Annotated in this window: 243 protein-coding genes, 1 tRNA gene, 4 pseudogenes, 3 CRISPR repeat arrays and 1 riboswitch (1 of these 252 running past the window's edge); of the genes and pseudogenes, 141 read left to right on the forward strand and 107 right to left on the reverse strand. The window is 50.7% G+C overall.

What is annotated here, in order from left to right:
* Nucleotides 1-150: 150 nt before the first annotated feature.
* Together glmS and TON_RS03985 are read left to right on the forward strand one after the other, a co-directional pair.
* Complete coding sequence (gene glmS, locus TON_RS03980) at nucleotides 151-1959, forward strand: glutamine--fructose-6-phosphate transaminase (isomerizing) (RefSeq protein ID WP_012571734.1); 1809 nt, start codon at nucleotides 151-153, stop codon at nucleotides 1957-1959.
* A 10-nt stretch (nucleotides 1960-1969) separates the two neighbouring features.
* Nucleotides 1970-4834, forward strand: coding sequence for an STT3 domain-containing protein (locus tag TON_RS03985; protein ID WP_012571735.1), 2865 nt, complete (start codon nucleotides 1970-1972; stop codon nucleotides 4832-4834).
* Here TON_RS03985 and TON_RS10790 read toward each other — a convergent pair.
* From TON_RS10790 to TON_RS04010, 5 genes are all read right to left on the reverse strand, one after another.
* Nucleotides 4831-5025, reverse strand: a complete 195-nt coding sequence (locus tag TON_RS10790) for a ParB/RepB/Spo0J family partition protein (RefSeq protein WP_012571736.1) — start codon at nucleotides 5023-5025, stop codon at nucleotides 4831-4833. The genes TON_RS03985 and TON_RS10790 overlap by 4 nt on opposite strands.
* 205 nt (nucleotides 5026-5230) lie before the next feature.
* Nucleotides 5231-5902 carry a class I SAM-dependent methyltransferase gene (locus TON_RS03995; protein WP_012571737.1) on the reverse strand — a complete coding sequence of 224 codons (672 nt, stop codon included), beginning with the start codon at nucleotides 5900-5902 and terminating at the stop codon, nucleotides 5231-5233.
* Nucleotides 5903-6184: an MTH1187 family thiamine-binding protein gene (locus TON_RS04000; protein WP_012571738.1), complete on the reverse strand. Its 282-nt coding sequence runs from the start codon at nucleotides 6182-6184 to the stop codon at nucleotides 5903-5905.
* Complete coding sequence (locus tag TON_RS04005; RefSeq protein ID WP_012571739.1) at nucleotides 6184-6468, reverse strand: ubiquitin-like small modifier protein 1; 285 nt, start codon at nucleotides 6466-6468, stop codon at nucleotides 6184-6186. Before TON_RS04005 ends, TON_RS04000 begins: the two co-directional genes overlap by 1 nt.
* Before the next feature lie 41 nt (nucleotides 6469-6509).
* Nucleotides 6510-7184: an adenylate kinase gene (locus tag TON_RS04010; protein ID WP_012571740.1), complete on the reverse strand. Its 675-nt coding sequence runs from the start codon at nucleotides 7182-7184 to the stop codon at nucleotides 6510-6512.
* Between the two features lie 55 nt (nucleotides 7185-7239).
* On the opposite strand from TON_RS04010, the gene TON_RS04015 reads away from it, so the two are divergent.
* Nucleotides 7240-7686 carry a single- stranded DNA-binding family protein gene (locus tag TON_RS04015; RefSeq protein ID WP_012571741.1) on the forward strand — a complete coding sequence of 149 codons (447 nt, stop codon included), beginning with the start codon at nucleotides 7240-7242 and terminating at the stop codon, nucleotides 7684-7686.
* Here TON_RS04015 and trmY read toward each other — a convergent pair.
* The 4 genes from trmY to pyk all read right to left on the reverse strand — a co-directional run bounded on the left by trmY (nucleotide 7670) and on the right by pyk (nucleotide 14399).
* A complete protein-coding gene (trmY, locus tag TON_RS04020; RefSeq protein WP_012571742.1) occupies nucleotides 7670-8281 on the reverse strand; it encodes a tRNA (pseudouridine(54)-N(1))-methyltransferase TrmY in 612 nt (203 codons plus the stop codon). The two genes, TON_RS04015 and trmY, sit on opposite strands and share 17 nt — an antisense overlap.
* Nucleotides 8282-8797: 516 nt before the next feature.
* Nucleotides 8798-10368: a CRISPR direct-repeat array (repeat unit 30 nt; unit sequence GTTTCAATAAGACTCTAAGAGAATTGAAAG).
* Between the two features lie 79 nt (nucleotides 10369-10447).
* The gene (locus TON_RS04025) at nucleotides 10448-12712 is read right to left on the reverse strand and encodes an amino acid permease (RefSeq protein WP_238516358.1); all 2265 of its coding nucleotides are present in this window, start codon (nucleotides 12710-12712) and stop codon (nucleotides 10448-10450) included.
* Nucleotides 12709-12903 (reverse strand): hypothetical protein, encoded by a 195-nt coding sequence (locus TON_RS04030; RefSeq protein WP_012571744.1) that lies wholly within the window; start codon nucleotides 12901-12903, stop codon nucleotides 12709-12711. Before TON_RS04030 ends, TON_RS04025 begins: the two co-directional genes overlap by 4 nt.
* Nucleotides 12904-12977: 74 nt before the next feature.
* A complete protein-coding gene (pyk, locus tag TON_RS04035; RefSeq protein WP_012571745.1) occupies nucleotides 12978-14399 on the reverse strand; it encodes a pyruvate kinase in 1422 nt (473 codons plus the stop codon).
* A gap of 96 nt (nucleotides 14400-14495) precedes the next feature.
* Between pyk and TON_RS04040 the strand changes: the two genes are divergently transcribed.
* Nucleotides 14496-14957 (forward strand): peroxiredoxin, encoded by a 462-nt coding sequence (locus tag TON_RS04040; protein ID WP_012571746.1) that lies wholly within the window; start codon nucleotides 14496-14498, stop codon nucleotides 14955-14957.
* Between the two features lie 161 nt (nucleotides 14958-15118).
* On the opposite strand, the gene TON_RS04045 is transcribed toward TON_RS04040, so the two are convergent.
* The gene (locus tag TON_RS04045; RefSeq protein WP_012571747.1) at nucleotides 15119-15586 is read right to left on the reverse strand and encodes a hypothetical protein; all 468 of its coding nucleotides are present in this window, start codon (nucleotides 15584-15586) and stop codon (nucleotides 15119-15121) included.
* Between the two features lie 109 nt (nucleotides 15587-15695).
* On the opposite strand from TON_RS04045, the gene TON_RS04050 reads away from it, so the two are divergent.
* Nucleotides 15696-15896, forward strand: coding sequence for a TIGR04140 family protein (locus tag TON_RS04050; RefSeq protein ID WP_012571748.1), 201 nt, complete (start codon nucleotides 15696-15698; stop codon nucleotides 15894-15896).
* Here TON_RS04050 and TON_RS04055 read toward each other — a convergent pair.
* Nucleotides 15893-16945: a radical SAM protein gene (locus tag TON_RS04055; protein WP_012571749.1), complete on the reverse strand. Its 1053-nt coding sequence runs from the start codon at nucleotides 16943-16945 to the stop codon at nucleotides 15893-15895. The genes TON_RS04050 and TON_RS04055 overlap by 4 nt on opposite strands.
* Before the next feature lie 39 nt (nucleotides 16946-16984).
* Entirely contained in the window at nucleotides 16985-17623 is a 639-nt protein-coding gene (locus tag TON_RS04060) for a zinc metalloprotease (protein ID WP_012571750.1), read from the reverse strand.
* A gap of 84 nt (nucleotides 17624-17707) precedes the next feature.
* Nucleotides 17708-17782: riboswitch (Fluoride riboswitch) on the forward strand.
* A gap of 24 nt (nucleotides 17783-17806) precedes the next feature.
* Between TON_RS04060 and TON_RS04065 the strand changes: the two genes are divergently transcribed.
* The 12 genes from TON_RS04065 to TON_RS04120 all read left to right on the forward strand — a co-directional run bounded on the left by TON_RS04065 (nucleotide 17807) and on the right by TON_RS04120 (nucleotide 25535).
* Nucleotides 17807-18664, forward strand: a complete 858-nt coding sequence (locus TON_RS04065) for a prenyltransferase/squalene oxidase repeat-containing protein (protein WP_012571751.1) — start codon at nucleotides 17807-17809, stop codon at nucleotides 18662-18664.
* A complete protein-coding gene (locus TON_RS04070) occupies nucleotides 18664-19356 on the forward strand; it encodes a DUF6062 family protein (RefSeq protein ID WP_048055046.1) in 693 nt (230 codons plus the stop codon). The genes TON_RS04065 and TON_RS04070 overlap by 1 nt, the downstream gene beginning before the upstream one ends.
* Nucleotides 19347-19646: a hypothetical protein gene (locus TON_RS04075; protein ID WP_012571753.1), complete on the forward strand. Its 300-nt coding sequence runs from the start codon at nucleotides 19347-19349 to the stop codon at nucleotides 19644-19646. Before TON_RS04070 ends, TON_RS04075 begins: the two co-directional genes overlap by 10 nt.
* Entirely contained in the window at nucleotides 19643-20068 is a 426-nt protein-coding gene (locus TON_RS04080) for a hypothetical protein (RefSeq protein ID WP_012571754.1), read from the forward strand. The genes TON_RS04075 and TON_RS04080 overlap by 4 nt, the downstream gene beginning before the upstream one ends.
* Nucleotides 20069-20101: 33 nt before the next feature.
* A complete protein-coding gene (gene crcB, locus TON_RS04085; RefSeq protein ID WP_012571755.1) occupies nucleotides 20102-20473 on the forward strand; it encodes a fluoride efflux transporter CrcB in 372 nt (123 codons plus the stop codon).
* 4 nt (nucleotides 20474-20477) lie between these two features.
* Nucleotides 20478-20858, forward strand: coding sequence for a DUF190 domain-containing protein (locus tag TON_RS04090; RefSeq protein ID WP_012571756.1), 381 nt, complete (start codon nucleotides 20478-20480; stop codon nucleotides 20856-20858).
* A gap of 118 nt (nucleotides 20859-20976) precedes the next feature.
* On the forward strand, nucleotides 20977-21486 hold the full coding sequence (locus TON_RS04095) for a hypothetical protein (RefSeq protein WP_012571757.1): 510 nt from the start codon (nucleotides 20977-20979) through the stop codon (nucleotides 21484-21486).
* An 83-nt stretch (nucleotides 21487-21569) separates the two neighbouring features.
* Nucleotides 21570-22784, forward strand: coding sequence for a bifunctional phosphopantothenoylcysteine decarboxylase/phosphopantothenate--cysteine ligase CoaBC (coaBC, locus tag TON_RS04100; protein ID WP_012571758.1), 1215 nt, complete (start codon nucleotides 21570-21572; stop codon nucleotides 22782-22784).
* An 82-nt stretch (nucleotides 22785-22866) separates the two neighbouring features.
* The gene (locus tag TON_RS04105; protein ID WP_048055047.1) at nucleotides 22867-23658 is read left to right on the forward strand and encodes a mechanosensitive ion channel family protein; all 792 of its coding nucleotides are present in this window, start codon (nucleotides 22867-22869) and stop codon (nucleotides 23656-23658) included.
* Nucleotides 23659-23744: 86 nt separating this feature from the next.
* A complete protein-coding gene (locus TON_RS04110; protein WP_012571760.1) occupies nucleotides 23745-24467 on the forward strand; it encodes a MinD/ParA family ATP-binding protein in 723 nt (240 codons plus the stop codon).
* Between the two features lie 52 nt (nucleotides 24468-24519).
* Nucleotides 24520-25200: an aspartate/glutamate racemase family protein gene (locus tag TON_RS04115; protein WP_012571761.1), complete on the forward strand. Its 681-nt coding sequence runs from the start codon at nucleotides 24520-24522 to the stop codon at nucleotides 25198-25200.
* 41 nt (nucleotides 25201-25241) lie between these two features.
* On the forward strand, nucleotides 25242-25535 hold the full coding sequence (locus TON_RS04120; protein ID WP_012571762.1) for a MazG nucleotide pyrophosphohydrolase domain-containing protein: 294 nt from the start codon (nucleotides 25242-25244) through the stop codon (nucleotides 25533-25535).
* Here the strand turns inward: TON_RS04120 and TON_RS04125 are convergent.
* Nucleotides 25532-26668: an MFS transporter gene (locus TON_RS04125; RefSeq protein ID WP_012571763.1), complete on the reverse strand. Its 1137-nt coding sequence runs from the start codon at nucleotides 26666-26668 to the stop codon at nucleotides 25532-25534. The genes TON_RS04120 and TON_RS04125 overlap by 4 nt on opposite strands.
* Nucleotides 26669-26808: 140 nt before the next feature.
* On the opposite strand from TON_RS04125, the gene TON_RS04130 reads away from it, so the two are divergent.
* The 4 genes from TON_RS04130 (at nucleotide 26809) to TON_RS04145 (ending at nucleotide 31902) form a co-directional block, all read left to right on the forward strand.
* Nucleotides 26809-28230 (forward strand): TldD/PmbA family protein, encoded by a 1422-nt coding sequence (locus tag TON_RS04130; RefSeq protein ID WP_012571764.1) that lies wholly within the window; start codon nucleotides 26809-26811, stop codon nucleotides 28228-28230.
* 10 nt (nucleotides 28231-28240) lie between these two features.
* Nucleotides 28241-29563 carry a TldD/PmbA family protein gene (locus tag TON_RS04135; RefSeq protein ID WP_012571765.1) on the forward strand — a complete coding sequence of 441 codons (1323 nt, stop codon included), beginning with the start codon at nucleotides 28241-28243 and terminating at the stop codon, nucleotides 29561-29563.
* A gap of 253 nt (nucleotides 29564-29816) precedes the next feature.
* The gene (locus TON_RS04140; protein ID WP_012571766.1) at nucleotides 29817-30425 is read left to right on the forward strand and encodes a YiiX/YebB-like N1pC/P60 family cysteine hydrolase; all 609 of its coding nucleotides are present in this window, start codon (nucleotides 29817-29819) and stop codon (nucleotides 30423-30425) included.
* A gap of 193 nt (nucleotides 30426-30618) precedes the next feature.
* Nucleotides 30619-31902 carry an MFS transporter gene (locus TON_RS04145; RefSeq protein WP_048055048.1) on the forward strand — a complete coding sequence of 428 codons (1284 nt, stop codon included), beginning with the start codon at nucleotides 30619-30621 and terminating at the stop codon, nucleotides 31900-31902.
* A gap of 27 nt (nucleotides 31903-31929) precedes the next feature.
* Here the strand turns inward: TON_RS04145 and TON_RS04150 are convergent, their stop codons facing one another.
* From TON_RS04150 to TON_RS04165, 4 genes are read right to left on the reverse strand one after another with little or no spacing between them, the layout of a single operon-like run.
* Entirely contained in the window at nucleotides 31930-32397 is a 468-nt protein-coding gene (locus tag TON_RS04150; protein WP_012571768.1) for a COG2426 family protein, read from the reverse strand.
* Nucleotides 32390-33040, reverse strand: coding sequence for a phosphatase PAP2 family protein (locus TON_RS04155; protein ID WP_012571769.1), 651 nt, complete (start codon nucleotides 33038-33040; stop codon nucleotides 32390-32392). The genes TON_RS04150 and TON_RS04155 overlap by 8 nt, the downstream gene beginning before the upstream one ends.
* A complete protein-coding gene (locus TON_RS04160; protein WP_012571770.1) occupies nucleotides 33033-33317 on the reverse strand; it encodes a DUF5985 family protein in 285 nt (94 codons plus the stop codon). Before TON_RS04160 ends, TON_RS04155 begins: the two co-directional genes overlap by 8 nt.
* 1 nt (nucleotide 33318) lies before the next feature.
* Nucleotides 33319-33852: a winged helix-turn-helix transcriptional regulator gene (locus tag TON_RS04165; protein ID WP_012571771.1), complete on the reverse strand. Its 534-nt coding sequence runs from the start codon at nucleotides 33850-33852 to the stop codon at nucleotides 33319-33321.
* A 208-nt stretch (nucleotides 33853-34060) separates the two neighbouring features.
* Between TON_RS04165 and TON_RS04170 the strand changes: the two genes are divergently transcribed.
* From TON_RS04170 to TON_RS10720, 4 genes are all read left to right on the forward strand, one after another.
* Nucleotides 34061-34576, forward strand: a complete 516-nt coding sequence (locus TON_RS04170; protein WP_012571772.1) for a PepSY domain-containing protein — start codon at nucleotides 34061-34063, stop codon at nucleotides 34574-34576.
* 65 nt (nucleotides 34577-34641) lie between these two features.
* Nucleotides 34642-35514: a lysylphosphatidylglycerol synthase transmembrane domain-containing protein gene (locus tag TON_RS04175; protein ID WP_012571773.1), complete on the forward strand. Its 873-nt coding sequence runs from the start codon at nucleotides 34642-34644 to the stop codon at nucleotides 35512-35514.
* Entirely contained in the window at nucleotides 35490-36713 is a 1224-nt protein-coding gene (locus TON_RS04180) for a glycosyltransferase family 4 protein (protein WP_012571774.1), read from the forward strand. The genes TON_RS04175 and TON_RS04180 overlap by 25 nt, the downstream gene beginning before the upstream one ends.
* Nucleotides 36714-36833: 120 nt before the next feature.
* Nucleotides 36834-36908, forward strand: a complete 75-nt coding sequence (locus tag TON_RS10720) for a hypothetical protein (protein WP_337998372.1) — start codon at nucleotides 36834-36836, stop codon at nucleotides 36906-36908.
* 285 nt (nucleotides 36909-37193) lie between these two features.
* Here TON_RS10720 and TON_RS10755 read toward each other — a convergent pair.
* The 5 genes and pseudogenes from TON_RS10755 to cobB form a co-directional block, all read right to left on the reverse strand.
* Nucleotides 37194-37957 (reverse strand): annotated as a pseudogene (locus TON_RS10755) (sulfite exporter TauE/SafE family protein).
* Between the two features lie 60 nt (nucleotides 37958-38017).
* Entirely contained in the window at nucleotides 38018-38599 is a 582-nt protein-coding gene (locus tag TON_RS04190) for an ASCH domain-containing protein (protein WP_012571776.1), read from the reverse strand.
* The gene (locus tag TON_RS04195; RefSeq protein ID WP_012571777.1) at nucleotides 38556-39284 is read right to left on the reverse strand and encodes a TIGR02253 family HAD-type hydrolase; all 729 of its coding nucleotides are present in this window, start codon (nucleotides 39282-39284) and stop codon (nucleotides 38556-38558) included. Before TON_RS04195 ends, TON_RS04190 begins: the two co-directional genes overlap by 44 nt.
* A gap of 33 nt (nucleotides 39285-39317) precedes the next feature.
* Nucleotides 39318-39734, reverse strand: coding sequence for a DUF3783 domain-containing protein (locus TON_RS04200; RefSeq protein WP_012571778.1), 417 nt, complete (start codon nucleotides 39732-39734; stop codon nucleotides 39318-39320).
* Entirely contained in the window at nucleotides 39731-40483 is a 753-nt protein-coding gene (gene cobB, locus TON_RS04205; protein WP_012571779.1) for an NAD-dependent protein deacetylase, read from the reverse strand. The genes TON_RS04200 and cobB overlap by 4 nt, the downstream gene beginning before the upstream one ends.
* Nucleotides 40484-40630: 147 nt before the next feature.
* Between cobB and TON_RS04210 the strand changes: the two genes are divergently transcribed.
* The 10 genes from TON_RS04210 (at nucleotide 40631) to TON_RS04255 (ending at nucleotide 49268) form a co-directional block, all read left to right on the forward strand.
* On the forward strand, nucleotides 40631-41815 hold the full coding sequence (locus TON_RS04210) for an aromatic amino acid transport family protein (RefSeq protein WP_012571780.1): 1185 nt from the start codon (nucleotides 40631-40633) through the stop codon (nucleotides 41813-41815).
* Between the two features lie 138 nt (nucleotides 41816-41953).
* The gene (gene glyA, locus TON_RS04215; protein ID WP_012571781.1) at nucleotides 41954-43237 is read left to right on the forward strand and encodes a serine hydroxymethyltransferase; all 1284 of its coding nucleotides are present in this window, start codon (nucleotides 41954-41956) and stop codon (nucleotides 43235-43237) included.
* A gap of 449 nt (nucleotides 43238-43686) precedes the next feature.
* Entirely contained in the window at nucleotides 43687-44139 is a 453-nt protein-coding gene (locus TON_RS04220; RefSeq protein ID WP_012571782.1) for an immunoglobulin-like domain-containing protein, read from the forward strand.
* Complete coding sequence (locus TON_RS04225) at nucleotides 44127-44558, forward strand: immunoglobulin-like domain-containing protein (protein WP_394295137.1); 432 nt, start codon at nucleotides 44127-44129, stop codon at nucleotides 44556-44558. Before TON_RS04220 ends, TON_RS04225 begins: the two co-directional genes overlap by 13 nt.
* A 65-nt stretch (nucleotides 44559-44623) precedes the next feature.
* Nucleotides 44624-44956, forward strand: coding sequence for a transcription factor S (locus tag TON_RS04230; RefSeq protein ID WP_012571784.1), 333 nt, complete (start codon nucleotides 44624-44626; stop codon nucleotides 44954-44956).
* Nucleotides 44938-45120 (forward strand): hypothetical protein, encoded by a 183-nt coding sequence (locus tag TON_RS04235; RefSeq protein ID WP_048055050.1) that lies wholly within the window; start codon nucleotides 44938-44940, stop codon nucleotides 45118-45120. Before TON_RS04230 ends, TON_RS04235 begins: the two co-directional genes overlap by 19 nt.
* A 2-nt stretch (nucleotides 45121-45122) precedes the next feature.
* Nucleotides 45123-45872, forward strand: a complete 750-nt coding sequence (locus TON_RS04240) for a DNA polymerase sliding clamp (RefSeq protein WP_012571786.1) — start codon at nucleotides 45123-45125, stop codon at nucleotides 45870-45872.
* Nucleotides 45873-45906: 34 nt separating this feature from the next.
* Nucleotides 45907-46476, forward strand: a complete 570-nt coding sequence (locus TON_RS04245; protein WP_012571787.1) for a DNA replication complex subunit Gins51 — start codon at nucleotides 45907-45909, stop codon at nucleotides 46474-46476.
* Between the two features lie 5 nt (nucleotides 46477-46481).
* Nucleotides 46482-48392, forward strand: coding sequence for a molybdopterin-dependent oxidoreductase (locus tag TON_RS04250; RefSeq protein WP_012571788.1), 1911 nt, complete (start codon nucleotides 46482-46484; stop codon nucleotides 48390-48392).
* A gap of 225 nt (nucleotides 48393-48617) precedes the next feature.
* A complete protein-coding gene (locus TON_RS04255; protein ID WP_012571789.1) occupies nucleotides 48618-49268 on the forward strand; it encodes a peroxiredoxin in 651 nt (216 codons plus the stop codon).
* Nucleotides 49269-49347: 79 nt separating this feature from the next.
* On the opposite strand, the gene TON_RS04260 is transcribed toward TON_RS04255, so the two are convergent.
* The 6 genes from TON_RS04260 to TON_RS04285 all read right to left on the reverse strand — a co-directional run bounded on the left by TON_RS04260 (nucleotide 49348) and on the right by TON_RS04285 (nucleotide 55320).
* Nucleotides 49348-50052, reverse strand: coding sequence for an ABC transporter permease (locus TON_RS04260; protein ID WP_012571790.1), 705 nt, complete (start codon nucleotides 50050-50052; stop codon nucleotides 49348-49350).
* On the reverse strand, nucleotides 50049-50753 hold the full coding sequence (locus tag TON_RS04265; RefSeq protein ID WP_012571791.1) for a fluoroquinolone export ABC transporter permease subunit: 705 nt from the start codon (nucleotides 50751-50753) through the stop codon (nucleotides 50049-50051). The genes TON_RS04260 and TON_RS04265 overlap by 4 nt, the downstream gene beginning before the upstream one ends.
* A complete protein-coding gene (locus TON_RS04270; RefSeq protein WP_012571792.1) occupies nucleotides 50750-51601 on the reverse strand; it encodes an ABC transporter ATP-binding protein in 852 nt (283 codons plus the stop codon). Before TON_RS04270 ends, TON_RS04265 begins: the two co-directional genes overlap by 4 nt.
* Before the next feature lie 251 nt (nucleotides 51602-51852).
* The gene (locus TON_RS10595; RefSeq protein ID WP_337998373.1) at nucleotides 51853-52299 is read right to left on the reverse strand and encodes a class I SAM-dependent methyltransferase; all 447 of its coding nucleotides are present in this window, start codon (nucleotides 52297-52299) and stop codon (nucleotides 51853-51855) included.
* Between the two features lie 290 nt (nucleotides 52300-52589).
* Nucleotides 52590-52907, reverse strand: a complete 318-nt coding sequence (locus TON_RS04280; RefSeq protein ID WP_012571794.1) for a thioredoxin family protein — start codon at nucleotides 52905-52907, stop codon at nucleotides 52590-52592.
* Nucleotides 52908-52917: 10 nt separating this feature from the next.
* Nucleotides 52918-55320 (reverse strand): heavy metal translocating P-type ATPase, encoded by a 2403-nt coding sequence (locus tag TON_RS04285; protein WP_012571795.1) that lies wholly within the window; start codon nucleotides 55318-55320, stop codon nucleotides 52918-52920.
* A 116-nt stretch (nucleotides 55321-55436) separates the two neighbouring features.
* Here TON_RS04285 and TON_RS04290 point away from each other — a divergent pair, with 116 nt between their 5' ends.
* A complete protein-coding gene (locus tag TON_RS04290) occupies nucleotides 55437-56045 on the forward strand; it encodes a TRASH domain-containing protein (RefSeq protein WP_012571796.1) in 609 nt (202 codons plus the stop codon).
* A 32-nt stretch (nucleotides 56046-56077) separates the two neighbouring features.
* On the opposite strand, the gene TON_RS04295 is transcribed toward TON_RS04290, so the two are convergent.
* Complete coding sequence (locus tag TON_RS04295; protein WP_012571797.1) at nucleotides 56078-56413, reverse strand: hypothetical protein; 336 nt, start codon at nucleotides 56411-56413, stop codon at nucleotides 56078-56080.
* 142 nt (nucleotides 56414-56555) lie between these two features.
* On the opposite strand from TON_RS04295, the gene TON_RS04300 reads away from it, so the two are divergent.
* Nucleotides 56556-57170: a class I SAM-dependent methyltransferase gene (locus TON_RS04300; RefSeq protein ID WP_012571798.1), complete on the forward strand. Its 615-nt coding sequence runs from the start codon at nucleotides 56556-56558 to the stop codon at nucleotides 57168-57170.
* A 15-nt stretch (nucleotides 57171-57185) separates the two neighbouring features.
* Here the strand turns inward: TON_RS04300 and TON_RS04305 are convergent, their stop codons facing one another.
* From TON_RS04305 to TON_RS04345, 11 genes and pseudogenes are all read right to left on the reverse strand, one after another.
* The gene (locus tag TON_RS04305) at nucleotides 57186-57419 is read right to left on the reverse strand and encodes an SHOCT domain-containing protein (protein ID WP_012571799.1); all 234 of its coding nucleotides are present in this window, start codon (nucleotides 57417-57419) and stop codon (nucleotides 57186-57188) included.
* A 176-nt stretch (nucleotides 57420-57595) separates the two neighbouring features.
* Entirely contained in the window at nucleotides 57596-59518 is a 1923-nt protein-coding gene (locus TON_RS04310) for a heavy metal translocating P-type ATPase (RefSeq protein ID WP_238516360.1), read from the reverse strand.
* Nucleotides 59519-60133: 615 nt separating this feature from the next.
* Nucleotides 60134-60378: pseudogene (locus TON_RS10760) on the reverse strand (class I SAM-dependent methyltransferase).
* A gap of 235 nt (nucleotides 60379-60613) precedes the next feature.
* Nucleotides 60614-60862: pseudogene (locus tag TON_RS10260) on the reverse strand (ArsR/SmtB family transcription factor); the annotation flags it as partial.
* Nucleotides 60863-60900: 38 nt separating this feature from the next.
* Nucleotides 60901-61803 (reverse strand): DMT family transporter, encoded by a 903-nt coding sequence (locus tag TON_RS04315; protein WP_048055051.1) that lies wholly within the window; start codon nucleotides 61801-61803, stop codon nucleotides 60901-60903.
* 223 nt (nucleotides 61804-62026) lie between these two features.
* The gene (locus TON_RS04320) at nucleotides 62027-62245 is read right to left on the reverse strand and encodes a YHS domain-containing protein (protein WP_048055052.1); all 219 of its coding nucleotides are present in this window, start codon (nucleotides 62243-62245) and stop codon (nucleotides 62027-62029) included.
* Nucleotide 62246: 1 nt separating this feature from the next.
* Nucleotides 62247-62453: a heavy-metal-associated domain-containing protein gene (locus tag TON_RS04325; protein ID WP_012571803.1), complete on the reverse strand. Its 207-nt coding sequence runs from the start codon at nucleotides 62451-62453 to the stop codon at nucleotides 62247-62249.
* Between the two features lie 94 nt (nucleotides 62454-62547).
* Nucleotides 62548-62925 (reverse strand): DUF302 domain-containing protein, encoded by a 378-nt coding sequence (locus TON_RS04330; protein WP_012571804.1) that lies wholly within the window; start codon nucleotides 62923-62925, stop codon nucleotides 62548-62550.
* Nucleotides 62926-62930: 5 nt separating this feature from the next.
* Complete coding sequence (locus TON_RS04335; protein ID WP_012571805.1) at nucleotides 62931-63299, reverse strand: CoA-binding protein; 369 nt, start codon at nucleotides 63297-63299, stop codon at nucleotides 62931-62933.
* A 68-nt stretch (nucleotides 63300-63367) separates the two neighbouring features.
* Nucleotides 63368-64225, reverse strand: coding sequence for an FTR1 family iron permease (locus tag TON_RS04340; protein WP_012571806.1), 858 nt, complete (start codon nucleotides 64223-64225; stop codon nucleotides 63368-63370).
* Nucleotides 64226-64494: 269 nt separating this feature from the next.
* On the reverse strand, nucleotides 64495-65064 hold the full coding sequence (locus TON_RS04345; RefSeq protein WP_012571807.1) for a peroxiredoxin: 570 nt from the start codon (nucleotides 65062-65064) through the stop codon (nucleotides 64495-64497).
* A gap of 141 nt (nucleotides 65065-65205) precedes the next feature.
* Here TON_RS04345 and TON_RS04350 point away from each other — a divergent pair, with 141 nt between their 5' ends.
* A complete protein-coding gene (locus TON_RS04350) occupies nucleotides 65206-65781 on the forward strand; it encodes an NADPH-dependent FMN reductase (protein WP_012571808.1) in 576 nt (191 codons plus the stop codon).
* A gap of 231 nt (nucleotides 65782-66012) precedes the next feature.
* On the opposite strand, the gene TON_RS04355 is transcribed toward TON_RS04350, so the two are convergent.
* The 6 genes from TON_RS04355 to TON_RS04380 all read right to left on the reverse strand — a co-directional run bounded on the left by TON_RS04355 (nucleotide 66013) and on the right by TON_RS04380 (nucleotide 72086).
* Nucleotides 66013-67128, reverse strand: coding sequence for a SufD family Fe-S cluster assembly protein (locus TON_RS04355; RefSeq protein ID WP_012571809.1), 1116 nt, complete (start codon nucleotides 67126-67128; stop codon nucleotides 66013-66015).
* Nucleotides 67128-68555: a Fe-S cluster assembly protein SufB gene (gene sufB, locus TON_RS04360; RefSeq protein ID WP_012571810.1), complete on the reverse strand. Its 1428-nt coding sequence runs from the start codon at nucleotides 68553-68555 to the stop codon at nucleotides 67128-67130. Before sufB ends, TON_RS04355 begins: the two co-directional genes overlap by 1 nt.
* Entirely contained in the window at nucleotides 68533-69276 is a 744-nt protein-coding gene (sufC, locus tag TON_RS04365) for a Fe-S cluster assembly ATPase SufC (protein WP_012571811.1), read from the reverse strand. The genes sufB and sufC overlap by 23 nt, the downstream gene beginning before the upstream one ends.
* Before the next feature lie 150 nt (nucleotides 69277-69426).
* A complete protein-coding gene (locus TON_RS04370; protein WP_012571812.1) occupies nucleotides 69427-69951 on the reverse strand; it encodes a ferritin in 525 nt (174 codons plus the stop codon).
* 67 nt (nucleotides 69952-70018) lie between these two features.
* Nucleotides 70019-71110, reverse strand: a complete 1092-nt coding sequence (gene thiI, locus TON_RS04375) for a tRNA uracil 4-sulfurtransferase ThiI (protein WP_012571813.1) — start codon at nucleotides 71108-71110, stop codon at nucleotides 70019-70021.
* A 1-nt stretch (nucleotide 71111) separates the two neighbouring features.
* Nucleotides 71112-72086: a ThiF family adenylyltransferase gene (locus TON_RS04380; RefSeq protein ID WP_012571814.1), complete on the reverse strand. Its 975-nt coding sequence runs from the start codon at nucleotides 72084-72086 to the stop codon at nucleotides 71112-71114.
* Between the two features lie 132 nt (nucleotides 72087-72218).
* Between TON_RS04380 and TON_RS04385 the strand changes: the two genes are divergently transcribed.
* From TON_RS04385 to TON_RS04460, 16 genes are all read left to right on the forward strand, one after another.
* On the forward strand, nucleotides 72219-72758 hold the full coding sequence (locus tag TON_RS04385) for a nitroreductase family protein (RefSeq protein ID WP_012571815.1): 540 nt from the start codon (nucleotides 72219-72221) through the stop codon (nucleotides 72756-72758).
* A 109-nt stretch (nucleotides 72759-72867) separates the two neighbouring features.
* Nucleotides 72868-73074 (forward strand): hypothetical protein, encoded by a 207-nt coding sequence (locus tag TON_RS04390; RefSeq protein ID WP_012571816.1) that lies wholly within the window; start codon nucleotides 72868-72870, stop codon nucleotides 73072-73074.
* Between the two features lie 2 nt (nucleotides 73075-73076).
* Nucleotides 73077-73406: a hypothetical protein gene (locus tag TON_RS04395; protein ID WP_012571817.1), complete on the forward strand. Its 330-nt coding sequence runs from the start codon at nucleotides 73077-73079 to the stop codon at nucleotides 73404-73406.
* Nucleotides 73407-73465: 59 nt separating this feature from the next.
* A complete protein-coding gene (locus tag TON_RS04400) occupies nucleotides 73466-74761 on the forward strand; it encodes a cytochrome c biogenesis protein CcdA (RefSeq protein WP_012571818.1) in 1296 nt (431 codons plus the stop codon).
* A 280-nt stretch (nucleotides 74762-75041) separates the two neighbouring features.
* Nucleotides 75042-76754, forward strand: coding sequence for a 2-oxoacid:acceptor oxidoreductase subunit alpha (locus TON_RS04405; RefSeq protein WP_012571820.1), 1713 nt, complete (start codon nucleotides 75042-75044; stop codon nucleotides 76752-76754).
* Nucleotides 76751-77632, forward strand: a complete 882-nt coding sequence (locus tag TON_RS04410; protein WP_012571821.1) for a thiamine pyrophosphate-dependent enzyme — start codon at nucleotides 76751-76753, stop codon at nucleotides 77630-77632. Before TON_RS04405 ends, TON_RS04410 begins: the two co-directional genes overlap by 4 nt.
* A 1-nt stretch (nucleotide 77633) precedes the next feature.
* Nucleotides 77634-78086, forward strand: coding sequence for a peroxiredoxin (locus TON_RS04415; protein WP_012571822.1), 453 nt, complete (start codon nucleotides 77634-77636; stop codon nucleotides 78084-78086).
* Between the two features lie 40 nt (nucleotides 78087-78126).
* Nucleotides 78127-79356 (forward strand): FprA family A-type flavoprotein, encoded by a 1230-nt coding sequence (locus tag TON_RS04420; protein ID WP_012571823.1) that lies wholly within the window; start codon nucleotides 78127-78129, stop codon nucleotides 79354-79356.
* A 72-nt stretch (nucleotides 79357-79428) separates the two neighbouring features.
* Nucleotides 79429-79968, forward strand: coding sequence for a ferritin-like domain-containing protein (locus TON_RS04425; protein WP_012571824.1), 540 nt, complete (start codon nucleotides 79429-79431; stop codon nucleotides 79966-79968).
* Nucleotides 79969-79977: 9 nt separating this feature from the next.
* Nucleotides 79978-81063 carry an NAD(P)/FAD-dependent oxidoreductase gene (locus TON_RS04430; protein WP_012571825.1) on the forward strand — a complete coding sequence of 362 codons (1086 nt, stop codon included), beginning with the start codon at nucleotides 79978-79980 and terminating at the stop codon, nucleotides 81061-81063.
* Between the two features lie 88 nt (nucleotides 81064-81151).
* The gene (locus TON_RS04435; RefSeq protein ID WP_012571826.1) at nucleotides 81152-81667 is read left to right on the forward strand and encodes a rubrerythrin family protein; all 516 of its coding nucleotides are present in this window, start codon (nucleotides 81152-81154) and stop codon (nucleotides 81665-81667) included.
* Between the two features lie 82 nt (nucleotides 81668-81749).
* Entirely contained in the window at nucleotides 81750-81911 is a 162-nt protein-coding gene (rd, locus tag TON_RS04440) for a rubredoxin (RefSeq protein WP_012571827.1), read from the forward strand.
* Between the two features lie 10 nt (nucleotides 81912-81921).
* Nucleotides 81922-82269, forward strand: a complete 348-nt coding sequence (locus TON_RS04445) for a class II SORL domain-containing protein (RefSeq protein WP_012571828.1) — start codon at nucleotides 81922-81924, stop codon at nucleotides 82267-82269.
* 217 nt (nucleotides 82270-82486) lie between these two features.
* The gene (locus TON_RS04450; protein WP_012571829.1) at nucleotides 82487-82846 is read left to right on the forward strand and encodes an iron-sulfur cluster assembly protein; all 360 of its coding nucleotides are present in this window, start codon (nucleotides 82487-82489) and stop codon (nucleotides 82844-82846) included.
* A 3-nt stretch (nucleotides 82847-82849) separates the two neighbouring features.
* Entirely contained in the window at nucleotides 82850-83200 is a 351-nt protein-coding gene (locus tag TON_RS04455; RefSeq protein ID WP_012571830.1) for an iron-sulfur cluster assembly protein, read from the forward strand.
* 3 nt (nucleotides 83201-83203) lie between these two features.
* Nucleotides 83204-83728 carry a ferritin family protein gene (locus TON_RS04460; protein WP_012571831.1) on the forward strand — a complete coding sequence of 175 codons (525 nt, stop codon included), beginning with the start codon at nucleotides 83204-83206 and terminating at the stop codon, nucleotides 83726-83728.
* A gap of 53 nt (nucleotides 83729-83781) precedes the next feature.
* On the opposite strand, the gene TON_RS04465 is transcribed toward TON_RS04460, so the two are convergent.
* Nucleotides 83782-84081 carry a ferritin family protein gene (locus TON_RS04465; protein ID WP_048055054.1) on the reverse strand — a complete coding sequence of 100 codons (300 nt, stop codon included), beginning with the start codon at nucleotides 84079-84081 and terminating at the stop codon, nucleotides 83782-83784.
* Nucleotides 84082-84125: 44 nt separating this feature from the next.
* Nucleotides 84126-84605 carry a ferritin-like domain-containing protein gene (locus tag TON_RS04470; protein WP_012571833.1) on the reverse strand — a complete coding sequence of 160 codons (480 nt, stop codon included), beginning with the start codon at nucleotides 84603-84605 and terminating at the stop codon, nucleotides 84126-84128.
* A gap of 67 nt (nucleotides 84606-84672) precedes the next feature.
* Between TON_RS04470 and TON_RS04475 the strand changes: the two genes are divergently transcribed.
* Nucleotides 84673-85197: a GNAT family N-acetyltransferase gene (locus TON_RS04475; protein ID WP_012571834.1), complete on the forward strand. Its 525-nt coding sequence runs from the start codon at nucleotides 84673-84675 to the stop codon at nucleotides 85195-85197.
* Here the strand turns inward: TON_RS04475 and TON_RS04480 are convergent.
* From TON_RS04480 to TON_RS04490, 3 genes are all read right to left on the reverse strand, one after another.
* Complete coding sequence (locus tag TON_RS04480) at nucleotides 85185-85538, reverse strand: hypothetical protein (protein ID WP_012571835.1); 354 nt, start codon at nucleotides 85536-85538, stop codon at nucleotides 85185-85187. The two genes, TON_RS04475 and TON_RS04480, sit on opposite strands and share 13 nt — an antisense overlap.
* Nucleotides 85539-85560: 22 nt before the next feature.
* The gene (locus TON_RS04485) at nucleotides 85561-86169 is read right to left on the reverse strand and encodes a DOMON domain-containing protein (protein WP_012571836.1); all 609 of its coding nucleotides are present in this window, start codon (nucleotides 86167-86169) and stop codon (nucleotides 85561-85563) included.
* Nucleotides 86170-86362: 193 nt separating this feature from the next.
* Nucleotides 86363-86887: a ferritin-like domain-containing protein gene (locus tag TON_RS04490; RefSeq protein ID WP_048055056.1), complete on the reverse strand. Its 525-nt coding sequence runs from the start codon at nucleotides 86885-86887 to the stop codon at nucleotides 86363-86365.
* 404 nt (nucleotides 86888-87291) lie between these two features.
* Between TON_RS04490 and TON_RS04495 the strand changes: the two genes are divergently transcribed.
* From TON_RS04495 to csx1, 21 genes are all read left to right on the forward strand, one after another.
* Nucleotides 87292-88179: an ATP phosphoribosyltransferase regulatory subunit gene (locus TON_RS04495; RefSeq protein WP_012571838.1), complete on the forward strand. Its 888-nt coding sequence runs from the start codon at nucleotides 87292-87294 to the stop codon at nucleotides 88177-88179.
* Nucleotides 88179-88796, forward strand: coding sequence for an ATP phosphoribosyltransferase (gene hisG / locus TON_RS04500; RefSeq protein ID WP_012571839.1), 618 nt, complete (start codon nucleotides 88179-88181; stop codon nucleotides 88794-88796). The genes TON_RS04495 and hisG overlap by 1 nt, the downstream gene beginning before the upstream one ends.
* Nucleotides 88786-89919 (forward strand): histidinol dehydrogenase, encoded by a 1134-nt coding sequence (gene hisD / locus TON_RS04505; RefSeq protein ID WP_012571840.1) that lies wholly within the window; start codon nucleotides 88786-88788, stop codon nucleotides 89917-89919. The genes hisG and hisD overlap by 11 nt, the downstream gene beginning before the upstream one ends.
* Nucleotides 89916-90446: an imidazoleglycerol-phosphate dehydratase HisB gene (gene hisB / locus TON_RS04510; protein WP_012571841.1), complete on the forward strand. Its 531-nt coding sequence runs from the start codon at nucleotides 89916-89918 to the stop codon at nucleotides 90444-90446. Before hisD ends, hisB begins: the two co-directional genes overlap by 4 nt.
* Nucleotides 90446-91033 (forward strand): imidazole glycerol phosphate synthase subunit HisH, encoded by a 588-nt coding sequence (gene hisH, locus TON_RS04515; protein WP_012571842.1) that lies wholly within the window; start codon nucleotides 90446-90448, stop codon nucleotides 91031-91033. The genes hisB and hisH overlap by 1 nt, the downstream gene beginning before the upstream one ends.
* Before the next feature lies 1 nt (nucleotide 91034).
* A complete protein-coding gene (gene hisA / locus TON_RS04520) occupies nucleotides 91035-91724 on the forward strand; it encodes a 1-(5-phosphoribosyl)-5-((5-phosphoribosylamino)methylideneamino)imidazole-4-carboxamide isomerase (protein ID WP_012571843.1) in 690 nt (229 codons plus the stop codon).
* Nucleotides 91718-92476, forward strand: coding sequence for an imidazole glycerol phosphate synthase subunit HisF (hisF, locus tag TON_RS04525; protein WP_012571844.1), 759 nt, complete (start codon nucleotides 91718-91720; stop codon nucleotides 92474-92476). The genes hisA and hisF overlap by 7 nt, the downstream gene beginning before the upstream one ends.
* A 9-nt stretch (nucleotides 92477-92485) precedes the next feature.
* Nucleotides 92486-93112: a bifunctional phosphoribosyl-AMP cyclohydrolase/phosphoribosyl-ATP diphosphatase HisIE gene (hisIE, locus tag TON_RS04530; RefSeq protein WP_012571845.1), complete on the forward strand. Its 627-nt coding sequence runs from the start codon at nucleotides 92486-92488 to the stop codon at nucleotides 93110-93112.
* Nucleotides 93109-94116 carry a histidinol-phosphate transaminase gene (gene hisC / locus TON_RS04535; RefSeq protein WP_012571846.1) on the forward strand — a complete coding sequence of 336 codons (1008 nt, stop codon included), beginning with the start codon at nucleotides 93109-93111 and terminating at the stop codon, nucleotides 94114-94116. The genes hisIE and hisC overlap by 4 nt, the downstream gene beginning before the upstream one ends.
* On the forward strand, nucleotides 94113-94835 hold the full coding sequence (locus TON_RS04540) for an HAD family hydrolase (RefSeq protein WP_012571847.1): 723 nt from the start codon (nucleotides 94113-94115) through the stop codon (nucleotides 94833-94835). The genes hisC and TON_RS04540 overlap by 4 nt, the downstream gene beginning before the upstream one ends.
* 5 nt (nucleotides 94836-94840) lie before the next feature.
* Nucleotides 94841-95629 carry a pyrroline-5-carboxylate reductase gene (gene proC, locus TON_RS04545; RefSeq protein ID WP_012571848.1) on the forward strand — a complete coding sequence of 263 codons (789 nt, stop codon included), beginning with the start codon at nucleotides 94841-94843 and terminating at the stop codon, nucleotides 95627-95629.
* A gap of 237 nt (nucleotides 95630-95866) precedes the next feature.
* Nucleotides 95867-96571 carry an RAD55 family ATPase gene (locus TON_RS04550; RefSeq protein ID WP_012571849.1) on the forward strand — a complete coding sequence of 235 codons (705 nt, stop codon included), beginning with the start codon at nucleotides 95867-95869 and terminating at the stop codon, nucleotides 96569-96571.
* 6 nt (nucleotides 96572-96577) lie between these two features.
* Nucleotides 96578-97180, forward strand: coding sequence for a hypothetical protein (locus TON_RS04555; RefSeq protein WP_048055057.1), 603 nt, complete (start codon nucleotides 96578-96580; stop codon nucleotides 97178-97180).
* Nucleotides 97181-97517: 337 nt separating this feature from the next.
* Nucleotides 97518-98513: a TIGR01177 family methyltransferase gene (locus TON_RS04560; RefSeq protein WP_012571851.1), complete on the forward strand. Its 996-nt coding sequence runs from the start codon at nucleotides 97518-97520 to the stop codon at nucleotides 98511-98513.
* Between the two features lie 492 nt (nucleotides 98514-99005).
* Nucleotides 99006-100094: direct repeats of the CRISPR family, unit length 29 nt; unit sequence GTTCCAGTAGGACAGAATTGTGTGGAAAG.
* 223 nt (nucleotides 100095-100317) lie between these two features.
* Complete coding sequence (cas6, locus tag TON_RS04565; RefSeq protein WP_012571852.1) at nucleotides 100318-101031, forward strand: CRISPR-associated endoribonuclease Cas6; 714 nt, start codon at nucleotides 100318-100320, stop codon at nucleotides 101029-101031.
* Nucleotides 101032-101035: 4 nt separating this feature from the next.
* Nucleotides 101036-103369: a type III-A CRISPR-associated protein Cas10/Csm1 gene (gene cas10, locus TON_RS04570; RefSeq protein ID WP_012571853.1), complete on the forward strand. Its 2334-nt coding sequence runs from the start codon at nucleotides 101036-101038 to the stop codon at nucleotides 103367-103369.
* A 5-nt stretch (nucleotides 103370-103374) separates the two neighbouring features.
* The gene (csm2, locus tag TON_RS04575; RefSeq protein ID WP_012571854.1) at nucleotides 103375-103935 is read left to right on the forward strand and encodes a type III-A CRISPR-associated protein Csm2; all 561 of its coding nucleotides are present in this window, start codon (nucleotides 103375-103377) and stop codon (nucleotides 103933-103935) included.
* Nucleotides 103935-104807: a type III-A CRISPR-associated RAMP protein Csm3 gene (gene csm3, locus TON_RS04580; protein ID WP_012571855.1), complete on the forward strand. Its 873-nt coding sequence runs from the start codon at nucleotides 103935-103937 to the stop codon at nucleotides 104805-104807. The genes csm2 and csm3 overlap by 1 nt, the downstream gene beginning before the upstream one ends.
* Nucleotides 104807-105676: a type III-A CRISPR-associated RAMP protein Csm4 gene (gene csm4, locus TON_RS04585; protein ID WP_012571856.1), complete on the forward strand. Its 870-nt coding sequence runs from the start codon at nucleotides 104807-104809 to the stop codon at nucleotides 105674-105676. Before csm3 ends, csm4 begins: the two co-directional genes overlap by 1 nt.
* Nucleotides 105673-106866: a type III-A CRISPR-associated RAMP protein Csm5 gene (gene csm5 / locus TON_RS04590; protein ID WP_012571857.1), complete on the forward strand. Its 1194-nt coding sequence runs from the start codon at nucleotides 105673-105675 to the stop codon at nucleotides 106864-106866. Before csm4 ends, csm5 begins: the two co-directional genes overlap by 4 nt.
* Complete coding sequence (gene csx1 / locus TON_RS04595; RefSeq protein ID WP_012571858.1) at nucleotides 106863-108161, forward strand: CRISPR-associated CARF protein Csx1; 1299 nt, start codon at nucleotides 106863-106865, stop codon at nucleotides 108159-108161. The genes csm5 and csx1 overlap by 4 nt, the downstream gene beginning before the upstream one ends.
* Before the next feature lie 61 nt (nucleotides 108162-108222).
* Nucleotides 108223-108589: a CRISPR direct-repeat array (repeat unit 28 nt; unit sequence GTTTCAGTAGGACAGAATTGTGTGGAAA).
* A 543-nt stretch (nucleotides 108590-109132) separates the two neighbouring features.
* Here csx1 and TON_RS04600 read toward each other — a convergent pair.
* From TON_RS04600 to TON_RS04615, 4 genes are all read right to left on the reverse strand, one after another.
* Nucleotides 109133-109777, reverse strand: a complete 645-nt coding sequence (locus TON_RS04600) for an alanyl-tRNA editing protein (RefSeq protein WP_012571859.1) — start codon at nucleotides 109775-109777, stop codon at nucleotides 109133-109135.
* A 61-nt stretch (nucleotides 109778-109838) separates the two neighbouring features.
* Nucleotides 109839-111293 carry a hypothetical protein gene (locus tag TON_RS04605; protein WP_012571860.1) on the reverse strand — a complete coding sequence of 485 codons (1455 nt, stop codon included), beginning with the start codon at nucleotides 111291-111293 and terminating at the stop codon, nucleotides 109839-109841.
* A 120-nt stretch (nucleotides 111294-111413) separates the two neighbouring features.
* The gene (locus TON_RS04610) at nucleotides 111414-112688 is read right to left on the reverse strand and encodes a dicarboxylate/amino acid:cation symporter (RefSeq protein WP_012571861.1); all 1275 of its coding nucleotides are present in this window, start codon (nucleotides 112686-112688) and stop codon (nucleotides 111414-111416) included.
* A 103-nt stretch (nucleotides 112689-112791) separates the two neighbouring features.
* Nucleotides 112792-113526: a biotin--[acetyl-CoA-carboxylase] ligase gene (locus TON_RS04615; RefSeq protein WP_048055058.1), complete on the reverse strand. Its 735-nt coding sequence runs from the start codon at nucleotides 113524-113526 to the stop codon at nucleotides 112792-112794.
* Between the two features lie 97 nt (nucleotides 113527-113623).
* Here TON_RS04615 and fba point away from each other — a divergent pair, with 97 nt between their 5' ends.
* From fba to TON_RS04655, 8 genes are all read left to right on the forward strand, one after another.
* On the forward strand, nucleotides 113624-114469 hold the full coding sequence (gene fba / locus TON_RS04620; RefSeq protein WP_012571863.1) for a class I fructose-bisphosphate aldolase: 846 nt from the start codon (nucleotides 113624-113626) through the stop codon (nucleotides 114467-114469).
* 126 nt (nucleotides 114470-114595) lie between these two features.
* Nucleotides 114596-116380 carry a pyruvate/oxaloacetate carboxyltransferase gene (locus TON_RS04625; RefSeq protein ID WP_012571864.1) on the forward strand — a complete coding sequence of 595 codons (1785 nt, stop codon included), beginning with the start codon at nucleotides 114596-114598 and terminating at the stop codon, nucleotides 116378-116380.
* Nucleotides 116381-116563: 183 nt separating this feature from the next.
* Nucleotides 116564-118264, forward strand: a complete 1701-nt coding sequence (locus TON_RS04630; protein WP_012571865.1) for a carbon starvation CstA family protein — start codon at nucleotides 116564-116566, stop codon at nucleotides 118262-118264.
* Between the two features lie 23 nt (nucleotides 118265-118287).
* A complete protein-coding gene (locus TON_RS04635) occupies nucleotides 118288-118569 on the forward strand; it encodes a hypothetical protein (RefSeq protein ID WP_012571866.1) in 282 nt (93 codons plus the stop codon).
* A gap of 9 nt (nucleotides 118570-118578) precedes the next feature.
* The gene (locus TON_RS04640) at nucleotides 118579-119571 is read left to right on the forward strand and encodes an ArsA family ATPase (protein WP_012571867.1); all 993 of its coding nucleotides are present in this window, start codon (nucleotides 118579-118581) and stop codon (nucleotides 119569-119571) included.
* Nucleotides 119561-119854 (forward strand): iron-sulfur cluster assembly protein, encoded by a 294-nt coding sequence (locus tag TON_RS04645; protein ID WP_012571868.1) that lies wholly within the window; start codon nucleotides 119561-119563, stop codon nucleotides 119852-119854. Before TON_RS04640 ends, TON_RS04645 begins: the two co-directional genes overlap by 11 nt.
* Nucleotides 119855-119856: 2 nt before the next feature.
* Nucleotides 119857-120513 (forward strand): hypothetical protein, encoded by a 657-nt coding sequence (locus TON_RS04650; RefSeq protein WP_012571869.1) that lies wholly within the window; start codon nucleotides 119857-119859, stop codon nucleotides 120511-120513.
* A 74-nt stretch (nucleotides 120514-120587) separates the two neighbouring features.
* The gene (locus TON_RS04655) at nucleotides 120588-121382 is read left to right on the forward strand and encodes an alpha/beta hydrolase (RefSeq protein WP_048055060.1); all 795 of its coding nucleotides are present in this window, start codon (nucleotides 120588-120590) and stop codon (nucleotides 121380-121382) included.
* Here TON_RS04655 and TON_RS04660 read toward each other — a convergent pair.
* Nucleotides 121379-122398, reverse strand: coding sequence for an adenylosuccinate synthetase (locus tag TON_RS04660; protein WP_012571871.1), 1020 nt, complete (start codon nucleotides 122396-122398; stop codon nucleotides 121379-121381). The two genes, TON_RS04655 and TON_RS04660, sit on opposite strands and share 4 nt — an antisense overlap.
* Nucleotides 122399-122532: 134 nt before the next feature.
* Between TON_RS04660 and TON_RS04665 the strand changes: the two genes are divergently transcribed.
* A complete protein-coding gene (locus TON_RS04665) occupies nucleotides 122533-123459 on the forward strand; it encodes an SDR family oxidoreductase (protein ID WP_012571872.1) in 927 nt (308 codons plus the stop codon).
* Here the strand turns inward: TON_RS04665 and TON_RS04670 are convergent.
* From TON_RS04670 to TON_RS04685, 4 genes are all read right to left on the reverse strand, one after another.
* Nucleotides 123444-124991 carry a DUF2341 domain-containing protein gene (locus TON_RS04670; protein WP_187146220.1) on the reverse strand — a complete coding sequence of 516 codons (1548 nt, stop codon included), beginning with the start codon at nucleotides 124989-124991 and terminating at the stop codon, nucleotides 123444-123446. The genes TON_RS04665 and TON_RS04670 overlap by 16 nt on opposite strands.
* A gap of 93 nt (nucleotides 124992-125084) precedes the next feature.
* Complete coding sequence (pfdA, locus tag TON_RS04675; protein ID WP_012571874.1) at nucleotides 125085-125528, reverse strand: prefoldin subunit alpha; 444 nt, start codon at nucleotides 125526-125528, stop codon at nucleotides 125085-125087.
* A gap of 144 nt (nucleotides 125529-125672) precedes the next feature.
* Nucleotides 125673-126560: a nucleotide-binding protein gene (locus tag TON_RS04680; RefSeq protein ID WP_012571875.1), complete on the reverse strand. Its 888-nt coding sequence runs from the start codon at nucleotides 126558-126560 to the stop codon at nucleotides 125673-125675.
* Nucleotides 126560-127429 (reverse strand): nucleotide-binding protein, encoded by an 870-nt coding sequence (locus TON_RS04685; RefSeq protein WP_012571876.1) that lies wholly within the window; start codon nucleotides 127427-127429, stop codon nucleotides 126560-126562. Before TON_RS04685 ends, TON_RS04680 begins: the two co-directional genes overlap by 1 nt.
* Nucleotides 127430-127500: 71 nt before the next feature.
* Between TON_RS04685 and TON_RS04690 the strand changes: the two genes are divergently transcribed.
* The 7 genes and pseudogenes from TON_RS04690 (at nucleotide 127501) to TON_RS04720 (ending at nucleotide 132230) form a co-directional block, all read left to right on the forward strand.
* Nucleotides 127501-127899: a NifB/NifX family molybdenum-iron cluster-binding protein gene (locus TON_RS04690; protein ID WP_012571877.1), complete on the forward strand. Its 399-nt coding sequence runs from the start codon at nucleotides 127501-127503 to the stop codon at nucleotides 127897-127899.
* A gap of 366 nt (nucleotides 127900-128265) precedes the next feature.
* Nucleotides 128266-128805: a DUF2250 domain-containing protein gene (locus tag TON_RS04695; RefSeq protein ID WP_012571878.1), complete on the forward strand. Its 540-nt coding sequence runs from the start codon at nucleotides 128266-128268 to the stop codon at nucleotides 128803-128805.
* Nucleotides 128806-129124: 319 nt separating this feature from the next.
* The gene (locus TON_RS04700; RefSeq protein ID WP_012571879.1) at nucleotides 129125-129718 is read left to right on the forward strand and encodes a NifB/NifX family molybdenum-iron cluster-binding protein; all 594 of its coding nucleotides are present in this window, start codon (nucleotides 129125-129127) and stop codon (nucleotides 129716-129718) included.
* 33 nt (nucleotides 129719-129751) lie between these two features.
* Nucleotides 129752-129979, forward strand: a complete 228-nt coding sequence (locus TON_RS04705) for a hypothetical protein (RefSeq protein ID WP_012571880.1) — start codon at nucleotides 129752-129754, stop codon at nucleotides 129977-129979.
* Between the two features lie 55 nt (nucleotides 129980-130034).
* Nucleotides 130035-130442, forward strand: a complete 408-nt coding sequence (locus TON_RS04710; RefSeq protein ID WP_012571881.1) for a NifB/NifX family molybdenum-iron cluster-binding protein — start codon at nucleotides 130035-130037, stop codon at nucleotides 130440-130442.
* 113 nt (nucleotides 130443-130555) lie between these two features.
* Nucleotides 130556-131346: pseudogene (locus TON_RS04715) on the forward strand (SDR family oxidoreductase).
* A 302-nt stretch (nucleotides 131347-131648) separates the two neighbouring features.
* A complete protein-coding gene (locus TON_RS04720) occupies nucleotides 131649-132230 on the forward strand; it encodes a DUF998 domain-containing protein (protein ID WP_012571884.1) in 582 nt (193 codons plus the stop codon).
* Here the strand turns inward: TON_RS04720 and TON_RS04725 are convergent.
* On the reverse strand, nucleotides 132227-132646 hold the full coding sequence (locus TON_RS04725; protein WP_012571885.1) for a PPC domain-containing DNA-binding protein: 420 nt from the start codon (nucleotides 132644-132646) through the stop codon (nucleotides 132227-132229). The two genes, TON_RS04720 and TON_RS04725, sit on opposite strands and share 4 nt — an antisense overlap.
* A 56-nt stretch (nucleotides 132647-132702) precedes the next feature.
* On the opposite strand from TON_RS04725, the gene TON_RS04730 reads away from it, so the two are divergent.
* Nucleotides 132703-133278, forward strand: a complete 576-nt coding sequence (locus tag TON_RS04730; RefSeq protein WP_012571886.1) for a hypothetical protein — start codon at nucleotides 132703-132705, stop codon at nucleotides 133276-133278.
* On the opposite strand, the gene TON_RS04735 is transcribed toward TON_RS04730, so the two are convergent.
* Nucleotides 133275-133733 (reverse strand): 6-pyruvoyl trahydropterin synthase family protein, encoded by a 459-nt coding sequence (locus TON_RS04735; RefSeq protein ID WP_012571887.1) that lies wholly within the window; start codon nucleotides 133731-133733, stop codon nucleotides 133275-133277. The genes TON_RS04730 and TON_RS04735 overlap by 4 nt on opposite strands.
* 105 nt (nucleotides 133734-133838) lie before the next feature.
* On the opposite strand from TON_RS04735, the gene TON_RS04740 reads away from it, so the two are divergent.
* Nucleotides 133839-134195, forward strand: a complete 357-nt coding sequence (locus TON_RS04740) for a DUF134 domain-containing protein (protein WP_012571888.1) — start codon at nucleotides 133839-133841, stop codon at nucleotides 134193-134195.
* A gap of 1635 nt (nucleotides 134196-135830) precedes the next feature.
* Here TON_RS04740 and purB read toward each other — a convergent pair.
* Nucleotides 135831-137186 carry an adenylosuccinate lyase gene (gene purB, locus TON_RS04745; RefSeq protein ID WP_012571889.1) on the reverse strand — a complete coding sequence of 452 codons (1356 nt, stop codon included), beginning with the start codon at nucleotides 137184-137186 and terminating at the stop codon, nucleotides 135831-135833.
* 192 nt (nucleotides 137187-137378) lie between these two features.
* On the opposite strand from purB, the gene albA reads away from it, so the two are divergent.
* From albA to TON_RS04760, 3 genes are all read left to right on the forward strand, one after another.
* Nucleotides 137379-137654: a DNA-binding protein Alba gene (gene albA, locus TON_RS04750; RefSeq protein ID WP_012571890.1), complete on the forward strand. Its 276-nt coding sequence runs from the start codon at nucleotides 137379-137381 to the stop codon at nucleotides 137652-137654.
* A gap of 111 nt (nucleotides 137655-137765) precedes the next feature.
* Nucleotides 137766-138395 carry an ArsR/SmtB family transcription factor gene (locus tag TON_RS04755; RefSeq protein WP_012571891.1) on the forward strand — a complete coding sequence of 210 codons (630 nt, stop codon included), beginning with the start codon at nucleotides 137766-137768 and terminating at the stop codon, nucleotides 138393-138395.
* A 49-nt stretch (nucleotides 138396-138444) separates the two neighbouring features.
* On the forward strand, nucleotides 138445-138990 hold the full coding sequence (locus TON_RS04760; RefSeq protein WP_012571892.1) for a CBS domain-containing protein: 546 nt from the start codon (nucleotides 138445-138447) through the stop codon (nucleotides 138988-138990).
* Here the strand turns inward: TON_RS04760 and TON_RS04765 are convergent.
* Nucleotides 138987-139505, reverse strand: a complete 519-nt coding sequence (locus TON_RS04765) for an NTPase (RefSeq protein ID WP_012571893.1) — start codon at nucleotides 139503-139505, stop codon at nucleotides 138987-138989. The genes TON_RS04760 and TON_RS04765 overlap by 4 nt on opposite strands.
* A gap of 55 nt (nucleotides 139506-139560) precedes the next feature.
* Between TON_RS04765 and mtnA the strand changes: the two genes are divergently transcribed.
* A complete protein-coding gene (gene mtnA / locus TON_RS04770; RefSeq protein ID WP_012571894.1) occupies nucleotides 139561-140631 on the forward strand; it encodes an S-methyl-5-thioribose-1-phosphate isomerase in 1071 nt (356 codons plus the stop codon).
* On the opposite strand, the gene TON_RS04775 is transcribed toward mtnA, so the two are convergent.
* Nucleotides 140583-140864, reverse strand: coding sequence for a hypothetical protein (locus TON_RS04775; RefSeq protein WP_012571895.1), 282 nt, complete (start codon nucleotides 140862-140864; stop codon nucleotides 140583-140585). The two genes, mtnA and TON_RS04775, sit on opposite strands and share 49 nt — an antisense overlap.
* 155 nt (nucleotides 140865-141019) lie before the next feature.
* On the opposite strand from TON_RS04775, the gene TON_RS04780 reads away from it, so the two are divergent.
* Together TON_RS04780 and TON_RS04785 are read left to right on the forward strand one after the other, a co-directional pair.
* Complete coding sequence (locus TON_RS04780; RefSeq protein ID WP_012571896.1) at nucleotides 141020-142153, forward strand: iron-containing alcohol dehydrogenase; 1134 nt, start codon at nucleotides 141020-141022, stop codon at nucleotides 142151-142153.
* A 29-nt stretch (nucleotides 142154-142182) separates the two neighbouring features.
* Nucleotides 142183-144960 (forward strand): DEAD/DEAH box helicase, encoded by a 2778-nt coding sequence (locus TON_RS04785; protein ID WP_012571897.1) that lies wholly within the window; start codon nucleotides 142183-142185, stop codon nucleotides 144958-144960.
* Between the two features lie 80 nt (nucleotides 144961-145040).
* Here TON_RS04785 and TON_RS04790 read toward each other — a convergent pair whose 3' ends face one another.
* Entirely contained in the window at nucleotides 145041-146093 is a 1053-nt protein-coding gene (locus TON_RS04790; protein ID WP_012571898.1) for a M20/M25/M40 family metallo-hydrolase, read from the reverse strand.
* Nucleotides 146094-146242: 149 nt separating this feature from the next.
* On the opposite strand from TON_RS04790, the gene TON_RS04795 reads away from it, so the two are divergent.
* Genes TON_RS04795 through TON_RS04810 form a run of 4 tightly spaced genes read left to right on the forward strand, consistent with a single transcriptional unit; the run spans nucleotide 146243 to nucleotide 148255 of the window.
* Nucleotides 146243-146944 carry an MBL fold metallo-hydrolase gene (locus TON_RS04795; RefSeq protein ID WP_012571899.1) on the forward strand — a complete coding sequence of 234 codons (702 nt, stop codon included), beginning with the start codon at nucleotides 146243-146245 and terminating at the stop codon, nucleotides 146942-146944.
* Nucleotides 146944-147207, forward strand: a complete 264-nt coding sequence (locus TON_RS04800; RefSeq protein WP_012571900.1) for a DUF504 domain-containing protein — start codon at nucleotides 146944-146946, stop codon at nucleotides 147205-147207. Before TON_RS04795 ends, TON_RS04800 begins: the two co-directional genes overlap by 1 nt.
* The gene (locus TON_RS04805; protein ID WP_012571901.1) at nucleotides 147200-147958 is read left to right on the forward strand and encodes a YchF/TatD family DNA exonuclease; all 759 of its coding nucleotides are present in this window, start codon (nucleotides 147200-147202) and stop codon (nucleotides 147956-147958) included. The genes TON_RS04800 and TON_RS04805 overlap by 8 nt, the downstream gene beginning before the upstream one ends.
* 3 nt (nucleotides 147959-147961) lie before the next feature.
* Entirely contained in the window at nucleotides 147962-148255 is a 294-nt protein-coding gene (locus TON_RS04810) for a DUF3216 domain-containing protein (protein WP_012571902.1), read from the forward strand.
* Between the two features lie 22 nt (nucleotides 148256-148277).
* On the opposite strand, the gene TON_RS04815 is transcribed toward TON_RS04810, so the two are convergent.
* Nucleotides 148278-149858 (reverse strand): dihydropteroate synthase-like protein, encoded by a 1581-nt coding sequence (locus TON_RS04815; RefSeq protein WP_012571903.1) that lies wholly within the window; start codon nucleotides 149856-149858, stop codon nucleotides 148278-148280.
* Between the two features lie 99 nt (nucleotides 149859-149957).
* Here TON_RS04815 and TON_RS04820 point away from each other — a divergent pair, with 99 nt between their 5' ends.
* Nucleotides 149958-150671, forward strand: coding sequence for a DUF72 domain-containing protein (locus TON_RS04820; protein WP_048055062.1), 714 nt, complete (start codon nucleotides 149958-149960; stop codon nucleotides 150669-150671).
* A gap of 73 nt (nucleotides 150672-150744) precedes the next feature.
* Here TON_RS04820 and gyaR read toward each other — a convergent pair whose 3' ends face one another.
* Nucleotides 150745-151749 carry a glyoxylate reductase gene (gene gyaR / locus TON_RS04825; RefSeq protein WP_012571905.1) on the reverse strand — a complete coding sequence of 335 codons (1005 nt, stop codon included), beginning with the start codon at nucleotides 151747-151749 and terminating at the stop codon, nucleotides 150745-150747.
* A gap of 74 nt (nucleotides 151750-151823) precedes the next feature.
* Between gyaR and TON_RS04830 the strand changes: the two genes are divergently transcribed.
* Both TON_RS04830 and rlmD read left to right on the forward strand, forming a co-directional pair.
* Nucleotides 151824-153038 (forward strand): aminotransferase-like domain-containing protein, encoded by a 1215-nt coding sequence (locus TON_RS04830; protein ID WP_012571906.1) that lies wholly within the window; start codon nucleotides 151824-151826, stop codon nucleotides 153036-153038.
* 136 nt (nucleotides 153039-153174) lie between these two features.
* A complete protein-coding gene (rlmD, locus tag TON_RS04835; protein WP_012571907.1) occupies nucleotides 153175-154434 on the forward strand; it encodes a 23S rRNA (uracil(1939)-C(5))-methyltransferase RlmD in 1260 nt (419 codons plus the stop codon).
* Between the two features lie 3 nt (nucleotides 154435-154437).
* Here the strand turns inward: rlmD and infB are convergent, their stop codons facing one another.
* Entirely contained in the window at nucleotides 154438-156231 is a 1794-nt protein-coding gene (gene infB / locus TON_RS04840) for a translation initiation factor IF-2 (protein ID WP_012571908.1), read from the reverse strand.
* A 99-nt stretch (nucleotides 156232-156330) separates the two neighbouring features.
* On the opposite strand from infB, the gene TON_RS04845 reads away from it, so the two are divergent.
* Both TON_RS04845 and TON_RS10440 read left to right on the forward strand, forming a co-directional pair.
* Nucleotides 156331-156609 carry a hypothetical protein gene (locus tag TON_RS04845; protein ID WP_012571909.1) on the forward strand — a complete coding sequence of 93 codons (279 nt, stop codon included), beginning with the start codon at nucleotides 156331-156333 and terminating at the stop codon, nucleotides 156607-156609.
* 2 nt (nucleotides 156610-156611) lie between these two features.
* Nucleotides 156612-156785 carry a hypothetical protein gene (locus tag TON_RS10440; protein ID WP_012571910.1) on the forward strand — a complete coding sequence of 58 codons (174 nt, stop codon included), beginning with the start codon at nucleotides 156612-156614 and terminating at the stop codon, nucleotides 156783-156785.
* A 2-nt stretch (nucleotides 156786-156787) separates the two neighbouring features.
* Here the strand turns inward: TON_RS10440 and ndk are convergent, their stop codons facing one another.
* The 7 genes from ndk to TON_RS04880 form a co-directional block, all read right to left on the reverse strand.
* Nucleotides 156788-157300 (reverse strand): nucleoside-diphosphate kinase, encoded by a 513-nt coding sequence (gene ndk / locus TON_RS04850; RefSeq protein ID WP_012571911.1) that lies wholly within the window; start codon nucleotides 157298-157300, stop codon nucleotides 156788-156790.
* A gap of 89 nt (nucleotides 157301-157389) precedes the next feature.
* Nucleotides 157390-157596, reverse strand: a complete 207-nt coding sequence (locus TON_RS04855; RefSeq protein WP_012571912.1) for a 50S ribosomal protein L24e — start codon at nucleotides 157594-157596, stop codon at nucleotides 157390-157392.
* A gap of 5 nt (nucleotides 157597-157601) precedes the next feature.
* On the reverse strand, nucleotides 157602-157814 hold the full coding sequence (locus tag TON_RS04860) for a 30S ribosomal protein S28e (protein ID WP_012571913.1): 213 nt from the start codon (nucleotides 157812-157814) through the stop codon (nucleotides 157602-157604).
* Between the two features lie 78 nt (nucleotides 157815-157892).
* Complete coding sequence (gene rpl7ae / locus TON_RS04865) at nucleotides 157893-158264, reverse strand: 50S ribosomal protein L7Ae (RefSeq protein ID WP_012571914.1); 372 nt, start codon at nucleotides 158262-158264, stop codon at nucleotides 157893-157895.
* Between the two features lie 177 nt (nucleotides 158265-158441).
* A complete protein-coding gene (locus TON_RS04870) occupies nucleotides 158442-159053 on the reverse strand; it encodes an HVO_0476 family zinc finger protein (protein ID WP_012571915.1) in 612 nt (203 codons plus the stop codon).
* Nucleotides 159054-159094: 41 nt separating this feature from the next.
* On the reverse strand, nucleotides 159095-159967 hold the full coding sequence (locus TON_RS04875) for a helix-turn-helix transcriptional regulator (protein WP_394295138.1): 873 nt from the start codon (nucleotides 159965-159967) through the stop codon (nucleotides 159095-159097).
* 26 nt (nucleotides 159968-159993) lie between these two features.
* The gene (locus TON_RS04880; RefSeq protein ID WP_012571917.1) at nucleotides 159994-161886 is read right to left on the reverse strand and encodes a phosphoadenosine phosphosulfate reductase domain-containing protein; all 1893 of its coding nucleotides are present in this window, start codon (nucleotides 161884-161886) and stop codon (nucleotides 159994-159996) included.
* Nucleotides 161887-162000: 114 nt separating this feature from the next.
* Here TON_RS04880 and TON_RS04885 point away from each other — a divergent pair, with 114 nt between their 5' ends.
* Nucleotides 162001-162957: an SPFH domain-containing protein gene (locus TON_RS04885; protein WP_012571918.1), complete on the forward strand. Its 957-nt coding sequence runs from the start codon at nucleotides 162001-162003 to the stop codon at nucleotides 162955-162957.
* Between the two features lie 19 nt (nucleotides 162958-162976).
* Nucleotides 162977-163390, forward strand: coding sequence for an NfeD family protein (locus TON_RS04890; RefSeq protein WP_012571919.1), 414 nt, complete (start codon nucleotides 162977-162979; stop codon nucleotides 163388-163390).
* Here the strand turns inward: TON_RS04890 and TON_RS04895 are convergent.
* The gene (locus TON_RS04895) at nucleotides 163371-164633 is read right to left on the reverse strand and encodes an amidohydrolase (protein ID WP_012571920.1); all 1263 of its coding nucleotides are present in this window, start codon (nucleotides 164631-164633) and stop codon (nucleotides 163371-163373) included. The two genes, TON_RS04890 and TON_RS04895, sit on opposite strands and share 20 nt — an antisense overlap.
* Before the next feature lie 241 nt (nucleotides 164634-164874).
* Here TON_RS04895 and asnS point away from each other — a divergent pair, with 241 nt between their 5' ends.
* A complete protein-coding gene (gene asnS, locus TON_RS04900) occupies nucleotides 164875-166167 on the forward strand; it encodes an asparagine--tRNA ligase (protein ID WP_012571921.1) in 1293 nt (430 codons plus the stop codon).
* Nucleotides 166168-166193: 26 nt separating this feature from the next.
* On the opposite strand, the gene TON_RS04905 is transcribed toward asnS, so the two are convergent.
* From TON_RS04905 to TON_RS04930, 6 genes are all read right to left on the reverse strand, one after another.
* Nucleotides 166194-166538: a hypothetical protein gene (locus TON_RS04905; protein ID WP_238516362.1), complete on the reverse strand. Its 345-nt coding sequence runs from the start codon at nucleotides 166536-166538 to the stop codon at nucleotides 166194-166196.
* Between the two features lie 301 nt (nucleotides 166539-166839).
* A tRNA-Arg gene (locus TON_RS04910) sits at nucleotides 166840-166916 on the reverse strand.
* A gap of 63 nt (nucleotides 166917-166979) precedes the next feature.
* Nucleotides 166980-168122 (reverse strand): thiamine ABC transporter substrate-binding protein, encoded by a 1143-nt coding sequence (locus TON_RS04915; protein ID WP_012571923.1) that lies wholly within the window; start codon nucleotides 168120-168122, stop codon nucleotides 166980-166982.
* A 127-nt stretch (nucleotides 168123-168249) separates the two neighbouring features.
* Entirely contained in the window at nucleotides 168250-169185 is a 936-nt protein-coding gene (locus tag TON_RS04920) for a calcium/sodium antiporter (protein WP_012571924.1), read from the reverse strand.
* Between the two features lie 38 nt (nucleotides 169186-169223).
* Nucleotides 169224-169736: a TIGR00288 family NYN domain-containing protein gene (locus TON_RS04925; protein ID WP_012571925.1), complete on the reverse strand. Its 513-nt coding sequence runs from the start codon at nucleotides 169734-169736 to the stop codon at nucleotides 169224-169226.
* Nucleotides 169733-170245 carry a TIGR00288 family NYN domain-containing protein gene (locus TON_RS04930; RefSeq protein WP_012571926.1) on the reverse strand — a complete coding sequence of 171 codons (513 nt, stop codon included), beginning with the start codon at nucleotides 170243-170245 and terminating at the stop codon, nucleotides 169733-169735. Before TON_RS04930 ends, TON_RS04925 begins: the two co-directional genes overlap by 4 nt.
* 212 nt (nucleotides 170246-170457) lie before the next feature.
* Between TON_RS04930 and TON_RS04935 the strand changes: the two genes are divergently transcribed.
* Entirely contained in the window at nucleotides 170458-170832 is a 375-nt protein-coding gene (locus tag TON_RS04935; protein WP_012571927.1) for a hypothetical protein, read from the forward strand.
* 53 nt (nucleotides 170833-170885) lie between these two features.
* Here TON_RS04935 and TON_RS04940 read toward each other — a convergent pair whose 3' ends face one another.
* Entirely contained in the window at nucleotides 170886-173318 is a 2433-nt protein-coding gene (locus TON_RS04940; RefSeq protein ID WP_012571928.1) for a tRNA(Met) cytidine acetyltransferase TmcA, read from the reverse strand.
* 126 nt (nucleotides 173319-173444) lie between these two features.
* Between TON_RS04940 and TON_RS04945 the strand changes: the two genes are divergently transcribed.
* The 4 genes from TON_RS04945 to TON_RS04960 all read left to right on the forward strand — a co-directional run bounded on the left by TON_RS04945 (nucleotide 173445) and on the right by TON_RS04960 (nucleotide 177266).
* Entirely contained in the window at nucleotides 173445-175340 is a 1896-nt protein-coding gene (locus tag TON_RS04945; RefSeq protein WP_012571929.1) for a dipeptidyl-peptidase 5, read from the forward strand.
* Nucleotides 175341-175515: 175 nt separating this feature from the next.
* On the forward strand, nucleotides 175516-176106 hold the full coding sequence (mobA, locus tag TON_RS04950) for a molybdenum cofactor guanylyltransferase (protein WP_012571930.1): 591 nt from the start codon (nucleotides 175516-175518) through the stop codon (nucleotides 176104-176106).
* Nucleotides 176107-176307: 201 nt separating this feature from the next.
* Nucleotides 176308-176652, forward strand: a complete 345-nt coding sequence (locus TON_RS10600) for a hypothetical protein (protein WP_048055064.1) — start codon at nucleotides 176308-176310, stop codon at nucleotides 176650-176652.
* Nucleotides 176604-177266 carry a hypothetical protein gene (locus TON_RS04960; protein ID WP_238516364.1) on the forward strand — a complete coding sequence of 221 codons (663 nt, stop codon included), beginning with the start codon at nucleotides 176604-176606 and terminating at the stop codon, nucleotides 177264-177266. Before TON_RS10600 ends, TON_RS04960 begins: the two co-directional genes overlap by 49 nt.
* A 7-nt stretch (nucleotides 177267-177273) precedes the next feature.
* On the opposite strand, the gene TON_RS04965 is transcribed toward TON_RS04960, so the two are convergent.
* Nucleotides 177274-177789: a biotin transporter BioY gene (locus tag TON_RS04965; RefSeq protein WP_012571933.1), complete on the reverse strand. Its 516-nt coding sequence runs from the start codon at nucleotides 177787-177789 to the stop codon at nucleotides 177274-177276.
* Between the two features lie 47 nt (nucleotides 177790-177836).
* Between TON_RS04965 and TON_RS04970 the strand changes: the two genes are divergently transcribed.
* Entirely contained in the window at nucleotides 177837-178628 is a 792-nt protein-coding gene (locus tag TON_RS04970; protein WP_012571934.1) for an energy-coupling factor ABC transporter ATP-binding protein, read from the forward strand.
* Nucleotides 178625-179386 (forward strand): energy-coupling factor transporter transmembrane component T family protein, encoded by a 762-nt coding sequence (locus TON_RS04975; RefSeq protein ID WP_012571935.1) that lies wholly within the window; start codon nucleotides 178625-178627, stop codon nucleotides 179384-179386. The genes TON_RS04970 and TON_RS04975 overlap by 4 nt, the downstream gene beginning before the upstream one ends.
* Here the strand turns inward: TON_RS04975 and TON_RS04980 are convergent.
* Both TON_RS04980 and TON_RS04985 read right to left on the reverse strand, forming a co-directional pair.
* Entirely contained in the window at nucleotides 179383-180018 is a 636-nt protein-coding gene (locus tag TON_RS04980) for a hypothetical protein (protein WP_238516366.1), read from the reverse strand. The two genes, TON_RS04975 and TON_RS04980, sit on opposite strands and share 4 nt — an antisense overlap.
* A 60-nt stretch (nucleotides 180019-180078) precedes the next feature.
* Nucleotides 180079-180471: a hypothetical protein gene (locus tag TON_RS04985; protein ID WP_012571937.1), complete on the reverse strand. Its 393-nt coding sequence runs from the start codon at nucleotides 180469-180471 to the stop codon at nucleotides 180079-180081.
* 94 nt (nucleotides 180472-180565) lie between these two features.
* On the opposite strand from TON_RS04985, the gene TON_RS04990 reads away from it, so the two are divergent.
* Nucleotides 180566-181357 (forward strand): DUF63 family protein, encoded by a 792-nt coding sequence (locus TON_RS04990; RefSeq protein WP_012571938.1) that lies wholly within the window; start codon nucleotides 180566-180568, stop codon nucleotides 181355-181357.
* Nucleotides 181358-181435: 78 nt separating this feature from the next.
* Here the strand turns inward: TON_RS04990 and TON_RS04995 are convergent, their stop codons facing one another.
* Genes TON_RS04995 through TON_RS05005 form a run of 3 tightly spaced genes read right to left on the reverse strand, consistent with a single transcriptional unit; the run spans nucleotide 181436 to nucleotide 185638 of the window.
* Nucleotides 181436-183976: a DEAD/DEAH box helicase gene (locus tag TON_RS04995; protein ID WP_012571939.1), complete on the reverse strand. Its 2541-nt coding sequence runs from the start codon at nucleotides 183974-183976 to the stop codon at nucleotides 181436-181438.
* 47 nt (nucleotides 183977-184023) lie between these two features.
* Entirely contained in the window at nucleotides 184024-184485 is a 462-nt protein-coding gene (locus TON_RS05000; RefSeq protein ID WP_012571940.1) for an Lrp/AsnC family transcriptional regulator, read from the reverse strand.
* A 25-nt stretch (nucleotides 184486-184510) separates the two neighbouring features.
* The gene (locus TON_RS05005; RefSeq protein ID WP_012571941.1) at nucleotides 184511-185638 is read right to left on the reverse strand and encodes a tyrosine--tRNA ligase; all 1128 of its coding nucleotides are present in this window, start codon (nucleotides 185636-185638) and stop codon (nucleotides 184511-184513) included.
* A gap of 123 nt (nucleotides 185639-185761) precedes the next feature.
* On the opposite strand from TON_RS05005, the gene TON_RS10795 reads away from it, so the two are divergent.
* The 7 genes from TON_RS10795 to TON_RS05040 all read left to right on the forward strand — a co-directional run bounded on the left by TON_RS10795 (nucleotide 185762) and on the right by TON_RS05040 (nucleotide 194889).
* Nucleotides 185762-186880, forward strand: a complete 1119-nt coding sequence (locus tag TON_RS10795) for an aminotransferase (RefSeq protein WP_012571942.1) — start codon at nucleotides 185762-185764, stop codon at nucleotides 186878-186880.
* Nucleotides 186881-186935: 55 nt separating this feature from the next.
* Complete coding sequence (locus TON_RS05015; RefSeq protein WP_012571943.1) at nucleotides 186936-188387, forward strand: ABC transporter substrate-binding protein; 1452 nt, start codon at nucleotides 186936-186938, stop codon at nucleotides 188385-188387.
* Nucleotides 188388-188534: 147 nt separating this feature from the next.
* The gene (locus tag TON_RS05020) at nucleotides 188535-190379 is read left to right on the forward strand and encodes an ABC transporter permease (RefSeq protein WP_012571944.1); all 1845 of its coding nucleotides are present in this window, start codon (nucleotides 188535-188537) and stop codon (nucleotides 190377-190379) included.
* Nucleotides 190380-190389: 10 nt separating this feature from the next.
* A complete protein-coding gene (locus TON_RS05025; protein ID WP_012571945.1) occupies nucleotides 190390-191454 on the forward strand; it encodes an ABC transporter ATP-binding protein in 1065 nt (354 codons plus the stop codon).
* A gap of 34 nt (nucleotides 191455-191488) precedes the next feature.
* The gene (locus TON_RS05030) at nucleotides 191489-192088 is read left to right on the forward strand and encodes a DUF447 domain-containing protein (protein ID WP_012571946.1); all 600 of its coding nucleotides are present in this window, start codon (nucleotides 191489-191491) and stop codon (nucleotides 192086-192088) included.
* A gap of 68 nt (nucleotides 192089-192156) precedes the next feature.
* The gene (locus TON_RS05035; RefSeq protein ID WP_012571947.1) at nucleotides 192157-194175 is read left to right on the forward strand and encodes a metallophosphoesterase; all 2019 of its coding nucleotides are present in this window, start codon (nucleotides 192157-192159) and stop codon (nucleotides 194173-194175) included.
* Nucleotides 194176-194265: 90 nt separating this feature from the next.
* Complete coding sequence (locus tag TON_RS05040; protein ID WP_012571948.1) at nucleotides 194266-194889, forward strand: hypothetical protein; 624 nt, start codon at nucleotides 194266-194268, stop codon at nucleotides 194887-194889.
* Here TON_RS05040 and TON_RS05045 read toward each other — a convergent pair whose 3' ends face one another.
* Nucleotides 194890-197028: a restriction endonuclease gene (locus TON_RS05045; protein ID WP_012571949.1), complete on the reverse strand. Its 2139-nt coding sequence runs from the start codon at nucleotides 197026-197028 to the stop codon at nucleotides 194890-194892.
* A 143-nt stretch (nucleotides 197029-197171) separates the two neighbouring features.
* On the opposite strand from TON_RS05045, the gene TON_RS05050 reads away from it, so the two are divergent.
* On the forward strand, nucleotides 197172-198416 hold the full coding sequence (locus TON_RS05050; RefSeq protein WP_012571950.1) for a phosphoglycerate kinase: 1245 nt from the start codon (nucleotides 197172-197174) through the stop codon (nucleotides 198414-198416).
* On the opposite strand, the gene TON_RS05055 is transcribed toward TON_RS05050, so the two are convergent.
* From TON_RS05055 to TON_RS05070, 4 genes are read right to left on the reverse strand one after another with little or no spacing between them, the layout of a single operon-like run.
* Nucleotides 198374-198718, reverse strand: coding sequence for a hypothetical protein (locus TON_RS05055; RefSeq protein WP_012571951.1), 345 nt, complete (start codon nucleotides 198716-198718; stop codon nucleotides 198374-198376). The two genes, TON_RS05050 and TON_RS05055, sit on opposite strands and share 43 nt — an antisense overlap.
* A 12-nt stretch (nucleotides 198719-198730) precedes the next feature.
* Nucleotides 198731-199495 (reverse strand): ABC transporter permease, encoded by a 765-nt coding sequence (locus TON_RS05060; RefSeq protein WP_012571952.1) that lies wholly within the window; start codon nucleotides 199493-199495, stop codon nucleotides 198731-198733.
* Between the two features lie 4 nt (nucleotides 199496-199499).
* A complete protein-coding gene (locus TON_RS05065) occupies nucleotides 199500-200486 on the reverse strand; it encodes an ATP-binding cassette domain-containing protein (protein ID WP_012571953.1) in 987 nt (328 codons plus the stop codon).
* Nucleotide 200487: 1 nt separating this feature from the next.
* A complete protein-coding gene (locus tag TON_RS05070; RefSeq protein ID WP_012571954.1) occupies nucleotides 200488-200937 on the reverse strand; it encodes a PadR family transcriptional regulator in 450 nt (149 codons plus the stop codon).
* A 96-nt stretch (nucleotides 200938-201033) separates the two neighbouring features.
* Here TON_RS05070 and TON_RS05075 point away from each other — a divergent pair, with 96 nt between their 5' ends.
* Entirely contained in the window at nucleotides 201034-201465 is a 432-nt protein-coding gene (locus TON_RS05075; protein WP_012571955.1) for a DUF6849 domain-containing protein, read from the forward strand.
* Nucleotides 201431-202162: an endonuclease III domain-containing protein gene (locus TON_RS05080; protein ID WP_012571956.1), complete on the forward strand. Its 732-nt coding sequence runs from the start codon at nucleotides 201431-201433 to the stop codon at nucleotides 202160-202162. Before TON_RS05075 ends, TON_RS05080 begins: the two co-directional genes overlap by 35 nt.
* Here the strand turns inward: TON_RS05080 and TON_RS05085 are convergent, their stop codons facing one another.
* Together TON_RS05085 and TON_RS05090 are read right to left on the reverse strand one after the other, a co-directional pair.
* Entirely contained in the window at nucleotides 202163-202741 is a 579-nt protein-coding gene (locus TON_RS05085) for a potassium channel family protein (protein WP_012571957.1), read from the reverse strand.
* Nucleotides 202734-203342: a potassium channel family protein gene (locus TON_RS05090; RefSeq protein ID WP_012571958.1), complete on the reverse strand. Its 609-nt coding sequence runs from the start codon at nucleotides 203340-203342 to the stop codon at nucleotides 202734-202736. The genes TON_RS05085 and TON_RS05090 overlap by 8 nt, the downstream gene beginning before the upstream one ends.
* Before the next feature lie 107 nt (nucleotides 203343-203449).
* On the opposite strand from TON_RS05090, the gene TON_RS05095 reads away from it, so the two are divergent.
* The 4 genes from TON_RS05095 (at nucleotide 203450) to TON_RS05110 (ending at nucleotide 207679) form a co-directional block, all read left to right on the forward strand.
* On the forward strand, nucleotides 203450-204631 hold the full coding sequence (locus TON_RS05095; protein ID WP_238516368.1) for a magnesium transporter: 1182 nt from the start codon (nucleotides 203450-203452) through the stop codon (nucleotides 204629-204631).
* Entirely contained in the window at nucleotides 204624-205400 is a 777-nt protein-coding gene (locus TON_RS05100; RefSeq protein WP_238516370.1) for a sugar phosphate isomerase/epimerase family protein, read from the forward strand. Before TON_RS05095 ends, TON_RS05100 begins: the two co-directional genes overlap by 8 nt.
* A gap of 103 nt (nucleotides 205401-205503) precedes the next feature.
* Nucleotides 205504-206922 (forward strand): acetate--CoA ligase family protein, encoded by a 1419-nt coding sequence (locus TON_RS05105; RefSeq protein ID WP_012571961.1) that lies wholly within the window; start codon nucleotides 205504-205506, stop codon nucleotides 206920-206922.
* Nucleotides 206923-206953: 31 nt separating this feature from the next.
* A complete protein-coding gene (locus TON_RS05110; protein ID WP_012571962.1) occupies nucleotides 206954-207679 on the forward strand; it encodes an acetate--CoA ligase family protein in 726 nt (241 codons plus the stop codon).
* A gap of 31 nt (nucleotides 207680-207710) precedes the next feature.
* On the opposite strand, the gene TON_RS05115 is transcribed toward TON_RS05110, so the two are convergent.
* Together TON_RS05115 and TON_RS05120 are read right to left on the reverse strand one after the other, a co-directional pair.
* Nucleotides 207711-208046 carry a hypothetical protein gene (locus TON_RS05115; RefSeq protein WP_012571963.1) on the reverse strand — a complete coding sequence of 112 codons (336 nt, stop codon included), beginning with the start codon at nucleotides 208044-208046 and terminating at the stop codon, nucleotides 207711-207713.
* A complete protein-coding gene (locus TON_RS05120; protein ID WP_012571964.1) occupies nucleotides 208043-208864 on the reverse strand; it encodes a cysteine synthase family protein in 822 nt (273 codons plus the stop codon). The genes TON_RS05115 and TON_RS05120 overlap by 4 nt, the downstream gene beginning before the upstream one ends.
* Before the next feature lie 552 nt (nucleotides 208865-209416).
* On the opposite strand from TON_RS05120, the gene TON_RS05125 reads away from it, so the two are divergent.
* Entirely contained in the window at nucleotides 209417-210397 is a 981-nt protein-coding gene (locus TON_RS05125; RefSeq protein ID WP_012571965.1) for a hypothetical protein, read from the forward strand.
* A 91-nt stretch (nucleotides 210398-210488) separates the two neighbouring features.
* Here the strand turns inward: TON_RS05125 and TON_RS05130 are convergent, their stop codons facing one another.
* Genes TON_RS05130 through TON_RS05150 form a run of 5 tightly spaced genes read right to left on the reverse strand, consistent with a single transcriptional unit; the run spans nucleotide 210489 to nucleotide 213813 of the window.
* Nucleotides 210489-211079 (reverse strand): 7-cyano-7-deazaguanine synthase, encoded by a 591-nt coding sequence (locus tag TON_RS05130; RefSeq protein WP_012571966.1) that lies wholly within the window; start codon nucleotides 211077-211079, stop codon nucleotides 210489-210491.
* Between the two features lie 42 nt (nucleotides 211080-211121).
* On the reverse strand, nucleotides 211122-211676 hold the full coding sequence (locus TON_RS05135) for a DUF998 domain-containing protein (protein WP_012571967.1): 555 nt from the start codon (nucleotides 211674-211676) through the stop codon (nucleotides 211122-211124).
* Nucleotides 211677-211685: 9 nt separating this feature from the next.
* Entirely contained in the window at nucleotides 211686-212831 is a 1146-nt protein-coding gene (gene thiI / locus TON_RS05140) for a tRNA uracil 4-sulfurtransferase ThiI (protein WP_048055159.1), read from the reverse strand.
* Between the two features lie 5 nt (nucleotides 212832-212836).
* The gene (locus tag TON_RS05145; RefSeq protein WP_012571969.1) at nucleotides 212837-213163 is read right to left on the reverse strand and encodes a hypothetical protein; all 327 of its coding nucleotides are present in this window, start codon (nucleotides 213161-213163) and stop codon (nucleotides 212837-212839) included.
* A gap of 41 nt (nucleotides 213164-213204) precedes the next feature.
* A complete protein-coding gene (locus TON_RS05150; protein ID WP_012571970.1) occupies nucleotides 213205-213813 on the reverse strand; it encodes a nitroreductase family protein in 609 nt (202 codons plus the stop codon).
* A 96-nt stretch (nucleotides 213814-213909) separates the two neighbouring features.
* On the opposite strand from TON_RS05150, the gene TON_RS05155 reads away from it, so the two are divergent.
* Nucleotides 213910-214623, forward strand: a complete 714-nt coding sequence (locus TON_RS05155) for a maleate cis-trans isomerase family protein (protein WP_012571971.1) — start codon at nucleotides 213910-213912, stop codon at nucleotides 214621-214623.
* A 99-nt stretch (nucleotides 214624-214722) separates the two neighbouring features.
* The gene (gene pfkC / locus TON_RS05160; protein WP_012571972.1) at nucleotides 214723-216102 is read left to right on the forward strand and encodes an ADP-specific phosphofructokinase; all 1380 of its coding nucleotides are present in this window, start codon (nucleotides 214723-214725) and stop codon (nucleotides 216100-216102) included.
* Here pfkC and xerA read toward each other — a convergent pair whose 3' ends face one another.
* The 3 genes from xerA to sfsA are packed head-to-tail and all read right to left on the reverse strand — an operon-like array spanning nucleotide 216103 to nucleotide 218618.
* Nucleotides 216103-216951, reverse strand: a complete 849-nt coding sequence (xerA, locus tag TON_RS05165; RefSeq protein ID WP_012571973.1) for a site-specific tyrosine recombinase/integron integrase — start codon at nucleotides 216949-216951, stop codon at nucleotides 216103-216105.
* A gap of 1 nt (nucleotide 216952) precedes the next feature.
* Entirely contained in the window at nucleotides 216953-217846 is an 894-nt protein-coding gene (locus TON_RS05170; protein WP_012571974.1) for a toprim domain-containing protein, read from the reverse strand.
* Between the two features lie 49 nt (nucleotides 217847-217895).
* Nucleotides 217896-218618 carry a DNA/RNA nuclease SfsA gene (gene sfsA, locus TON_RS05175; protein ID WP_012571975.1) on the reverse strand — a complete coding sequence of 241 codons (723 nt, stop codon included), beginning with the start codon at nucleotides 218616-218618 and terminating at the stop codon, nucleotides 217896-217898.
* Nucleotides 218619-218682: 64 nt separating this feature from the next.
* Here sfsA and TON_RS05180 point away from each other — a divergent pair, with 64 nt between their 5' ends.
* The 4 genes from TON_RS05180 to cooS form a co-directional block, all read left to right on the forward strand.
* Nucleotides 218683-219237, forward strand: coding sequence for a V4R domain-containing protein (locus TON_RS05180; protein WP_048055067.1), 555 nt, complete (start codon nucleotides 218683-218685; stop codon nucleotides 219235-219237).
* Nucleotides 219237-220346, forward strand: a complete 1110-nt coding sequence (locus TON_RS05185; RefSeq protein WP_238516371.1) for a winged helix-turn-helix domain-containing protein — start codon at nucleotides 219237-219239, stop codon at nucleotides 220344-220346. Before TON_RS05180 ends, TON_RS05185 begins: the two co-directional genes overlap by 1 nt.
* 121 nt (nucleotides 220347-220467) lie before the next feature.
* Nucleotides 220468-221082, forward strand: coding sequence for a 4Fe-4S dicluster domain-containing protein (locus TON_RS05190; protein WP_048055160.1), 615 nt, complete (start codon nucleotides 220468-220470; stop codon nucleotides 221080-221082).
* A 10-nt stretch (nucleotides 221083-221092) separates the two neighbouring features.
* Nucleotides 221093-222682, forward strand: partial view of an anaerobic carbon-monoxide dehydrogenase catalytic subunit gene (cooS, locus tag TON_RS05195; protein WP_012571978.1) — the 5' portion only. 303 nt of this gene lie beyond the right edge of the window; the window shows 1590 of its 1893 coding nt (coding positions 1-1590); its start codon is at nucleotides 221093-221095; the stop codon falls past the right edge of the window.

Raw genomic sequence — 222682 nt, forward strand, 5'->3', positions numbered from 1 at the left:
TAGACCGCTGGGTATAAAGGCTTTTCCTCCCATCGACAGTTGCACCAAAGGATATATCAACGGTCGCCCGGGATTAATGTGGCCGTTGAGAAACGCTTTTAACTTCCGGGATTTATTTAGGGAAAGAGTAACAGAGGCGGGTGGAAAGTAATGTGCGGCATAATCGGATACATAGGCGAAAGATCTGCCTGTCAGGTTATTGTTAAGGGGCTCAAACGCCTCGAATACAGAGGTTACGATTCTGTTGGGATAGTCACCGAGGAAAACGGTAAGCTTCACATTAAGAAAGGTGCCGGGAGGATAGACGAGCTCGCTGAAAAGCTCGGCCTTCTTGAGATGCCCGGAAAAAGGGGCATAGGCCACACCCGCTGGGCGACTCATGGTGTTCCGAACGACGTTAACGCTCATCCACAGACCGACTGCTCGGGCAAAATCGCCCTCGTCCACAACGGCATAATCGAGAACTACGGCGAGATAAAAGAGGAGCTCTTGGCAAAGGGGCACCGCTTTGAGAGCGACACCGACACCGAGGTCATCGCTCACCTCATCGAAGAGGAGCTTAAGTCGAGCGAGAGCTTTGAAGAAGCCATGAGAAAAGCCCTGCTCAAGCTCAAGGGCTCTTTCGCTCTGGGGATAATCTACACGGAAGAGCCGGACAGGCTCTACTTCGTGAGGAACGAGAGCCCGCTCGTTTTGGGCATAGGTGAGGGAGAGAACTTCGCAGCAAGCGACGTGCCTGCGTTTTTGGAGTACACCAACAGGGCCGTTTTCCTTGACGATGGGGAATACGCAGTGATAACGAAGGACTCCCACGTCGTTAAAAAGCTCTCGACCGGTGAAGTCATTGACAAGCCAGTCTACGAGGTAGAGTGGACGCTCGAGATGGCCGAGAAGGCCGGTTATCCACACTTCATGCTCAAGGAGATATACGAACAGCCGAGGGCGATAAGGGATGCAATCCACGGCAACGCTGGAGTTATAGAGGATGTCGCCAAGGAGATAGCGAAGTACGATAAAATCTTCTTCGTTGCAATGGGAACCTCTTACCATGCCGCTCTGGTCGGGAAATACCTCCTCCAGCGCCTGGCGAAGAAGGTTCCAATCGTTGAAGAGGCCAGCGAATTCCGCTATGAAATGGAAGACCTGATAGACGAGAACACCCTGGTCATAGCCATCACCCAGAGCGGCGAGACTGCAGACACTTTAGCGGCAATGAAGCTGGCAAAAGCTAGGGGCGCAAAAGTCCTTGCCATAGTCAACGTTGTCGGCAGCATGGCAACCAGAATAGCGGATTTAACCCTCTACACCCACGCGGGGCCGGAGATAGGCGTAGCCGCGACGAAAACCTACACCACCCAGCTTACCGTTCTTACCATGCTCGCCACAGCCCTCGCAAGGGTTCTTGGAACCGCCAGCGAGGAATACCTGAACGAGCTTGAGAGCAAGCTGAAAGAAGTTCCAGAACTGGTTGAGAAAGTTCTCAAGCACGACGGCGCACTCAGGGAGCTCGCCGAAGAACTTAAGGAAAAGAGGGACTTCTTCTACATCGGAAGGAGCATAGGCGTCCCCACCGCCCTGGAAGGAGCTCTCAAGCTCAAGGAGATAAGCTACATCCATGCCGAGGGACTGAGCGCGGGTGAGCTGAAGCACGGCCCGCTGGCACTGCTTGAGAACGGGGTCCCAGTGGTTGCAATCGCCCCCAGTGGAAAGACCTTTGACAAGATGGTGTCAAACATAGAGGAATCGAAGGCGAGGGGCGCATACATAATAGCCCTAGGCGATAATGAGAGTCTTAAGAGAGTCTCGGACGTTCTCATAGAGATGCCTCCAATGGACGAGCTGCTTACCCCCATAGTTTACGTCGTCCCGCTCCAGATCCTTGCATATCATCTCGCCGTCCTCAGGGGCAACGACCCCGACAAGCCGAGGAATTTGGCCAAGTCAGTTACCGTTGAATGAGGTGGTTTGAATGGTGAAAACCGACGTTAAGGAAAAACGAAAGAAAAAGGAGGAGAAATCCTCCCTTCCCGAGTACTATCAGAAGTTCAAGGCCTACGGGCTTCCGCTGATAGTCCTCCTACTGGCGTACATCGGTTTCAAGATAAGGGCCGTTACGTCCAACTACAAGACCTTCCTCGATCCGGACACCTTCTACCACTACGAGCTCTACAAGCTGGCCATCCAGGAGTGGCTCCCCAAGTACTTCCCACTGGCCAATCCTCCCACTGGGCTCAAGATAAGCGAATCTCTCGGCCTCTACGCGGTGCAGGCCTTCTTCTACAAGCTGGTTAGTCCGCTCGGCTACGACGTCATGGATGCCTTCAAGCTCTGGCCACCGTTCGTTGGAGCAATGACCATCATAGCGGTCTATCTCCTCGGAAGAAAGCTCCACTCCAACTGGGCGGGCGTCTGGGCGGCGGCGTTCATGATGTTCTCCTACGCCAACTTCAGCAAGACCTACTCGGGCAACAACCGTGGTGAAGGTCCGTTCATGATGTTCTTCCTCTACGCCGTGCTGCTGCTCATAATGTACCTCGACGAAAAAGAGTGGAACTGGAAGAAAATCCTCTCAGGGGTGCTCTTCCTGATAACCAGCGTCCTCTACATGGGCGTCTGGCTCGGAAGCCAGTTCGGTGTCGGAATACTCCTCCTCTTCGCGGCAGCGCACACGATAATCCTCTTCGTATTCGGAAAGATTGAAGAGCTCAAGCGCTTTGTTAAAGAATTTTACCCGATCTACGCGCTGTCACTACTCATCGGAATAGCACTGTACCCGACGGGCTTCGTCAGAATAAGGGGCTTCCTCATATTCTCCCTTCAGGCATTCATCGGGCTTTCCGTGCTCGTTGCAATAATGCTGTATGGTGAGCGGGTCGGGCTTAGCTACTCCGACAGAAAGCACCGCTTTGGAACCGTTCTCGCGATCGGCCTGGTTGGCTTTCTCGGCGCCTACCTCTACCTCGGTCCTGACCTGTTGAAGTACATGGGCGCCGCGTACCAGTCCAACCCGCTCTACCAGACTGTTGCTGAACTTGCAAAGACTAACTGGAAGACAATAGCCGGCTACTACAGTGTCAAGACCAAAGACGGAATTATCTTCCTGCTCTCACTTGCTGGTTTCATCATAGTGCTTGTCAGGTTCATCAGAAAGCTCCTCAAAAGCGACCTCACCGGTTATAAGGAAGTCTTCCTCGTGACCTACTACATTGGCTCGGTTTACCTGCTCCTCATGGCGGTTAGATTCGTGTTCCAGGCCTCGGGCGCTATACTCCTCTTGGCTGGCGTTGCAATTGGAGAGGTGTTCCTGTTTGTTGAAAACATGAAAGATAGCATCAGCACTAAGGCCCTCTACGCGATGCTCCTCATTCTCCTGTTCCTGCCGCTCCCAATCATAGGTGCCCAGTATATGAACAACGTGGCCATCAACACATCAAAGGCCCAGGGCTCAGTCCCGGCCGACTGGGTGAACACACTCACCTGGCTCAGGGAGAACAGCCACCCGCTTGACAGTGCCACCAGCTGGTGGGACTACGGCTACTGGATCGAGTCAAGCCTCCTCAGCAACAGGCGCTCCGCCACCGACGGTGGTCACGCCTACGACAGGCGCTACATAGTTGCGGACTTCTTCGCCCACTACGGCAACGAGAGCGAGCAGGACTTCGAGGCCTGGGAGCTCAACTACATGATAGTCTGGCAGCAGGACATCTACAAGTTCAACGCCATAAGCTACCTTGGTGGAGCAATAACCTATGGCGAGTACAAGAACAACCCGATGTTCCAGCTGATATACCCGCAGTACATTCAGTACGTCAACGAGAGCGGCAAAACCGTCGTCTATATCAACACAGGCCAGTACGCCTATCAGCCGGTGATGACCATTGACCTCACCAAGGGACAGGTCATACAGGGCAGGGGAGACATACCCTACGTTCTCTACGTCTTCCAGGGCTACGGCCTGCTCGCGTACCAGAGCATAGCCTTCAGCAACTTCGTGCGCTTGGCGTTCCACATACCCTACTCATTCGAGCCGTGGGATGCCCAGATGCTCTTCGCCAACTTCAAGCCGGTATACACCAACGGCGGAGTTTCGACCTACGAGTTCAGGCCCTTCGCAGTTTACAGGATTGACAAGTACGAGAACGGCACATGGAAGGCATTCTACAGCACGACCGCCGGCGGTAAGCTTCCACTCGGCGAGCAGAAGCTCAGACTCTGGATTTCAGCATTCGGCAGGGACGTTAAGGACGCGACCCTCGTCTTCGAGGCCTACAACGGAACCGAGCTCATCAAGAGGGAGGTTCTGGCAGAGAACCTCAACATCAACCACCTCAACGAGACCCCCGTTGAGGTCAGCCTGATGATACCGAACGCGACCAAGTACCGCTTCGTCCTCATCCAGGACGGCCCGGTGGGAGTGCTCAACGGCGAGCCGAAGGTCGATGGAAAGATCGTTAACCCAAGCTACATCCTTGATGAGGGCCAGAGCGGCCAGCTTGAGCTCATAGCAGCATTCAGGCAGGAATACACCGTTGACCTCTACCTCAGGGCGAGCATAGTCTACTACATAGCCCCCAACGGCAAGGACATAAACAAGCCGAACTTCCGTCTAGAGCCACACATGGACATCATAACCTACGTCCCCGTCAAGGAGGGTATAAGTGTCAAGGAGGGTAACAACACGATAGTTGCCCAGGCCAGTATGCCCGAAAACGTCTTCGAGAGCTACATCCAGGAGCTCTACAAGAAGTACGGCGAGGACAAGGTTGTCATCGTCAAGAAGAGGATAGAGCCAGTGTTCATTACAAAGAAGGAGTACGTGATTTGGGAGGGTTAATCCCTCACTATTTTTACATCCTCCAGCTTTTTCAGCCCTCCTTTTTCCACCGTTCTTACAACGCCAGGAACAAAGCCGTTTTTTGGTCTCAGAAGAATGGCCTCGACCTCGGTAAAGCCGAGCTTCTTAAGGGCAAACGCCCTGTGGTGGCCATCGAGCACGTAGTATTTCCCGCCGTATGGTATGACCACTATAGGCGCGTCGTAGCCGTGCTTTATCTCCTGAAGGACGACCAGCAGCTTGGCCTCGCTGAGCTCCCTCTGGGTGGGAACAACCTGCTCCAGCGGAATAAAGGCCCTTTCAAGCTCAAACTCGATGCCGTAGATGGCTTTGTACTCGTCCTTTATGCGCTCGGCGCGCCTGAAGGCCTCCTCCCTCGTTATGAGCTTTGCCCTCTCAAGACTTTACTCCCCTGACGGCTATGAAGGCGGCGAGGTTTCTGCACTTCCTGTGGCATTTTTTGTCAATCCTTTCGGCCACGTCTAAGAAGGGCCAGAAGGAGGGAAAAAAGATAACCCCCGCACTCTCGACCTCAGTAAAGCCTCCGTTCTTCAGGAGAAGTTCAAGCTCCCTGGGGGTGTAGAACCTGGCATAGCGGTAGGCCGTCTCGACGAAGAGGCTCTTTAGGCGCTTGAAGAAGAACCACGGGCTCCTCCCGTTCATAGTGCCGATGAGAACTTCACCGCCGGGCTTGAGGACGCGGTGGATCTCGGCGATTACCTTTTCCGGCTCGTGGATAAACTCAAACATGGTCACGCTCAGCACGAGGTCAAAGCTCTCGTCCGGAAAGGGCAGACTATAGGCGTCGCCTTTGATGCAGTTGAGGCCCTTCGCCATGGCTATCTCAAGCATCCCCTCGCTCGCGTCGAGGCCGATAACATCGAAGCCGCGCCTTTTGAGCTCGAGAGTGTAGTTTCCGGTGCCGCAGCCTAAATCGAGGGCCTTGCCCGATTTCGTTTGGAGCATGGAGAAGACTAACCACTTCTCGGTTCTGTCTACGTACTGACCGGTTTTCGTCCGGTACCAGTCGTCGTAGCGCCCGGCAATTCTGTTGAAGTACTCGGCCATTCAGACACCCATCTTGCTCTCTATGGTGAGAGGTTTATCAACGCGGTCGTCTATCTTGAGGCTTATGACGATGCGCTTTGCCCCCGCTTTTAGGATAGCATCATGGCAGGCCTTGACAAGCTCGAGGATTTCCTCTACGGAACCTTCAACCACAGTTCCCATCGGGCAGACCTGGTACTTTAGGCCACTCGCCTTTATGACTTCGATAACGGGTTCGAGGTACTTGCCCACACTCGGGCTTTCTGTTCCAAGGGGAAAAAGACAAAGCTCCGCTACTGCCATCAGCCGCCCCCCGCGGGCGGGAAGATGTGCACCTCGTCATCGTCCTTCAGCTCGGTGTCGAGGCCTTTAAGGTGCAGGACGTTGTGGCCGTTCACGAGGATCATTCCGTCTATGGCCTTTCCTGCCTCCTTGACGCGGGGGCTTTCGAGGAGCTCCCTCTTTATTTCTGGACTATAGTGTTTGGCTAGATAATCAATAAGCTCCCCAACAGTCTTTATGTCGTGAACCTCTATCTCCTTCCTTCCGATGAGTTCACGAAATGTCGCATAGAACTTGACCTTCATAAGACCACCTAAAAAAGTTTGGAAGAAGAGGACTAAAAACTTTACTCGTTTTCTTTCCGTTTCTTTTCGCGGTTGTGTATGTAGTCGAGGAGTGGTCTTATCCTTTCCCAGACTTCGTTTATACTGCCGTGACCATCAACCCTAACGTAGATGCCCTGCTTCTTGTAGAACTTGATTATCGGCTCCATGTTCTTGACGTAGAGGTCATAGCGCTTCGCCACTATTTCTGACCTGTCGTCCTCTCTCTGGATGAGCTGGGAGCCACATAGGTCACATTTACCGGGAACCTTTGGGGGTCTGTACCGAAGATGGTAAACGGCACCGCACTTGGGACATATCCTTCTCCCAGAGATGCGCTCAACACTTTCCTCCTTAGAGATGAAAATCTCCATCGCCACGTCTATCCTTATGCCGTGGTCGTATAGGTAGTTCTCAAGCGCGAGAACCTGCTCTGCCGTTCTGGGGTAGCCATCGATGATGAAGTTGTTCCTGTCGCGCCTTAAGCGAGAAATCACAAGGGTATTGACGACGATGTCCGGAATGAGCTCCCCTTTTGCGAGATATTTCTTCAGCTCCTTCCCGAGCTCGCTTCCCTTTTCAATCTCCGCCCGTATCATGTCCCCTGAGGAGATATACGTCAGCCCATAGCGCTCCGTTATCGTCCTCGAGTGGGTTGATTTGCCGCTCCCAGGTGGTCCGAAGATCAGGATGTTCATTTTCTCACCGCTAGTTATTTATCTCCTGAGTGATAAAACAATTACGGTGGTGGCCATGAAACTGAGCACAGGCTTTGTTCGGGCATCCGGCTACGCATACAAGGTAAGGCGCGTGCTATTTGCAATAACACGCGGGAGGGTGGAGCCAGAAGAAGTCGTTAGGGCCGCAGCGGAGCTCAACCAGTACGTCTTTGAAAAGCTCCAGGAGATGGGGGTGAACAAGGGAGACGTCGTGAGGATAAGCGTCCCATTCAGCATTGAGGGTGGAAAGATAAAGTGGCACTATGGGGGACTCAAAATAGAGGTCTACAAGAGGGAAGACGAAGCAAAGCTGGCCGAAGCTATGGAGGAAATCGAGGAGCGCGAGAGAGCCCTCGAAGAGCAGATAAAGGAGCTCGAGGAGCTCACCCTTCAGCTCAGAGAGATGAGCGAGAAAATACTGGAGAAGCTGGAGGAGCTCAAGCAGGAGCACACATCTCTCAGGCTCAAGGCGGAGGAGTGATGGAATCTAGAAAGATGTTGACGTAGGCCACGACATGGGAGGCAAGGTAGCTTTTCCTCCCGATGCTCACTTTTTCGGCTATCCCACTAAGGAAGGCCTCATCCTCCGGAGTTAATCCTTCATGGTCGCCGAGGACGAAGGCGACGTTCTGGGAGAAGTTCACCCTCTCGATGGGCCTGCCCTCCTCATGGAGGTAGTAGAGGGTCGCACCTTTCAGGGTTCTCCTTATGATGTCTTCAAAGGTTAGATTGCTCACATAAATCCCAGGGAGAACCTGGATCTCTTTGCTCGGCTCGCGGAGATTTTCCCCGACCTTCAGAGCTTTGATTATCAGCTTCGCCGTACTCAGCTCGTCTGGATTGAGTGTTTTAGGCTTCATCCCCTGCCCCTCAAACCTTATCGCCTTCGGCGGGTTCGGCGGGCCGTAGAGGCTCAGCCACACGCGGACGTTCTTTCTGAAGCCATGCGAGAGGAGAAAGGCAGAGTTAAGCACGCGGCAAAGGAGGTCTATCCTGCCGCTTGTCCCGGGAAGATCCTTGAGCTTGAAATCCGCTTTTGTATGTGCCTTGTTCGCCTTGATGATGAAGGTTCTCATGGTTGAGGATTTGGACGGGAGCTTATAATCGTTGCCCGAAGGGTTTTCGGAGCAGATTCATACTGCGGCATCTTTGGCCCTCTCACTTCAACGTCCAGAGCTTTGGGAAAGCGGGACGGTGAAGTGTTTGGAAGTCTTTAGTAACGCCTGGTAATTATCGGACTTTTTGTTACGATTTTCATCTTGGAATGTAACGAAATTTTTTCAGAGTGTTGAGAAGAGCATGATGCGACGGTCTCCAGCCTATTTTCTAAGGGAAACTGCTCTTTTTGACTGTTGCATGGTTTTGAAGCCTGGAAATTAATTTTTCTCTTTTCTTTGGGCTTTGGAAGTCTCGTAAACATTCTTGTTCACAGGATTTTTTAAGCTGTGCAGGCCTGAAATTCTTAGAGGAGGTTCTTGAAAGATCTCAATGAAAGAATCCCCATAGCGCTGAAACTACCCCTCCGCAGAAAAACTTATAAGATTTAAGGCATTTTATACCCCTATAAGACGAAATAAGGAAAAAACTGCCCTGTTTCAATAAGACTCTAAGAGAATTGAAAGGCCTTGGCGTGCTCGCCGCTCTGGGCTTCGTCGTTTTGTTTCAATAAGACTCTAAGAGAATTGAAAGGCCGGATTGAGAACTCCCCTCCCGGGTGGCTAATGGGGTTTCAATAAGACTCTAAGAGAATTGAAAGGAGGCCTAAAATATCAGCTCATAGACCCGGAGAACCTCGTTTCAATAAGACTCTAAGAGAATTGAAAGCTATTTTTACCTGCATCGGCTTCATTCCTGCCGGTAAGTTTCAATAAGACTCTAAGAGAATTGAAAGTTCGTCGAGAAGGGCCTCGAGCTTTCGCTTCATTTCAGTTTCAATAAGACTCTAAGAGAATTGAAAGTTATGAACGCTGCACCCAGGCCAGCCAGGAAATCAAGTTTCAATAAGACTCTAAGAGAATTGAAAGGCGTTTTTCATAGCACTATCACCGACTATTTATTGAGTTTCAATAAGACTCTAAGAGAATTGAAAGTCTTGGCAATGACTACTACGCTGGCCGCTCTGCGAGCGTTTCAATAAGACTCTAAGAGAATTGAAAGATAGAAAACTTAGGGTTATCGGGTATGTGAGGGTTTCGTTTCAATAAGACTCTAAGAGAATTGAAAGTACCGCGGCCGAGGCCTTCGACGCGGCCCTCGCTAACGTTTCAATAAGACTCTAAGAGAATTGAAAGACTACAAGTTCTACATCGCGCCGAACCCTGGATACTTTGTTTCAATAAGACTCTAAGAGAATTGAAAGACGAGCTGAACGTCCAGGTTCTCCAGGGCGACGCAGGTTTCAATAAGACTCTAAGAGAATTGAAAGAGTTGATGAACATCTTTGCTACATCATATTCGTTGAAGTTTCAATAAGACTCTAAGAGAATTGAAAGCCGTGCGTGGTGGACACGATTTCAGAGCTCCTCAACGAGTTTCAATAAGACTCTAAGAGAATTGAAAGAAGGCCCACCCAAGGACCCCAGCCCCGACCAGGAACGAGTTTCAATAAGACTCTAAGAGAATTGAAAGAACATAGCCAAACGTCCTTCCTCATCAACGACAGGAGTTTCAATAAGACTCTAAGAGAATTGAAAGATGACTTCGCGGACATCAAGCTCAAAGAGCTTCATGGGTTTCAATAAGACTCTAAGAGAATTGAAAGTTCTACGAAGTCAATGTTCAGCTTCTTGTTCCTTGTCGGTTTCAATAAGACTCTAAGAGAATTGAAAGTCGGAGAAGAGCACGGTCAGCTTGGCGTAGAGGTAGGTTTCAATAAGACTCTAAGAGAATTGAAAGTCCACTCATCCGGCCACAGGCGCTCATTCTCTTTAATGTTTCAATAAGACTCTAAGAGAATTGAAAGGTAATCAAGGCCCTTCCTGACCCATTCCTCCACTTCCTGTTTCAATAAGACTCTAAGAGAATTGAAAGATCCTATCCGAGTTCGAGCCACTCAGATAAGTGCGGTGTTTCAATAAGACTCTAAGAGAATTGAAAGGAGTGTCTGCCGCTTCAAGCAACACATCATACCTGCGTTTCAATAAGACTCTAAGAGAATTGAAATAACGATGAAGGCGGACTGCTCGGGGTTTTCGCGAGGTAGTTTCAACAAGAAATAAGAAACCAAAAAGCGAAAAGTGCTTTTACTCCATCCTCCTCCCGAGCAAGCGGTTTATTCTCGCCTTTATGCCTCTGTTGCCCTTCACAAGCATAACCGTCTTCGGGCATTTGCTCGCTACCCTTTCAGGTACTTCCCCAAAGAGTAGCCTCTTGAAGAGGCCCTCCCTCGTTGCCCCCATGACCACGAGGTCGTGCTTCCTGCACTCATCAAGTATCGCATTTACCGCGTCGCTTTTGTTCACTATCTTCAGCTCCGCGTTTTCGATCCTCTCCATTACCGGCTTCAACTGTGCCCTTACCTTCTCTTCCAGCTTGCCGGTGGTGTTGACGCTGAGCACAGTAACTCTTGCACCGTACGCATCGGCGAGGATCGAGACGAGCTCCGCACTGATGGCGCTATGCTTTCCTCCCCTCGTCGGAAAGAGAATGCTCTTAATTTCTCCGCGTTCCTCGGTGTCGCCCGGCTTGATGACCAACACGTTACACGGAGCGTTCTCAACTATCTTGTCGAGGTTGCTTCCCATGACGTACTTACTCCACCTCGAGCGCCCTTCCCAGCCGAGGATGAGAAGGTCAGCCTTCTTGTCCCTCACTGCACTCATTATCCCTCTGTAAACGCTGTGAGCGTAGTATATCAGGCCCTCTACCTTCACTCTCCCATTAGTGTAAGACTTTGCCTTCCTCACGACTGCTATAGCCTCGTCCGCGAACTGTCTTGCCTCCTCGAGCGGTGTCTGCTCCGGAACCGTCACGACGCTGACAATGAGCAGCTCCCCGTTGACTTCTTCCGCTATTCTCTCGGCGTATTTGATCAGAACCTTTGCGTTCTTCGGATTCGACACAGCCACCATTATCCTGTACCTTCCTTCCTCACCAGCTTCCTCAAAGACTGTCTCCCTCTCGAACTTAGTTGGCTCAACTTTGGCGCCCTTATAGGTGACGTAAACGACGAGCCCTATACCCACCCATGTCAGCGTTATGGCCCAGGCGGTGGGACTGACATTAAAGACCCACACTGAGAGTATAGCCTGGAAGAATATCGCCAACAGCGGGATGTAGGGGAAATAAGGCATTAGAAAGCCGTAGTCTAGCTCATCTCCACGTTCGTTTCTAATCTTTATTACTGCGGCGTTGACTAGGAGGAAAATTAGGAGAAAGACTATGTCAGCACTCGCTGCTACATCTTCAATCGGGAAGATGAGGGCAACGGTCAGGACTATGAGTGAGGATGCAAAGAGCGCGTAGTGCGGCACCCTTCTAACCCGGTGGATTCTGGAGAATATTGGGGGCAGTCTGCCATCCCTGCTGATGGCAAAGAGAACCCTTGTGGAGGAGTATATAGTAGCGTTGAGGGCAGAAGTTGAGGAGAATATAGCAGCGAGCGTGATGAGAAGGCCGCCATAGGGCATGAGGTCCTTTATTGCCTCGCCCATTCCCACAGGTCCGAGTTCAGCGAACCACTGGCTCAATGGCATGTTCCCGGGCTCGGCGCCGACTATCGCAGCGAAGGCAAATAGGAGGTACGTTGCGGTAACGGCGGCAACAGAATAGAGTATAGCCTTTGGAACGGTCTCCTTAGGATTGACTGCCTCTTCACCGGCGTGGGCTATTACTTCATAGCCCTCAAAGCCCACGTAAGTAAACCCCATCGCCATAAGAATTTTATCCCATCCGTTGGGGACGAAGTCGTTGAAGTGGGCAAGCTTTTCTGGATGCACTATTATGTAATAAATTGAGAACAGACCGATGAAAGCCAGCGTTCCCATTTGACCAAGAGTAATGAGGTTCTCGATGCTTCCAGTCTCGGAGACGCCGAGGTAGTTGATGATTATAAAAACGATGGCTATCCCAAGGGCAAGGAGCTTAATTATCAGCTCGTGCTCCAAGCCTAGACTGATGAACCAGTCAGTTCCCTCGAGGAGAAAAACCGTGTATGTCGCGAAGGTTATGGCGTAGAGGCTGCCCGCAACTGTCAGAGCGAACCAGTTTATCCAGCCCGAAATAAAGCCGACCAAGCCCTTGAAAGCCTCGTCTATATAAGTGTAAGCACCACCCGCCGTTGGCAGTGCTGAGGCGAGTTCTGCGAAAGACATGGCGGAAAAGAAAGCGATGAGACCGTTGAGAGCAAAGGCAATGAGTATGCCGCCGGGACCGGCGAAACCGATGGCGATACCGGTGGCAACAAAAACACCGGCACCGATCATCATTCCCATTCCCATCATCATGAGGTGCATCAGTGACAGACCGCGGGATAGTTCTATTCTCTCTCCATCATGTTCCATACTCATCTCCTCCTATGCCTTGTAACCCTTTGAACCTCGAGAACGTGACCAATCTTTTTCTTGGCATACCTGCGTTTTTTCTCAATTCTCTGGCGTTTCATCTCGGAGATTGTTGAATTTGATTTCATGAGAAGAGCCAGCATAGCTCCGTAAGAGCCGAAAATGAGAGTTATTCCAATTATCTGATCGAGATCCATAGATTCCACCCCTGTGCGAATGTAGTGTTAACCGCAGGAGTCTTTTAAAATATGTCGATGGGAAGAAAAAGGTCTCAAACGGTAAATATCCGTATCGTGTTTGTCCCCACAGTTTTGCCTATCGGCGTTCCCTTCGTCAGCAGAACCGTGTCGTTTTCGTTCACTAGGCCCAGACCTTTGATAAGACCCAGTATCTCGCGCTCGCTGGTCTCCTCGACGAGGAATGGATAGACTCCGTATGAGAACATGAGGCTATTGGCAACCTTCTCGTCAGTGGCGAAAGCTAAAATCCACTGCTTCGGCTTGAAACGGGATATTAAGCGGGCGGTTTCACCAGTTCTTGTGGGGGTTAGGATGTATTTGATGTCTATCGAGTTGAGGGCCTCTATGATGCTCCTCGTTATGGTGTCCTTTATCGTCCCTTTCTTTGGCATCTGGCCCTTCCATTCCACAACGCGCGCTGACCAGAGGGAATCGCGGTAGGCTTCGGTGGTTTTTGCTATCTTGGCCATCATCCTCACCGTATCGATGGGATACCTGCCCACAGCAGTCTCCTCCGAGAGCATAACTGCGTCCGTTCCATCGAGAATGGCGTTGGCTACGTCTGTAACCTCTGCCCGTGTGGGGAGCTTCTCTTGGGTCATCGACTCAAGCATTTGGGTGGCGGTTATTGCAGGCTTGCCCGCCATGTTGGCCTTTTTTATGAGCTTTTTCTGAAGCACCGGAAGCTTCTCAATTGGCATTTCTACTCCCAAATCGCCCCTAGCTATCATTATCCCATCGGCAGCGCTCAATATTTGGTCAAAGTTCTTCACCGCATCGGGCCTCTCGATCTTAGCAATTATAAACATCTTTCCGTTCCTTTCCTCTACGAAGCGCCTAACCTTGAGGACGTCGTAGGCCGAGCCAACAAAACTTATACCGACTGCATCGATACCGTGCTCAATGGCAAACCCAAGGAACTTCAGATCCCTCTCCGTCACGGCATCTATTGCTATCCTTGCGTTCGGGACGTTTATACCCTTGTGTGAGAAGAGTGTGCCCCCAACAAGGACTTTACAGACCACGTCAGTATCGCGGACCTCCTCGACACGAAGTGCTATGAAGCCGTCGCTGAGATAGATGACATCCCCCTTGGATACCATTCTAGGAAAGTCCTTGAACTGCACAGGTATCTCTGCCTCATTGCCCACAACGTCACGGGTGGTAAGGGTTATCGTTTGCCAGCGCCTCAGCGTCACGGAATCATTTTGAATCTCACCAACTCGTATTTTCACTCCAGGAAGATCTCCGAGGATAGCAACGGGTCTGTTAAGCCTCTCTGAGACTTCTCTTATCAGCTCAACCGTCTTGGCGTGCTGCTCGGAGTCTCCATGAGCAAAGTTTATGCGCGCAACGCTCATTCCTGCTTTTATCATAGCCTTGAGGGTTTTCCTATTGAGCGACGCCGGTCCGACGGTTGCTATAATCTTCGTCTTGTGTGGTGGCAGCTTCATGTCGTTCACCTAAGGGGGAACTTTAACTTAACCTTAAATAATCTTATCCCACGAAACATTAATAAATTAGGAGAACCTAATTATCTCGGTGATTGCATGAGCCCCCTTGAAGTTAGGGTTTTTAGCGAAGATGGAAAAGAAGTCCAGCTCAAGGACATCGTTCTCGGAAGGTGGACGGTTCTTTACGTCTATCCCAAAGACAACACCCCTGGATGCACCACTGAGGCAAAAGAGTTTACAGAAATCCTTCCCGAGTTCGAGAAGCTTGGCTTCCAAGTGATTGGGGTAAGCAAGGATTCAGTTAACTCTCATCGGAAGTTCAAAGAGAAGCATGGATTAAAGATAAAGCTCCTGAGCGATCCCAGCGCCGAGCTTATCAAAGCTCTAGGCGCATGGGGTAAGAAAAAACGCTACGGTAAAGAGTACGAGGGTGTCATAAGAAGCACCTTCATTCTAGATCCTCAAGGGGAGATAGTCTGGAAGAAAATTAATGTTAGAGCAAAGGGACACGCAGCAAAAGTCTTAGAAGAAGCAAAGAAACTCGTGAAAGAAAGCTGAGGCTATTTTATTCGTCCTTTTCTTTTCCTAGCACTATCTCGGGCTGTGGCGAGGGTTCTCCTCTCTTCCCCGGCTCGAACCTCGAAAGAAAACGATCAATAATCCCAACGATTCTCACGTTCTCACCTCTCAAAGCTTAAAAAATGAAGGGGTAAGGATGCTCACTTCATGAGCACAAAGCCGACTATGTTGCCCTCATAGGCGAGGAAGACCTTAACGCCATTGAGGGTCTCATAGGCGGCGTAAACGTCCAGCTCGCTGAGGTCGTAGTCACCAACGACCTTGCCAACATAGTCGCCGTCGTAGACGAGCTTCTGGACGGTTACTCCGCGCGGGTTAGTGAACTCCTCAACTGAGACCTGGCCCAGATAGTCCTGGACTTCGGCAGGGTCGATGCTGACCTCGGTCAGATTCGTGGACTTAACTCCAAGCCCCATGTAGGGAACACCCCCACCAGCAGCCATCATGCCACCATTTGCGTGGCCACAGCCCTTGGCATAGGCCATAGGAGTGGTGCCCCTCTCAACTTCTGGGTTTGGTCCTGGCACACCCTGGTAGGCAGCTACCGCTCCAAACACCAGGCCGAAGAGACCCAACACCATCAAACCAATTCCCAACCACTTCTTCATGTCATATCACCTCTCCATGTGTAATTTCAATATTACATATGTTGGATTTCTTTATAAAGTTTTCGGTGTCGAAAAGCTATAAAACCTCAAACCGTAGAGGACTGATGCCATGAGGAGGGAGTTAATAACCGCAATCCCCCCAGACGAAATAGAGATTATCCTGAGAAAATCTGGGGCAAAGATTGAGCTGACCATTTCAGAGGCAGAACCATTCCACGGCATGCCGAGGTACAGAGTGCTTCTGGAAGGGGCAGACGAAGAGATAGAGAAGTTCATGGATGTCCTCAGACTGGCAAGAGCTGGCGGTTAGCCCACCAGTGCGTTCTTGAACCCAAATTCTCTCACGAGCCGTGCGGCTTCAATCATCTCCTCATCCTTGAGGGTTCTGCTTATCTCTGGATTTTTCCCTGCTTCGTATTCTGGCCTGTACTGAAACATCACGTTTATTCTAACATCTTTTCCGATGTTCTCAGCTATCCACTTTAATATCTGCCTCGTGCAGCAGTCAAGGTGGCCAGGAATAACTAGATGTCGTATCAGGAACTCGGCTTTGTAATGCCTTTTAGCGAGGAGGAAGTTTCTGGTGATAACCTCCCAATACCGAGGAACCTTTGAGTACTTCAGGGCACATTCGTCGTTTCCCCACTTGAAGTCGGCGAGGTAAACATCGACAACCCCATCGAGAAGTTTCATTGCCTCTTCGCTCATGTACATGTTAGAGTTCCAGACTACTGGAATCGGGACTTTGACGTGCCTGAGGGTCTTGATGATGAAGGGAAGGTTTGGAGTAGGCTCGCCGCCGACGAAGTTCACGTTCTTTGCTCCCTGTGCGAAGGCCACGGTTATCTTTTCCGCCATCTCATTTGGTGGATATTCAACTCCGGCCCGAAACTGACTGATGTCCCAGTTCTGGCAGAAGACGCACCGGAAGTTGCAGCCGCTGAAGAAGACCGTGTAAGAAGGAATCAGCTCCGGCTCCTCGCCGTAGTGGAGGAACTCGCTTGCAACGAGGCTCTCCTTCACCCTGCAGTAGCCGATTTCCCTTTTTCTGTTCGCTCGGCACTTGAACTCGCAGAGCTCGCAGCTCTCGAGGATCTTATCAGCTATAACCGCTTTGAGGTCGAGGAGACTCTTCTCTGGGCTTTCGCTGAGGTCGTTCTCCTTCAATCTGTCCATAGCCTCTTCGTGAATCTCCCAAAGCTCCTCCAATGGCGCATCTTCGTCAAACTTTACTCCAACCCGTTTTGATAGAAAGAAGTTCGGCACTTCATCTCCCCTAAGAACTGCGAAGTAGTGGGGCATTGCCTTTATGGCCCCTTCAATTTCCCTAATCTCTATCCTCCTGAACCACATCACCATCTAATAGGTTCTCATAGTTAAAACACTTGTCGATTACCTTTACAAGGCGGCCCTCAGCTTGAGGAGGCACTCGTCGCAGTAGCCTGGAATCCGGCCGTCCCAGTCCTCTATGTTGGTGGGGGGATGCATGACACACTGGTTGTTGCAGTGCTCAAGGCCGAAGCTGTGCCCAACCTCGTGGAGGATACCCTTGAGGAGCCTGCTTTTGAACGTCTCAAGCTTCCTCCTGCGCTCATGGGGAGAATCATCGGGGGTTATAGGAACCTCGAAGGGCTTCATCGACAGTATCATAATCCTAAGGCCGGTGATGACCTCGTGAATGCCCAGAAACTTCTCGTAGAAGTCAAAGTAAGGATTCCTAGAAACGAGCGGAAAGGTGGTGAGGGCGAATATCTTGTTCATTTTGATGTCCTCTTTCTCGTTGATTTCCTGGAGCAGTCTGGAGTAGAGAACCTCAACGAGGGCCTCAAGCGGATAGACCCTTATCCTGCCCTCCGGTGTGTTGAGGTTTATCAGGTAACCCGGCTCCAGCTCAAGTTTTCCTATGTAGAGGAACCTCACGGGAATCTCATTCTGGTGGAAGAAGCGGTTTGCATCGTCGAAAACGTTGAATAGAACGTCGGTTATTATTTCTTTGTCCACGAAGTTCCCGACGTAGGTGAAAGCTATAAACTCCATGATTTCACCACAAATGAGAGACCGTTTCAAACTTATTAAATTTTAGGTGATTGAACCACAAACGTTTTTAACCGCCTTTCTGATGGCTTTTCGGGCGATGGCGTCCGCCCGGGCTTCGAGCCGAACCGCCCGTTTTGGGCTGATGACGCCTGTTCTCTGCCAGATATAGCAGGAGGCGGTAGAATGGGCTCGAAGCTGAGTGAGATTGGCAGGTTTATTAACGCTGATGCGCTCATCAGCTACGTTGAGGAGAGGCGCCACGAGGACGGCGGCTACTGCTTCGTGAGCGTTTTGGACGAGACCAACATTAACGACACGTACTACGCGGTAAAGATTTACAACCTGCTCGGGCTCGAAATTCCCGAGAGGGAGAAGACCGTGGAGTTCCTTTACACTTCCGCCCAGATGCAGACCGCGGTGGTGGCCGTTGCAATGGCCATCGAGGCACTGTCATTACTGGGGGCGAGAGATCTGGCAAGGGAAAAGCTGGACCTGCTCTTCTCCAAATACAACCCGCTAGAAGGGAAGTTCGCCGTTGGCCTCGGCGGAAGTGAGGAGTTCGGAACGGCTACTCCCCTGGAGGCAACCTACTGGGCCACGAGGGCGCTGGCGGCCGTGGGTTACCGTATGGACGGCGAGACCAGGGAAAGGATACGCAAGTTTGTGATGGGGTTCCGCAAGGGAGACGGCTTCGGGGTGAAGGGGGCCACCACGACCATGACCTACCAGGCCCTCTTCACCCTCAAGGGCCTTGGCTATGCCGTCCCAGACACCACCCACTTCTACAGATGCGAGGTCTACGGCGGCTTTACCGAGGTGCCCTACTCGCTGCCCCCCTATCTAGAACCGACGTTCTATGCCATAAGAGGTCTCAGTCTGCTCGGCAAGAGGGCGCGCTACATAAGAGACCACATCAGGTTCATCAGAGCACTGCAGAACCCCAACGGAGGCTTCAGGCGCTCGCTGGAGATGGGCATATCGAACTTCCAGAACACGTACAGAGCCGTGAAAGCCCTCGACGAACTCCTGAAGTGGTACTGATGGATATCGTGGGGATATATCTCAGGGAGGCTATGAAGGAGGGCTGCCCAGTCTGCAGGATACTCGGGGAGTACGAGGAGTCTGAAATCAATACAATCCTCTACGAGCACGTGAACGACCCCACTGTTAGGGTTAAGTTCAAGGAGAGCCTTGGTCTCTGCACCTACCACGCCTGGAAAACCCTCAAAACGGCCTACTCGAACCCACTGCTTGGCCCGCTGGGAGTGGCAATAATCTACGAGCACATGCTTTCAACTTATATCAAAATCCTCGAAAGCTGGGAGAAAGTCAAGGAAGGCGAGTGCTTCCTGTGCCTTCTCGTGGAAGAAAAGGAAAAGGACACGGTGGAGGCTATCACGGAGAAGATTGAGGAGCTCCTTCCCGTTTATGAGTCATCGGAGGCAATCCTCTGCAAAAGGCACCACGAGATGATAGACTCAATCCTCAGGAAGAAAAATCCCCAGAGCGCGGAGAGGCTCAGAAAAGTCCAGCTGGAGAAGCTGAAGAAGCTCAGGGAAAGGATGAACTCTTTCATAAACAAGTTCGACTATAAGGCACTCGAAAGGCCCACAAGAGAAGAGGTTTCATCCCTCCCAATGACTATAGAGGCACTTAAAGGGCTCGAAAACGGAGCTACCCTAAGGAAGAAGGAACGAAAAAAGCGGACAAGGGGAGTTTTGCTATGGAGATAGAAGTAAGCCCCGAGGAGCTGGCTGAGATACGGAAGAACCAACGAGAGATAGAGAGACGCTTCAGAGACCTAGAAGGGCTTGAGAGAACCCTAAAAGCCCTCAAGTTGCGGTTCCTCTTGGAGCAGAGGGCCAGGCTGGAGAAGAGGCTCAGCGAGATGAGGCAGAACTATCGCGAGATGCTCGAGTTCGAAGATAAGGCAAAGAGGGATAAGGAGTTTTTGATGGCATTTAGGAAGGAACTCAGCGATGAGAACAAAAACCTTAGAAAGGAGCTAGGGGAAGAGAGATGAAAATAACCGTTAAGCCGCGGAGGGGCTGGCGGAGGGTTACCTTCAGGGTTCCAGATGAGACCCTCGAAAGGATAGAGGAACTGTGCGAGCGTTACGGCTTCAGGTTGGATGAGGCTCTGAGGATAATACTCCTCCATGACTACGTGGATGATGGAGTCGATGTCGACGAGAAAGCCTTTGAAAAGCTAGAGAAGGGGATAGATGCTCTTGAAAAGGAGCTGTATAAGCTTGAAGGGAAGTGGTCGTCCCTGAAGTTCCGCTCCTATTATATAGCACTCGACAACCAGAACCTCGGAATCCAGCTCTCCGGAATGATGGCGGAGAACAAGAGACTGAGAAAGGTACTCGGGAAGGAGGAGAGAGACTTCTCGGAAGTTAAGGAGCTGATTCACTACTACATGGCCTTCGGGGACAAGGATTAAAAGAGACCCTACACATGGTTCGGCGGTGATGGAATGAACGGCAGGATAGCGGTTGCGATAGCACTCGGCGGTGCGCTCGGAGCATTGGCACGCTTTTACATCTCGGGAATACTGCCTGTTTATAAGGACTTTCCTGTTGGAACCCTGCTCGTCAACAGCATAGCCAGCTTCATCCTTGGCTACATCTACGGTCTCCTTTTCTGGGGAATCGATGTTCCGGCAGACTGGAGGGCTTTCTTCGGAACAGGATTCTGTGGTGCCTTGAGCACATTCTCGACGTTCTCCTACGAGACCTTTTCGCTCTTACGTGAAAGGGAGTATTTCCTCGCCGCCCTAAACATCTCGGCAAACGTTATAATCACGGTAAGCCTAGTTTTCATCGGATTCATTCTCGCAAGGAGGTGAGCTTATGGTTGAGGTCGAGCACTGGAACACGCTTTGTCTCAGAATCTACATAGGTGAGAGCGACCGCTGGGAGGGGAAACCGCTCTACAAGGCCATAGTGGAGAAGCTCCTCGAGATGGGAATAGCAGGAGCAACCGTTTACCGCGGTATTTACGGATTCGGGAAGAAGAGCAGAATTCACTCCACAGATGTAATGAGGCTTTCTACTGATTTGCCCATCATTATCGAGGTCGTGGACAGGGGATACAAGATTGAAAAGGCCATCCACGAGATTAAGCCCATGATAAAGGACGGCATGATAACTGTCGAGCCTACGATAGTTGTATGGGTTGGCACAAGAGAGGAAGTGAAGAGGTTTGAGGACGATGCCGTGAGGGAGCTCTGACGCACACCTATGTGCTTTCCCCATCCATACAGTGATATCCGTTAACTTAATAAGGAGAAAATGTTACAATAATTATAAAAATAATAGACACTATGTTCCTGTAGATGGGGGCCCAGGCATGTTCACACTCGAATTTGAGGTCCCAATGGAGCGCTTTAATCAAGTTATGGATACGATAACATGGAGCGAGATGTCCCTAGAGTGGGTCTATTATAATGAAACAAGGGGAAGTGCAGTCTTCAGGCTCTCTGTTCCTGATGATTGTCTGGAGAAGTACCTTCTTCAACTCGCGGTGGCCGCTGGGCAAATAGAAGTAACCGTCGTTGAAAAGAGGAAGACAAAAACTTACATCCACGAGGCTTTTCTAATCAGCGTAGATATGCCTTCCGGTAGCTATCCAGTTTCTGTGCTCTTTAAATACCGGGATAACAAGTTCTATCCCACAGACATAACAATAGCGGTGCTCCCTAATTCACCACCAGACCTCTTGAAGGCCGTCCTGAACTTGACTATCGGCAGGGTTCAGATATCCACCGCCAGACTGGTTAAGCGTGTCGTAGAGGATAACGCCGTGGTGATACATCTGAAAACTCAGACAAGTGAGGGAACCATCCAAGATGCCCCATAACCGTAAGTTAAGCCCCAGGAAAGACGCGGGATTCTGCGGTAATATTTTAATTAAACTTTCAAATTGATTCTGGAGGTGTTTCCATGCTACACCACGTTAAGTTAATTTACGCAACCAAAAGTAGGAAGCTCGTTGGTAAAAAGATCGTTTTGGCAATTCCGGGCAGTATAGCCGCCGTCGAGTGCGTCAAGCTCGCGAGGGAGCTGATAAGACATGGAGCTGAGGTTCACGCGGTCATGAGCGAGAGCGCCACGAAGATAGTCCACCCCTACGCCATGGAGTTCGCCACGGGGAACCCGGTTGTTACGGAAATCACAGGCTTCATCGAACACGTTGAGCTGGCAGGAGACCACGAGAACAAGGCAGACCTGGTTTTAGTCTGTCCAGCGACGGCAAACACCATATCGAAGATAGCCTGTGGCATAGATGATACACCGGTTACGACGGTCGTAACGACTGCCTTTGCCCACACGCCGATAATGATAGCACCCGCCATGCACTCCACGATGTACGAGCACCCGATAGTCGCTGAAAACATAGAAAAGCTCAAGAGACTTGGAATAGAGTTCATCGGCCCGCGCTTCGAGGAGGGCAAGGCGAAAGTGGCAACGACGGAGGAAATAGTATACCGCGTCATCAAGAAACTCCACCAGAAAGATCTGAAAGGAAAGCGCGTTCTGGTAACTGCAGGGGCAACGAGGGAGTACATAGACCCGATACGCTACATAACCAACGCGAGCTCCGGAAAAATGGGTGTGGCAATGGCCGAAGAGGCAGACTTCAGAGGCGCGGAGGTTACGCTGATAAGAACCAAAGGCAGTGTTCCAAGTTTCGTCGAGAACCAGATCGAAGTCGAGACCGTCGAGGAGATGCTCCAGGCGATAGAAAATGAGCTGAAGAGCAAGAAGTACGACATTGTTGTTCTGACCGCGGCTGTAAGCGACTTTAGGGTTAAGAACAGGGCTGGCGTCAAAATAAAGAGTGGCAAAGAGCTCGTTCTGGAGCTTGAGCCGACGCCTAAGATAATCGACCGCGTTAAGGAGCTTCAGCCGGATGTTTTCCTCGTGGGCTTCAAGGCAGAGACTGGTCTGGGTGAGGAAGAGTTGATAAGTGCGGCCAGAAAGCAGATGGAGAGGGCAAAGAGCGACCTCGTTGTTGCCAACACCCTCCAGGCCTTCAGCAGCGAAGAGAACGAGGTGCTTCTCGTAACAAAAGAAGATGTCAAAAGGTTGCCAAGGATGGGCAAGCGCGAGCTGGCGGAGAGGCTCTGGGACGAGATCCTTCAGAGGATTCTTTAAACATCGCAAACCTTTTTAACATCTTCCTCAAATTTTTCTTAGAACGACCTGGGTGATATAAACGGTTAGTCTTGATAAATCACTGCCATACATTGGGATAACGCCATTCCAGATCACAGCGGCAGCGGTCACCTTAGTGGTCGGCTACATCGTGACCAAGATCCTAGTGGGACTCTTCAAGAACAGCCTCAGAAAAACCAAGCTCCCGCTGCTCGTTGTTGAGTTTCTGGCGAGGTTTTTCAGCGCCATTCTGTATGTTTCAGTAATTCTCGTAGCCGTGGGAGTTCTGGGGGTGTCTATCGGACCGGTTATCCTCGGTCTCTCGGCGGTGATAGGCCTGATTCTGGGCTTTGGCTTACAGGATACGCTGATGAATCTTGCAGCCGGCCTCTGGATTGCGGCCCTCGGACCGATAGACATCGGCGAGGTCGTGAGCATATCGGGCCAGACCGGAAAGGTTAACAGCATAGGACTTATGGCCACTGAGCTACTGACCCCAGACAACACCATAATAATGATCCCAAACAGGCTCGTTTGGGGAGCCATAATAATCAACCACACCCGTATGCCCACGAGAAGGGTCGGAATTGATATCGGTGTCGCCTATGGAACCAACCTTGATAGGGCTATACAGCTCGCAATGGAGCTCATGAAGAGTCATCCCAAGGTTCTCAATGAGCCAGAGCCAAGCGTCGTCATAACTGCTCTGGCAGATTCATCCATAAACCTACAGCTCAGGGCCTGGACCAAGACCGAGGACTACTGGGAAGTGAAGGGAGACTTGACCAGGGGCATCTATGAACTCTACACCAAAGAGGGCATCGAAATACCGTTTCCGCAAGTGGATGTCCATATCCGGGAGATGTCAGGATAAAGGCTTTTGTTTTTCCCACTAAAGAAATTTTTGAACTTTACCGTCTGGTTTCAATATTGCAAAGTTTTGTTACAGAGTGAGCCAAAATGGTGGTTGAAGGAATAACCGGCCTGGAAGGAACGGGCAAAACTGCCCTTACCGCGAATATAGGGGCATGCCTGGCTATGCAGGGGATCAGGACTCTTCTTGTTGATGCGGATCTGTATTTTCCCAACCTAGGTTTTCATCTTGGGATAAACCCAAAGTACACAGTACATTCCTACCTCAAGGATCACGAGATGGAGATAAAGTGGCTGATATTCCCCCACAGACACATCAAAAACCTCTACCTCATGCCAGGCGATCCGAATGAGGAAATACACCGCAGGCTTTCGTTCGAAGCACTTACTGGCTTGGTTGAGTACGTTAAAGAGTACTACGGTGTAGTTTTGATCGACTTTCCATCGGGTCTGCCGATAGCCGCCCGGCCCTTAATTAGCGGGCTGGATTACCAGATACTCGTAATAGACCCCAGTACCGTTCCTCTCAGAAATCTCCAGGACTGGGTGGGGTCGATAGTGGGAAAGTTCCTCCACTTGGGGCATCCAAACCTTTGGGTCGTGCTTAACAAACCACTCATTCCGAAGAAGGCCCTCCTCTCCCTCGAGAGGTTTATAGCTAATGAGCTTGAAGTGCCTCTGCTGGGAACAATACCCTATGATCCATTCATACTGGAAAGCACTTACGCTGGCACTCCTGTATGTGAGTGGGGCGATGATCTTGGAGTGATAACAGAGATAGCTTACACAATTGAAGAACTTTTCGTTTAATGCCCCGAAACCCTCATAAAGTTTGTTTTCCTCCCAGTTCTTGGTGATTCTGATGAAAAGGATAGGCATAATCGGCGGAATGACCCCAGAATCAACCTGCTACTACTACCGCAGATACATCGAGATAAGTCGCGAGAAGTTTGGGAAGCACTTCTATCCAGAACTCATAATCTACTCCATAAACTTCAAGGAGTTCTTCGAGAACCCCGAAGGCTGGGAGGGGAGGAAGAAGATCCTAATCAACGCTGCCAAGGCCCTCAAGAGGGCAGGAGCAGAAATAATAGCGATGTCCGCAAACACTCCTCACAAAGTCTTCCCCGATGTTCAGAAAGAAGTAAACGTTCCGATGGTGAGCATAATAGAGGCAGTTGCTGAAGAAATCAAGAGGAGAGGGATAAAGCGCGTTCTCCTCCTCGGAACTAAAACAACCATGAGCTCCGATTTCTACGTCAACGCGCTCCGCGAGGAGGGCTTTGAAGTCGTGGTTCCAAGCGAGGAGGAGCAGGAGAGGCTCAACTCGATAATTTTCAACGAGCTGGCCTTCGAAAACTTCAGAAACAAGGCCTGGATAGTCGAACTAATCGAGAGGTATGCGAGGAAAGAGAAAGTCAAAGGAGTAATCCTTGGCTGCACGGAGCTTCCCCTGGCCATAAAGGCTGGAGACGTTAGCATTGAGGTCTTCGATACGGCGGAAATCCACATGAGGAAGCTCATAGAGCTGGCGAGCGAGTGATTTTTATACCCTTTTCTTTCCCCTTCGTTGGGTGAAAAGATATGGAGATTCGCGAGTTCCAGGAAATGATAAGGGAGATTTACTTTCATAAGGACTCAAAACGCGGCATAGACAAGACCTTCCTTTGGTTTGTGGAAGAGATTGGGGAGTTAGCGGAGGCGATACGGAAGAATGACATGGAGGCGATGGAGGAGGAGTTCGCTGACGTTCTAGCGTGGCTCTCAAGTTTAGCAAACCTCGTTGGCGTTGATTTGGAGGAAGCGGCAAAGAAGAAATACCCGGGCGTCTGCCCCTACTGCGGAAAGAACCCGTGTGAATGCGAAGAGAAGTTTTAGAGATTTCTCATCTTTTTAGTGAATGCCAGAGAACTCAACCCCAAAAAGAACACCGATGCGAGGACTATCCCACGCATTATGCCCACATAATCAAAGAGCCACCCAAGGACAGCGTTGAGGGCCCCATTAGTGGTAGCCGCTATGAGGGAGTAAAGGGAACCAACAGTGGCCCTTTTCTCATCGGGGATCGCCTTCTGAAACCTTCCCTGCCACTCCTTGAAAGCCTGGGCGAATATAAACGTTTCAAGAACCAGCGTGATGAGCCCGAACCAGCCGCTCAGTCCCGCGAGAAGTGAGAGGAACGGAAGAAGAATCCCCGCATAGAGGTAAAGCCTCTCCCTCACTTTATCCCCTACGTCAATGTACCATGAAATGCTGTTGATGGTCATGTGAAGTGCCACAACACCCGAAACAGCGAGAACGGACGCGAGGAATCCATAGAAGTAGAGCTGCATGAAAGCCGTGAAGAGGGTCACGGGAAGGCCAATGATGTTTGCATAGATGAAAAGCCAGAGAACTTCGCGGGAGTTCCAGACGAACCTGATGCTCTCAAGAAGGTGGTGACCGTATGGAAGCCCGCTTCTCACGGTGTCCTTTGGAATCGTGACGAGTATTAAGAGCGAAGTCAGAACGAAGGGAAGGCTCAGGATTATTGGAAGCCTCATACTGCCAGCAAAGTCCGCAAGGATGCCCCCTGTAAGAGTTCCAACGAAACCGCCGGCCATTTCAAAGGATCTTAGTCTTCCGTAAACTCTCGGATATTCATCTGCTCGTCCGTCTCTCTTTAAAAGCTCATAGAGCCAGCCTGTTTCTGCACCAGTGGTAAAAGCCGTTGAGAGGGCACCTATGATAGTAGCAAGGAATACGTCAGCAAAAGAATTAGCAAAATAGAGCAGGGGAAGAGAGGCAAGAAAAAGAGCCCTCGCCACCAGAACACTTGTCTTCTTTGAAATCTTGTCCGCCACCACTCCAGTTGGAACTTCAAGGAAGGCCACAAGGAGTAGAGAAACCGCCGCCAGCAGGCCAATCTGCCCCTTAGATAGGCCTAAGCTCTGGAGGTAGACCTGATAGAAGCCTGCATAAAGGGCAATGTAGAGGAATCCCGCGAGGTAGAAGCGTTTAATGCAGTCCATCGCCACCCTCCGTGATTTCATACTCCTAAAAGTACGCATAACAGACCGAAGATTAAAGCCTTTTTTCGACCGTCATCGAAGCGGAAAGACTTTTATACCTCCGAGCGCACTTCCCTATGCAGTAAGCTGAGGTGATGTGCATGCATGAACTCGTTGAGTTCGCCGTTGAAAAGGCTTTAGAGCTCGGGGCGAGTTATGCCGAGGCTCGCTTCGAGGAGAAGAACGGCACTTCTCTGGCAATGAAGAACGGCAATCCTGAAGGCCTTGAAGTCATCTCAGACAGGGGAATTGGCGTGAGGATTCTGGTCGATGGAGGCATGGGATTTGCCTCAACGAACGTCCTCACCAAAGAAAGCGTTGCCGAAGCGGTTAAAAAAGCTGTCAAGCTCGCTAAAGCAGCTTCGAAGGTAAGGAATGAGCCTATTCGCTTTAGCAATGAAGACTTTCACGAGGTTTACTACGAAGTCAAGATGAGGAAGGACTTCCGCGACGTTTCGGTGGAGGAAAAACTTGAGCTCCTGAAAAAAGTTGAGGAGGATGTTTTGGAGGCTGGTGCACAGACACCGATGCGCTTCCTCAGGTACTCTGACCAGATCTGGCACAAGATATTCATGAACAGCGAAGGTGCACTCGTTGAGAGCGTCATCCCGCGCGTCTCCATGATGTACAACCTCGTTGTCTCCGAGAACGGCCAGATGGAGCAGGCACCTTTCGTGCAGAGGGCCTTCTCAGGTGGACTGGAGCTCATTGAAAAGGACGAGCCTTGGAAGTGGGCGGTTAAAGACGTTTTGGCTCTTCAAAGACTCATACGCGAGGGTAGGAAACCGCCCGAAGGAAAAGTAGATGTAGTCATAAGCCCAGAGGTCGCTGGCATAGCCGTCCACGAGAGCGTCGGGCATCCCTATGAGGCAGATAGAATATTCGGTAGGGAGGCGGCGCAGGCCGGTGAAAGCTTCGTAAAGCCAGAGATGCTGGGTGAGAGGATTGGAAGCGAAGTTGTCACAGTCATAGAGGATCCAACGATACCCAACAGCTGGGGCTTCTACCTCTACGACGACGAGGGTGTTAAGGCAAGGCCACGCTACCTAATTAAAGATGGGATTATAACCGAGTTCCTCACAAACAGGGAGTACGCAGCCAAACTCGGCCAGCGCTCCAACGCTTCAGCCAGAGCGATAAACTACAACCGCGAGCCGATAGTGAGAATGGCCAACACCTACCTAGCCCCCGGAGATTACAGCTTTGATGAGCTGATAGAGGACATAAAGCTCGGCATTTACATGGTCTCCTTCAACGAGTGGAACATAGACGACAGACGCTATCAGCAGCGCTACATCGGCAGAGAGGCTTATCTCATCGAGAACGGCGAGATTAAGCACCCCGTGAGGAGACCGATTCTGGAGATAACCACCAAGGCACTGTGGAGCAGCGTCGATGCCGTTGGCAAAGAGGTTGAGTACTTCCCAGGAACCTGCGGTAAGGGCGAGCCTGGCCAGGGCGTTCCTGTCTGGATGGGAGGTGCCCCTGCGAGGCTCAGGGGGATACCGCTGAGGAGGCCATGAGGTGGTGGAGATGTTTGACGTTAACGAATTCATCCTTAAGAAGGCCAAAGAGCTTGGCTTCGGCGATGTTGTCGTCCTCGGCTACGAGATGGACAGGCGCCAGGTGCGCTTCGCCAACAACGAGATAACTGTCGCCAAGAACTGGCACGAGAGGAAGGTGGAGCTCTTCGTCGAGCTTGATAAGAGGATCGCGGGAACAAGCATCACTGAGCTGAGCGAGGAGAACATCGAGAGGACGCTCAAGGCCCTGCTCTCGACTTTAAAGAACATGGCCCCGAAGGAGGACTACTACGGCATAGCAGAGGGGCCCTTCGAGTACAGAGATATACCCGAGACCTTCGATAAAGCCATAGTCGAGCTCGATGAGCCGAACGAGTACGTTGAGAGGGCCATAAACGCGGCCCTCGAGGAGAGGGCTAAGCGTGTCGCCGGTGTTTTATACACTGACCACAACAGGATCTATCTCACCACGAGCAACGGCGTCGAGGCTTTTGACGAAGGAACAGGAATAGAGATAAGCGTTAGAGCCTTCATCGGCGACCTTGAGAGCGGCCACGGCACTAACTCGGTGAGGATTCTCAAGAAGTTCGATCCCGAAAGTGCGGGAAGAAAGGCCGGTGAGATAGCCAAGATGGCACAGAACCCGGAGCAGGGACCGGAAGGAAAGTTCGATGTGATATTTGACCCGCTGGCCTTCGCCAATCTTCTCAGTTATATGAGCTTCATGACGTCGGCCTATGCCGCCGAGGCAGGCTTCTCCTTCCTCGCTGGCAAGCTCGGGCAGAAAGTAGCAAACGAGGACGTTACCATCAAAGACGTCGGAAACATGCCCAACGCCTACGGAACCAGAAAGTTCGACGATGAAGGCGTTCCGACGAGAGAAACAACGATAATCGAGAACGGAACCTTCAAAACATTCCTACTCAACACGAGCCTAGCCAAGAAGTACGGAACCGAAACAACGGCCAACGCAGGACTCGCCATGCCGCATGCCTGGAACATCCTGCTTGAACCAGGTGACTACACCAAGGAGGATCTCTTCAGTGAGGTCAAGAAGGGCATATACATCACCAATGTCTGGTACACCCGCTTCCAGAACTACGTTACCGGCGACTTCTCGACCATCCCGAGGGACGGCATCTTCCTTGTCGAAAACGGCGAGCTGAAGCCCATAAGGAACATCCGCGTGAGCGACAACTTCCAGAGAATTCTAGAAAACATCTCTGCCCTCGGGAAGGACATCCACCACATCCACTGGTGGGAGGTCAGAACTCCTGTCTTCACACCATACGTGGTCGTGAAGGACGTGGGAATAACGAGAGCAACAAAGTGACATCGTTATTATTTTATTTTTATCCTTCAAGTTGCCGTTCTCTGTTATTATAACCATGGAAGTGTTGTGTATAGGATTAAATCCCGACTTAGTCGTTTGGACTCGTTTTGAAAATTGAAACGTTTATCTTCTTCTACCACCCCAAGTGTTCCTCAATGCAAAGAAATGTACACTAACAATTTATAATGGTAAAGGAAAACCTTTATTAGACCATAGTGCACTTCTATGATAGTTTAAATTGGGGGTGGGTTAAATGAAAAGGGTTGCCGGAATCCTGAGCGTGATTCTTGTACTAGCTGCGTTTGTTAGTTCCGTAGCTGCGGCCAGCATCAGTGGAGATAGTGGTGCCTATGTGCATCCCTATCCTTCGGGTATAGTGCAGGGCGACCTTGTTTTCGGCCACTCAGAAGGTGTGACCGATTGGGTTATACCCGGGTTCTGGACACACGTGGGTATAATTGGGTGGTACGACAGTAGCATAGGAGACTGGATAGTCATTGAAGCAACTACAAGTAACGGCGTGACATTTACCCCCCTCAGCAAGTTCCTGAGCAGGTACGATACTGTTGCCATTGGCAGGGTTATAACCGCTGATGCTACCATACGCTATTATGCTGCATATTTCGCCTATCTCCAGTATGGCAAGCCGTACAACTGGAACTACCTCAGCAAGCCCGACATCTACAGTGACAGTTACTACTGTTCCCAGCTCGTCTGGGCAGCATACATGTGGGCATCTGGATACAGCATAAACATTGACGAAAACGATGGTGCTTGGAGCTGGACCTATGGGTATGCAGTTGCTCCACAGGAAGTCTACGACGACCCGGAGGTCTCGATAATCTACTACCACTCTGTCTGAATCCTTTTAAAATTTCTCAATGATATCTCTGAGGCCAAAGTGCCCGTTTTTATCCCCCGTTTTTATCCAGGGAATACCTTTCAAAGGGATGTCTGATGCAGACATTGTTCAACCCTTAAACAATCTAAAAACTCTTAAAGCCCCCCATTCTACCTTCTTAATAGCCGAAAAGCTGGTCTTTGAGGTGATCAGGATGGAAGTCATCGAGAACTCCAAATTAGAGAGCTTTCACTACAGGCTTCTGGCAGTCCTCGGAGCGATATGGGCGTTCATTGCTGTGAACACTATAGCCGCGAGCTTGATTATACCCTTGCTGAAGGAGGAACCTGCTTTCCAGGGTAGCCTCGCCAAACTCGGTTCTCTTGGCTCGGCGGCCCTCTTCGGAATGCTTTTTGGGGCGTGGCTCTTCGGAATCCTCGCGGATCGCATAGGAAGGAAAAAAGCTCTGACCCTGGCCGTCGTCACATTCTCGCTCGGCTCCATAGTCAGCTCCTTTGCGGGAAGTCTTGATGAGCTCATAGCCCTCAGGTTCATCGTGGGGCTTGGACTCGGAGGTTCTCTGCCAGTTGCCAGCTCCTACTTCGCCGAATTCATGCCGAAGTCCGTGAGAGGAGCAATGATCTCAATCCTTGAGAGCTTCTGGGCAATAGGAACCATAATCATCGGAGTGGTGGCCCTTCTTGTGAGGGCAGACTGGAGGAATATCCTGCTCTTCGGTGGAGCGATCCTCCTTATTCTGCCTCTCCTGCTGACTCTGCCTGAATCTCCCAGGTTCCTCCTCGTGAAGGGAAGAATCTCGGAGGCCGAGGAAATACTGAGGAGGATCTTCGGCGTTGATGTAAAGCTTCAGAAACCCGGCGAGGAGCAGAAGAGGACCTCTATAGCCGATCTCTGGAGGAAATACTCAAGGAGAACCCTCATGCTGACCGTTGCGTGGTTCAGCATAGCCTTCGCCTACTACGGCTTCTTCATCTGGCTTCCCAAGTTCCTCTCCGCTACGCTTGGAATAACCGTCTTTAAGAGCTTCCAGTACTTCATCATAACCGCCATAGCCCAGCTGCCGGGATACTGGAGCGCCGCATATCTTATCGAGCGCATCGGGAGGAAGAAGACTCTCTCTTCGTACCTGTTTCTATCAGGAATTGCAGGGGTAGCATTCTACCTGGCCGCAAGCTCCGCCAACGAGGCTATGATACTCTCGAGCGCCATACTCTTCAGCTTCTTCAACCTCGGCGCCTGGGGCGCCATCTACGCCTACACGCCGGAGCTCTACCCCACAAGCGTGCGCGGAACCGGCACCGGCTGGGCTGGGGCGATGGCCAGGATAGGCGGCGGGATAGCGCCGATACTGGCCGGGAGGATCATGGAGGTTAGCGGAGCTGCCCTGGCAGTTCTGGTCATAGCGGTGGTCTCAATAATAGGCGCTCTGGACGTTCTGATCCTTGGCGAGGAGACTATGGGGAAGGAGCTGGCTTAAATCTCTGTTTCATTTTTTCAGCTCCCATCACGAAACCCCGAAGATCCCGAGACTGGGCACAAGCGTTATCGCCATACTTAGGAGTCCTCCGAGGATCAAGGCGGGAACGGTCATTCTCTTCTCGATGCCAAGCAGGTAAGCGGCCAGAGCCCCCGTCCATACGCCAGTTCCGGGAAAGGGTATGGCGACAAAGATTGTTAATCCGAGGAATCCCCACTTCTCAACGTATGGGTGGGCTTTTCTCCTCACTCGCTCGATGTAGTACAGATAGAGCCTCGCAACATTCTCCAGCGGCGTTTTCCCCAGCCAGAGCATAAGTCTGTCTATGTAGGGCAGGATCGCCGGAAGGACAAGCGAGAGAAGCAGAACGCCAAGAGAAGCCGCCAGAAGGGTCTTCCACAGGGGATAGCCTTTACCTATGCCGTAAACGATAGCATATCTTCCCTCGAATGTGGGAACCAGAGATAGTATGAAAACCTCAAGGAGGTTATTCAACGTCAAACACCTCCAGTTTGAGCTTTTTGACTATTGCCCTGTAGTGGGAAAGCCACCAGTTTTCGGCGAGCTCTACAACCATGCCCACCCAAGGGCCAAGTATGAAAGCGAAGAGAACATCGCTGAACCAGTGAACGTGAAGTAGCAGTCTTGAAAGGGCTATCCCAATTGCCCAACCCCACCAGAGCGGCCAGAACTTTTTCCAGCGCCTGCTCAGAAAGTACGCGAGCACTGCGGCCCTGGTGGTGTGGCCCGAAGGAAACGCGAAATAGTCGGCGTTCTTTAGTGATTCGATCAAATTCCAGTGAACTTGGGCCTCCCCCGGGCGCGGAATACCCATTAAGACTTTCAACAAGCCCACTATGAACATCGAGATGACAACACCAATGATTATCTCAATGGTAAACTTGCTCAACTTTTTTTGCTTCAAAATATCCCACAGGAGGAATATGAGAATATAAACGGCAACTGCAACAAAGCTCGCTGTATCGGTGAGCAGGCTTACAGAAGAACCTCCTTGGGGGAGAGTTGAGTCTATCCAGGTATTAATGCCATCGAAAAGCCTAACCCATTCAGCAAGAAGCAAGAAAATTATAAGAGCCGTGAATGCCAGTGTAGCTCGATATTTAGTACTTTCACCCATTCCTCCTGCCCTCCTTAATGGCCACGGCAGCAAAAAATAGGGCTATCACTAAGAACTCCACGAGATTCGTCATGAGCTCCAGGGTACTGTTCTCTATATCGGGAAAGACTATGTCCACATGCTCCACAAGCTCTTTCACAGCATAGAGCAGAAACGCAAGAGATACTATAAAGAACTTTCTAAGCCCTGTCCGGTGGTATGCGATTAGTGAAGCGCCGGTAAGAAGAAGTGAAAAGGTAACAATGCCAAGGCTCAGAAGTTGATCCACGTCCAGCATTTCAGTCACCTCCTTCAAAGTCCATAAATATGTCTACAATCCTGTCCGCCCATCTCTCGAGCAGGCTTGGGTGATAATTCCGGATCATTTTGATAAAGAGTTCAACATCCCCCGCAAAGTAATATTTCACGAACTTTCCATCCTTCACACTTCGAACGAGACCTAGCTCCTCCAGTTTACCAATGTAGTAATTGACCGTGGGTGGGGACAGACCCAGTTCCTTGCACAGCTCCTTCTGGGTGACTCCTGGATTTGCGATCATGTACATTATTATCCCCCTCACGTTCTCGCTGGAAAGCAGGGCTAAGATATCCTTTTCCTTTTCATTGAAGATGCCCGCTGGAAAGTAGTGCCGTTTCAGTCCACTTCTTTTTGATGTGATCAATCCGAGCTTCTCGAGCTTATGAATGTGATACTGAAGGTCTCCTTTGGCCAGACCAAGTCTTCGAGATAGCTCGTTGAAGTTTAGACCGGGGTTTTCTTTGATGAATTCGAGCACGAGCTTGGTACGTTCATTGAGCCCTCCACTACTCATAGTTATCCTTGGATACGTATGCTCTGGCTCTTAATTAAGGTTTTGTGGTTCAGTTTTAGAAGTGTTCTTATGGTAGTATTGGCTTTATACGTAGGTCAGGATCCCAACATTTCGAAAAGTGAACTAATACTTCGAGAATTGAGCCAGAAGAGCTATATAATAGCTCGTTACATACATTAAACTGAGAACCCGAAGGGGGTGATAAACCATGAGGATATGGAAATTCAGCATTGGTCTAAAAACTGCCGCAGTAATAGCGGCACTGATAATGGCAGTGAGCATTGGAGCCTTTGCAGTGGCAACCTCAAACACAACTACCAGCAGTGTGGGAAGCGACCTCCAGTCACCCGGCTACGTTGGGAGCATAAAAGTTGACCAATACGACAACCTGGGTGAAGGGCAAGAAGCAAAAGCCCTCCAAAGTCTGGCAAAGATAACCCCCGAACAGGCCAAGAGTGCCGCGCTCTCAAAGGTAAACGGAAGTGTAGTCAAAGTTGAGTTGGACAACGAAAATGGATACCTCGTTTACTCCGTGGAGGTCAAAACAGGCAATGGGATCATCAAGGATGTAAAGGTCGATGCAGGTGACGGGAAGGTTCTTTACGTTGACGGGGAAAGCGGCGTGGAAGAGGAAAGCAACAAAGAACTGGAAAAAGAGACCTCCAAAGATTCATCCGACTCGGACAGCATAAACGAGGAAGTGGAGCAGGAGGATGAAAACTAAATCTTTTCCTTTTATTTTTTTCAATACCCCATTTAGCTTTTAGAAGCAGACGTGTGGGAGAGACCATGATGGGCGTCAACACATACACTACACTCATCAAATCATTGGACAGCAGGGCCTTCGAGCTTTTAGGGATAGCGATAGCTACATATTACCTAAGCGTGTTTATCTATGCCCTTCGATGGAAGATAGTACTTGGGGGAATGGGAAAAACCGTTCCGCTAACCGACCTCCTAAAGATAAACCTCTCTTCTATTTTTGTTAACAATATAACCCCTATGAGTCGCGGGGGCGGTGAAATTTTAAGGATTACGTGGATTTCAAAGAAGCACAGGGTACCTGTGGCCGTTTCAACTGCCAGCATACTGTACGAAAGGATCTCAGAGATAGTACCCATACTTATCCTGGTGGTGCTGGGTGTCTCGTACTTTGCAACCCACCTCATCCTCTTCGTTATGCTTCTGTCAGTGATCGTGGTCGTGATATGGTTCAAATGGGACAAGATAATCAGACTATCAATTAGAATCTTTAAAGTCAATTTAACGCAAGAGGATCTAGTCAGGATGCTTGAGCTCAGAAAGAAGCCGGCAGTAAACATACTCGCAATCGCCCTGAGCTCGATGGTGTGGTTTTTGGATGTTATGAGACTCAAGCTTATAGCAATGGCATTTGGGTGGAGTCCCCCGCTCACATTCCTCTCAGTTGTCTCATTGGCCAACCTGCTGTTTGGCCTGCTGGCCTTCACACCGGGAGGGATTGGTATAGTAGAGAGTGGGTTAATGGGGACTCTTACATACTTTGGGATTCCATCAACACTTGCCATCTCCGTAACCCTGCTCGAGAGATTCATTTCCTACGTATCAAGCACGGTGATAGGTTTTATTGCTCTGATGACATCTGGGGGTGTCGAAATATGGAAAGCCTTAAGATTGCATTAGTCTCTGACTGGTTCTTTCCAAGCGTTGGTGGAATAGAATATCACATCCACGACCTTGCCACACAGCTCACACACCTTGGACATGACGTCCATGTGATTACACGTTCTGGAACCTATCCCGATGAGAACCTCCCCTATGAAGTCCACCGATTTAAGGGCAGGATAACAATGAACAGCTTTCATGTAAGCATTGGAACGGAGATGATGAAACAGATAAACGAGCTATATAAAAAGGAGCACTTTGATATAACCCATGGACACAGCATATACTCCCCAATGGCCGTTGGAGTTGCTAATCTCTCTGCTGGGATACGAGGTGTTCCAAGCATAGTGACCGGCCACTCCCTTCTCGGTGACTCTATCTTGAACCCAGTATATATTGTGCTCCTGAGGTTCTCACTCCGCAAGGTTAGTTCATTCATAGCCGTTAGCAATGTAGTTGAAAAGGATATGCGTTCAATCCTCGGTAAAAGCCTGGGAAACAGGGAGATATACCTTATTCCAAATGGGATAGACATCGATTTCTGGAAGCCCTCAGAGGATAGGGAAGAGCAGAAGGAAACCCTTGGCTTGAGTGGGGTTGTAGTAATTACCACCTCACGCCTAACGAAGAGGAAAAGAATTCACGTGATCCCGGAAATTGCAAGGAGGATAAAAGAGGAGCATGGAAGGGGCGTAACGTTCCTGATAATTGGGGATGGGCCTGAAAAGAGCAATATCGAACGGCTCATCAGGGAATATGGTGTTGGAGACATTGTTAAACTTCTCGGAAGACAGCCAAGGGTAAAGGTGAGAGAATACCTGCAGGTAAGTGATGTATACCTCTCACCCACGGTATATGAGGCGTTTGGAATAGCCGCACTGGAAGCGTTGGCATGCGGCGTTCCGGTAGTTGCTAACAACCACGGGGGAATAAGCGAGATTGTAGAGCACGGGAGAACTGGTCTGGTTTCCAATAATGATCATGAACTGGTGCAGAATTTGATGTCGCTAATTACCAATGAAGAGAGGAGACAAGAAATGGGCAAAAATGCTCGAAAAAGTGTGGAAAACCACTTTAGCTGGGAAGCAGTAGTTCCCCAGATACTGAACGCCTATGAGAAGACTATGGATCAGGCAGATGAAGAGCCCTTCGCCCTTTACAAGCTCCACCAAATGCTCAAGAGAGGAATTACAAATGCTAGTGTCTTCAACCTTTGATGTGGAACAGAACTGTCCCCTTACTTGAGCACAACCCGGGGAATGGAGGAAGAACTTCCAAAGATTCTGGATTTGCTAGAGGAAATAAGGAGTTAGAGGAACTTCTTCTTTACCGCACAAATGGCAAAGGAATACCCCCACCTCGTGAAGCACGTGATTGATGAGGGTCATAAGCTAGGATGTCACAGCATATAATTATGAGCGCTTGGATGAGCTCCCAAAAGATAAAGCAAATAAGGTCATAAGAAAGTCCCTCATAGTGTTGAAGAATTTTGGGGAGGTGGTCTCGTTCAGAGCTCCAAATTTGCAGCTTTATGTTCCAATGAAAAAAGTATGTTTTGACTACTGCTTTAACACAGGGAAGAAAACCTAGATTCTTAAAAGGTTTACAGAACACTACAAAAAGGAAAATGCAGAATTTTATTAATGAGAGACTATCTGAGCTTTCGCAATCTCACATCTGATAGCGACGAAGGAAGTTCATATCACCTTCGGTAGATTGGTCCACATTAGGTATAGGGCCACAAGAATCACTACGGCTGCAAAAACCTGTCCCAGCTCCCTGCAGGAAAGCGATTTTGCTGTACGCACGCCGATGGCGTCTCCAATAAGCCCGCCCAGAACAAAGAGTACCACCACCACAAGGTCTATCGCCCTGCCCTGGAGCTCATAGCTCACAAAGCCCGCAAGTCCATTGAGAACGATTACAAAGAGAGACGTCCCAACGGCTCTGTGCATTTTAAGGCCTGCACCCATCGTCAGGGCAGGGACAAGCAGAAAGCCACCTCCGACCCCAAAGAATCCAGAGGCAAGCCCAACGAGAAAGCCAAGGCCAGCAACATTAATACGGCTAATTCTTTCCCATCTTTAACTTGTTGAACCTGGTTACTATTGTTTCTCACCATTTTAATCGCTATAGCTATCATCAAAACCGCGAACAGCGTCATCAAAAGGGGCCCTTCTACAGATTTGTTCATGTAGCTGCCAATATAAACTCCGGGAATGCTTGTGAGGGCCATTAGCGTTCCGGTTTTAAAGTCTACGTTTCCCTTTCTCCAGTGCATTAAGAATCCTATGATTGCGGTTATCCCTACGGCAACCAAGGAGGTGCCAACTGCAGTATGGGGATCAAGACCAACGAAATATACTAACAGGGGAACTGCAAGGACTGATCCACCGCTTCCTGTAAGGCCAAGCGACAGTCCAGAGAGGAACCCAGAGATTACAGAATCCACTAGATTCATACGATTTCCCCGAGTGATAAATTAAAGTGTGCCCTTTTAAAATTTCCCGCCGATCCCCAATTAAATGATGCCAGCCCCGTAGAGCACATGATATGCCTTGAGCAGCGCCTGCTGAACTTTTTTCGGCCCGAAGGTTCTAACGGCCCTTCCAAGGCCCTCGTTGTATATTCTGCGCAGTATGAAGTCAGTTTCGCGGCTTAGGTTGACCTTCTCCTTATTTTCAAGGTAGAGTCTCGCTATCTCCCCCGGTTCACGGTAATTGAGGCCCTTGAGCCACTTGAGAGGTATTCCGTCCTCGAAGCGCTTGATGACTTCAAAGCCTATTATCGTAACCTCGTCGTCACCGTAGAGCTCCCCGTAGATTTTGCTCAGCTCTCTGACGAGTTCCCTGACGTCGGAAAAGCCGTCAAGCCTAGCATCTTCGTTGGTGAGCTCCTTAACTTTCTTTTTCTCGACGCGGGTTATCCTGACCTTGGCTATGGCAGTATCGCTAGGCGTGATGACTAGGTAAATCTCGCTTCCAGGCTTGGCCTCGTAGTCCCCATACCTTATCGTTGTGACCTTGTCTCCCCTGAGAATCCTTGATTTGTAGGCGCTGTCAATCAGCATGAACTTCCTTATCTGCACGCTCTTTCTCTTCAAGGTTCAGCCCCCTGACGATCTCTAGAACTTCTCCCAATGACTTGATCGCGAAGTCCGCATACTCCAGATAGTCCAGCTCGCGGTTGGCGTACTTCCCATATTTAAACCATACTGTCCTCATGCCAACCTGCTTCGCCCCGTAGATGTCCGAGTACAGCCTGTCACCGACCATCAGCGCCTCGTGGGGCTCGACGTTGAACTTCCGCAGGGCCTTCTCAAATATCTTTCTGTGAGGCTTCTTAACGCCGAGATCGTTGGATATAAAGACCTCATCAAAATATTCATCGAGCTCGAGGCGGAGTATCTTTTCCCACTGTTTTATGGGGTCGCCGTCGGTAATCACCCCGAGGCCAAAGCCATCTTTCTTGAGCTCGAGGAGGACTTTTCTAGCGCCCTTGACGCTTTTGAGGTAGGCGAACTTGGTGTTGTGATACGCTATAACTCCTGCGGCTATCCACTTGGGGTTGTTCGGTAGGTCAAGCCTCCTCAGGAGGTAGTCGAAGTGCCTCCCAAAGTTGCTTCCGTACTCGTTTATGAGCTCGAGGAGCTCATGGTAAGCGGTTTCAAAATCAACGGGAAGCCCGTGGCGTACCATGTTCTCTATAGCGTTTTTCCTGGCCATCTCGGCGAGTTTGCTCGTGTCAACGAGCGTGTCGTCGAGGTCAAAGAACACGACTCTTATCATCTAGTCACCACCATCCCTACGCTTTTCTCCTATTTAATCCTTCCCAAGGCCGAGGAACGGGCCTTTCCTCTCACTCACCTGCCTCCTCGCCCACCTCATGGCCTGAAAGTACTCGTCCTCCTCCATAAGCTCGTTGAGCAAATCTTCGAGCTTCCAGGTAAGGGACGTTTCCGTCGTGGTGGCAAATATTACCCTCCCAAGGTCGAGGGAGCGGACTGCTTTTATTACCCCCTTCAGCGTCTCGTTGTCAACGTCATGCATTATCACGAACTTTCTGAGATGCCAGTAGCTCGAACCTCTCAGCTTTTCGGCTTTAGTAACTATCTCTCCAACGATCCAGCCCCGGCAATACTCGGGAACCTCAAGGACATCCAGGCCGTTTAGGACATCCATTATCTTTTCGACCTCATCCTCATTAAAGCCAATGAGGAGAACCTTTCCACCCATCATATCAGCCCCTTAATCCTCTTCATCAACTTTTCCATAGCCTCACCAGCCGGACAGCGCAGGAAGACGTCGGCTATGGGCGTGATCCCGCTTTCCTCAGGATTTACCTCAATGACTTTGCCCCCAGTTTCCCTGACGATCTGGGGGATGTAAGCTGCGGGATAGACAACACCGCTGGTACCAATCACTAGAACCAGGTCTGCCTTCTCCGCGAGCTTAAAGGCCTCGTCCAGGGCTTTCCTCGGCAGCGGCTCGCCAAACCACACCACGTCAGGCCTCAGAAGCGAATCGCAGTTTGGGCACTTTGGCAGGTCTTTTTGGACCAGGAACTCTTCCAAGCGACCATTCTCCTTGAGGTTTTCCTCATAGCCACAGGAAGTACACCTAACGCGAAAGATGTTGCCGTGGAGCTCGATGAGGTTTTTTGTGCCGGCCTCACGATGGAGGTCGTCAACATTCTGGGTTATCACAGCCTTCAAAATGCCCATCTCCTCGAGCTCAGCTAAAGCGTAATGAGCCCTGTTGGGTCTGGCTTTCATTATGAGCCCCATTCTCCACTTGTAGAAGCTCCAGACGAGGTGAGGGTCCTTCCTGAAGGCTTCTGGCGTTGCCAGCTCCTCCGGCCTGTGCTTCTTCCAGAGGCCGTTAAAGCCCCTGAAGGTTGGAACACCGCTCTCTGCGCTTATTCCAGCCCCGGTAAAGGCTATGGCAAACCTCGAGCGGGCGAGCAGTTTTGAGGCTTCCTCTATCATGATTATACTTACTCGGCTATCTTTAAAAATCATGCCTGACCTTGAGCCCTTTTCCCATCTACGCCGAATAATCTTTGAAGCAGGTTTCACATTTTCGTGCGAGCCTTTAAATTGTATCCATGAGTACATTTTACAGAGGTGAGAGAGATGCCCGTTACTGATGGAACCCCCCGGAGAAAAGTCACCACCTCACACGGGAGGTATTATGTGGGGAGACTAGCTGCAGGGAGACGTAAAAAGGTCACCCTCATCCAGAACCTAAGGAGAAGAAAAGCTACGGTAGCTTTGAGAACCTCCACGATAAAGGTCGAAAAGGCACGCATCACAAAGAACGAGGCCCTGGCAATACTCGTGGGAACACAGATAGGGGCAGGGGTGCTTGGACTTCCCTATGCAGCCTCAAAGGTTGGCCTGATCCCAGCACTGGGCGTTCTCTTAGGAGTGATGCTTCTGATGCTGGCGACGGCATTCATAGTGCTGAAGTTCTCCGCCGAGATGGGCGGAGCACAGATGAGCACCATAGCCAACAGAACCCTCGGAAAGGCAGGAGGCTGGCTCATGTACATCAGCATATTCATAATGAGCTTCGGCGCGCTCCTCGCTTACATAGCGGGAATGGGCAGCGTCTTCTCCAGCCTCTTCGGTATAAGCGACACGCTTGGAGCGCTCATATTCTGGGTTCTGGCATCGCTCGTAGTTTACCACGGACTCGAAGCCAGCGGAAAGACCGAGCTCATAATGAGTTACATAATGCTCGCCCTCTTCATCGGCGTTACCCTGATGCTCACCCCCCACGCAGAGCTCGAAAACGGCCTCTACACCGACCTCTCGGGAATACTCAGCATAACCGGCGTTGCCATCTTCGCCCTCGGCTGCCACACCATAATCCCCGACGTCTACAAGGGACTCGGAAGCTACGAAGAGACCAAGAAGGTCATTATCCTGGCGTTCCTCATTCCAACGGCCATTTACGCTGTCTTTATGGCAGCATTCCTTCTCGCCTTTGGAAAGAACACCCCGCAAATCGCCACTCAGGGGCTCGAGCTGCTCTATGGCCACGTTGGCAAGCTCGTAGGCAACCTAATTCCGTTGCTGGCCATAACCACGAGCTATATAGGCATCGCCCTAGCTCAGCAGAGCAACAACGCTGAGTTCATGAGACTCAAGAAGCCGATAGCATGGGGACTGACGGTTATACCGCCGGCTACACTCTACTTTGCAGGGGTCAAGAACTTCGCCGATGTGCTGGCCTTCGCCGGCGACACCGGTGATTTCCTGGCGTTCATAGTGCTGCCGATTCTTATTTACCTTGCCAGCAAGCTCAGGAAGTAATCCTTTGCTTTTTTCTATCCTTTTTCGAAAGGATTCCCGGCTACCAGCCGGAATGGAAAAGAAAGCACATGAATAAGCCTTCAATTCTGCGGTAAGATTTATATTCCCCCCGTTCAAATCCTCATCGAGGTGTTTCCCATGGAGAACGGCTACAAAACCTACAGAGACAAGGTTATTGAGTATCTGGAGGCCCACGAGAAGTGGAGGAGCTCAACCATAAACCTGATTGCGAGTGAGAACGTAACCTCCCCAAGCGTCAACCGCGCCGTTTCTAGCGGCTTCATGCACAAGTACGCCGAGGGCTGGCCCAGACAGAGGTATTATCAGGGCTGTAAGTACGTTGATGAGGTCGAGCTCATCGGTGTTGACCTCTTCTGCAAGCTCTTTGGAAGCGACTTTGCTGACCTCAGACCTATATCCGGAACCAACGCCAACCAGGCAGTTTTCTTCGGTCTCACCCAGCCGGGAGACAAGGCTATCGTTCTGCACACCTCCCATGGTGGCCACATAAGCCACATGCCCTTCGGAGCCGCTGGAATGAGGGGCCTTGAAGTCCACACCTGGCCCTTTGACAACGAGGAGTTCAACATCGACGTTGACAAGGCCGCTCAGCTCATTCGTGAGCTCGAGCCAAGAATAGTCGTCTTCGGTGGTTCGCTCTTCCCGTTCCCACACCCGGTCAAGGAACTTGCTCCGGTGGCTAAGGAAGTCGGTGCTTACGTCATGTACGACGCAGCCCACGTGCTCGGTCTCATTGCCGGAAAGCAGTTCCAGAACCCACTCAGGGAGGGCGTTGACATCATGACCGCCTCGACCCACAAGACCTTCCCAGGACCGCAGGGCGGTATAATCCTCTACAAGAACTTCGGTGATGACGTCGCCAAGCTCCAGTGGGCCATCTTCCCGGGTGTCCTCAGCAACCACCACCTCCATCACATGGCCGGAAAGGTCATCACCGCTGCGGAGATGCTCGAGTTTGGTGAGAGGTACGCGGCCCAGATTGTCAAGAACGCCAAGGCCCTCGCCGAGGCCCTCGCCGAGGAGGGCTTCAAGGTCATCGGCGAGGACAAGGACTACACCGAGAGCCACCAGGTCATTGTCGATGTTAGCGATCTCCACGAGGCCGCCGGCGGATGGGCCGCTCCGCTGCTCGAGGAGGCAGGAATTATCCTCAACAAGAACCTCCTGCCGTGGGACCCGCTCGAGAAAGTTAACACCCCGAGCGGACTCAGGATAGGCGTTCAGGAGATGACCCGCGTTGGAATGCTCGAGGACAATATGAAGGACATCGCCGTCTTTATGAGGCGGGTCCTAATCGACAAGGAGGATCCGAAGAAGGTCGAGAAGGAAGTTGCCGAGTACAGGAAGGAGTACCAGAAGGTCTACTACTCCTTTGACCACGGCCTCCCAATGAAGGAATAATTTTCCTTATTTTTTCAATTTCGCAAGTTAGTAATCAAGATTTCTCCAGGGCGGTTTTGGGGCCTATCCACCAAATCTACCGTAATGCTAGATTATATCCAAACTTAACGTTTTTTCATCATATTTTATCGCAGAAAAAGTTATAAACTCGCTTTTCCAGTAAATTAAAGTGATGTCTGGCCTTTGTGTTTAATTCATTCGTAGAATATGGCTGGACATCGTGAACATTACGTAATCCACTTTAAATAAGTGGCTCAAATAAGGGGCTAAAATTAGACGAATAAAGCCACAGAGTTCAAACTGGACATTGACTTTGAATAAGTCCTGCTTCCCTTCCATCTCTGCTAAAATAAAGAAGCTCAAATAACCTCCAACTGATCACTTCAATCTCTTTTGAAGCTTTGGCAACCGTTAAAAACCTGAAAGTTGACACTTCTCCGGTGGTTCACATGAAAAAGGCAGTCCCTGTGCTACTGATACTATTAATAATTCCCATAGCCTATTTCATGGCTTCATCCCCCGCAGAAGGGGACAACGGCGGAACGGACGGTACTCCAGACGTCCCAGATGTCGTTCTGAAACTTGACAAGACGAGCTATGCTCCGGATGAGACTATGGTTCTGACAGTAATTAACAACGCTGACTCGGAAGCAACTACCGGCTATGCATTCCAGCTTTACAGACTTGAGAACGGCAACTGGAAAGAGGTAAAGCTGGACATAGCCTTTATTGAGATAGCAATCATCATTGAGCCCGGCAAGAGCTGGGAGCAAAGTATAGATCTGTCTAAGCTCAACCTCGAGCCTGGACATTACAAAATAGTCAAGAGCGTCTTCGTGGGCAACGTGACGGTAAAGCCCGAGGCCGAGTTCGACATCACCGGCTGGGGGTGGCAGAGTTGAGAAAGGGTCCCCTTGTCTCTCTCCTTATCCTTCTTCTCTGGGGTGCTACCGGTCCACACTTCATGATCAGCCTCGATAAGGAAGCTTACGCTCAGGAAGAACGGCCCGAGCTGACTGTAAGGAACATCGGACTTATGCCAATTGAACTTGGCCGGGGATACCTCCTCTACCGCTGGGATAACGGTAGCTGGGTTCGAGTTAGGACTGGACTGATTTTTACAGATGACCTCATAGTCCTCACACCTTTCCGCTCATGGAAGCAGCGGATAACCCTGAAATACCTGCCTGAAAACGAATCCATAGGAGACCCTCGTTTCTATCCTGACCTCCCTCCCGGGAGATACAAGGTCGTCAAGGAAATTTGCGGCTGGCCGCGGGGATGCGTGAACGCTAGCATGGAGTTTGAGATAGCGGACTAAATTCTTGGCAAAACTTTTTATCCCCCAACCACATACCTCACCCCCGGCTGTAGGGGTGAGAGAAAATGAAGTTCTGTCCAGAGTGCGGTAACCTTATGCTCCCGGATAGGAAGAGAAAGGTCTGGGTCTGCAGAAAGTGTGGTTATGAAGAGCCCTTCGACGAGGAGAAGGACAGGGAGAAGACAAGAATAACCCAGAAGGTCGAACATAAGCCCGACGAGGGAATAATAGTCGTTGAGCAGGATCTGGCAACCCTTCCAAAGGTCAAAATAACCTGTCCGAAGTGCGGCAACGACGAGGCCTACTGGTGGGAACTCCAGACGAGGGCCGGCGACGAGCCAAGCACGATATTCTACAAGTGCACCAAGTGTGGCCACGTATGGAGGTCCTACGAGTGAACGAGGAGGAGAAGCTTGAAGTTTTAAAGCGCCTCGCCGAAAAGGCTCTTAAGGAGCTTGAGGAGGCCTATAAAAGACTGCCCGATACAGATAACGGAAAAGCTTATTTATTCCGGGGGAAAGAAAGAGTTAGGCTGATGCTCAATATACTGAAGGAGGGATAAAAATGCCGTTCGAGATAGTTTTTGATGGTGCCAAAGATTTCGCCGATCTTATAGCCACCGCAAGCAACCTGATTGACGAGGCGGCTTTCAAGATAACCGAGGAAGGAATAAGCATGCGCGCCATGGACCCGAGCAGGGTCGTTCTCATCGATCTTAACCTCCCGGAGAGCATATTCTCCAAGTATGAGGTCGAGGAAGAGGAGACAGTTGGAATCAACATGGACCACTTCAAGAAGATACTCAAGCGCGGCAAGAACAAGGACACCCTCATCCTCAGGAAAGGCGACGAGAACTTCCTCGAGATCACCTTCGAGGGAACCGCCAAGAGAACTTTTAGGTTGCCACTTATCGAGGTTGAGGAACTCGAGCTCGACCTTCCGGAGCTTCCGTTCACAGCAAAGGTCGTTGTTCTCGGAGAGGTTCTCAAGGAGGCCGTTAAGGACGCCTCCCTCGTCAGCGACGCCCTCAAGTTCATAGCAAGGGAGAACGAGTTCATCATGAAGGCAGAGGGCGAGACCAACGAGGTTGAGATAAAGCTCACCCTTGAGGACGAGGGCCTGCTCGACCTCGAGGTTGAGGAGGAGACCAAGAGTGCATACGGAATCAGCTACCTCGCCGATATGATAAAAGGTATCGGAAAGGCCGACGAGGTCATCATAAGGTTCGGCAACGAGATGCCCCTCCAGATGGAGTACCCGATAAGGGACGAGGGTAAGTTGATATTCCTCCTCGCTCCGCGCGTCGAGGACTGATTTCTTTTCCTTCTCCATTTAGGCTGGTGAGAGCGTGGACATCGTTAAGCTCAGGGAACTGCTGGAGGGGGAGCTTTCATCTCCGGACCTCACAGAGCTCGACGAAGAGTTCTACAGGGAATTTGACAGTCTGATAAAAGCCCTTAAGCTCAGCGCTGAGAGCTCCCGCGAGAGGGGTGAGGACATCGAGGAGCGCCTTTACCTCGCCCAGCTCAATATCGCCGAGAAGTTAATGCGCGAAATAATCAAAATCAGGCTCCATAAAATCGTAGATCTGGCCGTTGAAGGAATACCTCAAGAGATGACAGCCGAGGAGAAGAGGATTTTCACCATTCTGAGGGCATTCATAGAGCGTGAGGAGATTCCGGTCGAGGTTCCAGCCGAAGCCGTTGAGGTTCCCGAGAGCATCCCCGCTGCAGAACCACTAGGGAAAACCATTTCCAGAGAGGCGTACATAATCAAGATCGACCTCCCCAAAATCCTCGACGCCGAGCTGAAAGAATACGGGCCGTTTAAAGCGGGCGATCTGGTGACGCTACCCCGGGAGATAGCCAAGGTTCTCATCGAGAGGGAAGCGGCAGAAAAAATCAAGATATCCCCGTGATGGTTATGCCGTTCTCCGCCTGCATGCGGGACTGCTACGACACCTGCTCGATGATAAGTGAGGTTAAGAACGGGCGCCTAGTTGTCAAAGGAAACCCCAGGCATCCAATAACGGAGGGGTTCCTTTGTCCAAAGGGCGCGCTTCTGCCCAAGTGGTTCCACGCGGAGGACAGGCTTAAGGTTCCGCTCATTAGAGCGGGCGAGAGAGGAAGTGGAAAATTCCGAGAGGCCAGCTGGGCGGAGGCCATCAACCTCGTCGCCCAAAAACTGAGGGAGACGATAGATGAGTACGGAAGCGAGAGCGTCCTCGTCTACCAGTACGCGGGGGATAGGGGCATCGTGAACTATGCCTTCCCGCTCAGGCTCTTCCACTACCTGAACACTGCGATGCTTGATTACGGAATTTGCGACCGGGCTGGCCAGGAGGCTTTGAGGGACGTCTATGGAACGGCAGTTGGGATGGATCCCGAGGAGCTAAAAAGGCAGAAGCTCATCGTGTACTGGGGAATCAACGCCTTCTGGACTAACCTTCACGGCTTTATGCTGGCCAAAAAGCATAGCCTTGAAATCTGGACCGTCGACGTCGTCAGAACCGAGACAGCAAAGAGAAGCGACAAGTTCTTCCAGATAATGCCCGATACCGATGTCCTCTTCGCTCTAGCCGTTGCGAAGCTCATCATAGAGAATGAGCTCTATGATAAGGACTTCGTCCGCGAGAATGTTTATGGTTTTAAGGAATTCAAGAATTATGTAATTAAATTGGACCTTGACTTCGTGAAGCGCGAAACGGGTTTGAGCTGCGAAGAAATTGAGGAGTTTGCCTTCGACTTCGCTGAGAAAAAAGGTGTTATACACATCGGATACGGCTTCCAGAGGTCCTTGGGTGGTGGAGAGGCAGTGAGGGCCATCTCAATTCTCCCGGCCCTAGTCGGTCATCGCTTCGGCTTCATCTACGACATGAAAACGATAGACAAGAGCTATGCCGAAGGGGCTTTCCTGCGCACGAAGCCTGCAAAGAGAATCCCGCAGATGAAGCTTGCCGAATACATCGAGAAGGGCGAGATAAAGTTCCTCTACGTTTACAACTCCAATCCGCTGGCAAGTTTGCCGAATCAGAACAGGCTCAGGAGAGCCCTGATAGAAAACGATGTCTTTATTGTTACTCATGATATCTTCCTGACTGACACAGCCCTATTCTCTGACGTCGTCCTGCCGGCGAACACCTTCTTTGAGAGGCTCGACATAGTTGACTCCTACTATCACCGCCACGTCGCTCTAAACGAGCCAGTTGCAGAGCTTTACGGGAAATCCAACAGCGAGGTAACGAGGCTTTTGGCCAAAGCCCTTGGCATCGAGAACCCTCACCTCTACGAGAGCGACGAGGAGGTAATACAGAAGGTTCTGGAGATCAACAACCTAAGCTGGAAGGAGCTGAAAGCTAAGGGCTTCGTAAAGGTTCCAGAAAAGCCAAGGAAGTGGGAAACACCGAGTGGCAAAATCGAATTCTACTCTCGGAGGGCCACTGAGCGCGGTCTATCACCGTTTCCGGAATACAAGTCCCCACAGGGCAACTACCCACTCCGCCTGCTCAGTCCAACGCACAGGATGACGATAACGAGCCAGTACCACAACACCTACGGGATAATAGACCCAAGCCTCTATATGAACCCAGATGATGCTGAGGAGAGGGAAATCTGCGACGGAGACACCGTAGAGGTTTTCAACGACAATGGGAGGATCAAAACGACCGTGAAACTTAGTGATGACGTTCCTAAAGGCGTCGTCCTGCTCTATAAGGCCTTCTGGCCTTCTTTGCTCGGCTGGAACGTGAACTTTTTGACAAGCGATGAAACCGTCGAAAAATATGGCAACGGGTCTGCCTATCATTCAACCTGGGTTGATGTGAGAAAAGTCTGAGGTAAGATTATGCCTAGAATTTCCCCTTTCTGACAAGTTTCCTCAGCACTTTAATCACAAAATGGCAGTAAAATGAGTGTATTTTTTGCACGAACAACCCCGAGCTTATTAAGTTGATTGGATATTAGTCAAATTTGGTGCCGTTAGCAGAACCAAAAGGTTTATATATTCGAACCCAACAGGTTTATAGTGAAGACGACACACAAAAATTGGAGGTGAAGAAAGATGGTCGTCATAGGAGAAAAGTTCCCAGAGGTTGAGGTTAAGACCACCCACGGAGTGATAAAGCTTCCGGAATACTTTGCTGAGAAGGGTAAGTGGTTCATACTCTTCAGTCATCCGGCTGACTTCACCCCGGTCTGTACCACCGAGTTCTACGCCATGCAGAAGAGGGCCGAGGAGTTCAGGAAGCTTGGCGTCGAGCCCATCGGACTGAGCGTTGACCAGGTCTTCAGCCACATCAAGTGGATGGAGTGGATTAAGGATAACCTCGGCGTCGAGATCGACTTCCCCATCATAGCCGATGACCGCGGTGAGCTCGCCGACAAGCTCGGCATGATCCCGAGCGGCTCCACTATTACTGCTAGGGCAGTCTTCGTCGTCGACGACAAGGGCGTTATCAGGGCGATAGTTTACTACCCGGCCGAGGTCGGCAGGGACTGGGATGAGATACTCAGGCTCGTAAAGGCCCTCAAGACCAGCGACGAGCACGGTGTTGCTCTGCCGCACAAGTGGCCGAACAACGAGCTCATCGGTGACAAGGTCATCATCCCGCCGGCTGCCACCATCGAAGAGAAGAAGAAGCGCGAAGAAGCCAAGGCCAAGGGCGAGATCGAGTGCTACGACTGGTGGTTCTGTTACAAGAAGCTTGAGTGAAAATGGACTTTTGCCCTTCTTTTCTGATTTCTCTTCTGTTGGGCTGTAAAGCCCAAAATAAAAGCTAAAGCAAGGATTTTCAAAGCACCCTCTTCTTGAACAGCACTACAAGTGGGACAAGCCACGCTAGGTGAACCGCCAGCCCCGGCCAGAAATCGCCGTAGTCGTTGAAAGGAATCCCCTCGAAGAGCCTGTGGATCCAGTAGGTCGGAAGAAAGGCCGTGAACTTGCTCCAATCAGTTGATATGTTCCTGGCGATCACGATGAACTTTATGGCCGGCGGAAGGATTAGCAGCCAGCCGGCGACTTTTGAAACTGTCAAAGCCTGCATCCTAGTCTCCGAGAAGTCAGTTATCAACAGCGCATAGGTCCACACTTCAATGATGAAAAGTGCCATGAGCGCCAGGAGGCCTTTCCACGGAACAGTTATGTCAAGAATTTTCGGCGCTAGGCCCGTGAGGATACCCGTTACAGCAGACGCCCAGAGGAGCCGGTATGTCAAGAAGGCCTCGCTCGATATCGGAATCACCTGAAGGGCCTCTATAGTTTTCTCTTCCTTTTCGTTGGCCATCATGAAGCCAGGAATCATGCCGAAGATGAGGGGAATGAAGATGATGGAAAAGATTGCTGCAGGCGGATAGAGAACCCCCAGCCGGTCCTTGAAGTAGCGGACGACGAAAAGAAGGATTATGGTAATGATGATGCTGTAAACGAGCATCGGGTCCCTTTTCAGCATCTTCCAGTCAATCCTGTAAATGGCGAGGAACTTCTTCACAAAACTCATCTCAATCCCTCCACGGCGTATTTGTAAAAGCGGATTTTAGCGAGGTTGTATGCTACGATGCCCCAGATTACAAGGGCAATGCCCGACCACATCAGCGTTTCCCTCGCTATCTCCTCGAAGCCCGCGTGGAAGAAATAGAGTCCCGGATAGCTCGGTATAATGTAGAGCACCTTCCCCCATGGACCGCTTATGAGCCCGTGGTATGCCGCAAAGGGCAGGAAGGAAAGCACCATGACGGCCAGCAGGGGCACGAAGTAGTCGTCCAGATCCCTGTATTTTGCAGCTATCGCTATGCCGAGGAGGGTGTAGACCACCGAGACCAGCAGGGTTCCTATGAGCACGTAGGCGATTTGGACGTTGAAGCCAGCGCCGACAACCACTATCACTAGCGCCCCGATAAGAGCCAGTAAAGCCATGATGATCGTTTTGGAGAGGTAATAGTCGCGCCACTCCATCGGTGTCACGGAGAGCGCTCCAATAGTGCCGTCCTTCTTGTCGGAGAATATCGAGGTTCCAATGAACATAAAGCCGAGCAGACCTGGGTCGATAAATATGAAAAGCGGTGCCATCGTCGAGACGTACTCCTCCGGGAAGGCTCCCAGCACAACGCCGTAAGCCAGAGCCGCGAGGAAGTATATGGGGTAGGTGTAGTTCCTCATGCCCACCTTGAACTCGACCCTCATCAGCTGGGCAAAGCTCATACGAGCCTCCTCCCCGTCACCTTTAGGAATATCTCCTCTAGCGTAGGCTCCTCCGTGTTTATCCTTCGTACCTCATGGTTCCGGAGGATTTCGAGGAACTCCTCGTTCTGACCCAAACCTTCTAGCGGGAATTCCCTAACCTCAACGTTGCCACTGGCGGCATATTCAACCTTCACAACCCTCTTACCCATCTTGACCTTGAGCTTCTTCGGGCTGTCCACGAGCCTCACAGCACCGTCCACTATGAAGGCCACCCTGTCACAGAGCTCGTCCGCCACGTACATGTTGTGTGTCGTTAGAAAAATCGTCTTTCCGTTCTCTCGCATCTCCAGGAGCATGTCCTTAATCTTCCTTGCGCTTCCAGGGTCGAGACCCTCTAAAGGCTCATCGAGGAAGAGTATCTCCGGATCAGGGAGGAAGGCCCTCGCTAGGTCAAGCTTCTTCTTCATACCCTTGGAAAGGTTTCCAACCAACTGGTCTGCTTCCTTGTCAAGGCCCACCATTTTGAGCACATCCATGGGGTCGAGGTGCTTCTTGTAGAAGGAGGCAAAGAACTCAAGGTTTTCAAGGGCCGTGAGCTTCGAGTAAATTGCGGGAAACTCAAAGGAGACGCCTATTTTCTGGTAATAGTCCTTGCCCCACTTTCTCAAGTCTTTTCCAAAGACTCTAACCTCGCCTTCGTAGTCCTTGATTATCTTGACTAAGATTTTAACTGTTGTCGTTTTTCCTGCCCCGTTGGGACCCAAAAAGCCGTAGATTTCCCCTTCCTCAACGGAGAAGCTAAGGTTTTCAACGGCCCTTACTTTGCCGTAGTATTTCCTAATGTTTTCGACCTCGATAACAGGCATGCTCTCACCGGAGTGATTACGGTGGAAAACTACTTAACCTTGACCCCCGCTCTATACACGGACGTGATACACTCTTTCATTTTAAAAAGAAAATGTGAGCCTCGAATTTTACCCCTCCCTTCTGGGCTTTTCACCTAATAACCATCATCTCAATGTCGTCGAAATCCACCTTCCCCTTTCCCCATCTTCCAGCAGTGCCTCCCCAGATGGCTTTTACTTCAAACCAACCCTTTTGGACATAAACGCGTTCGCTAATCGGGGAATTTTGTGCCATCGGGTGCCTCGATTTCTTCAAAGAACGTCATAGCGTTTGGGTCGAAAGTTCCTTTGACTATGTCCTCGTTTGATGCCCCTTTAACTCTTGAAAGGGCACTCAGGACAGTCAAAATAAACTTCCCGCCGGGCTTTGGGGATTCATAAATGTTCTTGAGTATCGCCAAGTTGTGCTCTATTGGGTCGTCACTTGAACCGATTAGTGAAAAGGCATCTTCGCAGAGGCATATGGCAGCGTCAAATTCCTCCTCACGCTTAAACTTCGTGGCGTCTACTTTTATGAACTCCACTTCAACACCTTCTTTTTGAGCTCGTTTTCTTGCTTCTTCAAGCATTCCCTGGGATATCTCAATTCCTGTAACCTTGCAGCCCCTTTTTGCGAGCTCTATTGAGTGCCTTCCGACACCGCAGCCAACGTCCAGTATCTTGGCTCATTCTGGCAGCTGAAACGCTTGAAGGAACTTAAACCTGATGTCCGCTAACTTGTTCTGGTGGCTCTGACATTTCAATCCACCAGGCCTGCTAACTCCAGAATGAAACCCCGGAAACGTTCGTTCATCGGGTTTCTAAAATAGAGCTTATCCAAATCTAAGTCGATGGTGGTCGTGAAGAATTTCGACCTTTATTCGTTTCATACGCACTCAAAGGGAATTAGAAGGGGAAGTTATTGTCTTTCCATCAAAGAGAACAAGATAAAAAGCAGAGCCCAGAAACTTCAGGAGTCAGAACCCAGGAGCATCATTAGCTTCTCCTCGACCTCTTCCTTCTTCCTCACCAGATTCTGCCTTGCGATTTCATTTCCTTCTTTGAGATAAATCAGTGTGGGCACATTCATGACGTCGAACTTTTCCGCAAGCGGAAGATGCTTCTCCACGTCAACCTCCCAGAACTCCACCTCCTTATACTCCTCGCTCAGCTCGTGCATAAACGGTTCAATCATCCTGCACGGCGGACAGCCAGGAGAAGAAAACCAAAGGAGGGCATATTTTGCCCTCTCAACTTTTCCAAAGTCTCCATCAAACTCCCTGATCATCTTAACCACCTCAAATTTTAGCTTTTTTCAAAAGCAAGGAGTTTGTGACGACACTCACGCTGCTCAATGACATAGCTCCAGCAGCCCATTCTGGTCTGAAGGTGATTCCAAAGAGAACATAGGCCAGTCCAGCGGCGAAGGGTATTAGGATGGTGTTGTAGAACATTGCCCAGAAGATGTTCTGCTTAATCTTTGAGAGCGTCTTTTGGCTGAGCTTTATTGCCCTAACTACATCTCTTAAGTCGTTTTTAATCAAGACGATGTCTCCGCTCTCCATTGCTATGTCGGTTCCGGAGCTTACCGCTATGCCTATGTCAGCTTGAGCCAAAGCGGGAGCGTCGTTTATCCCATCCCCGACAAAAATGACCACTTCTCCCTTCTCCTGAAGCTTCTTTACTTCATTTGCTTTATCCTGGGGCAAAACTTCCGCTAAAACGTAATCTATGTTAAGCTGTCTAGCTATCGCTTCTGCGGTTCTTCTATTGTCGCCGGTAATCATCCCAACTTTCTTGCCCATTTTGTGAAGCTCTTCTATCGCTTCTATCGCGCCTTCTTTGATTGTGTCCGCTATTCCAATAACTCCCGCTATTTTTCTGTCAACTGCCACTATTATGGCCGTTTTAGCTTCATCTTCAAGCTTAAGGAGAGCTTTTTCAACCTCTCTGTCTATTGGATAACCATTCTCTTTGAACAGCTTTCTATTTCCGGCCAAGATTTCCTTCCCATCCACTACGGCTTTTATTCCCTTGCCGGTTATTGCCTCAAAGCTTTGGGGCTCTTTAACCTCTAATCCGAGCTCTTGAGCTTTCCTAACTATGGCCTCTCCTAGTGGGTGCTCTGAGCGCTTTTCAGCTGAAGCTACTAAGCCCAAAAGCTCTTTCTCATCCATGCCAAAAGTCACTACATCTGTAACTTCAGGCGTCCCCTTTGTTAGCGTCCCCGTCTTATCGAAGAGAACTATTGTGGCTTTCCTCGCTATTTCCAGTACTTCACCATTCTTGATTAAAATCCCCATTTCGGCACCTTTGCCCATTCCAACTGTTAAAGCCGTTGGAGTTGCCAAGCCAAAGGCACATGGGCAGGCAATCACCAAAACGCTGAGCAGTGTCGTGAAGGCGAAGAGCAGGGGCTGGTCAGCTATGAAGTACCAGTATCCAAAGGAGATTAGTGCTATTGTTAAAACGGCTGGAATGAAGTATGTAACGACTTTATCCGCTAATCTCTGAATCGGTGGTCTTGTATTTTGTGCCTCCTCAACGAGCCTAATTATTTGTGCCAGAGCTGTGTCTCTTCCGACCCTCTTTGCCTCGATTTTAAGCACGGAGTTCTTGTTAATCGTTCCACCAATAACCTCGTCACCCTTATTCTTTAAATTTGGAATTGGTTCTCCGGTGATCATCGATTCGTCAACGTAGCTTTCTCCTTCAATTACAATTCCATCAACCGGAATCCTCTCTCCAGGTTTGACTATGACAATATCGCCAACTTTAACTTCGCTTATTGGAACTTCAATCTCTTTTCCATCCCTAATTACGGTTGCCTTTTTAGCTTGAAGCCCCATGAGCTTTTTAATTGCCTCACTCGTTCTTCCTTTGGCCAAAGTCTCTAAGTAGCGTCCAAGCAAGAGGAAGGCCATTAGCAAAACGCTTGCCTCATAAAAGTTGAACTCCCTTGGAATAATTCCTATTGTGGCCAAAACGCTTGCAAAATAAGCAGAACCGATTCCCATGGAGTACATGACTTCCATGTTTAAGCTTTTGTGCTTTAATGAATTGAGAGCCTTTCCAAAGATATCCCTTCCAGCGTAGATTATTGCCAGAGTTGCCAGCAGGAATTGAACGTAAATTAAGTTGGGAATTTCAATCCCGAATCTGTGAAGCTGCATTGAGGCGAAGAGAGTTAACCCTACTCCCCAAGCAACGGCAAGTTTTTTCTTCATTTCCATCATGTGCTTCTCTCGAATCTCTTTTTCTACATCATGGCTTTCCTCACCTTCAACTCCCAAGAATTGGTAGCCAACCTCTTCAATTGCTCTCTTAATATCTTCTATGCTTACTAAACTTGGGTCATAGCTTACCTTAGCCTTCTCAGTTGCCAAATTGACCTGAGCATCTAAAACTCCAGGGAGCTCTTTAAGAGCTACTTCAATGGTTTTGACACACATTGCACAGGTCATTCCACCGATCTTTATTATCGCGTCTCTCTTTTCTCGAACCACCTGATAGCCAAGCTCTTCAATTGTCTTTATAATCTGATTCAGGCTGACCCTTGACTCATCGAAGTCCACGTAAACATTCTCAGAGTTTAAATTGGCTCTGGCGTCTTTAACCCCATCAAGCTCTTTCAGAGCTGTTTCTATGGTTTTTACGCACATGGCACACGTCATCCCATTAACCTTAAGCGTAAGCTTCATAACTATCACCGATGTTTACTTAACAGCACACTTTAAGGGCATTATTTCTACCAAAGTGTAAACGCTAACCGAAGAATTTTTATATTTTGAAAACAAACGACTCGTAGGTGTTTATCATGACAAAGCTAGATGAACTGGATTTGAAGCTGATATATCTTCTCATGGACAACTCAAGATTAAGCATCTCCGAACTCGCGGAAAGACTCAGCGTCAGCAGGCCAACTGTTAAGACGAGGCTAGAAAAACTTGAGAAAGAAGGAATTATTCAGCGTTACACGATTAAACTCCACCCAGAACTCCAGAAGGCCCACAACGTCGTTGCCCTGATAATCAAAACTGACAAGCCAGAGAAGCTTCGAGAGTTCGAGGAAATCATCGAGATCAACCGCTTCACGAGTAAGAAGTATCTCATAAAAGTGGCTGTCGAAGATATGGAGGGACTGAGAAACGTAATAGAAGGTGCCGGTTTTGAGGTACTTGAGATAATGCCTATCCTAGAGAGCATTGAGAAAGAACATCCTCCCAAGGTCAAGGTTCCATTCAAATGCGACTACTGCGGCAAGGAGATAGTCGATGAGCCGATAGTTTACAAATATCGCAACAGGGTTTACTTCTTCTGCTGCCCTACCTGTTTGAGAGAATTCAAGAGGACAAGGGAGAACATAGAAAAGCTCAAGCTAAAAGAACACGAAATAGAACATAGTCATGAACACCATAAGCATTAAATAAAAAAGAAATGATTTAGAGCGAAGTTCACTCACTCTTCCCAATCTTCAATACCCATTACTCTTTCGCAGTACTCGTGCCTCTCCCTCCACCAGCTTCCCATGTACTTCTCCATTATTGACTCCATTTCCTCCTCCATCTCCTCATGAATCTCGGCGAAGTCCCCACTCTCCATGTACTGCACCATTTCCACATAGATGTCTTCGTCCATCATGCCCGGTCCATGAGCAATGCCCATCATTGGACCAAAGCCTCCTGGGAAGCCCCTGTATCCATCCCAGCTGAACGGCCCTGAATGCGCTAGACCGTATGGGACCGCAATGAGAGCCCCAATTATGAATCCGATCAACAGTGACTTCCACTCCATTTTGCATCACCTTTCTGTTGTTTTCATAGTACCCTATGAGGGAAAGGCTAATAGGCTTATTATTTGCAATGTGAGAAATGATTTTGAGAGAATTTGCTGAAGTGTAAGAATAAACCAAATCAAAAGTTTTCACAACTACAACATGATGAAAATGGAGAAGACTGCCAAAAAATATGATAGGTTTTCAAAAATTTACGACCTTTTCGAGAGCCCAATGGAAGTGATGGCTTTCTCAAAGTACAGAAAGAAAGCCCTAAGTATTGCTAAAGGAAAAGTCCTCGAGATAGGAGTTGGGACTGGAAAGAATCTTCCATATTACCCTAAAGATGTCGAAGTAATTGGCATAGACTTCAGCAGAGGGATGCTCGAAAAAGCGGAAAGAAGGAGAAAAGAGCTCGGTTTAAAAAATGTCAAGCTCCTCCTAATGGACGCCCAAAAGTTAGAGTTTGAAGACAACACTTTTGACACGGTTGTGAGCACTTTCGTGTTTTGTACAGTTCCAGACCCCGTCAAAGGGCTGAAAGAAGCCTATAGAGTCTTAAAACCTGGAGGGAAGACAATATTTCTGGAACACATGAAAAGTGAGTCAAAGCTTTTGAACATTCCACTCTACTTGATGGATCCGATAATGAAAGCCCTAGTGGGCACTTCGATGGTGAGAGAAACGCAAAAGAATATTGAAAAGGTTGGCTTCAAGATAGAAAAGGTTGAAAATCTCTTCTTCGACATCGTGAGGTTAATTGTTGCCACAAAATAGTTTAAAAGAGAGCCTTCAGCCCCCTAAGAGCTTTCTCTTCCTTCTTTCATACTCCTCGTCGTCTATCTCTCCCCTTGCGTATTTTTCATCGAGTATTTCAAGGGCGCTCTTTTTTGACGTTTTTGTGATTCCGCCTGAGCTCTGCTCCACGAGCCACTTAATGAGCCACACTATCCCAACTATTATCAGTATCCAGAACAGGAGCATGAATATTGCCCCAAACCAGCCGAAGTAGCCAAATCCAATCATGTCGTGCCACCCCCATTCACTTTCTCCAAACGTAGGTTAAAAAACCCGAGTTAACGCTTTCAAACATCATTTTGATCGCCTCAGTTACTACTCATTGACAAAGGATATAGCTCTTATTCTTTACAGAAGTGAAATATAGCATCCAAAAATTTCAAAAAAAGAAAAAGAAGACTGCCTCAGACTTTCAAAAACTTCGCGTTTATAGCGACTATCACCGTGCTCAAGCTCATCAGCAAAGCACCTACTGCTGGACTTAACAGTATTCCATAGTTGTAAAGCGCCCCTGCTGCCAAAGGAATTGCGAATGTGTTGTAGCCAGTTGCCCATGCCAAATTCTGCACCATCTTCCTATAGGTTGCCCTTGCAAGGTGTATCGCTGTTATGACGTCTCTCGGATCGTTTTTAACCAAGATTATATCGGCACTCTCTATTGCCACATCGGTTCCTGCTCCGATTGCTATACCCACATCAGCCTGGATTAGTGCTGGAGCATCATTTATTCCATCCCCAACCATTGCCACGACGAAGCCTTTTTCTTGAAGCTCCTTAACTTTCTCGGACTTCTGATGGGGCAGAACTTCAGCAAAGTAGCCATCCAGACCAAGATCCTCTGCAACCCACTTTGCAACTTTAGCGTTGTCTCCTGTGAGCATGTAAGCTTTAATCCCAATCTCGTGGAGTTTCTTTATCGCCTCTCTCGACTCAGGCCTTATCTTATCGGCTAAAGCCAAGGCACCAATCAGCTTTCCACTGATGATTAAGAACACCACAGTCTTACCCTGATCTAGCACCTTGTTGACGCGCTCGTCCTCCCTCCACAGGTTGTTCTCTTTGAGGAATCCTGGACTGACCACGAAAACTTCTTTTCCGTTGATGACGCCTTGGACACCTTTGCCCGGTAGAACCTTTGATTCTCTAACCTCGTAAACCTCAAGGCCGAGCTCTTTCGCCCTCTCAACTATCCCCTGCGCTATCGGGTGTGATGAGTGGCTCTCCAGCGCTGCCGCGTACCGCAGGATTTCTTCCTCCTCCAGCTCATCCAGTGGAATTACATCTGTTACCTCGAATTTTCCTTCGGTCAAGGTTCCCGTCTTGTCAAAGACAACTACCTGAACATCCTTTGCCCTCTCAAAGGCTTCTCTATTCCTAATGAGTATTCCCTTCCTCGCTGATATTGACGTTGACACTGAGACTACTAAAGGAACAGCCAATCCCAAAGCGTGGGGGCATGTAATTACCATCACGGTGACCATTCTCTCCAAAGCGAACACAAACGGCTTCCCTAAGTAGAGCCAAGTTCCTAAAGTTACGCTTCCAGCGGTTATTGCAATGAGTGTAAGCCAAAAAGCTGCCCGGTTAGCTAAATTTTGAGTCCTCGACCTCGTTTCTTGGGCCTGCTTTACAAGCTCAACCACCTGCATCAAGTAGGTCTCTTTTCCAGTCTTCTCGATCCTGACTTTAATCGAGCCCTCTAGGTTTATTGAACCACCTATAACAATGTCGCCGGGTTTCTTATAGACAGGTTTTGACTCACCGGTGAGCATTGCCTCGTTTACACTCGTCTCACCCTCAATTATGATGCCATCAGAGGGTATCTTTTCCCCAGGTTTAACTAGGACTATATCTCCTTTCTTAAGCTGGCTCACTGGGACGTCTTTTATTCCCTCAGGAGTTATTAAGTGGGCATCAGTTGGCATGAGCTTTATTAGCTCCTCTAAAGCCCTCGAAGCGCCGAGAACAGAACGCATCTCTATGTAGTGCCCCAAAAGCATAATGTCAATAAGCGTCGCAAGCTCCCAGTAGAAGGTCTTTCCGGGCAATCCAAAGGTCACAGCAGAGCTGTAAAAGAAGGCAACTGTGATTGCCAGAGCAATTAGCGTCATCATTCCTGGGGTTTTCTTCTTAAGTTCATCTCTCATTCCCGTTAGGAATGGCTTCCCACCGTAGAAGTAGACCACTGTCGATAGCGCAAAGAGAACATATCTATCGCCCGTGAACGTGAATGTAAAACCAAGGAACTTTTGAATCAGCGGAGATAGGAGCAGTATTGGAATCGTAAGTATGGCAGAAACTATAAATCTCTTCTTAAAATCCTCCATCATCATTCTATGGTGATCCGCATGCGAATGCTTGTGTTCTCCATGCTCAGGTTCATGAGCAGCGTGTTCATGCTTTTCTTCCTCCATCTTGTGTCTATGCATTTCATGCTCTCCATGTTCTATATGTTCATGCTTTTCGCTTTCCTCATGTTGGTGCATCATCATTTCTTTGTGCTCTTCATGGGTGTGCTCATTGTGAGCCTTTTTTTCATCTTCCATATTAATCACCATCATTAATTTCTAACTAACAAAAAATATTTAACCATTTTTCATACAAAATGGAAAATCCAAGCCGGACCGGCGCACAAGAAATAAAGAGAAAAGTTTCCAAAGTGAGCACCTACCGATAAAAGCATTTTTGAATTTGGCATAACATTCCGGTTTGTCACATATACCTACTGTATATCACGCTTTATTCCAATAACAATCTCTCCGAGCAACCCAAATAATTTCACCTCTTCTTTGTACTTTATCTCAAATCCAGCCTCTCTTATTGATAGATATGCCTACAGTCAATATATTGGGGAAATTTTTCGTGAAGCCACTCATAAAGCCTCAGCAAAACATTCCCACCTTCTTTTGACATGCTGACAACTCCAAGCCTCCCACCAGGTTTTAGAACCTTTTAATCTCGTTAAGAACTTTTGGAATTTCGGGTGTGTCAAAAAGTTCAAGGGTGAAGCTCATGAAAACAGCATCGAATTTATTGTCTTCATAGGGCAATTTTGATGCGTTTCACAATACAACTCGACTCTATCTAAAAGTCCAGCTTTTTCAAGTCTCCGTTTACTAACTTCCAGTATCCCAGAAGAAATGTCAATACCGTAAACCTTTCCTTCCTCACCCACTAACTCAGCCATTTTCTTCAAGCAGTGCCCAGTTCCAAAGCCAATCTCCAGAACGATTTCCCTTTTTAATGTCCAACAGCTCCAATGCCCTGTCCCTATATTTTTCTCAAATAATGCAAAACAATCGTAAAATCGGATGATCTTATCGTAAGCCTTTTTGCATGAGCCTTGTTCTATATACCCGTAATACCTTGCGATTTTTTGAATTCATTCTGTTCACCTTTTGTAGTTTTGTATTCCAGATTATTTACTCCTCCATGTGCTTAAGCGCAACCTTCAAAATCTCCCTTATATGCTCGTCATCCAGGCGATAGAAGACGTTTTTTCCGTCCTTCCTGTATGTAACGATTTTTCTATCCTTCAAGATTCTAGGCTGGTGAGATATAGCTGAAACTGACAGGCCGGTAATGTTCGATAAATCGCACGTGCAGAGTTCATCCTCCAGCAGTGCGAAAAGTATCTTAAGCCTTGTGGGGTTGCCTAAAGCGTCAAAGAAATATTATTATAAAGATTTCTGAACAGAAGTAAGTAAAGTCACTCTAAAGAGAGCAGATATACTCCAAAGAGCATTAAAACGCCAAAAAATGCTTTAATTGCTGTAAAGCTCTCCCCAAGGACTAAAAAAGCAAAGAGAGCACCAATTAGTGAGGAAGTTGAAAAAATTGCCCCTGTTTTCATAGCCCCAATTTCTCTTAGAGCAAATAGAAATAGCACGATGGAGAAGCCTAAGCTAAACGCACCGACAGTTAAAATGTATGGAAAGCTTTGAAGCGGGATATAGAAGGGAATTCCAATTAGAGAAGCCAAAATTAATAGCGCACTCCCTCCAAACAGCCCCTTTAGTGAAGTTACCAAGAGCAAATCCCTCTTAACGCTTAGCAACTTGCTCAAATTATTGTCTATCGCCCATGAAAGACCTGCCAAGATTATTAAAATGTTCCCAAGGATGCCCTTGCTCAGCTCCACTTCCCTAAAGTTTCCCGTCGAGATTACAGCAGCTCCAATTAAGATTAAGAGAATTCCAAGAATGCTTCTTCTTGAAGCTTTCTCTTTAAAGATTAAGAGAGCGATTAAAACTGTGAACAATGTTTCAGTATTGAGTAGAAGGGATGCATTGACCGCTGTTGTTTTATCAAGTCCAAACATAAAGGAGAGTGGTGCCAAAAAAGAGCCAAAGAGCACTATAAAAGCTAATAGCAGGAGGTCTCGCCTTGAGAAGTGTTCTTGGGTTTTAACTTTAAATTCAAGCCTTTCAAGGATTTTATCCTTAAGTGGTGTGAAACGGAGAAGCATTAGAACTATTCCAGCCGTTAGATAAATGCTCCCTGCTACAATCATTGGATGGACATCTCTAAGGGAGATCTTGTTCAGCGTTGAGCTTATTCCAAAGAGCAGTGCTGCTAAGAGAGCGCTCACATAGCCATAATGGTGGGTCATGTAGTAAATCTAAAATAAAGCCCTTATAAGTTTAGTTCACACGAAAAAGAGAAAGGTAATACAAAATTGCACTCTTTCAGCTAAAGTGTCACGCTAGTCAACAAAGAATTCCACGCCAAACCAGAGTCGGCAGAAAGAGCATTACCGCCAATTGATAATAATATATTATAATATTAATAATGCATGTCCATTCATCAACAGTACCTCATAAAAGAAAAGAAGATTAATGGCAGCAACAGCCGTGCCCTCTGCCATGTTTATGACTATGAGAATGCATAACGTACTCGTGCTTCATTCCCTCTTCCTTGACGTATTTCTCAGGATTTGCTTCAAATTGAGCTTTGCAGTGTGAAGAGCAGAAGTAGTAAGTCTTTCCACCATACTCTACTTTGAACTCGGTCTCTTCACTAACTTCCATTCCGCAGACTGGGTCTGTGGGCATCTTAAGCCACCTCCACCTCATAGCCGAACTTCGCTACGGCGTTGATTAGATCCTCGATCTTGAGCTTCGACTCATCGTACTCGACGACCGCGGTCTTGTTCTCGAGGCTAACTTCTGCTTTGGCGCCAATCTTCTCCAGGGCCCTCCTGATGGTCATCACACAGTGCCCGCAGCTCATATTGTTAATCTTCAAAACAACTTTCGCCATTTCAATCACCTGTACTAACTAAGCGCGAAAGCTTATTGTCCTTATTCTTTACAGGGTGAAAAGAGGATGGAGAGAAAACTTCAAAAACTGAAAATCACAGGGAGTCAATGATTTTCTTGAGCTTTTCCTCTATTGGCTCCATAAGCTCCACGACTTTCTCCCCGGCTACCTTCCAAGCGATGCTTGGCAGGGCGACTCCAAGATAGTTTCCGTCCTCCTTCCGGTAGCCAAAGCCAGTACAGGGTAGGAGGGCGCCGATGTTTGGGTCAATCTTCACGAGCTCCTCCACCAGCTCACTGTGGCAGATGAATAGCAGGTGATAGTCCGCTATTATGCCGTTTTCACCTTCGGTTATTGCAACCGGAATCCTCTCGCCTATCAGAAGGAACCCCCCCTCCTCGAGCTTCTCCTTAAAGCGCTCCCATACGAAATCTAGATCCTCCTCAAACCTCCTGACGTAGTAGAACTCCATCACTATCACCCTGTCTCCACCATTATGCACTTTATAAAACTGTACTCCACGCCTTGGCTCTCCAAAAACTCCCTAATCTCTTCGCTCTCAGCTCCTGGCTGGAACCACAGCCTTCTGAAACCGGCTTCAACGGCTTCCTTTGCCACCTGAATGCCAACTTTGGGAGGGACGACAAAGACTATCACATCCACATCTTTCGGGAGCTCCCTAACGCTTCTGTAGCACTTTAATCCTTCAATCTCGTCGTAGTTGGGATTAACGGGCAGAACCTCAAAGCCCTTTCTCATTAAATCTCTTAGGATTATGTTGCCGTATTTGGCTGGATTCGGGCTTGCCCCCACCAGGGCGATCCGCTTAAAACTCCGCACGCCCATTTTCTTCACCTGACTTGAACTCAGATTCATGCTTTTTATGCATTGCTGGACAAAAATGGGTAAAAAAGCTAAACGCTACTTTTGAGTCCTGCATCTTCAGGATTCAACAAAGGCTCCTTCCTGTAGGCCCTGAGCACAAGGTACAGGGCTAGGAGGAGGTAACCAAACTGCACTATTATCCTTCCCCACTCCATGCTCGTCGAGTATCCAAAGAGCACTGCAAAGAGGGAACCTATTGCTCCCTTGTGGTGCCACACGCTGTCGCTTGGAATGCCGAGGTCGTACGCGGTTTCACCTATAAATCCCAAATCCATTCCTTCCTCCTCAGCCCACTCTATGAGCTCATGGGTCCCGTAACCTGCCATGCCAGCAGCGACGAAGACAAGGAGTATCGAGCTGTAGTAGAAAAATGTCCTCAGGTTTATCTTCATGCCCACTCCGTAGATGAGGTATGCAAGTATAAATGCACTGACTAAGCCAGTTATAAGGCCAAGGAGCGTGCCGCCGAAGTCTTGAGTCATGAAGGGCGTGAGGAACAGGACAGTCTCAAGTCCCTCCCTGAAGACAACTATGAACGTAAAGCCGATTAATGCCAAGGGAGATATCGCGGTGCTCACCTTGCTCTCTATCTCGGTCCGGATGTTCTTCCCCTTGGTAGCCATCCAGTATATCATGCTCGTGAGGACTATCACAGCCAGGTAGGAAGCCAGGCCCTCAAAAAGCTCCTTCTCTTCTAGGCCCCCATAGAGCCCCAGTATCGCGGCTCCGAGGATAATACTAGCCAGCAGGGAAAGTCCCACGCCGATCCAGACGTTTTTTATCTGTTCAGTCCGGTTGGTTCTCCTTAAATAGGCAACTATTATTGCGACTATTATGGCGGCCTCGAGGGCCTCTCTGAAGGTTATGAGGAAAGCGCCAGCGTTCATTACTCCACCCCCAAAATTTTTAGGCCAGTCTAAAATCTCTCGGATAACTTATGAAGTTTATCTTTGCCAAATTGAAGTTTCGGACGTAGGGATGAAAACGCCTGCGTTCAGGAAGGGAGACACTTCAAAAGCAAAACCCAGTGGTTTGGATATCGAACTTGAGTTTCAGACAATTCGCAATAACTGCCCAGGTATGGGCATGCCCATGTCTGTCACCTGCTTAATGTGAGAAAGAAACGGCTCAAAATTTACAAAATGGAAAAAGGGGGTTAAATCTTTCCAACTAAATCGAGGCTAACCTCGAGGGTCTCCTTACCGGGCTCCCAGCTAGCCGGGCACACCTGTCCAGGGTGCTCCCTCACATACTTAGAGGCCCTGAGCCTTCTCAGTATCTCCTTCGCGCTCCTGCCTATGCTCAAATCGTGCATCTCCATGTGGACGACTTTTCCGTCAGGGTCTATGATAAAGGTCGCCCTCCAGGAGACGCCCTCGTCCTCGATGTAAGTGCCGAAGAGGCGGCATATCTTTCCCGCTGGGTCGGCGAGCATTGGGTACTTTATCTTCTTGATCGCGGGAGAAGTGTCGTGCCAGGCCTTGTGGACGTAGGCAGTGTCCGTTGAAACGCTCAGGATCTCGGCGCCTTCCTTCTTGAACTCTTCGTAGTATTCAGCAAGCTCTTCAAGCTCCGTCGGGCAGACGAAGGTGAAGTCAGCCGGATAAAACGCCAAAACAACCCACTTGCCCCTGTAGTCCGAAAGCTTAACCTTCTCTATTGCGTCCTTTTCCGGAAGGTAAGCATCTGTCTCAAAGTCCGGGACGATTTCTCCAACTTTCACCATCTTTCAAACACCTCGGGACTATGTTGGGAAACCTAACTTATATAGGTTTGCCTAACAAAGTGAAAAGTTCCAAAATCGAAAGTATTGCATTTTGGAGGACAAATTTAAATATCCCAAAAGCGAACTTCGTCCGGGGATAAGATGAAGGTTAAGATAGTTCTCGGAACGGCAAGGGAAGGTAGGAAAAGCGAGAAAGTTGCGAGGTACCTCGTGAAGAAGGCCCAAGAATTCGGCTGGGACGCTGAGCTGATAGACGTCCGCGATTACCTCCTCGCCTATACCCACCGCTGGAGGATCACACCGAAGATGAAAAAATACCGGGAGAAGATTCTTGAAGCGGATGCGCTTATCATAGTCGCACCCGAGTACAACGGGAGCTATCCCGGCGAGCTCAAGATACTCCTGGACACAATTTACGACGAGTACGAGGCTTTACCGGTTGGAATATGTACCGTCTCAAGCGTTACCGGCGGCGTTAGGCTGCTGATGGAGCTGAGAACCGCGTCGCTTAACTACCGCATGCTCCCAGTTGCACAGGTTCTGTTCTACAACGTGGACGACATATTCGAGGGCGAAGAGCTAAAGGGCGAGAAGTATGAGGAGAGGGTTGGAAGGCTCTTCGGGACTCTCGAAAAGTACGCAAAGGCCCTGAAGCCGATAAGGGACGAAGTAAGAGAAAAACCCAGAGAAAAGGAGCGGGGAACTATGGGGTCGTAGTTGTATATCCCCGGAGAGACCGCCTTGGATGGGTCGCCCAAGTCGCTGAGTGGGTTATGGAAGAAGGAAAACCACTGATTCCTGCTTATTCTCTAGGCTACGAAGAGCCGTAGGTTATCAGACCGGCGATTCCGGAGTACTTAAGCGTCTTCACCCCAAAACCCCAGGGTAGGTTTGCCGTCACCTGGTATAAGCGCGTTCCGTGTGAATACGGAACAAAAGAAGAAAAAGTCAAAGCAGGCCCTCGATGAGCTCCAATATGTTGCCCCTGGCCTTGCCCCTGAGGCGCTCCAGGTGGTCGCTCAAGGCCTCACCGATGCCGTGAATGAATAGGTTCAATGCCTCCTCACTCTCAAGTCCGCGCGAGCGGAGGTAAAAGAGGGCATCCTCATCGAACTGCCTCACCGCGGATGAGTGGGCGGCGGCTTCGATTTCTCCGGTATCGACCTCAAGCATCGGCACGCTCACACCGAGGGAGCCCTCGTCCATGATGGTTATCTGCGAAATTACCTCGCTCACCGAGTTCTTCGCACTCTCGAAGACCTTCGCGACGCCCCTGTGGACGGCCCAGCCGTTCTGGTAAGAGAACCCGTGAACCCTGGTCTCGCTGATGGTTCTCTCGCCGTACTGTAGGACGTTAGTGAGGTAGTCAACGGAAGAGCCCACCGCTATAGGCATGCCCCTCAGGATAAGCTCGCTCTTTGCTCCTTCTAGAGAGTAGTCCTCGCGGTGGTGGCTCATCTTGCCGCCGCTGATAACGGTGAAGGCTTTGACTCTGGTTCCTTCGCTGAGGCTCGCCCTCAGGAGGTAGTGCGACAAGCTTTTGTGCTTCCCGACAGTGAGTATCTCAAGCTCGGCGTTTTTGGCTTTAAGCTCGACCACTAGGGATTTTGTTCCTTCTTTGCTCAAATCGTGGATGATTATCGGCGCCTTCACGTCCTCGGCCTCTATGCTGATGTGGTGGCTAATGAAGGCCTTCTCCGATAGGTGCGATACTACCACAAGCGGCTCGAGGAGGTCTTCGGTTATCCTCAGCCTGTAGGACTTCTTGAGTGCATAAAAGTGGAAGCCAAGGATTCTTGACTCCTCCGGACTTGAGAGGCCAAGCGTCCCCTCAGTTAGCTCAACGCCGGCTGGAAGGTTAAAGCTCGCTACACTTCCTGAGAGGAGGACGTGCGCCTTAATTTTCACTTCTCCGGCCTTTGCCTCCGTCGGGAGCCCAAGTGGTGAGTTCTCCTCGAAGAGCTTCCACTTGGTGTAGCTCTTTATGGTCGGGCTGTCACCGTACTTCTGGTACTCAAGGGCTTCAAGCTTCTCAAGAGTTATTTTTGGAAGCATGGAATGCATCAGCCAACACCCCCAACCTCACTGAACTCCAGCTCTATGACCTTCTTGAGCACCTCAACGTACTCGAAAGGCAACCCCTCAAGGATTTCGCTAATGAAGCCAAGCACTATAAGGCTCTTCGCTTCCTCCTCACCTATTCCGCGCGAGTTCATGTAGAAGAGCTTGTCCTCGCCGAGCTTTCCAGTGGTGGCTTCGTGGATTATGCTCGCGCTTGGCTCGTCGTTCTGGTTGTGTGGATAGGTGTAGGCCTTGCTCTCCTCGTCGAGTATGAGTGAGTCACAAGATACCGTCGCCGTCGAATTTTTAGCTCCCTTCAAGATCCTCACCAGTCCGCGATAGATGTTGATTCCGCCGTTGGCGCTTATGCTCTTCGAGACTATCTTGGAGCTAGTGTTGGGTGCGAGGTGCCAGGTTTTGGCCCCGGTGTCCTTCATGAAGGGCCCGTTGCTGAGCGAAACGACATATTGAGCCGTCCTCGCCCCTTCTCCCTTCAGGACGCTCGACGGGTATGTGTAGGTTATCTTACTTCCTATACTCCCCTCAATCCACTCGACGTAGGCGTTCTCCTCGATTATCGCGCGCTTGTTGTTGAAGTTGATGACGTTCCTGCTCCAGTTCTGTATCGTGGTGAACTTGACGGTCGCTCCCTTGTGGGCGTATATCTCGACCATTCCGTCGTGGAAGGAGAAGCCCTTGTACATCGGCGCAGAACAGCCTTCTATGAAGTGGATGTAGCTCCCCTCGTCAGCAACTAGGAGAGTGTGCTCGAACTGTCCTTCCAAAGCCGAGCCTATGACGAAGAATGCCTCAACCGGAAAAGGTATCCTAACGCCCTTCGGGACGTAGATGAAAACTCCACCGCTCCAGAGAGCGTGATGCAGTGCCGAAAACTTGTGCTCTCCGGCCGGAAAGACTCTACCAAAGTACCTCTTTACGAGATCAGGGTATTTCTGGACGGCTTCCTCCATCGGGAGCATGATTATGCCCATCTTCTCGAACTCGGCCTTGAGGTTAGAGTAGACGCTTTCGCTGTCGAAGACAGCCGTTAAGCCAGAGAGGAACTTTTTCTCTATCTCAGGAATGTTCAGGCGCTCGAAGGTTCTCCTTATGTTCTCGGGCAGGTCCTCCCAGTCCCTGACCTCGTTGCCGATCTCGGGCTTGGAGTATAGGGTGAGGCTTTCAAGGTCGAGCTCCTCAACGCCGACTACCCATTTAGGCATGGGGAGCTTGTGGAACAGCTCAAGAGCTTTGAGCCTGTGCCTGAGCATCCATTCTGGCTCGTTCTTTATGCGCGAAAGCTCCTCTATCATGTCCCTGGTCAGCTCGCCTTTCAGCTCGATTTCCTTAGGATATGGCACTGCCGTACCAAGGATTTCCTCCAGCGAGCCGGCCTTGAGGATCTCCTCAAGCCTTGTCTGCCCTGTCATTGTCTTTCACCGCCGCGAAGCCTTTCTCTTCAATGAGTTTTACAAGCTCCATTCCGCCAGAAACGACAAGCCGCCCATCCTTGATGATGTGAACTCTCTGGGGATTGAGGTACTCTAGTATCCTGCCGTAGTGCGTGATTAGGAGTATGCTCGTCCCCTCGCGGTGGAGTTTGGCTATTATTCCCGCTATGACTTTGAGAGAATCGACGTCAACACCGCTGTCGGGTTCGTCGAGGATAAGAAGCTTCGGCTTCACAAGGTACGCCTGGAGCATCTCAAGCTTCTTCCTCTCACCGCCGGAGAAGCCGACGTTGAGCTCCCTTGAGAGCATCGAGCTGTCGAAGCCAAGCTCCTCAACGGCCCTAAATATCATGTCGTAGGCCTCAACCTCGTCAATGCCCCTGAGGTTCTTGAGCATCCTCTGGAAGAACTGTATGACCTTAACCCCCTCGACTTCAACGGGGTGCTGGAAGCTGAGGAATATGCCCTTCTTAGCCCTATCTTCCGGCTTTGTGTGGGTTATGTCCGCTCCTTCGAAGAGTATCCTTCCCTTGACAACCTCGTACTTCGGATGTCCGGCAATCGTGAGGGCTAAAGTAGATTTTCCGCTTCCGTTGGGTCCCATGACCACGTGAAGCTCTCCTCCACCCAGTTCAAAGCTTACTCCCCGGAGTATTCCCTTGTCCGCAACCTTAACATGGAGATTTTCCACCTTTAGCATAACCATCACCGTCCTTTCTTTACCCGAGTTTGTGTAGAAACGCACACTTTTAAAACCTTTCTTCACAAATTTGTATACTTAAGAAATCCAGAAAAGGTAGAACCAATGCAAAATGCAAAAGAGAGGCAGTGGAAAAGACAGGCAGAGGATTTAGCCCTCTGACTGGAGGAGCAGGCCCGGAAGCTGCGGCTGCCTCTGGCCGAGCTCTTGGTCGAGCATGAAGAGAACCTGCGGACTGTCCTTTGCAAACTTGAGCTTATCAACGATCTTCTTGACGCTTGCCTCCTCCTCGACCTGCTCGTTGATGAACCACTCCAAAAATGCCCTCGTTGAGTAGTCCTTCTCCTCCTCGGCCAGAGCAGCGAGCTCGTTTATGCACTTGCTTATGAACTGCTCGTGCTCGTATGCCGCCTCAAATGCTGCCAGCGGAGACTCCCACTCTTTCGGTGGCTCCTTTACGGCCTTCAACTCGACCCTCCCATTTCTGTCGTAAATGTAGTTGTAGAATCTTAGGGCGTGGCCAAGTTCCTCCTCGGCCTGGGCCTTCATCCAGTTGGCAAACCCTTCCAAGTTGAGGTCCTCGAAATAGGCTGCCATTGCAAAGTACAAGTATGCAGAATAAAGTTCTCTGTTAAGTTGTTCATTTAGAGCTTTCAACATTCTTTCACTCAGCATGGCCATCACCCTCCTATAGTTACACCCGGTTACTTTAAAAGATTTCTCCTCAGATTTTTGAAAAACTTTAAATTATTCCTTCCTTTTCCAAAATATCCAAGATCTTCAAGAATTCCCCATACTTCCCCTGAGTTACAACTCTCTCTGGTCTGAAGGGACAATCACAGTAAGGGTACTCTAAAAAGGCTTGATATGTGCCAATTTCCCTCGCTATCTTAACTATCTCTTCCTTGTCCATACCTAAAAGCGGCCTGTGTACTGGAAAGCGGACGCTCATGGTCTCAAAGTAAAGGTTAGCCAGTGTCTGAGAAGCCACTTGGCCAAGGGAATCCCCAGTAACAATGCCCAGCGCACCTTCTTCCCTTGCTATCTCCGCGGCTCTCCTCAGCATAGCGACCTTGCACAGGACGCATGTCCATTCCAGCATGTTTATCCTGCTGAGGACGGCCACGTAGGGTCTCAGAACTTCAAAGTGGTTCTCCACAATGAGCTCAATGTCTTTTGGGGAGTAATCATTGAGTATCTCAACGGTTTTCTCAACAACATTCTTTGCGTTCTTTCCCTGGTCAAAATGGACCGCTATTATTTCTGCACCCCTCTTCATCATGAGGAATGCGGCAACGGGTGAATCTATGCCTCCGCTGAGCAGAACCACAACCTTCCCCTGCGTGCCAACTGGAAGCCCACCGACTCCTTTAATCTTCTCAAAGAAGACGTAGGCCTTTCCCTTTATAATTTCAATTCCTATCGTGAGCTCGGGGTTTTCCAGATCTACTTTCCAGCCGAATTCTCTCACAATGAACGCCCCTATTTCCCTGTTAACCTCAACAGAAGTCTTGAGGAACGCCTTATCCAGCCGCTGGGTTTCCACCTTAAAGCTTCTCGGATTCAGGCCTTTCAGGGCTTCTTTCAGATAGTCCGGCACTTCCTCGTAGTTCATCTCCCTCGCAGGCGAAACCGAAACAACGCCCGGGACTTTTGCAATAATCTCAGCCGCTTCATCGGGGGCCTCAATGAGGATTCGTCCTCTAATCAACCTCGCCTTTGCTTTAATCCCTTTCCTCTCTAAGGCAGCGAGGATGTTCTCTACGAGCCTCCTTTCAAACTCTCTTCTTTTGCCCCCCTTTACTGCTATCTCGCCATAGCGTACCAGTATCATCTCAACCACCCAAATAGCGTGCAAAGAAGTTTTTGGCTTCCTTTTCGTCCTCAGCACCGCGGATTATCATCCTGCCGCTCGTAAATATCAGGATCTCAGCGTAGTCGTCCTCGAACTGGATGAACTGCGACGTCTTGATATACTCAATGCCGAGGGCATCGAGCCTCTTGGCGAGCTCATCAAGGTCTATGCTCATCCGTTCGGGGGGAGTTATTTGAATCGAACCGTCACACATGTGCTCTATCTTCATCTGCTTCTCCAGGAACGTGAAGTTGTGCCTGACACAGACCTCACAGTCCTCCCTCCTCGGGATCTCCACCTTCTCAAAGTCGAGTGTCTTGGTGTCGAAGAAAATCAGCTCACTCTTCACTTCCCCACCTAAGAGAATCTTAGCCGCTAGAGTGACGGCCAGCGAAGCAGCCAGGGGAGGAACGTAGCTCATAATCCCTGCGACGGCGCACGTTGGCATGGGTCTTGAGGGCAGCTTCGGCATCAAACAGCGGAAACAGGCAGTCTTTCCTGGAATTATGGGCATCAAGTTACCGTAAGTCGCCAAGATACCGACGTAAATCCACGGTTTGTTGCTCTTCACCGCATAGTCGTTTATTACCTGTCTCGTGTAAATGTTGTCCGTTCCGTCTATAATGAGGTCAGCTTCGTCCAGAAGGTGCACCGTTGACGGGTTTAAGTCCTCAAAGTAGCCAATAACGTTCTCAAAGCGCTCCTTCAGGACTTCCACTTTGGGCTTTCCTACATCATCACTCGTATATATAGTCCTCGGAAGGTCGCTCTCGTCTACGAAGTCTCTGTCTACCACTATTATTCTTCCAACGCCCAGTTTGTGGAGGAAGTAGACCTCCCAGCTCCCCAGTGCTCCGGCACCTACAACTGCAACCGTGCTCTCGCCGAGCTTTCTTTGGCCATCCATACCGATTATCGGGAAGTGCCTCGAAAAGTCCATCTTTACATCCACCATGCTCCCACCATTGGAGGCTTCTACGAGGCTCAAAAAAGGCTTTTGAAAACCAAAAGTTCTGGACAGTTCTGGGAAATACCAACTTCGGAAAAGGATATTAATGGATTCCAGGAAATTCTTGTCGGTGGTGGCATGGAGTTCTTCGAAGTGTTGAGAAAAAGGAGGAGTATAAGGCGCTTTCAGGATAAGAAAGTCCCGGGGGAGCTGGTAGAAAAGCTTCTTAAGGCTGCTTTCCTTTCACCGAGTTCATACAACAAAAGGCCCTGGCACTTCATAGTCGTTGATGATAAGGAAAAGCTTTGGAGGCTCTCAAAGGCAAAGTTAGGCGCCTCTGGGCTGGCGACGGCACCTTTAGCCATCGTCGTGACGGCGGATGGTGAGAAGAGCGACGTATGGATCGAGGACGCTTCCATAGCGGCCGAGCATATACATCTCGCGGCCGTTGCCCTGGGTCTGGGATCCTTCTGGGTGCAGATTAGGAACAGGATGCACAACGAGGAGAAGAGCGCCGAGGAATACGTGAGGGAGCTCTTGGACATTCCAGAAAACTACCGCGTTCTCTGCATTATTGGCGTTGGCTATCCAGCGGAGAATAAGCCGCCCCACGGCGAAGAGATCTTCGAGTGGGGGAAGGTCAGCTATAACAGGTTTGGCATGCCATTTGAAAAATGAAAGCATCCGATTTCCTTTACATTTTGAAAACTGAAAAACTTGGAGACTTTTCACATTAGAAATAGTGAGACCAAAAAGATGTACTTCCGAAACACTTTTGGGTGATAAGATGAAAGCCAAGGTTTGCAAGTTCTGTGCTGGTGATTACCTGGAGGAAGTGGTCAAGCTCCTCCAAGAGAAGGGCTATGAAGTCAGCGTTGAGGAATGCATCGGTTTGTGCGCCAAATATGAATGCGGCAACATAAACGTCATAGTTATGGAAAGGGAGATTTCAACAAGGAGTTTTGAAGAATTCATAAAGGCCCTGGAGGGGTAGAGATGGTAAAAGCGCTTGTTATAATCTCCAGTGAGGACGAAAAAGCTCTGGTAGGATTCATGTGGGCTACCAATGCTTTGAAATACAAGTGGGTGGAAGACGTTGAGGTGATACTTTTCGGACCAATCGAAAGGAATATCGCAGAGGGGGATAGGAAATTTCTTCAGTGGATTGAGAAGCTGAGGGAGCTAGGCAAGCTTCCCCTTTCGTGCAAAAGGATAGCCGAGGATGGAGGTTTTGCAGTAAAGCTGGAAAAGTACACCAGAGTGGAATACGTGGGGAAGATAATAGCGGACTACCTCGAAAAAGGTTACGTCCCGATGACTTTTTGATGAAAAAAGCTTCAAGAAAAGATTTTTATCCCGTAAATTTATTATTTTGGGTGATATTTATGAGGAAGTTGCTCCCAATCATATTCATTTTCATGCTCTCGATTGGATTTGCTAAGGCCGGTGAGGTAAAATACGGCGAGCTAACCTTTCACGATGTCTCAACCGTGGAAGAGCTGGATAGCCTAATCAGGGCCCACGAGGGTGAGTACTTTTTCATCTTCTACCACTCGGAGAGCTGTCCAGCGTGCAACTACATGAAGACAAGCGTTTTCCCGACTGAGAAATCTAAGGAGACCCTTTTGGGATTAAACCTTGTCTCCATCGACGTTTACAAAGCGCGCTCCCTTACAACGCTCAGATACAGGGTTTACGATGACGTTGTGGTCATCCAGCCCGACAACGCCGGTTACTACAGGCCAAAAACTCTGGGAGAAGAGATAAGTGTCGGCGTTCCGGGAACACCAACAATGGTGATATTCAAGGTCGAGAATGGCACCAAAATCCTGAAGGGAGTAGCGATCGGTGCGCTCAATCCTAATGGTTTGGAGTTCTTCGTGAAGACCGCGGTGGGAAACGATGAAAAACCCCAAGGAGGGGAACAAACTCAAACCACGGAAACTGCAACGCACCGTGCCCAGGAAGATAACACAAACCTAACTCTCGCGGTTCTCCTGCCGATATTCTCGGCTGGAATACTGAGTGTCTTCTCACCCTGCGTTCTGCCCCTCATAGTTGGCACTTTCTCCCTCACTTTCGCGAGGAGGAGCGTGGAGCTGATAATAGCTGGCATGGTGTTATCTTTCGCCCTCCTGGGCGCTCTGGCGGGTAGTTTTGGTTCCTACGCGGCCCAGATAAAGGGAGCCCTGTACCTCATAGGCGGTCTCGGCTTCATAGTGATTGGCCTGGGCTTCCTGAGCGAGAGCGTAAGCGCCAAGCTTGAGAGGTTCCTGAGCTTTTCGGCATCGGATAAGGTGGCGTCGAAGAGAGGAAAGCTGTATGACTTCGCCCTCGGCTCGGCCTTGGGGGCCACATGGCTCGGCTGCATAGCCCCTTACGTCGGCTTCGCCGTCATTACTGCCGCACTAAGCGGGGACACACTCAAAGGAATAATCGTGATGGGAACCTACGGCCTTGGCATGGGGCTGACGGTTTACCTGATTGTCTCCTCGAAGGACTTGGGGGACTGGATAAACAGGAAGTTCCTCTCCGGGAGGATAAGCCTAGGCAAGTCTGGCAAAGCAAAGTGGGAGCGGGCCTTGGGCGTAATCCTCGTGCTCCTCGGCCTGCTTATGCTCACAGAACTCACGCCGTTAAAGCTCTGGAGCGCCCTCTTTGAGGGCCTTTCAAAACTCTGAGGAGGTGGAAGTGTCCGGTGCTCTTCTACGAGAAGGACGACGAAACCTACGTGGCCATCAACACCGTCAACGACGTGCTCGACATAATTAAAGAGCCCCTTGAGGTCGTTAAAAGCGTTATTGAGGATCTTTAACGAAGTTGTCTCACCTTTTCTTTTCCATTATTACAGAAAATCAACGTCAGCGAGCAGGATTTTTAGGCTTGCAAAAGAAAATTATGTAAATCTAATCCGCAAACCTTATGATGTTGAAAGTCGAACTTAATCCGAAGTGATGTGTTATGGTGGAGTTTCAAGAAGACCTTTCTGTGGTTCTAGGTGGAGCTGCGGGGCAGGGCATCCAGACCGTTGAGGAGATTCTGACCAGAACGCTGAAGTTCTCAGGTTACAACGTCTATGCAAACAAGGAGTATATGTCGCGCGTTCGTGGAGGCATAAATACCACGGAGATAAGGGTTTCGTCCAAGAGAGTAAGGGCTTTCGTGAAGAAGATAGACATTCTAATTCCTTTCAAGCGCGGTGTTCTCCCGTGGGTCAAGGACAGGATATCGGAGAGTACAGTCGTCATCGGCGAGAAGGAAAACGTCGAGGAGGAGTTTCTCGAGAAGATTCACTTCATCGAGGTTCCCCTCACCAAGATGGCGCTCGATGTTGGCAGTCAGCTCTACCTCAACACCATAGCGGCGGGAATTGTTGTTGGCATCTTCCGCGGCGAACTCTCAGCGGTTGAGGAATATCTGAAGGAGCGCTTCGGGAGCAAGGGCAAGAACGTTGTTCAGAAGAACATCGAGGCGGCAAAAAAGGGCTACGAACTCGGCCTCAAGCTCCTCAAGGAAGGTGCCGTAAAGGTGGAAGTTCAACGGAAAGAAAAGGCCAGGAACGAGATACTCCTCAGCGGGGCCGAGGCTGTGGCTCTGGGTGCCCTCGCCGGGGGTATGAACTTCCTCAGCTTCTATCCGATGAGCCCCTCAACAGGGGTGGCAGTTTTCGCAGCACAGCATGCGGAGGACTTCGGGATAGTGGTGGAGCAGGCCGAGGACGAGATTTCCGCAATCAACATGGCCTTAGGAGCCTGGTACGCCGGAGTGAGGGCTATGGTGACCACCTCCGGCGGCGGCTTTGCCCTCATGACCGAGGCGCTTAGCTTGGCCGGGATGGCCGAGAACCCGATAGTCATACACCTCGCCCAGAGGCCTGGACCTGCAACCGGCTTGCCCACGAGAACCATGCAGGGCGACCTAAATCTCGCTCTCCACGCCGGCCACGGGGACTTCCCGAGGATTATCCTCGCTCCGGGCAACATAGAGGAGGCATTCTACCTGAGCGCCAAGGCATTCAACCTGGCGGACAGGTACCAGGTACCCGTAATAATACTCACCGACCAGTACCTTGTGGATACCTACTACAACCTCCCTGAGCTCGAGCTGGATAAGGTCAAGGTCGAAAAACACATAGTCGAAGCGAAGCCCGGCTATAGGAGGTATGAGCTCACCGGGGATGGAATATCGCCGAGGGCGATCCCGGGTTACGGTGAGGATGTGGTTGTAGCCAATGGAAACGAGCACGATGAGTGGGGGGACATAACAGAGGATGCAGAACTCACAGTCAGAATGCAGGAGAAGAGGGCAATCAGAAAACTCAAGACCATCAAGAAAAACGCACCGCTACCAAGACTCATCGGAGGGGAGGATGCCAAGTACATCATCGTCGCCTGGGGCTCGACGCTCCACATCGTTGAGGAGGCCATAGAGAAGCTCGGCAGGGACGATGTAGCGCTGCTCCACTTCAGCTGGCTCTACCCGCTCAACCCGGAGGCAAAAAAGTTCTTCGAAGGCAAGACCATCATAGCCGTTGAGCTCAACATTACGGGCCAGTTCGCGGAGCTTCTAAGGAGGGAGTTTGGAATTGAGGCTCATCACAGAGTTCTCAAGTACGATGGGAGGCCGTTTTCCGTGGAAGAGATTCTTGGGGCCCTAAAGGGGGTGATAGAATGAATCTCCCAAAGGGCAGAGAAGCCTTTGAGCCCAAGAGACCCGGTAGCAAGGACGTCGCCTGGTGCCCTGGCTGTGGAAACTTCGGTATAAGGAATATCCTCATCTCCGCTCTGACAGAGCTTGGTCTGAGGCCGAGCCAGGTCGCGATAATCAGCGGAATAGGACAAGCGGCAAAGATGCCCCACTACATAAACGCCAACGGCTACCACACGCTCCACGGAAGGGCGATACCGATAGCGACAGGTGTTAAAGTGGCGAATCCAGAGCTGACTGTCATAGCAGAGGGTGGAGACGGCGACATGTACGCCGAAGGCGGCAACCATCTCCTTCATGCGATAAGAAGGAACCCCGGCATAACCGTTCTCATTCACGACAACCAGATATACGGTCTCACGAAGGGTCAGGCTTCTCCCACTACAATGAAGGGGATGAAGACGCCCACTCAGCCGTGGGGCGTCTTTGAAGAGCCGTTCAACGTCATTGCCCTTGCCATAGCCCTCGATGCGTCCTTCGTTGCGAGAACCTTCATGGGGTATTTCAGGGAGAGCGTCGAGATAATAAAGAAGGCGATAGAGCACAAAGGTTTGGCCATAGTCGATATCTTCCACCCCTGCGTCAGTTTCAACAAGGTGAACACCTACGCTTGGTACAGAGAGCACACCTACTGGATGGACGACCATGACCCCTACGACAGGGAAGCGGCCTTTAAGCGCGCGATTGAAACCGATCCGCTCCCGCTCGGCGTGTTCTATATCAACGAAAAGCCCACATTTGAAGAGCTCGTCCCTGCTTACAAGAGGGACAAAACGCCGCTGTGGAAGAGGGAGCCGAAGGTTGAGGAGATAAAAAAGATTCTGGATATCAAAAGGAGGCTCTGAAATGGTAAAAGTTGGTGATGTTGCACCGGATTTTGTTTTGAAAGACCAGAATGGGGAGGAGTTCAGGCTGAGTGACTTCAGGGGGAGGAAGGTTCTTCTGTCTTTCCATCCTCTAGCATGGACTAGCATCTGCGAAAGGCAAATGAAGGCTCTAGAGGAACATTACGATGAGCTTGAGGAGCTCAACGTCGTTCCTGTGGGAATAAGCGTTGATCCAGTCCCAACAAAAAAGGCATGGGCGGATCACATGGGCCTTAAAAAGCTTAGAATGCTGGCGGACTTCTGGCCCCATGGGGAAGTTGCACGTAAGTATGGCCTCTTCAGAGAGAAGGATGGCATCTCTGAAAGGGCGAACGTGATAATAGACGAAAACGGCAGGGTGGCTTTTGTGAAGATCTATCCCCTCGGAGAGCTTCCGAACTTAAACGAGATACTGGCAGTCCTGAAGGGATGAGTTAATAACCCCCGAAAGAGAACTCAATGTGGTGATCGCAATGCCCAAGGTCTGGACTGAAAAAATACTGGATGACCCCGAGCTTTACCTTATAAGGATTGATGACGACGGGATCAAGTACTTCGAGGCTACCTGGGACATCCCGGAGGGCATAACCTACAACGCTTACCTCATGAAGCTCGAAGATGCCGTTGTTCTCTTTGACATGACCAAAAAAGAGTATACGGAGGAATTCATGGAGGCCCTCAAGAGCATCGTTAACCCCAAAGAGATAACACACATCATCATCCATCACACCGAGCCGGATCACAGCGGAGCCCTTCCGGCAGTTCTTGAGGCCAACGGGTATAGGGCCCAGCTCATAGGTACGAGCTTTGCGAAGCGCTTCCTTGAGGGGTTTTACGGAGAAAAGGTCGTCGAGAACTTCTACACAATCAAGGACGGCGAGGAGATGAACATCAGCGGAAAAACCTTTCGCTTCATAACCGTCCCGTGGCTTCACTGGCCGGACACGATGATAACCTATGTCGTTGAGGATAAGCTCATCTTCAGCTGCGACGCCGGCGGAGGCTACTCCATTCCCCCAGTCATTGACGACAGCGACGAAAAGGTTATCGAGGAATATCTCCCCCATGTCACCAAGTACATAGTCACCGTCATAGGCCACTACCACAAGTACATAGTCCAGAACATAAAGAAGCTCAAGGAGCTCGGCATAGTGCAGGAGGCAAGGATGATACTCCCAGGACACGGACTGATATGGCGCAAGAATCCCATGAGGATATTTGAGCACTACGAGGCTGTCGGTGCTGGAAAAGTAAAGAAGGGCAAGGTTCTCGTCATCTACGACTCGATGTACGGCTTCGTCGAGAGAAGGATGGAGATTGTTTTGGACGAGCTCAGGAAGCACGGCCTCAACCCGGTTGTCTACAAGTTCACGGACAAAGAAGCACCTGCAGTTAGCGATATACTCGGCGATGTCCCAGACAGCGAGGCGCTCATAATAGGAGCATCCACCTATGAGGCCGAGATACACCCACGCATACGCTACGCTCTCTACGAGATACTCGACAAGGCCAACTATGAGAAGCCCGTTTTAATAGTCGGCGCCTTCGGCTGGGCGGGCGTTGCTGGAAAGAAGATAGAGACCATGATAACCCGCAGCAAGTTCGATCACGTGGACACGGTTGAATCGCGCGGATGGCCAACTCCAGAGGATGAGGAGAGGCTTAGAGAAGGCGTCAGAAAGCTTGTCAGGTGGATTTCCTGACCTTTTTATTATTTAGTCTCATTGCGTAGGTTTAAATACTTCAAACACAAATGTTACACACAGGTGATGTTAATGGATGAGATTCTTGACAAACTTGTTAAGCTCCCGCTGAGGGAGATAATTGGCTACGCTATAGCCTCAGAAGACGATACCAAGGCTTTTTATGAGGGCCTGGCCTTCAAAACAGGGGGGCTGCTCAGAGACTTCTTTCAGACCCTCGCTAAATTAGAGGACTCCCACAAGAAGACCCTCCTAAGACTGCACGAAACGCTCTTTGGGGATACTGATTACACCGTTCCCGAAGGGATACCCTTTGCCGAAACCTCGATCAGAGTCGACACTGTTGTCAACCTCGTGGAGGCTATGAGAATTGCCCTAATCAATGAAAAAACCGCAGAGAGGCTATACACCCACCTGGAAAAACGCCTTCCGGAGCACGGGATCATATTCGGATTCTTGGCGGCGCAGGAGAGATCCCACTACGCGTCCATAAAGTCCCACGTCGAATATCTCGAGGACGTCACGGAGGGCAAGCCAGAATACATCAACGTTCCCATCGAGCACCTTAACACCCAGCTCGAACTTTATCTAGCGCCCCATACGCGGCTGTGAGGTGACAGCGTGAGGGTTGTAATAGTCGGCGATGGGCCTGGAGGAGTTGAACTTGCTAAGAGACTCTCTGGGGACTTTGAAGTAACAATAGTGGACAAAGAAGGTCTCCCTTACTACTCAAAGCCGATGCTGAGCCACTACATAGCAGGATTTGTGGATGAAAAGGCTCTTTTTCCGTATTCAGCCGAATGGTACGAGCGGAAGGGGATAGACCTCAGATTAGGCGTTGAAGCCAAGATCATAGACAGAGCGAGGAATGTTCTCGTGACGAGCAAGGGGAATATTCCCTATGATGTCCTCGTTCTTGCGACTGGCGCAAGGGCAAGAGAGCCTTCCATACCCGGGAGGGAGCACATCCTGACCCTAAGAACCTTTGACGACGCCAAGATGATAAAGGAAAGGCTTGAAGGAGAGGGAGAGATCACGGTCCTTGGCGGCGGCTTCATAGGGCTTGAGCTGGCCGGGAATGTGGCCAAGGCAGGCTATTCTGTCAAGCTTATCCACAGGAGCAAGAATCTCCTCAGACTGGACGAGGAGCTGAGCGAAAAGCTCCAGGAAAAGCTGGAGGAGGTCGGAGTTGGGTTCCACCTCGAGGCCAACCTCCTGAAGGCCGATAAGAACGGTGTGGAGACCGATAAGGGGTACATCCCCGGGAGGCTTAAGGTCTGCGCCTTCGGGGTAGTTCCCAACAAGGAGCTAGCTTTGAGGAGCGGAATCCACGCTGGGCGTGGAATATTTATAGATGCAGGGTTAAGAACCTCTGCGAAGGACATCTACGCAATAGGTGACTGCGCCGAGTACAGCGGGACGATATGCGGGACTGCCAAAACTGCTGTAGAGCACGCAAAGATCCTCGCAAACCTGCTCAGGGAGCAGGATAACCACTACGACTTCTCCTTCTGCTCGGCGCTCTTTAAGTTCGCCGACTTAAACGTTGCATTGATTGGAAGAACAAAGGGAGAAGGCAGGTGGCTTGATGAAAAAACGAAAGTTTTCTACAAAGATGAAAAGCCCATTGGGGCAGTTGTGCTCGGAGACGTAAGGAGAGCCATGGAGGTCGAGAAAGCAATCAGAGAAGGACTGCTTATTGACTGAAGTGATAAAGCGTACAAACTCAAGGTTTAGAAAATCGTTATATACCCCACCACCCAACTATTAATGCAGAACCTCTGTTGGTGATAGTATGGTTGCGGAAAGGAAAATGACTCGGAAGTTTCTGGAGGAGGCCTTCGCTGGCGAAAGCATGGCCCACATGAAGTACCTTATCTTCGCCGAGCAGGCGGAGAAGGAGGGCTATCCTAACATAGCCAAGCTCTTCAGGGCAATAGCCTATGCCGAGTTTGTCCATGCCAAGAACCACTTCATAGCCCTCGGAAAGCTGGGCAAGACCCCCGAGAACCTGCAAGAGGCTATAAATGGGGAGACCCACGAGGTTGAGGAGATGTACCCTGTCTTTAAGAACGCGGCCGAGTTCCAAGGCGAAAGGGATGCCGTCAGAACAACTCACTACGCCCTCGAGGCAGAAAAGATACATGCTGATTTCTACGCAAAGGCAAAAGAGAGGGTCGAGAAAGGAGAGGACTTCGAGATAAAAAAGGTCTACATCTGTCCCGTTTGCGGCTACACCGCCGTCGATGAAATCCCCGAGAAGTGCCCAGTGTGCGGTGTTCCAGGAGATAAGTTTGTGGTCTTCGAGTGATTTCTTTGTTTTTCTTAATGGACAAGTTTGAAACACAAACCTTATAAGGCCTGACTAACAACATTAGAGTGAGGTAATGGAAATGGCAAAGTGGAAATGTATAGTTTGTGGATACATCTATGATGAGGATGAAGGCGACCCGGACACCGGAATCGAGCCGGGAACCAAGTTTGAAGACCTTCCCGAAGACTGGGTCTGCCCGCTCTGCGGCGCCCCCAAGGATATGTTTGAAAAGATAGAGTGAGGTGGTGAAAGTGCTTAGCGGAACCATAAAGAGTGGTGACTGGAAGGGAGAGAAGCACGTGCCCGTTATAGAGTACGAGAAGGAGGGTGACCTCATCAAAGTTGAGGTCAGCGTCGGAAAGGAGATACCACATCCGAACACCCCAGAGCACCACATCGCCTGGATCGAGCTTTACTTCCACCCTGAGGACGGCAACTTCCCGATTCTTGTCGGCAGGGTTGCCTTCACCAACCACAGCGACCCGCTCACTGAGCCGAAGGCCATCTTCTTCTTCAGGACCCAGAAGAAGGGCAAACTCTACGCCCTGAGCTACTGCAACATCCATGGCCTCTGGGAGAACGAGGTCGAGCTTGAGTGAAAGCTCAGGCCCCAACCCCCTCTTCTTTTTAATCGTAGGAATGGCTTCAGAGAAAACCCTCATCTTGGTGTCTTGTTGATAGTGCTCTTTTTGTGGACAAAGTATCGGCTGGATGATACGGTAGCACTCCCTCAATATCGGCAGAGTATTCTACTATGGGCAGAACTGGTCAGGAAGGCTTTTAACACGACATGAGGAATGCCTATCGGTGAGAAAAATGAAGGTCTACATGCCCAACCGCGAATGGCCAGAACACTATAAGAGTGTTCTCAATGAGCTCAGAAAGATAACTGACCCAGTTACTGGAGGGGACATCCTTGACTCGGGAGTAATAGCTGGCCTAGAGGTCAAGGATGATACTCTGAAAATCTGGCTCAACTTCGAGAGCCACGCCGAGTACAATATAACCGGGGCAAGTGCGATAGCCTACTCCAAGATAATCGGTGACATCATCGAACGCTTTGCCCTCGTCAAGTTTGACAACGTCTACGTCTACGACCTCAAGAACAACCCCGTCGGTGTTTTTGAGAACAAGAAAGGCTATACGATCGAAGATTTGAGCTCGGAGAAGGTCTGAGCTATGGGGCTCTTTGATCTCCTAAGGTCAGGGAAAAGACCAAAATCAGGGCCGCGTAAGGATCTGCCCCCAGAGGTTCAGAGGGTGGTCGAGATTCTGAAGAAAGTTCAGGACCCAGAAACCGGAGTTAACATCGTGGACGAAGGGCTGGTTTATGGCCTGACGGTTGAAGGAGATAGGATTGATGTTTTCCTCCTCATGGCCCGCTCCACCCCAGAATGTCACGCCTGCCAGATGCTGGCGATAAACGTCCAGAACAGGATTCTCAGAGACATCGTTACAGTTTTGAAAGAGGAAGGCTTTAATAAAATAAGAGTCTATAATGAACTTGGACTGTTGCTTGCGGAGGGATGATTTATGATTCCATCTGAACTTGACGAGGGGCTTCCCCTCGAAAAGATTAGGGATTTCTCCCTTGAGGAGCTCCTTGGAATGGCCATAAAGGCCGAGATAGGTGCAAGGGAGTTCTACACAAGTCTTGCCGAAAGGATGGAGATACAGGCTTTGAAGGAGAAAATTGAGTGGCTCGCAGAAGAGGAAAAGAAGCATGAGGAACTCCTGAGGAGGATTTACGCTAATATGTTCCCTGGAGAAGATGTCATCTTCCCGGAGGAACACATAGGGCCAGAGCTCCAGCCAGTCGCGAGAAAGCTTCACAGCGTTGAGGACATAATAGACCTTATCCGTTGGGCCATGAAAGCCGAAGAGATAGCAGCCAACTTCTACGCTGAGCTCGAGAACATAATGGGAACGGAAGACAAGAGGAGACTCATGCGCTACCTCAGCGACATGGAGAGGGGGCACTACTACACGCTCAAGGCCGAGTACGAGCTCCTCCTTGACTGGGCAATGTACAGCCAGATGATGAACCTCGGACCGTAAGTCCCTCTACCATTTTCTTTCCAGGATGTTGGTTCCTCAAAGAGAGAAAAAGTTCAAAGCTCTACTTTTATCCCGGTCTCTCCCTCAACCTCCTCAAATCCCCTTTTCATCCACTCCTTCAGCTCAGGGTCGAGCTTGAGGAGCAGAGCCAAGAACTCGCCTACATGCTCCTTCTCCTCGTTTGCAACATCGAGGAAGGTGTGTTTTACCGCCTCATCATCAATCAGCTCGGCAAACTGCTCGTAGAAGTTTATAGCGTCGAGCTCAGCTATGACCGCCCAGCGGAGGGCCTGGACGATTTCCTTCTTTGACAGCTTTTCTTTGTCTATGGAAATGGGGTTCAAACCCAGCATGGAATCACCGTCCATATATCGTCCCTGAAAGTTATAACGCTTCCTCAGTCAACCTCGAGGCTGAAATCCATGTAGTCCATCCATATGCCCGTCTTCATGACGGAGTCGTACTGTGCTTTAAGCAGCTCATAGTGGGACTTCTCGACCTTTGCGAGCTCTTCAAAAATACGCCTGACACCCTCATGCTCGGCCTCCTTTGCCGCCCGCTCGTAGAACTCCCATGTCAGCTTTTCCTGCTCCATTCCAATCCTTACCGCATCGACTTCACTGAGGTTTTTTTCGTCCACTTTAACCAAAAGCTTTTCGAGAGTTTTCCTATCCACCGAGGGCAGCTCGCACTTCTCTATCAAGGCCTCGACGAACTTTTCCTCAAACAGGCTCCAGTGTCCAGCCTCCTCGTGGGCCAAAAATAAGAACATCCTTCTTGCCCTATCATCCTTGGCCTTTTTGGCCAGCTCTAGGTAGAACTTCAGCTCGGTCTTCTCGACTTCCAAAGCCAAAGCTAAAGTCTCAATCTCCTTCATGATACCACCAAAGAGTTTTATTGAGCTTCTGACTAATAACCTTTGGTGATCGAAAGTGGGGATTGAAATGATCGAAATTCCCATCAAGCTAAAAGATGAGCTGGTAAAGTTCGTCTTCAGGGTTTACAGGGGCACGAATGGGACGTATCCAGCGCTCGAATGGGTAGAAAACAAGCCGAATATTGACGATTTTGAGGGCTTCAGGAAGGTTTACGAGCCTTTCCTTGAGTTCCGTCTTGGGAAAGAGTTCGACGAGCTATACGTTCTGAAGGAAGGTGGAAAGATAATAGGCACCCTCGCCCTCGTCTACAACCTGGATGGAAAGGACGTCTGGTGGGTGCCAAAGGAGATTAAGAGCGAGAGAACAGGCCTCATAGAGTTCTTCATGGTTGATCCTGCCTACAAAGGTAAAGGCTACGGCTCAGAGCTCCTAGAGTTCGCCATAACTCGCCTGGCCGAGCTCAGAAAAGATGCCTACGTGATAACCTTCCCGAACCTTGAGGCCTACGGCTACTATCTCAGGAAGGGCTTCGAGAAGGTGATGGACTACAAGGAGTTCGTGGTGCTGAAATATAAAGGTCAGAGAACATAGTTGTAGAGCCCGAAGAGTATCTGGAGCATAAGCAGGAGTACCGCTATCATCGCCAAGAACTTGTGCTGTTCCCTCGTTATTTTTCTCCCCAGGAAAGCCCTTCCGCTTAGAACTGTGAGGAGAACATAGACGTAGACAAAAAGTCCTAACCTGCTGTGTGTTGATGGAACCCAACCGATTGTGTAGAACATATATGATATCCCGACCGTCAGGAGTCCCACTGCAGTGTAAACGAACGAGTGGTGCATCTTCAGATTGTGGCTCTTTGCGTAGTAAATTCCTATCAGAAAGCTTAGAAGGGCAAGAGTCTGGATGATAGCATGTACTCGGAAGTGCTCCATCTTCTCACCCCAAAAAGGAAAATCAGCCGTCAAGGGTCAGCTCGCCGCTGCCTCGAGCTATATTGTGTTTTGTTGTAAAGTCGTCGACGTCGGCCATCGCGAAGATGAATTTAATTTTCTGCCCTGGCTTGAAGACCTTATCGTACTTGTCTCCGGTGTCAAGCTTCCTCTTGAACTCTATGACGGTGTAGCCGTTCTCCTCTTTTCCAGCGAAGGCCAGAATATCGTTCGTTCCGCCCAGCTCTCCATCAGGAGGATGAGGCCCATAGGTCCCCGTCGAGTACGCGTCTATGACCACGATCTGACCATCCTGCACCCAGCCGAAGATCATGTCGGCATCCTTCATTGCAACGCTCGGCTCAAATCCTATTGCCACCCAGCCCGTTGTCTGCCCCTTGAGGGCCACGTAGAGATACTCCTCATCGTTCCTCCAGTATACAACAAACTTGTCATTGGCAAGTGAGAGCTTATGGGAGTATTCGTTTTCTCCGATAACACCGTCTGCTTTCCACTCACTTAGAGTCGTCGCCGTAGAAACTGAGGAAGATGTTGTTGAAATACTTTCACCGCCTATGCATCCGCTCAGAAAAACCACAAAAACAAAAACCAAACCCAACAAAGCTCTTTTCATTAGATTCACCTAAAATAATCAGTTTTTCTACATATATAAACTTTTTCCCGGTATAAAATCCGACCTTGTCTACTTTTGCTTTTCAGTCTCATGCTGGGATGGAGCATTTTTTAATAAGATCAAAAAATTTAGGTAAAGTATAGCATCCCCAGCATTCCGGGCTTATGTTGTATGAGTGACGTGAACGGGGAGCTCAGAAGTTGAAGTTTATATCTTTCATGAGCTGGTCGTAAAACTCCTCCTTGTAGACGTCAGGATAGCGCATTATGTAGTCGTACTGCTTCCTCAGCATATTGTAGTGGTTCCTCTCCATGTCAGCGAGCATCTCAAGGAGAAGTTTGGTCTTTTCGGTGGCTGCATAGCCAGCCAGTTCCTTGTAGAGCTTCTCGCTGATGAGTTCAGCCTGCATGGAAATCTCATAAATCTCGTCAATGTTTATATCGGGCTTGCTTATAGCTTCAGCCATCTTCTCGGCTACGACCTTGAACTCCCCCATTATGTCTATCTCTATCTTCTTGGGCTCAACGTTTTCGCCCGTGAACTTTTCGGCCATTCTCTCTATGATTTCCCTGTGTTTGTCCTCCTCCTTGGCCAAGAAAAGGAGTTCGTCCCCTATTATGTCGCTCTTGACGAGAGAAGCAAGCTTCTCATAGGCCTCCTTGGCCCTAATCTCAGAGTTTATGGCAATCTCAAAAACTTCCTTGTCTGTTATCTCCACGCAAATCACCATATCTATCTCGCTTTCAAGTCTATTAACATTTTCGATTACATTTTTCGGAAGACCCATAGGCGGTCATTTTGGATATATCTACTAAGTTCCTCGCGCAGTTTTTAGATATTATGACAAGATTTTCACGCATTGCAGACATCTTGACAGAAAATCATTGGATAGGCTTAAATACTGTAACAAACACTCCTCAATCTCAGACTGGGGTGATCAACATGAAAGACAGGAAAGTGCCCAAAAACTCGAAAATTATATCCACCAAGTTGAACTACTGTAACATATCCGCTTTTCTGGTGAGCTACTGCCATCATCATTGACTGTTCTGGGACATTTAACCAAGTTATGATCTATTTAGCAGGGGATGTTCTCATTCAAAAGTTCTCGGAGGGGTTATTGTGAAGAAGGATTTGCTTTCCGAATCAGAGAGGTTAGCGGATATTACAAAATATCTAAGGCGAACATTTGAGCTGTGGGGCTACAGGGAAGTGTTCCTGCCAACGATAGAGGAATTCAGCGAGGAGCTGAGGAAAGGGACAAAGTTCGTCTACGACAATGAGTTCTACGTAATAAAACCCGATTTAACCTCCCAGATACTTGCAAACCTCAAGGAGCCAAGGAGGCTCAAGCTATACTACATCAGCGAAGTGTTGGACGGAGGGATTAGAGGGAAGTGGCAGGCTGGAGTTGAGTTCATTGGCGGAGAAGACATCAAAATGCAGGTTGAGGTTCTTTTAACTGTTATAACTTCCCTCGAGGCGCTCGGCATTGAGGACTTTTACATCGACGTCGGCAGCCTGAAAATCTGGGAGAGCGCCATTAAAGGAATTGAAGAATTTAGGGCAGAGATCTTCAGAGCCCTGACGAGGAGGAACTTCGAAATTATTGAGAGGCTACCCATAAGTGAAGAAAAAAAGGAGGAGCTCTGGCAGCTGTTCAACTTCAGAGGAAAGAGCTGCGGATATAAAAAGCTCAACAAAATCATCGATGCCCTTGACGACAGGAGGGTCTTCATAGATTTCGGCACGATAAGGCCCCTGCCCTATTACAGTGACGTGATCTTTGAGGTCTATTCTCCAGAGATTGGCAAGCCCTTGGGTGGCGGAGGCGAGTATATATTCAAGGGTAAAAAAGCCTTTGGATTCGCCTTTGACTTAAATGCACTCTCAAAGCTCTTTAACGGCAAAATAGAGAAGAACAGGAAGAGAATTCAGGGGGAGCTAAAGGAAACGTACAAGCTTGCAAAGGAGCTTGTTAAGCTCGGCATTCCAGTGGAGGTGGAATAATGAGGTTTGTTCTGCCCAAAGGAAGATTGTTCAAAGGCTCTCTTGAAATCCTCAAAAAAGCAGGCATTGAGCTCAAACCACCAGAGACCCGGGAACTGATAGTGAGAAACGGCAGGTATGAGCTTCTCCTTGCGAGGGCTTTTGATGTGCCCGTGTATGTAGAGCACGGCATAGATGTCGGCATAGCCGGAAGCGACGTCGTGGAGGAAAGGGGAAGCGACGTCCTCGTTCCTCTTGAGCTGCCTTTTGGGAAGTGCCGCCTGAGCCTGGCGATGCCCAAAGAGAGTGCAGTCAGCGTTGAAGAGATGGACGGGTTCAGGATAGCCACCAAATATCCAAACCTTGCGAGGAAGTTTTTCGAGAGGAATGGAGTTGAAGTTGAAGTGATAAAGCTCCACGGGAGCATTGAGCTCGCTCCAAAGATTGGGGTTGCAGATGCCATCGTTGACATAGTCGAGACTGGAAACACGTTGAGGGCTAACGGCTTAGTTGAGGTAGAGAAGATTATGGATGTTTCGGCTTTGCTCTTGGTGAACAGAATCTCCCAGAAGACGAAGTTTGACGAAATTAACGAACTCGTTTTAAAAATTAAGGAGGTTGTTAGAGATGGATTTTGAGCTGGAAAGCTACGTGGCTGGAATTTTGAGGGATATAAGGGAGAGGGGCATCGAAGCGGTGAAGGAATACTCAAAGAAGTTCGACGGCTACGAGGGCGAATTCCTGGTAAGTGAGGAGGAGTTCGAAGAAGCTGAGAGGCTGATTCCAGAAAAAGACAAGGAGATCATCAAGCGTACAATAGAGAGAATCCGCTTTTACCACGAGAAGCAGCTTGAGAACGATAAGCTCTACATAAAGAACGCCTCGCTTTACGGCATAATCTACAAGCCAATTAGGAGGATAGGAATCTATGTCCCAGGAGGAAAGCCTCTGCCCTCGACGCTCATGATGGTCGGGGTTCCGGCAAAAATAGCGGGCGTTAAGGAGATAGCGGTTACAATACCACCCAAAAATGGCAAAGTTAACCCCTACGTCCTCTACGTGGCAAAGCTCCTCGGCATTAAAGAGGTCTACAAGCTCGGCGGGATTCAGGCGATTGGAGCAATGGCTTATGGCATTGGCATGAAGAAAGTAGACAAAATCTTTGGTCCGGGCAACAAGTTCGTGAACGAGGCAAAGAGGCAGGTTTTCGGTGTTGTGGGAATTGACAGCTTGGCTGGACCGTCGGAGATAGCAGTTATAGCCGATGAGAGCGCAAACAAAGAATACGTCCTCTACGATTTACTCTCCCAGCTTGAGCACGGAAAGGACAGCAAGGCCTGGCTCCTGACGACTTCAAGAGAGCTGGCAGAGTACTGCAACAGGGACGGGATCGAGGTCGTTCTCTGTAAGAGCCTTGAGGAATGCGCCGAAAAGGCTAACGAGATAGCTCCGGAGCACTTGGAAATAATCACCGAGAACCCAATGGGACTGGTTGACCTCATAGACAACGCGGGAGCGATATACCTCGGGGAGTACACGCCAGTGCCAGCGGCTGACTACTTCCTCGGCGTCAACCACGTCCTTCCGACGGGAGGAGCAGCGAAGTTCAGCGGAGTTTTAACAGTTATGGACTTCATGAAGAGGATTAGCTTAGCCTACGTCAGCAGAGAGGAGTTCTTGGCGGAGAGATATCTAGGAATTCGCCTGGCCGAAATTGAAGGACTTGAGATGCACAAAAGGAGCATGGAGGTTAGAAGATGAGGCGCAAAACGAAAGAGACCGACATAGCTGTGGAGATTGGCGTTGAGGGAGGCATAGAGACGGGAGACAGAGTGTTCGACCACCTCCTCACCGCTTTATTCTTTTACATGGAGCAGAATGTCAGCATCAGGGCGAGCTACGATTTGAGGCACCACCTATGGGAAGACCTGGGTATAGTCCTTGGAGAGGAGCTTAGGGAGAAAATTAGGGGCAAAAAGATAGCGCGCTTCGGAAATGCCGTAATGCCCATGGACGATGCACTGGTTCTGGTCGCTGTGGACATATCAAGGCCCTACCTCAACCTTGAGCTTGACGTGAAGGAGAGCGAAGAGGGCTTCGAGGTTACGCTCGTCAGGGAGTTCCTCTGGGCGCTGGCGAGGACGCTGAATGCAACAATCCACGTGAAGCAGCTGGCTGGAATAAACGCCCACCACATAATCGAAGCGACCTTTAAGGGACTCGGCATTGCTTTAAAACAGGCTTTGAGAGAGAGTGAGCGTTTGGAGAGCACAAAGGGGGTGCTGTAGTGATTGCAATAGTTGATCTTGACATAGGCAACTTGGCCAACGTGAGGAAAGCCCTCGGAGGAGTAATTACGAGCGACCCCTATGAAATAGAAAAAGCCGAGAAAATAGTCCTGCCCGGGGTTGGAAACTTTGGAGCTGTGATGGAGAAGCTTGAGCCTTTGAGGGGAGTTATCTTGGATGCTATAAACGACGGAAAGCCGTTCCTTGGGATATGCCTTGGACTTCAATTGCTGTTTGAGTGGAGTGAAGAAAGCAGGGGTAAGGGCTTAGGTGCCTTCGAGGGTAACGTTGTGAGGTTTAGAGGAGTCAGAACGCCGCACATAGGCTGGAACCAGGTGTGGCAGAAAAAAGAATGCAAGCTCTTTGAGGGCATAAAGGACGGAGCTTACTTCTACTTTGTCCACTCCTACTACGCCCAGCCAGCGGACGAGGGCATAATCGCCGGAGTTACCGATTACAAGTCCAAGGGGAACGAGGTCGTCTTTACCTCAGCAGTCTGCAGGGACAACGTCTTCGCGGTGCAGTTCCACCCTGAAAAGTCGAGCAGAAACGGGTTGAGACTTTTAGCAAACTTCAGGAGGTTGTGAGATGAGAATTTATCCAGCCATTGACCTCATGGGTGGAAAAGCCGTGCGCCTCTACAGGGGGCAGAAGGAGAAAGTGAAGGTCTACGGCGATCCCGTGGAAATAGCAAGCAGATTTACGGAGCTCGTTGATAAAATCCACGTCGTGGACTTAGACGGAGCTTTCACAGGGAAGCCACAGAACCTTGACGTTGTGAAGGAGATAATAGAGGAAACAGGGCTTAAAGTCCAGGTCGGAGGGGGCTTCCGCTCCTATGAGAGCATAGCAAAAGCATACGAAATCGGCGCCGAGAACGTCATAATCGGCACGAAGGCCTTCGACCTCGAGTTCCTGGAGAAGATAACGGACAACTTCGACGGGATAACTGTCAGCCTAGATGCAAGGGGCGGGAAGATCGCGGTTAAGGGATGGCTCGAGGAGAGCTCGCTTAAGGTCGGGGAAGCCTACGAGATGCTCAGGGAGTACGTGGACAGGTTCATCTACACCTCAATCGAGAGGGACGGCACACTGACGGGGATAGAAAGTATAGAGCGGTTTTGGAAGGATGAGGAGTTCATCTACGCTGGGGGAGTTTCGAGCGTGGATGATGTGCTCAAGCTGAGGAGGGTCGGCTTCTCTGGAGCCATAGTCGGGAAAGCCCTTTACGAGAGTGAAGTCAGCCTGAAAGAGCTTCTGGAGGTTCTGGAATGTTAGCCAAGAGGATTATAGCCGCTCTTGACATAAAAGAGGGGAGAGTCGTCAAGGGAATAAAGTTCCAGAACATTAGAGATGCTGGCGACCCAATAGAGCTCGCCAGGAGATACGAGGAAGAAGGGATAGATGAGATCGTCTTCCTCGACATCACAGCATCGTTTGAGAAGAGGAAAATCCTGCTCGACCTCGTTAAACGGATAGCGGAGGAAATATACGTCCCCTTCACTGTCGGAGGCGGGATAAAGAGCGTTGAGGAGATAAGAGAGATAATCAAAAGCGGCGCGGATAAAGTTTTTCTCAACACTGCCGCAGTGAACAACCCCGAGCTCGTGAGGGAAGCAGCAAAGGTTGTCGGCTCTGCGAATTTAGTGATAGCGATTGATGCAAAGTGGAACGGGGAGTACTGGGAGGTCTACACCCACGGGGGAAGGAAGGCGAGGGGGATTAACGCAGTAGAGTGGGCCAAGGAAGTCGAGAGGCTCGGTGCCGGCGAGATACTGCTCACAAGCATGGACACTGATGGGACCCAGGAGGGCTTTGACATTCCCTTAACCAAAGCTATCGTTGAAGCAGTTGATATCCCAGTCATTGCTTCTGGCGGCGCTGGAAGTCCAGAGCACTTCTACGAGGCTTTCAAGATTGGAGCAGAGGCTGCTTTGGCAGCTTCAATCTTCCACTACGGGAAATACACGGTCAGGGAGCTGAAGGAGTATTTGGCTGAAAAGGGCATACCCGTGAGGCTGAACTACTGAGGTGGTATCATGGATGAGCTGATTAATAGGGTCAACTGGGAAAAGAATGGTGGAATCGTTCCCGTAATCGTTCAGGACACGAGGGGAGAAGTTTTAACGCTGGCCTATATGAGCAGAGAAGCATTGAGGAAAACGCTTGAAACGGGTTATGCTCACTACTACTCGCGCTCACAGGACAGAATTAGGATGAAGGGGGAAGTCAGTGGCAACGTCCAGCTCGTGAAGGAGGTGAGGGTAGACTGCGACAACGATGCGTTGCTTTTAATCGTCGAGCCCAAAGGACCTGCCTGCCACACGGGGAACTATTCCTGCTTTTACCGGAAGCTTGGCGAGCCTGAGAGGATAGCAGAGGAGATAGACTACTCGCTCACAATCCTAAGAGAGCTTGAAGAACTGATAAAGCAGAGAAAGGAAAAGCTTCTCGATGGATCTTACACCTCAAAACTCTTTGCTGAAGGGAAAGAGAAGATTTACAAGAAATTCGGGGAGGAAGCCATCGAGGTCCTCGTCGCAGAGGACAGGGAAAGGATAATCTACGAGACCGCTGATATGCTCTACCACCTCCTGGTTCTCTTAGCATACAACGACATAAGTTTGGGCGAGGTTATGACCGAGCTGAGGAGGCGCAGGAAATGAGGATTAGGCCTCTTGTTAAATCCTTCCAGCCATATAAAGTCTTGGAGGGAGATTACAGAATATGGCTTGACAAGAACGAGAATCCCTTCGATTTATCACCGGAGATAAAGGAGGAGATTTTTGAAGAGCTAAAGCGGGTTCCCTTCAACAGATACCCTCACATCACCGCTGACCCGCTGAGGGAAAGGATAGCAGAGTTTTTAGGGATTGACAAAGAAAACATAATCGTTGGAAACGGGAGTGATGAACTGATAAGCCTAATTTTGAAGCTCTTTGATGGGGATCACATAGTCATAAGCTCCCCCACCTTTGGGATGTACGGCTTCTTTGCAAAGTTCGAGGGAATCAATTTAATCGATGTCCCACTGGATGAGAACTTCAGACTTCAGAACGTCGAGGAGTATGCGGAAAACGCCAGGGCACTCTTTATCTGCTCCCCAAACAACCCCACGGGCAACACTCAAGATAGAGAAAAGATAATAAGCGTCCTTGAAACCGGTGCTCCTGTCGTCTTGGATGAAGCGTACGTAGAGTTTGCAAAGGGCAGCAACGTGGATCTAATCAGTGAGTACGACAATTTAATAGTCCTGAGGACGTTCTCAAAGGCCTTCGGGCTTGCAGGAGTCAGAGTTGGCTATGCAGTCGGGAGTGAAGAGATAATAGACCACCTCCATCGAATCAAACCGCCCTTTACTCTAGACTCCATCTCAATGAAGATAGCAGGGCTCATGCTCGACCACTACGATCTAGTCAAACGGAACATCGATTACATAATCAAGGAGCGTGAGCGAATTTATCGGAAGTTCAAGGACTACGCGTATCCGAGCGAGGCCAACTTCATCCTGATGAAGCTTAATGCTTACGAATTTTTACTCGAAAAGGGCATCGTGGTAAGAAAGCTCGGCGGAAGATTGACGGGGCACATAAGGGTTACCGTCGGCAAAAGGGAGGAGAACGACGAGCTGATTGGGGCGTTGAAGGAGTTCATGGAGGGGAGAGGATGAAGTGGATCATCTTCGACGTTGACGGCGTTCTGATTGACGTCCGCGAGAGCTACGACCTAGCCACAAAGCTCACGGTGGAGTACTTCCTCAGACTCTTCGAGGTTAAGAAGAGAATCAAGCTAGAGTGGATAAGGAAGCTTAGACGGAAGGGAGCTTTTGGTGATGACTTCAAGGTCAGCGAGGCGCTGATACTCTTTGCGATAGCCGGAGACGTTGAAGGGCTCATAGAGGAGTTTCCGGAGGGCGAAGGAATAAACTGGGTTCGCGAAAGATTCGGGATTGGACTCTTCAACGGAAGCATTGAGCAGGTTTTTAACACATTTTACCTGGGCGAGCACTACCCGGGAAGGCTCTTCGATTTCGACGGCCTCTGGAAGAAGGAGAGGCCAATAGTAAGGACGGAACTGCTCGAGATGGCCAAAAAGCGGTTCAAGCTCGGCGTTATAACGGGGAGAAGCGCATTGGAGCTTGAGCTGGCGGAGAAGCTCATAGACTTCCACTTCGAGAAGGCTGTGACGAGGGAGCTCTACGTGAAGCCCGATCCGAGGGCAATATGGCACCTCACCAGGGGTGAAGACGGGGTTTACATAGGGGACACCGTGAACGACGAACTGCTCGTGGAAAACTACAGAAAGGAATACGGAAGGGATTTTGACTTTGTCTTGGTTGGAAGAGATATTGAAAACGTTAATGAATTATTGGAGAACTTATTGGGGTGATCAGCTTGAAGGTGGCGGTTATAGGTGCCGGAACAATTGGTGGGGCGGTAGCAAAGGCTCTGGCCGAAGCTGGCCACTCGGTAATCGCAACACGGAGGAGCGTCGAAAAGGCCATGTGGTTAGAGGAACACGGCGTCAGGGTCATCAGGAATAACGTCGAGGCCGCGGAATGGGCGGAGGTAGTTTTTATCGCGGTCAAGCCAAACAAAGTGCCTGGAGTCCTCAGAGAGATCAATAAAGCAATAGGCGGTAAGCTTGTAATTTCACTGGCTGCAGGAATTCCCCTTAAGAACCTCAAACGGCTAGCACCCAAAGCCAAGTTCGTGAGGGCAATGCCCAATATAGCCATCTTAGTCAAGGAGTCATTTACGGCATACACATCGGATGGGCTGAGCGAAGAAGATATAACAATCGTTGAGAATCTCTTCAGCTCATTTGGAAAGTGCCTTAGAGTTGATGAGGAGCACATGGATGCCATAACTGGTTTAAGTGGTTCAGGACCGGCCTATGTTTCCGTGTTCTTGGAAGCAATGATTTATGGTGGACTCAGGGTGGGTCTTCCGAGGGATGTTGCAAAGCTCGCCGCAGCGCAGACCTTGCTCGGGACAGCGAAGCTTCTCTTAGAGAGCGAAAACCATCCTGCGGAAATCAGAGACATGGTTATAACGCCAGGAGGAACCACAATAGATGGTATCTTTGAGCTGGAGGAGGGAAAGATAAGAACGGCAATAATGAAGGCCGTTGACGCTGCGACAAAGAAATCTAAGATACTCTCAGTAGAAATCAAAAAGTAGTCTTACTTTTATTTCTCAAGCATATAACTCATTTTTGGTCTTTTCGAAGATTCATAAACCAATAGTGGGAGCCAGCGATTACCTCCAATACATGCCAAAAAATTGCCATATGCTCACAATATGTACGGGATATTAGATCATAAAGGACATATTTTATGTAGAGCCATGGCCATCAATAACATATATATACTATTACTACCAAGTTCCTTATTAGGTGAGTAGTTTTAGGTGAACATAATGGAGAGAATATCTACAGGAATAAAAGGACTTGACAAGATGCTTGAAGGTGGCCTAATCCCCGGGAGAACGTACTTGGTTAAAGGTGGCCCGGGAACGGGAAAAACCACTCTCACCATTCAATTCCTCACTGAAGGCGTGAAAAACGGTGAAGACGTCCTCTACGTGACACTTGAGGAATCCCTTAAAACCCTAAAAGAGGATATGTCAAAGCTGGGGTTTAACTTGGACGACCCTAAATTCGATGCAATAGATGCAACTCCCGTTACAGATAAGGCACATAACATCTTTGCTGGTACATTCTACGAGACGTTTGGAAAGAGTTTCGAAAAATTAACGAGTGCAATTCAAGACAAAGTCAAATCTAAACATTATTCAAGGGTGGCTATTGATCCTTTAACAATGCTAAAGCTCACAGTGAAAGATGAACTGGATTACAGGACAACGTTCATAGGTTTCTTGAAGTCACTATCCGAGCTTGGTGCCACTGTCATTTTAACTTCTGATTTAAAGACCAGTGATGTGGAGGAGTACCTGGTAAGTGGGGTCATAGAACTTAAGACCCTTGAAGTAAACGGACGGCTGTTAAGGGGGATTATGATACGAAAATTCCGAGGAAGCTCTTTTGATGAACAAATTAGGCCCTACAGGATAACCACCGGCGGAATTAAGGTCTACAATAATGAGAACATCTTTGTTGAGTGACTGGAAATGAAAACAGGAATAAAAAAGCTCGATAAATTGCTGGGCGAAGTCCCTGAAGGCAGTGTGATCCTAATAGAGACAGTAGGCACTTTAGGCGAGGAGATAGCGGCAAGTATGCTACAGACCAACAAGGAAAAGGCCGTTGCGTTCGTTACACCCCAGCTCAAGGAAGAGTTCGAGAAACGCTTTAATCTACGGAAAATAGGGATGGTAGTTCTTGGAGGGGACATATATCAGGAGGAACTTTATAAGATATCCCACATTCTTAGAAACGTCCCAGAAGGCTCAAGTGTGGGGTTCTTCCTTCTTCACCCACTCCTCGTTTTCCAGTCTTCGAGCATTGTGTTCAGACTGTTTTCAGAACTCGTTATGATAGTTCAAGAAAAGAAGGCGGTCATGGTAGTTCTGCTTGACAAAAGGCTCATCAACAGTAAAAGTCTGGCCGTGTTCGAGGACTATGCCACCCATGTTATAGATATTATTGAGGAAGTCAATGAATTCAAAATAACCCGCGGTCTCAGGATAAAGAAGTCTCCTGGAGGAGGAACAGATTTCTACGAGTTTGATATCATAAATGGAGAGGTTATTATAGGTAATCCGATTACATAAACCCACTTCGATACACTTCACTCTCAGAACAGCAACGTTGGTGTTGGTGGTCTATACTGTCTGCCCTTTTCCATGTCCAGATTTCAAATAAATGGAAAGGACTGGTAGCTCTACAGCCAAGGGCAGCAGTTTTTATCTCCATTGAGTTTTCGGTTTGCTCTTAGACACATAGAAGATAACGTGCCCGCGGTACCTAGTATGGCTGAACTGTCACTCTACATAACCGACAGTTTCCTCCACGTTGGGGATGTAATCTTGCTTCTGCTTGCTATTATGAAGCCCATATCCCGGTAAAGTCCGGCGGCAAATTTTTAAAAGAAAGGATAAAGCGACCAATATGCTCTACCTGGAGATACTCGGAAACCTTCCAGAGATGGCCAGAGATGAAGTTAAAGCTATGCTCGAGCTCTCGGGCGGTGAAATAGCGGGTCAGGATTATCTGTTCCTCAAGCTCGACGCCGATAAGAGGGCTTTCCATTACCTGAACCGCCTTGGCCTGTCCCATGAGTACGGGGAACTCTTAATCGAGGCCAACTCCCTAGAGGAACTCCTGGAAAAGGCCAAAGAAATTGAGTGGCCGATAAGCGGAACCTTCAAGGTGGACACAGAGACCATGGCTAACTGCAAATACAATGTTATAGACCTCCCGAGGAAGCTGGGGGCCGTGATACACGGCAAAGGTTTCCGTGTGAACCTTTCGAAACCGGACACCCTTGTGAGGGTCTACTGCGGCGAAAAGCTCTATGCCGGGATAAGATACCGCTTTTTCGACCCCAAAGACTTCGAAAGGAGAAAGGCCCACCACAGGCCGTTCTTCCGGCCGATTTCACTCCACCCAAGGATTTCAAGGGCGCTGGTAAACCTGACGAAGGCAAGGGAGGAAATCCTCGACCCCTTCATGGGTGCCGGCGGGATTCTGATGGAGGCCGGCTTGATAGGCCTGAAGGTCTACGGCGTTGACATAAAACCCGAGATGGTTGAAGGGGCAAGGCTCAACCTCGAGCACTTTGGTGTTAAGGACTACGAACTCAGGCTCGGCGACGCGACAAAGCTGGAGGAGCTTTTCCCGGACAAGAAGTTTGAAGCCGTAGCAACGGACCCGCCCTACGGGACTTCGGCAACTCTTGCCGGAAGGGCGAGGGACGAGCTTTACAGGAAAGCCCTGAGGAGCATCTACAACGTCCTTGAAGACGGCGGCAGGCTGGCGATAGCGTTCCCCACGAGCTTCGATGGGGAAGCCGAGGCTGAGAAGGTCGGCTTTAAGCTGGTCGGCAAGTACTACCAGCGCGTGCACAAGAGTTTAGAAAGGTATTTCTACGTGTTTGAGAAGTGAGAGGCTGTCGCCCTGAAATTATACCCTATCATATTTTATGCCCCGTTTTTGGCGCTTTGAGGGTTTTACAGGGACTACATCCCCGGAAAAGGGCAGACAACCCCGTGGAATTCAGAAAGCATTACTTACAAAACATAACAAGAAGTTACATTATATGCCACATAGTGTAACCAATTTCCGGGCGGAATGTCAATCAAGCCCGCTCGACGGCCGAAAAGTACCGATCCCCGATATAATTGAACGTTTTTGACAGTCTTGCCGCATTCGGGCAGACACTCCAAAATACAGGCCGCTTCGGGCTCTGGAACTCTCATGCACTGCAAAGTACATTGAGAATTTCGGCCCCAGAGAAAAGGCACTCTCCCCAGAAAAGGCCGAAAAAGCGGCAGATTCCAGGGCTTTCAGGGGTCCCACAATAAGGCTTTCCAAAAACACTTAAATATCCGGGGTTACAGAGTATTCTGTTAGAAAAACAGGGTGAAAAAGTGTCCTGTTCCAGTAGGACAGAATTGTGTGGAAAGGCCCACGACTTTTTAGCGGCGACCGCCGCGAGTTCTTCCGTTCCAGTAGGACAGAATTGTGTGGAAAGGAGGGGCCGGGCCTCAAAATCCCCCAAAGTCCCCCGTTCCAGTAGGACAGAATTGTGTGGAAAGTGGCCCGAAACCCTTCCGGGAGAGTGAGGACCCTCGAGTTCCAGTAGGACAGAATTGTGTGGAAAGTGTGGGTTTCACCGGCGAGGAATCCGAGAGAGAATGTAAGTTCCAGTAGGACAGAATTGTGTGGAAAGATGAAGAGGGAAGAGTTCATCAAAACCCTCCTTGACGGTTCCAGTAGGACAGAATTGTGTGGAAAGTTGAGTTTTCCCGAGCTCGACGCGGTTATTACGCTGGTTCCAGTAGGACAGAATTGTGTGGAAAGTTGGTGGCCTTCTGGTTCATTGGGCGCTGACGAACAGTTCCAGTAGGACAGAATTGTGTGGAAAGCCGTTTCCACCGAGACCGGCCATCCAACCGAACATTTGTTCCAGTAGGACAGAATTGTGTGGAAAGCTTAGGTCTCTGAAAAGACTCCTTTCGCTCTTATAGGTTCCAGTAGGACAGAATTGTGTGGAAAGATCAGTCGCTCCGGTAAGCTGCTTGATTATTGTGTTGTCCGTTCCAGTAGGACAGAATTGTGTGGAAAGCTCGACCTTACCCCGCGTCCAGAACTGAATACAAAACGTTCCAGTAGGACAGAATTGTGTGGAAAGCTCGCGAGGTAGTAGAACCCGCCTCTCGCCCTCTCGAGTTCCAGTAGGACAGAATTGTGTGGAAAGCACCCTGAAGGGGGAACAACTCACGGAGGAGCAATAGAAGTTCCAGTAGGACAGAATTGTGTGGAAAGCCTGGTAAACCTTCAACAAACTCATCAACGGCCTCCAGTTCCAGTAGGACAGAATTGTGTGGAAAGGTCAAACCACCCAAAATCGCTCTCATCTCCAACCGACGTTCCAGTAGGACAGAATTGTGTGGAAAGTTAATTCTGTATTGCGTTGCCAATGTTCCGTAAATGTGTTTCAGTGGGACAGAATTGTGTGAAAGCCCCATTATTGCCCCTTGTTTCCGTAGAACGGCTCGTATGGCAAGAGCGGGAGCTAACGAACGAGCTGAAAGCCTGACCGGAACGTTTCTTTAGAGTCAGCGGATATTCAAAAAGGAATAAAATCTGATTTCCACGGGATTAGAAGAAAAAGGCATTCAACAATAAGAGTTATAAAGATAGAGCATGCACGTTAAAGACGGTAACCTTCCGGGGAGGATAGATTATGCGCATTAAGGTCAGTTTTTATTCCCCTGATGGTGGGTTTATTTATCCCAACAAGCACGCCGTTCAGGGGTTCATCTACAACATGCTGAAGGGCACGGAGTACGGGGAAAACCACGACGCACCGAGGTTCAAGTTCTTTACATTCTCGGACTTTTTCATAGACTCCCTGGGAAGGCCGACCTTCTTGGTCTCCTCCCCGGACGAGGGCTTCATCAGGGCACTCCACTCCAGCCTGAAGGACAGGGTCAGGGTATACATAGGGACGCAGGAGCTCATTATAGACGAGCTGAAGAAGTTCAGGCTCCCCCTGAAAAAACGCTTTCAAACGGGCTCCCCGGTGGTGTTATACCGGGACTCGCGGAAAAACGAGTACTTCAAGCTCCACGCCCATAGAGACCTGAACTTCTTCCTGAGACGGCTGAAGGAGAACGCGGAGAAGAAATACAACGCCTTCTACGGGGACGAGTTTACACTGGAAGGGCCGATATTCGACAGGATGATACCCAAGCTGAGGAGAAACGGCAAGCTCGACGTTTACGTCAAGGTCGTCAAGCAGGGAGTTCCGTTTCCCGTTATCGGCTCCAACTGGGAGCTTCTCGAAAAGGAGCGCATAAAGCCCGGGGAGCGGAGGTTCTACAGGTTCATAATGGAGACCGGGCTGGGCGAGAAGAACAGCCTTGGATTCGGCTTTTTGAACCCAATAAGGGGGTGAGTTGATGGAAATCGATGAACTGACCGCCTTGGGCGGGCTTCTCCATGACATAGGGAAGCCCGTGCAGCGGGCAGGTCTTTACTCCGGGGATCATTCCACACAGGGTGCGAGGTTCCTCAGGGACTTAGCTGAGAACACCGGAAGGGCGGAATACGAGCTTCTCTCCCTTTTCTCCGAGTTCCATCACAAAGGGCACATGAAAAACGATGAACTGATGATAAGGAGAATAAAAGAGCTTTCCCCCGAGCGTTTTGGCCTCACGATGGAAGATGTCCTCAACGCCCTCTGGATAGTGTACGAGGCCGACAACCTGGCATCGGGCGAGAGGGAAGAGGGGCAGCCGCAGGCGTCGAGACCGCTGTACTCAGTGTTCAATCCAGGAAAAGCCTATCCCTGGGCGGAGCTGGACTTCGAGAAAGAACTTCCAGTCCCTGGGGACGTCTTTTCCATCAGGTCCCAGGACTATAGGGAGCTTGTCAAGAGACTCTGGGAAGAACTTTCCAAGGCCAAGCTTAGGAGCGACAGACTCTTGCCGGTTCTCGAAAAGTACCTGACCTTCGTCAGCTCCGTGACGAGCGAGGGGAACATCATCTCGCTGTATGACCACATGAGAATGACCTCGGCAATAGCCCTCGCGATGCTCCGCGCCGGGTGCACCGCCGAGGACGTTAGGTCTGGGAGATGCAGGAAAGAGAAACGCTTCCTCCTCATTGAGGGGGACTTTTCCGGAATACAGGACTTCATCTACCGCGTGAGCGGAAAGGGAACCCTCAAGTACCTCCGCGCGAGGAGTGCATACCTCGAACTCATCGGCTGGGACGTCGTGCTTGAGATACTCTCAAGGCTGGGCCTCACAAGGGCCAACGTGGTCTTCAACGCCGGCGGCCACTTCATGATAATCGCCCAGAACACCCCCGATGCCGTAAAGGAGCTGGAAGAGATAAGGGCGAAGGCCGTAGAGTGGCTTTATCGCGAATTTGAGAGTGACCTATACCTTGCCATAGAATGGGAGCCTGTTTCCGGCAGGGAGTTTGGAAGAGAAGGTGGGAAAAACCTCTTTGCGGAGGCCAGAAAAAGGCTCAAGCACAAGCTCACTGTGAGAAAGCTCAAGCGCTTCGGCGAGATAAAGGGCCTCTTCGAGCACGGGCACACCGAAAGGCTAGCGGAGTGTCCCGTATGCGGCCGAGAGCTTCCTGAGGGAAAACTCGAACCTTCTGCCTCTGACCCCGAGACCAAAGTATGTCCCACGTGCAACAGGCTCGTCAGCCTCGGGGGTAACCTTCCAAAGCTGCTCGGATTTGGGCGGACCGCCAAAAACGACGCTGGAGTCCTCGTTGAGGGGCCGTTCTCGGGCTTCGTCCCCTACCTTCAGGGAGGCAGGCCCGTCGGAGAACAAATTCTGGTTAAGAACACGCTCAACCCCGGTGAAATCCCCGAAAGTGCCCAGTTCGTCCCGTATTTCGTGGCGGACTACTTCAAGAAAGACCCTAAGGGCGGAGTCGCGACGTTTGAAGAGCTTTCAATGGCGTCAACCGGTACGAGAAGGCTTGGCGTTATGAAGGGCGATGTGGACAGGCTTGGGGAGTTCTTCAGCTCAATGGACAGCCCGTCGAAGCTCGCAACGGCGTCGAGATTCATGGACTACTTCTTCAAGGGCTACATCGGGGCGATAATTGAAGGAAAGTTCGGCTACATCATAGGAGACGTCCCCTCTCTGAGGGACTGGCCGGAGGAACCTGATATTGTCGTCGTCTATGCCGGCGGCGACGACTTCTTCATCGTTGGGGCGTGGGACCAGATATTCGAGCTCGCATTCAGGGTGCGTAGGGCGTTCAATGCCTACACCGGCGGAAAGCTGACGCTCTCGGTTGGCCTCGGCTACTTCGACGAGCGCACGCCGATATACAGGATGGCGGATGTTGTAAGTGAAAGGCTTGACACGGCCAAAGATGAAGGCAGGAACAGGGTCTTCGTTGTCGGGAGGAGCAGGCCGCTTGATGGGAAGCACAAGCTATCCTACGAGTGGAACCATTACGAGGAACTCTGGAGAACCTATGCCCCGAGGATATACGCCGGAAACGGAAGGCTGAAAGGAAAGCTGGAGTCCAAGAAGGGTCTTCTCTGGAAGCTCCTTGAAATAAGAGAGCTTTACGTCAGAGACCCGAACGACGTCCGCTGGGCTTACTTGACCGCATACCTGCTCGGAAGGCACGGTCTCTCTGATCTGTTCCCGGAGCTGGTTGGCATAGACACAAAGGCCGTCGAGAGGAAAGAACCCCAGCCGGTTTACTGGGTTGATGGGGTTTTGAAAATCGTGCTCATGGCGGTTAGGAGGTGATTTTTGTGGCATACCATCAGAAGCATGGTGGATATGGGAGGGGCGGATACGGGAGGCAGGACCGCCCCCAGGTCGATGCTTCCAGACTATTCGGGGAAAGTCCCGACGTTGTCGGGATTAAGAAGATGTTAGAGGGCAAAGGGAAACAGTGGGAGGCCATACAGCCGTATTTTGACAATGTGGTTAGGGAGGCTAAGAACTTCCTAGAGTGGAGTCCAAACAAGAGGCTGGCCAACGCCGTAACGGTTGCGGCGTACCTGACGTCGCAGGGCCTGAAGACCAACCAGGTAAGAAAGATCCTCGACATGGCCCGAACCACGGAACTCAAGGTTAAGAGGGGTGAGGGGGACATAAAGGACGACCTGGTAAAGATGCGTTATCTCCTGGCCTACACCGTTGGAAAGGCCACGGGACAATCAAAGTATTCGCTGGACGCTTTTCACCGCATTCTCGACCCGATGCTTGAGGTTTTGATGGGCAGTCCCAAAAAGGAGAACTTTGAAAAGTTTTACGACTTCCTTCAGGCTGTTGTTGCCTATCACAAGTTCTTCGGAGGCGGTGACTGATGGACAGGCGGTTTTACGGCAAGATTGTAATTAAGGGCAAGATAAAGGCCGTTACCGGACTCCACATAGGTTCACAGAGGGACATCTCGGAGATCGGCGGTATAGACAACCCTGTTATAAAAGACCCCCACACCGGACTGCCATACATCCCGGGCTCGTCCCTCAAGGGCAGGTTAAGGTCTCTCTTTGAAATCCTTGTCAACTCCAGACTGGGCGAATGGAGGGAGAAATATCCGTCACTGGCGAATTACTCACCCGGTAGCTGCAGGCCAGATAACCAGGAGAACTGCGGCAAGTTCTTCAACAGAAAGATAAACAGGGGATGGATACACGTCTGTCCTGACTACGAGACTGCCCTCGCATGTCCAGTGTGCAGACTCTTTGGTGCCAGCGGTAAAGAGAGCAACTTCCCATCGAGGATCATCGTCAGGGACGCGTTCCTCACCAAGGAGTGGGAGGAGAAGTGGCGCGCTGGAGAGGCAATAACCGAGGCGAAGATTGAGGTCGGCATAGACCGCGTTACATCCCAGGCGAACCCCAGAACCAACGAGCGCGTCGTCGCCGGCGCGGAATTCGAGTTCGAGATAATCTACAACGTGGAGAACACCACACACTGGAGGGACGACATCAAGAACCTCCTAACTGCCATGGCACTCCTCGAAGACAGCTATCTCGGCGGTTCCGGTTCGAGAGGCTACGGAAAAGTGAAGTTCATCTTTGATAGCTTTGAGTTCAGGCCTCTGGACTACTACAGGACGGGCAAAGATGAGGACATCGTTTCAATTGACGCCAGGGAGAAGTCAGTTAGTGATATACTCAGCGGATTTGATTCCCTCTTCTCGGAGGTGGAGGGCAAGCTGGAGGCAGGGTGATGCCGAAGTTCATTGCAGTAAAGCTCATCCCGAAGGGGCCGTTTCGGGACATCCCAAGGGCTGACACACTGTTCGGAGCAATAGGAAACGCAATCTCAGCCATCCATGGACAATCGGCTGTCGAGGAACTTGTGGATGCCTTCGTGGGCGGTGCGAGGATAAGCTCCGCGTTCCCATATTCCGGAGACACCTACTACCTACCAAAGCCCCTGAGCGTTGAGCCGGCTCTGGAGGGAATTCTCACAGGGCTCGATGAGGAGGAGCGCTATACAACGGCGAAGAGGCTCAGAAAGGCAAAGTACCTAGACCTCAAAAACTTCGAGCTTGCACTCCGGCTGCGGCCCTTCACTATCCCAGAAGAAATTCCCTACGCCAGAGTGGACGTGCCCAGAGTTGTCCTTGACAGGGTTACACAGGATTCTTCGATATACTTCTGGGAGGAGATCAGGTTTAGAGAGAAGAGCGGAGTCTACTTCCTCTATTCAGGCCCGCGGGAGGTGTTCGATGGATATATAGCACCGGCCATGAGGTTCCTCGGCGACACGGGCATAGGTGGGAAATCGACCTGGGGGGCAGGGCTGTTTGAGGTCGAGTTCCACGAGATGAAAATAGACGCACCTGGAAGCGAGTACAGCGTTACCCTCTCGAATGCCCTCCCGACCAAAACCCCCGTGCTCTGGAGGCTCCTCAGGAAAGGCGGCTGGAGCTTCGGCAGGAGGAAGCCGCGGATGACGTTCATCGCAGAGGGCTCAATCGTGAAAAATGATCCGGGAGGGATGGAAAGGCTTGAGCTGGGTTTAAGCCATGAAGTTTACGTCTACGGTCTCACCTTCCCGCTGGGCGTTGAACTCCCGGAGGGTCTGGAATGACCGAGCGAACACTCAAAGTTCTCTCGCCACTTCATATCGGAACCGGGAACGAGCTGACGCCGGTGGACATCTACCCTCGGGAAAACATCATCCATGTCCTTGACACTGAGAGGCTCGTGAACGACCTCATGAACCTTGGGGTGGAGCTGAACGAGATACTCGCCCTGCTCAAGAATCCTCCCGGGGACGCATACATCTGGAAGGGTTATATCGAGGAGTTCCACCTCGATCCCTCGGACTATTCCATATACACCCTAAAAATCCATGGAAAGATTGGGAGAAAGAGCATGCAGATAAAGGAATTCATCAAGCTCAACGGAAGGCCCTACATTCCGGGCTCGTCCCTCAAGGGGGCGATAAGAACCGCGGTGCTTTACAAAGCCCTAAAGGAGTGCGGCGATGCCCGGGCGGTCATGAGGGTCGTCTCAAAGGTAAACGGTGATGTTGCGAGAGACATTGGACGGAGTGAGGACGTGCTCGACTACTACATGAGCTTCCTTTCAAGGGCCAGGATAGACAGAAAACGCGCTGACGATCTGCTCGAAGCCATAGTCTTCGGGATGGAGCCTGATAGACGGTCTAAGATCCGTTACGAACCGAAGCGCGACCCGATGAAAGCGCTCATCGTTCGGGACAGCAAACCAGTAGGCCGAAAGCACCTGGCGGTCTACCACGTTGAGGTCATCGGCAATCCGCAACCCATACCGATATGGGTCGAAGCCATTGAACCTGGAGCGGCTACGGACGTCGAGATACATGTGGACACCGAGGCCCTCAGGCTTAACGCCGACTACTTCAACGGTCTCCTCTGGGAGTGCCTTAAAGAGAGAGGAGAACCGGGGGAGGTCTTCGAAGACTTCCTGTGGGAGGCCGTCGACGAGTTCTACACTGCGGTAATGAAATACGAGACCATAGAGGTTCAAAAGTTTGGGAGGTACACCTCTCAGGTCCGGTCGTTCTACGCCTCCCTGGAAGATCACTCGGGGCACGTTTTGAGGCTTGGATGGGGGAGCGGTTGGCTGGCGATGACGATAGGACTGCTCCTTGTTGAGAAGGGCTACAAGTGGGAGAATGTGAGGAAAAAACTCGGACTCGGAAAGAAGCCCGGTGGGAGTGGTTTCTCAAGGGAGTTCCCCAAGACCAGGAGGCTGGCCGACGGAATGCCCATGGGGTGGGTGGTGCTGGAATGAAGCTCCTCGTTGTCTCCTGGGGCGACTTTGAAAGATGGAAAGAGACCAAGTATCGCTTTGGGGGAGAGACCTCAGTAGGGCCCTCAACACTCCCGATACTTCAAAAGGTCATCAAACCGGACTGGACCGTCATAGTTCTCTCGGACACTATTGGGAAGGACTTCTCCTCGGTGGAGACTCTGAGAGAGGACGTGAGGAATAGGGTTATGGATTTCCTCGACAGGATAGGAGCCGGCAGAGAGGTAGACGTCATTATCGCCCCCGGGATAGGCGAATTCACCCACGGGAGCTTCAGGGGAAGTGCTATGGATGCCTACTACTACGTTCTCCACGCCCTCTCTGAGATAATCCCAACCAAAGGCGATCTCGAAGTCCACTTTGACTCGACGCACGGGCTCAACTACGTAACCCTGCTGACGTATAGGGCGCTCAAAGACCTCCTGGGCATCGCGGCGGTAATGAACACCGTCACCTTCTACGCCTACAACTCCGACCCGTTCGTTCCCAAAATAACGAAGGAGCTGAACATAAACACGATAGAAACGACGATGGTCAAACCAACCCCCCTATCTGAGCCTTTGCCCGGCTTTGATGAGTACCTGTGCCCGTACTCAATGGAAAGGGCCGAGTTCGTAAGGCTCAAGGGCTCTCTGAACACTTTAAAGAACCTGAGAAAGGAGAAGAAAAAGCTTGAGGCGTGGATTGGCTCTCTGCTCTTCGGGCTTCCCCTTCTTTTTCTGGAGGAGTTCCCCGACATTGGAAGGCTGGAATCATACATTGAGGAGCTCGCCGAAACGTGGGGGGGAGCGATAGCCGTTAACGCCGAAGAAAAGGCAGTAACACGAAGACTGGCCTTTGGCAGTGGCTTTGGAACGCTCGTCAAGCTCCTCTTCCAAGCGAGGATAACCAGGGGCCTGCTTGTCGAAGAACCCTACTCCATCGAGAAGCTTTACAGCGTCTCGGATAGGCTCTTCCGAGGAAGCACCCTGCAGAGGGTAAGAGTGGAGCTCGGTAAGATTGAGGATAAAGCAATAAAATACGCAAGGAAAGGGGCATTTCCGCGGGACATTCCCCTGCGGGATTTCCTTGGGTTTGACGCCGCCAACCGGGAGGTGAGTCCAAGGAACGTGCTCGCCCACGCCGGCCTCGAAGCGAACGTCGTCGAAGTATCGATGGAGGCCTGGGAGCCCAAACGGCCCGAGGAAGAGGCAGGAAGGCACACTCACCTGAAGTACACACCGGTGGGACTCAAAAAGGTGGAGGACATCGTAAGCAGGGCGCTGAAGGAGAGCTAAGGTGTGTTACTAACTATGGGCTCACTGGGTGTCAGCAAACCAGACAGGATGTCCCTGACGGGTTTCCGTAGGACAGAGTTGTGTGGAAATGGCTCCGGCCCGCCGTACTGGGGGAAGAACCTGTAAATGTTTCAGTGGGACAGAATTGTGTGGAAGCTTGACGTAGATGGTCGTGGTGTTCGTGCTCAGGTCGAGTTTCAGTAGGACAGAATTGTGTGGAAACTGTCCGGTGCCCGCCCAAACTGTGACATGGTGCTCGGTTTCAGTAGGACAGAATTGTGTGGAAACTAATGCGGCGACCTCTAACCTAACGAAGCCCGGTGAAGTTTCAGTAGGACAGAATTGTGTGGAAACAGATCCTCGACCAGGTCGCTGATGAGCTTCGGGCCGGACTCCAGGGTTTCAGTAGGACAGAATTGTGTGGAAATGTCTCCTGCTTTTGCTCTTCGCTGAGCCACTCGCTTTTGGTTTCAGTGGGGACAGAATTGTGTGGAAACACGTATTCTGTCAACAGCCGATACGTTACTACTATATACGTTTCAGTGGGGACAAAATTGTGTGGAAACTCGATCGTGTCTGTGTTATAGTCAGCGAGGTAGTCAACTTTTAGTGGGGACAGAATTGTGTGGGAAGTACCTTGCCGTTATTGTTCCGTAAGGGTCATTTTTCAACGCCTTAATGTTTCCGTAGAACAGAGTTGTGTGAAAACAACTGAATCTTGTCGGCGCTATACCAGTAGTGGCCCTGATATTTCCGTAGAACATAATTGTATGGAAACAGCTAGCTCGGCAGGCTTGCCTCATCGCCACAGTAGAACGCCCGTTTCTGTAGAACGTAATCGTGTGGAAACTCACTGCTTTAAGCCGGTCAGCCTTACGAGCGGGGCCATAAAGCTGCTCTCCGAGAAAAGTCCCTGTAACAGGGAATGGAAAAGAACGGCCCTAGAGCATAATCTAAAACTCAAAGAGACCTCAGTCCTCAAGCCAGATCTCAAGCCTCTGCTTGCCCTTTCCGAGGCTGGAGCGCTTGAGCTTCTTGAGGTGTCCTATCTCCTTTATGTCCTTCACGTGCGTTCCGCCACAAGGGATGACCTCGAAGTCCCTTATCTGAGTGTATCTCGTCTCTCCTTCCCACCATATCTTCATCTCGCCGCCTTCGTCGACGTATTTGTTGAACAGCTCTATGATCTTCTCCTTGTACTGGTTAACGTTTTCCGGATAGAGGATGTCGTACCTACCTTTCTCAGCGCTCATCCCACTGCCATAGAGCTCCCAGTTGCCTTCCCCAAGAACCTCATTGAGGACGTGCTCGAGGAGGTGCATGGCCGAGTGGATGCGCATGAGCTTGTACCTGTAGTCCCAGTCTATTTTGAGCTCGACCTCGTCACCTGGCTTGAACTTCCCCGGCTCAGCAACGGCGTGCCAGACGTTTCCAGCATCGTCCTTATAGACGTCCAGAACTTCGACGCCGTTTATCGTCCCCCTGTCGTGGGGCTGACCGCCGCCGGTAGGGTAGAAAATCGTCTGGTCAAGGAGGAGTGCACCCTCCCTAATCTCAAGAACCTTCGCTTTTGCTTCCTTAAGGTAGGCGTCCTCATAGTAGAGCTTCCTCGTCATTAAGACCACCTTAGAAAAGTTGGAAAGCAGGTTTAAATGAATATCGAAAAGAAAGAAATGCTCAGTGCTTCTTCCAGATGAAGATGGCCAGACCTATAAGCACAAACGCACCGACGATGCCCGCTATCTGAGTTGTACTCAGATTTGACTCAGTGCCTTTCTGAACATCGAGTGTATAACGAACCTCAAGCTGGTCATATCCCTCCAGAAGGTTCATAATATCCTGCCGGGATGCACCATAGCGGATGAACGTATTGGCTGTTATGATTATCTTATTTCCTGACCGGGTGACGTTCAGGGTGAAGTAGTTGCCGTGCAGCTCTCTTGAGACCGGCTCAGGAACGGAAACAAACTCTCCATTATCTGGAAGAACAACCTCCGTGGTAAACGTATAGTTGTACTCGGCTAATGCCCTGATAGTCTCGAGGGATGATAATCCCATAGTAGGATTGAATATGTAAACGTAGGTTCCGTTTTCAAGTTTAGTGTAGTTTTCGAGAAGATAACTGAGACCTATAACAAGAGGGCCAGTTTCATTGAGTCCCTCAACGTAAGCACTCGCGTTGTATATCACAGCCCCCATTCCTACAAATCTCTGTGCGTACTCCGAGATCATCAAGCTCTTGAAGTTATCAACCCCATACGAAGCAACTAGGCTTTTCATGTCGTCTATCTCGTCTTGTGGATTTAGATAGACCTCTCTCATTTTTAGTTCTGTCTTACCATCAGAAAAGACTGTAAGCGTGACATACTCATGTGTAGCTCTCTTCTGGAAAGTCTCTTCACCTTTGTAAGGTGTTTGATAAGTTATTGAAAAGTCATTATACTCATCAAAAAGGCTTCCGAATCCTTCGAGGGACAGATACGGCTCCAGCTTTATCGTGGAGGCAACTGTTACTGTGTCGTCCGTTATCGTTGGAACGACCTCGAAGAGGCTCTGATTAAATGTCTTCTTGTAAGGCAACGGATAGGAAAGCAGTGTAGCGTCAGGCGGAAGATGGATTACAAACTCATTGTGCATAATAACCCAGTAGGGATATCCGGTATCCGGATAAGACGCCCCTATAAGCCCTCTGGTTGGGTCTATGATGATCTCCCAGAAGTCCCCATAAGAGTAGTACTTGGCCATTCCGACGGCTATTGCATTGAAAACCACCGTGATGTTGTCTCCGTTGGGAATCCCATACACCTTTACTGTCGCGTTATTTACATCAATCCCGATCTGTTCTATGATTTGGACATAGTAAGCAAGCTGTTGCTCTTCAGCTAGTTTTATGGCGTCTTCAACGCTACCGTTTGTTTGGTTGAGGTAATATTCAATCTGCTCTTGAATTTTATCTTTGGGGCGGAGCCATACACTTATCAGCGTGATGTTTGCGTCCCCATTCTCGAACAGTCTGATTTTGAAGGTAAAGCTCTCCTCATATATTTCAACAGTCGTGGTTGCCCCTACACTTCCAAACATAGGAGCTAGGAGCATAAAGATAAGGAGACCCCCTAAAACGTTCCTTCTCATTATCCATCTACCTCCCGCACATGTGTAGATAGCATTAGACCCCTGGGTATTTAACTTTATCTCAGAAAAGCCAGAATAAAAGGCCATCTAAAACTAGAAAAAGTGAAAGGAGCAAAGAGTTCAGCTCGTCCACTTGGAAGAGTCCATTTCGCCTTCGGTCTTGGCGACTATGGTGGTTCCAGCCAGATCGCCGGTGACGTTTACCATAGTTCTGCCCATGTCAAGTATTGCGTCGATTCCGAGTATCATGGCATAAGCCAAAGCTACAGGACTTCCCTCCACGAGTTCGAGGCCAACGCTCTGGAGCACCATGGCCAGCATTATAGCCCCCGCACCCGGAACGCCAGCGGTTCCAATCGAGGCAAGTACAGCCGTGAGGATGACCACGAGCTGCTGCTCAAGTGTCAGCGGCTGGCCTATTGCGTTCGCAACGAAGAGCACCGTGACACCCTGGTAGAGCGCAGTTCCGTCCATGTTTATCGTCGCGCCAAGGGGCAGGGTGAAGGAGAATATGCCCTTGTCAACGCCCATCTCCTCCTCGGCAACGCGCATTGTGACGGGTAAAGTTCCGCTGGAGCTCCTAGTAACAAAGGCAGTAATCATAGCGTCCTTTGCCTTCTTAAGGAACTTAAACGGGTCGATGCCGAAGACCTTGAGCAGGACGCCGTAGACCAAGAGTATCTGGAGGATGAGGCCAAGATAAACCGCTACGACAACCTTGACGAGTGGTCCGGCGACGTTCGGGCCGAACTGGCCGATGACGTAGTAAATCAGGGCAAAGACACCTATTGGAGCGTACTGCATGACACCGGCGACTATCTTGTACATCGCCTCGGCGGCGGCATCCATAACTCTGAAGAGCGTCTCAGCTGAGCTTCTGATCCTTTCATCTTCACTGTTCATGAGGTAGCTGATGGCTATTCCAAAGACTATGGCGAAGAATATCGTAGGCAGAACCTGGCCACTTGAAAGGGCTGCGAAGGGGTTGGTCGGAACGATGTTGAGGAGCGTCTGGACGAGTGACGGAGCCTCTGCCTCTATAGCCTTTCCAGAGCCTGTTCCGAGCTCGATTCCAGTTCCTGGCTTGAAGAGGTTGCCCATCAGCAGGCCAAAGAACACTGCGAATGCCGATGTGGCCAGGTAATAGAGGATTATCTTGACGCCAACCCTTCCGAGCCGCGATGGATTGATACTGGCGGCGCCAACTATCAGTGAGAACAGTATTATGGGCATCACTAGCATCTTCAGGAGTCTCACAAATAGGTCTCCGAGCGGCTTTAGGGCTGCTGAATACTCTGGAAGCAGCATACCGAAGATAACACCCAGCACGAGCCCAGCGAGGATCTTGTAAAGCACAGGAATTTCAAGATATGTTCTCAATATCCCCCTTCCCATTGGCTTCACCTCTTTAAGAATGACGTCGAAATAGCATTAATAGCGACATTATATTAACTTTTACCAAAAAAAGTTGACAATATGACAGAAAATCGTGGAAAATTTAGAGAAATCTGAGAGAAACGTCGCCATGGAGCACCCGCACTCTGCCCTTTGGTGTTTCGAGGATCAGCGCGCCGTCCACATCTATGTCCACAGCCCTGCCGACGAGTTCTGTTTCATCGTCGATTATCTTGACTTCCTTCCCGAGGACAATGCTCCTCTCCTTCAGCGCGGATATTATCTCAGCATATCGTCCATTGAGAAAGAGTCTGTACCAGTGGTCGAGATTCCTAATAAGGGCGTGGAAGACTTCTGACAGAGAAACCTCACGGCCGAGGAACTCTCTCATCGAGGTCGCCATTTTCCTGAGCTCCTCAGGGGCGTCGTTGTTCACGTTGAGGCCTATCCCGAGAATAACGAACTCCCCGATCCTTCCCTCAGTAAGAACCCCGCAGATTTTTCTCCCGTTTACCCAGACGTCGTTGGGCCATTTTATACCCGCTTCGATTCCAAATTTCCAGAGAGTATCGACAACGGCCAAGGCTCCGATGAAGACGAGCTTGGAAAGGTGCTTGGGCTCAGCCTTAGGCTTCAGGATGACACTCATCCAGAGGCCTCCCTCCGGGGAGGCCCAGGTGCGACCTTTTCGCCCCTTTCCGGCGGTCTGTCTGTCCGCCACCACCACCGTCCCCTCACGCTCGTCCAGAGCGATAAGCTTGGCGTACTCGTTGGTTGAATCCACTTCGTGGAAGTGAATTATTTTACGGCCGATAATTTCACTCCCCAGTCCCGACATTAAACCACCGGCCGAACTTCTCATCCTGGACTTAAACAACTTTCCATCAAAGAAAACCTTAAATCCCCCAAACCATATATCACCCAAGGTGATTAGTATGGATGCATACCAGAGTATTGGAATTAGAAGAAGAATGAAAAGGTTCTTCCGCAGAAACGGAAGGACGCTCATATTTGCGATGGACCACGGCTTCGAGCACGGACCGACAGATTTTGAGGAGCACTGGGAGCACGTGAACCCGAAGATAATCATTAGAAAGGTTATGCGCGCCGGTGTTGACGGCGTCATGATGCTCCCCGGCCTCGCCAGGTTCGCCGGCGACGAAGTGAAGCCTGACAGAGGATTGATGATAAAGCTCACCAGCAAGACCAACCTCAGACCAAAAGATGAGCAGCTCCTCCAGAGCCAGCTCGGCTACGTTGGGGATGCCGTCAAACTCGGCGCCGACGCCATAGCGGCGACTGTTTACTGGGGCAGCCCGCAGGAGGACGTTATGATGCGCCAGTTCGCCGAGATAGCGAGCTACGCCCACGACATGGGCTTCCCGGTTGTGCAGTTCGCCTATCCGCGCGGCCCGTACATCAACAAGAAGTACGGCAAAAAGGAGGACTACCGTGTTGTTATGTACGGCGCGAGGGCGGCCGTTGAGAGCGGTGCGGATATGATAAAGACCTACTGGACTGGCTCGAAGGAGACCTTTGCCAAGGTAGTCGATGCCGCAGCGGGAGTCCCAGTCCTTCTGAGCGGCGGCGCTAAGACGGAGAACCCAGTTGACTTCCTCAGGGTGGTTTACGACGTCATCGAAGCTGGAGGGGCCGGTGCCGTAGTTGGCAGAAACATCTTCCAGCGCGAGAACCCAGAGCCTCTAATCAAGGCCCTTATCAGGGTCATTCACCGCAATGAAGAGCCGGAAGAGGCTGCCAAGGCTGAGGGGCTTCTCTGAATCCCTTCTACTCATTCTTTTCGACGTTTGTCGTAATATATCTCCTCTAACGTCGGAACTTTTTTAAGGTAACTAACGTTTAGGTGGGCATATACTAAGTGACCAACAAGAAGGCAGGTGATCACAATGGTGGAAATAGTAGATACCACATTTAGGGACGCACACCAATCGCTCATAGCAACGCGCCTCAGGACAGAGGACATGCTTGCCGTAGCCGAGAAGATGGACAAGATAGGCTTCTACTCCATGGAAGTCTGGGGAGGAGCAACTTTCGACGTCTGCATTCGCTACCTCAAGGAAGACCCCTGGGAGAGACTTAAACTTTTGAGGGAGCACATAAGGAAGACGAAGCTCCAGATGCTGCTCAGGGGGCAGAATGTCGTTGGCTACCGCCATTACCCGGACGATGTCGTCGAGAAGTTCGTTGAGCTGGCCCACAAGAATGGCATCGACATTTTCAGGGTCTTTGACGCTCTGAACGATGTTAGGAACATGGAAGTTGCGATAAGGAAGGCCAAAGAAGTGGGTGCTGAGGTTCAGGGTGCCATAGCTTACACAACCGGACCAATCTTTACCCTTGAATATTACATGAAAAAGGTGGAGGAGCTCCTAAAGCTGGACGTCGATGTAATTACCATCAAGGACATGGCAGCCCTACTGACACCCGAGAAGGCCTACGAACTGGTGAGTGAGATAAAGGAAACCTACGGCATCCCAGTTAATGTTCACACCCACTCGACCACTGGAATGGCCGTCGCGACTTACCTGAAGGCTGTCGAGGCCGGGGCAGACTTCATTGACACAGCTATAAGCCCCCTCGCCTTTGGAACGGCCCAGCCTGGGATACAGACGATATGGCACGCGCTACCCAAAGCAGTCGGCTCTCACCTCGACAGGGAACTGATCCATCAGGTCTCGCGCTACCTCAAAAAGCTGCTTGAAGAGAGGTACTACGGCCTGCTCCACAAGGAGACCCTCATGGTGAACCCATACGTCTTAAAGTACCAAGTTCCAGGAGGAATGTTCTCCAACCTTATAGCCCAGCTCAAGGAAATGAAAGCTCTGGACAAGCTCGACGAAGTTCTCGAGGAGATTCCGCATGTGAGAGAAGATCTGGGATGGCCGCCACTGGTGACACCAACAAGCCAGATAGTCGGCACTCAAGCTGTTCTCAACGTCCTCTTCGGAAGATACGAGAGGATAACCAACGAGGTCAAGAACTACATCAAAGGCCTGTACGGAAGGCCTCCAGCAGAGATAAACCCCGAGCTAAGGACGAAGGTTCTTGGAGATGAAGAACCAGTATCAGCGAGACCGGGTGAGCTTCTAGAGCCTGCATTAGAGAAATGCAGAAAGGAGCTTGAAAAACTCGGTTATCTGGAGAAGGAAGAGGACGTCCTCACATACTGTCTCTTCCCGCAGATTGCACTGGAGTTCTTCAAAGCAAGAAAGGAGGGAATCAGAAAACCGGAAATTCCAAAGACAGCCCAAAAGTTTAAGCTGTACATTGACGGTGTAGAATTCGAAGTTGGTATTGAAGGGGTTGACCTGAGCGCCCTCAAGTATCTGCCTCAGATAGCAAGTACCGGTACTCCCACCCCAGCAGTTCCGAGTGTTCCAAGCATCCCTGCTAGCGTCCCGACTCCGGCTCCCGCTCCTGTCCCGGCACCAGCAGTACCAACTCCAGCTCCTGTTGGTGAGGGGGTTGTGACGGCTCCCATGCCGGGTAAGATTCTTAGAATACTCGTTAAAGAAGGTGATCAAGTCAAAACCGGTCAGGGACTACTCATCCTCGAGGCAATGAAAATGGAAAACGAAATCCCAGCACCAAAAGACGGAACAATAAAGAAAATCCTCATCAAAGAAGGCCAAACCGTCGACACCGGACAACCACTAATCGAACTTCAGTGAGTGAAAAAGACTTCTCCTTTCCCCATTTTTCATAGTCATTCCGCCTAAAGGTTTTTTTCTCAGAAACAGAGGTAGTGTTTCTAACTTTTAGTTGAAAAGCGAAAAATTTTCAGGCCATTGCCGAAAAACATTTATATGAACACAATTTTACACTACTGCGAAAACTTCCTCGGAGGTGCAACCATGAACTCCGCTGTAATAATATTGATAGCGGCTGCCATATACGTTGGGATGTACATGGCCTACGGAAGAAAGCTACAGAGTAAGGTCGTCAAGGCCGATCCCAACAGACCCACCCCGGCACACAAGCTCTACGATGGGGTTGATTATGTCCCAGCACACCCAATGGTTCTCTACGGCCACCACTTCGCTTCAATAGCAGGTGCAGGACCTATCGTCGGTCCAGCCGTGGCAATGGCCTGGGGATGGTTGCCAGGACTCCTGTGGGTCTGGTTCGGAAACGTCTTCATCGGTGCTGTCCATGACTATCTGGCATTAATGTCATCGGTACGCTACGATGGTAAGTCCATCCAGTGGATTGCCGGAAAGCTCATGAGCAAGAGAACCAGCATGGCCTTTGAGCTTTACGTTTGGTTCGCTCTGGTACTTGTAATAGCAGCATTCGCAGCAGTTATATCCGGAATTTTCGTTGGAACTCCAGAAGCTGCGACAGCCTCGCTGCTCTTCCTGGTAGTTGCTGTGATCCTCGGATACCTCCTCTACAAAGTGCAGATAGACTTTAAAGTCGGTACAATCATTGGAATAGTACTTCTCATCATAGCGATATGGATTGGCTTCCAGTTCCCGATAGTCGCCAGCAAGCAGACCTGGTACATCGTTCTTGGACTCTACATCATCGTGGCCTCCTCACTGCCGGTCTGGATTCTGCTCCAGCCGAGAGACTACCTGAACGCCTATATCCTGTGGTTTGGCCTTATCCTTGGTGGTCTGGCGTTCATAGTTGTCGGCCTTAAGGGTGTTGGAACCTTTACAGCCCCAGCCTTCACCACTTGGTCTGCCAACGTCGTCGGTGGCAAGCCCTCGCCGTTCTGGCCAACAATACCGCTCGTCATCGCGTGCGGTGCGCTTAGTGGATTCCACTCCATTGTCGGTTCTGGTACCACATCCAAGCAGCTTGACAATGAGCTTCACGGCCTTATGGTCGGCTACGGCGGTATGTTCACCGAGGGCTTCCTCTCAACCATCGTCATAGCTTCCATCGCCATATACGGACTCCAGGTCTTCCAGACCATGAACATCCCTGTTGACGTCAACAACTGGGGACAGCAGTATGCCATCCAGGTCGTCAAGAACGGAATAAAGGTCGGAATATTCTCCAAGAGCTACGCCTACGGTCTTGAAGATGCATTTGGAATCCCGTTCAAGACCGGCGCAGTCTTCGCCAGCCTCTGGGTCTCGGCTTTCGCTCTCACGACCCTCGACACTGCTACCAGGCTTGGCAGGTTCGCCTGGCAAGAGATCATGGAGATGGTCCACGGACCCGAAATCCTCAAGAACAAGTGGATCGCATCAATAATCCTTGCCATTTTCGGTATCTACATGGCCTGGGGCGGAAGCTGGCTTATCATCTGGCCGGCTTTCAGCGGTATGAACCAGATGCTGGCAAGCATTGCGATGATGACAGCTTCCCTGTGGGTTGCAAAGGTTCAGAGGCCAGAGGGAGCATGGAAGTGGGCAGTGGTCATCCCCGCGCTCTTCCTGTGGATTACAGTGACGGCAGCACTTGTCTGGTTCCTTGTCGTCATCAAGCCTGGATTCTGGGTGTCCCTTATCACCATCGTCGGCCTGCTCCTCAACCTGCTCCTCGTCGTCGACTGGTACGCCGCCTGGAAGAAGCCGGCCGAGGAGTACGCGACCGCTTGAGTTCTTTCATTTTTATTTCGTTTTTGGAGGTGAAACCATTGGAACCACTAAGGCAGTTTCTTAAAGGATTCGTGGAGTCTTTCAAACAGCAGTCAACTGAATACATCGAATTCGAGCTGAGAGAGCTTGAAAACGTATTTGCGCTGGTGCTAATGGGAGCCTTCGTTGGCATACCATCTCCACCAACGACGCTCGTTATAAGACTGATGCCCCATATGGTACGGGAGATTCACGTCATGCAGCAGAGGGCCGTCAATTTAGATGACATCTTTGCGGAAATTGCTGGAATGTTCGATATAGACTGAGGTGGGAACATGAGAGAGTACCTGCTTCCAAAAGAGGATTTCAGGACAATATTCGTCATTGGAAAAGGTGGCGTCGGCAAGACAACGACGAGCGCCTCTTTAGCTGTTGCCCTGGCGAAGAAAGGATATAAAACACTCATTATATCACTCGATCCCGCCCACAACCTTGGCGACGTGTTTATGGTAAGACTGAATGACAAGCCCAAAAAGCTGATGGAAAACCTTTACGCTAGCGAGCTTGATATGGATAAGTTAATTAAAGCTTACCTCAAGCACCTAGAGAAAAACCTTAAGCATATGTACCGCTATTTGACTGTCATAAATCTAGAAAAGTATTTTGAGGTTCTAAGTTATTCTCCCGGCATAGAGGAGTATGCAACGCTGGAGGCCATAAGGGAGATACTAATCGAGGGAGATCATTGGGATGTAATAGTGTTTGATACACCTCCCACTGGCTTAACCTTGAGAGTTCTCGCTTTACCGAAGATATCCCTCATCTGGGCGGACAAACTGATAGGGATAAGGAAAAAGATACTCGAAAGAAGGCGCGCGATAGCCAAAATACAGGGAGAGCAGAAGTTCACAATTGAAGGTGAGGAGTTCACCCTACCCAAAGAGGAGGAAGAGGACGCTGTCATGCAAGAGCTAAAGGCATATCGCGAGGAAGTTGCCTTTGTCGAGAAAGTCATAACTGACCCCAACAAAACGAGTGTTGTCGCAGTCATGAATCCTGAAACGCTCCCACTCTATGAAACGGAGAGAGCCTACGAAAGCCTGAAGAAGTTCAGGGTGCCCTTTAACCTGATAGTCGTAAACAAAGTCATAACGCTGGGGAAGGACATACCAGAGCTGAAGGTCAAACTTGAAGCCCAGGGGAGGGTTTTAAAGGAGATCGAGAGGAAATTCAAAGGAATTGACGTCGTGAGGATACCTATGTTTGCGGAAGAGCCCCGGGGAATGGAGTGGCTCGAAAGGCTTGGAGGTATGGTACTTGAGACCTGATGGAATACTGGAACTCCTAAGGACAGTTAAAAATCCCTTTACAGGACAGGACATAGTCAGTGAAGGCCTTGTCACTAAAATAGTTGCGGAAGAAGACAGAACCACTATCTACGTGGCCTTCGCAAGGAACACTCCCCCCAAACCTTTTGCCATGGCCATCACCTGGCCGCTTCAGGCGAGAATTGTTAAGGACATGGTAAAGGTTTTAGAGGATAAGTTGGGATACTTTGAGATAGTTGATGATATGACTTTGCAGCGCTATTACCCGATCGAGGAGGTCTAATTATGGAGATAACGTCCGGATTTATACTGGCGATTATGGCCCTTGCGGCCGTTTCATCTATACAATTTTTCAAAGGCAGAAAGCTGAACCTCCAGATAATGCAGCACTACCTGAGAAGCATTGAGGACGTTGTTAAGCCCGAGGACAAGGACTACGTCTGGCTCGGCGGCTACATCGGTTTCAGGGCTTACTACAAGGTGAACCGCGACAACATCAGGAAGTTTGAGTACACGCTGACGCTTTTGCCGAGACAGAGCATCCTCTACTTCCCCATAGCACTCCTCACAAGCAGGCACGACAAGCTCTACATTGTAATAAAGCCAGAATCCAAGATAAAGCGTGAGGCCCACCTCATACAGAAGGGCTACTACCGCATAAAGCCCAAGATTGAAGACGAGGAACTCCTTCAGAAGGAAATAGTGGAGATAGCTGGCACGAAGTACGAGGCACTTTACGAAAAGAGACGTGACGTTGAACTGCTCAAATACCTCGTCGAGAACCTCTCCAAGCCAACAAACGTCAAGCACATCTCGCTCACGCCGAAGACCAACGTGTTCTATGTGCTGATGAAGCCCGAACCGGATACGATAGAGGACGACATCAAAAAGATCGTAGAATTCGCCAAGGAAAAACTGAAAGAAGGTCCGTTTTCTTCTTAACCATTTGTTTTCAGAATCTCGGCACTGGAAAATGTTAAATTCTCCTTTTCCCAATTTTCTAACTGGCGGTGGCTATGGTGAGGGTTTACAAAGCCAAGTTCGGTGAGCCAAGGATTGGATGGGTTGTTCTGGTTCATGGATTGGGGGAACACAGTGGAAGATACAAGTGGCTGGTAAAGATGCTTAATGAGGCAGGCTTTGCCGTCTACACCTTCGACTGGCCGGGACACGGAAGAAGTGGTGGCAAAAGAGGACATACGAGCGTTGAGGAAGCTATGGAGATTATTGACAGCATCATTGAGGAGATTGGAGAAAAGCCGTTCCTCTTCGGCCATAGCATGGGTGGTCTAACCGTGATCCGCTATGCCGAGACGAGGCCGGATAAGATAAGGGGGATCGTCGCTTCCTCGCCAGCACTCGCTAAGAGCCCAAAGACGCCGGACTTCATGGTCGTCCTCGCGAAGTTCCTCGGAAAAATCGCGCCGGGGGTAACGCTAAGCAACGGCCTCGATCCAAAGCTCCTCTCCAGAAACCCCGATGCAGTCGAGAGGTACATCAAAGATGAACTCGTCCATGACAGGATTTCGGCAAAGCTCGGGAGGAGCATCTTCGAGAACATGGAGCTGGCACACAAAGAGGCTGAAAAAATAACGGTGCCGATTCTGCTCATTGTTGGTACGGGAGACATCATAACCCTGCCAGAAGGAGCGAGAAGGCTTTTCAGGGAGCTTAAGGTCAAAGACAAGGCCTTGAAGGAGTTTGAAGGGGCCTACCACGAGATATTCGAGGATCCTGAGTGGGGGAATGAGTTTCACAGAACGATAGTTGAGTGGTTAGTGGCCCACGCGGGAGGAAGAAAAGAGAATTAGAGAGTATCCCTCCTATCAATCACGTGCTCAAGCTCAGGACCAGTCTTGATTATGCCGACCGGAATACCAACCCTTTCCTCTATTTCTTCTATAAACTCCTTGGCCTTCCTTGGCAGCTTGTCGTAGTCGGTAACGCCGAAGGCCCCTTTGTCGTACTTGTCGAGCATTGTTATAGCCAGCATCGTCGCCCCGTTGAGCCTCGCCGAATAGCGCGCGAACTCGAAGTCGAACCAGCCGACGCGCCTGCGCCTTCCTGTGACAGTGCCGTACTCGACGAGACCGAGCCTCTCAGCTTCCTCAGCACTCATCTCCGTCGGGAACGGACCCTCTCCAACGCGCGTCGGAAAGCTTTTGAAGACGACTATAACATCGTCGACCCTCGTGGGCCCGATTCCGACGTCGCTGGCTATGGCTGAAGCGGTTGTATCCTTCGAGGTCACGTAGGGGTAAGTACCGTAGTAGAGGCTCAGTCCAAAGCCCTGTGTGCCCTCGATGAGAACCAGCTTGCCTTCATCGAGCGCGTCGTTAATTTCTTGAGCAACGTCCGTGAGATATGGCTCCAGCTCCTTGATGTCCTTCGCCTGTTTTGCCATACGCATGACCCTATCAGCGTTTGCCGGCCCACAGCCGGAACCCGTGGTTCCGATTTTGTCGTGCAGATAGCTGCTCGCTCTATCGCGCTCCTTGTGTCTTGGCTCTATAATGGCGCAACGGTAATCAATGCCAACTCTTTCGGCAACATTGAACTCCTTCAGGTGTTCAAGCTCATGGAAAAAGACCCCTGGATCAACAAGAACTCCAGCCCCAACAAGAAGCCTAGCTTTAGTCTGCATAAAGCCCGTTGGGAGCTGTCTGACTGCGTATTTCCTACCGTTGATGAAGACGCTGTGGCCCGCGTTTGTCCCAACGCCGCCGCGTGCTATGATTTGAGGCTCATCCTTCAAGGCAAGGTAGGCTATAAGAGACCCCTTACCCTCGTCTCCCCATTGACCACCAACAACTATGTAGCTCGGCATGGCTCCTTACCCAAGTTTAAGTCAATAGGGGCCTTATAACAGTTTCTAATCAGACAAAAGTTTGTCAAAATCCCACGGAAAGAGACAGCAAAAGGTTAAAACCCACGGCAAACACTACTTACGGGGGTAGAGAAATGAGAAACAAGTTGGTCGTGGTTACTGGAGGGGCAGGCTTCATCGGCTCTCATATTGCCTGGGAACTGAGCAAAGATAACGAGGTAATCGTCATTGACAACCTCCACACTGGAAAGAGGGAAAACGTTCCGCCGGCGGCGAAGTTCGTTCGGGCCGACATCAGGGACTACGAATCGATAGCCGAGCTGATAAGCCACGCCGATTACGTTTTTCACGAGGCTGCTCAGGTCAGCGTCGTCGAGAGCGTTAGGGACCCGATTTTCACGGAGGAAGTCAACGTTATAGGCACGCTCAACATTTTGAGAGCCCTGATGGAAGGTCATGGAAAGCTGATTTTTGCATCCTCTGCGGCGGTTTATGGCAACAATCCAAATCTGCCGCTCAAAGAGACGGAAACGCCGAGACCCCTCTCTCCTTATGGCGTCACGAAGCTAACGGCAGAGCAGTACCTTAGAGTTTTCAACGAGCTCTACGGGATACCAGCAGTTTCCCTGCGCTACTTCAACGTCTTCGGTCCGAGGCAGAGTGCCAACCAGTACGCAGGAGTTATAAGCATTTTCATCAACCGTGCGCTGAAGAACGAGCCGCTCGTAATTTTTGGCGACGGAAAGCAGACGAGGGACTTCATCTATGTCAAGGACGTTGTCAGAGCCAACATCCTGGTTGCAGAGAGCAGAAAAGCCAATGGAAGGGTCTTCAACGTCGCAACTGGGAGGCAGACAACTATTCTTGAGCTAGCGATGAAGATAATTGAAATAACCAACGCCACCAGCTCGATACTCTTCGACAAGCCAAGGCCAGGAGACATAAGACACAGTCAGGCAGACATAAGCGAGATTAGGAAACTCGGTTTTGAGCCGGAATGGACACTGGAGGATGGGCTGAAGAAGACTGTGGAGTGGTATCAGGCTCAGGGTTTAAAGTAAATCCTAAAGGTGTAGCTACCAGAGGTCTGGCCTACTACCTGCACTTCGGGTTCAGGGTAAATGTAGGGCCGTACAAGTATCCAGTCATAGATTGAGGTCGTGTTTATTATCGAGGAGAGGGTAAGCTGGGGGTTCCTCCGTGGACCAGTTATAGTGTAGTTGTACTCATACCACTGACCAAGGCCCAAGGGTTCACTCTGTTCGGGGGAGTAACCTTGAGTGAAGGTTGCTATGAGTGAGCCGTTTTCATAGAGGTAGAACTCGGCCTGAGTGCTAGTGACATTAATGAGCGTGGTTATTAAGATGTCTTTTCCAAATATCGGACTCCTACTACCACCATCTGGATAATAAAATGCTCCCCACGAGCCATCTGCCAAGTTAAATCCTCTTATTGTTACATTGTTGAGTTGATAAGTTGTAGCTCCCCATGTTGCGAGGGAAGTATTTAGTAGTATGGCCCAGCCATAGTTCGTGCTGTCCACATAAAAAATTGGAAATGCCGTGGAGTCCAGGGAATTCGCGTACAAATCGATGATGAATGAGCCACTGAAATTCTGCTTAGTCCAGAGCCACTGACCACCTTTAAGCTCAAGCAGGCCATTAGAAACAGTGTAGTTGGAGGGATTCTGAAGGGTAGGGATGTTCCATTTTGAAAGGTTTAATGTGACGCCGTTGAAATCATCAAAAAACCAAAACACTTTGTCTGGATTAAAGTATGTCGCATCGTAAGCAGACTGGTTTCCGTAAAATAGGTATATCGTGTTAACCTGATTAGCACTTAGATTCATTTTGACCCAGAACCACGTCTTCTGAGAGGCAGCGTCGTAAAAGTACCAGTAGTACAGACGGTTGCCATTTTCATCGGTAACGTAAGGGTATAAAGAACTCCAGTCTCCACCCAAAGTAAAGTTGATAACATAGTCCCTCAGATCCTGTCCACTCCGTTCCGTAACGTCGATGGGAACGTTTCCACTTCCAGAGGGAGCAAACGACAGTGTAGCTACACCAATCTTCTGAACCTCTATATAGATAGGAAGTATCGTGCAGTTATTGCTACCCCCCACAAGAACTATTTTTATGTCGACGATTTCCGGAGGCGAAATTCCAAAAAAGGAACTAACATAATACGAGTACTGTGTATCCTTGTTTGTTATAATATATGGCAGTGCAGCACTCCATCCACTAGTGAACACCGTGAAGTTCGTAAAACTGTCACTCTGGTACTGCCCAGTATTGGAATTGTATCCGTAAATCGTGACATTGATGTACATTGTAGTTCCCGCTGGCAGAGAATCTGAGAAATTTATGATCACCTCATTCAGGGTATATTCATACAGGTCCCGTATACCCCAACTGTAATCAGTGATGTTCCAAGTAATCTGAACATCCGCCCAGTTCGCAGGACTCACCACATCACAGCTCCCCACTCCAATCTCCTGTACGGAAACGTTAATGCTGGGGACAGCTAACCCAAGCGTCGCCAGAAGAAGCACGAGTGCAAGCATGGCTGATGTCAATCTCAACTTTCCCATCTTAAAATGCATTGTAGCGGAGAAAGTTTAAAATATTATCTCCCAATTTTGCTTTTCAAACCCATAAAGTGGAGGAGAAGAAGCTCAAAAACATTACTCCTTTACACTAAAACGCATCGCAGCCTCCTGCTGGAGCTTCTGTGCTTTCTGAGCGAGCTCCTGGAGCTGACCCTCAAGCTTTGCCAGAGCCTCCTGCGTTTTCCTTATTGCCTCGTCGTACTCTTTTATTCTAGCATCAAGGTAGCCTATAGCGTCGTCGAGGCTCTTCTCGGTAGCATAGCCAGAACCGACGCTGACTATCGCGCTGTTCTTATCCACTATCATACCTTTCAGGAAGGAGCCTGCACCGATTGGCACCAGAATTTCCGGCTTCTCATCCTCGACCTTTTTGAGCTCCTCGAGGGTCTGCTTAACGGCCTGGAACTCGTTCCTTCCGAGGGTTAGGAGCTCAAGATTCTGGGCTAAAAGCTGAGCCTGAGCCTGCAGGAGCTGATACTCGTAAGCGAGCCTTTCAAGCTGCTCGTTTCTCTCCGCCATTTTGCACCACCGATTGGATTTGGATGGGAGGCTTTTAAGGTTTGGGTTGCCTCGCCACAAACCACGAAAGGTTATAGAACCAGCCACGCACGAGCTCTAACTAAGGATAAGATGGGAAGAGTGGAAATTCCACGAACTGTGGCTTCATTTCAGTATCTCAGCCTTAATTCTCTCAGCAATCTCTTTTATCGCCTGGGATGCCTTTGAGTCTGGAAAGGCCTCCACAACAGGCTTAAGCATCGCCATGCTCTTTGGTACCGCCTTGTCGTAGGGAACCTCGCCAAGTATCGGGATTCCCTCGCTCTCTGCCCACTCGTGGAGGGCTCTAAATCCAGGGTTGAAGTCGGCCTTGTTGATTATAAGGTAAGCCGGCTGCCTGAAGTGCTGGATGACCCTATAAGCCCTCTGAACATCGCTGAGGGAGGCTGGCGTCGGCTCGGCAATGAGTATTGTCAAATCTGCACCGCCGATGCTCGCTATAACCTGACAGCCTATTCCAGCTGCGCTGTCCACTATCATGTGCTTAAGGCCAAGCTCCTTCATCAGGTTCTTCGCCCACTCCTTCTCCTCAGTTACGAGCTTGCCGCTGTTGGGCCTGCCGACGTCGAGCTGGGCTGAGATTAGCGGGAAGCCGTACTTCGTGGTGGTCTTCCTTATTATCCCAGAGCGGACTTCCTCGAGGGTTATGGTTCCTGGAACCGGGCAGACCAGACTGCAGACGTTGCAGCCTTCACAGGTGAGTTCACTCACAACGTAGTCGCCGTCGATGACCTTGATACAATCGTAGGGGCAGCGCTCCTGACAGATGCCACAGCGTATGCAGCTCTCCGTGTTTATGTGAGCGACCTTGGCGCCAACCAGCTCCATCTCCTCTTCCCAGCGCTCGACGCCAAGAAGGAGGTCGAGGTTCGGCGCATCTGCGTCCGCATCCACCGCCACAAAGTTGTACTCATCCTTTAGAAGGTAGAGGAGCGAAGCAGTTACGGTGCTCTTTCCTACGCCGCCCTTACCGCTCGCTATGACGAGTTGCATCACTCACCACCCCCGATGAATTCGACAACCCTCTCGGCAATCTTCCTGAAGATTCGGGCCTCAGGATAGTCGCTCAGAACTATCGGCCTTCCTTCCACGTAGCTTCGTATGACGTTCTCGCTGTAGGGGATCTCGGCTATTATCTCGGCGCTATAGCGCTCGGCAATTTCCCTGACCTTTCCAACGTCACCCAGATCGGAGCGGTTAACGATTATCATAGCCGGAATGTCCATGAGCCGAGCCAACCGGAGGATAAGTTCGCTGTCATGAAGCCCGAGCGGTGTCGGCTCGGTGACGGCTATGATGAGCTTAGAATCTTCAAGTGCCTTCGAAACGGTATTGCTCGTTCCGGCAGCAGTGTCAACGAGCAGAAGCTCCTTATTTAAGCTCTGGGCCCTCTTCTTCGCTCTTGAAACGATGGGCATGGCCCTCTCCTCGCCCTCCAAAAGCCTGCCCGTAACGAGCGGGAAGCCGTAGGGCGTCTCCGTTAGATATGTGTGGCCCATAAGCTTCTTGCCGGGCAGTATCGCTCCGGGAACCGGGCAGACTATCTCACAGGCTGCGCAACCAGAACAGAGGTTGGGCATCAGGAAGGGAGTTCCGTCACGCATGGTTATTATCGCGTGCTCCTCACAAACTTCTGCGCACTTTCTGCAGTGAGTACACTTGGAGTAGTCAAAGCGCGGCATGAAGAGCTCAACGGGCTCCTCGTTCTGGAGCTCAACTCCAAGAAGCAGATGGTCGTTTGGTGCCTCAACATCCAAATCGGCCAGAACAAGATCAAAGTGCTCTTTAAGGGCTATCGCGAGATTTATCGCAATGGTGGATTTTCCGGTTCCACCTTTTCCTCCGCTCACTGCGATCTGCATTACCTCACCCCCAGAATTAGGCTAACCTAAAAGTTTTTAAGCTTTGTGCATATGCTCACACGGTGATGGTCATGAGGTGCCTGAAAGTTGCCTTTGGGATGGAGAACGATGAGACACTCATAGATGCTCACTACGGCGATTCTGAGTTCTTTGCAATATACGAGGTTTGTGAAGACGGGAGCGTTAAGCTCCTTGAGGAAAGGGACAACAAAGCCAGAAATGTGGAGGAGCACGACGAAGGACACGGCGATCCGAGGAAGTTCAGGGCGATAGTGAGTCAGCTTATAGACGTCGACGTTCTGGCTGCCTTTAGAATGGGGCCGAACTTTCTAAGGATAAGAGACCAGAGCGACAAGGTGGCCTTCTTCACGAGAACGAGGGACCTAAAGCTCGCCCTCCAGAGGGTTGCCGAGAACTTCGATGACCTATGGGAGCAAGTGCAGAAAAAGAGGGCCAAGGCAAGAGTATGAGCTTTTGGGAGTCTCTCGCGCAGGTGAAGTTCATAATCCCTTGCGCCCTCCACTATTTTCATCGATTACAGCCTCAACCTCCTAACGTTCAGGTACTATTCCCATGGCTTGCCCCCCTTCTGTCTGGCATCCTCTCTGGTTAGTCTTCCACCTCCAAGTGCCAAAAGCATGAGAGAGACCATCTCTTGGCTTCAAGGTACTATCCAATGGCCAGACATCCAGTATATCCTATCGAGACACTCTAATAGTTCCAGGCCTTTCACTGATCCCATGTGAACCGTTCACACTAGCAATCCACTTGTCTACTGGTAGTCATGACAAGGTTCATAATGTTATGAAAGAATACCCCCACATGGAGGTTCGGCGATGGGAGATGCGAATACACGAAAAGAACGGCCCGCCCCGTATCGAAGCCTTGAGCTTCTTCCCATCCATCTGTACGTCCTAGTTCACCTCAAGAAGGCCAATGTTGAGTATGCCAAGATGATAGCAAGGATGACAGAACTTCCACTTGAGATGATCAATAGCGCCATAATGGATCTAATGGAAGCGGGCCTCGTTGAACGCGACTCTGGAAGCGCAGTAAAGAGGAGCAAAGCTCGCTTTAAGAAGGCCTTCGAGGTTCACAAGCATCATACCTACTACCGCCTTTCGAGGGAGGGAGAGCTCTTTGTCCGCTCGATTGATGAGAAATGGTTGAAATGCTACTTCAACGCCATCTTTCCAGATGGATGGAAGTTCATTGGGGTCCTCATCAAGAGCAGAGACTTTGAAGACGCATGTAAAAAGGCAAAGGCTAAGAACTGTGCAGGATTAAAGGAAGAACTTATTCTCCACCGTTTTATCACGTCTACTGGGAGGAAGACGAGGTTCTTTAAGCTGTTCTGTAAGTTTCTTGGACTCTAATGAGAGCAAAGTTTTCCCAAGAGCGCGTAGAGCTTGGCCATATGCTGAAATGGACAGATTAATGTCCTAGAGTCCAATGTCAGGCTGTTGAAAAGGCCTCAAGATTAGTGGCCAGTGTTCCGACGACCCTACCATCTATAATTGCCCTGTTTGGTAATTCTCTTCCAGTGGAGAGCAAAGAGCAGCGTTGAACCTATTGAGTCACCAATCCCCCAAGCTAAGAGCACGAACCAGAATATGGATCCCAATTAGGATAACCGAAAAGTTTATAATCATGTGCATATGCACAAAATAACAGAAGGAGTGAGAGGTGGTGAAGATGAGGATCGCAATACCCACCAATGGGGGAGGCCTCGAGGATACTGTCGCCCCAGTCTTTGCAAGAGCTCCAGCTTTCGTCATAGTCGAGGTAGATGAAAAGGGTAACGTTACCAATAGCAAGGTTATTCAGAACGGCGCCGCCATGGCAGGTGGAGGAGCAGGACCATTTGCTATCCAGACCCTCATCAATGAGGGCGTCGAGGCCGTCATTGCACCACAGGTTGGTCCCAACGCCCTTGGAGCGCTTCAGGCTGCAGGCATAAGGCTTTACCAGATCGCCCCAGGAACTCCGGTTGAAGAGGCAATTAAAGCCGTCACCACCGGAAGCGTTCAGCAGCTTAGCACTCCGGCCCCAGCAACCCCAGTTGCGCCAGCAGCTCCATCGCCAGCTTACGGCCCATATGCTCCGGCGTATCCAGCCTACCCGGCTTACGGTTACGGCTGGGGCCGCGGCGGCGGATGGAGCAGAAGCCGCGGCTTTGGACGCGGATGGGGCAAAGGCGGAAGAGGCTGGGGAGTCCGCCTGGGCTACTGTCCCTGGACAGGACGACCAAACAGAAGAACCCTTCGCTGGCTCTACGGCTGGTGGTGAGTTATCTTCTTTTTACTTTTGGAGGCATGAGCGATGCCAAGAGGGGCAGGAAGAGGATACAGCAGGGGTTTTGGTAGGGGCTACTACCGAAGATCTTTTGGATTCTACGGGCTGATAGACCTGCTGTTCCTCATTGGGATACTGTACTTCTTTGTCAAGCTGTTCATCGTGGCTGCTCCCTATGCAGTCGGCTTGATAGCCCTGCTCATCCTGCGGGAATTTCTGAGACCAAGACTCTGGGGATGGAGAAGACCATTTTGAGCTTATGCAAACTTTTTTAAGTTCGGCTTCCCTAATCCATGCTGGGGGTGAAAAAATGAGGATTATAGTCTCAACTATCAACGGAGGAATTGATGACAGGGTCAATCAGGCCTTCGGAAGGACACCGACTTTCACCATAGTCGACGTCGAGAATGAAGAGATCGTGGACGTCCAGGTTGTCCAGAACCCTGGCTATAGCCAGCCGAGAGGAGCTGGAGTTACGGCGGCACAGTTCTGCATCGACCAAGGCGCCGAGGTCGTCATAGCGGGTCACTTCGGACCGAACTCCTACGGCGTTCTCCAAACTGCTGGCATAAGAATGGTCTCGGCACCGCCAACAATGACCGTTAGAGAGGCAGTCGAAGCCTTCCTCCGCGGCGAGCTCCAGGGTGCAGTCACGAGCCCTGGCAGACACGGTGGCAGCCACGGCAGAGGCATGGGGCGCGGAATGGGCGGTCGATGATTATTTTTCATTTCATAAACTCTGTCCAGCTGGCAGAAACAGGGACAGGGGCATTGAGTTTTGGTCGTTAGTTTTTTTATCATTTCGACGCGAATTTTAATACGGTGGTTTCCATGCTCAAAATAGACCTTTCGGGGAAACTAGCCTTTGCCACCGCCTCGAGCAAAGGCATCGGCTTTGGGACAGCGAGAATTCTGGCAAAGGCTGGTGCAGACTGATACTCCTCTCGAGAAGCGAGGAAAACCTGAAGAGGGCAAGGGAGAAAATAAAGGCCGAGAGCAACGTCGAAGTGAGCTACATCGTTGCTGACTTAACGAAGCGCGAAGATCTGGAGAGAACCGTGAAGGAGCTCGAAAACATCGGCGAGCCAGATATATTCTTCTTTTCCACCGGTGGGCCCAAGCCAGGCTACTTCATGGAGATGAGCATAGAAGACTGGGAAGGCACAGTGAATTTGCTCCTCCGTCCGGCGGTTTACCTAACTAGGGCCTTAGTTCCAGCAATGGAGCGCAGGGGCTTTGGTAGGATAATCTATTCAACAAGTGTCGCCATAAAGGAGCCAATACCCAATATAGCCCTCAGCAACGTTGTGAGGATTTCGATGGCCGGCCTCGTGAGAACGCTCGCCAAGGAGCTGGGACCAAAGGGAATAACGGTGAACGGCATAATGCCCGGCATCATAAGGACGGGTAGGATGATTCAGCTGGCCAGGGATAGGGCGAATCAGGAAGGGAAAAACGTCGAGGAAGCCCTCAACGACTATGCAGAGCCCATACCTCTCAGAAGACTTGGCGAGCCGGAAGAGATAGGCTACCTAGTGGCGTTCCTTGCGAGCGATCTCGGAAGCTACATAAACGGCGCGATGATTCCCGTTGATGGAGGAAGGTTGAACTCAGTGTTCTGACGTTTTATCTTATCCCTTTCCATGCACCTTGATGACTACACATGAGCATCAACAAAAGACACTTCTGGCCCACACCGGCCTCGCTAGCGTCCCTCAACCCTTTACCCGTTCTTCTCTATATGATGGCTCCTTGTTATCCTCTCGCTCTACGAGCTCCATACGCTCGTTTAGCTTTGATAGAGTTCATAATAATCGCCGCTCTCTGGCTGGTAGCGAGCCTTACCGGACTAGTCAGCTTCATCGAGAGCCCAATAGGCGTTAAGATTATAGATGAAGGAGAGAACATTAGAACGGTGATATCATTGAGAAAAAGCCAGCGACTGGCGGGCCTCTGTGCACCCCTGATTGGGTTAGGTGGGATTTTCATTGCAATAATCATAAACCGCTCCTGGTGGAGCCTGACTGACAACGCCATAAGCGACCTTGGAAAAGTTGGACTGCCTTACAACTGGGTGATGAACCTTGCACTCATTGCAACTGCGATTTTGAGCACATACTACGCGATCGGCCTCTTCGGAGAGCTCAGAAACGTAGTAGAGAAGATAGGAGCCGGAGTATTCATTGTCGCTCTCCTATTTCTGGCTGGAATCGGCCTCTTTCCCGAGGGAGCAGATCCGCACTACTACGTCAGCTGGGGTTTCTTCATAACAGGTAGCATAGGACTTCTGATAGCCGGCCTCGGCCTCTGGCTTGAGGGAAGAGGGAATATCGGAATTTTTACAGTTACCGTCTTTGTGGTCGCGTGGATTCTGGCGAGATGGGCCCTCGGGAATTTCGAAGGTGTGGCCATCGCAGAGTTCATCGGAATTTTTGGGATTATAATCTGGCACTACACAGTGCTATGGGCAAAATTCTACAAAACAGAAAAGCAGAGGAAAAATTAAGACTCTTCGTCCCACAGTGCCAGCCCACTTTCCTGAGGCTTCCTTTCAAGCGGCTCGCCGAGGAGCTCTTGGATGTAAACCTCCGCGACAAAGACTTCCCCTTCAACAAGATGACCGCCCCAGAGCCTCCCCTCCGAATCGCCGAGTGCGACGTGGATGTGGGTAAAAGGTTCACCATCCTTAAGGCTTATGTTCCCAGAGAGTGAAACGAGCTCGTAGATGCCTTTCAGCTCAATAACTTTGTACCGCCCTTCCGTTTCCACAAAGTAGCCAATTCTGGGATTTCTGAGACTTCCAATGGCACTCACCGTCCCAATTAAAACGTTATTTTTTCTCGCAAATTCGTTGATGAAGCTCAGCAGTTCCTTGCCCTCAGGAACCCTGAACAGAAAATTCCTCCCCCTTGAGAATCTCATAACTATCACCCCCAAAACTAATAAGACAAGCAGGATTTAATAGTTTGGGTGAGAGAATGAACATCAAAGAAGCTGTCGTAAAAATATTCCCTGAGATTCCTGAGTTAAAGGATGTTGATTTCTCTCAGTACGCCACTCCCTACACTCCACTTCTCACCAAGTTTGAAAAAAGCGATGGCAAGGGCCTACTGGAGTTCCAGAGGTTCGTTGAAGAAAACGGTGGCGAGAGAGCAGTAGTTGGAAGATTCATTATATCGCTCCTCCAGTATCTGCTCATAAGGTACCGCAGGTACGGTGAACAGGAGGTAATCATTCCGTCAGTGAAAATCTTCATAACCCTAAAGGGCTGGCTGATTGAGAACGATTACGAGAGAGACTGGCTCAACATCTTTCACAACTTCCTAGGTTACTTGGTGGACATGATGCCACACATAGCAGAATCTGAAGACTGTGGCATGGCCAACGCGTACCTCACGCTAATTCACAGCCTAACGCTCGAAGCAAAGGAAACGTTTTCGGAGGAGTATTTCCAGGAGCTGGCAGCAACGGCGGCAAAACACCTCAGAGACCTGAGGGAAAAATGCAGTATCGAGACACCCGTGCCAGAGAAGAAAAGAAAGAATCCCTGCTAACGCTCCAGTGTTACTTCTGCGTAGCTCCTCGGGTCTTCCCAGATTTTCACTCTTATCTTTCTCACGTTGTTCCCAGCTTTTTCAGCTATCCTCTCCGCGAACCACTCGGCTATGTATTCCGCAGTAACGTTGGGCTTGTCAAGGACGACTGCTTCGTTCTCGGGAAGCTCCAGACGCTTGCCGTTCTTTTCGATAACTACCAGACCGTTTTTTCTTTCTATAACCCACTCCTCGCTCACGAGAATCCTGTGGTCCAGGAGCTTAATGAGATTGCTGAGGTGGTTGAAGTCGAATATCATACCGCTTTCATTGACATCGCCCCATATCTCCACGTCAACGTTGTAGGTGTGACCGTGAATTCTAAGGCACTTGCTTTCGTATGGAAGAGCGAGGAAGTGCGAGCTATCGAAGTCCTTGTGCCAGCCGATCTTTCTCTCAGTTAAACGAAATCCCATTTTTCCCACCACTTCCGAGTAGAGCAAATTGGTTATAACAATTACTGAGCAGCTTTGGGATAGGAAAACCTATAAACCAGGGCTACATTAAGGCCATTGATAATCATGCCAATGGGAATGGGACGCGGTTGGGGAAAAGGGCGGGGCAGAAGAAAAAAGATGAGGATGATAGGCTTCATCCCTCAGGTTAGACATTTCTATCCTGCATTACCGCCCATTGGACAGCCAAAGCCACCGATTTTCATGACTTATGAGGAGTTCGAAGCTCTGAGGCTGGTTGATTTTGAAGGGTTGACCCAGGAGGAGGCCGGAAAGCGAATGGGGGTTTCAAGAGGAACAGTCTGGAGAGCTCTGAGCTCAGCCAGAAAGAAAGTTGCTCAGATGCTGGTTGAGGGCAGAGAGCTGATAATCCTTCCTCAAGGAAATGAGGTCCCAAAGGACATTGCTGAAGAAGGCCCATAATCTGTTTGTTCGATGAAATATCTTCTTTTATTTGAGTATTGCGTTATCGGGGACGTTTTATGATTGTTTCACCTTTTAGAAAAGCCTAATTTTTGTATCGAGTGATCTCTCAAATTTTTCAGCAGATTTTTACTTTTTAAAATAGATAAAATCAAACGAATTTATAAAGTTTTTATTAGATTATTTTGAAGATTAAATTTCTTGTTGAATTTTAGGACGTAGTTTAATACAATAATTTAAAAGAAAAATATCACTTTTTAAAATAGTTAAAATTTCAAAAAGTCTACCACTCCAGAAAGAAATTATTAGACAAAAAGAACATATTCAGAACATTGGCAGAAGGATGGCACAGCGACCTCAACACCTCGCAAAATCCACAATCAGCGCCGGTAGACGGGCTATCTTGGATCCAATATTGGGCTACAATTAAAGGTAGTACTAGATCCTCGTGCATAGGTATCATAAATTAAGAGAGCCCAAGAAGATAACTACTTCCCTGACATTCACAAGAAAAATTAACCGAAATTGACTAATGCCCAGAGCCCTAAGAAAGGCAAAGCTACCCATATGTTCCTTTGTCAGACCAATACTTGGAATTGAACCAGCAGACTTTGAAGGGCACTACAAAGAACAGGGCGTTTGCTGACGTCCTTTACGCCAGATACTACGAGTTGAGTCCAGGCAGCATCCTCTGATATTTGAGCTGGAAACACCGCTCGCCACTACATGAAACTTGTCATTTCAATATACAACAATGTACATAAATTTTAGATATAAGACACATTATATCTAAAATTCACGAACATGTTTGAACATTAACCTGAGGCAGAAATAGATCGCCGATGAGTGCACTGTATAGGAAGGCTCCCTACATGCCCAAAGCTTTTGTTTTAGTTAAAGGCACCCATGCTGTCTGAAACAGCAGTTATTCATGGAAGATAGAGGAGACCGAATACACAAATGCCAAGACAGGTTGAAGTGATAATCATCTGCCGTGAGTATAAGGCATTGGAGGGATACAAAACTCTCCAATTTGCACCCCCAGCTTTGCTCCGAAACAAAGTTACAGCTGCCATAAGCTGCAAATAAAATGATCACGATGTACTTAGGAAAGATAATAGACAACACAAATAAATATCCATAGACAATCCCCGTGGCCAGACTATCCCCCCCAATTGGGAATGATGGTGTAACCATGGACATCCTTTCTGAATCAGGGATTTTTATCGATAAGATCGGGCTTCTACAGACCAAAAAATGATTACAATTAAAGGTGGTATCAATTCCAGTCGATAGAGACTATTGGTGAACTAGACTCAAAAACATTGGTGGGGGTAACTTCATTCGTCGGCATACGCCAGTCAAACATCTTGCCACACTAAAAATCATTGTGAAAATTACGCTAAGAAAAAGTTAAAAATTTGAATTTTTTAATACTTTAAAGAGTAATTTTTGAGATATATAAACAAGTATCTAATTTATATTGAACTTTTACATAAATAACACTTAAATAAAAAGCATAAAAATCACTATAATTAAACGTAGTAATTCGCCCAAAAATTTGAGAGATAAATTCGACGAAGTGGACAAAACAACAAAAACGATGTAGAGAATAAGAGACAATAAATTAAAGCCTTACATCCCTTCTTTTCGCTCTTTCTCCCCTATATAAGCAATTACGTTATCAACTATCTGAGGCGCGATGCCAATATAGTTCTCCGGCTTCAGGCTCTCAAAGTCTTCCTCACTGAGGAACTTTCTGACTTCCTCACTCTCCTTCGCGATCTCCATGAGGTCCCTCTTCTCGTAGAACGCCTTCATTGCCAGTCCTCTCACCAATTCATGCGCCTCCTGCCTTCCCATGCCCCTTTCAGTAAGCTCGAGCATAAGCGGCTCGGCCATTATGAGGTTGTGGGTCATGTAGAGGTTCCTCTTAATGTTCTCCGGGAAGAATTCAAGCCCCGAGAGAACCTTCTTCATGCTCTTGAGCATCTCGTCAAGTAGGACAAAGCTCTCAGGAAGAATAACGCGCTCGACAGAGGAGTTCGTCAGATCCCTCTCGTGCCATAGGGGGTTGTTGAGCAGTGCAGGAATGACATTGGAGTAGAGAACCCTCGCCAAGCCACTCACCTTCTCGCTCCGTATGGGGTTCCTCTTGTGGGGCATTGTCGAGGAGCCCACCTGCTTCTTTCCGAAGGGCTCGCTCACTTCAAGGATTTCAGTTCTCTGGAGGTTTCTGATTTCGAGGGCTATCTTGTCGAGAGTGGAAGCTATAAGCGCGAGAACCATCATTAGTTCCGCGTAAACGTCGCGCTGGATTACCTGGCTGCTTATTCTGGCAGGCCTGAGACCGAGATCCTCCATGACGAGACGCTGAATTTCGAGGCCCTTATCGCCGAAAGACGCCATCGTTCCAACTGCACCGCTCATCTGGCCAACCAAAACTCTTTCCTTCAGCTCCTCTATCCTGTCTATGTGTCTCTGTATCTCATCGAGCCAGAGGGCAAACTTCATGCCGTATGTTGTAGGAACAGCATGTTGCCCGTGGGTTCTCCCGACACAGACCGTGTACTTGTGCTCCTCCGCGAGCTTCTTGAGAATTGAGCGGAGCTCCCTAAGATCCTTCTCGATTATCGCAAGGGACTCCTTGATGAGAAGAGCGTTAGCCGTGTCGATGATGTCGTTTGAGGTCGCACCTAGATGAACGTACTTGCCATGTTCGCCGCAGACCTCACTCAGGGCCTTAACGACGGCCATTATGTCATGGTGTATCTCGTTCTCTATCTCCTTAACGCGTTCGAGCTTAACCCACTTGGTGTTAGCTCTCTCGGAAATAACGCGGGCGCTCTCTTCGGGGATGTTGCCGAGCTTGGCGTGAGCCCTAGCCAAGGCAGCCTCAACATCGAGTAGCTTCTGAAGCTTGTTCTCCTCATCCCAAATTCTCCTCATCTCCTCGCTACCGTAGCGATAATCAATCGGATGAACGGCCATCCTATCACCAGGCCTATGGCAATCCTTACGGCTTAAAACATTTTACTTTAACAGAAACATGCAGGAGCAGAGATGGATATTCGATAAATTCATTAAAGCCATAGGACTGTCCAATAACGTCAGGAAAGACCGAAAAGTATTTAACCGAAATCCCTCGAGATGCTAACGACAAAATTCCTGGAGGTGCCAAAGATGGCAGAGGAGCATGTTGTCTACATTGGAAAGAAGCCGGTTATGAACTACGTCCTCGCCGTGATAACCCAGTTCAACGAGGGCGCTAAGGAGGTCAGCGTCAAGGCTCGCGGTAGGGCCATCAGCAGGGCCGTTGACGTCGCCGAGATCGTCAGGAACAGGTTCCTCCCAGAGGTCAGGGTCAAGGAGATCAAGATCGGTACCGAGGAGCTCCCGACTGCCGACGGCAGGACTGCCAACACCTCGACCATCGAGATCATCCTTGAGAAGCCGTGAATTTGACTTCCTTTCCTTTTACTATCGTGCGTTTCTAGATTGACTTCAACTCAGTTTGAAGCTGTGAAAAGCTTTAATATCTGCTCACAGTATTCTCCGTAGGTGGCTCCTTTGGACTACGAGACCATAGATATACACGATGAGAGAGCGAAAGAGCTCGCTCAGATTCTAATGAACGATAAAGCTATAGCCATCCTGCACCTGCTGGAAGATAGAGCCCTTTCAATGAGCGAGATAGCGAGGGAGCTGAACCTTCCCATCTCAACGGTCTCGTACCATATCGACAAGATGCTCAAGGTGGGACTCGTTGAGGTCGCTGGCAAAAAGTACGGCAAGCGTTTGCAGGAGGTAAAGCTGTACAGTGCCTCAGACAGACCTATTCTGCTTGTTCCCAGGAAGAACGTGGCCAAAGTTAAGAAGAAGGCCGTGCCCGGCTTTGAGAAGCTTCACGTGATAAGTTTGACCATCGCGGGAATGATGGCGGCCGGCGTCTACAAGGCCTCGACGGATTTGCTGAGTCCAAAGGACATACCCACTTATAGCAATACGACTCAATCGGGGAACTTTACTGTGATGGAAGCGGGCAGGGAAATAACCGTGCTCACAGCCAACACCACGCAGGGAATAACTACCACACCATTAATGCAGACTTCTGCTTCGGCCCTTCCAGTGATGTTATCTCTTGCGGCGTTCATCTTAACGTTTCTCCTCGTTTCGTATCTTTTGGAGCGCAGGCGCTGAGGAAAGGTTTTTAAGTTTCCCCTCTAACCCCCGTTAGCGAGGTGGTAAAATGGCACCGAGAATCGCCGTGGGACAAGTAGTTAAAAGGAAGGCAGTCATAGTCAAACCAGACGACACAGTCCACAGAATCGCCAGAATTCTCTCAAGAAACAAGGTCGGAAGCGCTGTCGTCGTCAAGGACGACGAAATCGTTGGAATAATAACCGACAGGGACATACTCGACAAGGTCGTGGCAAAAGGTAGGGATCCCAAAGACGTTAAAGTCGAGGAGGTAATGACCAAGAACCCTGTAACGATAGAGGATGACTACGAGGTACAGGACGCCATCGACAGGATGATGGACAAGGGCATAAGGAGGCTCCTTGTTACCCGCCTTGGAAAGCCGATAGGGTTCGTAACTGCTGCGGACCTTCTCGCGGCGCTCAATACATACGCTACCGAAGCCGATGAAGCCGCTGAGGAGGAACCCGAGCCAGAGGCGGACGTCTATGGAATCTGCGAGCTCTGTGGTCAGTACGGTTCGCTCTACAAAGTCTACATTGAGGGCGGCGAGAAGTGGATCTGCGAGAGCTGCAAGGACTCCTTGAACCTTTAACCGCCCCTTAGCTCTTTCATAACTTCATCCATTACCCCAGTGAAGACTCTGTTTCTGTTCTCGACGCTCAGTGTGTAGAGTTTTCCAAGCGGCCTGAACTTGTCCACAAAGCGTCTGTGAACAACCGCCAGAAGAGGCTTTTCTGACCTCAGGGCTTCTCCAACAACCCTTACAAACTCGTCGCTCATGTACTCCATCGGGCCGATTTCATCTATGACGATTAGGTCGGCCTCAATTAAAGCTCTCCTTATCGCGGAAACGCCAACGCGATTGAGCTCGTCAACATGGACTACGTATTTTCCTATCCTCGGCCTTCCGTTGCCTATCCACGCGAGAGTTCCCTCCTCGCCCGTGTCGAGGGCAGTGATTTTAAATCCCATCCTCCTCCCACGCTGGCGAACCTCCTGAGTTATCATGCCGCCGACGATGTAGCCCCAGCGGTCGACTTCCCTAGCAACTCTGCTCACAAGCGTTGTCTTCCCAACTCCTGCCGGGCCGGTTATGAATATCCTCATTGTCACCACCGAACGAGTTTTAAGCTTCCTCCTTAAACCCTTTAGGGTGGTCGTGATGGAGCTGAAGTATAAACCGGAAGAGCTCACGAGGCTACCGAGGAGCGTTATCTACGAGAGCGGAAAGGTTAAGCTCATAGACCAGCGTCTTCTTCCAAGGGAGTTTAAGGTCATCGAGCTAACGACGGTTGATGAGGTTGCGAGGGCGATAGTTACGATGCAGGTGCGCGGGGCGCCGGCGATAGGGGCGGCCGCAGCCTTTGGCCTGGCCCTCTACGCTGAGACGACAAAGGCAAAGACTAAAGATGAGTTCATGGACGGCTTTTACGCCGCCTACGATAAGCTCAAGAACACAAGGCCAACGGCCGTAAACCTCTTCTGGGCCCTCAACAGGGTTAAAAAGCTGGTTGAGGAGCACAGAGAGGATTCACTTGATGAGATAAAGCACCTTATAGTTGAAGAGGCCCAAAAGATAGCGGACGAAGACGTGGAAGCAAACCTCAGGATGGGGCACTATGGAGCAGAGGTTCTTCCCGAGGGGAACGTTCTGACCCACTGCAACGCCGGAAGCCTGGCAACGGTTCACCTGGGAACGGTTGGTGCCGTGTTGAGGGTCATGCACAAGGAAGGAACCCTAAAGCTCCTCTGGGTGGACGAGACGAGGCCCGTCCTTCAGGGCGCGAGGCTCTCAGCATGGGAGTACCACTACGACGGCATTCCGCTTAAGCTCATAAGCGACAACATGGCGGGCTTCGTGATGCAACAGGGAAAGGTTGACGCGATTATAGTCGGCGCGGACAGGATAGTGGCAAACGGCGACTTCGCCAACAAGATAGGAACCTACACCCTCGCGGTTCTGGCCAAGGAGCACGGGATACCGTTCTTCACCGTCGCGCCCCTCTCGACAATAGACATGAGCCTCAAGAGTGGAAAGGAGATACCAATAGAGGAGCGCAGCAAGGAGGAGGTTCTCACCTGCGGTGGCTGCAGGATTGCCCCAGATGTCGATGTCTACAACCCTGCCTTCGACGTGACACCGCACAAGTATCTGACGGGCATAATCACAGACAGAGGAGTCGTTTATCCGCCCTTCGAGAGAAACCTCAAGAGGCTCTTCAAGCGGGAGTGACTCTTCTCCTCTTTTACTTCCTCCACGAAGACTCCCTGAATCTCCCCGAGCTCTTCTTCAAGGGACGGCAGCAGGAGGCCGAGGAGCTCTAGTGGCTCGAGGCAGGGACAGTCGATTGAATAAGTAAAGTCCTCATCTCCAAGCTCTACCCTGACGCTAACACCACCCTTGTCTTTGCGCACCACGAAGGGAGCGCTGTAGTTCTTTCCGACGATCTTACCTCTCACGAGCATCGATGGAGAAAAAGAGCGCGAAGATTAAAGCGTTTCCCAATCCAAAGGTTAAAAACCGGAAGTTCAGGAAATAAAATGCCTGCAACTAATTCAATCCATGTTTAAGAAGCGAGAACGTTAAAAGCACTTGAGCATAGGGAATCACGGTGGTGCCCATGTTCTGGCTGAAGACGAAGATAGTCGAGGGGGATGGGAGCCTGAGCTACCTCTCCAAGGCTGCAAAGGGTCACGAGCGCGTTTTAATCCTTTCATCAAGCTCGATGAAGAGACACGGCTTTCTAGAGGAGGCCGAGGACTACGTGAGGGACGCTGGAGCAGAGGTTTTCTCGATAGTGGGCCTTCCAGCCGAGCCGAGTGTGGAAGTCATCGAGGAGTTCCTGCCGAAGGTAAGGGAGTTTAACCCGGATCTTCTGGTGGCATTAGGTGGCGGAAGCGTCATAGACACTACCAAGGCGCTGAAGGTCTTCTATGATGCTCCAGAAGTTGAGTTCGAGGAGATAGCCTTCATCGACCGCTTCTCCAAGCCGAAGCCTGTTCCTAAGCTTAAAACACCGCTGATAGCCATACCTTCAACAAGCGGCGCCGGAAGCGAAGTCTCTGCCGCGAGCGTCCTCAAGAAGGGTGACGTGAAGTACAACATCGTCACTCCCGAAATAGCGCCGGATATAGCTATTCTCGATCCGAGGTTACCGAGAACAATGCCGGCCGAGGTTGCGAGAAACTCCGGGTTAGACGTACTCGTCCACGGAATAGAGGCCTACACGACGAAGGTCGCAAACCCCTTCAGTGACGCGATGGCGATAAAAGCGATAAAGACTGTCTACAAGTGGCTGCCCCTGTCGGTTAAGGGCGACGAGGACGCGAGGGCAAAAGTTCATTACGCGGCCACTATGGCCGGCATAGCATTCCTCAACGCTCGCCTCGGCCTCTGCCATGCCATGAGTCACAAAGCTGCTTGGATAGGCCCGCACGGCCTGCTCAATGCGATATTCCTGCCGTACGTCATGGAGTTCAACATGAGGAACGACTACGCGAGGAAGCGCTACGCGGAGATAGCGAGGGAGCTGGGCTTCTCGAGTGCCAAAGATTTAGTGGAAGTCGTTAAGGAGCTAAACGAGATGCTCGGCGTTCCGAAGCTGAGCGAGCTGGTTGACGAAGAAACTTTCGTGAGCAGGGTCGAGGAGATGGCGGAGAAGGCCTACCGCGACGGCCTGGTTTACTTCAACCCGGTGGAGCCCAAGCCCGAGGAGATAAGGGAGCTGTATCTAAAAGCCTTCTACGGGGAGTGATTTATAAACCTCCCCTACCTTCTTTCACCATGCACCTTCTCCTCAAGAAGACCATCAGGGAGCGCTTTGGAAAGCTCAACGAGCTTCAGATGAAAGCTTTTCGTGAGGTTAGCTCCGGGAAGAGTGTTCTCATAATCGCCCCCACTGGCTCTGGTAAGACAGAAGCAGCCGTTCTGCCCGTCTTTAACGCCATCCTTGAGGAAGGCCTCAAGCCAATCTCCGCCCTCTACATCGCTCCCCTAAAGGCCCTCAACAGGGATCTGCTCGAGCGCCTGGAGTGGTGGGGAAAGAGGCTTGGAATAAGCGTCGAAGTTAGGCACGGGGACACTTCTGCCTACAAAAAGGCCAAACAGACGAAGAATCCACCTCAGATGCTCATCATTACCCCCGAGACTCTTGGCGTTATTCTAACGGTAAAATCACTCCGAAAAGCTCTGGAGAACGTCAAGTTCGTCATTGTTGACGAGATAGCCGAGCTGGTCGACAACAAGCGTGGGGCACAGCTCCTGCTGAACCTTGAGAGGCTGGTGGAGATAGCGGACTTCAAACGCATCGGAATGACCGCAACGGTCGGCAACGAGGACGAGGTGAGGGAGTGGCTCGGGGCGGAAACGATAGTCAAGCCCAGCTGGAGAAAAGCGTACCGCTTCCACGTGCTCTATCCAAGGCCGGAGGAGAAGGACTTCAAGCTCGCGGAGGAGCTGAGTCTGGCCCCCGATGTGGCCGCCCGTCTCAGAACTCTTTGGGAAATAGTCGAAGAGCATGGAAAGGCGCTGATATTCACCAACACCAGGCAGTTTGCCGAGATTCTGGCCCACCGTCTGAAGGCCTGGGGCAAGCCAGTTGAAGTCCACCATGGGAGCCTCTCGAAGGAGGCCCGTATAAAAGCGGAAAGGGCCTTGAAGGAGGGCAAAATCAAGGCTCTAATCTGCACGTCCTCGATGGAGCTGGGAATTGACATAGGCGACGTGGACGTTGTCATTCAGTACATGAGCCCGAGACAGGTGAACCGCCTGGTTCAGCGTGTTGGGAGGGCGAAACACAGGATTGGCGAGGTCAGCGAGGGATACGTCATCACCTCCAACGTCGAGGACTACCTTCAGAGTCTAATCATAGCCAGGCGCGCGCTGGAGGGAAGGTTTGAGGCCGTAGAGCCGATTGGCGGCCTCGATGTTTTGGCCCATTTCCTCGTTGGGCTTCTTATCGAGTACAAACGCATGCCGAGGGAGAGGCCCTACGAGATAGCGAGGCGAGCTTACGTTTACAGGGAGCTTAAATGGGAGGAATATCTCGATGTTTTGGGAATCCTCGAGGACGCTCGTCTAATTGGCTACGACAAAGAAAAGAATCTCCTCTATCTCCGCCGCGGGGCTTTCCAGTACTACTACGAGAACCTCTCGACGATCCCGGACGAGGTTTCCTGGCGCGTCTTCGACTCAGGGAGCGGACACATAATCGGACGGCTCGACGAGAGCTTCGTTATGGACCTGGAGGAAGGAATGGAGTTCGTGATGAACGGGAGGAGCTGGATAGTGCTCAAGATTGACGAAGAGGCGAAATTGCTGAGGGTGCGCGAGAGCAAGAGCCTAGAGAGTGCAATACCAAGCTGGGAGGGTGAGATGATTCCCGTTCCCTTCGGCATTGCCCTTGACGTGGGAAGGTTGAAGCGGGAGCTGACCTTTGACTTCAAACGGGCTTTAGAGCTTCTGGAAGGCGTGGACTTCAGCGAGGTGGAGCTCAGACGGGCTTTTGAGGAGATAAAGGATGGGCCATTCTCAACCGACAGGGATATCGTGATAGAGAGCACGCCGAAAGCGCTCGTAATCCACGCTGACTTTGGCAACAGGGCGAATGAAGCCCTCGGTCGGCTGGTTCATTCCTTCTTGATCCTGCGCTACGGCAGGGTCTTCTCCGTGAGAAGCCAAGCCCACGCTATAGTATTCAAGACGCCCTTCCAGCTGAACCCGAGCGAGGTCAAGCGCTACCTCTACCAGGAGCCAGAGGCACTGGAGTTCATAGTTGCGCGCTCGCTGAGGGACTCCCACGCCTATCGCTGGAGGATGATGAACGTCGCCAAACGCTTTGGCGCACTTAGGAGGGACGCAAAGATAAGGAGAATCGAGCGGCTCTTCGAGGGGACGGTAATCGAAAGGGAAGCCCTGAACGAGCTGTACCACGACAAGGTTGATGTTAAGAGAGGTGAACTCGTTCTAAGCATGCTCAAAGCTGGAAGCCTGCGCGTGAAAACTGAACTGAGGAGAGAGCCGTCAAGGCTGGCGAGGCTTAACATGAGCGTCGGAGGCGAGTTCTTGATCGGAGGGGAGCTGGAGAGAGACGAGATACTTGAGCTGTTCAAGAGGAGGCTCCTTGACCATGAGGTTGTCTTGGTCTGCACCAACTGCGGATGGAGCTCAAAAACAAGAGTTTCACGCCTGAGGGAAAGAATCAAGCACTGGGAATGCCCGAAGTGCGGCTCGAGGATGCTGGCAGTTGCCCATCCGATTGACGCGGAGGAGTTCATGCCTATTCTCAAAAAGGTCAGGCACGGCGAGAGGCTCGAGCGGAAGGAGGAGAGGGCTTACAGGAAGCTCCTGAAGGCCGCTGATCTGATTGATTCCTACGGCTTTGACGCGGTTCTTGCCCTAGCGAGCTACGGAACAGGCCCGGACACTGCGGCGAGGCTGTTGAGCCAGTACCGGGGAGAGGCCTTACTGGTCGCCCTGATGGAGCGCGAGAGGCAGTTCATAAGGACGAGGCGCTTCTGGGTGGATGCAAAGAAGGAAGAAGAGAAGAAGTCTGAGGAATAATGGGTTCCACAAATTATCTGTTGGTGGACCAGTTATATAAAGGCCATAATACGAAGGGAAAGTAAAAAGAAGGGAGAACCTCAGCTCTTTCCAAAAATCTCATTCAAGGCCTTCAAAAACTCACTTGCTGTAACCACGTCCCTCACATCGATGTGCTCGTTCTTTGTGTGTGAGATGTCGAGGTTGCCTGGGCCGAAGACTATCGTTCTCGTTCCGTTGTACACGAAGTTTATCGCGTCCGTCCAGCTTCTCATGCCACCGAACTCGTCTATTTCTGTTGCTTCCATAGCCTTTTTAGCGAGAACGACTATCTCCTCATCGGGTTCAAGCTCGTAACCGTCCCATATCTCCGTGTACTCGTACTTGAGGGTGTACTCCTCAAATATTGGCTCCATAAGGTCAAGGATGTCCTCGACTTCCTGATCTGGCAGAAGGCGAGCCTCCACACGACCACGGCAGAGGGCAGGGATAAGGTAGTATGGGTTGTCGCAGACTAGCTCCTGAAGGCCGATGTGGGCGTCGAAATACTTGCCCTTCGCGTTGAAAGGTTCGAGCTTCTTGAGTTCCTCAAGCATCTTGAAGGTCTGATCTATGGCGTTGATTCCACTCTCAGGGCAGGCTCCGTGGGCCTCCTTGCCGTCGACCTCAAAGTAGGCCTCTATGTTGCCTGCGTGGGCTATGTGGACCTCTAGATCAGTGGGCTCAAGCACAACGGCCATCTTGGGCCTGTACCGCTCCATAAAGAGTGCCGAGCCTCTTCCGCCGTGCTCTTCGTCGCTGACGAAGACAATGCCGACGTTGAGATCCTTATCCTCTTTCTTGAGTTCTTCGAGCATAAGCAGAATCGCAGCTATGCCGCCCTTTATGTCGCTCGCGCCGGTTCCGTAAACGATGTTACCCCTTACAAAGGGCTCGGCCCTCATCGGTATCGTGTCCATATGGACCTCGTAGAAGAGCTCAGCGTCGGGATTGACGACGAGGTCGATTATCTCGCCGTCACTCTCAATGTGGACGTCGTAGTCCAGCTTGTGGAGGAACTCCATGATGTGAAGGGCTATACGATCCTCGCTCCCTGAGGGGGACGGAATTTTGAGGAGGTTAAGAAGGATTTCCTTTGCTCTCTCAGTTTTCATTTGGGTCACCTAATAAAGCTCTGTGGTTGGGTTTATAAACCTCCCCCGCATAGATTGAAGGGGCGATGAAGAGATTCATCCCTCCTGACGAGACTCGCTCCCTCGGATGAGGACGCGGTCCCCCCTGGAGCCCTTTTGGAGGGAAAGTCATGCTGGAAGAATTTCCGAGAAACATAATTCCCATAGAGATTCCACCACATACAGTCATGCTCCGCGGGATTAGCTGGGATTCTAACGTTTACCTGCTCCGCGACGGAGAGGAGGCTCTGGTCATTGACACCGGAACCGGCGTGAACTGGCACGTTTACACAGAAATCTGGGAAAAGGAAGGCTATCTCCAGGGGATCAAGCGAGTTATAATCTTCAACACTCACGAACACTTTGACCACGTCGGGGGCAATCTCATCCTGAAGCACTATTTTGAGAACAAGGGAATGGAGGTTCTCTTCGCGGCCCATGATGTCACTGCGAGAGCCCTTGAAAAGGGCGACGACTATATCATACTCGCGTACTCATATGGACGGCGTTTTAAGGCGCATTCCGTCGATATAAAGCTGAAGGGCGGGGACACACTTAGAATCGGCTCGCTTAAGCTGGAGCTTATTCACACGCCAGGCCACACCGCCGGGAGCTCATGTCTCTATGAACCGGAGGAAAAGCTGATGTTCACGGGCGACACCGTCTTCAAAGGCACCGTAGGGAGGACAGACCTCCCGACCGGAAGCGGATGGCAACTCCAGGAGTCACTGGAGAAACTTTTAGAGTTCGACGTCAGCTTCGGCCTCCCCGGGCACGGCTGGGTGATAAAAGACTGGCGTGGAAACCTCACTGAAATCCTGGGGTGGCTCTGATGCGGAAGGGTTCGGTGAAGGAAGTCCTCGCCAAGCTCAAGTACGACCCGCGCGAGGACGAGCGGGATTACTACATCATCATCGAGCACCGCGGTGCCTACGGCGACGTCAAGAAAATCCCAGTCGAGCTGATAGAGCTTGGGCACGGCTACTTCTTCGTCGGGGATGCCCAGATTCCATATCACCGTATTCGGAGGGTCGTGAAGAAGGATGGGAAGGTAATCTGGGAGACAAGAAAGGATAGGAGGGGAGAGAGTGATTGACGCTCATGCTCACTTCGAGTTCTACAAGAAGGAAGTACCTCAGGTAATAGAAGAGTGCAGAAAGGAGCTCAAAGCTGTGGTTGATTCCATAACCGAGTACAGAAAAACCCACGTCTGGAAGAGCTGGGAGCTGCTCAAGCCGTACTTCGGCTTTCTCTTCCCGACGCTCGGCTACCATCCGAACGAAGCACGCAGGGGCAACTGGGAAAAGGTGAAGCGCGTTGAGGACTTCATCCGGGAGCACAGGAACGAAATTGTGGCGGTGGGCGAGATAGGCCTCGACTACCACTACGCTGAAAACGAAGCCCAAAGGGAAAACCAGAGGGCGATATTCCAGCATTTCCTCGAGCTGGCGGCTGAGCTTAAGCTTCCCGTGGTTATCCACGCAAGGGATGCCGAAAGGGAAGCCTTTGAGCTGGTTCAGAGATACGGTGTTAATGCCTATTTCCACTCCTTCACGGGGAGTCCCGAGCTTGCTAAGGAGATTGCTGAAAACGATCATCCAATAGGGATAAGCACCGGGATAGTCTTTATCCCGGAGATTAGGAAGACAGTAGAGGCTCTTGAGCTGGAGGATATCCTCGTGGAAACCGATTCACCATATATGAGCCCATTCAAGGGACAGAGGAACAAGCCCTACTACGTCAGAGTGGCCATTGAAGAAGTGGCAAAGCTTAAGGGGCTGGAATTTGGTGAGGTTGAACGGATAACAGAGAAAAATACGATCGAGTTTTTCAGGCTGGAGGTGTGAGAGATGAACGTTCCGGAGATTGAGGAGCTTAAGAAGCTCTGCGAAGAGCTCGGCGAGAAAGAGCTGATAGCAAGGATAGATTCATTCGTGGCCCTTAATGAAGGGCTGGAGAGCAAGAAGGGGAAAGAGTTCATAGAAGTCTCCATACTGGGCTTTGCCGAAGGCATGCTGACGAGCCTAAGGGCCAAGTATCCTGGCGATGAGAGGGTTGTGAAACTCCTGGAAAGGGTCAGTGCAAGGAGAGCAGAGCTTGACGAGCAGTTCAGGAAGGCGAAGCCACCGATTTTCGAGGGCTAAGGATCAGCCCTGGCTGTAGTCATCATCGGGAGCCCTCAGGAGAGCTCCGCTCATCACTTCCCTTGTTCTGAAGGTAGAAGTCCTTAAAAAGCTCGACCTCCTGGACATAGCTTCTCCTCAGTCTCAGCGCGGTGTAGGCCTTCTCCAGCTCCCTGCCGAGGTAAAAGGCGTGCCTCGGGCTTATCTCAAAGCACTCAAGGATTGTGTCGATTATCGCGTTCGGCTCGTCTCCGACGATGGTTAAGACGGCCTTTGTTCCGTGGTGAGCGTTCACCCATATTTTCCCATCTTCAAGCCAGATGCGGAAGTAAACGGGTTCGAGCTCAACTGGCCTCTCCTCGGCCTTGACGATTTCTTTGGCAGGCTCAAAGCGCCAGTCATTGGTCCTCTTCTCTTTGAGTATCAGCAGGTCAAAGCCGAGGTCCTTTGGCATCTCAAAGAGGTTCATGTCCAGGGCTCTCCGCAGCTCCCTTATCGAGCCCCTGGCCTTGGCGCTTGTCTCCGTCGTTAGGAGAAGGCCTATAGAGAGCTCCTTGGCCATTCCAGCAAGAAGGGCGTTCATCCCGACGCTGTCGGCGTCGTAGAGCTCGACGACGTTTCCGACGCCGGCAAGGAGAACGTCGTCCGGGTTCCTCTCACGGTAGAGCTGGAAGGCCGTTATCGAGCGCGCCAGATGGGGCACGTGCTCCAGGATTAGGTCCGAGATTATCGTTTTGTAACCCAGATCAAGGGCCCTGGCCTTAAGCCCCTCAAGAAATTCAACTCTCTTCGCAGGTCTCGTTGGAAAATACCCTTTCGCCTGGTTGGTTGGGATGAGAACGACGGGCTTATCGGTAACAAGGCTCTCCAGGTTGCTATCATCGACGCTGAGGAACAGATCAGCGTAATCAAGGGCCCTTTCGATTTCAGCGGTGTTTAGAGAGTCAAAGCTTATGGGCACGTCGAAACCGTTCTCCCTCAGCCTCTCGCGTATTTCGGGGATGAGCTCGACGAAGTCAAGGTTCGTCTCGCCCGCGATCATACCGATATCAATTATATCCGCCCCCTCACGGAGGTAGTAGAGGGCCTTTTGCACGGTTCCTTCGACGCCCAGCCTCGGGGCATCGACGACCTCGCCGAGGATTCTGGTGGGAAAGTCCCTCCCCGCGGGCAGGTTCCCTACAAGGACGTTCCACGGCCTTTTGAGGGCCTCCTCCATGTAGCGCTTGTTTCTCGTCCGGTTCCTTATGTCCTCAACGCGCTTTAGAGCATCGAAGGAGAAGAGGTCATCCGCCGGAACCTCTTTGCTCAGATTGAAGCCTTCTCTTACCGCCTTCAGCACCTGAGGAAGGTCCATCGCGTTCCTCGGCCCCTTGAATGTGGGAATGCCCAGCTCTTCCTCGATTTCTTGGGTCGAGCCCCTCACGAGGCCAGGAATGAGAATAAGGTCGTACTCCTCGCTTTTGATTTTAGCCTTCTTCAGATAGCGAACTATCATCTCGGGAGTCAGAAAAGCCGCTACGCTCAGGGGCGTAACGAAAACGTCGCAGCCCTTACCGTACTTTCGAACAAGCGGTTCGGCGAGCTTGCCGGTGACGAGGAGGATTCGCTCGGGAGGGCTCATGGTCGGAGATTGGCGTTCCCGCTATTTAGAGCTTTCGTACAAACTTTGCCTTCACGAAAGGGTTAAATGCTCCCAGGACAAATTCTCTCCGGCGATGTTATGATCCACGTGGGGACCTGCGGCTTCTGCGAGGCAAGGGCGAGGTACTTTCAGGACTTTGACACGGTTGAGATACAGCAGACCTTCTACCGCATTCTCCAAGAGAAGACCCTAGAACGCTGGCGGAAGGAAGCGCCGGAAGGGTTCATCTTCTCGATGAAGGCCTTTCAGGGAGTCACCCATCCTCCGAACAGCCCCACCTGGAGGAGGAGCAACGTGAGGCCGTCTAAGGAGGTCGGCCTTTTGAGACCCAACAGTGAGGTGCTCCATTTCTGGAGGATAACCCTGAGGGAAGCTGAGCTACTCGGAGCAAGGTTCATCCTCATCCAGCTTCCAAGAAGCTTCAAGGAAACCGAGGAGAGCTTTGAGAACGCCGAGAGGTTTTTCTCAATGATCGATAGGGGCGAATTTGAGATAGCCGTTGAGCTCAGGGGCTGGAGTGAGGAGGGAGTTAAACGGTTTGTCCGGGAGTTCGACGTTATAGACGTCACAGACCCTCTCGTGAGGATTCCGCTCCACCACGGTGATGTGAACTACTACCGCCTCCACGGGCGCTACGAGAAAGGGAGGATAGTCTACAGCCACACCTACACGGATGAGGAGCTGGAAAAAATAAGGGAAAGGGTTATCGGGTGGAACAGGGAGGAGAGCTTCGTGTACTTCAACAACTCGAACATGTGCGCCGATGCGAAGCGCTTCAAGGCAATGCTCTAGGCTCAGGCACGGGTCCAGCTCATCATGGGTCAGCCAAGGGTGGGGTCATCATCGCCGGGATTCCCTCTCAAGTTTATTCAAATCCTGGCTTCCTGACGTTTAAAACTTCTCTATTGACCAGCGTCGGCGGAACTTCGCCGTTCTTGAAGGCTATTAAATTCCTCGCCACGAGCTCTGCCATCCCTTCCCTCGCGCCGTAAGTGGCGCTACCGATATGGGGTGCGAGAACGACGTTATCCAGGCTGAAAAGCTCCTCGTGGTAATATGGCTCCTCCTCAAAGACGTCCAGCCCAGCTCCGGCGATCCAGCCCTCCCTGAGAGCCTTAACGAGCGCCTCCGTATCGACGACCTTTCCCCTCGCTATGTTGACGAGTATCGCGGTCGGTTTCATCAGCTTCAGACGCTCCTCGTTTATCATGTGGTAGGTCTCCTTGGTCAGTGGAACGACCAGGACAACGAAATCGCTCTCCTTTAAGAGCTCGTCCAATGGCATGAACTCAGCGCCGAGCTCCTTCTCAACTTCTGGCTTCCTCGTGCGGGAGTTGTAAAGTATCCTCATCCCGAAGCCCTTAGCGCGCCTCGCTATCGCCTGACCGATTCTGCCGAAGCCAACTATTCCTATGGTCCTGCCGTAGACGTCGTAACCGAGGAACATCAGCGGGTGCCAGGCAACACCGCGCTTCTTCCACTCGCCGGAGCGGACGAATTTGTCTGCCTCAATGAGCCGCCGTGCTGTCGCTAGGAGGAGAACCCAGGCCATGTCTGCAGTGGCATTGGTAAGAACGTCGGGCGTGTTGGTGATGTAGACTCCCATCTTAGTTGCCTCCTCGATGTCTATGTTGTCATAACCAACCGCGTAGTTGGCAACGATTTTGAGCCTTGGGGCGGCATCGAAGACCTCGGCGTCAATCCTCTCGCTCAGCATGGTAACGAGAGCATCGACGTCCCTTACCTTCTCGAGCAGGACTTCCCTCGAAATCTCGTGCTCGTCCTCCCAGACCTCGACCTCAAAGTGCTCCCTCAACATCTTTATTCCGTTCTCAGGAATTTTCCTTGTGATGAGGACCTTTGGCTTCATCTCCACCACCTGGAAACGTTAAATATGCCTTTAGACATAAGTCTCAATGCTAATATCCTTATCGGGTGATGGCTATGAAGGACGTGAAGTTTTTGGCCGGACGGGCCAACTGGATTAAAGGCTCTGCCCTTGCTGACGTTATGAAGAAAGCTGCAGAGCTGAGGGCGCAGGGAAGAGAACTCATTTCCCTCTCAGCAGGCGACCCCGACCCTAACCTCATTCCGAGGAGCGTTTTGGGCGAGCTTGCGAAGGAAGTTCTCGAAAACGTTCCAGCCTCGGTAATGTACACCCCAGCGAACGGGATTCCGGAGCTCAGAGAAGAGCTTTCGAAGTTCCTTGAGAAGTACGAAGGCTATAAAGTATCCCCCGGAGAGATCATCATAACCGTAGGTGGCACCGGCGCCCTCGACCTCCTCGGAAGGGTGCTCATAGACCCGGGCGACATCGTCATAACCGAGAATCCGAGCTATATCAACAGCATCCTTGCCTTCGAGCAGCTGGGTGCGAAGATCGTGGGAATACCTATGGACGAAAACGGCATGAGGACTGACCTCCTGGAGGAGAGGCTCAGGGAGCTCGAAGCCAGGGGGGAGAAGGTCAAGTTCATCTACACCATACCCACCGGCCAGAACCCCATGGGCGTGACTATGAGCAAGGAGCGGAGAAAGGCCCTTCTCGAGATAGCAAGCGAGCACGATCTATTAATCGTTGAAGACGCAGCATACAACTTCATGCGCTACGAAGGTAAAGCGACACCCCTCAAGGCAATGGACAGGGATGGCAGGGTGATTGTGGCCGGAACGCTCAGCAAGGTCATGGGGACGGGCTTCAGGATCGGGTGGCTCATAACCGGAGGTGCAATAGGGAAGAAGGTACTTATGGAGAAGTCCCCGGTTGACTTCTGCGCACCGACGATTTCCCAGTACATCGCGCTCGAATATCTGAAGAGGGGCTACTTCGAGGAGTACCACCTGAACAAGGGCCTTCCGGGCTACAAGGAAAAGAGGGACGCAATGCTGAATGCCCTTGAAGAGAGCCTTCCCGACGCCGAGTTCACGAGGCCAATAGCAGGGATGTTCGTAATGCTCTTCCTGCCTGAGGGAGCCGATGGGATGGCCTTTGCGGGCGAGCTAATGGAAAAGAAAGGAGTCGTTGTCGTTCCAGGAAAGCCCTTCTACACGGACGAGAGCGGCGGCAACGCCATAAGGCTAAACTTCTCAAGGCCGAGCAAAGAGGAGATAGAGGAAGGCATAAAGAGGCTTGCGGAGCTCTACTGCGAGAAATTCTGATCCTCCACTTTCTTTTTCAATTCGAAGTCCCATATCGTTCCTCCCTTGTGGAACATCATCACGTAGCTTCACTTCTTGCTAACCGAACGTGAGCATCGGGCAAACTTTCTTAAAGCTGCTCCAATTAACGAACCACATGATTAAAGAGACAGTCAAAGACTTTACCGAGGAGGGCCTAGGCACCCTTCGTATAGATGGCAGAGCTATCCATGTCCCCTTCGCCTACCCAGGCGATTACGTCTTGGTGAAGCGAACTAAACGGCGCTTCGGAAGGAGAATCGCAACAGACTTTGAGCTTCTCGAACCCTCGCCGCTAAGGCAAATTCCGAGATGCCCTCACTTTGGGAGATGCGGCGGCTGCCTCTGGCAGGGAATGAAGTACAAGGAGCAGCTAAGGTTTAAAGCGGAACTCTTCGAGCGGATAACAGGGATAAGCGCAGATGTAAGGGGCTCTCCCAAAATCTGGGGCTTCAGGAACGTGAGCAACTTCATCGTTACAGCCGCTGGGATCGGCCTCAAGGAGTACGGAAACCCGCTCGACGTCGTGGATTCCAGGGAGTGTCCAATCTTCTCGAAGAGGACGCGCGAGTATCTGAATGCCCTCAGAGGTTTTCTCGAGGAGAGCGGCCTAAGACCCTGGGACCTGCGGAAAAAGAGGGGCGACGTTCACTATCTCCAAATTAAGGAGGGCAAGTTCACGGGAGAGGTTATGGTGAACCTTATAGCCCACGTTCAACCCACCAGGGAGGTCCTGCAGGCCTTTAGGGACTACTTCTCTTTCGCGGATTCCCTCTACTGGAGCTTCAAGGCCGATGAGAGGGACGACCCGAAGGGAGAGCCGGGGCTTATAGCTGGCCAACCTTACATCCGAGAGAGGATTAAGGACGTGGTGTATCTCATCCATCCGAACAGTTTCTTCCAGACCAACAGCTACGCCTTAGCTCTCCTGCTGAAGACCGTCGAGGGCTTCGCCGATGGAGAGAGAGTTCTTGACCTCTATTCTGGCGTCGGAACCTTTGGCGTCTGGCTGGCGAAGAGGGGCTTTGCCGTCGAGGGCGTCGAGCTGAATCCCTTCGCGGTGGAGATGGCTAGAAAAAACGCTGAACTGAATGGGGTTGATGTCGTCTTCAAAGTTGGCCGGGCTGAGGAAACGTCAATCGGCGATTACGACACCGTAATAGTTGACCCGCCGAGGAAGGGGCTAAAGGAGGCGTCGAAGCTTTTGATTAAAAGCGGCGTTGAGGGGGTCGTTTACGTCTCCTGCAATCCCAGGGCGTTCAAGCTCGACTACGAGAACCACTTAAAGAAGGCCTACCAAGTCGAGGAGGCCGTTCTGGCCGATATGTTCCCGCATACGCCGCATGTTGAGGCGGTAATAATGTTAGAAAAGAAGTAGAGGTCAAACCGCCTTCCAGAACGGATCCTGTTGGGCCTTCACCTTCGCCGTCATCTTCAGGGCTTTTATGTCAGTCTCGTCGAGCTCGTTCTTGAGCTGCTTCGCCAGGATTATGACGTCGTTCTTGCTCAGGTCAACGTAGAGCGTCTCACCTGGGTGGATGTGCCTGCCGACTATCGCGCCCTCGATGGCTATTGCCACCGCCTCGCCCTTCTTGGCCTCCTGCACGAAGTCGTTGCGGTTCTTGATGGACTTAATAACGCCGACCTTCTGGCCGTTCTGCTTGATGAGCGTGACGCCGGGCCTTATCCTGCCCTCAACGACCTCGATACCGACTATCGCAGGATGGCTCCTCCTGAAGACATAGCGCTCGTCAGGATAGAGCCTGATGACGCCCGGGAAGGTGACCTTGCTGAGTAGCTCGCGCTTCTTCTTCTCCTCCTCGCCCTTGACCCAGGCCTCGTAGTCCTCAATGAGCTTGTAGATGATGTTGCCTGTGAATATGGGCACGCCCCTGGCCTTAGCAACCTCTTCAGCGTCCTCGTTTACCTTGACGTTGAAGCCGAGGACGACGCCGTACTTTGGATCCTCGTCCTTGACGCTCAGGGCCTCCATGACGTCGGTCTTGCTGATGTTCCCGACGTCGGCCTTCCTTATTGGGATGTTCTTCTCCTGGAGCTCCTTGCTAAGGGCCTCCAGAGAGCCGAGGGTATCGGCCTTGACTATCACACCGACCTTGCCGGTGCTTATGACAACGCTCTGTATCTGGCTGAGTATTTCCTGTTTGGCCTTCTCGACCTCCTCCTCGGAGCGAGCGGCGATGACCGGCGATCCTGCAAGGGCCTCCTCAAGGCCAGGAGCAGCTATCTTGACACCCGCAGCGGCTGTAACCTCGTCAACCTGGTCGAAGCGGAAGCGCGGGTCACGTATCTCGTCGAGGGGCTTAGGCTTGAGCAGAGCGCGGATTTTCGTCACTATCGCCTTGTCCTTGCCACCCACGACGATTGTATCATCTTTGTGAAGCGTTCCGTCATAGATTATGACGTCTATGGTAGTTCCGAGACCGATCTCTTCCCTGACTTCGAGGATTGTGCCGCGTGCCGGGCCTTCAACTTCAATCTTGAGCTTCTCCTCTAAGTACTTCTGGCTGAGACCCGCGATAAGGACGAGCAGCTCGGGGACGCCTATGCCGTACTTGGCCGAAATCGGAACTATCGCCAGCTCGCGGGTGAAGTTCTGGACGCGATCAAAGCGGTTCGCCTGGAAGCCCATCTCGTAGAACTTGCCTATCAGCTCCCAGAGCTTGGTCTCAAGCTCCTGCTGGGCCCTCTGATCCTGCTTCTTGATGTTCACGAGGAAAGGCTCGTCCTTCTCAATCTTCCATCCTTTAATCCTGTCTATCTTGTTGGCTGCAACGATGAATGGCGTTCTGTTCTTCCGGAGGATCTCGATGCTCTCTATAGTCTGGGGCTGGAAGCCCTCGTTTATATCAACAACGAGGACGGCAAGATCCGCGAGGCTACCACCCCTCGCGCGCAGGCTCGTGAAGGCCTCGTGACCGGGCGTGTCGATGAAAAGCAGGCCAGGGAGCTTTATCTCGCCCTTCCAGAGTTTGATGAGCGGACCGGCGAGGTTCTTTACGGTCTCAATCGGAACCTCAGTTGCACCAATGTGCTGGGTTATTCCGCCGGCCTCTTTGCCGGCGACGTTTGTGCGCCTGATCCTGTCAAGGAGAGTGGTTTTTCCATGGTCAACGTGACCGAGAACCGCTATGATCGGCTGTCTAATCCTCTTCATTTCCCTCACCTCTGGAAGATACTCCGGCGTGAGTTTTTAAAGGGTTCGTTCGGGCGGAAGGATTAAAAGTCCGGGTGGTAATTCCAGAGAAGCGGCAAAATGCTGACGGAACTGCTGGTGGCACTCTTTTGGGCGCTCGTTGGGTTTAGTCTGGCTTTGATCATCTGGCGGAGAAACAGGTTCAGGGCATCTCTGTTCAGGCTCTCGCTCTCTATGACACTTGAAGTCGCCTACATTGAGAAGAGGAGTGTCCCACTGAAGCACATCATCCTCGGCCTTCTGGTCTTCCTGGCGTCGGCAATGATAGTGAGTCAGGATGAGGGTACCTCGCGAAGCTTGGGGCGGCAGTATTTCTCTGGTTCCTTCCGTGGGGCATAGACATGACCCACATCACTCAGGTTAGGGTAGGGACAGAGAGGTTAGTCGCGAAAGAGCTCGGAAAAGATGTCCTTGAAAGAACGCTCAAGAAGGCAGTGGCGTTGGAAAAGGCCAACAAGAAACACGATGAAGTAACGGTGATGTCAAACGTGGAAAAGAGGATGAAGAAGGTCTGAAGTCACTCCATTTTGTCCATGTATTCCTTCTTTTCTCTGGCGTGGGTGTGGTAGAACCAGTCGGCGGCCTTCCAGTACTCGAATATCTCGTCCTCGCTGAAGTAGAGCTTTATCTCCCTCTCTGCGCTCTCCGGGCTGTCGCTGGCGTGGATAACGTTGTATATGGCGTCGCCAACGTCGAGGCCATAGTCGCCCCTTATGCTTCCGGGCTCGGCATCCTTCGGGTCGGTTGCACCCGCCATCTTCCTGACGACGCTTATGGCATAGCGGCCTTCAACCACCATGACGACGCTCGGAGCCTTGGTTATGTAGTCAATCAGCGGTTCAAAGAAGGGCTTGCCTTTGTGCTCCTCGTAGTGCTTCTCCGCCAGCTCACGTGTAATCCATATCATCTTCATTCCGACGATTTTAAGCCCCCTCTTCTCAAAGCGGGAAATTATTTCGCCCATCAAGCCTCTAACGACGGCGTCGGGCTTCAGGATAACCAGGGTGCGCTCTATCTTCTTGTCCGCCATTGGCAACACCAGAAGTAGTTGACGGCACGGTTAAAAGGCTTTTTGGAGAAGGACATGTGGCAGAATAAGGGAACGAAAGAAAAAAGAAATCACTTCCTCCTCTTGGCCCTCTGGAGGCGGGCCTCCTGGAAGGCCTTGGTCCACTTGAGCTTTCTCGGGTTCCTGCCCATGAAGTAGTACTTCTCACACTTGCTGGAGCAGAAGAAGAGCACTCTGCCGTCGTTCCTGACGAACATCTTGCCGGTTCCCGGCTCGAACTCCCTTCCGCAATAGGAGCAGACGTTCCACCTGGGCATCGCGATTACCTCCTAGCTCTGATCTCCCTAGCTTCCCTCTCAGTCTCCCTGAGGATGACTATGTCCCCGACGCGGACAGGGCCCTTAATGTTCCTCCTGATGACACGGCCCTTGTCGCGGCCCTCAAGGACCCTGACCTTGACCTGAGTAACGCCACCGGTGACGCCGGTCCTGCCGACGATCTCAATAACCTCCGCTGGGTATCCTTCGTCGCTCATTTCTCACACCCCTTATCTAAAAATCCACTCGCAGAGATGAACTTAAACCTTTCCGTGAGTGAAAGGAGGAAAAGGAGCTCACTTCATGAGCTCCCTAACCTTCATAGCGATTTCCTCAACGAGCTCCCTGCCCTTGCCGGGCTCGATGATGGCGACGCTGGCAGCTGGAACCTCAATACCAGCGGCAGCGCCGAGCTCCTTCTTGCTCGGAACGTAGATGTACGGGATCTCCTTCTCCTCACACAGCGGTGGGAGGTGGGCAACGATCTCCTCCGGGTCAACATCCTCTGCAATGATAACGAGCTTAGCCTGGCCCCTCTCAACGGCCTTGGTGGTCTCGTTGGTACCCTTCCTTATCCTTCCGGTGTCGCGAGCAAGCTCGACAGCCTCAAGGGCCTTCTCAGCAAGCTCTGCCGGAACTTCAAACTTGACGTAGCTTGGCTTCGCCATCCTTCATCCCTCCGAAACTTCATCGTTCATCGAGTTTTGCGTGCTCAATTCTGGGCGATGGTTTAAAAGGATTTCGATAGCCGGCGGGAAAAAGCAGAACGGGACAGCCGCCATCAGCAGCGGCCAAGCTCGTCATCCCAGAGGTCAGCCAGGGAAACGAAAATGACCTGAGAGAACTCACTCGTTCTCATCATAGCCACGATAGATCTCCAGACTTCTCCTAGCCCTTGCGCGTGGAATGCTGTGACCCATCAGGGCGACTATCTTGTCGGCCCTGGCCTTGCCGTGGTGGAGCATCTTGGTTTCCGTCTTTATCTTCTCGACCCTGAAGGTATAACCGCCGACTTCAAGAACCTCACCGACGACGAACTCCTCATCACGCGGCACCTTAACCTTGAAGGCCTGCGTTACTCCCTTCGGCAGGTAGATGGAGACCTTGATGACCTTCGGATAGGTTAAACTCTCGCCCCACAGCGTTTTAATCTCGCCTATCTTGGCCTTGTTCACCCGCTTATCACCTTCAAGCTCTATGCCGGTAATTCTGACCTCGTCGTCCTCGGTTTCAACTATGTCGCCGACCTTGATTTCCTCGCCTTCTGGAAGCTCCGTGAAAGTCTTGAAGCTCCTCTCGTGCTTGCTAACTATGAGTGGAACCTTTACGAGTTTTGGGAGCGTTATGATCCACACATTGCCGCACTCGTTGCAGCGAAGGGTAAGCTCCCGTCCCCTCTCTTTGATGACTTCAACGTCATCGCTACCGCACTCAGGACAGATGAAGTACTCCTCCATGTCTCTCACCAGTGGGAAGAAGAGGGGAGCGGTTTATAAAGCTACTCTTTGATATAGATGCGGTAGGTTCTGCCCTCTTTCACGCGCGTGATCAGGCCCTTCTCCTCCATCTCGCGGAGGATTATGCTGACCTTTGCTTTGGAAACGCCGAGCTTTTCAGCGAGCTCACTCTGGAGAACTGGACCTTCACGGAGGATTGCCATTATCTTCTCTTCGTCGCCCCTCAGGAACTCCATCTCCTTCTCACGCTTCCGCTCGTTGTAGAGGAAGTAACCGTAAACGCCGCCGGCACCAAGGAGCATGCCTGCGAGGAAGAGGACAAGGTAAGTCAGCGGCGAAGGCTTCTCGATCTTTATCTCGCCAGAGAAGCCGACAATGAAGTAAAACTCGTCCCCCACACGAATGTTGTTCCTCGTCCACTCGAGGAGAAGTCTGTTGGTGGAGCTTTCAACCTTGTCCGGAGATGGGATTATCGGCGAGAGAATCGCGTAGCCCTTAGGAACGAGCAGCTGCATGTGGAAAACCCCAACTGGCTGGCTGAACTTGATGTAGTATGTAAACTGCTCCTTACCATCGGCCTCACTTATCATCCCTCTTGTCTCGAAGGTAAGCTTTATCCTGGCGCTCTGGCTAGGTTTAAGCATCGGAAAGTTGAGGTAGACCGCGTTGGTCCCATCGAGCACCTCCCTGACGGTCACGTTTATTGTCTCAACGCCCTTGCCCAACTCCACAATGGCGCTCGGGTTATCAACCGGGTAGTCCGTGTAGATAACGTACTGGCTCAGGTTTGTATGCGAGGTCAGGTCTATCTCTATAGTTTCCTTAATATCGTCCGGACTGATGACCTCAAAATAGACCGCGTAGGCGTTTATTTCATAGTCATAGGTCTGTCCGCCCGCCAGAGGGACTGTCAAAATGAAGAGAGTCAGGAATAGCCCAATCAGAGCTGACTTCCTTCTTCGGGATTTTTGATTTTCAGGAGTGGGCATACGTCCATACACTCCCTGCAGTGGATGCAGAGCTCGGGATTCACCATTATCTTTTTGCTCACAGGATCTATGCTGAGTGCTCCTTCAGGACACTTGCCCACGCAGACACCACAGCCAACGCATTCGTAGGCCCTCTTAACGAGGTAGTAAGCCTGCAGGGCTTCGTTGAAGTCATCGGTATAGGCTCCATCTGGTCTAAATGTAACCTTCCCCGCCCTTATGTAGTTTTCGCCTTCCTCAACCTCGCCGAGGATTGGGGCAACTTCGTGGATGCGTTTGAGGTTTACAACGGTGTTGAAGCGGGTTGCTAAGCCTTCAGACGTTTCTTCGATCGAGTACTTCACCGGCTCCCAGGAGCGTTCTTCTGAAATTTCAACGCCGAGCTCTCTTGCTATCGCCTTCTCACCCCTGCTCAGCTTCTTCCAGCGCCAGAAACCGTAGGTTATCCACTCCTCCGGAAGGTTAAAGCGCCTCCTCCAGCGCTCCAGCTCGTTTTCCCACTTGGCCCAGAGCTCGGGCTTCTCCTCCTTCAGCGTGTAGATTTCCGCCAGAGACGAGCTCGGACAGAGGAAACAGCCTATCCTGTCGAGCCTATCCTCGTAGAGCGGGTTGTACTTCAACCCGCGTGAGAAGATGTAGAGCCAGACCTCCAAAGCGCGCCAGTGGAATATCGGGGAAGCGCCGGTCTCGTTCGGCACCCAGGGGTTCTTCCATATCCTGGGCTGCTTGAAGCGCTTTATGCTCTCGTACTTCCTCTGGCCGACGAACATAAGCACTCCTTCGGGGTAGTTTTCCTTTATTGCCATCGTTATCGGACCAAGTTTTGTGACCTTACAGCACCAGCGGTAGTCCCTTCCCGGCGGCGAGAAGACGTGAAGTGCCCTCCAGAAGGCGTCGCCAGCATCTGCAACGACGAACTTTATCCCCTTTGGTTCGAGTTCCTTCTGGAACTCTTTGACGTATTCAAGCGTTTCGGGGAATTCTATGCCCGTGTTGTTGAAGAAGACTGTGAAGCCCTCCTCGCCGAACTCCTCCAAAGCAAGGCCGAGAACGGCGAGGCTGTCCTTTCCGCCGGAGAAGGCCACCGCTATTGGCAGATCGGAGTAACGCATGGCAGTTTTTCTCATGAAGCGCTTCGCTTCCGCTACCTTCTTCTCGAGCTCGATGCTGTTCGCCCGAAGGACATCTTCCATCGTGGTCTTTCTTCCCTCGCGGTAGTTCACGCTCTTCTGCCGCCTGACTTTGACGCCCGTTCCGCGCTCCCTGGCGATCAAGGCGCTGTAATCCTTCTTTGCTATACCCGTCGCCACGACCTCACCGCTCGGGGAGATGAGAACCACGTCGTCGCTGACCTTGATGCTCTCCTCAGCCTCCAGGATGCCAACTGGGAGGAGGTTGGAGCCGCTCAAGATAGGCTCTATCGCGCCCTCATCAACGATTATCCATTTGCGCATCTTTTTGCCGAAACGCTTCCACAGGGCGATTGCACCCTCAGTCTTTAAGCCTGGCTTCCAGCGGAGCTCGATGGGGTCGAAGCGTATCCAGCCGAAAACGTAACCGTCGACGATCATCTCGTAGGTGTCGTCCTCTCCTGGAGTCTTGTTGAGCAGGACGATTTTGCCCTCGAAGAGTTCACCAACGTCCACGCCGTAGTGCTCCTTGAAGATTGAGCGTATGAACTCGATGTCCCTCTCGAAAGCGAAGCGCAGGTCGCCCGGCGGAGTGATGTTGAGCTTGAAAGTTTTCTCTTTTCCGTGAACGGCGCAGCTCTCGCCGATGAGCGGAACGTTGCACTCTCCACACCAGTGAATGTAAGCCTTACCGAGGAAGACTGGCCTTCCCATTTTCTCTCACCTGACCTCCAGAAGGTGGAGGGGTTTATAAAGTCGTCCTTCAACAGAAATACTTATAAGAAGTTTTATCCTTCCGAGTTTGAAAACTAACTGGAGGCGATAGTAATGCCAGCCTTCGCAAGTGCTGCCTTGCTGATTCTGGGAGTTTTTCTTTTGATAATGCTCCTGCTGAGCGTCAAGGTAATTCGGCCGTACCAGAAGGGCCTCGTCGAGAGGCTCGGGAAGTTCAACAGAATCCTCGAGCCAGGGATACACTTCATAATCCCATTCATGGAGCGGGTAAAGGTTGTGGACATGCGCGAACACGTCGTGGATGTCCCACCCCAGGAGGTCATCTGTAAGGACAACGTCGTCGTCACCGTCGATGCCGTCGTCTACTACCAGATTCTCGACCCTGTTAAGGCCGTTTACAACGTCAGCGACTTCCTTCTGGCTATCGTCAAGCTCGCCCAGACCAACCTGCGTGCAATAATTGGTGAGATGGAGCTCGACGAGACCCTCAGCGGCAGGGACATAATCAACGCCAGGCTTAGAGAAGAACTTGACAAGATAACCGACCGTTGGGGTGTCAAGATAACGCGCGTCGAGATACAGAGGATTGACCCGCCGAAGGACATCCAGGAGGCAATGGCCAAGCAGATGACTGCCGAGCGTGAAAAGAGGGCCATGATCCTCCTTGCAGAAGGTAAGAAAGAGAGCGCCATCAAAGAGGCTGAAGGACAGAAGCAGGCTGCGATACTCAAGGCAGAGGGTGAGAAGCAGAGGCAGATACTCATCGCCGAGGGTCAGGCCGAGGCCATAAGGAAGGTTCTTGAGGCGCTGAAGATGGCGGACGAGAAGTACTTAACCCTACAGTACATCGAGAAGATGCCCGAACTGGCCAAGTACGGTAACCTCATCGTCCCGTACGACACCGAGGCGCTTATAGGCCTGCTGAGAATCCTCCAGAAGGTTAAAGATACTCCCCTGCCAGAGCCGCCGAAAAACGAGAAGAAATTCGTCGAGGAAACCGGAAGCTCAAGTGACCCCGACCTCAAAACGCTTAAGGACATTATGAGCTAACCGCCAATGGTGAGAAGCCATGGATGCCCTCCCCATCTCCCTCTTAATTTTGGGACTGCTGATAATAGTGCTCGACATGATGGTCACTGCTTTCATAACTCCAATAGGCGTTGCCTTCGCCGTCCTCGGGCTGCTCCTCGGCTTCAACCGGGGCTTTCCAGAGTCCTTCGTCGTTTCACTCGTGGCGGCAGTGATTTCCTACATGGTCATCGGGAGGTACATCAAACGGAACGTCCAAGACGTCGGAAAGCTAAAGTACACCTTCGAGCTCAAAGGTAAAAAGGGAAAGGTTGTCGAGGTCGGAAAGGAGCACTACCTCGTCGAGCTCGAGGGCGATAAGTGGATAGCCCTCAGCGAGGATAGGCTGAAGATAGGGGACACCGTCAAGGTAATCAACGTTGATGGTGTCAAACTCATCGTTCGGAAGGTCTGAGCTCTTCCCATAATTCTTCCAGCGTTTTTCCAAGCTTCGTGAATACGCCGTTTCTGTAGACTATCTCTCCGTTCACTATCACAAGCTCTACATCGCTTCCCCTTGTGGAGTAGACGAGATGGGAGTAAACGTTCTCCCCGGGCAGGAACTGGGGTTTCCTCGCGTTTATGAGCACAAGGTCAGCCAGGTAGCCGGGTTTTATCAGTCCGGCTTTAAGCTTCAGAGCGCTGGCTCCACCAATGGTGGCCCAGCTGAAAACCTCCCTCGTGCTGGCCACGTCCGTTCTCTTTCTCCAGACCTTGTTAAGCACTGCCGCAAAGCGCATTTCAGTGAACATGTCCATAACGCCAACGGGGTTCGGAGAGTCGTTGCCCAGCGCTATGTTCGTCCCTGCGGTGTAAAGCTCAATTATCGGAGCTATCCTTGCCTCAAGCTTCGCCATACTGAGGGAGCAATGGACGAGAGTGGCTCCGCTTTGGGAGTAGAGCTTAACTTCCCCATCGCTCAGGTATATCCCGTGCACGCCAATGAGGTTTTCATGGAGAACGCCGGCCTCAGCAAGGTATTCCACGGGAGTTAGTCCGTAGCGCTCCTTAACGGTCCTGACCTCCTCCCTGCTCTGGGAGAGATGGACGTGGAGTAAAGCGTTTCTCTCGCGGGCAAAGGCACCGATTTCTCGCATGAGCTCAAGTGAGACCGTATTCGTTGCGTGGGGAGCTAAAGCGGGTTTGACGAGTTCGTCTTTTCCTTCCCAGTGCTTGAAGAACTTGAAGCCCTTTTCAGGCTCCGCGAGGGGAAAGTCCACCAGGTCCATCACCGTCTGGCCGATGAAGGCGCGTATTCCAAGCTCCCGAGCGGTCCCGGCTATCTCATCGGCAAAGAAGTAGTGGTCGTTTATCGTCGTGGAGCCGTTAGCTAAAGCCTCCGCCATTCCAAGGAGCGCCCAGCGGCGGATTTCCTCGGGCGTCCAGGTGAGCTCAGTGGGCCAGATTACCTCCTTGAGCCAGCGCTCTATTGGCAGATCCTCGCCGAGTCCACGGAGTTTGGCCATGGCTACGTGGGTGTGGGTGTTAACTAGACCCGGCAGAACGAGATAACCCTCTCCACCGTAGATTTCATCAACTCCATATTCTCCAAGCTTATCTCTGGGAATAACGTTGATTACCTCGGTTCCATCAACCAAAACTGCATGATTTTTCAGAACCTTTTCAGCATCGACCACCGTACCAATGAGCGCAAACATCCCATCACCCTTTGAATATATGCCATCTGGATACTTAAAAATTTTGACACAACGACATAAAATCGCCCAAAGGATTTAAATGCAGAAAAGGGAAAAGTAGAGCCATGCCACCAATACTGATGATAAGGAAGGGAATAACCGCCCTTGAGCCGTGGATAAATTGACGCTCTTCTGTTAACGTGGGTAGTCTGGAATCGCTACCGTTATAAAGCCCATTTCAAAGCCTCTGGAGGTGGTAATGATGATTGATAAGATTTATTGCGCGGACGTTAGGCCCGAGATGGAAGGTAAGCGCGTCAAGCTCGCCGGATGGGTTTACAGAAAGAGGGAAGTCGGAAAGAAGGTCTTCATAGTGCTTAGAGACTCGAGTGGAATAGTTCAGACGATATTCAAGAAGGAGCTGAGTGAAGAGGCCTATGCCGAGGCTAAGAAGGTCGGAATTGAGTCGAGCGTTATCATTGAGGGCGTTGTTAAGGCTGATCCAAGGGCTCCGACGGGTGTGGAGGTCCAGGCCGATAAAATTCAGGTCATCCAGAACGTCGAGTTCTTCCCGATAACGAAGGACGCAAGCGACGAGTTCCTGCTCGACGTGAGACACCTGCACCTCCACTCGCCGAAGGTTGCGAGCATAATGAAAGTGAAGGCGACTCTCATGCAAGCAGCGAGAGAGTGGCTCCTCCAGGACGGCTGGTACGAGGTCTTCCCGCCGATACTCGTCACAGGGGCAGTTGAGGGCGGCGCAACGCTCTTCAAGCTCAAGTACTTCGACCGCTATGCCTACCTGAGCCAGTCGGCCCAGCTCTACCTCGAAGCAGCCATCTTCGGCCTTGAGAAGGTCTGGTCGCTTACACCGAGCTTCAGGGCCGAGAAGAGCAGGACGAGGAGGCACCTCACCGAGTTCTGGCACCTCGAGCTTGAGGCTGCCTGGATGGACCTCTGGGACATCATGAAGGTCGAAGAGGAGCTCGTCAGCTACATGGTGCAGAGAACACTTGAGCTGAGAAGGAGCGATATCGAGACCTTCAGGAAAGACTTAACGACGCTCAAGAACACGGTTCCACCGTTCCCGAGGATAAGCTACGACGAGGCAATAGACATACTCCAGAGCAAGGGCGTTCAGATAGAGTGGGGCGAGGACATGGGCGCCGACGAGGAGAGGATTTTAACGCAGGAGTTCGAGAGCCCGTTCTTCGTCTACGGCTATCCGAAGCACATCAAGGCCTTCTACATGAAGGAAGACCCGGAGGATCCGAGGAAGGTCCTCGCGGCAGACATGCTCGCGCCGGAAGGATACGGCGAGGTCATCGGTGGAAGCCAGCGTGAGGACGACTACGACAAGCTCGTGCAGAGGATTCTCGATGAGGGTATGGATCCGAAGGACTACGAGTGGTACCTTGACCTGAGGAAGTACGGCAGCGTTCCACACAGCGGCTTCGGCCTCGGCCTGGAGAGGCTCGTCGCCTGGGTGCTGAAGCTCGACCATGTCCGCTGGGCCACTCTCTTCCCGAGGACGCCCAGTAGGTTGTATCCGTGAGTGGCTTTTTGGCTCTAATCTCTTTTCTAAAAATTTATCATATCCAAAACTGCCGAGAACATTAAGCCTATGACGCCTCCAATGGACAATCCAATAATATAGTTTACAAGCAATTGAACAACGGAATCCACAGCCCATTCGGGATTTATAGTTCCCCCGAAGTATGAGAGGGCAATTCCAGACGTTACCATTATTATGTTTATCTTTTGTTGCATCTCGTCCGCTTTGTTTACACCATTGAGAATACCGACAATAAAGCCCATAACACTCCCCACTCCAACGGTAAAAGTACTCATCTTTATACCCCAAACAACGCTTTCGTGCTTCCCATACTTAAATTTAATTTGAAAAGTTGAAATATTTGGAAGCATTACACTGCAAAGTTTGATTAAAGTTTGTGATTTCTATTTGGATTGGCCGTTTAAACGGTGCACATTAAAATTTTGGCAGTTAGGGTGTGATTTCACTCGAAATTTGCTATTAAGATTTGAGTCCGTTTTTTCTTTTTGACGCCCGTAGGGCGTCGTATTTGAGGGGACTCGGTGAAGATCGGCTAAGAACAAGGAAATCCAACTAGAATCAGCCTTTTGATAAGGTACACTCTAAAAGAAGACACTCTGAAAAGCAATCACGAGCCTTGATCAAACTTCGCGAAGGCGAAGTTTGTAGAACTGGCGGGCCCGGCGGGATTCGAACCCGCGACCTCCGGCTTAGAAGGCCGGCGCCCTATCCTGCTAGGCTACGGGCCCTCGGGTTAGTGGTTAAAGGGCGCTCTTATAAAAGTTACGGTGGGAAGAAAAGGGAAGAAGAATTCAGCGCCTCCTCCTAAGGAGGAGCGGCACTATGGCAAGGCCGACTATCAGGGCCGGTCCGCAGATGCCGGCGTTATCAGTTTCCCCGCTGGTTTCGGTGGTCGTCTTGCCGAGTATCTCGTCAGCGCTCTTGCCCTCGACCATGAGTTCGGTCCACTGCTTGAGCCAGGCCTCGTAGTTCTTCTCTATCTCGGCCGGGTCAACGGTGACGGGCTTGTCGACCTCAACCGCGTACTGGAAGACCTCAGGAAGCTGGACGTTCTTGTTGACAGGGTACATCCACTGGTTGACCGGAAGCTTCTCCTGGGCCTCCTCGCTGATGAGGAACTCTATGAACTTCTTGGCGAGCTCTGGGTGCTTGGCGCCCTTGACTATTCCAGCACCCTCGATCTGGAGGTAGTTACCCTCCTTAAAGGCGACCGCGCCGATGTTGGTGTTGTTCTCATAGTAAACGGTTGCAGCAGGGGAAGTTGCGTAGCTGAGCACGAGCGGATACTCGCCCTTGGTGAAAGCTCCCCAGGCCGCGCTCCAGCCCTCGACAATCTGGACATCGTTCTCCTTGAGCTTCTCCCAGTAGTAGAGCCAGTCGTCGCCATAAACGGCTATCGTCCACAGGAGGAATGCCATTCCCGGCGAGCTGGTCCTCGGATCCTCGATGATGAGCTTGCCCTTCCACTCGGGCTTGATGAGGTCTTCGAGGCTGGTCGGCGGGTTCTGAACCATGTCCTTGCGGTAGTTGATAGCTATGTATCCGTAGTCGTAGGGTGTGAGGTGGAAGGTTGGGTCAAACTTCTCGATTATCCAGTCAGGAATAACGTCGGCGTTCTCTGGCTTATATGGCTCGAGAACGCCTGCATCTATAGCCTTGGCGAGGTAGCTGTTGTCTATGCCGACGACGACATCAGCCTGCGGGCTGTCCTTCTCGAGGATGAGCCTGTTGAGGACCTCTCCAGCGTCACCTATGAGGACGAGGTTGACCTTAACACCGTACTTCTCCTCGAATATCGGAACTATCTCCTTCATCCACCACTCTATGCTGTCGTAGGAGTAAACAGTCAGCTCTTCCTGGGCAGCAGCGGGCTTTGGAACCGCGAAAAGCCCCACAAGGAGCACTACTAGGAGTGCGATGCCAAGTTTCCTCATCGAATCACCTCCAAATACTCGGTTGTGATTTTCAATAATGTGGTAATACGATGCCTAATAAAGCTTTGCCTCCCAGAATTGTGACCTTGAAAAAGTCAGATCAAGGGAAACATTAAAACGTTGGACGTTAGGGGAGGCTCACTCCCCCGGTAGCAGCCAGGTAAAGGAAGTAGCAGTATATCGCCAGCAGGACTCCACCGGTTGCTCTACTCACTCTGCCCGTGAAGCGGAGCGCTCCCGTCAATATGCCCATGACAAGAAGCGTTAGCGGGAGGATAAAGGTATATATAGTTTGGTCAACTCTGATTGGGTTTATAAGCGCCGCAACTCCTATGACCACAAGCATGTTAAGGATGTTGGCACCGATGATGTTGCCCACGCTGATGTTGGGGAGCCGTTTTATGGTGGCCATTAGGGAGTTAGTGAACTCAGGCAGGGAGGTTCCTATTGAGACCATCGTAAGCCCTATAATCACTTCGGGAACACCGAAGGCCCTCGCGAGGGTGACGGCGCTGTCGACGACGAGTTTCGCACCAGTGACAACGAGCAGTCCGCTCCCGAACATTATAAGCGCGTCCCGCTTTGGATTTCCGCGCCCTCCTTCCGGAAGCTCTTCCAGGGTCATGTGCTTTTGGTAGAGGTAGTAGAGGAAGCCAAAGTAGATGAGTATCAGGCTCGCGCCGTCGAGCCTGCTTATCGTGCCGTCGTACATGAGCAGTCCAGCGTAAGCTGTGACCACTATCATGAAGAGGGCGTTCTTCCAGGCGGTTCTCTCGACCTTAAGCGGGCGGAGGAGTGATGAGACACCGAGGATAAGGGCTATGTTGGCGAGGGCACTCCCGATGGCATTTCCGAGGGCGATGTCAGGTTTTCCCTGATAGGACGATATCGCCGAGACTGTGACCTCGGGCAGGGTCGTCGCTATGCTTGCCAGAACGAGCGCTATAATGAACTCACTCACTCCAAAGCCCTTGGCCACCCTCGAAGCGGCCTCAACGAAGAAATCGCTCCCCTTGATTAGAAGGGCGAGTCCCACAATGAACATGACTATTTCAACTACCACTGCCCTCACCAGAGTAGGCTGGGAAGAGTCCTTAAAAGTTATTTGGCTCCGTAGCCCCCGTTCCCCTTGCCCTCCATTTTGATGACGTAGTCCGCAGCATTCTGGAGGGCCACCGAAAAGCCGGGCTCAACTCCAATAACTATCGTCTCCTTCCCCTTGCGCTTGGCCTCATTAATTATCGGCAGAAAATCAGCATCTCGGGTCGCTAAGGCTATTACCTCGACGTCGGAGTTGTATATGAGCTCCATGGCTTCTATGGCTATTCTCACGTCGGTGTCGCCGGCGACTATAATTGGCTCAAGCCCCTGGTTGACCACGGCCTCTATCAGCCCCTGGGGCGCGTACTGGTTGAGGACAACCTTTGCAACGCGGATTTTGCCGATCCTTTCCAGAGCCTCGACGATGTCCTCCAGCTTTATGCCGAACTCCTTCCTGAGGATGTTGGGCCCATCGATAATAAGGCCTATACTCTTCTTGCTCTTTGGCTTTGGGGACTTTTCCTCGACCTCCTTCTCGCCGCGCTTAAGGACCTTGAAGAGAGTCTCCCTCATCCTTCCTCACCATTCGGTGTCAAGATTATCGTGTAATCGGCGGCATGTTTAAGGGCCGCGCTGAATCCCGGCTCTATACCTATGACTATCGTCTCCTTGCCCTTCTCCTTTGCCTTGAGTATAACCGGCAAAAACTCCGCGTTTCTAGTCGCCAAAGCTATGACGTCGATGTTCGGGTTGTATATCTCTCTCATGGCTTCGACTGCGAGTTTTACTCCAGTCTCGCCGGAAACCACAACTACCTCAAACCCCTGGTTGGAGACGGCCTCAATTAAACCCTGAGGAGCGTACTGGTTGAGTATGACTTTAGCAACCCTGAGGTCGCCGATGTCCTCCAGAACGTCCACTATGTCTTCCAGTTTTACTCCAAACTCCTTTCGGAGAATGTTTGGGCCGTCAATAAGCAGCGCTATCTTCTTACCCCTGCTTATCTTTCGCCTCATCATTCCTATACTCCGCATCCCCTCCTTTGTTATCGATACTATCTTCTCCCAGTTGCTGCCTGACATAGCTGTCACCGCTGAGATCGTTCATCACTCAAGCTACCATTGTGATACCACCTTACCTACGGGATAATCCTATAAAAATGTTAATTCTCTTCCCCGGGAAAATTTAAAACTGATTAGAATAAAAACACCACCAGAAAGGGGCGTATCAGGGTGAGAGAGATGAAACTTTTAGTCGTGAAGAAAGTTAAAAGTCCAGGAAAGGTTCCGCTTAAATGGAAACTTACAACGCTCCTTCTTGGATCACAACTGCCTTAATGGCACTCTTTGCAGTGTACACCATTATGGGCGACAATTTTGATGACAACGGAATAACCGGTGCCGTAGCAGGTATAAGTGCCGCCCAGCTCATAAGACCAACGATAGAGAAGCTGAAAAAACACATATTCAAGACCTACGTTTCCCTAGTCTTCCTCAACACGCTCCTCGCGGCGCTCATAGTGAACCACTTCAACTTACAGCCTGAGGGCACGCTCCAGTTCATGGGGGCCTTCATAGTGGTCTACATACCCCTCTCTGTCTTTGATTACAGCCTGATAAAGGCTGCCGGCAGAATATCGGAGAACAGACAGAACGGCGGGGCGGAATGAAAGAGAACAAGGAATAGCCAAGGACAAACAAAAGACTGAGAACCAGAGCCCGGTCACAGGAGCCGCTTGTAGTAGTACCAGAGCCCCCTGATTATGTCGCGCACCTCTATCATGGTGAAGGTCTCGGTTCTGTCAATGAGCTTGGCAGTCTCTTCCCAGCTGTGGGCCTGCAGGACGCGGTAGATGAGGAGCTTTATCTGGCGCTCGTCGAGGTAGGGCTTCATCCAGCCGTCGAGGAAGTAGAGTTTGACGATGGGCTTAACTGCATCGACGACGGTATCGTAGGTGAGCACCTTACCCGTGAAGGCGTCGAGGCGCTTCCTCTGGACCTCGGTCAGGTGTATGGGGTAGTCAACGGCCTCTCCAAAGGGACTCTCAAAGAGCCAGCGGGCTATCTCCGGTTCGAGGTCGCGGTGGGTGTCGCCCAGCCACTCGGTGAGCCTTATGCGGAACTCGTCGTTGGCCTTCTTTATGAGCTTCTTGGCCTTCTCACTGAGGGGCTTAAGGACTATCGCCGTGAATTCACCGCTGACGGGGTTTCTGGCAGGGCTGAGGTGGACCACCGCAAAGCCGTTCCTAACCCAGAAGCGGACGAGCTCCTCGCTCGCTCCAAAGCCCGAGCCTATCCAGTCAAGGCCCTTCTTTCTCGCCTCCTCTTCGAGCAGCTCAAGAGCCTTGCTTCCAAGCCCCATATCCATCGCATCTGGATGGGTGGCGATTCTAACTATCCTGTAGCCTTTCAGCTTGGCGAACTCCTTCAAATAGTGGTGCTTGACCATCATGTCCGGAATTATGTTCCCACGGGGCTTGTAGCCCTTTGCCATCTTATCTATGACCTTCTTCGGAATGTTGCCCTCCTTGGCTATCTGTATCGCCGTGACTATCTTTCCGTTCTTCAGGCGGAGAACGCGGGCCTCGTGGTGTGGGGCATCGGCAAGTAAAGCTACATCGCTCGGCCTGTTGCGGTAGTGGGCGAGGATGTAGATTCCAACGAAGTTCCTGAGGTCTTCCCTGTCGTTCTCGAACCAGTCGTCCAGGTCGGGCTCCTCGAAGTAAACCTCTTTCTTCTTTATCAGCTCGTAATCCTCGTCGGTAAGCTCGACCGGCTCGGCATCAAGGAGCAGAACGTCGAAGAGCCACTTCTCTATGGGATCACCCTCGGCGTAGCGTATCGGCTCGTCCATGTGGAGCTCCTTGAATTCCCTCTTTTCGCGGGCTTTCTTGAGGAACTTGACCGAGAAGCCCCTACCTGCACCTTCATAACCGTGAATCGTGGAGGAATAAACTACGCGCGGCTTGTTCAGATACTTGTGGAGTATGGGCACGTGGATTCCGGCGGCCTCGTCGAGGATGTAGAGGTCGGCGCTTTTTCTGTAGCCCTCGGTCGGCGGATAATAGCGCAGACCTATCTTCCTCGCGTAGAGCTCCTTTATCAGACCCTTCTCCTCAACGACGTGGGGCTTGAAGCCGAGCCTCTCAAGGGCCCTTTTGGCGAAGCGGAAGAGGCTCTGCACGTTCTCTGGTTCGGGGGCGGTGACTACTATCCTTGTGCGCTTCTTAAGTGCCAGGGCAAGGCCTATCGCCGCTATTCCAACGGAGACACTCTTACCCCTGCCCCTGTCAGCGGTGAGAACGACCATACCCTCGTTCTCAACGAGCTCTTCGAAGGCCTTCAGGACTTCAACTTGACCTTCAGTTAAGGCCATCTCGTAGAGCTCGCGCGGGAAGATAGTTTCTTCGGGAATATCGACGCCCTTTCTGCCCTTTATCTTGGCCTGGCTCTTGTTCCGTTTGGGCTTCTTCCGGACCTTCCCGTTCTCGGTAATTATGTAGATGCCATCGTGCTCCGTGAACTTTCTGATTAGACGCCTGTTGAAGCGCTTCTTGACGTCGTCGATGGTGTATGGGGGAGTAACAAGGCTCTTGTGGAAGCCCGTCCACATGTTCTTCCACTTCTCGAATGGGTGGGCCAGCACGAATATTAGGCCGCCTCCCCTAACCGTCTCGATTATCCTTCCGAGGTCGTTGGGGGAGTAGTCGTAGCTGAGGTCAAGAACGAGGAGGTCATAGGTTCTTCCGAGTATGTCCCGGGTGTGCTTGAAGGTTACGGCTTTAACGTTAACATTAGAACCAGCCAAAACGTCGAAGTGCTTTCTAAAAGACTCGTAGCGCTTCCTTCCGAAGGTTTCCTCTCCGAGGGCATCGGTGGCGTAGAGGACATCAATTTTATCCTCGCTTTCATCGCGGAGACGTTTCTTCTTCAGCTCGTCTATAACGTCGCTCAGAACCTTGGCCGAGGCTCCCGCAAGAATTCCGGCCAGCTCGGCCTTCCTCAGGGTGTCCCCTTCGATGACGATCATTCTCCGGTGGAACTTCTCCAAAGCTTGAGCAAGGGCCGTCTCGGTGAGCTTGAGAACGGAATCCTTAACCTTCTCGCCCTTGGCGTAGTCTCTCACTTCCTTATCAAAGCGGACCTTGACGGTCACGGCCGTCACCTCCCAGAGAAGAGAGGGTAGGGGGCTTAAAAAGGTTAGGAGGTTCAGAGAGTCTCTCGATAATCATCGAAACGCTAAGCTTTTATACGAAAAGAACCCAAATCCATCGGTGGTTCCATGAAAGGGCTCGATATTAAAGACCTCGGAAAGTTCAAGCTCGTCGGCAACATCGACGCTTTTGGCAGGAAGTTCGTCTTCCAGGTCACGGAGATAAACGTTGAGAATGACGACTACTTCTCAAGGCTCTACCTCTACGATGGCAGGAAGGTAAAGCCCTTCACCTCCGGGAAGAAGGACGGGAACCCACGCTTTTCACCGGACGGGAAGCTCATAGCTTTCACCTCGAAGCGCGATAAGGAGAGCAGGGAAGCCGAGCTCTACGTCATTCCGACGGACGGCGGAGAGGCGAGGCTTCTCACTAAATTCAAGTACGGGATAAAAGACCTCCGCTTCACGGAGGACGGAAAGGGCATAGCCGTTATTACACCTATAGACATCGAGAAGAAGCCCAAAGATGACGTCCACGTCATCAAGGAGATTCCATACTGGTTTAACGGCGTCGGCTGGGTTTACGGGAGGAGGAGCGTTGTTTATCTCGTTGATATCGAGAGCGGCAGGAAAAGGCGCATAACCCCCAAGAACCTCGACGTCTCCCAAATCCGCTTCCACAACGGCAAACTCTATTTCATCGCCCAAGAGGACAGAGAGAAGAAGCCGATGGTGAGCGACCTCTACGTCCTCGAGGGCAGGAAGGCGAGAAGGCTCACCCCAGGAGAGTGGAGCGTAAGCGACTTTATTCCACTCGACGATGGAACCTTCATCCTGAAGGCCAACACGCGCGAGCGCGGGATTCCGACCAACACCCACATCTACCACTACAACCCCGAGAGGGGTGAGCTAAGAAAGCTCACAGCTAAGCTCGACCGTGCTGCATACAACTCGCTCAACTGCGACGTTCGCGGACCCCAGAGGGCAGAGCTTGGCTTTAAGGACGGTTGGGTCTACTATGTTGCCACCGATGGCCCGAGGGCGAATCTCTTCAGGGTTAACCTCAAGGGGAAGATTGAGAAAGTCATCGGCGGTGACAGGAGCGTTGAAAGCTTCGCCATCGGTGATTACATAGCCTTCACCGCCCAGGATGCGGTAACTCCGACGGAGCTCTACATATTCAGGGACGGGAAGGAGAAGAAGCTAACCGACTTCAACGGCTGGATTAAAGACTACAAGCTCTCGAAGCCCGAGCACTTCAAAGTTAAGGCTAGCGACGGCGTTGAGATAGACGCATGGATAATGAAGCCCGTTGATTTTGAGCCCGGCAAAAAGTATCCAGCCGTGCTTGAAATCCACGGCGGGCCGAAGACGGCTTACGGCTATTCCTTCATGCACGAGTTCCACGTTTTGACGACCAGGGGCTTCGTCGTAATCTTCAGCAACCCGAGGGGAAGCGACGGCTATGGTGAAGAGTTCGCGGACATTAGGGAGCACTACGGAGAGCGCGATTATCGGGACATCATGGAGGTCGTTGACGAAGCCATAAAGCGCTTTGACTTCATTGACCCCGAGAGGATAGGCGTCACCGGCGGCTCCTACGGCGGCTTCATGACCAACTGGATAGTCGGCCACACAAATAGATTCAAGGCGGCAGTTACTCAGCGCTCCATCTCGAACTGGGTGAGCTTCTTCGGAACGACGGACATCGGCTACTTCTTCGCCCCGGACCAGATAGGCGGCGACCCCTGGGGCAACCTCGACGGCTACTGGGAGAAGAGCCCGCTGAAGTACGCTCCCAACGTCGAGACGCCGCTCCTCATAATCCACTCGACGGAGGACTACCGCTGCTGGCTCCCGGAGGCGCTCCAGTTCTTCACTGCGCTGAGGTACCTCGGCAAGACGGTGGAGCTCGCGATATTCCCTGGAGAGAACCACGACTTAAGCAGGGGTGGAAAGCCAAAACACAGGGTTAGGAGGTTGGAGCTTATAGCCGGGTGGATGGAGAGGTGGCTTAAAGAGTAAGCTCTTCTCTCTCCTTTTCCTTGGTTGAAAACATAAAAACGAAAATCGACGAAGTAAATCGCACAGTATATAATCCAGCACTCTCCGCCTCTTCGATGTGCTCCGGATAGACGTTCTTTATCTCTTGCCGTCCACCGCCGTGGGGTTTTTAAAGCTCTGACTGAAATGAGAGCCCATGAGAGCATACATCCTGGCCTACCCAGAGAAGCGCTGGGAGAACTACACGATACCAGTAAACGACGAGCCTGTGGTAAAGCTTACTGAAAGGCGGCTTCTGATGAGCAAGCGCATAGATGATGTAATAACCATCGTGAGGAAAGACAAGCTGAAGCTCTATTCCCTTCATGTCTCAAATCCCCTACCAGTCAAAGGAAGGAACAAGCTCGAAGCCCTTCTAAACGCCCTTCCATCCGGGGAGTCAATATTTCTCGCCGAGGGCAACATGCCCATTATAATGCCCTTCCTAGTGAATTACCTGACTGGTCTCTTCTATGAGAACGAACCCGAAGCCCTAATTCCGGTCTGGCGCGACGGGACTGCGGAGATAACGCACGCCATCTATGAATCCGACGCGCTGAAGGATGCTATAGAAGCGGCATTGGCAGAGGGTCACAAAAGCCTAAGTAGAATAACGGAGTTCCTCGACTATGAGCCCGTCTCTATCGAAGAGCTCGCCAAGAGAAACCCAAAGGTTACGTTGAGCTTCTTTAAGGTGAGAAACCAGTTCGACGTTCGCTTTGCAGAGGAGACGCTGAGGAAGCTCTGAGCCCCAGATTTGCTGGAAATTTTCCAAATTTTTGTAAAAATCCTTAAATAGCAGCAAGGACTATAATATAGTAGGGTGGGAGTTCCCAAAAGTTCTTCTGCTCGGTTCGGACCATAAAGGAGAGATAATTATGAAAAACTCTTAAGCGCAGCGATATCGCTGCTTATTCTGTTTAGTGTGATGGGCCCCTTCGGGCCGGGCATGGTTTCTGCAAAGCCCATTAGCGATTATAACGTACTGATCCTGAAAAGCGTCGATGCCTGGAATTCACCTGCAGTGGAGAACATGCTCACGGATATGGGGGTACCTTACGACGTTATGACCTCGGGAGAGCTGAAGAACAAAACTGCCCAAGAGCTAATCGAGACCTACGATATGATAATCATTGTCAGCGACCAGCCGCAGATATTCTACGACTACCTCGGCACTCAGATGGACAAGCTCGAGGAGTATGTGAGGGCCGGAAGAACCCTCGAGATACATGCCGCCAACTGGGGATGGCACGGAGGGGTATGGACAACACCCTACCCGGAGGAGCGGAGATAGTACAGGGTTACTCAAGCCACGATTATCTGATAGCCAACGGCACAACTCTGGTGAGCAGCTACGCGAGCCATGGCTACTTCATCAACCTGCCAGCTAACGCGGAGATAATTACAGTTCAGGCACCCTCGGGAACCCCTGATTACAACAAACCGAGCACAGCGATCTATTCGCTGGGAAGCGGCAAGGTTTTCGTGACCGGACTAACCATAGAGTACAGCGTCGCAAGGAAAGGTCCGGAGTGGGAAGCATTCTTCAGGGAAATGCTCATGAACAACTTGGGCTACTCCCAATTCGTACCAGTTGCTCCTGTTATTGTCATTGGAGGGATCGACTTCATGACATTCAACTTCTACTACTACATCCAGTACAAGCGGGCGCTTGGGAAGTTCAACACGATGTACAAGGAGGCCGTGGCCGGAGGAATGGACAACGAAACGCTCGGGCTCGCTATGACTCAGAACGACACCGCAGCAACTTACTATGCGAACGCAAGTAGATACGATCCCGTTGTTTCAAACTTCCCCAGAGTTTACATCTTCATAGACTTAAGGGAGGCCGGACTGCACCAGAAGCAGGCAGTTGGAATATTAAAAGAAGCAATGGAAGACTGGTGACTTCTTTTCACCCTATTTCCACCGCTTTTCTGACCCTGTCTGCTATCACAATGGCAACAGCGGCTTTAACTGCATCCACTGGCAGGAATGGAGTGACGCCGAGGAGGAAGGCCTTTTCGAAGTCCCCTCCCATGAACAGGCCGAGCCTCAGCCAGCCAAGGAGGTATATAATCCCAACTCCCAGGATGGAGCCGATGAGCATTCCTCTTCTGCCAAGCCTTTCAGTGAACAGCCCGGCAAGATAGGCCGCTATGGGAAACGCTACTATGTAGCCGCCAGTCGGGCCGTAGATGACCGTGAAGCCACCATTGAAGTTGGCAAACACCGGGAGACCAATTGCCCCCATGACAACGTAGACCAGCTGGCTCAGTAATCCGAGCCTCGCCCCGAGAACGAGGCCGCTGAGGAGGACGAAGAGCACCTGTAACGTAATCGGTACAGGACCGATTGGAATGCTTATTTGGGCACCCACGGCCGTCAAAGCCGCGAAGAGTCCAGCGAAGGCAACCTCCCTGCCCCTCATGCTACCACCTTAAAAAGCTTTTAAACTCGAAACTTGAAAATTCCCCGATGATTGAGGTTAAAAATCTTTGGCATATCTACGAGAACGGAAAGGAAGCACTGAAGGGCATAGACTTCAAGATGGGCGAGGAGGTAGTGGCCCTAGTCGGTCCCAACGGCTCCGGAAAAACAACCCTGGCCAAACACCTGAACGGTCTTCTCAAGCCGACAAAAGGGGAAGTCATCGTTGACGGCATGAACACCATGGAGCACACGGTCGCGGAGCTTTCACGCGTTGTAGGCTACGTCTTCCAGAATCCGGAGCACATGTTCTTTGAGGAAAGCGTTTTTAAGGAAGTAGCCTTTGGACCAAAGAACCTCGGGCTGAGTGAGGAAGAGGTAGAGGAACGTGTGAGATGGGCTTTAAGGGCGGTTAACCTAGAGGGTTACGAGGAGAGAACGCCCTACTCTCTGAGCGGCGGTGAGAAGCAGCGCCTAGCTATAGCCTGCGTTCTAGCGATGAAGCCGAAGTACCTCATCCTCGACGAGCCGACGACCGGTCTGGACGCGAGAAGCTCGGAGAGCGTCGTCAACGTGATAAGGAAGCTCAGGGGAGAGGGCCATGGAATTCTGCTCATAACCCACGACATGGAGCTCGTTCTTGAGCTTGCCGAGAGAGTTATGCTTCTTAATGATGGAAGGAAGGCTTTCGATGGTTCAGTAGAGGAGTTCTTCTCTCTTAACCTGCACGACTACGGCCTTGAAAAGCCTGAACTTCTAAGGATCAGCGAAAAGATTGGAGCCGGATTTGTGAGAAGCGTGAGCGAGCTGATAGAGGCTCTGGTGGGTGGTTCTCGATGATGTACTCGTTCTACGTCGAGCGCGACTCTTTCCTTCACCGCCTCGATCCGCGCGTTAAGATAATCGGCACGGTAGTAGGGATAGCTGTTATAATGCTCTTCAACGATCCTACCTTTCTCGTCCCGCTGTTCTTTGTTACCCTCCTCTACGGCCGCCTGCTGGGAAAAGTTGAGATAAAAGAACAGCTCCGTCCCCTGAAACCTCTCCTGCCTATAGTTATCATAACCATAATAGTCTGGCCGCTGATCTACAAGCCGCGGCTGATGGGACTCCTCTTCGGGCTCTCATTTGCCATCAGGCTGCTTACCTTCGGTTTGTTGACCTTCATCCTGCTCATGACGACCCCGCAGAGAGAGCTCATCCTCGGCTTCGTCAGGCTTGGCATGCCCTACGAGTTCGGGCTGACGATTTCAATAGCACTCCGCTACATCCCAACGCTGTACCTCCTCACGAGAAACATCATGGACGCCCAAATGGCACGCGGCTGGGAAATGGAGAAGGGCAACTTCATCGTCAGGACGAAGAGAATGACTGTCGTCCTGATTCCACTTTTGGTCGCTTCGCTCAAGACCGCCCACGAGCTGAGCATAGCCCTTGAGAGCCGCGCTCTGGGTGCGAGTAAGAAGAGAACGTTCCTCTACGACATCAAGATGGGGGGAAAAGACTACGCGGCAACTTTTGTCGTCGTTCTCCTCTTCGCGCTGGCACTCTACGTTAGATACGTCCTTGGCCTCGGCCATGTGAGGATATACGGCTAAAGAAGGGGTTTGACGAGGGAATCAATCGGTATCGAGTGGTCGCCAATGTTTGAGACGAACTCAGCTGGGGCCTTCAGAACCGTCATGTTAAGCCTGTAGTGGCCGCGGTAGGAGTTTGTTCTCAGGACGGCAAGGGATTCGAATATCTCCGGGAGGGTGTAGAGCGCGCGGAACTCGCCGGGTAAGTCGAGTTCGTTCAGCTCAATCGTCGTATATGTCAGTACGAGCATCAGACCCTTCCTATCGACGGTCTTTCTTAGCCCCACAATATTCTCGGCCGTTCTGTTAAGGAGCGTTGGAAATAGGGAAACGACCACGAGGGAGTTGTCTTCAACGAGATTCAAAGCCTGAAGAAGCTCGTCCATTGAGTAGACGTTGCCGGTGTAGAGGTTGGAAACGTCGTCAACTAGGCGCTTGAGCACTTTAATCGAGAAGGAACTGCCGGGCCCAACATGGTAAACGGGGCCGCTGAGGAGGGAGTTGGCCACCAGGTGGTACAGAAAAACCGTGTTGGCGAGTTCGTCAGTTGAGATTATCCCGGCTAGGCTCCCCTCACTGAAAGATAGGGGAAATTCCTCGAAGGGCTTTACTTCCCTCGATTGAACCTCAGCCGGTTTGAAAAACATAGGCATCGCACAATATAGCGCGCTCGGGATATTTATACCTTTCCGAAAAGAATAAAAGTCAGAGGGTCACGCCAGGGCAACCAGACCGAGAAGCACGAGGATTCCCACCACCATTACCTCTATTATCGCCGCCAGAATCCAGGCTAAAAACGCCCTGATCCAGTCAGTGTTGAAAATCGTCTTAATGACCCATACGTAGGCCAGGATAAATGCTACTACCGCGAGAAGGGCATTCATTGGGGCTATCCAGATAAGCAGCACTGCAACTACGGCGTACGCTATCGCTCCAACGATTCCGCCGCCAACTATTGCCAGCATCGCCTTAAGCGTTGAGGCATCTTTTATACCGACCAGATGGGCCGCTAGCGACAGAAAGAACCCTGCTATAAACAGGGAGAACAGGAAACCAAGGAAAGACACGGCCCCAAGCCCATATACAAATCCATGCCCGTAAGGCATATTACCACCTCCAGATTTGTTTTTCCTTGTCGAGACTTATTAATCTTCCCAAAGACCTTTAAGCACGGGAAGTTATTCCAGTACGGTGGGTAAAATGCTGGAGTCGCTGTGGAACTTCATTTACCAGTACTTCATCGAGCCGATGTACACGAGGAGCGGCTACAATCCCTACAACACTCTCGTCTATGCCCTCCTGCTCGGCTTCGGAATCATATACTCATATAAGTATATAATCAAACCGCTCAAAATCAGGATTGACGAGAGGCTTTTCCTGGCCGTAACGCCCATGGTAGTTTTTGGCGCAACCGTCAGGGCGCTGGTCGATGGGGGCATTCTCCCCAAGAACCCGCTCATTCTAACGCCAGGAATATTCTTCACGGCCTTCGTCCTCATAGTCCCTGCCCTCGTTGCGGATGCCAAGCTGAAAACCTATCCAAAGATAACAGTCGCCTGGGGGAGCATTCTAGCTCTGTGGGCCAACTATCTGCTTATAACCAACGTCAAAAGCTGGGAACCCTATGAGCTGACTCTAATTCACACAGCGGTTAGCTTCCTCGCGGTTTTTGCCTTCTATCGCTGGAAACCCTTCGAGAGGCTCTACCTCTACCCTGTTCTTGCCCACTACTTCGACATAGCCTCAACAGTGGTGGCGATTCACTTCTACGGATACAGGGAAGTCCACTGGCTGGAGAATATCCTAGTCACCCACTTGGGGGCCTACTTCTACTACCCCTGGATAACCTTCATCCTTGTCATCGTCTACTACGGCCTTAAATACCTCGTTCCAGATGAGGAAGAGCGCTACTTCTGGTACCTGGCCATCTACATCCTCGGTCTCGGCCCAGCAATAAGAGATCCAGCCCAGCTGGTGTTGCAGATAGGCTGAGCTCTGGATCTCCCGGTTTTTATCTTTGCAGAAAGCTGAAGTCAAAATCCAAAGGAGAACGGTTATCCTTAAGGGCAGTCACTGGCGATAGCCGCGCTCCCGTGCTCCCGTTTGAGATCGTCTATCTAAAGCTCCCCCCTCCTCAATCTCCCTCCTGAGAAGCTTTGCCTCGTTCTCCGTGCTCTTCACTCTGAAAACCCTTGCTATCCTCTCGATGGCTTCAAGCTTTCTAACTATGCCGTCAAGCCACGTGAAGACGTCGCCAGGATAAACGACGAGACCATAGACCTTCCTGAAGTGCTCCGCTATCTGGGTTGGGTGCTTACCGTTTCTCCTCAGCTCGATTATCAGGTTGCTAACGCGCTCCATGGCGTATTCGGTGCAATCATCTTCAGGACACATGAAGAACTCCTGATAGATCGTGAACAGCCTCTCCGCCGCGTTGGGGCTGAGCTCGGGGATGACCTTATCAAGCTCTTCCAGAATCGACGCAAAGCTCGGCGAGAAGACATTGGCGCTCAGCCTTCCCCTCACGGCGCCTTCAAGCTCTCTCTGGAGCGTTCCGCTCAAATACAGGTTCTCGAAGGGGAGTAGCTTGACGGCTATCCACTGGGCGGGCTTCTTTCCGAGGTTGCCCCTTATGAAGGTTGCCTCCTTGGGCAGGAGGAAGCTCATGCTCACGGCCCTTCCGTAGGGGGTGACATCGACGAGGGAGCCCTTAAGGCGGATGAAGCCGTACTCCTCCAGCTTCTCCAGAACCTTCTCGGCACTCTGGTTGGCGCCAAGGCATTTACTTTGCACGTCCTCGATGACGTCGAGACGATTGAAGACGCAGGCGTGGGCGAGAACGTTGTCCTGTTCGAGCTCGTCGCTCCACTCAACGACGACGGGCTCAATTGGAGCTGTGAGCAGCTTGAACGCAATCTCATCCTCGGAGTTCTCCATCTGAGCCGAGTACTTCCTCCCCGGCTCTATGATCAGGTAAACCTTGCCCTTTTCGTGGTAGAGCGGCCTTCCAGCGCGGCCGAGCATCTGGTGGAACTCCCTAACACTAAGCCACTTGTTGCCCATGGCGAGGCTCTCGAAGATGACCTGCGAAGCCGGGAAGTCAACGCCTGCCCCAAGGGCGGCTGTGGTAACTACAACGTCGAGCGTCTGAGCCTGAAACTCCATCTCGGTTAGCTTTCTCTGTCTGTAAGGTAAGCCAGAGTGGTAGGGCTTCGCCTTGAGCCCCTTACTCGTGAGGTAAGCGGCAAGCTCGTGCGTCCTCTTGCGCGAGAACGTGAAGACTATGCTCTGACCCTTGTAGCCCTGCCGCGACTTTCTACTCGCCTCAGCACGGCAGAGATTCGCTATATGCCTCCACTTCTCGCTCTCGTTTCTGACGATGATTATGTGCCTTTCCAAATCGACGGGCCTTTCGTCGTAGAGGACGAGCTTAAGCCCGAGCTCTTTGGCAAGCTCCTCAGGATTACCTATGGTGGCACTCAGGCCTATGAACTGAGCATTAGGATAGAGCTTCCTCAAGCGGGCTATCAGGCCATCAAGCCTCGGTCCGCGCTCCTCGTCGTCGAGCATGTGGATCTCGTCTATCACGATAGTTCCGACGTTGCCGATTTTTCTGCCTGCCCTCAGCAAGTAGTCGATACCTTCATAGGTTCCCACTATAATGTCAGCATCTATGCCAGTATCTACGACGACTAACTCATCCTTCGTCTTTATCCTGCTCATGCCAACCCTTATCGCCACGCGGAGGCCGAGCTTGGAGTAGCGCCTCTTAAAATCTTCATACTTCTGATTGGCTAAGGCGACAAGAGGGACGAGGAAGAGCATCTTTCTACCTTCCATCGCCTTCGGAACGCCCGCCAATTCACCTATGAGCGTCTTGCCGCTGGCAGTTGCAGAGACCACGAGTAAGCTCTCCCCCTCTAAGAGCCCGCGCTTTATAGCCAGGCTCTGAACGGGAAGGAGTTCGCTAACGCCCTCTGACTTGAGAATGGATTTAAACTTCTCGGGGAGATTCAGCTCGTCCACCTTGAGCCTCTCAACCCTTACGTGCTTGGCTTTGAGCTCATCCCACTTGGTAACCTCCGGGTGCCTTGTTGGGTCGAAGCGGGGGTCAAAGGCGTAGAGAACCTTGTCAAGATCCTTAAAACGTTCGAGAAGCTTTTTCGCCTGGTCAAACATGGCCACGCTCTTGAACCTGAAACGGAGCTCCCTCTTTAGCTCGTCCTCGGCGCAGCGCTCACAGATGTACTCGTTGTGGTATTTTATCCTGTTGCCTTCGGTCAAAACGGTGATTTTACCCTCAAGGAGGCAGAGGCGACAGAGTTCGGCCTTCTCAACCCTCTTGTTCTGAAGCCGCCTTTTGAAGTAATCCTCCCACTCTTCGGCGTTTACCAAGACGATTCTGGCCTGCCGGAGAGCCTTCTCGATCTCCTTTGGGTTTCTGTACTGGCTTCCCTCCAGAACTTTGAAAAGCCTGTCGTCGCGCATGATGAAGCGGTAAATCCTGTCAGCTTTAAGGTTCCTCATTGCTGAGAGCTTCTCGGGCTCATTCTCGATGAAAAAAGCTTCGAGCTCGTTCTTCTTTCTTCCTGGTCTGATGACAAAGAGCATAGCTATCCCCCGGCCAGCCGTCCACTCATCACGCCTCAGCGTCTTACCTACTCATTGGCCACCCAGCACTCCTTGAAGGTGTCGATTATGAGTGTTACCTCCACCCGTTCAAGGTTCTTCCCAAAGTGCTTTTTCAGCATTCCGGCGAACTCCTTAACCTCATCAGTATTGTGAAAGCTCGCCCTTATGAGTATCTGCTTCTCGCCACTCCTACGGTATAGGGCTTGGACGTTCTCAAGCTTTGCTATTCTCCTGAGGATCACATCAACGTTCTTGTCGTCTATTGAAAGTTTGAGTTCAAAAAGGACCTGAACGAACTCATCGAGGAAAGCAGGGTCAATTATGGCAGAATAACCCTTAATCGCGCCGAGCTTTTCCAATTTCTCCACCCGGTTCTTCACGCTCGCCGGGGATAGTTTAACCCTTCTTCCGAGCTCTGTGAGGGTTATCCTACCCTCCTTCCTCAGGATTCTGAGAATTTCTTTATCCTTTTCGTCTATCCCCGGCATGTCACTCACCAAAAGAAAAAGGGAGTCAGCGGGTAATCTTTATCTCCCTCATGAGTTCGAGAGGCTCTGGATGCTTCTCGAAGTAGTCTCTGACCGGCTTGAGCAGCTCAATTAGGTACTCAGCCACTGCGTTCTTGAGGTCGAGCGGATGAAGCTTTCCTTCAGCGAAGTCCCGCTTGAGCTCCTCAAAGGTCGTGTAGGTAACATCGCCACCAAACTTGGCCGGCCTGTGGATTGTGAACTCCGTCGGCTCCTCGCGGAAGATGATGTACTCAGCCCAGTCAAGAACGGGGTTGTACTTAACCTCCCTGGCCGGGCAGAAGGCCTTCCTGAGCTTCTGCTTGATCTCCTCGGGAGTGTCGTGGATGAAGACGGCCGAATAAGGCTTGCTCTTGCTCATCTTCATCTGGGTCTTGAGCTCCTTGTACTGCTCCTCGCTCTCTATCGGCCACACCGGCGGCTCCTGAAGGCCGAGCAGGAGGTGGTGGTGAAGAGCAACGGGCTTCAGCTTCTCACCATTGTGCTCTATTGCGTGGTACTTAAGCTTCTGGGCGACTTCAATAGCTATGACATGAGCCTTCCTCTGATCCATTCCGGCGTGTGCTATGGTGACGCCCTGGTAGAAGATGTCAGCCACCTGCATAGCGGGGTATATGAGCTTGGCAAAGTCTATGGCCTCTCCCATCTGGCGGCCCATAATGGTTATGGAGCGCATCATTCTCGCCAGGGTAACGTTCTTGGAGATGTCTATAACCGTCTGCCAGTAGTCGCCCTTCTCAAGGATTTCACTCGCTAGCACGAATTCAACCTTATCAGGATCGCCGCCCATGACCTTTATACTCTGCTTCATACCCTCCTTGAAGTACGTCAGAGCGACTTTCTGGATGATCTCCAAATCGCCGCCGAGCTTGTCGTTTATCCAGCTGTGCCAGTCAGCAAGGAAAATCCTCGTCTTTATCCCCGCTTTCTGAAGATCTGCTATCTTGGCACCAGCCATCAAACCAGTTCCCAGGTGAATGTAACCGCTTATTTCAAAGCCGATGTAGTGCTGCATTGGGGCACCTATCTCCAAAAGATGTCTCAGGTTCTCAACGGTCAGTAGCTCCTCCGTGGGCCTCTTGGTTATCAGCTCTATCTTCCTCCCTATGTCCATGCTCACCACCTAAAGCCAGAATATCCTAAGCCTTTAAGGACTTTACGGAAGTTTTTCAGGCCTGTTAAAGTTCCGATTCATAAGATTTATAACTCTCCACGCTGTATACACGACGGTGATACCATGAAGAAGGCTGCAATAATAATGGCGGTGTTTGTTTTCTTTGGTGTTTTTGGATTTGCCATGGCCAGCGCCACAACCATTGGCATCGACCTCTCCCACGGTGAAAGCGACAAGGGCCTCGCTGTTCTGACCGACAAGGACGGCAACGTCCTCGCAGAGGGAATGATCAAGACCATCAGCGACGTTAACTGGGTCTATATTGGTGACCCGGCCCTTGCAGACACCCTCGGAATTCAGAACATCGGCGACAAGATAACCTACGACGCCCTCAAGGACGTCGACTTCCTCATCCTCGGACAGCCGAGCCAGGCCTTCAGCCCGGACGAGATACAGGCCATCGTCCAGTGGTGGAACGACGGCAACAGGATTCTCTGGGTGGCTGCGGACTCTGACTACGGTGACGGTCCGAACAGGATTGACTTCGCCGATACGGTTCTCGATGCAATCGGTGCCAACCTCAGAGTTGACCAGGCCTCAGTTGAGGACGCTACCAGCAACGCTGGAGCTGGCTACCGTGTCATTGGTCTTGTTAACCCCGATCCGGACACCCCTGAGAAGGACATGATAACCAAGGATCTCGCCAACGGTGGAAAGGTTCTCTTCCACGGACCGGGTGTTGTTGCCTACGTTGATGAGAGCGGCAACTGGAAGCCGCTTCCAGTCGGCGGTGGAATCGAGAACATCTACGTTATAGTCACCAGCAGCGATGACGGCCAGATTGTTGAGAACACCGACCCAGCAGCCAACGCCTACACCGCCGGTGACACCGGCAAGTTCCCACTCATGGCGGTTCAGCTCTTCCCCGACAAGAAGAACGTCCTCATAGTCAGCGGCGAGACCCCCTACGGTGGCTATGAGCCAATGTGGGCTCCCGAGTACAAGGCATACAGCTTGACGGGCCGCAGTTCGTCACCAACTTTATTAAGTGGGCCATCTATGTCCAGCAGGAGCTCGGCAAAGAAACCGCAACCGAGACTGGTGAAACCAGCACCGAGGGCGGAGAGACTGGCAGCACCTGCGGTCCAGCTGCCCTGGTCGGCCTCGCCCTTATACCGCTTGTCCTCTACAAGAGGAGGAAGTGAATTTTTCTCCCCTTTCCTTTGTCTTTTGAACCATTAATTTTTTATTGACTTTGAGCAACTTCAACCGATTGAGCATGAACAGGTGATAAACCATGAGGAAGTGGGCATCAATCGGCCTTATTTTACTCCTCGCCCTTAGTGTCGTCGCGAGCGGTTGTATTAGCGGAGAAAATTCCACCGGAACCAACGGCGAGGGAATAACCTTGGTCATTGTAACGAGACACGACGCGACAATCCAGTACATGGTAAAGCAGGTCTTTCTCCAGAGTGATATAGCCAAACAGTACAACATCGTTGATCTCAAGTTCATCAAGGTTCCGGAAAGCCTTTGGCCAAGCTATATCGAGAAAGGTGCCGATGTCGGCTGGGGCGGAGGTCCAACGCTCTTTGACGACCTCTACAAAGCCAACTACCTTGCACCCATAACTGACGAGAAGATCCTTAACCTTCTTGGAAACCCAATTCCAACTGAACTGGCAGGAATGCCAATGATTAGGAAGGACGATAACGGTAATGTCTACTGGATAGCCGCGGCACTCTCGTCCTTTGGTTTCACTGTCAACAAGAAGCAACTTGAGAAGTGGAACCTCAAACTGCCCGAGAAATGGGAGGACATAGCGAGCGAGGATTGGGCCCTTAACCCACCACAGTACGGTATAGCTGACCCAACGAGGAGCACCTCGAACACGAGGATATACCAGATCATCCTCCAAGCCTTCGGCTGGGAAGAGGGCTGGCGTATCATGACCCTTATAGCGGCCAACTCTAAGGTTTACATGGCCAGTGACGCCGTCAGAGACGCGGTCATCAACGGTGAGATAGCGGCCGGAAACACCATTGACTTCTACGGTTACACCGCCATGCAGCAGAACCCAGACTGTGTTTATGTCGTTCCGAAGGGAGAGAGCATTATCAACGGTGACCCAATAGCCCTCCTCAAGAACGCCCAGCACCCTGAGGCAGCTCAAGCCTTTATATACTGGGTCCTCACTGAGGGCCAAGCAGTCTGGATGAGCCCAGATGTCAACAGGCTTCCAATTAACCCACAGATCTTTGATATGGAGATAACCGACATTTACGCCAAGGTTATATTCAAAGGAGAGAACGCAGGCAAGACCTACGGTGAAGCTAGACCAGCCCTCAAGAAGGCCTACGACGATGCTGTCAACGCTCAGGGAATACCATTCGACGACAAGAGGGCTCTCGAAACCATAAGCGCCCTCCAGTACTACTTCAAGGCCACCCTTGTTGACCCCAATCAGCAACTACACAATGCATGGATTGCCATAGTCACCGCGTACAAGGAAGGCAAAATAACCGAAGAGCAGTTCAAGCAACTCAAGGACGAACTCACTGCTCCAATACAGTTCAAAGATCCGGAGACTGGCAAGGTGGTCACCTTTACCGAAGAGTATGCTAAGAGCATAAATGACAAGATTGTTAAGGACAGGAACTTCCAGGACCAGCTCGTGCAGGAGTGGCGCCAGGCAGCCATGGCCAAGTACAACAAGGTGCTCGAAGACCTGCAGAAGATTACTGGCTGATTTTAACATTTTTCTGGAAAATTCTCCTTTTTCTCTTGTCAATTTTCAATGTATCTAGTCAACAGGTTTTTGGAAATGTTTAAATAGAACCCACAAAGACATCTCAGAAGCTATGGGAGTAGAAACAGAACGGGAGGTCGATAACCAATGAAAGTTAGCAAATGGAGCGAGAGACTCTTTGGGACTCCAATATTTGATCCAGTTGTTACTGCGTCTTTCCTATTTCCACTCCTGTATTTGGTAGCGTTTCTCATAATACCAGTGCTGGCAATGTTGGCAGTGGCCTTTCAGTATAACGGGCAGTTCTCACTGCACTGGTTTACAAGTATACTAACTTCAGACTACTACATTAGCTTCCGCCCGGAGGGAGAATTCTACAAGCTTATAACCATGCCAAACGGCGAGCAGGTCTACTACATTCAAGGCTGGGACTTTGGTGTCATACTGAACTCAATACTAGTTTCAATAAGCGTCATGATTCTTACGACGATTCTAGGAACGGTCTTCGCTTTCGTCATGGCCCGTTATGACTTCCCTGGCAAGAACATTGTTAGAATCCTGCTCTTCGTTCCGCTGCTCGTCACACCCTTCGTCAACGTCTTCATCGTCAAGAAGATGTTTCTTCCCACTGGACTCATCAACTGGATCTTTTACGACATCCTCCACATATTCCCGCATCCAATATGGATTGACGGTCTCGTCGGCGTTATTGTTGCACAGACCTTAACTTACTATCCAATAGTATACCTCAACGCCTATGCAAGCTTTATCAACATCGATCCAACACTTGAAGAGCAGGCAGAGAACTTGGGAAGCGGAGGAGTCCACCTGTTCAGGACGGTTACCTTCCCGTTGGCCCTGCCAGGAATAGCAGCGGGAGCAACCCTCGTTGGAATATTCAGCCTAGAAGATCTGGCGGCACCGATTGTCTTCCAGGGCAATGGTCTCGCGAGAAAACTCATGTCTTTCCAAATCTACAGTGCCTTTACAAGCGGATTCAACGTTGGTAGCCCGCAGCTCGCCGCACTGGCTCTCATGATGCTTCTTATTGCCGTCCTAATGTTCTTAGGAATAAGGAAGTACGTCAGCATGCGTCAGTATGCGATGCTCAGCAAAGGTGGAAGATGGAAGCCACGAGTCGCCAAGCCCAAGTCCTGGCAGGCGTTCCTGATATACTTCGTTGTCCTTCCAATACTCTTCCTATCAATCTTCCCACAGATTGGTGTGGTCCTCCTGGCTTTCAGTGAACAGTGGGGAGACGCCACTTGGCCAAGTGGATTCACTCTCAAGCATATACAAAGCATACTTACCCAGCCTGACATCGAGAGAGTCATCATAAACAGCGTGATGTATTCAACCGCTGCAATAGTTGTCATCATCCTGCTCTCGCTCACTGCCTCCTACGCTTCCAGTAGGTTCAAGAAGAGCAAGCTCGGACCGGTTCTCGACAGCCTCGCCACGATTCCGATAGCAGTTCCAGGTATCGTCATAGCCATGAGCTATTTCTTCTTCTTCGCCAAAGTGTTCCCAGATACGCCGCTCGACCCCACCAACCTGCTCGGATTCAACCCAGCAATGGTGCTTATACTGGCCTACTCCATCAGGCGTCTGCCCTTCGCGGCACGTTCCATATCGGCAGGAATTCAGCAGGTGCACGTCTCACTTGAGGAAGCAGCATTGAACCTCGGCGCCAGCAGATGGAAAGCACTTACTGGTATACTTATACCCCTGATACTCCTCAATCTGCTTGGTGGAGCTATGCTCAGCTTCGTCTACTGTATGAGCGAGACCAGTGTCGGCATTACCCTCGGTTCCATTAACCCGGACTACTACCCAATAACGGCAAGAATGGTCGAGCTCATAACTGGTTCCGTAGGTGGAGCTCATCTCACCGCGGCTCTTGGTGTCTTTCTTATGACTGTTCAGATAATAGCTATAGTCTTGGCCAACCTGATAACCAAGCAGAGGTACTCATTCATCGGTCTAACATGAGGTGGTTGAAATGGTTGATGTCAAGCTAGAAAACATTGTTAAGACCTTCGGAGAAACTGTGGCTCTCAAGGGAATAGACCTACACATCAAGGCGGGAGAGCTCTTTACCCTACTCGGACCGAGTGGCTGTGGAAAATCCACGACACTGAGAATAATAGCCGGCTTGGACTTCCCGGACAGCGGAACGATACACTTCGGCGACGAAGAGGTCACCTACCTCCCATCAAGCAAACGCGGTGCGGTCTTAGTCTTCCAGAACTACGCCCTCTGGCCACATATGACCGTCTTTGACAACGTTGCCTATGGACTGAAGCTCAAGAAGCTTCCCAAAGAAGAGATACGGAAGAAGGTTAGGTGGGCTCTCGAACTCGTTAAGCTCAGTGGCTTCGAGGATCGCTATCCCACCCAACTCTCAGGTGGTCAGCAACAGCGTGTCGCCATAGCAAGGGCTCTCGTTGTCGAGCCCAAGGTTCTCCTCCTTGACGAGCCGCTGAGCAACCTCGACGCCAAGCTTAGGCTTGAAATGCGTTCGGAAATAAGACGCATACAGCGCGAGCTGGGAATAACTGTAATCTACGTCACCCACGACCAGGAGGAGGCAATGGCAATAAGCGACAGGATTGCCGTCATGAACGTCGGAACCGTTGAACAGGTCGGGACGCCAAAGGAGATATACGAGAGCCCCAAGACGGAGTTCGTCGCCAGCTTCATGGGCAAGACCAACGTCATTCCCGCCAAAGTCGTCGAGAGGAACGGAGACAGGGTCACCGTCGAGTTCGAGGGTATAAGGCTCGATGGCCTTTACTACACTGAGAAAAGCGACGACGTCGTTATAGTCATAAGGCCTGAGAGGATAAAGCTCAAGCCCGTCGAAAACGCGGTTTCATTCACAGGAACAGTGGACCTCATCGAGTACTACGGCTTCTTCGTCGAAGTCGTCGGCCTCTTCGGGGAGACAAGGATTATCTCAAGAACCATCAGCGACAAGGAAGTTGCTCATCTCAGACCGCTCCAGGAGGTTACATTCTACGTTGACAGGGACGATATAATAGTCCTTCCAAAGCAGCAGCTTTAAATTCTTTTTTCTCCATTTCTCTTTGGTGGCCGGGATGCTCGAACTCTTTAACGAGGAGCAGGTTTACGAAGTCCTCTTGGTTACGCGCTCAAATGCCACCCCAGTAGGCGTAGTCAGAAAAGGGAAGACCCTTAACTTCAAGCTCTTTGGCGGAAGGAGTTCCGAGGAGCTGAAAGCCCACCCATACGCATCAATTCAGATAACGAATGACGTCGAGCTCTTGGTTAAGCTCGGACTGAACATTCCCGTGGAAGTCGAGTTTGTGGAGAAAAAGCCCTATCGTTGGATTAAAGGTCTTCCCGGTTTCTATGGAAAAGTTGAGTTAAGAGAAGACACTCACGAAGACGAGCTCGGAAAGATATCTGTTCTCAAGTGCTCTCTTAGACCGAATGGCGTTATAGAGAGCCCACTTCCTCCGCGGCCTATAAGCCGTGCCGATTACCTCCTCCTCGAAATGGCTGTTGATCTCACAAGGCTCTTCGTTGCCACAAGGGGCCTGAAAGTTGAAGCCGCAAGAAGACTCTACGAGAGGATATGGTTGAACTACCATATGTACAAACATCTCGGCGGAAATTCCGAGATTGCCGAGAAAATGATTGGGTGGGCAATCTCATCACTCAGATGGAACCCCTAAACTCCAAAACGCGACTTAGAAAGGGAAAACTTATAATTAAATTTTTCCATGAATGTTTTGGTGATACCATGCTGGGCAGAAGAATAATAGCCCTGTTGATGGCTCTTTTCACCTTAGCAGCCATTCCAACGACGAGTGTTTGGGCAGCAACAACCACCAGCTTGGCCCCAGGAGACGTTCTTATAAAGCCCCTCCCCGGAGTTCCAGCCATCGGCCTCCCGGGAGACACCATTGAAATCTATCCTGTCGAAGGGGTTACAATCCAGAGCCTCCAGATAATCTCAATTCTACACGGACCTTACGACCTGCAGATACTGGGCACAGAGAATGGAATAGTCAAGGCTAAAATACCAGAGGACGCCGCTCCGGACGTCTACTTCCTTGTTGTCAAGAGCGACAAAGGTGAGGTGGCCATACCAAACGGAGTATGGGTCATGAAGGAGGCCCCTACAGTTCTCAGAATAGTCCACGGAAGTGACCTGCACGTCACGAGTGGTTCAAAGATGGGTTTTGTCTGCGGTGACTACTTCCAGAAGAGCATAACCGGAATACTTGAGTACTGCAAGAACCCCGTGGCACTTCACAGCTACACCGCCACCGACAGCTTCATGACCTACTATGGGATGGTTGGGCAGGACGGAGAGAACGTCATAAACATAATCCTCGCCACAGGTGACGACGTAGATACTAACGGTGACAGGGCAGGATACGAACTCCTTGACAACGCAATCCTCCACGCTACCGCTGCCGGGACACCCTTTATAAGCGTAAAGGGCAACCACGACCATCCGCCGACCTATTATACTAAGTATATTGGCCCACGATACTTCTATGAGGTCATTGGAGACTTCCTCATCATAGGTCTTGACAGCCGTGGTGAGGAGAGGCACCCCGAAATGGAGCAGCTTCAGTGGATGGAACAGGTTCTCAAGGATCACCCGGACAAGATACCGATAGTCCTCGTCCACCACCCGTTCTGGTACATAAGCAGACTGAACGGAGGAGTCGTTGAGAACCTCACGGCCTTTGATGACAATGACTGGCAACAGATAAAGAAGCTCGCCAGCTGGGACTGGGTCGGAAGGAACGGCGAGTACGAGGACATTGCCAGGTACTTCCTCCAGATGGTTGAGAAATACAACGTCAGGCTCGTTCTCAGTGGACACATACACAAAGACAAACCGGTCCTCTACATCGACAAGGACGGTAACGAGCACTGGTTCTACGCCCTTACCACCACCGGTGCCCCAGACAAGACCAGCAACCCGCCGAGCCAGACTGACATAAACAGAGGATACACCAAGCCTTCATGGTATGGTTCACAGATAATCTATGTCTACTCAGACGGAAAGGTTGAGTTCCCGCTTGTGGACGACCTATTCGCCGAGGACAAGATCATCTCTCTCCCAATTCCGCAGAAGTTCATCGTCTTCAGGCAGAATGGCGAGGAGGGGACCGCCGTCAAGTTCATCAACGAGCTCGGCCAGAGCGTCAGCGGACCGATAGTCCTTGAGATTCCCGCCGGTGCCAAGGTCGACCCGCAGGCCACCAACATAACCTACACCGTACTCGGCGGGAGAGAAATAGGTGGAGCCTACTACATGCTCCTCAACGTTACCGTCCCGGAGGGAGTCAGCCAGATAACGGTCGTCAAGGAAGCCGACACTAAAGCTCCCGAGGTGAGCATAGGCTACCTCTCACCAAGCAAGCCCAAGCCCGGACAGGCATTCAAGGTCTACATCAGTGCCAACGACAACGTCGGAATTAAGGATATGAAGGTGCAGGTTATCGTCGATGGAAAGGTAGTCGCAGAGTATCCAGCGTTCTCAATGAAGCCATTCGAGGTTAAGGCAACCTACTTCACCGAAATTCCGGGTGTCGACTCAGAAAGCTTCACAATCAAGGTTATAGCCACAGACTTCTACGGCAACACCGGGGAGGCAGAGTACACCCACTCAGCAGCCACTACCACGGCAACCACAACGACCACAAGCAGCACCGAGGGCGGAGAGACGGGTAGCACCTGCGGTCCGGCTGTTCTCGTCGGGCTTGCACTAGTCCCGCTCCTCCTCAGGAGGAGGAAGTGAGTTTCCTTCTTTTCCCTTTACATTACCGAACGTTATTCTGCGGGCTACTCCCAAAGGGAAGAGTTTTTAAACCATCCCCTAAACCCCACCATGGTGGTGAAAGTGAAGTTTAAGGGCAAAGCCTTTGGTAACATCGTGAGAATTGAATTTGAAATTCTCACCATCGGCGAGCTTAAAATAGACGATCTGCGAGACTTTGATGTCGATTCAATTAAGATAGAGCTCAAACCGACGTCATCAGGTATAAAGGTCATAGGCATATGGGAAGGTACCGTTGATGAAGCCGGAGAGGGAATAAAGAAGGCTCTCGAGGAGAGCTACAAGCTCCGGGAGAGAATTCTCAACAGGATAAAAAGCAAAACTGAAGCCATAAGGAGCACTATGCGCCAGCTCGGTTTCAAGGAAGAAGTGGAGGGATACGGCAGCGTCATCAAATTCATAAAGAAGGTCGGTTCCTACGAGATAGTCGTCGTTGCTTCGACCACTGACGACATGGTTCGCGTTGAAGTCTACGGGAACGACAAGAAGATAATAAGCCCCGAGATAGAGAGCATCTTCGAGGACGTTGAGGTCGAGGAGCTCGAGATATACGACTTCGAGGACACCAAGGAGGAGAGGCTCGTCATAAACCTGGAGATACCCAAGAACGAGGAGAAGCCAGAAAGGAAAATAGTGGAAGCCATCAGGATGATCGAAAATATGCTGATGGCCTGATCACTTGTACCTGCTCTCCAGCTGAATCTGCTTTAGCTTCGCTGTTATCCCCTTTATTGGAGCCGTATCCTCGCTGATTATCTTTCCTGTCTTGGTGTCGATCCTTGCGTAGTAGAATCTGTCTTTCCCTGAGAGCTTGATGTTGATGTAGCCCTTATCCTTGTGGTGGGTCACCCTCTCGGTCTTTGGCTCTTTTTCACCGTAAACTTTTCTGACGTGGTTGTGATACATTGCCTCTATTGCCATCTCCGTGAAGCGGACGTCCTGGCTGAGGACCTCCCCAGTAGCCCTGTGGAGCACGAGCTTTCCTACCTTCGTCCCACCAGTGAACTCAACCTCCCAGTGCTCACGGAGTTTGATACCCTTAATGGCAGCCTCGGGGTCTACCTCCCTGACCTTCTCCCCCGCTATATTTTCGGCAAGCTCCCTTTTGAGCACCCTGTCTATCTCTTCGATGAGTTTTCCGTCCTTACTGACCCGTATTTTTAACTCGTGTCTGCCGTTCTCAGCGGTTATGGTGTATTCAGCTTCTGCCTCTTCAACGGCTGTTATCCCGAACTCCCGGTACTTCTCTGCCACTATTTCCTTTGCCCGCTCCGGCGTTATTTCGACGATGTAGTCGAGAACATCACCCGTTGCACCGTCAACTTTAACGACGGCCTTCCCATCGCCGCTTTCAAGGATCAGCTCAAGGTACTTGTGTTCCAGCACCCGGTAGGAGTTAAGTTCGAGGTCCCCTATGGGGAAGTTGTTCTCTATGACCTCCCTGGCATTCTTGTAGGCTTCCTCTGGTGAAGGCAGCCTTCTTACTTCAGTGTAGCTCCCTCTCGTAAGGTCAACCTCAACGACGGCTATGCCGTCTCCAAGGAGGATGTCAGCTACGGCAACCTTCTTGCCCTTCTCCAGGTTCAGGACCTCCCCGTCGGGATATGTCCCTCTCAGAAGTTCATCGAGAGCCTCGTCGTTCATCAAAACCCCCACACCAAGCGGCTTCCCTGTGTAGCCGTTGAACGAGACTTCGAATGAAAACCTCTCGGTCCGTCCGGTGATCTTTACCTTTCCTTTGTCCCTCTTCAGGTCAATCTCGACGGTCTTTTCTCCGGTCTGTTCACTGATTATTCCCCTCGCCTTTTCAAGGAAGTATTCATCGGAGAGCGGAGTTATGTGAAACTCGATCTCATTGTTCTCTAGGTTTACCACGGCCTTCGCGGCGTTTTCACCGGCTTTAAGTTCGAGTTCTGCCATTTTGGGTATGTAGACCTTCTTCCTCTCGTGGATTGCTATCTTCCCTTCTGGGACGTCCAGCTCCCGCGAGGCCCTTGATTTGAGTACGAGCACTGCCTCGCTGGGGCTTATGGGAACCTCTATTTCTCTCTCGGTAGCCCGTATTATGGAGCGGTCGTCGAGAAGTGCCTTGGTTACTGGAACGCGGAGCTTCTTGTGTGAGGTTGCCCTCAGGACAATGTTCTCCGGCGAGAAGACAACGGCCTTATCCTTCTCCCCTCCCTCCTCAACGGACCAGGAGAATATATATGCACTCGAGAGGATAACCGAAAGGGACCGGAGCTCAATCTCACCGGCCTTTATCGGATACATGGAAGAGGCGAAGGAGACTACCCTCTTCATGAGTCCCTCTGCGGAGAAGTCATAGAGCAGCGGAGCATCGAGCTCAAACTCCTTGAGAGGGCTCTCTTTTTTCTGCTTCCTCTTTTGGGCCGAGGCCATCTCAACGAGCTCGGCCGGAGGTTCTATGGAGTAGTTGTGGAAAAGGGAAACAAGTTTCTCCCCGTCCCAGGGGATTATCCTTCCCCGGTACTCCCGGGATATAAGAACCTTGGCGTCCTTCGTGAAGCCTGTCGTCGAGATTAAGATTCCTTTGTCGGCCTTGTACTTGTCAACTAGATCTGCAAAAACGTTAACGTCGCGGGAAGCGGCCAATCCCTTACGATGGACGGCTATGACGAGCTTCTCGGTTCCAGAGATGGGATCATCACGTATGGCCACGATGTCGATTCCCCAGTCTTTCCTGCTTGCGACCTTTTCGTAGTTCCTGAAGCCCATTCTCTTCAGTAGCTCAATGACGTTCTCGATAAGAGTTTCTTCCGGTGTGAGCCTTATTAGATCAAGGGTCCACGCCATCATTCTCACCCATAAGCGAAAATCTGTCACTAAAATCATTTGAGGGTCATTTTATAAATTTCTTTCCCAGGAATTCGTCATCACTGTAGGTGTTCAAAATAAGGTTTTTAACGAGATAACTTTAACATCTCCGCGGTGATGGAATGTTCAGACTCACAGACTTCACCTATCACGGCAAAACCGTCTTTCTGAGGGCTGACCTCAACTCACCGGTTAAAGATGGAAGGATAATCAGCGACGCTCGCTTCCGGGCTGTTTTGCCGACGATCCAGCATCTTCTGGACGAAGGTGCGAAACTCGTCATCGGAACCCATCAGAGCAAGCCATACAAAGGTGACTATATCACCACGGAGCAGCACGCCGAAATCCTGAGCAATCTTCTCGGCCAGGAGGTTGAGTACGTCGAGGACATCTTTGGAAAGTATGCAAGAGAGAGAATAAAGACGCTAAAGCCGGGTGAAGCGATAATCCTCGAAAACCTGCGTTTTGCCGCCGAGGATGTCAAATACAAGCCCCTAGAGGAATGTGAGAGGACGCACTTCGTGAGAAAGCTTGCTCCGCTCTTAGATTACGTAGTTAACGATGCTTTCGCAGCCGCTCACAGAAGTCAGCCATCCCTCGTAGGATTAGCCCGATTGAAGCCGATGATAATGGGCTTTCTTATGGAGAAGGAAGTTGAAGCCCTCAGTAGGGCATATGAAACAAACGAAAAGCCGAGAATTTATGTCCTTGGTGGAGCCAAAGTTGACGACTCCCTCCGCGTGGCCGAGAACGTCCTCAGAAATGGAAGGGCAGACCTAATCCTCACGGGTGGATTGGTTGGCCACGTCTTTACGCTCGCCAAGGGCTTCCACCTTGGCGATGCCAACCTCGAGTTCATGGCTAAGAAGGGTCTTCTGGAGCTAGTCGACTGGGCAGAGAATATACTCGATGAGTTCTATCCATACGTGAGGACTCCAGTAGATTTTGCGGTCGATTACAAGGGCGAGCGGGTTGAGGTTGACCTCCTCAGCGACGAGAAGTGGCTCTTCGACAAGTATCCTATACTCGACATTGGCTCGAGAACTATCGAGAAGTACCGTGATGTCCTCATGAACGCGAGAGTCATTGTAGCAAACGGACCGATGGGCGTCTTTGAGCGGGAGGAGTTCGCTCTCGGGACGGTCGGGGTCTTCAGGGCGATTGGTGAGAGCCAGGCTTTCTCGGTTGTCGGAGGTGGACATTCAATAGCGAGCATCTACCAGTACAATATAACCGGCATAAGCCATGTGTCGACGGGTGGAGGGGCTATGCTGAGCTTCTTCTCCGGCGAGAAGCTTCCGATTCTGGAGGCGTTCAGGATAAGCTACGAGAGGTTTAAGGACAAAATAGAAAGAGGACCTAAGTAGTTCATCAGCACTCCGAAGATAACGGCCACCCACCAGACCTCTAAGAAGGCGAAGCCCACTGTTGCCGTGCCCGTGGCAAGCCATGCCACGAAGATGGCGTAAGCCATAAGCGTCACAGCGACGTGAAGCTTCAGGAAAGTCCTGTTCACTTTACTATCCGACTTCATCCAGCCGGTGGGAAGAGGGAGCCAGTCAAAAAATGCTCCAATCAGGGCAAAGAGAGGCTGGTTGAAAAAGACTGTGGGAATAAAAATCAGGCCCGCAAGGGCCACGCAGAGCATGGTAAACTGCTGATTCTTCATACATCCGCCACCTCAGTCTATTGTCGCCTTCCTGAACTCGAGCGCCGCTATTCCTGCGAAGAGCGCGGCGAGGCCAGCCAGGACTACCCAGTCCGTGACGATTCCAAAGGTCGGCTCGACTCCAGCCAGATAATACCTCGAGCCGTCCACCGCGTAGGTCAGGGGGTTTACCTTCGCCAGCCACTGCATCCACTCCGGCATCGTGCTTATCGGATAGAACGCTCCGCTTAGGAAGGTCATTGGGAGCATTATCATGGTCACTATCATCTGGAAGCCTTCCATGCTGGTCATCTTGAGCGCTATTGCAACTCCCATTGACGCTATCGCTATGCCGACGAGGAAGCTGAGTCCAAGGGCTGGAAGGACCCCGCTCACGTTGAGGTCCGCCATCGTGAAGCTGAGGGCCAGGATTATGACACCCTGTATCATGGCCATCAAAGCACCGCCGGTGATTCTGCCGAGTATTGCCTCAGTCCTGCTCGCTGGAGCCACGAGTATCTCCTTGAGAAAGCCGAACTGCTTGTCCCAGATGAGGGTTATGCCCTGCATAAAGCTCATGTTGAAGACCGTCATGGCCACTATTCCTGGCACTAGGTATGTCATGTAGTCGACGCCGCCGAAGAGCTGCGCTGCCATCGGGTTGTTGAAGACACCGCTCCAGCCCTTTCCGAAGAATATGAGCCATATGAGCGGGTTGATTATGCTCCCTATAACTCTCGCACGGGAGCGGGAAAAGCGCTTCAGTTCGCGGTATATCATTGTGAGAAAGACCTGCATGCAATCACCTCCTCATACGAGCCTTCATTATCATTTTCGCCACGTTCTGCTCGCCACCTTCGTCCCTGATTTCCCTTCCGGTGAGGTGCAGAAAGACGTCGTTGAGGGTGGGCCTGTGGTACGTGACCTCGAGGATTTTAACTCCGCTCTCCTTTGCCAGTTCGAAGAGTCTTGGCAGAGCTTCAGCAGCGTTGTCCACGTCAAGGCGAACCCTCCCGTCCGGGAGCATCTTGCAGCCCTTGATGAAGTCCGCTTTAAGGCACTTGAGTTCTTCTTTTGGACTCTCCAGTTTGAGGTAAATGATGTCGTTGCCTACGAGTTTCTTCAATTCCTCTGCCGTTCCCTCGGCGATTATCTTTCCGTGGTCCATTATCGCTATCCTGTCCGCTAACTGCTCGGCTTCGTCCATGTAGTGGGTGGTGAGGAAGATCGTCATGTTGTGCTCCTCCTTCATTGCCCTTATGTAGTCCCAAATGTGCGCCCTCGTCTGCGGGTCAAGGCCTATCGTTGGTTCATCGAGGAAAAGCACCTCTGGCTCGTGGAGGAGCGAGCGGGCTATCTCAAGCCTGCGCTGCATTCCGCCCGAGAATGTCTTGACTGGTCTGTCCCGGAACTCCCACAGCTCGACGAACTTGAGGAGGCGCTCGATTTTTTCCTTCAGTTCGTTTCCGCTCAGGCCGTATATTCTGCCGTGTATCAGCATGTTCTCGTAGGCGGTAAGTTCTCTATCCACGCTCGGGTCCTGGAAGACAATGCCTATCTTTTTGCGAACCTCTATAGATTCCTTCACGACATCGTGGCCGGCAACGATAGCATTTCCGGCCGTTGGCTTGAGGAGCGTCGTGAGGACGTGAACGGTAGTGGTTTTCCCGGCGCCGTTGGGGCCTAAGAAGGCAAATATCTCGCCCCGCTTCACGTTAAAAGATATACCTTTAACTGCCTCAAAATCACCGTACTTCTTGACAAGATTCTTAACCTCAATAGCATTCATTTCATTCACCCTCCAGAAGGATCCGTCTTATTCTACGCGCAAATTCCCGGAAGGTGCCTCTGAGCTCCTCCCTTTGCTCGTCCGTGAGATCTTCAATCGATCTGAATAGTTCCCTGAACGCCTCCTTGAGCTCGTCCCCACCGAGTTCAAGGAATGTTCTGTAGGCGTGCATCCTCTTCTTGACTTCTTCCAGCTCTTCTTCATGTTCTTCAAGATACCTTAGACCCTTTTCCGTCACGACGTAGTTTTTCTTCTCCCTATCCCCGGTTTCAGCGACCTCGATGAGGCCATCCTTTCTGAGGGAAGCAAGGATGGGGTAAACGGTCCCTGCGCTGAGTTTTATGCCGTATCGTTCCTCTAGTTCTGTCATTATGCCATAGCCGTGTTTTGGCTCCTTCAGCAGGTCAAGGATCAGTATCTTCATGTAGCCCCTGAAATTGGGTCTTTCCACATACATCACCAAACATATCGAACGATATGTCGTTTAAAAAGATTCTGGTTCGGAATCCTTATTACTCGCGAGGTAAAAGCATCCAAGGGTGGGAATATGAGGCTTGTCCTGAAGCCCCTTTTTGAGGCAGAACTTCCGGCCGGTTTCGAGGAGATAGTGAGGGAAAAGCTAGCCGGGAAAGAGGTAAGAACCAACGAGGAAGTCGAGATAGACCTGCTCGGAAAGCCTCTTCGCTTCAAAGTTCTGCTCGCGGAGCCCTCACCGATGAAGGTCGCGAGGAGCACGAGAGTGGAGTTCTCGACTGGAGAAGTTAGGATCATCGACTTCGAATTCGACGACCCTATTAGAGATGTAATTTCCTTCGAGAAGGGCTTCGTCGTGGTGTTTCCTAATAAGGTTCTAATCCTGAACCATAATGGACAAAAGATTTATAGTGATGAGTTCGAGGAACTTAACAAAGTTAGCGTTTCCAAAGAAACGGTGGTGATAGTGCATGGCAAAAACAAACTCAGGTTCGTTAAGCCTTGATGGCTTCACCTTCCAGGAAAGCTGGGAGGAGAAGAAAAAGAGGGCGGAAAAAATAGTCGAAATCTTGATGAAGACTCATCCGAGGGAGAAGCTCCTCATCGGCGACCCCTACAGGACGTTAATCCACTGCATAATCTCCCAGCGCATGCGCGACGAGGTCACCTACAAGGTCTGGGAAAAACTGTTTGAGAAGTACGGGGACATCGAAACCATCGCGAGAACGCCGATAGAGGAAATGCAGACCTTTTTGAAGGAAAACGGCGTCGGCCTCTGGAAAACAAAGGGCGAATGGATTGTTAAGGCCTCCCAGATAATCCTCAAGGAGTACGGCGGAAAGGTTCCGGACGATATTCACGAGCTTATGAAACTGCCCGGAATAGGCAGAAAGTGCGCCAACATTGTCTTGGCTTATGGCTTCGGGAGACAGGCGATACCGGTTGACACCCATGTAAACAGGATAAGCAAACGCCTGGGCCTGGCTCCTCCTAGAGTTCAGCCAGAAAGAGTCGAGGACTACCTGAGGGAGCTCATCCCAAGAGAGAAGTGGATATACGTTAACCACGCCATGGTCGACCACGGAAAGACTATATGCAGGCCGATTAAACCGAGATGCGACGAGTGCCCGCTGAGGGAGCTGTGTCCCTATTCAAAGGGGCTTGTGACGGACGGAGATATAAAGGGGAGCTCGAAGAAGTAGTCACTCCTCTTCCCCCACCTCTTCCCCGGCGAGCTTCCTGAGCTTGTCCAAGTCCGAGCCAACGGCTATGAGCACGTCACCCTCCTTTATGATGTCATCTCTGCCGGGATTGTAGATGTAGCGAGTTCCGCGCTTTATGGCCAGAATCCTCGTTCCAATCTTGCTCGGGAGCTTAAGCTGTTTCAGGGTCTTGCCGTGCAGAATGGAGCCTTTCCTTACGGTAACCCTCCCCAGTTCTTCCTCGGTGTCCTCCATTATCTTCTTGATTATCGGGTGGGGCTCGACGTCTCTAAGAACAAGATCAGAGATCTTATAAGCGGCATCCGAAATCTGCTCATTTATCTCCGCCATGTCTATGACGCTGAGGAGCTTTAACGGGTCATCCTCATTCTTGGCCAGCATCAGGGCCAGCTTCTTGACTTTCAGGGTAAGCTCGTCCATGCGCTCCTCTAGGAGGTAGACCTCCTCCGCTATGTCCTCGCTGTTGTACATGACCGACGAGAAAGCGAGGTCAACCATGAGCGATGAGAGGTCTTTCATCTCTATAAGGCAGTTTCTAATCTCTTCGAGTTCATTCATTGCCCATCACCTTTATGTTGCCCCTCGCTATCTCCTTGAGGTACTCAATTGAGGTGTTAGTGCCTCTGCCTATGAGTATATCGCCAGGGAATATCTTGAAGTCCCCGTCTGGATCGAATATCCAGCGCTTTCCGCGTCTAACTGCTATTATCCACACACCAGTATTTGTTGAAAGGTCTAGCTCTTCCAAGGTCTTACCAACGAGAATGGAATCTGCCGAGACATAGATTTTACCTATTATTTCCTCGCTGCCTAAGATGGCCTCGGTGATAACTGGATGAAGCTCAACTCCCTCGAGAACCATCTTTGCCAAATCCGCCGCCGCGTTGGACATGTCATCGATAGCATGTGCCATGTGAAGTATTGACGTTATCTGCTCCGCCTCCCTCGGGTTTCTAGCGGCAAGAACAGCATGCACCATCAGGTGGTAGTTGAGTAAGTCAAGATACTCCTCAAGCTCGAGAACTTCATCGGCTATCTCTTCCTCCCCGAAGAGAACGGAGGAGTAGGCGAGATCAACCATCAGCTCGGCGGTGTTCTTCATCTCAACAAAGATGTCCTTAACGTTCTTGGGAACCTCGATTTCGTCCCACTCTTCCACCCGGCTCTCACCGATAGGGGGAATTGAAGGGAATTTTATTTAGTTTTCGGCCGCGAAAAGTTTAATACCACCAGAGGTCAACGTTTAGGGGGTGAGGGGCGTGGAGAGTGATACCAGTGATGGCTCAGGAGCTCGGGGAAAAGGTGAGGCAGGCTTACAGGGTCTCACTGCCCTCGTTAGTCGTCTCTCTGATAATTGGCTTCTTCGGAGGCACCTTCCTCGGTAAGTACTTGGAAAAAATTAGCCGCGATTATCCCGGTCTGCTCGTCATTCTGCCGGGTATGATGGGCCTCCGCGGCAACGTTTTTGGCTCGATGGCCTCGCGCTTCTCCACAATGCTTTACCTCGGTGACCTCGAGCCCTCGCTCAGGGAAAAGAAGGTTCTCAAGAACATTGTCATAGCGATGCTCCTCTCTCTAATCCCTGTAACGATTCTCTGGGCAATAGGTGTCATTCAGGGGATAAGGTACCACGCCCTCCAGATTCTCCTCATCGTTGTGAGCTCGACCATACTCGTCTCTCTCATCCTCGGCTACTTTACGGCTTTCGTCACCATATTTGCCTTCAGGAAGGAGGTTGACCCAGACAGCATGGCCGCCCCGCTCGTTGCCTCGATGGGTGACCTGCTCACCATTCCAGCATTAATAGCTTTTATACTCCTCCTTGAGACCTCGAAGGAGACCTTCTGGGGAAGCAACCTCGCCCTAATTTTGCTCTTCCTCTTCTTGCTGGCAATCTCCCGCGTGAGAAAGGCCGAGATAGTCGAATTCAAGGAGCTCTTCACGATAATAACAGCTTTAGCTCTGCTCTCACTCATCTCGGGCTTCACACTCCAAAGGTTCAGCGACCTGATAGGGGCCTCTATAATCCTCGGCTTTGCCTATCCTTCAATCCTCAGCTCCTTTGGAAACTACGGCTCAATAATAGCGGCGAAAACCTCAACCGCACTCCACCTTGGTGAGATTGACGGCTACCTCTCCAAGGAGCCATTCATGGAGATACTCGCACTCTTCCTCACAACGCCAATCGTTGGGGTCCTGATAAACGTCTTTGGTGCGGGAATAGCCCACTTCATCGCGGGAGCCGAGCCAAGAATAGTTTACGAACTGACCCTCAGCTATCCACTCATGGCACTTTTCATAATGCTCTACTCGTATACAATCTCCTACTTCCTCTTCCAGAAGAACATCGATCCAGACAACGTGGCGATACCTCTCATTTCGAACAACAGCGACATATTCGGCACGATATACGTCGTGATAATAGCAAAGCTTATGGTAGGTGGTTGAGTTGATTGGCCTATCCATGACGGCCTTTTCGGGAAAGAGCATAAAGGACTTCGAGGAATGGGCAGGGAAAACACAAAAGCTTGGCTTTGACTTCATAGAACTCCTGAGCGAGTGGCCACACTATTTGACAAAAGCGAGCTACAGGGATTTCGCAGAGATCGTTGAGGGATATAGGATGAAGATAACCGTCCACGCTCCCTTCAGCGACATCAACATCGGTGCGTTCAACGAAAAGATACGGAGAGCCGCACTGGAGGTTCTGCGCGAGACAATAGAGGTCGCCGCTGAAATGAACGCCTTGGTGGTCACCATTCACCCTGGCCACCGTTCTCCACTCAGCATAAAGCACCAGGAGAAATACCTTGAGATACACAGGAAATCGCTCAGAAAGATTGCCGCATGGAGCGAAGAGTTCGGCATAAAGGTCGGCCTCGAGAACATGCCGAGCTTTCCCATTTTGGACGCCCAGAGCTGCGAAAGACTCGCAGAGCTGGTGGGGGACATTGATATTGGAGTTACTCTCGACGTCGGCCATCTAAACACTACGACAAGGAACTTTGACCGCTTCATCCAGCTTCTTGAAAACAGAATCGTGCACCTCCACCTCCACGACAACCGCGGCGATAAGGACGAGCATCTCCCGTTAGGAGAGGGAACTGTTCCTTGGGCTCAGGTCATTCCCAAACTTCCAAAGGTGACATGGTCTCTTGAGGTGGGGGGCATAGAATCGGCGAGAAAAAGCCTCGAATTTCTGAGAAGTCTGCATTGATGGACTTTTCAGTTCACTGGAGCCCAATTTTTACAAAACGCAACTCTTTTATACATTTGAAATGAAGTTTTTGCGAGAAGCAGTTTCTGGTGGAGGGATACCAATGGAAGCAAAGATAGTAGAGGAAATGAGACCCTTCTTCGACCCAAGGGCGGTCGCTATCATTGGCGCAACCAACAAGAAAGGTAAAGTTGGAAACGTCATCTTTGAGAACTTCAAAATGAACAAGGAGCGCGGTATCTTCAAAGGCAACATCTACCCGGTAAACCCAAAGCTCGATGAAATAGATGGTTACAAGGTCTACAAGAGCGTTGAGGAGCTCCCTGATGATACCGATTTAGCAGTCATCTCGATTCCTGCCCCGTTCGTTCCGGACACGATGAGACAGATAGCAAAGAAGGGCATAAAAGCAGTAATCATCATCACCGGTGGTTTCGGTGAGCTCGGCGAGGAAGGAAAGAAGCTCGAGCGTGAAATTCTTGAAATAGCCAGAGAGAACGGCATAAGGATCATCGGTCCGAACTGTGTTGGTGTTTACGTGCCGGATACCGGTGTTGACACGGTTTTCCTGCCTGAGAACAAAATGGACAGACCCAAGAGCGGACCAATTGCCTTCGTCAGCCAGAGCGGTGCTTTCGCGGCAGCCATGCTCGACTGGGCAGCCATGGCGGACATAGGCATAGGCAAGATGGTCAGCTACGGCAACAAGCTCGACGTCGACGATGCGGACCTCATGGATTACTTTATCCACGACGATAGCATAAACGTCGTCACCTTCTACATCGAGGGCGTGAAGGACGGAAGGAAGTTCATGGAAGCCGCCAGGAGGATAACCAAGGTCAAGCCGGTCATAGCCCTCAAAAGCGGAAGAACCGAGTACGGAGCCAAGGCTGCTTCATCTCACACCGGTTCCCTTGCTGGAGCGGACACTATCTACGACGCAGTCTTCAAGCAGACGGGTGTAATCCGTGCTGAGGACTTCGAGCACATGTTTGATCTTGCGAAAGCCTTCGCAGCTCTGAAGGACAAACTTCCGAAAGGCAACAGGATAGGAATCATCACTGATGGCGGTGGAGCCGGGGTAATGGCGAGCGATGCCGTTGCCAAGTTCGGCCTCAAGATGGCCGAGCTGAGCGAAGAAACACTCAAGTTCCTCAAAGAAAACTTCCCGCCGCACGCCGTTGCTGGCAACCCAACAGACGTTGTCGGCGACACCGACGCCGAGAGGTATAGGATCGCTATAGAGGGCTTCGTCAATGACCCGAACGTCGATGCTATACTCGTCATCGTGCTCTTCCAGGTGCCGCTCCTCGAGGAGGAGAAGATAATTGACATCCTCGCGGAGTACCAGAAGAAGAGCGACAAGCCCATCGTTGCCGTTGCCATGGGTGGTAAGAAGACCGATTACTACGCTAGAATCCTAGAGGAGAAGGGGGTCCCGGTCTATCCAACCCCTGAGAGAGGAGTAAGGGCCTTGGCAGGCCTTGTCAAATATGCCGAATATCTGAGGAGGGGCGACTGAGCCCCTCATTCACTTTCTCGGTGGTGGTATCATGAAGGATGAAGCCCTTAAAGTTATCGAAGAGGTTTTGAAGTCCGGAAGGACTGCACTCGTTGAATACGAGGCTAAACAGGTCCTCAAGGCCTACGGCCTTCCCGTTCCGGAGGAAAAGCTTGCCAAGACCCTTGACGAGGCACTCAAATATGCTGAGGAGATTGGCTATCCAGTTGCCATGAAGCTGATGTCTCCTCAGATACTCCACAAGAGCGACGCCAAGGTTGTTCTCCTTAACATAAAGACCCCCGAGGAGCTCAAGGAGAAGTGGGAGATCATCCACGAAAACGCGAGGAAGTACCGGCCAGATGCTGAGATACTCGGCGTCCTGATTGCTCCGATGCTTAAGCCTGGAAGGGAAATCATCATAGGCGTTACCGAAGATCCGCAATTCGGCCACGCTATAATGTTTGGTCTCGGTGGAATCTTCGTCGAGGTTCTCAAGGACGTCACCTTCAGGCTTGTGCCGATTACCGAAAATGACGCCAGGAAAATGATCAGGGAAATCAAGAGCTATCCGATTCTTGCCGGAGCGCGCGGAGAAGAACCAGCGGACATCGATGCAATAGTTGACCTCCTCCTCAAGGTCAGCCAGCTCGTCGACGAGCTTAGGGAATACGTCAAAGAGATGGATCTCAACCCGGTCTTCGTCTACGAGCAGGGCAAAGGTGCCGTGGTAGTTGACGCAAGGATAATCCTCAAAGAACCCGTAGAGAAGAAGTAAATAAGCCCCGCGTACTGAGAAAGGCTCTTGATTAGACTTTTTCTTTCTCAACTTTTTCTGATTCCTCACCTGCGACCTCCTGGATGTATCCCAGAATATCATGCAGTATGAAAAAGCTCACCGCGGCATCAACGACAGACCATATATTACCTGCTATCAGGAACAGCAACGCAAAAAAGAACTCTATTGCAGCGTAGATAAGGGCGATTTTTATGGCGGTGCGGCTCTCCTGCGTGAGGCCGTATGCGAGAGCCATGCTCAGCAGGCCGAAGACTAGGTAAACTACTGAACCGAAGGAGTAGGCATAATACAGAAGCAGAAAGCCGTTGAGGAAAAGAAGGTAGGTGGCGAGGGTTAACCTTTTCATGTGATCCCCAGGTAACCCTCAAATATCTCCACGTATTTAAATCCATCGTCCGGAAAGATCAGGACGTATGTTTTCTCACCGAATTCGCTGGAGACTTTTTCGTACGCTTTGACCACTGCTCCAGAGCTGAGTCCTATCAAGAGACCGTCTCTGCGTGCCACGCTGAGGGCACCCTCAATGGCTTCGTTCCGGGTTATCTCCACGACCCTGTCTATGTCTACTTGGAAGTACCACTTGGGCTTTGTTTCAAGGCGCTTTATGCCGGGGATCTTCTCACCCTTCGCCGGGACGACGCCCACAACGGTTGTGTCATAGCGCTCCTTGAAGTACTTTGCCAGACCTGCTATGTGGCCCGAAGTGCCTATGCCCGCTATCATAACGTCGGGCCTTTTGCCAATGCTCTTCAGCTGCTCGTCTATCTCCCTGGCGGTAAAGCGGTAGTGGGCCTCGAAGTTGTCGTCGTTCTCGAACTGGTTGAGGTTAGCCGCTCCAGCCTTCTTTGCTTCTTCGACGACGTACTGAACCATGGTGGGGTCTATAGTCTCGAAGTCAGTCATGATAACATCCGCACCGAGTACTCTGAGCAGAACCTGGGTGGCCTTTGGTGTCGGCTTTGGCAGGTATGCCCTGAACTCAATACCGAGAACGTTGCTGAGCGCCGCCAGAGAAATCCCGACGTTGCCGGAAGTTGCCTCAAAAAGCTTCCTCGTGCCGTTGATGTCCCCGCGCTCGATGGCCTTCATAAGCATGTTAAAAACGGCCCTGTCCTTAATGCTCCTGCTGAAGGGGTTAAAGAACTCTAACTTGGCAAAATACATCCCCCCTCTCGGTGGAAAGCCTAACAAGGGGGGTCGGCTTGTACTTTTCGAACAGCTCCAGTGTGTTGTTAAACACGTTCATTTGCCATCACCATAAAAGGCTCCGGCAAAGACCTTAAAAGCTTTCCTTAAACGAACAGTTATACACAAAATTGGGTAATGGATTTGCGTTTTAAATGCTTGGACGTAACTCTAACAGTTGCATGTTATCCAACGCGAGTTTTAATTCACATATTTTAAGAACAAAAGTGTTATATACAACTTTGAGTAATTACACTTGACAGCCTTGTTGGGGAAGGGACGAATGCGGGAGTAGATAATCGTCCAAGAGCACGTTAAAAAAGTCCATCCAGTAAGAACTGACGCGGGCTTGGAGTGGTTCATGGCCTACTACCGACAAGTGGCTGAACTGACGTTTACGGAAGTGTTCAAACAGACATGATGATGAGAGAACAGATATAGACTCCCAGAATTTTGTAGTCTGTACCCGGGAGGAGTATGGAACCCAATGTGGATGGGACTGGGTAGTAAGGTGGTAAATGGTGGAGTGTCATGAAGAACGATAAAAAGGTTTTGGTAGGATTTTTAATTTTTATTTTTGCTGTTTCTTTATTTATCATCCAAAAAGATAACTCACCCCCTCCTAATGAGGGTGAAGGATTACATTTACAAAATAAGTCCAGCATCTCAATAAGTGTCAACGAAACAGGTGATAATAAGACACTTGTTCCGATAGCAACTGATGGGGTTAATTTTGAGGGAGAGACTACTGGTTTCATTCAATGTTTATCGGTAATCCAAGTTAAATCTCAGTACTATCAGAGCGGACTTGAGCATCTCGTGAACTTCACCCTCTTCCTTAACGGAACGCTGAAGGCGAACGTGACCTTAGAAGGTGTGGAAGGAAATTATTTCTGTGTCCCTGAGGGGGTAGTCGTGTATTCATACTACCCAGGGGAACGGAGAAGCTCCGTGGCGCTGTTTGACTACAACTTAACCATCATATGGAAGGAAAAATACCGGGCCTTCCCGGAAATGTACCACAATGGGAGCATAATCCTCGTGGATTCGTGCATTTACTTTGTGAACACCTCTGACGGGAACTTAAGCAGGAAGATATGCCCCGACGTCAGGAGGCCATACATCTCACACATAAGGATTCTGGGTGAGACGGTGTACTATACAGTGGGCTACTATGACATTGATCTGTGGAAAACGAGGGCGTTGATATACCTCGTGAGGGCCGAGGAGGTGAAAAAGAGTGAAATCGCCACGATTGAAGGGCACCCCCTCGGTGTTAGACTGCTGATTGACGCCAACGATGAATATGTGGCGGTGGCTTACTACCTTCACGACGAAATTGGAAACGAAAAAAACGGCATCTGCGTCTTCACCGCAGGCAGGCTAATCAAAATCGCCTGTAAGGAATTTGAAGACGGTGAGAGACCACTAAAAGTCAAACTCGAAGGAAACATCGTTTACGTCCAGACAACAAAGGGGGTGAAAGCTTACAAGATACTCAGCCCGTGGTGACCAGTGGTGTGTCCGAGGATGCTCGTATAAGGAACTGCATCTGCATTCTCGATGTGGGCTTGAGAGAATCTTATGCGAGGAATGAGATGCTTTAAAGCACCCCCTCCTTTACGAGTTTCTCCCTTATCTTCTCGAACTCCCCAAGGGAGCCGCGCACCACCGGATACTTCGGCACGAACGGACAGGGCTCTTCAGGTTCTATGCTTATTTCGAACGTGCCTATCTCCTTTGCTATTTTGACTATCTCCTCCTTGTCGCGGCCGATGAGGGGCCTCAAAATAGGCAGATCACTCGCCTGACTTATTATCAGCAGGTTGTCGAGGGTCTGCGATGCCACCTGCCCGAGGGAGTCACCCGTAACTATAGCTTTTGCCCCGATTTCGTGCCCCACCCTGCAGGCCTTCCTCAGCATCGTGTACTTGCAGAAAAGACACGTCCACTTGGCCTTTCCTATCTCGACCAGCTTGGAAAAGACTGGCGCCTGTTCCTCGTAAGCATCAACGATTACGGGCTCGTTGAGCTTCCCGTACTTACTCAGAATCTCGCAGAGCTCCAGAACCTTTGACTCCTTCTTATCGCTCTGCTTGAAGTGGACCGGCGTTATCTCCATGCCCTTTCTGAGCATGAGGTATATCGCCACTGGAGAATCAATGCCCGAGCTGAGCAGTGCAACAGCTTTCATGTTCGGAAGAAGGGGAGAGCCATATATGAAGTTTTCCTCAACTTAGAGTTGGGAACCTCTAATCTGGAGCAGGCCAATATAGGTAAACCAGGCCAGTATCATGGCCGCACCTATAAGCTCGGGGATAGCAAGGCCCTTGAAAACGCGAGCTTTCACCATGTAGAGCATCACCACAAAAGTAACAACCGAAAGAATTGCCCAGAGCATCCCGACGGAAAGGCCAGAACGAGCGAGCTTGAGCCCTATGAGGACTATATCCGCTAGCGCCAGGACATAGAAGAGAGTTGCTGAAGGAGTATGTAGGGAATATTCCTCAGGAAAGATGCCAACAAGGAAGAGCGAGACCATGGCGGTGGGCATGAGATAAGAGAGGCCGTTCTTGAAGGCCCCGAGCGAGGCTATGAAGCCCAGAACGGCAAAGAGCATTATGAAGCCGTTGAAGTAGTAGTTCACGGGATTCCGTACTGACCCCATGTCGCTGAGGGCGTTGTCGGTGAATGAAAACCAAGGATTCTGGTAAATGACAACGATTAGCCCAATAAGAAATACGAGTGGTAGGAGGAGGGAGATGTATGCCGGGAGTTTTGTCGACTCCATAACATCACCTCAACATGCCCTATTTTTCGGTTCTTCGCCGAAGACGGCCTTGTAGAGCTTTCTGAACTCCTCCCAGGAACCCCTTATTACTGGATGCCTCGGTATAAAGGGAATCTCGTCATCAGGGAGAGTGGACAGCTCAAAGGTGCCTATCTCCTTTGCTATTTTGACGATTTCCTCCTTGTCCATGCCTATGAGCGGGCGGTAAATCGGCAGATCGCTCGCCCGGCTGACGATGTACATGTTCTCCAGGGTTTGAGAGGCCACCTGGCCGAGGGAGTCACCCATCACGATGCCCTTTGCCCCAAAGTCCTTCGCGATTCTATCGGCGTGGCGAACCATCATGAACTTGCAGAAGACACAGGTGTAGTTCTCTTTTTTAAGCTCCTTGAGTTTCTGGAGAATTCTTTCCCGCTCTTTGGGTTTAACCACAATCAGCTCGCCCTTTCCACCATAGCCGTACTTCCTAAGCTGGTTCCATATCTTCCTGACCTTTTCGAGGGTCTTCTCGCCCATGTAGATGTGCACCGGGATTACCTCTACACCGCGCTTCATCATGAGGAAAGCGGCAACCGGTGAATCAATGCCGCCGCTGAGCAGAGCCACGACCTTGCCCTGAGTGCCGATGGGAAGGCCACCCCAGGCTTTGACCTTGTCCACGAAGATGTAGGCCTTGCCCTCCATTAGCTCAACGCCAACTTCTATGTCATACTCGTGGAGATTCACCTCGCTCTCTTCGTTCTCGAGGATGTACTCGCCGACCTTCGCCTGGATCTCCGGACTCTTCAGGGGGAACTCCTTGGTTATGCGCCTCGCGGTTACCCTAAAGCGAGGTTTTTCTAATCTAAGCTCTCTCTTCTTTCTGCGGAATAGCTTGAGGGCCATCCTGTTGATCTTCTCCATTTCTGCGTCGATCTCCATCGCCGGGGAAAGCGAGACTATGCCGAAGACCCGCTTAAGAACCTCAACAGCCTCTTCAGCCCTGTTTGTCTTTACAAGAACCCTTCCGTGCTTTGCTTCTACCTTCTTGAACTCGACTTCCTCACTCACCAGGGCCTCACGGATGTTGTTCATGAGGATGTTCTCGAACCATCTCCTCGTCTGCCTCGACTTCGTGCCTATCTCACCGTAGCGGACTATGACGACGTTGAACATGAGCATCACCTCACCATATGAGGGAACTTAATCACAATCTCGACGTACTTTTGAATGACGACACAAAGGACGATCGAGATGAGATATGAGGAAAGGAGTATCAGCTCGTTCATCTCGAAAATGTGGGCCGCTATCTCCTTCGCTCTCGGCGTGGCGTCAACTATGGCGCCCATGTACTTCCTCTTGAGCCAGTGGTTTATCTGAATGGCCAGAACTAGGATCAGAACCCCAGCTAACCCCCACATCTTTCCAAGAGCGATCATTAGGAACAGCGTCGAAGCCACTATTATCCAGCCGCCGATGACGCCGAGGAGTATGACGAACTCTATCATCCTTTCACCAAAAGGAATTGAGGGAAGGAGAATAAAAACGTTTAGATGAAGCGAGTGACCTGTTCGAGGGTCTTCCTCCGCTTCCGTGGTGCTGCTTTTTCCAGCGGATAGCCAAGGGGTATAACACCGACGAGATAGTAGTTCTCATCGAGGCCAGCCAGCGTTCTGACCTGCTCCTCGATGCCCCTGAAGTTCGTAACACCTATGTAAACAGTACCGAGGCCTAACTCAACTGCTTTGAGCATTAAATTCTGTATCGCCATTGCCGCGCTCTCCACGCTCCAGAGAAACTCGAGTTCGTCAAACTCTTCACCTTCGAGGAAGCGGACACGTTTGTCGATGAAAACTGCTATATAAACCGGTGCCCGGTACATCCCCCTTTCATACATCTTCTTTCTAAGCTTCTCTATCTTCTCTTCCGAGAGATTCACCGCCCGATAGTACTCCTCCATCCCGCGTGCTATCAGGTGGTAAATCTTCTCCCGTGCTTCCTCACTCCTGAAAACAACGAAAAGCCAGTTCTCGAGGCTGCTGGCGGTAGGTGCCCTCACTGCCGCTTCAATGAGCGCCTTGATGGCATCCTCCGGAACATCCCTCTCCTCAAAATACCTCACAGAAGTCCTCTTGAGTATTGCCTCGCCGAGCTCCACAGTATCACCCAGTGAAACGTTAGTGGGAAGGTTAATCAGTCTTTCCAAAACCAAAGGTTTAAGAGAGCCCTTGAGTAATTCCCCCAAGGTGAAAGCATGTACGGATGGAGAGGCAGGCTTGGTCTTATCGTTCCCTCTTCGAACACCACGATGGAGATGGAGCTTCACTCGGCCATCCCCGAGGGGGTCTCACTGCACACCGCGAGGGTTCCGCTCAGGAACGTCACGGAGGAAGAGCTCATCAAGATGAACGCTTTAGCGGTGGAGAGCGCCAAGCTCCTCCGCGATGCAGGGGTTGAGCTGATTCTTTACGGATGCACGAGCGGTTCATTCATCGGCGGCAAGGACTTCGAGAAGGAACTCGAGGCAAAGATAGAGAACGAAGTAAACGTCCCGGTGGTGAGCACGAGCACGGCCGTCGTTGAGGCCCTGAAGATGCTCGACGCCCAGTCGATACTCGTGATAACTCCTTACACCGACGAGATAAACGAACGCGAGAAGGAGTTCCTCGAGGCCAACGACTTCGAGGTTCTCGACATCAGGGGTCTTGGCATAGAGGACAACACCAAGATAGGGAAGCTCGAACCCTACGAGGCCTACCGCTTAGCTAAGGCCACCTTCGTGGACGAGGCTGATGCAATCTTCATAAGCTGCACCAACTTGAGGACGTTCGAGATCATCGAGCCTCTGGAGGAAGACCTTGGTGTCCCAGTAATCACCAGCAACCAGGCTTCTCTCTGGCTGGCACTCAGAGAAATGGATGTCATGGAGAAGATTCCCTGGCTTGGAAGACTCCTAACACAGTTCTGATCTTATCACCATTCAACATTTTTGTGTCCATTCAGTTTCCGAAACCCTTTTAAGAATACGTCCACATTTTCCAAACGTTAGTCACTGAGGGTGATACATATGGAGCTCCTCCACAAGGCTAGGGAACTTTCGATATACACCGCGTACAACACGAACGTCGACGCGATAGTCTTTCTCAAAGGAGAGACAGTCCAGAAACTGATAGACGAATTCGGTGCAACAGCCGTGAGGAGAAGGATGGAGGAGTACCCAAGGGAGATAAACGAGCCCATAGACTTCGTTGCAAGACTTGTTCATGCGCTTAAAACTGGCAAGCCGATGGCTGTGCCTTTGGTTAATGAAGAGCTCCACGAGTGGTTTGATTCCCACTTCAAATATGACGTCGAGAGAATGGGGGGTCAGGCGGGCATAATAGCGAACCTTCTGGCGAACCTCGACTTCAGACGTGTTATAGTTTACACCCCTCACCTGGCCAAAAAGCAGGCCAGAATGTTTGTTGATAAACCAAATCTCTTTTATCCTATTGTTGAGGACAGAAAGCTGACCTTCAAGCACCCGCGCGAGGCCTACCGCGAAGGCGACCCGATAAAGGTCAACAGGATATTCGAGTTCCGCGCGGGGACGACCTTCAAGCTCGGAAGCGAAACGATAACGGTTCCTTTCTCGGGCAGGTTTATCGTTTCGGCCAGATTCGAAAGCATAAAGATCCATACTAAGTCCGAGCTGAGACCTTTTCTCCCCGAAATAGGGGGCGAGGTTGATGGGGCGATCCTTTCGGGATACCAGGGGATAAAGCTCCGCTATTCCGACGGGAAGGATGCAAACTACTACCTCAAGAAGGCCAAAGAGGATATTATACTCCTTAAGAGGAAGAAGGACATCAAGGTCCACCTGGAGTTTGCCTCAATCCAGAACCGCGAGCTGAGGAAGAAAGTCATCTACAACCTCTTCCCACTCGTCGACAGCGTAGGCATGGACGAGTCAGAGATAGCCCACATCCTGAACGCTCTGGGATACTCAAAACTCTCGGACAGGATATTCACCTACAACCGCATCGAGGACACCGTTTTGGGAGGAAAGATACTCATTGACGAGATGAACCTCGAGGTTCTCCAGATTCATACGATCTATTACATCATGTACGTTACCCATGCTGACAATCCCTTGAGCGAGGAGGAGCTCATGCAGAGTCTCGAGCTGGCCACGACTTTAGCGGCAACGAGGGCTTCTCTGGGGGACATCAAATCGCCCGAGGACTTCAAGGTTGGCCTCAAAGTTCCCTACAACGAGCGCGGTGAATACGTCAAGCTCCGCTTCGAAGAGGCCAAGAGGAAGCTGAGAACTAGGGAGTACAAGGTCGTTATAATCCCGACAAGGCTAGTCAAGAACCCGGTTTCAACGGTTGGCCTCGGAGACACGATTTCAGCTGGAGCCTTCACGAGCTACCTTGCCCTGCTGAAAGAGAAAGGAGAACTCTGATTATTTCTCAATTAATCCCTCTATCAACCTCGCCTTCTCCTGTGCCTTCCTGAGATGCTCCACTGTGACTTTCGTGTAAATCTGAGTTGTTGACAGGTTCGAGTGACCGAGCAGTTCCTGAATAGCCCTTATATCAACGCCGTTTTCGAGCATGTGGGTGGCAAAGCTGTGGCGGAGCATATGGGGTGTAACCCGAATTCCAGCCCTGTCGCCGTATTTTTTAAGGAGGTACCAGACGGTCTTCGGAGAGAGCTTATCCTTCCTCTCCCGCCTGTCTTCCACAATAAGGTATTCGCTGTCGTCATCTCTTGTTTCAAGGTAAGCCTTAATCCCTTCCAGCAGGAAGGCAGGAATCGGCACAACGCGATCCTTGGCGCCCTTTCCGCCGCGAACGATTATAAGGGAGCGCTCGAAGTCGACATCGGACTTCTTCAGATTGCACAGCTCGCTGACGCGAAGACCTGCGCCGTAGAGGAGGAGAAAAATGAGCCTGTCGCGCTTCTTCGTCGGCGGGATAACGGAGAGAATTTTCCTGACCTCCTCCCTCGTCAGGCTCTTGGGGAGGCTCTTGGGTACCTTTGGCGGCCTGAGCTTTTCGGCCTCTTCATCATAGCCTTCAAAGCGGAAGTAGGAGCGCAGGGCTTGGACGACAAGGTTCAGACTCTTGTTGGAGTAACCTTCGCGCCTGAGCTTTGCGAGAAAACGGAGTGCGGAGCGGGCTTTAAGCTCCCCGCCCCCTTCCAGATAACGCCTCACGTAGTAGGAGTACATCCTAATGGTGTTCGGGCTCTTGCCCTCCAGATCAAGGTAAGTCTCGTACTCCTCGATTACCTCGTTGATGGCTTCCATTTCACAGCCCCTTCAAGAGGCCCTCAATGTCGTCAGGCTTTATCTCTGCGTCAGCGACAACTTCTGGCTCTTCGGGAGGCTCAGACGGTTTTGGCGGCTCCTTCCTCGGTGGCTCTGGTGGCTTTGGAGGCTCCTCCCTTATGGAGAGACTAAGGTAGACTGTCTTGAGGAGTTCATCAACTAGTCCCTTGTCCTCGGCGAAGATGTATCCCTGGCCGACTATGACTTTACCCGCCAGTCCAAGCTTCTCGACGGCTATTGCGATGAGCCTCTCCTCAGGGGTGGGTTCAGCTGGAAAGAGATTCTTCCAGGCATCGTCTATTTTAACTGGTCTGCTCTTCTTGTTGAGGAGTTCTCTCAATCCTTCATTCTCGTGCCTAATTCTTACGTATTCCCCATGGAGTTCCTCATACTTCTTCTGAAGATCTTCGTACTCTTTGTAGAGGGCCTCGTAGTCATTTGCCAGCTGGTCGTACTTCCCCTTAACATCAAGGAGCTCCTTTCTCAGTTCCATGTAGCCGGGCAGCAATTGGAGTGTTTTGAGCCCTGCTCTCACCAGTGTGTTCTTGAGTTCCTTCCTGACGAGCTCGACATCTACGTGCTCAAGGTCATGGCCGAGAGGGAGCTTCATCCTCTCAATGTGGCCGACCATCTCGCTCAGCTCATTAAAAAGCCTCTCAGCAAGGTCTCTTCCAACGCGGTCGGCGTCAGTGGCTATGATAAGCAGGTCAGCCCCAGCTGCGGCGCTCTTTGCAATCTCAACGTTGGTCGTCGGGATTATGGCAGAAATCGTTATGTTGTACTCACTTCCCAAGGCCAGACCTTGAAGAGCTTTACTTACCACTTCAACGTCGCTCGCACCTTCAACCAAAATTCTAACATCGACTATGGCCATTCCCATCACCTCGCGGGGTCGTTACCCCTTTGAAAATAGGGTGGGGTCTTTAAAAATCCTCCCTCAGCTCAACCTCAAGGCTCGGCCTTTCGAGGATCACCCTACCATCTGGAAGGAGTGAAATGCTCAGCGCGTGGATTTCAACGCCAGCGTTCTTGGCTTCACTCAGAAGGCGCGCTATCTCAGGGTCGCCTCTCTCGTATGGCCTGAACTTCTCAACACTAGGTATGGCGCCGATGAAAAAAATCATTGCCTTCCTCCCGGCCTTTTGGAGCTCTATCAGCTCTTTTATGTGCTTCTGCCCCCGCAGGGTAGGACAGTCTGGATACATAGCATATTCTCCCCTCTCCCCACCTCTCAGAACCGCGCTCTTCATCTCAGCGTAAACCTCTCCGCCAGGACACTCGAAGAGGTAGTCCAGCCTTGAGCTTCCAATGGTTACCTCTCTCCTCTTTATCCTGCAGTCTTTAAGCCATGGAACCAAGCCAAGCTCCACTGCCTTCTCAAAGGCTTTGGCCTGAGTCCTCGTGTCTATGATGGCTCCCTTTCCACCTAGGTCTTCAAAGGCAACTAGGACGAAGTCTGTCTTTCCCCCGCTCTTGGGAACGCAGAAGGCCTTCCTCCCTGGAATCATGAACTCTTCCAAGCGGCCGGTGTTTGTAACTAGGGCTTTTCTTTCTTCCCCGTCAACATCTACTAGTGCCACGAAGCGGTTGAGCCTTTTGATGAATGTACATGGTACAACATTAAGCCTGAGGAGTATCTTAATCATATTTATATTTTGGTTTTCAAAACTTTTAAATTGATGTATGCATACTCTTTCATAGGTGTTGGGGATGGAAATTGAGTACATCGATCTAATCAAACAGTGGCGAAATATTTACAGGTCTGAGATTAAAGAAAAGCCCTCTCAACTTCAGAGAACTGAACTAACCCCCCAGAATTACTTCCAAGTTAGAAGACCTTTTTTTGCGAAGCTTTTTCCAGAGGATCCAGAATACGTAAGAACTTTCAGAATGATTTCTTATGGTATGATGGAATATAGTCCCTCTCTAAGAAGCCTTATTCTGAGAGGTGCGGGATTAAAGCTCGCTAAAAGACTTGTAGAAAGTGGAGAAGTCAAAAGTCTAGATGACCTACCTAAAGTGTTCTTAAATCAAAAGATAGGGCTTCTTGATATCTTGGAAGAGTCTTTTAATAGGATAAAGCTAAATATCTATGAGTGTATGAGCTGTTACCATACTGTCCCTATAGGGAGAACTTTATGTGATTTTGAAGCAGGCCTGATCCAAGGTATCATAGAAGAGCTAGTAGGCAGAAACATTACAAGAGAGATATACTGTCAGGGACTTGGCTACTCTTTCTGTGGCTTTGAGGTAGTATTTGAGTGATGGTTATGGGAGTTATAGTTGTACAACCATCAGGAAGGTGTGACGCAACCTGTGCAAATTGCATTTGGAGAGAAAGGTTAAGTGGAGTAATGCTCCCTGGGGATGTTCTTCCTAGAATAGCCTCTCTTTTAGATGGGTTCAGATTCGATGAAGGAATATTGATGTGCCCTAACCCGTTTCTTCATCCAAAAATAAAGATTATCTACGATGAGCTGAGGGACATATCAAAAAGGGTGACCGTTTTTATACCCTTAACTGCCAGTCTCTCCAACCTCAGAGTAGATGTGCTTGCTGATGTGGACATGATCTCTATAATTGTTCCGCCCATGATAGATATTAAAAGAGGGGATACTCTAATTAGAGCCCTTGAATCGAGAGGTATTGATCACATTGAGGCTTATTTGGTATTTAACTCGAGCTCGGATCCAGGGGAGATCCTTAGGAAAATCGGGGAGTGCATGAAGCGAGGATTAAGAATAACTGTTGGACCCTCCCTTTTCAGCCCTCCATCCGGAGATATGTTCATTGAATCAATAAGTGCCAGAAAAGATGTCGAACTTGGCCTGCATTATGGAAGGAAATATCTTTATTCTGCTATGAAAGTGTTCCTAAATGATTATCCCATTACTCTGCTTATGTCCCCCATGGATCCATGCAGGCATCTTTATGTTAATCCATATGGCATTATATCAAAGTGTCCAAACTCAAATTTTTCAGTGAGCTACCGGGAGATGACTAGAGAATTACTTCGGAAGATATTCTTTTCCCCATGTCCCAACAATAAGAATCCGAGTTTTGTACCCAAAGTTGAAATATCCTTTGTTACGTCATCAGGCATAAAAATTCCCGGAGATATTATGGAACTCCTTGAACTTATTTCTCAGACCAGATCATTTAGAGCGGCATGTAAGATTATGGGAGTTTCTCCATCAACATACTGGGAAAGGATCAGGGATATTGAGGAAAAACTCGGGAGAAGATTGATTGTCTCCGTTAAGGGAGGTCGAAAAAAAGGAATAACTGTACTCACTGGAGTTGCCTTGGATCTCCTGAAAGAATACCAACGGATCCGAGAGAGAGTTTTACTGTCTCTAAATGAAAGGTTCTAATACGGTGGATCGAATAATTTCTTGCGTTTTTATCCGGATCGCCGAACACGATTCCATCTTAAAATCTTTTTGTTTACATTATACGAGGTGATCAACAATGCCAGCTTTTTCCGGTTCCAACATGGAGAAGCTTACAATTTACATAAATCCAGAGAGATGCACGGGGTGCAGGGCCTGCGAAATTGCCTGTGCAGTTGAACATTCAATGAGCAAAAACCTCTTTGGCGCAATTTTTGAAAAACCAACCCCCAAACCCCGACTCCAAGTTGTTGTCGCCGACTTCTTTAATGTTCCAATGAGATGCCAGCACTGTGAGGACGCTCCCTGTATGGAGGCCTGCCCAACAGGAGCGATCTCAAGGACCAAAGAAGGCTTTGTTGTCCTTAACGCCAACAAGTGCATAGGCTGTCTCATGTGTGTGATGGCCTGTCCATTTGGCCATCCCAAGTTCGAGCCCGAATACAAGGCTGTGATAAAATGCGACAGTTGTGTTGATAGGGTCAGAGAAGGCAAAGAGCCAGCATGTGTCGAGGCCTGTCCAACTAGAGCCCTGAAGTTCGGGACTCTCGGCGAAATACTGGAAGAGGTTAGAAAGGAGAAGGCAGAGAGTCTCATATCTGGGCTGAAATCGCAGGGGATGGTCTACATGAAGCCCGTCTCCGAGTCAAAGAAGAAAGAGGATCTTGTTAGACCTATGGATCTGTATCTTGCCTATTCAAATGTAGTGTGGTATTGAGGTGGTGAAAATGGCCGGAAAGAAGGTTCCCTCAAAGCAAGTCTCCATAACTCCAGGTGTTGGAAAGCTTATTGAGAAAGCCGAGGAGGATGGGGTCAAGACTGCCTGGCACAGATTTTTGGAGCAGCAGCCTCAGTGTGGATTCGGTCTCTTAGGTGTCTGCTGTAAGAACTGTACAATGGGACCATGTAGAATCGATCCGTTTGGGGTTGGCCCAACTAAGGGAGTTTGTGGTGCGGATGCAGATACAATAGTAGCAAGGAACATTGTAAGAATGATAGCGGCTGGTACTGCCGGTCACAGCGATCACTCAAGAGATGTAGTCCATGTATTCAAGGGCATTGCTGAAGGAAAGTTCAAGGACTATAAACTAACAGATGTTGAAAAGCTCAAAGAGCTGGCTAAGATTCTGGGTGTCGAAACAGAGGGCAAGAGCGAAAATGAAATTGCATTGGAAGTCGCCCACATTCTTGAGATGGAGTTCGGAAAACAGGATGAGGAGCCAGTAAGATTACTTGCAGCAACAGCACCAAAGAAGAGGATTAAGGTCTGGGAGAAGCTAGGAGTCTTACCAAGAGCCATCGACAGGGAGATATGTCTCAGTATGCACAGAACCCACATAGGCTGTGATGCAGACCCTGCAAGCCTTCTACTGCATGGTGTGAGGACTGCCCTGGCCGACGGCTGGTGCGGCTCAATGATGGCCACTTATCTGAGCGACATTCTCTTTGGAACACCAAAGCCGATAAAGTCGCTGGCGAACCTGGGAGTCTTGAAGGAAGACATGGTCAACATAATCGTTCACGGCCACAACCCGATTCTCTCCATGAAAATAGCAGAGATTGCCCAGAGTGAAGAGATGCAGAAGCTTGCAGAGCAGTACGGAGCAAAGGGAATTAACGTTGCTGGAATGTGCTGTACCGGAAACGAAGTTCTCTCAAGAATGGGAGTTCAGGTCGCTGGAAACTTCCTAATGCAAGAGCTGGCGATTATAACTGGTGCAGTTGAGGCCGTGATAGTTGACTACCAGTGCCTAATGCCCTCATTAGTTGATGTCGCTTCATGTTACCACACTAAGATAATAACTACTGAGCCAAAGGCTCGCATTCCGGGAGCAATACACGTCGAATTTGAACCTGAGAAAGCGGACGAGATCGCCAAAGAGATCATCAAGATTGCAATTGAGAACTATAAGAACAGAGTTCCGGCAAAAGTCTACATTCCAGAGCACAAGATGGAATTGGTTGCTGGATTTAGTGTCGAGGCAATACTTGAAGCCCTTGGTGGAACACTGGAGCCCCTCATAAAAGCCCTCCAGGACGGAACAATAAAGGGAATCGTCGGAATCGTTGGATGTAACAATCCAAGGGTCAAGCAGAACTACGGTCACGTCACCTTGGCCAAGGAGCTCATCAAGAGGGACATCCTGGTTGTTGGAACTGGTTGCTGGGGAATTGCTGCAGCAATGCATGGATTACTAACCCCCGAAGCAGCTGAAATGGCCGGTCCAGGGCTGAAGGCAGTATGCGAAGCGCTCGGAATTCCACCATGCCTGCACATGGGAAGCTGTGTTGACTGTTCGAGAATCCTGCTGGTCTTG

This window comes from Thermococcus onnurineus NA1 (assembly GCF_000018365.1).
GTDB classification, from domain to species: domain Archaea; phylum Methanobacteriota_B; class Thermococci; order Thermococcales; family Thermococcaceae; genus Thermococcus; species Thermococcus onnurineus.

Bases quoted from the DNA above. Each gene is read 5' to 3' on its own strand.
- hisG (WP_012571839.1), top strand. From the start codon at position 88,179: ATGAGGTTTGTTCTGCCCAAAGGAAGATTGTTCAAAGGCTCTCTTGAA.
- TON_RS04340 (WP_012571806.1), bottom strand. From the start codon at position 64,225: ATGAACGCTGGCGCTTTCCTCATAACCTTCAGAGAGGCCCTCGAGGCC.
- TON_RS04480 (WP_012571835.1), bottom strand. From the start codon at position 85,538: ATGGAGCACTTCCGAGTACATGCTATCATCCAGACTCTTGCCCTTCTA.
- TON_RS04300 (WP_012571798.1), top strand. From the start codon at position 56,556: ATGATGAAAATGGAGAAGACTGCCAAAAAATATGATAGGTTTTCAAAA.
- TON_RS04815 (WP_012571903.1), bottom strand. From the start codon at position 149,858: ATGAGCCCTCCCGAGCGAATCCTCCTCGTCACCGGCAAGCTCGCCGAA.
- TON_RS05065 (WP_012571953.1), bottom strand. From the start codon at position 200,486: ATGAATGCTATTGAGGTTAAGAATCTTGTCAAGAAGTACGGTGATTTT.
- TON_RS04380 (WP_012571814.1), bottom strand. From the start codon at position 72,086: ATGGTGGATGTAAAGATGGACTTTTCGAGGCACTTCCCGATAATCGGT.
- TON_RS04935 (WP_012571927.1), top strand. From the start codon at position 170,458: ATGGAAACTTACAACGCTCCTTCTTGGATCACAACTGCCTTAATGGCA.
- TON_RS04425 (WP_012571824.1), top strand. From the start codon at position 79,429: ATGGATGAGATTCTTGACAAACTTGTTAAGCTCCCGCTGAGGGAGATA.
- TON_RS05000 (WP_012571940.1), bottom strand. From the start codon at position 184,485: ATGCCGGGGATAGACGAAAAGGATAAAGAAATTCTCAGAATCCTGAGG.
- TON_RS04320 (WP_048055052.1), bottom strand. From the start codon at position 62,245: ATGCCCACAGACCCAGTCTGCGGAATGGAAGTTAGTGAAGAGACCGAG.
- TON_RS04260 (WP_012571790.1), bottom strand. From the start codon at position 50,052: ATGAGTTTTGTGAAGAAGTTCCTCGCCATTTACAGGATTGACTGGAAG.
- TON_RS04255 (WP_012571789.1), top strand. From the start codon at position 48,618: ATGGTCGTCATAGGAGAAAAGTTCCCAGAGGTTGAGGTTAAGACCACC.
- TON_RS04285 (WP_012571795.1), bottom strand. From the start codon at position 55,320: ATGAAGCTTACGCTTAAGGTTAATGGGATGACGTGTGCCATGTGCGTA.
- TON_RS04295 (WP_012571797.1), bottom strand. From the start codon at position 56,413: ATGGAGTGGAAGTCACTGTTGATCGGATTCATAATTGGGGCTCTCATT.
- rlmD (WP_012571907.1), top strand. From the start codon at position 153,175: ATGATTAAAGAGACAGTCAAAGACTTTACCGAGGAGGGCCTAGGCACC.
- TON_RS05005 (WP_012571941.1), bottom strand. From the start codon at position 185,638: ATGGACATAGGGAGGAAGATAGAGCTGATAACCAAGAGGCCCACGGAG.
- TON_RS05085 (WP_012571957.1), bottom strand. From the start codon at position 202,741: ATGAATGAACTCGAAGAGATTAGAAACTGCCTTATAGAGATGAAAGAC.
- TON_RS04845 (WP_012571909.1), top strand. From the start codon at position 156,331: ATGCTGACGGAACTGCTGGTGGCACTCTTTTGGGCGCTCGTTGGGTTT.
- sufC (WP_012571811.1), bottom strand. From the start codon at position 69,276: ATGCTAAAGGTGGAAAATCTCCATGTTAAGGTTGCGGACAAGGGAATA.
- TON_RS04345 (WP_012571807.1), bottom strand. From the start codon at position 65,064: ATGGTGAAAGTTGGAGAAATCGTCCCGGACTTTGAGACAGATGCTTAC.
- TON_RS04685 (WP_012571876.1), bottom strand. From the start codon at position 127,429: ATGCAGATCGCAGTGAGCGGAGGAAAAGGTGGAACCGGAAAATCCACC.
- TON_RS04060 (WP_012571750.1), bottom strand. From the start codon at position 17,623: ATGGAGTTTATAGCTTTCACCTACGTCGGGAACTTCGTGGACAAAGAA.
- TON_RS05050 (WP_012571950.1), top strand. From the start codon at position 197,172: ATGTTCAGACTCACAGACTTCACCTATCACGGCAAAACCGTCTTTCTG.
- TON_RS05180 (WP_048055067.1), top strand. From the start codon at position 218,683: ATGGAAATTGAGTACATCGATCTAATCAAACAGTGGCGAAATATTTAC.
- TON_RS05155 (WP_012571971.1), top strand. From the start codon at position 213,910: ATGTACGGATGGAGAGGCAGGCTTGGTCTTATCGTTCCCTCTTCGAAC.
- TON_RS04000 (WP_012571738.1), bottom strand. From the start codon at position 6,184: ATGGCAGTAGCGGAGCTTTGTCTTTTTCCCCTTGGAACAGAAAGCCCG.
- TON_RS04945 (WP_012571929.1), top strand. From the start codon at position 173,445: ATGAAAGGGCTCGATATTAAAGACCTCGGAAAGTTCAAGCTCGTCGGC.
- TON_RS04705 (WP_012571880.1), top strand. From the start codon at position 129,752: ATGCCAAGAGGGGCAGGAAGAGGATACAGCAGGGGTTTTGGTAGGGGC.
- cas6 (WP_012571852.1), top strand. From the start codon at position 100,318: ATGCGCATTAAGGTCAGTTTTTATTCCCCTGATGGTGGGTTTATTTAT.
- TON_RS04800 (WP_012571900.1), top strand. From the start codon at position 146,944: ATGCGGAAGGGTTCGGTGAAGGAAGTCCTCGCCAAGCTCAAGTACGAC.
- TON_RS04195 (WP_012571777.1), bottom strand. From the start codon at position 39,284: ATGATAAGAGTCGTGTTCTTTGACCTCGACGACACGCTCGTTGACACG.
- TON_RS04780 (WP_012571896.1), top strand. From the start codon at position 141,020: ATGTTCTGGCTGAAGACGAAGATAGTCGAGGGGGATGGGAGCCTGAGC.
- TON_RS04550 (WP_012571849.1), top strand. From the start codon at position 95,867: ATGGAGAGAATATCTACAGGAATAAAAGGACTTGACAAGATGCTTGAA.
- TON_RS04335 (WP_012571805.1), bottom strand. From the start codon at position 63,299: ATGGGCGTGCGGAGTTTTAAGCGGATCGCCCTGGTGGGGGCAAGCCCG.
- crcB (WP_012571755.1), top strand. From the start codon at position 20,102: ATGAACGGCAGGATAGCGGTTGCGATAGCACTCGGCGGTGCGCTCGGA.
- TON_RS04605 (WP_012571860.1), bottom strand. From the start codon at position 111,293: ATGAGAAGGAACGTTTTAGGGGGTCTCCTTATCTTTATGCTCCTAGCT.
- albA (WP_012571890.1), top strand. From the start codon at position 137,379: ATGGCAGAGGAGCATGTTGTCTACATTGGAAAGAAGCCGGTTATGAAC.
- TON_RS05130 (WP_012571966.1), bottom strand. From the start codon at position 211,079: ATGAAAGCTGTTGCACTGCTCAGCTCGGGCATTGATTCTCCAGTGGCG.
- TON_RS04200 (WP_012571778.1), bottom strand. From the start codon at position 39,734: ATGATGGGTGGAAAGGTTCTCCTCATTGGCTTTAATGAGGATGAGGTC.
- TON_RS04660 (WP_012571871.1), bottom strand. From the start codon at position 122,398: ATGCCGAGCTACATAGTTGTTGGTGGTCAATGGGGAGACGAGGGTAAG.
- csx1 (WP_012571858.1), top strand. From the start codon at position 106,863: ATGAAGCTCCTCGTTGTCTCCTGGGGCGACTTTGAAAGATGGAAAGAG.
- TON_RS04045 (WP_012571747.1), bottom strand. From the start codon at position 15,586: ATGAAGAAGTGGTTGGGAATTGGTTTGATGGTGTTGGGTCTCTTCGGC.
- TON_RS04270 (WP_012571792.1), bottom strand. From the start codon at position 51,601: ATGCCTGTTATCGAGGTCGAAAACATTAGGAAATACTACGGCAAAGTA.
- TON_RS04965 (WP_012571933.1), bottom strand. From the start codon at position 177,789: ATGAGGGGCAGGGAGGTTGCCTTCGCTGGACTCTTCGCGGCTTTGACG.
- TON_RS04355 (WP_012571809.1), bottom strand. From the start codon at position 67,128: ATGCATTCCATGCTTCCAAAAATAACTCTTGAGAAGCTTGAAGCCCTT.
- TON_RS04485 (WP_012571836.1), bottom strand. From the start codon at position 86,169: ATGAAAAGAGCTTTGTTGGGTTTGGTTTTTGTTTTTGTGGTTTTTCTG.
- TON_RS04350 (WP_012571808.1), top strand. From the start codon at position 65,206: ATGAAGGTTAAGATAGTTCTCGGAACGGCAAGGGAAGGTAGGAAAAGC.
- gyaR (WP_012571905.1), bottom strand. From the start codon at position 151,749: ATGAAGCCAAAGGTCCTCATCACAAGGAAAATTCCTGAGAACGGAATA.
- TON_RS04120 (WP_012571762.1), top strand. From the start codon at position 25,242: ATGGAGATTCGCGAGTTCCAGGAAATGATAAGGGAGATTTACTTTCAT.
- TON_RS04680 (WP_012571875.1), bottom strand. From the start codon at position 126,560: ATGCAACTCGTCATAGCGAGCGGTAAGGGCGGCGTAGGAAAGAGCACC.
- TON_RS04870 (WP_012571915.1), bottom strand. From the start codon at position 159,053: ATGGAGGAGTACTTCATCTGTCCTGAGTGCGGTAGCGATGACGTTGAA.
- TON_RS04810 (WP_012571902.1), top strand. From the start codon at position 147,962: ATGAACGTTCCGGAGATTGAGGAGCTTAAGAAGCTCTGCGAAGAGCTC.
- hisC (WP_012571846.1), top strand. From the start codon at position 93,109: ATGAGGATTAGGCCTCTTGTTAAATCCTTCCAGCCATATAAAGTCTTG.
- TON_RS04075 (WP_012571753.1), top strand. From the start codon at position 19,347: ATGGAGATAGAAGTAAGCCCCGAGGAGCTGGCTGAGATACGGAAGAAC.
- TON_RS04065 (WP_012571751.1), top strand. From the start codon at position 17,807: ATGGGCTCGAAGCTGAGTGAGATTGGCAGGTTTATTAACGCTGATGCG.
- TON_RS04735 (WP_012571887.1), bottom strand. From the start codon at position 133,733: ATGGGATTTCGTTTAACTGAGAGAAAGATCGGCTGGCACAAGGACTTC.
- TON_RS05080 (WP_012571956.1), top strand. From the start codon at position 201,431: ATGGCAAAAACAAACTCAGGTTCGTTAAGCCTTGATGGCTTCACCTTC.
- sfsA (WP_012571975.1), bottom strand. From the start codon at position 218,618: ATGATTAAGATACTCCTCAGGCTTAATGTTGTACCATGTACATTCATC.
- TON_RS04885 (WP_012571918.1), top strand. From the start codon at position 162,001: ATGCCAGCCTTCGCAAGTGCTGCCTTGCTGATTCTGGGAGTTTTTCTT.
- TON_RS04980 (WP_238516366.1), bottom strand. From the start codon at position 180,018: ATGCCTATGTTTTTCAAACCGGCTGAGGTTCAATCGAGGGAAGTAAAG.
- hisB (WP_012571841.1), top strand. From the start codon at position 89,916: ATGAGGCGCAAAACGAAAGAGACCGACATAGCTGTGGAGATTGGCGTT.
- TON_RS04690 (WP_012571877.1), top strand. From the start codon at position 127,501: ATGAGGTGCCTGAAAGTTGCCTTTGGGATGGAGAACGATGAGACACTC.
- TON_RS04540 (WP_012571847.1), top strand. From the start codon at position 94,113: ATGAAGTGGATCATCTTCGACGTTGACGGCGTTCTGATTGACGTCCGC.
- mobA (WP_012571930.1), top strand. From the start codon at position 175,516: ATGAGAGCATACATCCTGGCCTACCCAGAGAAGCGCTGGGAGAACTAC.
- hisF (WP_012571844.1), top strand. From the start codon at position 91,718: ATGTTAGCCAAGAGGATTATAGCCGCTCTTGACATAAAAGAGGGGAGA.
- TON_RS04975 (WP_012571935.1), top strand. From the start codon at position 178,625: ATGATGTACTCGTTCTACGTCGAGCGCGACTCTTTCCTTCACCGCCTC.
- TON_RS05015 (WP_012571943.1), top strand. From the start codon at position 186,936: ATGAGGAAGTGGGCATCAATCGGCCTTATTTTACTCCTCGCCCTTAGT.
- TON_RS05170 (WP_012571974.1), bottom strand. From the start codon at position 217,846: ATGGCCATAGTCGATGTTAGAATTTTGGTTGAAGGTGCGAGCGACGTT.
- TON_RS04855 (WP_012571912.1), bottom strand. From the start codon at position 157,596: ATGCCCAGGTGGAACGTCTGCTCCTATTGCGGAAGGGAGTTCGAGCCG.
- TON_RS05115 (WP_012571963.1), bottom strand. From the start codon at position 208,046: ATGAAAAGGTTAACCCTCGCCACCTACCTTCTTTTCCTCAACGGCTTT.
- TON_RS04115 (WP_012571761.1), top strand. From the start codon at position 24,520: ATGAAAAGGATAGGCATAATCGGCGGAATGACCCCAGAATCAACCTGC.
- rpl7ae (WP_012571914.1), bottom strand. From the start codon at position 158,264: ATGGCGAAGCCAAGCTACGTCAAGTTTGAAGTTCCGGCAGAGCTTGCT.
- TON_RS04650 (WP_012571869.1), top strand. From the start codon at position 119,857: ATGGAGATAACGTCCGGATTTATACTGGCGATTATGGCCCTTGCGGCC.
- TON_RS04125 (WP_012571763.1), bottom strand. From the start codon at position 26,668: ATGGACTGCATTAAACGCTTCTACCTCGCGGGATTCCTCTACATTGCC.
- TON_RS04925 (WP_012571925.1), bottom strand. From the start codon at position 169,736: ATGAGGGAGACTCTCTTCAAGGTCCTTAAGCGCGGCGAGAAGGAGGTC.
- TON_RS04785 (WP_012571897.1), top strand. From the start codon at position 142,183: ATGCACCTTCTCCTCAAGAAGACCATCAGGGAGCGCTTTGGAAAGCTC.
- TON_RS05055 (WP_012571951.1), bottom strand. From the start codon at position 198,718: ATGAAGAATCAGCAGTTTACCATGCTCTGCGTGGCCCTTGCGGGCCTG.
- pyk (WP_012571745.1), bottom strand. From the start codon at position 14,399: ATGAAGCTGCCACCACACAAGACGAAGATTATAGCAACCGTCGGACCG.
- csm5 (WP_012571857.1), top strand. From the start codon at position 105,673: ATGACCGAGCGAACACTCAAAGTTCTCTCGCCACTTCATATCGGAACC.
- TON_RS04405 (WP_012571820.1), top strand. From the start codon at position 75,042: ATGGTGGAGTTTCAAGAAGACCTTTCTGTGGTTCTAGGTGGAGCTGCG.
- TON_RS04305 (WP_012571799.1), bottom strand. From the start codon at position 57,419: ATGATTGGATTTGGCTACTTCGGCTGGTTTGGGGCAATATTCATGCTC.
- TON_RS04990 (WP_012571938.1), top strand. From the start codon at position 180,566: ATGCTGGAGTCGCTGTGGAACTTCATTTACCAGTACTTCATCGAGCCG.
- TON_RS04175 (WP_012571773.1), top strand. From the start codon at position 34,642: ATGATGGGCGTCAACACATACACTACACTCATCAAATCATTGGACAGC.
- TON_RS04050 (WP_012571748.1), top strand. From the start codon at position 15,696: ATGAGGAGGGAGTTAATAACCGCAATCCCCCCAGACGAAATAGAGATT.
- pfkC (WP_012571972.1), top strand. From the start codon at position 214,723: ATGGAGCTCCTCCACAAGGCTAGGGAACTTTCGATATACACCGCGTAC.
- TON_RS04385 (WP_012571815.1), top strand. From the start codon at position 72,219: ATGGAGTTCTTCGAAGTGTTGAGAAAAAGGAGGAGTATAAGGCGCTTT.
- TON_RS05120 (WP_012571964.1), bottom strand. From the start codon at position 208,864: ATGTATTTTGCCAAGTTAGAGTTCTTTAACCCCTTCAGCAGGAGCATT.
- TON_RS04555 (WP_048055057.1), top strand. From the start codon at position 96,578: ATGAAAACAGGAATAAAAAAGCTCGATAAATTGCTGGGCGAAGTCCCT.
- TON_RS04395 (WP_012571817.1), top strand. From the start codon at position 73,077: ATGGTAAAAGCGCTTGTTATAATCTCCAGTGAGGACGAAAAAGCTCTG.
- TON_RS04830 (WP_012571906.1), top strand. From the start codon at position 151,824: ATGAAGGACGTGAAGTTTTTGGCCGGACGGGCCAACTGGATTAAAGGC.
- TON_RS05190 (WP_048055160.1), top strand. From the start codon at position 220,468: ATGGAGAAGCTTACAATTTACATAAATCCAGAGAGATGCACGGGGTGC.
- TON_RS05030 (WP_012571946.1), top strand. From the start codon at position 191,489: ATGCTCGAACTCTTTAACGAGGAGCAGGTTTACGAAGTCCTCTTGGTT.
- TON_RS04475 (WP_012571834.1), top strand. From the start codon at position 84,673: ATGATCGAAATTCCCATCAAGCTAAAAGATGAGCTGGTAAAGTTCGTC.
- TON_RS04290 (WP_012571796.1), top strand. From the start codon at position 55,437: ATGACAAAGCTAGATGAACTGGATTTGAAGCTGATATATCTTCTCATG.
- TON_RS04905 (WP_238516362.1), bottom strand. From the start codon at position 166,538: ATGCTTCCAAATATTTCAACTTTTCAAATTAAATTTAAGTATGGGAAG.
- glmS (WP_012571734.1), top strand. From the start codon at position 151: ATGTGCGGCATAATCGGATACATAGGCGAAAGATCTGCCTGTCAGGTT.
- fba (WP_012571863.1), top strand. From the start codon at position 113,624: ATGGATGCATACCAGAGTATTGGAATTAGAAGAAGAATGAAAAGGTTC.
- TON_RS04055 (WP_012571749.1), bottom strand. From the start codon at position 16,945: ATGGTGATGTGGTTCAGGAGGATAGAGATTAGGGAAATTGAAGGGGCC.
- TON_RS10440 (WP_012571910.1), top strand. From the start codon at position 156,612: ATGACCCACATCACTCAGGTTAGGGTAGGGACAGAGAGGTTAGTCGCG.
- TON_RS04640 (WP_012571867.1), top strand. From the start codon at position 118,579: ATGAGAGAGTACCTGCTTCCAAAAGAGGATTTCAGGACAATATTCGTC.
- TON_RS04400 (WP_012571818.1), top strand. From the start codon at position 73,466: ATGAGGAAGTTGCTCCCAATCATATTCATTTTCATGCTCTCGATTGGA.
- TON_RS10795 (WP_012571942.1), top strand. From the start codon at position 185,762: ATGAAGAAGGCTGCAATAATAATGGCGGTGTTTGTTTTCTTTGGTGTT.
- TON_RS04700 (WP_012571879.1), top strand. From the start codon at position 129,125: ATGAGGATCGCAATACCCACCAATGGGGGAGGCCTCGAGGATACTGTC.
- TON_RS04470 (WP_012571833.1), bottom strand. From the start codon at position 84,605: ATGAAGGAGATTGAGACTTTAGCTTTGGCTTTGGAAGTCGAGAAGACC.
- TON_RS04235 (WP_048055050.1), top strand. From the start codon at position 44,938: ATGGAGGTCCTACGAGTGAACGAGGAGGAGAAGCTTGAAGTTTTAAAG.
- asnS (WP_012571921.1), top strand. From the start codon at position 164,875: ATGATTGATAAGATTTATTGCGCGGACGTTAGGCCCGAGATGGAAGGT.
- TON_RS03985 (WP_012571735.1), top strand. From the start codon at position 1,970: ATGGTGAAAACCGACGTTAAGGAAAAACGAAAGAAAAAGGAGGAGAAA.
- TON_RS04600 (WP_012571859.1), bottom strand. From the start codon at position 109,777: ATGACGAGGAAGCTCTACTATGAGGACGCCTACCTTAAGGAAGCAAAA.
- TON_RS05040 (WP_012571948.1), top strand. From the start codon at position 194,266: ATGGTGGTGAAAGTGAAGTTTAAGGGCAAAGCCTTTGGTAACATCGTG.
- TON_RS04390 (WP_012571816.1), top strand. From the start codon at position 72,868: ATGAAAGCCAAGGTTTGCAAGTTCTGTGCTGGTGATTACCTGGAGGAA.
- TON_RS03995 (WP_012571737.1), bottom strand. From the start codon at position 5,902: ATGGCCGAGTACTTCAACAGAATTGCCGGGCGCTACGACGACTGGTAC.
- thiI (WP_048055159.1), bottom strand. From the start codon at position 212,831: ATGTTCAACGTCGTCATAGTCCGCTACGGTGAGATAGGCACGAAGTCG.
- TON_RS04315 (WP_048055051.1), bottom strand. From the start codon at position 61,803: ATGACCCACCATTATGGCTATGTGAGCGCTCTCTTAGCAGCACTGCTC.
- TON_RS05145 (WP_012571969.1), bottom strand. From the start codon at position 213,163: ATGATAGAGTTCGTCATACTCCTCGGCGTCATCGGCGGCTGGATAATA.
- TON_RS04140 (WP_012571766.1), top strand. From the start codon at position 29,817: ATGAAAAGGGTTGCCGGAATCCTGAGCGTGATTCTTGTACTAGCTGCG.
- TON_RS04860 (WP_012571913.1), bottom strand. From the start codon at position 157,814: ATGAGCGACGAAGGATACCCAGCGGAGGTTATTGAGATCGTCGGCAGG.
- TON_RS04005 (WP_012571739.1), bottom strand. From the start codon at position 6,468: ATGAAGGTCAAGTTCTATGCGACATTTCGTGAACTCATCGGAAGGAAG.
- TON_RS04180 (WP_012571774.1), top strand. From the start codon at position 35,490: ATGGAAAGCCTTAAGATTGCATTAGTCTCTGACTGGTTCTTTCCAAGC.
- TON_RS04880 (WP_012571917.1), bottom strand. From the start codon at position 161,886: ATGGGAAGGCCAGTCTTCCTCGGTAAGGCTTACATTCACTGGTGTGGA.
- purB (WP_012571889.1), bottom strand. From the start codon at position 137,186: ATGGCCGTTCATCCGATTGATTATCGCTACGGTAGCGAGGAGATGAGG.
- TON_RS04725 (WP_012571885.1), bottom strand. From the start codon at position 132,646: ATGAGATTCTCAAGGGGGAGGAATTTTCTGTTCAGGGTTCCTGAGGGC.
- TON_RS04820 (WP_048055062.1), top strand. From the start codon at position 149,958: ATGATCCACGTGGGGACCTGCGGCTTCTGCGAGGCAAGGGCGAGGTAC.
- mtnA (WP_012571894.1), top strand. From the start codon at position 139,561: ATGGAGCTGAAGTATAAACCGGAAGAGCTCACGAGGCTACCGAGGAGC.
- TON_RS04765 (WP_012571893.1), bottom strand. From the start codon at position 139,505: ATGAGGATATTCATAACCGGCCCGGCAGGAGTTGGGAAGACAACGCTT.
- TON_RS04465 (WP_048055054.1), bottom strand. From the start codon at position 84,081: ATGCTGGGTTTGAACCCCATTTCCATAGACAAAGAAAAGCTGTCAAAG.
- TON_RS04010 (WP_012571740.1), bottom strand. From the start codon at position 7,184: ATGAACATCCTGATCTTCGGACCACCTGGGAGCGGCAAATCAACCCAC.
- TON_RS04625 (WP_012571864.1), top strand. From the start codon at position 114,596: ATGGTGGAAATAGTAGATACCACATTTAGGGACGCACACCAATCGCTC.
- rd (WP_012571827.1), top strand. From the start codon at position 81,750: ATGGCAAAGTGGAAATGTATAGTTTGTGGATACATCTATGATGAGGAT.
- sufB (WP_012571810.1), bottom strand. From the start codon at position 68,555: ATGACAGGGCAGACAAGGCTTGAGGAGATCCTCAAGGCCGGCTCGCTG.
- TON_RS05135 (WP_012571967.1), bottom strand. From the start codon at position 211,676: ATGGAGTCGACAAAACTCCCGGCATACATCTCCCTCCTCCTACCACTC.
- ndk (WP_012571911.1), bottom strand. From the start codon at position 157,300: ATGGCGGACAAGAAGATAGAGCGCACCCTGGTTATCCTGAAGCCCGAC.
- TON_RS04135 (WP_012571765.1), top strand. From the start codon at position 28,241: ATGTTTGACGTTAACGAATTCATCCTTAAGAAGGCCAAAGAGCTTGGC.
- TON_RS04155 (WP_012571769.1), bottom strand. From the start codon at position 33,040: ATGGGTGAAAGTACTAAATATCGAGCTACACTGGCATTCACGGCTCTT.
- TON_RS04615 (WP_048055058.1), bottom strand. From the start codon at position 113,526: ATGTCGGGACTGGGGAGTGAAATTATCGGCCGTAAAATAATTCACTTC.
- TON_RS04080 (WP_012571754.1), top strand. From the start codon at position 19,643: ATGAAAATAACCGTTAAGCCGCGGAGGGGCTGGCGGAGGGTTACCTTC.
- cas10 (WP_012571853.1), top strand. From the start codon at position 101,036: ATGGAAATCGATGAACTGACCGCCTTGGGCGGGCTTCTCCATGACATA.
- hisA (WP_012571843.1), top strand. From the start codon at position 91,035: ATGAGAATTTATCCAGCCATTGACCTCATGGGTGGAAAAGCCGTGCGC.
- TON_RS05110 (WP_012571962.1), top strand. From the start codon at position 206,954: ATGAAGGATGAAGCCCTTAAAGTTATCGAAGAGGTTTTGAAGTCCGGA.
- TON_RS05185 (WP_238516371.1), top strand. From the start codon at position 219,237: ATGGTTATGGGAGTTATAGTTGTACAACCATCAGGAAGGTGTGACGCA.
- TON_RS04970 (WP_012571934.1), top strand. From the start codon at position 177,837: ATGATTGAGGTTAAAAATCTTTGGCATATCTACGAGAACGGAAAGGAA.
- TON_RS05025 (WP_012571945.1), top strand. From the start codon at position 190,390: ATGGTTGATGTCAAGCTAGAAAACATTGTTAAGACCTTCGGAGAAACT.
- TON_RS04710 (WP_012571881.1), top strand. From the start codon at position 130,035: ATGAGGATTATAGTCTCAACTATCAACGGAGGAATTGATGACAGGGTC.
- TON_RS04325 (WP_012571803.1), bottom strand. From the start codon at position 62,453: ATGGCGAAAGTTGTTTTGAAGATTAACAATATGAGCTGCGGGCACTGT.
- pfdA (WP_012571874.1), bottom strand. From the start codon at position 125,528: ATGGCGGAGAGAAACGAGCAGCTTGAAAGGCTCGCTTACGAGTATCAG.
- TON_RS04410 (WP_012571821.1), top strand. From the start codon at position 76,751: ATGAATCTCCCAAAGGGCAGAGAAGCCTTTGAGCCCAAGAGACCCGGT.
- TON_RS05020 (WP_012571944.1), top strand. From the start codon at position 188,535: ATGAAAGTTAGCAAATGGAGCGAGAGACTCTTTGGGACTCCAATATTT.
- csm4 (WP_012571856.1), top strand. From the start codon at position 104,807: ATGCCGAAGTTCATTGCAGTAAAGCTCATCCCGAAGGGGCCGTTTCGG.
- TON_RS04915 (WP_012571923.1), bottom strand. From the start codon at position 168,122: ATGAGGAAACTTGGCATCGCACTCCTAGTAGTGCTCCTTGTGGGGCTT.
- TON_RS04740 (WP_012571888.1), top strand. From the start codon at position 133,839: ATGCCAATGGGAATGGGACGCGGTTGGGGAAAAGGGCGGGGCAGAAGA.
- TON_RS10600 (WP_048055064.1), top strand. From the start codon at position 176,308: ATGGTTTCTGCAAAGCCCATTAGCGATTATAACGTACTGATCCTGAAA.
- TON_RS04460 (WP_012571831.1), top strand. From the start codon at position 83,204: ATGATTCCATCTGAACTTGACGAGGGGCTTCCCCTCGAAAAGATTAGG.
- TON_RS04455 (WP_012571830.1), top strand. From the start codon at position 82,850: ATGGGGCTCTTTGATCTCCTAAGGTCAGGGAAAAGACCAAAATCAGGG.
- TON_RS04070 (WP_048055046.1), top strand. From the start codon at position 18,664: ATGGATATCGTGGGGATATATCTCAGGGAGGCTATGAAGGAGGGCTGC.
- TON_RS04240 (WP_012571786.1), top strand. From the start codon at position 45,123: ATGCCGTTCGAGATAGTTTTTGATGGTGCCAAAGATTTCGCCGATCTT.
- TON_RS04760 (WP_012571892.1), top strand. From the start codon at position 138,445: ATGGCACCGAGAATCGCCGTGGGACAAGTAGTTAAAAGGAAGGCAGTC.
- TON_RS04280 (WP_012571794.1), bottom strand. From the start codon at position 52,907: ATGATCAGGGAGTTTGATGGAGACTTTGGAAAAGTTGAGAGGGCAAAA.
- TON_RS04695 (WP_012571878.1), top strand. From the start codon at position 128,266: ATGGGAGATGCGAATACACGAAAAGAACGGCCCGCCCCGTATCGAAGC.
- TON_RS04165 (WP_012571771.1), bottom strand. From the start codon at position 33,852: ATGAGTAGTGGAGGGCTCAATGAACGTACCAAGCTCGTGCTCGAATTC.
- TON_RS04220 (WP_012571782.1), top strand. From the start codon at position 43,687: ATGAAAAAGGCAGTCCCTGTGCTACTGATACTATTAATAATTCCCATA.
- TON_RS04985 (WP_012571937.1), bottom strand. From the start codon at position 180,471: ATGCCTTACGGGCATGGATTTGTATATGGGCTTGGGGCCGTGTCTTTC.
- TON_RS04665 (WP_012571872.1), top strand. From the start codon at position 122,533: ATGAGAAACAAGTTGGTCGTGGTTACTGGAGGGGCAGGCTTCATCGGC.
- TON_RS04960 (WP_238516364.1), top strand. From the start codon at position 176,604: ATGGCACGGAGGGGTATGGACAACACCCTACCCGGAGGAGCGGAGATA.
- xerA (WP_012571973.1), bottom strand. From the start codon at position 216,951: ATGGAAGCCATCAACGAGGTAATCGAGGAGTACGAGACTTACCTTGAT.
- cobB (WP_012571779.1), bottom strand. From the start codon at position 40,483: ATGATAGAGGAAGCCTCAAAACTGCTCGCCCGCTCGAGGTTTGCCATA.
- TON_RS04130 (WP_012571764.1), top strand. From the start codon at position 26,809: ATGCATGAACTCGTTGAGTTCGCCGTTGAAAAGGCTTTAGAGCTCGGG.
- TON_RS04330 (WP_012571804.1), bottom strand. From the start codon at position 62,925: ATGGAGTTCTACTACGTCAGGAGGTTTGAGGAGGATCTAGATTTCGTA.
- TON_RS05075 (WP_012571955.1), top strand. From the start codon at position 201,034: ATGAGGCTTGTCCTGAAGCCCCTTTTTGAGGCAGAACTTCCGGCCGGT.
- TON_RS04560 (WP_012571851.1), top strand. From the start codon at position 97,518: ATGCTCTACCTGGAGATACTCGGAAACCTTCCAGAGATGGCCAGAGAT.
- TON_RS05045 (WP_012571949.1), bottom strand. From the start codon at position 197,028: ATGGCGTGGACCCTTGATCTAATAAGGCTCACACCGGAAGAAACTCTT.
- coaBC (WP_012571758.1), top strand. From the start codon at position 21,570: ATGCTACACCACGTTAAGTTAATTTACGCAACCAAAAGTAGGAAGCTC.
- TON_RS04890 (WP_012571919.1), top strand. From the start codon at position 162,977: ATGGATGCCCTCCCCATCTCCCTCTTAATTTTGGGACTGCTGATAATA.
- hisD (WP_012571840.1), top strand. From the start codon at position 88,786: ATGGATTTTGAGCTGGAAAGCTACGTGGCTGGAATTTTGAGGGATATA.
- TON_RS04015 (WP_012571741.1), top strand. From the start codon at position 7,240: ATGAAACTGAGCACAGGCTTTGTTCGGGCATCCGGCTACGCATACAAG.
- TON_RS04310 (WP_238516360.1), bottom strand. From the start codon at position 59,518: ATGGAGGATTTTAAGAAGAGATTTATAGTTTCTGCCATACTTACGATT.
- TON_RS04095 (WP_012571757.1), top strand. From the start codon at position 20,977: ATGTTCACACTCGAATTTGAGGTCCCAATGGAGCGCTTTAATCAAGTT.
- TON_RS04435 (WP_012571826.1), top strand. From the start codon at position 81,152: ATGGTTGCGGAAAGGAAAATGACTCGGAAGTTTCTGGAGGAGGCCTTC.
- TON_RS04210 (WP_012571780.1), top strand. From the start codon at position 40,631: ATGCCCGTTACTGATGGAACCCCCCGGAGAAAAGTCACCACCTCACAC.
- TON_RS04170 (WP_012571772.1), top strand. From the start codon at position 34,061: ATGAGGATATGGAAATTCAGCATTGGTCTAAAAACTGCCGCAGTAATA.
- TON_RS04030 (WP_012571744.1), bottom strand. From the start codon at position 12,903: ATGGATCTCGATCAGATAATTGGAATAACTCTCATTTTCGGCTCTTAC.
- infB (WP_012571908.1), bottom strand. From the start codon at position 156,231: ATGAAGAGGATTAGACAGCCGATCATAGCGGTTCTCGGTCACGTTGAC.
- TON_RS04415 (WP_012571822.1), top strand. From the start codon at position 77,634: ATGGTAAAAGTTGGTGATGTTGCACCGGATTTTGTTTTGAAAGACCAG.
- TON_RS04775 (WP_012571895.1), bottom strand. From the start codon at position 140,864: ATGCTCGTGAGAGGTAAGATCGTCGGAAAGAACTACAGCGCTCCCTTC.
- TON_RS04930 (WP_012571926.1), bottom strand. From the start codon at position 170,245: ATGTCAGGCAGCAACTGGGAGAAGATAGTATCGATAACAAAGGAGGGG.
- hisIE (WP_012571845.1), top strand. From the start codon at position 92,486: ATGGATGAGCTGATTAATAGGGTCAACTGGGAAAAGAATGGTGGAATC.
- TON_RS04995 (WP_012571939.1), bottom strand. From the start codon at position 183,976: ATGCTCTTTGTCATCAGACCAGGAAGAAAGAAGAACGAGCTCGAAGCT.
- TON_RS04025 (WP_238516358.1), bottom strand. From the start codon at position 12,712: ATGAGTATGGAACATGATGGAGAGAGAATAGAACTATCCCGCGGTCTG.
- TON_RS04160 (WP_012571770.1), bottom strand. From the start codon at position 33,317: ATGCTGGACGTGGATCAACTTCTGAGCCTTGGCATTGTTACCTTTTCA.
- TON_RS04040 (WP_012571746.1), top strand. From the start codon at position 14,496: ATGAGCCCCCTTGAAGTTAGGGTTTTTAGCGAAGATGGAAAAGAAGTC.
- TON_RS04250 (WP_012571788.1), top strand. From the start codon at position 46,482: ATGCCGTTCTCCGCCTGCATGCGGGACTGCTACGACACCTGCTCGATG.
- TON_RS04420 (WP_012571823.1), top strand. From the start codon at position 78,127: ATGCCCAAGGTCTGGACTGAAAAAATACTGGATGACCCCGAGCTTTAC.
- glyA (WP_012571781.1), top strand. From the start codon at position 41,954: ATGGAGAACGGCTACAAAACCTACAGAGACAAGGTTATTGAGTATCTG.
- TON_RS04110 (WP_012571760.1), top strand. From the start codon at position 23,745: ATGGTGGTTGAAGGAATAACCGGCCTGGAAGGAACGGGCAAAACTGCC.
- TON_RS04790 (WP_012571898.1), bottom strand. From the start codon at position 146,093: ATGAAAACTGAGAGAGCAAAGGAAATCCTTCTTAACCTCCTCAAAATT.
- trmY (WP_012571742.1), bottom strand. From the start codon at position 8,281: ATGAGAACCTTCATCATCAAGGCGAACAAGGCACATACAAAAGCGGAT.
- TON_RS04230 (WP_012571784.1), top strand. From the start codon at position 44,624: ATGAAGTTCTGTCCAGAGTGCGGTAACCTTATGCTCCCGGATAGGAAG.
- TON_RS04670 (WP_187146220.1), bottom strand. From the start codon at position 124,991: ATGGGAAAGTTGAGATTGACATCAGCCATGCTTGCACTCGTGCTTCTT.
- csm3 (WP_012571855.1), top strand. From the start codon at position 103,935: ATGGACAGGCGGTTTTACGGCAAGATTGTAATTAAGGGCAAGATAAAG.
- TON_RS04895 (WP_012571920.1), bottom strand. From the start codon at position 164,633: ATGTTTGCGCTCATTGGTACGGTGGTCGATGCTGAAAAGGTTCTGAAA.
- TON_RS04630 (WP_012571865.1), top strand. From the start codon at position 116,564: ATGAACTCCGCTGTAATAATATTGATAGCGGCTGCCATATACGTTGGG.
- TON_RS04450 (WP_012571829.1), top strand. From the start codon at position 82,487: ATGAAGGTCTACATGCCCAACCGCGAATGGCCAGAACACTATAAGAGT.
- TON_RS05060 (WP_012571952.1), bottom strand. From the start codon at position 199,495: ATGCAGGTCTTTCTCACAATGATATACCGCGAACTGAAGCGCTTTTCC.
- TON_RS04655 (WP_048055060.1), top strand. From the start codon at position 120,588: ATGGTGAGGGTTTACAAAGCCAAGTTCGGTGAGCCAAGGATTGGATGG.
- TON_RS04610 (WP_012571861.1), bottom strand. From the start codon at position 112,688: ATGGGAAGGGGGATATTGAGAACATATCTTGAAATTCCTGTGCTTTAC.
- TON_RS04145 (WP_048055048.1), top strand. From the start codon at position 30,619: ATGGAAGTCATCGAGAACTCCAAATTAGAGAGCTTTCACTACAGGCTT.
- TON_RS05035 (WP_012571947.1), top strand. From the start codon at position 192,157: ATGCTGGGCAGAAGAATAATAGCCCTGTTGATGGCTCTTTTCACCTTA.
- TON_RS04265 (WP_012571791.1), bottom strand. From the start codon at position 50,753: ATGAGCTTTGCCCAGCTGATGAGGGTCGAGTTCAAGGTGGGCATGAGG.
- TON_RS04370 (WP_012571812.1), bottom strand. From the start codon at position 69,951: ATGCTGAGTGAAAGAATGTTGAAAGCTCTAAATGAACAACTTAACAGA.
- TON_RS05125 (WP_012571965.1), top strand. From the start codon at position 209,417: ATGAAGAACGATAAAAAGGTTTTGGTAGGATTTTTAATTTTTATTTTT.
- TON_RS04730 (WP_012571886.1), top strand. From the start codon at position 132,703: ATGAACATCAAAGAAGCTGTCGTAAAAATATTCCCTGAGATTCCTGAG.
- TON_RS04090 (WP_012571756.1), top strand. From the start codon at position 20,478: ATGGTTGAGGTCGAGCACTGGAACACGCTTTGTCTCAGAATCTACATA.
- thiI (WP_012571813.1), bottom strand. From the start codon at position 71,110: ATGATACTGGTACGCTATGGCGAGATAGCAGTAAAGGGGGGCAAAAGA.
- TON_RS04795 (WP_012571899.1), top strand. From the start codon at position 146,243: ATGCTGGAAGAATTTCCGAGAAACATAATTCCCATAGAGATTCCACCA.
- TON_RS05105 (WP_012571961.1), top strand. From the start codon at position 205,504: ATGGAAGCAAAGATAGTAGAGGAAATGAGACCCTTCTTCGACCCAAGG.